Here is a 167,668-nt window from a genome sequence, read left to right as displayed (position 1 = left end):
GCGACGGCTCAGTGCGGCGAACTGGGCGATGAAGGTTTTCCATTCGGCTGGCTGCATGGATGGCTCCCGTTTGTCTGATATGTACAGTCAGACAGCCGGGGCTGGGAAAGATTCCTGAACTTCCCCTACTTAGCGGGAACAGAGCCTTAGATATCGAGGGTGCTGGCGCCCTGCGCCTCCACCACCCTGTTGCGGCCCGCCTGCTTGGCCGCCTGCAGCGCCTCGTCGGCCCGCTTGAACAGGCTGACGGCGCTGTCTTCGGCGCGGATGGTGGTCACGCCCAGGCTGGCCGTCAGTTGCAGCACGGCACGCTCCGTCTTGACGGGCAGCGCTTCGACGGCGGCGCGGATGCGTTCGGCCACCATCAGCGCATCGGCCAGGGTCGTGCGCGGCAGCTGGATGGCGAATTCGGCGCCGCCCAGGCGGCCCATCAGGTCGCTGTCGCGCAGCTGCTGGCGGCAGGTGTCGACGATGGTTTTGAGCACCGCATCACCGACCGGATGGCCGTAGCTGTCGTTGACTCTTTTAAAATGGTCGATATTGAGCACCACCAGCGCCGTCGGCAAGCCGGGCCGGCGCGCCAGCGCCATCCACGGCGCCAGCGCCTGGTAAAAGCCGCGCCGGTTCGGCACGCCCGTGGCCGCGTCGAGCACTTCCAGGCGCGCCAGCTCGCCGCCCAGTTTTTCACGCGACAGCAGCAGATAGCCGAAGGCGTTCGTCAGCATCATCAGGTACAGGGCGCCGAAGCCGGCCAGCTGCATCAGCTCCGCATCGAAACCGGGAACGGTGGCGGCAAGCACGCCGCGCGCGGCGATCAGCAAGGACAGCACGCCCATGCTGACGACGAGGAAGCGGCGCAGCATGCTCGCCTCGCGCCATTTCAGGCACAGGGCGGCCACGCCTGCGAGGAAAAAGCCGGCCACGATGAGCGAGCCGCCGGCGCTGCGCAGCAGCGGCGCCACGTCGAACAGGTAGCAGGCGGCAAACAGGGCCACCGACAGGCCCAGCGCCGGCAAGACATAACGTCGCCAGCCGCCGCGCCCGGCCGCCTGCCACAGCGCGCCCGCATCGAGCGCCATGCCGGCAAACAGCAGGCTGTTGCCGAGCAGGATGGAGAGGAAATCGGGCAGCACGCCGCGGAAATACAGCAGGCACCAGGCGATGGCCTGGCATTGCTTGGCCACCGCCCAGGTGGACATGCTGAGCGACTTTTTGCGCTCGTATTCGAAGAAAAACAGGGCCGCGCACAGGCTCAGGTTGCCGAGCGCCAGGGCCAGTACCAGGGTCTTGATATCCATGGGCTACGCCATCGCCGCGAATCCGCGGCACGCTGTGTCAGATTTCGTGTTCGACATTGGTGCTGCCGTCGCCGATCTTGCTGGCCCACGCCTGCACGAAATACTGCTTTTCCACGTCGCTGGGCGCTTCGTGCCAGAACACGATGAGGGTGCCCTTGTGGTCGTGGATCTGCGCCACTTTTTCAATGAAGCCGACATTGCCGGCCTGGTCCGCCAGCGCCGCCGCGTAGCCGTACACGCGCGTCAGCCGCTCGATGCGGTCAGGCTCCGTAAAACTGTTCGTCGCCGTAATGATGGGGTGATCCAAAAACATGCTTGTCTCCATGGTGCCCGACTGCGCGGCCGTGCCGCCGCGCGCCGTATATCTGCATATACGCATGCTCGGCGCGGATTAATCGGGTATGCTCACGGGAGCTTATCAGATTTCTCTGAATGCAACAAAGCATCTTCCCCAGTCCACTCAGCGAAGTCGTCCCATGCCGGAACACAGAAGCACCACCCCACTTGCCCCGCAGGTGCATACCTGTGGCGACCGGCGCCGCCTGGAATTCCAGCCCGGCATGATCCAGAGCGAAATGCTGCTGTCGCGCCCCGACCATCTGCTGCTGCGCTATGCGCGCGCCATGATGTGCTTTACCCTGTTCGTGCCGCGCCCGCGGCACATCCTGATGGTGGGCCTGGGCGGCGGTTCGCTGCTGAAATTCTGCCACCGCCACCTGCCCGACACGCGCATCACGGTACTGGAATTGCGCGCCGACGTGATCGCCCTGCGCGAGCAGTTCATGCTGCCGCCCGACGACGCGCGCCTGCGCATCATCGAGACGGATGCCGTCAGCTATATCCGCCAGCATCCGGGCTGCGCCGATGTGCTGCTGCTCGACGGCTACGACGAAACGGGCTTGCCGCCCGCCCTCGGCAGCGCGCGCTTCTATGCGGACTGCCTGCGCGCCCTGTTGCCCGGCGGCGTGCTGGCGGCCAACCTGTTCAGTTACGACGAGCACTATCCCGCCATGCTGGCGCGCCTGATGCTCACCTTCCGCGGCGCCGTCTGTCACTTCGACGGCATCGCCGGCAACAACCGCATCATCTTCGCCGCCAAGCCTGAGCAAGGCCAAGGCGCCGACGGCCGCGCCGTGCGCGTCGTGCGCCTGGTGCGCTGGCGCCGCGTATGCGGCCTGGCTTTCCTGAACCGGCTGCTGCCGGCATGGCAACTGTGGCGTTTGCGCCGGCAATCAGGCGCACGCGACAACTGATAGTCGTCCGCCATGGCCATCTATATTGTTGCTTATTAGCAGCGATCTGGTACAAAATTCGCATGATGGATGTGGTTTATGACAAACTACGGCCTGCGCGGGCCGGCAGGTGCTGCCGAGCAATTGTGTCCATGAAGTGAGATAGGAAAAACCATGCTGCGTGGCCGCCTGCCATTGTCGATTTCCGCCGCGGCCGCGCTGACCTTCGCCTGCGGCGTCAGCGTGACGGCCGTGCTGTTCGCCGCCATCAGCCAGCTCGAATACGACAAGATGAGCCTGAGCCTGCAGCAACGCGCCGGCGCCAGGGTGGCCGCCATCGAGCAGGGACTCGACGACGCGGTCGAGGTGCTGACCACGACGAACCAGCTGTTTGCCGCCGTCGTGCCCGTCACGCGCGAACAGTTCCACGACTTCACCACGCCGCTGCTGCAGCGCCACCCGTTCATCCAGGCCTTCAATTTCCACCGCATCGTGCCGCATGCGCAGCGCGCGGCATTCGAAGCCGAGCTGCGGCGCATCGTGCCCGACTACGCCATGATGGAAATGCGCGACGGCGTCATCGTGCCCGCGACGACGCGGGCCAGCTACATGGTGGTCGACTATCTCGAACCCTTGCAGGGCAACCGCCCCGCCTTCGGCCTGAACGTCAGCCCGAGCGGCATGCTGGCGCGCGCGCTGGAACAATCGATCATCAGCGGCCAGACCACCGCCACAGGCCTGCTGACCCTGGCGCAGGGACCGCAGCAGGGCTTCGTCATCGTACGGCCCGTGTACCGCCACGGCGTGCCCCTGCAAACGGTGCAGCAGCGGCGCGCGGCGCTGATCGGCGATACGGCGGCCATCGTGCGCGCTGGCGAACTGGTGCAGAAAATCCTCGCCGGCGCCGACCTGCTGGGCGACCCGCAGCTCGAACTGAGCGTCTATGCCGACGCCGGCGCCGACCCGCGCCAGTTGATCTTCCGGCACGGCCAGGCGCCTGCCGACGAAGCGGGCGTCACCTGGGAGGTGCTGCCGCGCTGGCTGCACTTTGCCTACCACAGCCATTATGACCGTGCCTTTTTTTCCGCCGGCCGGCCCTGGCACGTGCGCGTGGTGGCCCATCCGCGGCCCTTCCTGGCCGACCACCTGGGCTCGCTGTTCACCGTGATCATGGGCTTGCTGTTCAGCTTGCTGACGGCCGCCTTCGTGCAATCGCTGACGCAGCGCTCGCGCCGCGTGCAGCTGCTGGTGGAGCAGCGCACTGCCGACCTCAAGCGCAGCAACGAGCTGCTCAGCGCCGACGTGCGCGCGCGCCAGCGCACGGAGCGCGCCCTGCAGGAAAGCGAAAAGCGCTTCCGCCGCCTGCTGGCCTTGTCCTCGGACTGGTACTGGGAGCAGGACGCCAACTTCTGCTTCACCCACATCACCAGCGGCTTCACGGACAAGTCGAACATGCCGCTGGAACGCTTCATCGGCATGACGCGCTGGGACAACAACCCGGAGATGCGCAATTCGCGCTGGGGCAAGCAGCATATCGCCAATCTGGAAGCCCACCTGCCCTTTTCCAACCTCGAATATGCGATGCACGACCGCAATGGCCAGCTGCGCTGGTTCAGCGTCAATGGCGAACCGCTGTTCAACGAGTTCGGCGAATTTCGCGGCTACCGGGGCACGGGTTCCGAAATTACGGAACGCAAGCTGGCCGAGCAGCAAATCCAGCACATCGCCCACCACGACGTGCTGACGGGCTTGCCCAACCGCGCCCTGCTGCGCGACCGCCTGGCGCAAGCGATGGCCCTGTCGCGCCGCAAGAACCGCGCGCTGTGGGTGCTGTTGATCGACCTCGACCGCTTCAAGTTCGTCAACGACAGCCTCGGTCACAAGGCCGGCGACCTGCTGCTGAAAACCATCGCCACGCGCCTGCAGGCCAGCCTGCGCGAAACCGATACGGTGGCGCGCCTGTCGGGCGACGAATTCGTCGCCATCCTGTGCGAACAGGCCGACGAAGCGCTCAGCGCCGCCATCGTGCAGCGCGTGATGGATGCCGTGGCCCAGCCGGTATTGCTGGATGGCAAGGAATTCTTCGTCACCTGCAGCATCGGCGTAGCCGTCTACGACATGTCGCGCCACGACGCTCCCGGCGACGTGACCCTGAATGGCGAGACGCAGAACCTGATCGAGCAGGCCGACATCGCCATGTACTGCGCCAAGAAACAGGGCCGCAACAACATCAAGTTCTACACGACGGCCATGAACCAGGCCACCCTGGAGCGCCTGCGCATCGAGACGGCGCTGCGCAACGCCCTGGAGCGCGAACAGTTCGTGCTGCATTACCAGCCGCAGCTGGACCTGGCCAGCGGGCGCATCGTCGGCGTGGAAGCGCTGCTGCGCTGGCAGCATCCGGACCTGGGCATGGTGGCGCCGCAGCGCTTCATCGCGCTGGCGGAAGATACGGGCCTGATCGTGCCGATCGGCGCCTGGGTCATGCGCGAGGCGTGCGCGCAGGTGAAACGCTGGCATGCGGCGGGGCTGGACCCGCTGCGCCTGGCCGTGAACCTGTCGGCGCGCCAGTTCAACGAGCCGAACCTGGTCGCCTCGATCGCCGAAGTGCTGCTGGAAACGGGCCTGCCGCCCGCCTGCCTGGAACTGGAACTGACGGAAAGCCTGTTCATGCACGACGTGGCGCTGGCCGTCAGCCAGCTGCACGACATGAAGGCGCTGGGAGTGCAGCTGTCGATCGACGACTTCGGCACCGGCTATTCCAGCTTCGCCTACCTGCGCACCTTCCCCATCGACGTGCTGAAGATCGACCGCAGTTTCGTCGGCGACGTGGCGCGCGACGCGGACGACGCAGCCATCGTCGTCTCCATCATCGCCCTGGCGCACAATCTGAAACTGCGCGTGGTGGCCGAAGGCGTGGAAACGGCCGAGCAGCTGGACTACCTGCGTCAGCACGGCTGCGACGAGGCGCAAGGCTATTACTTCAGTCACCCGCTGCCTGCGCACGAGGTGGAACTGCTGCTGCGGGCCGAAACGAAGGAAGCGAACGCCGCGGCCTGACGCGCGTGCGCGCAGGCTAGCCGGCCGGCAGCCTGGCGAGCAGCGCCAGTTCCTCCCAGTCGTCAGCAAGACCGGCTGCCGCCAGAAACTCCGCCACGCCCTCGCTGGCGTCGATGTCGGGCGCGCTGCCCGGCTCGGCCCACAGGTTGTCGCATTCGGTGCAAACGACCACCTCCTGCCCCGTCTTTCTGACTTTCGCAAGGATCAGGTCGCCGTATTCGCCGCAGGTGGGACACTGCATGCCCGTATCCTTCATGCCCGGCCTACAGCTTGTGCTGCAGGAATTCGAGAAAGCAGCTGATGCGCTGCGCCAGCTGCGTGTTGCGGTAGTAGACGGCATGGATCTGCTGGCGGTAGCCCGTGTAGAACGGCTGCAGCACTTTCACCAGGCGGCCGGCGGCGATATCGTCCTTCGTCATGAAGTCGGACAGGCAGACGATGCCCTGGTCGTGCAGGGCCAGCTGGCGCAGGGTTTCGCCGCTGGAGGCGGCCAGCGCGGGCACGATCTGCAGGCTGTTGCCCGCTGCGTGGCGCAGCGGCCAGTTATTCCCCAGGTCGTACTGGGCAAAGCCCAGCAGCGCATGGCCGGCCAGCGCTTCCGGCGTGGCCGGTTCGCCGTGGCGCGCCAGATAGGCGGGCGTGGCCAGCACGTGCAGCGGACTGGCAGTCAGGGCGCGCGCATGCAGGGTCGAGTCGACCAGGGCGCCGATGCGGATGGCGATATCGGTGCGGTGCTCGAGCAGGTCGGCGATCTGGTCGTTGCTGGTCAGCTCCAGGCGGATCTCCGGATACATGGCGCGAAATTCGGCCACGTGGGGCACCACGCAGTGGAGCATGAAGGGCGAGGCGGCATCGACGGACAGCCGGCCGGCCGGCTTCTGGCGGCGGATGCGGATCGACTCTTCCACGTCTTCCATCGAGGCGAGGATGGCGCGCGCCTTGTCGAGGAACAGCTGTCCCTCTTCCGTCAGCTCCATGCGCCGCGTGGTGCGCGTCAGCAGCGAGGTGGCCAGCTTGTCTTCGAGCCGCGACAGCGCGCGGCTGACGCCGGAGGTGGTTTGTCCCAGGTGCACGGCGGCCGCGCTCAGGGTGCCGCTGTCGATGACGGTGACGAAGATTTTCAGGTCGTCCGAGTTGATGTCCATTCTTGCCCTTGTTTCACAGATCAGGGCATTATAATGGATTGCAGGCAATAGTCAGCGAGGGTGGCCCGGCTGCGCGCTACGTCAGGCAACGTAGAACAAAATGGCGATAAAGTGGCAACTGCTGCCAGCCAGCACGAACAGGTGCCAGATGCCGTGGCCATGGCGCAGCTTGTGATCGGTGGCATAGAAAGCGATACCGCCCGTGTAGCACAGCCCGCCCGCCACCAGCCACAGGAAACCGTTCCACTCGAGCGCCGCCAGCAGCGGCTTGATGCCGATGACGATCAGCCAGCCCATGGCCACGTAAATCACCAGCGACAGGATGCGCGCGCCTTTCGCATACACATATTCCTGCACGATGCCAAACAGCGCCAAGCCCCAGACGACACCGAACAGCGACCAGCCCCAGGGACCGCGCAGGGTCACCAGCATGAAGGGCGTGTAGGTGCCCGCGATGAGCAGGTAGATGGCGCAATGGTCGAGCCGCTGCAGCACGGCCTTGGCCTTGCCGCGCACGCTGTGGTACAGGGTGGAAGTGAGGTACAGGGTCAGCAGCATGGCCGCATACACGCTGCAGCTGACGATTTTCCAGGGGTCGCCCGTGCGGGCCGCCGCGACGATCAGGATGACGCCGCCGATGGCCGCCAGCGCGGCGCCCACCGTATGGGAAATGCTGTTGAACCGTTCACCGTGGTACATGCTTAACACCGCTTTGCTAAGACGCAACAGACACCCGGGGTCAGACCCGTCGGGACTCGGCGTCCCCGTCTGACCCCAGCCTTCCGCTGCGAGCGGTCAATCAAGCCGCTTCCGCCTTCTTGCGCGCGGGACGGCGCGCCGGGGTCTTGCGCGGCGCCTTGGCCGGCTTGTCTTCCGCCACGACAGCCACGTCCACCGGCGCCAGCTCAATCACCGGCGCCGCTTCCGCCACGGCTTCAGCCGCCTTTTTGGCCGGCTTCTTCGCCGCTGCCGTCTTGCGCGCCGGCGTGCGCGGCTTGGCCTTCGGCTTCGCTTCGGCGGCCGCTTCCACGATCGCTTCGGCTACCGGTTCAGGCACGGGCGCAGGCATGGCTTCCGCCACCACCACCTCGACCACCTCGACGCGCGCTTCACGGCCGCCATCGCCGTTCTTGCGGCCGCCACGGCCATTGCGGCGCGAACCGCGCTTGGCGTTGCCCTCTTCCGCTACGACCTCGACTGCGGCTTCGGCCACTTCATGCACGATCTCCGGCTGCGGCGCGGGCGCATACTGCTCGACGGCCGTTTCCACGTCGGCCACCGGCACAAAAGCCTGTGGCGCGGACTCGCCGCGGCGCTGCTCGTTCTGCTTGCGGCCGCCACGGCCATTGCGGCGCGAATCGCGGCGGCTGCCGCCATCGCGGTGATTGCCCTCTTCCGCCGTCGCGCCGGCTTCGCCGCTGGCGATGACGTCACTGGCGACTTCCCCGTTCACGGGCGCAGCGACAGGCACCAGGCCGCTGCTGCGGTAGACATAGGCGCCCGATTTCTCGTCGCGGCCGAATTCCAGCAAGCCGCGCGTCTGCGCTTCTTCCAGCAGGTTGCCGAAGGTGCGGAAACCGTAATACGATTCGCTGAAGTCCGGCTTGCGGCGCTTGATCGCTTCCTTCAGCATCGAGGCCCAGATCTTGCCGCTGTCGCCGCGCTCCGAGACCAGCGCGTCGAAGGTGGCGACGGCCATTTCGATCGCTTCCGTCTTGCGCGACTCGTATTTTTCCTTGCGGCGCACTTCCTCGTCGGGCGAGCGCTTGGCCGCCGGAGTTTCGCGCGCGTCGCGCTTGGCGGCCGTGCGGCGGCTCTCGCGCACCAGGTCATCGTAGAAAATGAATTCGTCGCAGTTGGCCACCAGCAGGTCCGACGTCGACTGCTTGACGCCCACGCCGATCACCTGCTTGGCGTTTTCGCGCAGTTTCGACACCAGCGGCGAAAAATCGGAATCGCCGCTGATGATGACGAAGGTGTTCACGTGGGCCTTGGTGTAGCACAGGTCCAGTGCATCGACGACGAGGCGGATGTCGGCCGAATTCTTGCCGGACTGGCGCACGTGGGGAATTTCGATCAGTTCGAAGTTCGCCTCATGCATGGTGCCCTTGAAACTTTTATAACGGTCCCAGTCGCAATATGCCTTCTTGACAACGATGCTGCCCTTGAGCAGCAAGCGTTCGAGGATGGGCTTGATATCGAATTTTTCGTAATTTGCATCTCGCACGCCGAGCGCGACGTTCTCGAAGTCGCAAAACACGGCCATGCTGAGGTTTTCTGGGGATGACGCCATAAGGGTGAATTCTCGCTGATGATAAGGGCGGACGGGAAGCGCAACGCCTCCCTTTTCGACTAGTATATTCGCCCATCCCCCGTTTCGGCGACAACTATCGTGCGCGGCGGCCTATTGCGCGCCGCCGGCGGCGCTCGCGCTGGCGCCAGCGACGGGCCAAACAACGCTTTCATCGACCGAATACAGCTGGCATGGCAGGCTGCTGCGGCGCTGGCACGAAGCGAGCGCGCGCACATCGGGGCTTTCGCCCTCCTCGGCCCAGCCCCAGGCGCCGCTGGCCGACAAGGCAAAGGCGCGTGGCGCGGTTTTTTCCAGGAAGACGCGGTAGGCGGCGCGGCCCTGCTCTTCCAGGTAGGGCACGGCGGCGATATCGTCCTGCGGCGCGAAATGCGTGGCGGGCGGCGACGGCGCATCGGCCACGCGGTAGACCTGGCGCACCGGCATGCCGATTTTCTGCAAGAAGCGCTCGGTGGCGGGCAGCCACACGGCCACCCCGTCGCGGCTGCCCAGGGTCAGGTGGGCGTCGCGCTTGAACGGGCCATAGGCCAGCAGCTGCGCCCGGCCGCCTGAACCGGTAAAGGAATTGAACAGCCGCTGCGCCAGCGCCGGCGAAAAGTACGCGTCATTCGCGCCATACAGCCACAGGCTGGGAATGTGGTTGTAGGCGCCCAGGGTGGCGAAGGTCTTGGTCAGCGCCCCTTGCCAGTCGCAGCCGGGCATGTCGACGCGCAAGCCGCCCGCAAAATTGAGCACGCCGCGCACGCCGGGCACCATCCGTGTGGCCAGCGCCAGCGCCGCCATGCCGCCGTACGACTGCCCCGCGACGACGATGCGCTGCGGGTCGACCCAGCTCTGGCGGCGCGCATACGCGAGTGCGGCGAGCATGTCGCGCGCCTGGCCCTGGGCGTTGCCCAGCATGTCGCAGCCGAAATCGCGGTAGGCGCCCGTGGAGCGCGCAAAGCCGGCGCGCATCGGCAGCATCACGGCATAGCCGCGGCGCACGAACTCGGTCGCCATATAGATGAAGCGCTCGCGCTGCTGCAGCCGGGCCGGGCCGGCCTGCTTGCCGTGGTTCATCAGCAGCAAGGGAAACGGGCCGGAGCCGGGGGGACGGAACACCGTCGTCTCCAGCGTCTCGCGCAAGCCGTCGCCGGCCGGCACCATGATGACTTGCTCGTTCAGGCGCGCATCGAGCGGTAGCTGGGAGGGAACAAGCTGGGCTTTCAGGGGCAGGCAAGGCAGGCTGAGCAGCAAACCCAGAAAAATGGGGCGTAACAGATGGAAAATGACGGACTCCGTGGATGACTTCCCTGCCAGTCTAGGCAGTGAAATGCCACAGAACAATATAAAAAAATTACGTGACGCACATATTTTTTGCGGCAAGCACCTGCGGGAAAAATTGTTGCCTTGCGCCACCACACTTTTTCCGCTGACGGGAGTAAACTGGGCGTATTCTGAAGGAGTCGCCATGTCCATATCCGCCCTCACCACCGGTACCTCGGGGCTGACCGCCAACCAGCGCGCGCTGGATGTGGCCGCCAACAATATCGCCAATGCGAATACGCCGGGCTTCCAGCCGCAGCAAGCCGAATTCCAGGAAGCCAGCCCGGCCGGCACGGGCGTCACCCTCTCCGTCGAGGGGCGCAAGCTGGCCGCCAGCGAAAGCGTCAGCGGCGCCAATGCCAATGCGGCCAAGGCGTCCGAAAGCCGGCCGAACGGCGTGGGCCTCGCTTCCGAACTGACCGATAACCTCGTCTACAAGGCCGGTTTCAACCTGTCGGCGAACGTCGTCAAGGCGGCCGACCAGGCCCTGGGCAGCCTGATCGACGTCAAGACTTAAGCACAGTCACTAGCGCTTAGATAGCTTGCTTTTGCATTTCCAGCGCCAATGGCGCCATCGCCGGCGCAATCAGCGCCAGCAGCCGTTCGGCCGGAATGCCGTCGCGCGCCTGCACCGACAAGCCATGCAGCAAGGCCGCATAGTAGTCGCCCAGCGCCTGCACGTCCGCCTCCGCCTTTAATTCCCCCGCCAGCTGCGCCGCGCGCAGGCGCTCGATGACGGCTTGCGTGCGCGCGCGGCGGTGCTGCGCCAGCCAGTCGGCGATGCCCGCGTTTTCCGCGCTCGTGTTCGTGGCGGCCGTGACCACCATGCAGCCTTGCGGCTGGCCGCTGCGCGTATACAGCAGCACGGCTTCTTCCAGCATGCGCGCCACCGCATCGCGCACGTTCAGGCTGGCCGCCAGCGCGTGCACGGCAAACGCGCCCTCTCCCGTTTCATACAGCTCCACGGCTTCGCGGAACAGCTGCTCCTTCGAGCCGAACGCCGCATAGATGCGCGCCGAGGCGATGCCCAGCGCCGCCACCAGGTCCGCCATCGACACCCCCTCGTAGCCACGCGTCCAGAACGCGTCGCGCGCTTTTGCCAGCGCCAGCGCGCGGTCGAATTCCCTCGGTCTTCCTGCCATCTTGATCCTCTGCTTGCGAAATGGCGGCCAGTATAACGCCTGGCGCCCGCGCCGCGTTCGCCATTTATTTTGCATCACGGGCTTGACCGCGCCAACAATTTCGCCTATTCTTTGTCGATCGACAAACAATAGGAGCCGATATGAAAACCATCCAAGGACCAAGCCTGCACCTGGCACAATTCGCCGCCGACACGGCGCCCTTCAACACCCTGCCCGCCATCGCCGAGTGGGCGGCCGGCATGGGCTTCAAGGCCCTGCAGATTCCCGCCTGGGATGCGCGCCTGTTCGACGTGGCGCAGGCGGCGCACAGCCAGCAATACTGCGACGACCTCGTTGCCGTGCTGGCCAGCCATGGCCTCGTCATCAGCGAACTGACGACGCACATCCTCGGCCAGCTGGTGGCCGTGCATCCGGCCTACGACGCGCTGTGCGACAGCTTCGCCCCGGCACACCTGCACGGCCAGCCGGCGGCGCGCACCGAGTGGGCCATCGAGCAAGTGAAACTGGCGGCCATGGCGTCGAAACGCCTGGGCCTGACCGACATGGGCACGTTTTCCGGCTCGTTCGCCTGGCCCTACCTGTTCCCTTTCCCGCAGCGCCCGCCCGGCCTGATCGAAACGGCCTTCGACGAACTGGCACGCCGCTGGCTGCCCATCCTCGACGTGTGCGAGGAACAGGGCGTCAACCTGTGCTACGAAATCCACCCCAGCGAAGACCTGCATGACGGCATCAGCTTCGAGATGTTTTACGAGCGCGTAGGCCGCCACCCGCGCTGCAAGATGCTGTTCGACCCCAGCCACTTCGTGCTGCAGCAGTTGAACTACCTGGAATTCATCGATATCTACAAGGACCATATCCGCATGTTCCATGTGAAGGATGCGGAGTTCAATCCGACGGGGCGGCAAGGCATTTACGGCGGCTACCAGTCGTGGGAAAACCGCGCCGGGCGCTTCCGCTCGCTGGGCGACGGCCAGGTCGATTTCAAGGCCATCTTCTCGAAGATGGCGCAAAACGATTACGCGGGCTGGGCGACGCTGGAATGGGAATGCTGCCTGAAGGATCAGGAGGTGGGCGCGCGCGAAGGCGTGGCCTTCATTAATGCCCACATCATTCCCGTCACCGACAAGATCTTCGACGACTTCGCCGGCGCCCCCGTCAGCGCACAACAGATCAATACCCTGCTCGGCATCGAGCATCACTAATCAAGGAAACATATGAACGACTTCATTCACGACTACGTCCGCATCGACGGCCAGCGCCTGCATTGCGTCATCGCCGGTCCCGGCACCGGCAAACCCGTGCTGCTGATCCCCGGCTGGCCGCAAACCTGGTATGCGTGGCGCCACGTGATGGCGGCGCTGGCCGCCAGCGGCTACCAGGCCATCGCCATCGATCCACCGGGCAGCGGCCACTCGGACCGCCCGGCCGGCGGCTATGACACGGGCGCCGTTGCCGCCACCCTGCACCGCGCCATGCTGGCCCTGGGCCACGCGCAATACGACGTGGCCGGTCACGACATCGGCATGTGGGTCGGCTATGCGCTGGCCAGCGATTTCCCGCAGGCCGTGACGAAACTGGCGCTGACGGAAGCCGTGATTCCCGGTCTGGCGCCCGCGCCGCCGATTTTCGTCGCGCCGTCCGACAACATCTTCCTGTGGCATTTCATGTTCAACCAGGTGCTCGATTTGCCGGAAATGCTCACGGCGGGCAAGGAGCGCGAGTACATCCGCTTCATTTTCGACCGCTGGTCGTACCGCCGCGACAAGGTCGCCGTCGACGTGTATGCGGATGCCTATGCCACGCCGGGCGCCCTGCGCGCCGGTTTTGCCTACTACCGCGCCATACCCGAAACCATCCGTCAAAATCTGGAACGGGCAAAACGCAGCCTGACCATGCCGGTACTGGCCATCGGCGCCGACCATGCGACCAACGACGCGCCGCTGCTGACCATGCAGGGCAAGGCGGACAATTTGAAAGGCGCCATCGTTGCCGAATGCGGCCACTTCATCATGGAAGAACAGCCGGAAGCGTTCATCGCCCACCTGCTGCCCTTCCTGGCCGGAGAAAAATCAGCATGAGCCTCGATCCGCTGATTGCCGCCTGGCTGGAAGAGATAAAAGATGCGCCGCCGCCCGCCTCGCTGGCGGACCTGCGCGCGGCCACGGAAACGGGGTTGCGCCAGCTGCATGGCCCCCTGGAAGACGTCGCATCCATCACCGATTACGTGCTGCCGGGCGAGCATGCGCTGACCGTGCGCGCCTACGTGCCCGCCGGCGCGGACACGGGCCAGCCCCTGCCGGCCATCGTCTTTGCGCATGGCGGAGGATGGTGTCTGTGCTCGCTGGACCTGTACGACAATCCCTGCCGCGCGCTGGCCAACGCCACCGGCTGCGTGATCTTTTCCGTCGACTACCGGCTGGCACCCGAGCACAAGTTCCCCGTGCCATTGAACGACTTTTACCGCGCGTTATGCTGGGTCGCCGAACATGCGGCGGCGCTGGGCATCGATGCGAAACGGCTGGCCGTGGGCGGCGACAGCGCGGGCGGCAACCTGGCGGCGGCCGCCGCCCTGATGGCGCGCGACCAGGCAGGTCCCGCGCTGGCGCATCAGCTGCTGCTGTACCCGGCGCTCGATTTTGCCTTCGACACGCCGTCCTACCAGCGCTATGCGGAGGGCCATTCGCTGACGCGGGAGGCGATGCGCTTTTGCTGGTCGGCCTACCTGAACGAGCCGGCCGACGGCGCGAACGCCTACGCGGCGCCCCTGCGGGCAACGTCGCTCAAGGACTTGCCGCCGGCGACGGTGCTGGTATGCGAGTACGACCCGCTGCATGACGAGGGCGAAGCCTATGCGCGGTATTTGCGCGACGACGGCGTGGCGGCGCAATGCGTGCAGCTCGACGGCATGATCCATGCATCGATACACATGCTGGGCTTGGCACCAAAGGCGCGGGGATTGTTCGACGTGGCGGGCCAAGCAATGAACAGTGCCATGTTTGCGTAAATAGTCCACTAGAAAAATGCTGGGGTCTGACCCGGCGGGTCAGACCCCAGCATGCCTCTATTCCACCAATTTGCGCACCTCGACGCCGTTCAGCCACTTCACATGGCGCGGACCCGTGCGGATATCCTTCGCCGAGATGAGGGCGATCTCGCCATCGCTGTCGTCGAGCGCCTTGCCGTTCTTTTCGTAGTAAACGATCACGCCCTCGCCGGCCGGCGAGTTATACAGCTCGCCCCAGGAAAACACCACCGCATAGCCATCGGTGGCCGTGGCGATGATGGCGAGCTTCTTGACGTCGTTGTGGCCGGGCGCATCGAGCGCCGCCTTGTCGAGGATGTCGCGCAGGCGCACGCCCTTGTAACTGGTGATGGTTTCGGCCTTGTCGCCGTTGTGGCGCGTGACGGCGATATCCCCGCCATTGGCTTGCGGCAGCTTGCGCAGGTCGGCTACCGTCAGGGTCAACGGCGTTGCCACCTTGCCCGTGACGGCGAGCGCGCGGCTCATGTTCTCGCGCGCCGGCGCCGGGTCGGCCCATGCGGGGGCCGCCGCCAGCAGTGCGACCGAAGCAAAACCAAGGAATATTTTCTTCAACATGCTGTGTCCTTTCATGACAGTGAAAACTCAGAACTGGTATTGCGCATTGGCCAGCCAGGTGCGGCCAGCGCCGGGAAAACCGTCGGCCAGCGCATAGTTGCGGTCAGCCAGATTGCTCACGCCCGCTTCCAGGGTCAAGGCCGGCAAGGGGCGGTACACGGCCTTCAGGTTCACTGTCGTAAAACCGCCAAGCTCCAGCGTGTTCGAGACCCAGCGCCCGCTATTCGCTTCCGCGATGGCCACCACGTCGACCTGGCGCGCCGCGTGCAATACGGCGTGCGCCGTCAGCTTGTGGCGCGGCACGTCCGTCAGGCGGATGGCACGGTCGCTGACGTTCTTCATGTCCGTGTACGTGTAGTTGCCGCCGAAATCGAGCCATGCGCCGGCGCGGCCGCGCAAGCCCAGTTCCACGCCGCTGATGTGCGCCCTGCCCGCGTTGCGCATCTGCGCACGCACGCCCGCCACATTCGCCACGCTCTGGATCTTGTCCTTCACGTCGCTGTAGAACAGGGCGGCATCGAGCGCCAGCCCGCGCACGGTTGCCTGGTAGCCCAGCTCATAATTCATTGCCTCTTCCGCGCGCAAGGCCGGGTTTTCAATATATGTGCCCAGGCGCTGCGAGTAGCGGTCCTTCAGAGTCGGCAGGCGCGACTTGCGCGCCACGGTGGCGTACACGCGCGATGCAAGACCGGTCTTGTGGAACAGGCCCGCCTGCAGGTCGGTGGCCGATTGATTCTCGGGCAAGGTATACGCATTGCCGGCGCTGTAGACGGTGTCCGGGCGCAGTGCATTGCGCGACACGCCCAGCGACAGTTCCGTCGCCGCATTGAGGGCGATGCTGTCTTCCGCGCCCAGCGTCCACAGGGCATCCTTGTACCAGGTGGTGCGCACACCCCTGGCGTCGAGTTCCTGGTGCTCGTCGGCCTTGTAGCTGGCCACAAAACGCAGGCTATGCGCGGCCAGGCGGAACGATTCGAGTTCCACCGCGCCGCCGTTCGTGCGGTCGTTATAGATGCTGCGCCCGCCGCTGACGCTGCCCTGGCCGCTGGTCTTCAGGGTCGCGTAGCTGCCGTTTGTATAGGACGTGATTTCATTGTCGTAGCTGTCGTGGTACAGGCGCAGTTTCAGGCGTTCCTGCTGGCCCAGACGCGTCTGCGAGACGAGATACACGCTTTCCTTGTTCCAGTACGGCCACTGCCAGTAGCGCGCGCCGACGGGATTGGTCGATGGCGGCTGGCCCTTTTCGCCATGCTGCTTGTAGTAGCTGAGCGCATATTCATCGCCCGCATGCGCGCCATCGGGCGTCAGACCCACCTTGAACGACACCTTATGGTCCTTGCGATAGGCGTTATTGCGCATGCCGCCGTCTTCCGTGGCCGTGGGGCGGAAATCGGACGACAGGGGAAAGCCGTCGCCATTGATGTACGACACGCCCGCCTGCAGATACCACAGGCCCTGGTTCGTGCCCACGTTGGCCGACACCTGGCGCTCGCTGCCCGAACCGAATCCTACTGACGTATCGCCTTCCATCAAAGCCGTCGGCTTGCGCGACACCAGGTTGATGGCGCCGCCCAGGGTATTGGCGCCGTAGGCCACGGAGCTGAATCCCTTGGCCACTTGTATGGCGGCCAGGTCGGCCGTCGTAAATCGGTTGAAATCGACATAGCCGTCATACGGCACGTAGACGGGAATGCCGTCGATGTACAGCGGCACCTGGCGCGCATCGAAGCCGCGGATGGCGACGGTTTTCTCGTTGCGCGCATTGGTCGACAGCGACACGCCGGACAGCAGATTGAGGGCGTCGCCCACGTTGTCGCGGTTAAAGCGGCGCATCCCGGCGCGGCTCACCTGCGTGCCCACCTGCTGTTCCAGCTGGCCGGCCTGCTCGCGCTGGCCGATCACCGTCACCGTGCCCAGCACGAACGGCGCAGCCTCATCTTTGCCTGCTGTCTGCTGCGCCTGCACCGTCTGCGCCAGCGCCAGCATCACGGCGCCTGCCATTACCGGTTTCACCATCGTCATCTTGTTCTCTTCCGTTATATATCATTTTATATAGCGATATGCAAAAAAGCGGCCACTTGTGCGGCGACCGTCATCCAACAGCGCAATATACAGACGTATATAGCGATGCTCAAGCGGGGAGAGGCAAAACGGGCGCGCAAGTCAATTTCCCGGCGATTTTTCATGCACCGCACCATTTCGCTGTGCGAACGAATGTTTCACAAAACGGTTGACATGCGAGATTCGGCTAGGCAAACTGATTTCCAGGGAGCCAGCAAATGAATGCAAATATGACAAATATTCAGGCCGCAGCAGATCCGGAAATCATCGTCTTCAGCGATGACGAGGAAGGCAAGGACCGCCAGTTCGTCAACGCGCTGGCGCGCGGCCTCGAAGTGCTGCGGTGCTTTCGTCCCGGCGAAGTCTTCCTGTCGAACGCGGACATGGCCAAGCGCACGGGCATCCCCAAGCCCACCATTTCGCGCCTCACCTACACCCTCACCAAACTCGGCTACCTCAATTACTCGGACAACCTGGGCAAGTACCAGCTGGGCGCCGGCGTGCTGGCCCTCGGCTACCGCATGCTGTCGAACCTGGACGTGCGCAAGATGGCGCGTCCGCTGATGGAAGAACTGGCCGAACATGCGCAGGCGTCCGTGTCGCTGGGCACGCGCGACCGCCTCAGCATGGTGTACGTGGAAACCTGCCGCAGCAGCGCCAACGTCACGCTGCGCCTCGACGTCGGTTCGCGCATTCCCCTGATGACGACGGCCATGGGCAAGGCCCTGCTGTGCATCCTGCCGCAGGCCGAGCGCGACTATCTGATGGACCATGCGCGCGTGCACGAGACGGAGCGCTGGCCGCGCATCAAGGCCGGCATCGAGCAAGGCTTCAAGGATTACCAGGACCGGGGCTTTTGCATCTCGGCCGGCGAATGGCAGAACGACGTGCATGCCGTGGGCGTGCCCATGCTGGGTGCCGACGGCGAACAGGTGATGGCCTTCAATTGCGGCGGCCCCGCCTTTTTGCTGTCGCGCGAAAAACTCGAATCGGACCTGGGTCCGCGTCTGGTGGCCCTGGTCAAGACAGTGGAAAAAAACCTGGGCCGCGGTTAGACTGCGCGCCCCCTCTCAACAACAGATCAAATCACAGCGCCGAGGAACCCGATGATACGCGACGAAGAAACCCTGAACATCCTGCTCGACAGCATCGCCCGTTTCGTGCGCGAAGTGCTGGTGCCGAACGAGGCGCTGGTGGCTGAAACGGACACGATCCCGCCCGCCATCGTGGCGCAGATGCGCGAACTGGGCCTGTTCGGCCTGTCCATTCCGGAAGCCTACGGCGGCCTGGAACTGAGCATGGAAGAGGAAGTGCGCGTCGCCTTTGAAATCGCCCGCACCTCGCCCGCCTTCCGCTCGCTGATCGGCACGAACAACGGCATCGGTTCGCAAGGCATCGTGATCGACGGCACGGAAGCGCAAAAACAATACTATCTGCCCAAGCTGGCGGCCGGCGAGATCATCGGCTCCTTCGCGCTGACCGAAGCGGGATCGGGGTCCGATGCCGCCTCGCTGCGCACCTCGGCCGTGCGCGATGGCGACTTCTATATCCTCAACGGCAGCAAGCGCTACATCACCAACGCGCCCGAAGCGAGCATCTTTACCGTCATGGCCCGCACGGATCCCGTCAAGCGGGGCGCCTCGGCCATTTCCGCCTTCATCGTGGAAAAGGACACGCCGGGCCTCTCGCTGGGAAAAATCGATAAAAAGATGGGCCAGCAAGGCGCGCATACCTGCGACGTGATCTTCGAAAATTGCCGCGTGCCGGCCGCGAACGTCATCGGCGGCAAGGAGGGCGTGGGTTTCAAGACAGCCATGAAGGTGCTCGACAAGGGCCGGCTGCACATCGCCGCCGTCTGCGTGGGCGCGGCCGAACGCATGCTGGCCGACGCCCTCGCCTACGCGATGGAACGCCAGCAGTTCGGCCAGCCCATCGCCGAGTTCCAGCTGATCCAGGCCATGCTGGCCGACAGCAAGGCCGAGATTTACGCGGCGCGCAGCATGGTGCTGGACGCCGCGCGGCGGCGCGACAACAAGGAAGACATTTCGACGGAAGCGTCGTGCTGCAAGCTGTTCGCCTCCGAAATGTGCGGCCGCGTGGCTGACCGCTCCGTGCAGATCCACGGCGGCGCCGGCTACATCAGCGAATACGCGGCCGAGCGCTTCTACCGCGACGTGCGCCTGTTCCGCATCTACGAAGGCACGACGCAGATCCAGCAGATCGTCATCGCCCGCAACATGATCAAGGCAGCACAAAAGTGAAGGAGGCCGCGATGGATATTCCCGCCCTGCTGGCCCACTTGCCGGCGCGCCTGTCGGCCATCTCCATCTATTGGGCGACGCGCGCGCCCGACGCGCCCGCGCTGCATGAAGGTGGGCGCAGCTGGACCTACGCCCAGCTGCAGCACAGTGTGGACAGCGCCGCGCAGCTGCTGCGCCAGCTGAACGTGCGCGCCGGCGACCGCCTGATGGTGGTGGGCGAGAACTGCGCGCTGCAGGTGGCGCTGATTTTTGCTGCCGCCAGCATCGACGCGTGGATCGTCAACGTCAATGCGCGCCTGTCGGCGCGCGAGATCGACACCATCGCTGCGCACAGTTCGGCGCGGAGGATGCTGTTCCTGGCCGGCGCCTCGCCGGAAGCGGCCGCGCATGCGGCGCGTCTGGGCGCGGCCAGCGCCGCGGTCGACGGCATGGGCGAGCTGCTGGCGGGCGACTTGAACGAGGCGGCCATCGCGGAAGACACGGTGCCCGGCAACGAACAGGTTGCCGCGCTGATCTACACGACGGGCACCACCGGGCAGTCGAAGGGCGTGATGCTCACGCACCGCAACCTGCTGTTCATCGCCGCCGTCTCCAGCACCCTGCGCGGCCTGACCAGCAGCGACCGCGCCTATGGCGTGCTGCCGATTTCGCACGTGTACGGCCTGGCCTCGGTGGCCCTGGGCACCCTGTATGCGGGCGCCGCACTGTACCTGGTGCCGCGCTTTTCCGTCGACGGCCTGCTCTCGGCACTGAAGGACGACGGTCTGACCATCGTGCAGGGCGTGCCCGCCATGTACGCCAAGCTGCTGCAAACCCTGGGCGGCGCCGATACGCCGCTGCCCACGCGGCTGCGCTTTGCGTATGCGGGCGGCTCGCCGCTGGCGCCGTCGCTCAAGCACGAGGTGGAAAAGCTGCTCGGCACCGCGCTGCACAATGGCTACGGCATGACGGAAAGCGCCCCCACCATCAGCCAGACGCGCCTGGAAACGCCGCGCCGCGACGATTCCGTGGGCATGCCGATCCCCGGCGTGGAAGTGCGCGTGGTCGACGTGGCCGGCCAGGACGTGACGCCGGGCCAGCCGGGGGAATTATGGATACGCGGGCCGAACATCATGGCCGGCTATTACCGCGAACCGGCCATGACGGCGGCCACCATGCGCGACGGCGGCTGGCTCAATACGGGCGACATGGCGCGCCAGGACACGGACGGCGCCCTGTTCATCGTGGGCCGCACCAAGGAATTGATCATCCGCTCCGGCTTCAATGTGTATCCGCTGGAAGTGGAAACGGCCCTGAACGCCCACGCTTCCGTGGTGCAGTCGGCCGTGGTCGGGCGCACCCTGGCCGATGGCAACGAGGACGTCATCGCCTACGTGGAACTGGACCCGCGCCAGCCCGCGAGCGTGGCAGAATTGCAAGCCTGGCTGGCGCAGACCCTGTCGCCGTACAAGTGCCCGTCCGCCATCATCGTCATGGAAGCGCTGCCGGCAGCCGCCACGGGCAAGATTTTAAAGGGGCAGCTGCGGCAAATGGCGCAGAATGCACGATAAGTTGACCATGTAGTAGCAGACCCGACAATAAAACCAAGCCACATCACCGGAGGAGACACGATGAAACGCACCTACACACGCATCGCCATGGCAGCGCTGGTTGCCAGCGCCTGGATGGCACAGGCCAGCGCCGACGAATTCCTGGTCGGCGCGGAAATCCCGCTGACGGGCAACCTGGCGCGGGTCGGCGCCGGCATGCAGGAAGGGATCATGGTCGCGGCCGAGGTATTCAACAAGACCAACGGCAAGCACACCATCAAGATCATCACCGTCGACGACGAATCGGCGCCCGCCAAAGCCATCGCCGCCGTGGAAAAGCTGGCCAGTCAGGGCGTGGTGGCCATCACGGGCGGCTATGGCTCGAACAATATTTCGCCCGCCTCGGACACGGCCAATAAACTGGGCCTGGTCTACATCACCTCGGGCGGCGTGGACGACAGCCTGGTGGCCAGCGGACGCAAGAATTTTTTCCGCATCAATAACACGGCCGGCTACGAAAAAGCCATGCTGGGACTGCTGCAGGATGTGGGCGCCAAGTCCGTCTCCATCGTGTATTCGACCAAGGATGCCACCACGGGCCTGGCCAAGGACGTGGAGAAGGCCCTGGCGGCCAAGGGCGTGAAGGTGACGACGCACTCGTTCGACCCGGCCATTACCGACTTCAAGCCCATCATCAACAAGATCAAGCTGCAGGACAAATCGGAAGTGGTGGCCATGGTCGGCTACGAAAACGACTACGTGGGCATCATCCGCGCCGCCCGCGTGCTGAAACCGAAGATCAAGGCCATGGTGGGCGTGTGGTCGCTGGCCACGCCGAAGATGGCGGCCGACTTCCCCGACCTGATGCCGAACGTCTTCGGCACGGCCCTGCTGCCCTTCCCGACGGAATTCAAGACGGCCGACGGCAAGGCTTTCAGCGACGCCTACAAGCAGCTGTACAAGAAGGAGCCGGACTACCTGGGCCAGTTCGGCTACGTGCAGTCGATGCTGCTGTTCGAAGCGATCGCGCGCGCGGCCGACAAGGGCACGCTCAAGAAAGGCGGCGTGTCCGACGAGATGCGCAAGACGGACCGCGAAACCCTGATCGGCCGCGTGCAGTTCGCCGCCAACGGCGACAACCAGAACTTCGTGCACCGCATGGCGCAGCACCAGGACAAGAAAGTGGTGATTGTCTGGCCGAAGGAACACGCGACGGGCAAGCTGAACTATCCTGCCCTGCCCTGGTAAGCAGCCTCCCGCTGCACACGCGCGCGCCCGCCGGGCGTGCACCGATGAACGGCGGTCCTGGTGCCTCTTCGCGATGCGCCTGGGCCGCCTGACGGGATGACGATATGACAGAATTAATCTTGCAAGCCCTGTATTCGGGCTTGCTGCAGGGCGGCTCCTACGCCCTGATCGCACTGGGACTGGCGCTGGTCTTCGGCACCATGAAAGTGATCAACCTGGCGCACGGCGAACTGGTGCTGCTGGCCGCCTACATCGCCTACAGCGTCGAATCGGGCCTGGGCCTGGGGCCGATGTTCGCCATTCCCATCGCGCTGGTGATCGTCAGCCTGACGTCCGTGGGCGTCTACCTGATCGTCAGCCGCATCAAGAAGGACCGCGAAATCAATTCGCTGATCCTCACCTACGGCATCGGCGTGATCCTCACCAACTTCATTTTGCTGGTATGGAAGGCCGACATCCGCTCGACCTCGTCGAGCTGGCTGCAGGAAGGCTTCGAGATCGGCCCGTTTTTCAGCATGCGCAGTGAAGTGATTTTCTTCGGCGTCAGCCTGGTGCTGATGGCGGCCCTGTGGCGCTGGCTGTCGACCAGCTGGTATGGCCGCGCCGTGCGCGCCGTGTCCAGCAACCGCGACGCGGCCAAGCTGATGGGCATCGATCCGGGCCGCACGGAACTGGTGTCGTTTCTGGTCGCCGGCATCCTGGCCGCCTTCGCCGGCGTCGCCTTGTTCAGCTATGGCGTGATCCAGCCTGCCTACGGCGGCGCGCTGACGGTGAAAGCCTTCATCATCACGGTACTGGCCGGCATCGGCTCGATACCGGGCGTGCTGCTGGCCGCCGTGCTGCTGGGCGTGGCCGAAGCCTTGACCGTCACCCTGGCCAGCTCCGCGCTGCAGGAATTGTCGGGCATGGTGCTGTTCCTGCTGGTGCTGTTCATCATGCCGAACGGCCTGTTCGGCGCACAACGGAGGCGCGGATGAAGCGCTCGACACTGATTTCCACGGCAATCCTGCTGCTGGCCGCGTATGTCGCCGTGCCGCTGGCCCTGGGCGCCAACCAGTATGTGATGAGCATGGTGGTGGCGGCACTGATCATCGGCGGCGTGGCCATGTCCTGGGCCCTGCTGGGTAACCTGGGCGGCATGGTCAGCTTCGGCCATGCGGCGTTCTTCGGCGTGGGCGCGTATGTCTCCGCGCTGGCCACCGTGAAACTGGGCTTGCCCGTGTTTGCCGCCATGCTGCTGGGCGGCGCGGGCGCGGCCATCGCCGCCGTCATCATGCTGCCCGTGCTGCGGCTGCGCGGGCCGTATTTTGCGCTGGCCATCCTCGCCTACGCCCACATCTTCCGCATCCTGGCCACGGAATGGAGTGCCGTGACGGGCGGTGCCGGCGGCATCAACAATATCCCGGCTTTACCCACCGTTTTCGGCTTCGACCTGGCCAGCAAGACGGGCGCCTACCTGGTGGTGCTGACCCTGGTGGTGGCGTGCGCCTTTGCCTACAGCCGCATCCGCGCCAGCCACTACGGCATCGCCTTGCGTGCCATGCACGACAGCGAGGACGCCACGCGCGTCGTCGGCGTCAACAGCACCTTGCTGAAAGGCGCGATGCTGCTCGTGTCGGCCTTCATGGCCGGCCTGTTCGGCGCCTTCAACGCCCATTACATCAACTTCCTCGAGCCCGACTACGCCTTCAACAGCCTGTGGGTCACGTTACCAATCGTGGCGGCCATCTTCGGCGGCTACCGCACGATACTCGGCCCCGTGCTGGGCGCCGTCGTGGTCTACTTGGTCGACCAGCTCATTTTCAAGTCGCTGATCCCCACGGGCCACCAGCTGGTGCTGGGCGTGCTGCTGGTGGCGATGATCGTCTTCAGCCCGAACGGCTTGCTGCCGCTGCTGCAAAAATGGCTGAAAAACACCTTCAAAGCGAAGGAGAAACAACATGCTTGAACTCGATAATGTGTCCGTGCGCTTTGGCGGCCTGACGGCCGTCGATTCTGTCACGTTAAAAGTGGGCAGCCACGACGTGATCGGCCTGGTGGGCGCGAACGGCGCCGGCAAGACCACCCTGTTCAACGCCATTTCCGGCCTGGTGCGCCCCACCGGCGGCAGCATCCGCTTCGAGGGACGCGACATCATGGCCACGCCCATGTACCAGCGCGCCCGCCTGGGGCTGGGCCGCACCTTCCAGATCCCGCAGCCGATGCATGAATTGACGGTGCGCGAAAACCTCGTCGTGGCGCAGCGCTTCGGCACGGGCAAGGTGGACATGCGCAAGATCGATGAAATCCTCGATTTCACGAGCCTGGCGGACAAGGCGCAGCGCGACGCGGCCAGCGAACTGGCGCTGACGGAATTGAAAGCGCTGGAAGTGGCCAAGGCGCTGGCCACCAATCCGAAACTGCTGCTGTTAGACGAAGTGCTGGCGGGCCTGGAAACGAACGGCAAGCGTCGCTTCATGGGCATGCTGAAGGACTTGCACGCCGCCTTTGGCGTGGGCATCGTCATGATCGAGCACGATATCGAAACCATCAGCAATCTGTGCCAGCGCGTGGCCGTGCTCAATTTTGGCCAGCTGATCGCCGACAGCACGCCCGATTGCGTCTTCCGCGATCCGGCCGTCATCGAAAGCTATACGGGAGCCGCTCATGCCTGAAACGATGCTTGAAACGATGCTTGAAGTAAATAATCTGCGCGCCGGCTATGGCGCCATCAATGTGCTGTGGGATGTGTCGCTCTCGATCCAGAAGGGCAAGCTGACCACCATCATCGGCCCGAACGGGGCCGGCAAGACGACCCTGCTGCGCGCCATCATGGGTTTGCTGCCCGTGGGCGCGGGCAGCATCGCGCTCGACGGCACGCCCATCAACGGCACGCCCACCTGGAAGATGAGCGACGCACGCGTGACGATGATCCCCGAGGGGCGCATGACGTTTCGCGACATGAGCGTGGAAGAAAACCTGATCATGGGCGCGTTTCCGAAGGAGCACCGCAGCCACATGCCGGCGCGCCTGGCCGAAGCCTACGCCATGTTCCCGCGCCTGCACGAGAGGCGCCGCCAGCTGGCCGGCTCGCTCTCCGGCGGCGAGGCGCAGATGCTGGCGATGGCGCGGGGCCTGATGTCGGATCCGTCGTTATTGATCATCGACGAGCCGTCGCTGGGCCTGGCGCCGCTGGTGGTCAACGAGCTGTTCGAGATCCTCGCGCGCCTGAACGACGGCAAGCGCACCATCATTTTAGTGGAGCAGAACACGGCGCGCGCCGTCGGCGTGGCCGATCACGTCTACCTGATGCAAAGCGGTAAGGTGGCGCTGTCGCAGGCGGCGGTTGATGTCGACCTCGAACATCTGCATGCGCTGTATTTTGCGCGCTGAGCGGCATGGCCGCCGCCGAGGTTGAGCGGCCTGCGGCCATCACTCCTCGTCGTCGTCCTCGTCATCGGCCAGCTTGTCAAACACCTGCAGCTCGGCCTTGCTCAGTCCCGTCATCACGAAGGGATCATCGGCAGGAAAGCGGCCGGTATCGACCAGCATGCGCAGCTTGCTCAAGCGCTCGCCCAGCGCCAGCGCCAGCGCCTGCGGATCGGCATCGGCTTGCCCCACCTGAGCGATCGCGCGGGTGACGGACACGGGAAACTCCCATAATTCAGCGATCCGTACCGACAAGATGCGCGCTTGCGCAAACACCTGGGCAATGAAGGCGTCCGATTGCGGAAAGGCATCGGGCGCATGCATCTGGTCGATCAGCCGGAAGGCCACCACCAGGCCGACATTGGCCATCAGTCCCGCCAGATACGCGTCGAAGGCGTTGGCCTGCATGGCCGGTGCGACCAGGTTGGCCGCCAGCGCACATTTCTCGGACTGGCGCCAGATCAGCGGCGCCGTGCGTATGGTCAGGCCGCCGCTTTGCATGCTGACGATGGGACGGAAGGCGACGCGGGCGAGCAGCATGCGCATGCCGTTTTGCCCCAGCAGCATGATGGCGCCTTCCATGTTGTTGATCGACGGGCTGGCGTTGTAGCGCGAATGGTAGCGGGGCCGGTTCGCTTCGCGGTAGACCTCGGCGACCAGCAGTACGTCCTGGGCCAGCTGGGCCGACAGCTTGGCCGCGCTCATGTTTTCATCTTGCAAGGTACGCATCAACTGGGGAATGATGGCCGGAATGCGCGGTATCAGCGCAGCGCCAGCGACCGGTTCACGGACCAGGCGCGCCAATTCGTCCAGAATCTGCTGTTCCGCCTCCGCCGGCGCCTGCGCCGAACCGGCGGCCGCCAGCCAGCGGTAGTAAATGGCATCGATTTCGGTGATGGTCGCCGGCTGCCGTGCCGCCTCGGGCGCCGCCGCTGCCGTGAGGTGCGCAGCCTTGTCGCCGCCGCCGCTCAGTAATTTTCCTATCCAACCCATTTTATTCTTCCAGCCCTATGTGCATCACTATCGCGAAATCCGCCCCGCGATTTTACTTGATGACAGCGGCGCCGGTGCGGCGGGCGTGAGCGCTTTGTCCACCTGCCGCAACATGCTAAAGTAGCATGACATGCCCCCTGTCCTGCCTAACAAGCGATCCATCATGAACAATCCACTTGCGCACTACATCACCAGCCAGGCGTACAACAACGCCTGGACCAACCACCGCCTGCTGAAAGCTTGCGGGCAGCTGACCCGGGCCGAGTTCCAGGCCACGCGCGTCAGTTTTTTTCCCACCATCCAGTTCACCTTGAACCACATCCTCACATGCGACTGGTTTTATCTCGACGCGCTCGAGCGCGAGCTGCGCGGCGAAGCGCCCCATGCCGACTGCTACGTCTTTTTTGCACAGGATGAACCGTTCACCGATTGCGCGGCCCTGCACGCGGCGCAGCGCGCATCGGACCTGCGCCTGATCGCCCATTGCCGCAGTCTGTGCGACCTTGACCTGGCGCGGTCCGTGACGATCTTGCGCGACACGCCGCAAGTCGACACGCGCCAACGCCTGCTGGCGCATGTGTTCCAGCACCAGATCCACCACCGGGGGCAAGTGCACGCCATGCTGGCCGGCACGCGCATCGCGCCGCCGCAGCTCGACGAATTCTATTGCGCCGGCGAAGCGGACGAGCGGGCGCAGGATTTCCTGGAACTGGGCTGGACGGAAGACGAGGTGTGGGCAGAACGCTGAGTTACTCCTCGCCGTGACAGCAGACGCACAGCTTGTTGCCGTCGAGGTCGCGGAAGTAGGCGCCATAGTAATTATCGTGGTAATGGGGGCGCAAGCCAGGCGGCCCCTCGCACACGGCCCCCAGCGCCAGCACGGCCTGGTGGCAGCGGTCCACCTGCGCGCGGCTGGACGCCAGCAAGGCCGTCATCTGGCCATTGCCGGACGTAGCCGGCAAGCCGTCGTGCGGCGCCGTCAGCACGAACAGGGGACGCGGCGCCTGCCGCGCCATCCAGCCCGCCCAAGGCTTGGCCGGATCATGAAATTTTTCGATCAGGTCGAGTTCTCCCAGCAAGGCCGTATAGAAGGCGTAGGCGCGGGGAAAGTCGTTGGTGCCGAGGCAGAGATGGGACAGCATGCTGCTCCTTCATGGTTAGAAACGGGTGTGCGGCGGAATGCGCCAGCTGATTATAATGGCGCATCTCTTTCGGACCAGATCCCATGTCAGACATCGACCGCCTCCAATTGTCCCCTCCGACCAGCGCCGACCTCTGCGCCTTGCTCGCCTTCGAGCTGGACAACCGCGCCTATTTTGAATCCTGGGTCACGGCCCGGGCGCCGTCCTACTATAGCGAGGAAGCCATCGCCGCCGCCATCGAGCAGGCGCAGCGCGAGCGCGAGCAGGACCGCGCCTACCAGTATCTGGCCAGGCTGGACGGACAAATCATCGGCAGGGTCAACCTGACGGCCGTCACGCGCCCGTATTTCAACAAGGCGGCGCTCGGTTACCGCATCGGCGAACGATTCGGCGGACGCGGCTATGCCACGCGCGTCGTGGCCCTGCTGCTGGAAGAAGCGTTCGGTCCACTGGAACTGTGGCGCCTGGAAGCGACGGCGCGGCCGCAAAACCTGGGCTCGGTCGCGGTCATGCAGCGCAACGGCTTTCACCAGTATGGGCGCTCGGAAAAAGCCATGCATTTCCAGGGCGCCTGGTCGGACTTGCTGTATTTTGAACGGCGCAACGAGCACGCCGGCATGGAATAAAACCGAGCAGTTGCTCTATTGTGAGGCCGCTTCTGCCCTGATGTTATAAAATAGGCAAATATCACACTCAGGGAACAATATGCACAATACAGATAAAAAAGCCTACCTCGTCGGCGGCGGCATCGGCTCGCTGGCCGCGGCCGCCTTCATGATACGCGACGGCGGCATGCAAGGCAGCAACATCACCATCTTCGAAGCGGCGCCCGTGACGGGCGGCAGCCTCGATGGCGGCGGCAATGCCGAGGATGGCTACACCTTGCGCGGCGGGCGCATGCTGACCACCGACAATTACGAATGCACGTGGGACTTGTTCAAGAGCATCCCCTCGCTCGAGCATGCGGGCCAGAGCGTCTACGACGAAACCATCGCCTTCAACGAACGGCATATTCCCCACTCGCGCGCGCGCCTCGTTGACCGCAACCGTTTCAAGGTCGACGTCAGCAGCATGGGCTTTTCCATGCAGGACAGGCTGGAACTGCTGAAGCTGACGGAAGCCGATGAAGACGTCCTGGGCAGCAGCGCCATCACGGACTGGCTCTCGCCCGCATTTTTCGACACCAAGTTCTGGACCATGTGGGCCACCACGTTCGCCTTCCAGCCTTGGCACAGCGCCGTCGAGTTCAAGCGCTATCTGCACCGTTTCATGATGGAGTTTTCGCGCATCGAGACGCTGGCCGGCGTCAAGCGCACCGTCTACAACCAGTACGATTCGCTGGTGCGTCCGCTGGTCGCGTGGCTGCAGGAGCAAGGCGTGAACGTCATCATGGATTGCGCGGTAACCGATATCGAAGTGCAGGAATCCGAAGGCCGCCTGAGCGCCACCGCCATTGCCTGCCAGCGCCGCGGCATGGCCGACGTGATTCCTGTCGCTGCCGGCGACCTGGTCTTTTTCCAGAATGCCTCGATGACGGATGCATCGAGCTATGGCAGCATGCACAGCGCGCCGGCCAAGCGCACGAAGAACGACAGCCACGGCTGGCGCCTGTGGGAAAAGCTGGCCGAGGGCCGCCCGCAACTGGGTCGCCCCGCCGCCTTCAACAGCAGCATTCCCGAATCGTACTGGGCCTCGTACACGGTCACCCTGAAAGACAGCGCCTTCTTCGACAGGATGGAACAATTCACGGGCAACAGCGCGGGCACGGGCGGCCTCGTCACCTTCAAGGACAGCAACTGGTTCATGTCCATCGTGCTGGCGCACCAGCCGCATTTCGCGGGCCAGCCCGAGGGCGTGCAAGTGTTCTGGGGCTATGCGCTGCACCCCGACCGCATCGGCAACTTCGTCGCCAAGCCCATGTCCGACTGCAGCGGCGAGGAAATCCTGCGCGAGCTGTGCGGCCATCTGAATTTCGACCTCGACATGATGGCCACGGCCAACTGCATTCCCTGCCGCATGCCCTACATCACCAGCATGTTCATGCCCCGCGCAAAAAGCGACCGCCCGCTGCCCGTGCCGGCCGGCTCCGTCAACCTGGCCTTCGTGAGCCAGTTCGTGGAAATCGCCGACGATGTCGTGTTTACCGTGGAATACTCGGTGCGCGCGGCGCAGACGGCCGTCTACCAGCTGCTCGGCGTGCAGCGCGACGTGCCGGCCATCCACGCGCACGACAAGTCGCTGAAGGTCAAGCTCGATGCCGTCATCAAGGCCTTCACATAAGCCCATTTTCCCGCGCCAACGTCGTTTTCATCCTATCGGGCGCGCCTTTGTGACAGCGCAAAGCACGGCGATATCGGACTGATAACGTCAAGGTCCGGGAATCTTCCCTACCTTGCCAAGTCCAACATGAAACTGCGGCTACGCCTGTTCGAACATGTGCTGCTGGTGCTGGCCTTGGCCCTCGTCATCTTTGCCGCCGCCATCGTGCTGGCACGCATGACGCAATGGGCGGAAGCGCAGGAATTGCCCGCCTACCTGATACAGGGCATGCACCTGGTGGGCAAGGTGCTGTTTTTCCTGGACGGTTGCATCGTCATCGCCGTCAGCAGCATCCTGGCCGCCCGGCTGTTCCGCATGCTCACCAAGGAGGATGTATGAAGCACCTTCATTACCTGTTCACGCTCCGGCATCCGCGCCGTTTCTGGTGCAGCGCCCTCGTCATCGCCGTGGCCTCGGCCATCGTGCTGGGTCCCTGGCTCGACAGCATTCCATGGCTGGTGGCGATCCCCCTCGTGGCCGGCGGCCTGCTGGTGGCGCTGGGCGAACTGTGGGATGAAATGCATGGCAAGCGCCTGCCGAACGGCAACGACGACACGCAAGCGCCGTGCCGCCATCCCTGATGGCTGACACGGTGATGCGTGCACGCAACAGCGGTCACGCCATCGGCCCCGCATGCGCTGGATTTAAGACTGGCTTCAGCCTCGCCGTGCATCGTGCATAGGACGCCAGCAGCAATGGCGCCTCCCTACACCATCACGGGCACAGCCCAGCGAAAGAGCCGACATGAGCACATGGATGCGCGCCAACAAAGGTTTTTTGATGTTTCTCCTGCTGTTCGGCGTGTTCCGCACGGCCGTGGCGGACTGGAATCCCATCCCGTCGGCGTCCATGCGCCCCAATCTGCTCGAGGGCGACGTGGTCTTCGTCAACCGCCTCGCCTTCAACCTGAAAGTGCCGCTCACCGACATCGTGCTGCAGCGCCTCGGTGAACCGCAGCGGGGCGACATCGTTACGTTTTCCTCGCCGAAAGACGGCACGCGCTTGATCAAGCGCATCATCGCCCTGCCCGGCGACACGGTGGAAATGCGCAATGAGCAGCTGGTCATCAATGGCCAGCCGGCCCAGTACACGGCGCTCGACACGGCGCCCGAAACCATCGCCCACGTGGGCCAGCTGACGGCGCAGCGCATCAGCGAGCGCAACGCGACGGAGCAGCACCGCATCCAGGTCTTGCCGCAAATCGCAGGGGCGGCGCGCAGCTTTGCTCCCGTGACGGTGCCGCCCGACCATTTCCTCATGCTGGGCGATAACCGCGACAACAGCGCCGACTCGCGCTATTTCGGCTTCGTGCCCCGCGCATTGCTGATCGGCAAGGCCGAGCGCATCCTCGTCTCGGCCAATATCGAGGAGCATTGGCAGCCACGGCTGCAACGTTTCGGCATGAAGCTCGAGTAAACCTCGCCCTCGCAACGGCGCCGCGCTTTTCGGTTAGCATGGCGCATCATGCACAACTTTCCTTCATCCAGCCAGCAGCCCGCCAGCGACGATCCCGCCCTCGAGCAGCTGGCGCAGTTCCTGCAGCGCCATCCGGACGTGCTGCTGCTGACGGGCGCCGGCATCAGCACGGCGTCCGGCATACCCGCTTACCGCGACACGGAAGGCGTGCGGCGCGGCAATGCCCCCGTACAAGGCCCCGATTTTCGCCGCCAGGAAGCCGTGCGCCGCCGCTACTGGGCGCGCAGCATGGTGGGCTGGCCGACCCTGGCGCGCGCCATGCCGAACCCGGGCCACCTGGCCATCGCGCAACTGGCGCAGCGCCAGTGCATCGGCGGCCTCGTCACGCAAAACGTGGATGGCCTGCATCAGCAGGCAGGCAGCGCCGCCGTCACGGAGTTGCACGGCAGCATACATGGCGTGATCTGCCTCGATTGCCGGACCCGCCATACGCGCCGCCTGATCCAGGATCAGCTCGAACGCGACAATCCCCGGATGCTGGGCGCAACGGCCACGCCGGCGCCCGACGGCGACGCCTTGCTGGAGCCGTCCCAGTTGGCCACCTTCCACGTGCCGGTGTGCCCCCGCTGCGGCGGCACCCTGCAGCCCGACGTGGTGTTTTTCGGCGATGGCGTACCCGCCGCCTGCACGGCCGAAGCCGAAAGCAAGATGCACGCGGCCAGCGCCCTGCTGGTGGTGGGCTCGTCCGTCATGGTGTATTCGAGCTTTCGCCTGTGCCGCATGGCGGCCGAAACGGGCAAGCCCGTGGCCGCCATCAACATGGGCAAGACGCGCGCCGACCATTTGCTGGCATTCAAGACCGATGCCCCGGCACAAGACATCCTGCCTGCATTAGCGGCCATGCTGGGCTGATCCCGTGCCGGCCCCGCGCCGCTCTGGCTATACTGTGCAATTAACGAGGAGAATTCATGCTGGAACTGTTGAGTGAACACGCCTGTTTTGGCGGCGTACAACGCTTTTATCGCCACGACGCGCAAGCCATCGGCTTGCCCATGCGTTTCTCGGCCTTCATTCCCGACATGGCGCCGGGCAGCGCCGTCAGCACCAAACGCCCCGCCCTGTTTTACCTGGCGGGCCTGACTTGCACGGAAGAAACGTTCATGATCAAGGGCGGCGCGCAGCGCGTGGCGGCCGAGGAAGGCTTGATCCTGATCGCCCCCGACACCAGCCCCCGTGGCGCCAACATCGCGGGCGAGACGGATGCCTGGGATTTCGGCGCGGGCGCCGGCTTTTACGTGGATGCCACCGAGGCGCCCTGGAGCGGCCACTACCGCATGTACAGCTATATCCTGGAACTGCGCGCGCTGCTGGAACAGGAACTGGCGATCGATGCGCAACGCACGGGCATTTTCGGCCATTCGATGGGCGGCCACGGCGCGCTGGTGCTGGCTTTGCGCAATCCGGCGCTGTTCCGCTCCGTCTCCGCCTTCGCCCCCATCGCCGCGCCGAGCCAGTGTCCTTGGGGCAAAAAGGCATTCACGGGCTACCTGGGCGGCGACGAGGCCCGCTGGCAGCCGTACGACGCCAGCGCGCTGATGCGCGGGCTGCAGGGCCAGCCGACACTGTTCCCCGAAGGCATCTTGATCGACCAGGGCCTGGCCGACAAATTCCTGCCCGAGCAACTGTACCCCGAGGTGTTCGAAGCGGCGTGCCGCGACGCCGGCCAGCCCTTGCGGCTGCGCCGCCATGCCGGCTACGACCACGGCTATTATTTCATCGCCAGCTTCATGGAAGAGCACGTGCGCTTCCATGCGCGGAATCTGCGCGCCCTTGGCTGAAGCACTTGCCTGACGCATTTGCCTGACGCACTTGCCGATTGAATTACTGCGCCGTGCTGGTATGCCCGTTGAAATGGCGCGTGTACCAGTCCGTGGCCAGCAGGGCCGCCTGGTGGCGCGTGTCGGGGCCGCCAGGCGCGGCGATCTGTTCCAGCTGCTTGTCGCAGCGCAAGGTGGCAAACGCCATGCGGTTCAGGCCGGCCACGTCGGGGTCGCGCCCGCCCACGATCAGCAGCGATGGCACGCGCACGTTTTCCAGCGCCGCCTTGCCCGCCATTTCCACCTGGCCATCGCACACGGCCAGCGCGGCGATCTCCGCGCTGCGCCAGGCCGCCAGCTGCATCACGACGGCCGCGCTGGTGCCATAGCCATACAGGCCGCAGGGCAAGCGTCGGGTGGACGGGTCGATTTGCAGCCAGCTCAGGGCTTTTTCCAGCTGGCGCGCCAGCAGCACGATATCGCTGCGCACGAAGTAGGCGTGGCCATTGCTGCCGCCGCCAGGCTCGATACCGCCCTGATCGAAGCGCAAGGTGGCGATGCCCGCTCGCAAAAAATCCTGGGAAGTGGCGTGGCTGGAGGCGCCCAGATAGTCGCTATCGGCGCCCGCGCCGTGGGCAAACAGGACGATGCCCACGGGCCGCTCGGGCATTTCAAGCACGCCGTCCATTTGAAGTTCATCGGCCGTGATGCTGACAAATTGTTCTTGCATGGCTGCCTCCGCTATCGAGCTGAAATCAAGCTGCTATTGCACAGATTTTGCGCTGATCTTGCCGGAACGGGCACCGCCTGCGCGCCCTGAGCGGCAAGCCTCAGTGTACCAGCCTGCGTCCGTTCGCGCGCGGCGCACGTCAAATTCGCCACGCCTCCGCATCAGACGGCGCCGTACCGGTCCAGCCCCTTCAGCACGGCTTCCGGACGGATCGGCAAATGCCGCACGCGCGAGGCCACGGCGGCGAAGATGGCGTTGCCGATCGCGGGCGCCACAGCCGTCGTGGGCGGCTCGCCCATGCCCGTCGACGTTGCCGTGCTGGCCACGAATTCAATGTCGAGCTCGGGCACGTCGGCCATGCGCAACGGCGTGTAAGTGTTCAGGTTGGTATCCTTCACTTCGCCATTGAGGAAAGCCGTGCCTTCGTGCAAGGCCATGCTCACGCCCCACAAAGCGCCCCCTTCCGCCTGCGCCAGCGCGCCATCGGGATCGACGATGCTGCCCGCGTCGATCACCATGAACAGCTTTTCGACTTTCACCATGCAAGTGCTGCGGTCCACTTTCACCCGGGCAACGCAGGCCGTCCAGGTGGGCATGTCGCGTTCCTGGCCGAACGTGGCGGCGATGCCCAGGCCCGTGTCGGGCGGCATGGCCGTGCCCCAGCCCGCCTTGTCCGCCACCCGCCGCAGCACGTGGGCCAGGCGCGCGGCGCCGCCGACGGCATTCGGCGCGCTGCCCGCATTGCGCCCCGTGGCCTGCAGCAAGGACAAACGAAACGCCAGCGGGTCGACCTTGGCCGCCTGCGCCGCCTCGTCCATGAAGCTTTCCACTGCCCAATTCGTCCAGCCCGGCCCCACGGAGCGCAACCAGCCGGGGCGGAAACTGCTGTTGGCCAGGTCGTTCGACACGGCCCGCACGCGCTGCGCGCCCACCGCATACCAGTGGTCGGCGCCGGCGATGGCGAACGGGTCGTATGGATGGCCCTGCTTATCCTTGGCCAGCAAGGCGGGGATCATCGCTTGCGTGGGCCAGCCCGCGCTGGCCTCGTGCACCATCGCCGACACCTTGCCGGCGTCGTCGAACGCCATGCGCACATGCTGCACGGACGGCGAACGGGGCGAATCGAAACGGGCGTCGTCGGCCCGCGTGCAGATCATCTTGACGGGGCGCCCCACGGCTTGCGCCGCCAGCGCGGCCGGCACGCAATAATCGCCGTTCAGGCGCCGACCGAAGCCGCCGCCGAGCAAATAGGTATGCAGCATGACCTTGCTCTCCGGCACCTTCAACGCCTGCGCCAGCACGGGCAGGATCAACGATTGCCACTGGTTGCCCGCATGGATATGCCAGACGCCGTCGACTTCCTGGGCCAGCGCATTCACGGGCTCCAGCTGGAAATGCAGCACGGTGCTGGTCGTGTAATGGCGTTCCAGCTGCAAGCTGGCATCCTTGAAGGCTTGCTCCACACCATCATCGTCGACCACGCGGGCGCCCAGGCTCGCGTCGGCCAGCTGCTTGCCCGCATAGCTGACGATATCCTGCTCCGACACGTGGGCGGCCGCGCCGGCCCGCCATTTCACCTGCACCAGATCGGCCGCGCGCATGGCGGCCGCATACGTTTCGGCCACCACCATGACCCAGCCGGGCACCGTGCCGCTGGGGTCCTGCAGCACCACGCTGCGCAGATAGCCGTTCACTTTCTTTGCCGCCGAGTCGTCGATGGAGACCACCCTGGCACCGTAGCGCGTGGGCGGGATCTTCGGACGCGCATACAGCATGCCCTCCACCTGCGCATCGATGCCGTACACGGCCGTGCCATTGATTTTCGCGGGGATATCGAGCGCCTGCACCTGCTGGCCGATCAGCCTGCGCTGCTGCGGCGTTTTCAGCACGATGGCTTTCAGTTGCTCGGGCGTGTACTGGCGCGCCAGCTTGCCACGGCGCACGATGTCGCCATAGCTGATCGAGCGCCCCCGGCCATGCACGACGCCCAGCCGGGCGTGGCAGGCGGACACGGGCACGCGCAGCAGGCGCGCGCCCTCCTCGACCAGCGCGAGGCGCCCGGCCGCGCCGGCTCGGCTGAGCGGATCGAAGTTCTGCCAGACAGACCAGCTGCCGCCCGTCACCATCAAGCCCCATTTCGGGTCCGTGTCCACGTAATGCAGGCGTACCTTGCTCCAGTCCGCTTCCAGTTCTTCGGCAACGATGCGCGCCAGGGCCGTGCCGATGTGCTGGCCCATTTCCGCCTTGGCGATATTGACGGTGACGATGCCGTCCCTGCCGATCTGGAACCAGATGCTGGGATCGAATTCGGGCGCGGTGGACTTTGTCGACGGCGCGGGCGCCGCCTTGCCTGCGGCCGATGAGCTGTCCGCGCGCAGGAAGGCCAGGGTAAACCCCGTGCCGGCGGCGGCGATCAGGAAGCCGCGTCGGCCCGGCGAAGGAGCACGGGCCCCTGAATTTTCTTTCGGCAACTTAAACACCGGGCGCCTCCTGCATGCCGGCCGCCAGCTTGATCGCCTTGCGGATGCGCACATACGCCATGCAGCGGCACAGGTTGCCGCTCATGACGGCATCGATATTCGCATCGGTCGGCTGCGGATAGTCTTTCAACAAGGTAGCCGCCTGCATGATCTGGCCCGACTGGCAATAGCCGCACTGGGGCGCCTGCGTGGCAAGCCACGCCCGCTGCAGCGGATGCGTGCCGTCCGGCGAAAGGCCTTCGATGGTGGTGATGGCACAACCGGCCACGGCGGCAATCGGCGTGATGCACGAGCGCATGGCGCGCCCATCGACGTGCACGGTGCAGGCGCCGCACATGCCGATGCCGCAGCCAAACTTGGTGCCTTTTAAATGGGCTTCGTCGCGCAGTACCCACAGCAGCGGTGTTTCGGCGTCGGCCTCGGTGCCGAAGGGCTGGCCATTGACGGTAATGTTATACATAAATATTTAAGACACTTTCAAGTATCACTTGCCGGCGCGCGCGCGTGCCACGGCCGCTTCCAGGTTCGTCCAGGCCGGCTGGTGGCTGCGGCTGCGGCGCAGATAGGCGGCCAGGTTGGCCACGTCGTTGTCCGTCAGCGAGGCGGCAAAGCCCGGCATCAGCACGCCGGACATGGCTTCGTCCTTGCCGATGCCATGCAATATCACCTGGATCAGGTTGGCGGGATCGGGCGCGCTGACGGCGCTGTTCAGGCTCAGTTCCGGGCGCAAGGCCGCGGGTTTTCCATCGCTGTTCGAATGGCACGACGCGCAGGCGGCCACGTACAGGCTGGCGCCACGGTCGTTGTCGACCAGGCTGACGCGCTGCGAGCGTTCGATGCTGGCTTTCACCACGGCATCCGCATCCACCTTGCGCTGCTCGGCCCCGGCCACGCCGGCAAAATACACGGACAAGGCACGGATATCGCTGTCGGGCGACGCGCCCATGCCTTCGTGCACGACGGCCGACATGGGACCTGCCGCCACGCCGTGCAAGGCCGTCGCCCCCGTGCGCAAAAAGGCGTACAGCTCGTCCTGCGTCCACGGCAAGGGCGCCGTGTTGGCGCTGGTCAAGGCCGGCGCATACCAGTGGTCGATGGACGCGCCCAGATAGGCTGAACCGGCAAGCTCGGCACCCAGCGCATTGCGCGGCGTGTGACAGGCGGCGCAATGGGCGAGACCCTCGGCCAGATAGCGGCCCCGGTTCCAGTCCAGCCCTTGCGCGGGATCAAGCTGAAAGCCGGCCGGCTTGAAAAACAGCAGCTTCCAGCCCGCCTGCAAGGGACGCAGGTTCAAAGGGAACGGCACGCTGTTGGCGGGCGCGGCCGCGTACACGGGCGGGCGCGTCATGAAATACGCGTACAGGGCCGTCAGGTCGGCGTCCGAGACCAGGTTGAAATGGGTGTACGGAAAGACGGGATACAAATGCGCGCCATCGCGGCCCACGCCTTCGCGCATGGCGCGCTGGAAAGCGGCCAGCGACCAGCGGCCGATGCCCGTCTGCCTGTCGGGCGTGATATTCGTCGCATAGATCGTGCCGAACGGCGTAGCCAGGCCGTGGCCGCCCGCGTACTCGGCGCCGCCCTGGGCCGTATGGCAGGCGGCGCAATTGCCCATGCCGGCCAGGATGCGGCCCCGCTCCACCACTTGCGGCGAAAAGGCCGTGGCGGCGGGCGGGTCGATGGGCGCCAGCGCGGGGCGCCAGTAATACAGGTAGGCGGCCAGCGCCGCGACGATGAGCAATGCCAGCGACAGCAGCAGGCCGGTGAGGATTTTCTTGAGCAAAACAGGAACCAATGAAAAGTAAAGGCCAGGGTAAAAGCAAGGCGCACGGACCGCCAGCCTATGGCGGCCGCAACAAGGCCACAGTGACAATCTTACCGCGATTGTGACTTGTTGTATGTACGCAATGACACGGAGGTCGTGCCGCAGGCGGGCTGCGCCTTATAATCAGCGTTTCAGCACGCCGCCGCTCCTTCATGCATACCGTTACCATCATCCTCATTCTCGTGTTGACCGTCGTCCTGTGCGGCTTTCTCGCCCGCTCGCGCTGGGTCAAGCTGCCGCTGCCCCTGATCCAGATCGCCGGCGGCACGGGATTGGCCGTGTTTGGCGTGCAAGTGCCGCTCGATCCCGACATTTTCTTCCTGCTCTTCATTCCGCCGCTGCTGTTTCTTGATGGCTGGCGCATTCCCAAGGGCGCCTTCTTTTCCGACGCGCGCTCGATCCTGATGCTGGCCATCGGCCTGGTGCTGTTTACCGTGCTGGGCATGGGTTTCTTCATCGACTGGCTGATCCCCAGCGTGCCGCTGGCCGTCGCCTTCGCGCTCGGTGCCATCCTCTCGCCGACGGACCCCGTGGCCGTCTCGGCCATCGCGGCAGGCAATCCCATTCCGCCGCGCCTGATGCACATCCTCGAAGGCGAATCCTTGCTCAATGACGCTTCGGGCCTGGTCTGCTTCACGTTTGCCGTGGGCGCCATGATGACGGGCGGCTTTTCCATCGGCGCCGCCTCGCTGAGTTTCCTGCAGGAAGCGGGCGGCGGCATCGTCATCGGCCTGGGCATCTCTTGGGGCGTGGGCCTGGCGAATAAATGGCTGGTGAGCAAGGTTGGCGAAGAGCCTGGCCTGCAAATCCTCATCAGCATCCTGATCCCGTTCGCCGCCTACCTGGGCGCCGAGCAAATCCACGGCTCCGGCATCCTGGCCGCCGCCACGGCGGGCGTGTCCATGCATTATGCCGACCTGATCGGCCGTCCGCTGGCCGCCACGCGCACCCAGCGCAAGGCCGTCTGGGATACCGTGCAACTGGTCTTGAATGGCGTGATCTTCGTCATGCTGGGCGCGCAACTGCCCGCCACCGTGGCCGGCTTGCCGGCCGCATCGGCCGAAATCGGCGCCGGCAGCGCCTGGAAACTGCCGCTGTTCGTCATCGCCATCACGGTAGGGCTGACCTTCATGCGCTTCCTCTGGGTCTTCATCTCGATGAAACTGACCCTGTTCAAGCACCACAAGAAGGTGGCGGGCGAGCCGAAGGACGCGGCGCTGCTGGCGCGCCCCAGCCTGCGATTGCTGCTGGTGGCGTCGTTCGCGGGCGTGCGCGGCGCGCTGACCCTGGCCGGCATACTGACCTTGCCGCTGTTCTTGCCCGACGGCAATCGTTTCCCCGCGCGCGACCTCGTCATCTTCCTGGCCATGGGCGTGATTTTGCTGTCGCTGCTGCTGGCCAGCGTCACCCTGCCCCTGCTGACCAAGGGCCTCGTATTCGCGCCGCCCGCGCGCCGTTCGACGGAGGAGCGCAATGCCCGCGCCGCTGCCGCCGAAGCGGCCATCGCGCGGCTGGAAAAAGTGTGCGAAGGCATCGACAAGAATGACAAGCAGCAAGTCGTCACGGAGGCGGCCAACCGTCTGATCGAAGCCTACCGGCGCCGCCTGGCCTATGGCGAAAGCAGCAACGACGAGGCGATGCGCTTGCAGGAACTGGCCAAGGCCGAACGGGCGCTGCGCCTGGAAGCGCTCAATGCCGAGCGCGACGAGCTGTTCCGCCGCCGCATCTCGGGCGAACTGGACGACACCATCCATTTGCGCCTGCTGCGCGAAATCGACTTGCTGGAAGCGACACTGGAAGAATAGCAACACTTTAGCGCGCCACGGCAGTGTTGATAAGTAATTCTCATGGTAAAGAATGCAAGTTTTCACATTCGTGTTTATAATGCAAGGTTTATGGCGTCATGCCGTGATTTACTTTCAACACGGACTTCCGTACAGTCTGTGTTGCTGAGTAACTATTTGAATAGCCACCGACCTGCATAAAGACACCGACGCCGTGCCCTCCTCCCCCCGCCACCGGCAGCGCTCCACGCCGTCCGTCCTGCCCGCTGTCGTGCTGCTGGCCGCGCTGCTCGCCTGCGCTGCGCTGGCGCCGTGCGCGGCGTGGGCGCAAGCGGGCGCGGCGGCCGACGCCAGGCGTCCGGCCGAAGTGGCCCAGGTCCTGTTTGGCATCATCAGTTATGTGCGCTGGCCCGTGGCGCGCCAGGAAGTGCGCGTGTGCATGCTCGGTACGCCCCACTACGGCGCGGCCATCGTCGACACGCCCGCCTCCAGCCTGGGCCAGCGCATCCGCGTGAAAATCCCCGCGCTGGCAAGCGCCGCGAGCGAATGTGACGTCGTCTACCTGGGCAGCCTGCCCGAGGGCGAACGCGAGCATCTGCTGACGCAGATCATCGGCAAACCCATCCTGTCGGTCGCCGAACCGGGCACGGCCTGCACCGTGGGCACCATGTTCTGCCTGCGCCTGGCCGAGGGGCAGATCGGCTTTGACGTCAACCTCGACGCCATCGCCCGCAGCGGCCTGCGCGTGCATCCGAACGCCTTGCAAATTGCACGTCGCAAGGGACCGCCGCCATGAGCGCCCGCATGAGCAACAAGCCTGCCCGCAAGCCCCGCCCCACGCTCGACAGCGTGCTGCGGCGCGCCCACCTGAGCGTGTCGCTGATCGCCGTGCTGGCGGCCGGCCTGACCCTGACGGCCGTGGCGCTGCTCGCCCTGCGCGTGTATTCGGACCAGAACCTGCGCCTGGTGGCCCGTTCGATGAGCTACACGGTGGAAGGGGCCGTCGTCTTTGGCGACTCCCTGGCCGCCAGGGAAGCGCTGGCCCTGATCGGCGTCAATGAAGATATCGACCAGGCGCAGGTGAGCGACCAGGCCGGCAAGGTGCTGGCCCGCTGGGAACGGGGCGAGCACGGCACGCGCTACTACATCGAACGCGCGCTGACGGGCTGGATGCTGCCCGATTCGCTGACCTTCCCCATCACGCGCAACGAACAGGCGATCGGCAGCATCAGGCTGGTACCGCACAGCCGCAGCCTGCTGCCCTTCCTGCTCAGCGGCCTGACCTGCCTGCTCGCTTGCCTGGTGCTGAGCCTGGTCGTCGCCGTGCGCCTGTCGCGCAGCATGGAAACAGAGATCACGTCGCCGCTGCGCCACCTGGCGGAAACGGCCCACCGCGTGCGGCGCGACCGCTCGTTCGAACTGCGCGTGCCGCCCGCCAATATTGCCGAGCTGAACCAGATCAATGACGACTTCAACGCTCTGCTCGACGAACTGGAAGCGTGGCAAAGCCACCTGCAGAAGGAACACGCCTCGCTGTCGCACCGCGCCAACCACGACAGCCTGACGGGCCTGTCGAACCGCGCCTTCATGGAAGCGGAACTGGAACGCGCCATCCTCGAAGCGCGGGTCGGCAATGGCAAGGTGGCCGTGCTGTTCCTCGACAGCGACCGGTTCAAGTACATCAACGACACCTTCGGCCATGCCTCGGGCGACCGCGTGCTGGTGACGATCGCCGCGCGCATCAAGCAGCAATTGCGCGAGGGCGACCTGGTGGCGCGCCTGGGCGGCGACGAATTCGCCATCGTGCTCAAGCCGCTGCGCAACAGCAGCGACGCCATGCACATCGCCGACAACATCATCGCCGCCATGGCGCAAGCCATTGAACTGCCCACCGGCAACAGCATCGTCAGCTCGCTGACGATCGGCGTGGCCGTCTTCCCCGATCACGCCATCGACGCCATCTCGCTGGTCGGCGCGGCCGACGAAGCCATGTACCGCGCGAAGCAGGCGCAGCGCGGCACGCGCCAGGTGGCGCGCCTGCCGCAACCCCATATTCACCCCTGAACCAAGGAGCAACACCATGCAATTCATCTACAAGCAATTACGCCGCGGCTTACTCGGCCTGTTCATGCTGGGCCTGCTGGCCGCCTGCCAAAGCACGCCCGAGACCAAACCGCTGTTCAGCCCCGAGCAAGTCGCCACCCTGAAGGAGCAAGGCTTCAACCAGACCGACGAAGGCTGGGAACTGAGCTTTACCGACAAGCTGCTGTTCGAATTCGACGCCGCCAAGCTGACGCCGCCGAGCCGCATGGCCATCCAGAAAATCAGCGCCGCCCTGCTGAAAGTGGGCATCACGCACATGCGCGTGGAAGGCCACACCGATAACGAAGGCACGGAAGCCTACAACAACAAGCTGTCGCTGGCGCGCGCCAACGTGGTGGCCGACGCCATGAGCGCATCGGGCATTCCACGCGATAACATCAGCGTCAAGGGGCTGGGCATGAGCAAACCGGTGGCCTCGAATGCCAGCAAGACGGGCAAGGCGGAAAACCGCCGCGTCACCGTCATCGTCTCGGCCCCTTGACCATGGGCGTGCCCGCCGTGCGCTGGGTCGTGATGGGTGTGTCCGGCTGCGGCAAGAGCGCCGTCGGCAGCTTGCTGGCCGACGCCTTGCACGTGCCCTACGTGGAAGGCGACGACGTGCATTCCCCGGAAAACGTGGCCAAGATGGCCGCCGGCATCGCGCTCGACGATGCCGACCGGGCCGGCTGGCTGGCCGCCCTGCGCGACCGGATCGCCACGGCCCGCGCGCAAGGCAGCGGCCTCGTCGTCTCCTGCTCGGCCCTGAAGCGCGCCTACCGCGACGTGCTGCGCGCAAGCGATCCGGCCCTGCGCTTTGCCCACCTGGACGGCCCGCGCGCCGTGCTGGAAAGCCGTTTGCAGCGCCCCGGCCATTTCATGCCGGCCAGCCTGCTCGACAGCCAGCTGGCCACCCTGCAGCCGCTGCTGCCGGACGAAGCCGGCATGGTGCTCGACATCCGCCAGCCGCTGGCCGTGCTGGTCGCACAGATCCTGCAAGCGCCCTGACAGGCAGCCGCGCGGCTGGACAGCCCGCGCCCCCCTGTGTAGACTGGCGCGCACTTTCATGAGGGATTTCTATGAGCACACCAACGACAAAACCAGCACCGGGCCCGGAATTCTGGGAACGCGCCGACCAGGTCATCGCCCTGGCCAATGAACAATGCATGCACAGCGGCGGCAATGAAGTGGCCACCTCGCTGCTGTACGCGGCCGCCCGCTTCAACGCCTTCCTCGTCGCCAGCAAGAGCAACGACGTGGCCAAGATGCAGGAAGAGAAGGAAGGCGCCGTGGCCTTCTTCACGGAACAGTACAAGCGCATGCTGACCGACAACTTCAACGACTACATCACCAACTTCGACAAGTACACGCAACCGTCGTCGGCCCCCAAGGGCTGATGTCCGCAGCCAGCCTGGACGGCCACCGCGCCCGCGCCACCCATGCCGGCAGCGTCCTCGACGGCACGGTGCGTTACGCGCCGCTGCAATCGCTGTGGCTGCTAGCCATGCTGGCCGGCGCCGTGACGGGCGCCCTGCTCTTCTTCAGCTGGATGGGCCTGCTGCTGTTTGCGGCCGGCACGGCCGTCGTCCTGCTGTTCGGCCACTCGCTGGGCAGCCACCGCAAGCTGATCCACGACAGCTTTGCATGCCCGCCATGGCTGGAATATGTACTCGTCTACCTGGGCGTGCTGGTGGGCCTCAGCGGCCCGCTGGGCCTGCTGCGCCAGCACGAGCTGCGCGACTATGCGCAGCGCCTGCCCGCTTGCCATCCCTATCTGCGCCACGGCGCCGGCTTCTGGCGCGATGCATGGTGGCAATTATTCTGCCGCCTCGATCTCGACCACCCGCCCCACATCGCCATCGAGCCGCGCATCGCGCTCGACCGCTTTTACCGTTTCCTGGAAAGAACCTGGATGCTGCAGCAATTGCCATGGGCCGTGCTGTTCTATGCCTGGGGCGGCTGGGGCTTCGTCTGCTGGGGCGTCTGCGCGCGGGTCAGCGCCGGCGTGCTCGGTCACTGGCTGATCGGCTACTTCGCCCACAACCATGGGCAGATGCACTTCGAGGTCCATGGCGCCGCCGTACAAGGCAGGAATATCCGCCTGACGTCGCTGCTGACCATGGGCGAATGCTGGCACAACAACCATCATGCGTATCCGGGCTCGGCCAGGCTGGGCCTGCTGCCGGGCGAATGGGACCCGGGCTGGTGGATGCTGCTGCTCTTGCGGCGCCTGGGCCTCGTGTCAGGCCTGCGCCTGCCGCACGACCTGGCGCCGCGGCCGGAACTGCGCCGCCTTGATGGCGCTGGCGGTCAGGCGTCGTCGCCGCCGGCCAGATAATTGTTCTTGACGCGCACATAATGCTCGGCCGAATAGCGCAGGTAGGCGATCTCCGCCTCGGTCAGTGCGCGCACCTTGGCGGCGGGCCGGCCCACGTACAGATGGCCGCTTTCCAGCACCTTGCCCGGCGATACCAGGCTGCCCGCGCCCAGCATCACGTGCTTTTCCACCACGACGTCATCCATGACGATGCTGCCCATGCCGATCAGGCATTCGTCGCCAATCGTGCAGCCGTGCAAGATCACGGAATGGCCGATGGTCACGTAGTTACCGATGGTCAAGGGCGAGCCATCGGGCTTGGCCGCATTCCTGTGCGACACATGGCCCATGGAAAAGTCCTGGATATTGCTGCCCTCGCCGATGACGATGCGGTTGACGTCGCCGCGCAGCACGCTGTTGCACCAGATGGAACAGTCGTCGCCGATCTGCACATCGCCAATCACTTGCGCCGTGTCATGCAGGTAGACTCTTTCGCCCAGCACGGGACGGGTATTCAGGTAGGAACTGACAGGCATCGCTTTCTCGCTTTTCATTAATTAGTAGACATTCACACCCAGCCGGACGCCAGCGCAAAAATCGCCAGGCCATGGGCCAGCGATGCGCCCAACAAGCCGGCACGGCAATATACCAGTCCCGCCACCACGCCTTCGATCACGGTGAACACGAGGATGGGCGCGCCCACCTGCGTGACGGTGGTGGCGAGAAAGGCGTGGCACAGGCCGAACAGCAGGCCCGACACCAGCGCCGCGCGCCAGGCGGGCAGCCAGGCGCGCAATTGCTGCTGCAGCAAGCCGCGGAACAGCAATTCCTCATAACAGTTGGCCGCCAGCGCAAAACCCAGCAGCAAGGGCAGCGTGGATGACGCGACGGGCGGCAAGGACGGCAAGCCGAACAGCGCTTTCAAGCCCGCCGCCAGCGCAACGATCACGCACGCGCCCGCCACGCCGAGCAGCACGGACAGGGCTGGCCGCATGCCCAGCCAGCGGATCTGGCCGCGCGCCTCGCTTTCCAGCCAACACGTGCTTGCCACCAGCCCCAGCGACATGGCGCCCAGCGCCAGCAAGACCGGCGGCGGCGCCGTGAAGCGCAAGCCGCCCGCCGCCACTTGCCAGTAGCCGTGCGCCGTCATCGCGTCGCGCGCCAGCACGAAAAACAGGATATGCACGAGCACGCGCAGCAGCGGTACCGTCCGGGGAATAGCCAGCAGCATGGCGGCGCAGACGAGGAAGGCAGGCGTGATCGCCAGCAGATACTGCGCCAGGGAAGTCAGGTCGTCCATCGCTCACATCGGAGAAAGTACGGTGCCAACGGGCACGGGCGCAGCAATTGTATGCGCCGCCTGGCAACATGGGCAACCTGTCTTGCTATGCCGCCTTGCGCCAGCCATGCATCAGCCCATGCGCAGCCAGCCCCGCCGCCAGTCCCCACAGGGCGCCGCCCACGCCCAGCAGGGTCACGTTCGCGGCCGTGGCCAGGAAAGTAATCAGGGCCGTTTCGCGCATGCGCGCGTCCGCCATCGCCTGCGCCAGGCTGTTGCCGATGGCGCCCAGCAGGGCCAGGCCCGCCAGCGCCGTGATGAAGGGGCGCGGCAAGACCATGAACAGGCTGGCCAGGGTCACGCCAAAGATGCCCACGAGGATGTACAGCACGCCGCACACCAGGCCCGCCACATAGCGCTTCGACGGGTCCGCATGGGCATCCTTGCCCGTGCAGATGGCGGCCGTGATGGCGGCCACATTGAAGGCGTGCGCGCCGAACGGCGCCATGAGCAGCGAACCGAGGCCCGTCACCGTCAAAATCGGATTGGCGCTGACGGCGTAGCCGTCATTGCGCAGCACCAGCATGCCGGGCATGTATTGCCCCGTCAGCGTAATCAGGAACAGGGGCAGCGCCACGCCCAGCAGCGACGCCACGGAAAAGCGCGGCATCTCGAACACGGGTGCGGCCAGGGCCAGTTCGATGCCTTGCGCATCGATGCGCCCCTGCGCCAGCAGCAGGGCCAGACCGATCAGCATGATGCCCACCACGGCAAAACGTGCCGTAAAACGACGCAGCACGGCGTACGACAGCAGCAATACGACGACCAGCACGGGATCGGCGCTGGCGCCGCCAAACGCGTTGACGCCAAACTGCAGCAGGATGCCGGCCAGCAAACCGGCGGCGATGCCGCCAGGAATCAGCCGCACCAGGCGCTCGAAGGCGCCGGACATGCCCAGCACAATGAAGGCGATGGCGGAAATGATATACGCGCCGATCACCTCGGCATACGGCGTATGCGGCATGACGGTGGCCAGGAAAGCCACGCCGGGCGTGGACCAGGCCGTGATGATGGGAGCGCGGTAGCGGTAGCTGAGCCAGATGCCCGTCACGCCCACGCCGATGCTCAGCGACCAGACCCAGGACGCCGTCTGCGCGGCGCTCAGCTGGGCCAGCTGGGCCGCCTGGAACACCAGCACGAAGGTGCCGCCATAGTTTACGAGGACGGAGATGAAGGCGGCCATGGCGGGGGACGCCAGGTCGCGCCAGCGCGCCCGGTCGGCCATCGCGGCGGTGGTGGTGGTGGTGGTGGTGATGGTGGTTGCTGTCATGTGTATGCCCCTGCCATTGAAAGGGAGCATCTTAATGGTCGCATGGACTGCCCAGGCATGCCAATTTATTCACATCCAACAGACCACTTGAACAATCAACCCAGCGCGCGGGCCAGGCGGACGATGCCGCTGTCGATCTCATGCGGGGTCAAGGCCGCAAAGCCCAGCAGCCAGCCACCGCGTTCCGGTGGCGTCGCGTACAAGCGGCTCAGGCCCGGCAGCACGATGCCCGCCTGCGCCGCCAGGCGCAGCGTGTCCAGCTCGTCCCTGCCGTCGTGCAGCAGACATGGCATCTGCAAGCCGCCCGGCGGCAGCTGCGCCGTGACGACGTGCGGCAAATGCCGCTGCACGGCCTGCGCCATCGCATCGCGGCGCACGGCGTAGACCTTGCGCATGGCGCGCACATGGGCAGCGAAATGGCCATCGGCGATGAAACGGGCCAGTGTCAGCTGGTCCAGCTGCGGCGTATGACCATCGAGAATGCTGCGCGCATACGTCATCGGTTTCACCAGCGCGGGCGGCAGCACCATGTAGCCGATGCGCAGACCGGGATACAGCGACTTGGCGAAGGTGCCCAGGTAAATCGTGCGCTGCTGCGTATCGAGCCCCTGCACGCAGGCCGTCGGCAAGCCCGCGTAGTGAAACTGGCTGTCGTAATCGTCTTCGATGATCCAGCCCTGACGCTCGGCGGCCCAGGCGGTCAGGGCCAGGCGGCGCTCGAGCGCCAGGGTGGCGCCCGTCGGGTATTGATGCGACGGCGTGACGTAAATCGTGCTGGCCCCGCTGCGGTCCGCGCGCAGGTGGTCGATGGACAAGCCATGCGCATCGACGGGCACGGGCACGATCTGCAATTGCGCCATCTCGAAGGCCTTGCGCGCGCCGAAATAGCCGGGATCTTCCATCAGGATGGGGCCATGCGCATCGGCCAGCACCTGCGCGCACAGGTACAGCGCCTGGCGCGTGCTGCTCAGCACCAGCACCTGGCCGGCCGTGGCCCGCGCGCCCCGCTCCAGGTTCACATAGTCGGCGATGGCCTGGCGCAGCGGCTCCGCGCCTTGCGGGTCGCCGTGCAGCAGCATGCCCGCATGGTGTTCGCCGGCCGCCTGGCGCCGCAAGCGCTCCCACACGTCGAGCGGAAAGGCCCGCGTTTCCGGCAAGCCCGTGGCAAACTCCTTCACGCTTTGCTGGTCGGCCACGCCGCCGCTGGCGAGTATCTGCGCGCCGCGCGCGCTGAGCGCCACCGGCTGCGCGGACAAGGACGGCAGCGTCGTCGCAGGCTTGCCCAGCAAGCTCGCGCCTATCGTCGGCGAGACGAAACTGCCCGATCCCGCCTGCCGCCGCAGATAGCCATCGAGACGCAGCTGCGCATACGCCATTTCCACCGTGTCGCGCGACACGCCCAGCGATTGCGCCAGCGTGCGCGTGGCCGGCAGGCGCACGCCGGGCGCCAGCACGCCGTCGAGTATCAGCTGGCGTAGCGCGCGCTGCACGCGCACGCGCAGGTCGAGCGCCGACAGTCCGGGAGCGGCGAGGCGGATTTTCAGGGTGTCGAGTTCGAACTGCGGCGTCATATGGCCTTGGCGCGCGCCGCATCCACGGCCGCCATGCTGCTGGCCAGCGAAAAGCCGTGCTGCTGCAGCACCGCCACCAGCTGTTCGCCGGCGCAGCCCAGGCGCAGGTTTTCCGCCACCCAGTCCTGCCACTCGCGGCTGATGTCCGGCATCGGTTCATCGTCCAAGGTCAGACCGAGTATGCAGCTGGCCAGCAAGCCGTTGATGCGCTTCGTGTCGATCAGGTGCTGCACCACCGCGTGGCCCGAGTGGGGGAACGGATGCAGGGTGCAGCGGCCAAATGGCGCCAGGCGCTGTGCGTGCATGGCGTCGAGGTTGACCGATTCGCTGGCACTGCCTCCCGCGTTGGCCGCGTCAGGCCGGGTGCCGAACAGCAGGTGCATCCGCGTATATTCGGTGGCCCTGGCGCGGCACAGGGCCGCCAGGTCATAGTAACCAGAGAGCGGCGGGTCTTGCGCCAGCGATTCCATCACGGGCAGCCAGCGCAGTTCGTGGTACAAACGCGCCTGCTGCACGTCGAGAAAAGACAGCGGCCCGAAGGCGACGATTTGCTGCGCCTCGAGCAGCAAGCCATACATGACGGCCGCGTACGCGCCCATGGACTGGCCGAGGGTGGTGACGGTACTTGGCGCGATGCGGCGCACGAGCTCGCGCAAGGCTTGCGCCGATTCATCCACGTGGCTGCCCAGCCCCGCGATGCGGCGGTGGTACCAGGCGTTGCCCGAATCGCGCACGAGTATCTTGTTCAGATGCTGGCCGCTGGCCTGCTCGAGCTTTCTCAGGCGCCCGTAAAAATCGAAGGCGGGACGCGTGGTCCACGAGACGAAGCCGAAGGCGATGACCAGCGGCGCGCCGGGCACGATGCGGTCGACCAGCACGTCGTCGCCAGTGGTGGCGACCAGTCGGTTATCCAGCGCTTGCGCTTCCAGCATCGGCCCGGCTCCCCGATCAAGGTTAAAACAATGGAAAGCATGAGTTTAATGCCAGGACTGGCAAAATGGAAACAATTGCCGCTGCCGTGCGCTGAACGGCACGGAAAACCTGCTAGTCTGCGGGCATTCCCCCCCTCACAGGAGACTTCCATGCTGCATCACCTCAAATACCTTTCCCTCGCCGCCGCCATCGCCATGGCCGGCGGCTGCGCCGCCACCTCCGACAGCGCCAGGCCGGACACGGGCCTGGCGCCCACGTACAGCCTGACGAATACCTACTGGAAGCTGACGGAACTCGATGGCGCCCCCGTGACGATGGCGCCCGGGCAGGAGCGCGAAGTGCGCATCACGCTCACCGACGATGGCAAGGTCCATGGTTTTACGGGCTGCAACCAGGTCATGGGCGGCTACACGCTGGCCGGCACGGCCCTGCGCTTCACGCAGCTGGCGGGCACGCGCATGGCCTGCCCGCCGCCGCTGATGCAGCTGGAAAGCGCCGTGCTGGCCAATTTGAACAGCGTGACGGGCTACCGTTTCGATGGCGAATACCTGATTTTGCTCAAGGATGGCGCGCCCGTGGCCCGCTTTGAATCGGTCTACCTGTGAAATAAAAACCGGCTGCCGTTACAATGGCTTCCAGCCCATCAATTGGAAGGAAGCCATGTCCGCACTGCCCTCGCCGTCGTCATCCCCAACACCATCGGCCGCCGGCCGCTACCGGGCTTTTCTTTTTGACATGGACGGCACCGTCATCAATTCCATCGCCGCCGCCGAACGCATCTGGGGCACCTGGGCGCAGCGCCAGGGCCTCGACGTGGCTGCCTTTCTGCCCACCATCCATGGCGCGCGCTCGGTCGACACCATCGCCAAGCTGCGCTTGCCCGGCGTCGATGCGCAGCGCGAATCGCAGGGCATCACGGATGCGGAAATCATCGATGTGGAAGGGATTATTGAAATCGCGGGCGCGCTGCGTTTTTTGACGTCGCTGCCGCCCGCGCAATGGGCCATCGTCACTTCGGCGCCGCGCGCGCTGGCCACGGCGCGCCTGAAGGCGGCCGGCATGCCGATACCCGCCATCATGGTGACGGCGGAAGACGTCAAGGCCGGTAAACCAAAACCCGATTGCTACCTGCTGGCAGCGGAAAAACTGGGCGTGGCGCCAGTGGATTGCCTGGTGTTCGAGGATGCCTCGGTCGGCATCGAGGCGGGAGAAGCGGCCGGCGCGAAGGTCATCGTCGTCACTGCCACGCATGCGCACCCGCTGGCCACGCGCCACCCGGCCATCGCCAGCTATGAAGGCATCGTGGCGACCGTCGATGGCGATGGCTTCATCGTGCTGGCGCAGTCATCTGACCCTGCGGCTGCAGCACCCGCGACAAGATAGCCTGCTCCAGCGCGGCGAAGGCCGCATGGCCGCGCTGACGCGGGCGCGGCAAGTCCACCCGCACATCCAGGGTGATCTGGCCATCCTCGATCAGCAGCACGCGGTCGGCCAGCGCCACCGCTTCGGCCACGTCGTGCGTCACCAGCACGGCCGTAAAGCCCCGCGCCAGCCACAGCGACTCGATCAGCTGCTGCATCTCGATGCGCGTCAAGGCGTCGAGCGCGCCCAATGGTTCGTCGAGCAGCAGCAGTTGCGGCTCGTGCACGAGCGCGCGCGCCAGCGCCACGCGCTGCTTCTGCCCGCCTGACAGGGCCGACGGCCAGTCGTCCGCCCGCTCGGCCAGGCCCACCGTCCACAGCGAGGCGGCGGCCGCGCCGACGGAACGGGGCAAGCCCAGGGCCACGTTGTCGAGCACCGTCTTCCATGGCAGCAGGCGCGACTCCTGGAACATGATGCGGATGTCGGGCGCGCCCAGGCCGGAACCGATGGCGAGCGTGCCTTCATCGATGCTTTCCAGGCCCGCGATCGCACGCAGCAAGGTGCTCTTGCCGCAGCCGCTGCGCCCCACGATGGCGACAAATTCGCCCGCTTCCAGCTGCAGGCCGATGTTTTTCAGCACGGGGCGGGTGGTGTAGGATTTGCTCAGCTTCGTCAGTTCCAGGGGAACGCCGCGCCGTTGCAAAGGGGTGGATGGCGCCGTCTTCGCCTGCGGCGGCGCACTGGCCGGGTCGTATTGCACGAAGTGCGACAAAAAATCCGTTTCGATCTGGATGGGGGCAAGCAGCATGGTGTCCTCTTCAATCATTAGCGGTAAGCGGGATTCCAGCGCAGGCAGTGGCGCTCCAGCCGGCGCGAGAACATATCGGCCAGCTTGCCCAGCAAGGCGTACAGCAAAATCCCCACCAGCACCACGTCCGTTTGCAAGAATTCGCGCGCATTCATGGTCATGTAGCCGATGCCGGCCTGCGCCGAGATGGTTTCGGCGACGATCAGCAGCACCCACACGAGCCCCAGCGAAAAGCGCACGCCGACCAGGATGGAGGGCATGGCGGCCGGCAGGATGACGTCGCGGTACAAAGGCCAGCCGGACAAGCCATAGCTTTTCGCCATTTCGATCAAGCCCTGGTCGGCCGAGCGGATGCCGTGGAAGGTATTCAGGTAGACGGGAAAAAACACGCCGACGGCCAGCAGAAAGAGTTTCGCCGTCTCGTCGATGCCGAACCACAGGATCACCAGCGGAATCAGGGCCAATGCCGGGATGTTGCGCACCATTTGCAATGTCGTGTCGAGCAGGGTTTCCGCGTGGCGGAAGCTGCCCGTCAATAGGCCCAGCAGCAAGCCCAGTCCCGCGCCGACGGCGAAACCGACCGTCGCGCGCCACAAGCTCGTCTTCAGGTGCAGCCACAATTCGCCCGACACGGCCAGATGCCAGAAGGCTTTCGCCACGGCCCACGGCTCGGGCAGGATGCGGCTCGACAGCCAGCCCCACTGCGCCGCCAGCTGCCAGGCCAGCAGCAGCGCCACGGGCAAGGCCCATGGCGCCAAGACATTCCGCCATGGCGTGCCGGGCAACCTCTTGACGGCGGCCGTCGCCATCTCAGGCCGCCTTTTTCTGCGGCGCGACCGGCACGATATTGCTGGCCATGACTTCGCCGAAGGGGCCGCTCAAGGATTGCTCGCCCACGGCCTTGCCCTTGCCCAGCAGCGGGAACACCAGTTCGGCGAAACGGTACGACTCTTCCAGGTGCGGGTAGCCCGAGAAAATGAAGGTGTCGATGCCCAGGTCCGCGTATTCCTGCATGCGCGCCACCACGGTCGGACCGTCGCCAACCAGGGCCGTGCCCGCGCCGCCACGCACCAGGCCCACGCCGGCCCACAGGTTCGGAGACACTTCGAGCTTGTCGCGCCGCCCGCCATGCAGGGCCGCCATCCGTTGCTGGCCCACGGAATCCATCTTGCCGAACGCCGCCTGCGCCTTGGCGATGATGTCGTCGTCCAGGTGGCTGATCAATTCATCGGCCGCGCGCCAGGCCGCCTCGTTCGTCTCGCGCACGATCACGTGCAATCGGATGCCAAACCGTACCGTGCGGCCTTTTTTTGCGGCACGCGCGCGGATGTCGGCGATTTTCTCGGCGACTGCGGCGGGCGGCTCGCCCCACGTCAGGTACACGTCCATCTGCCCGGCCGCCAGTTCGTGCGCCGGCTCCGACGAGCCGCCGAAATACAGGGGCGGATACGGTTTCTGCACGGGCGGATACAGGGTTTTCGCGCCCTTCACCTGGATATGCTTGCCCTCGAAGTCGTAGCCGGCCGCGCCGCCCTCGCCCTCCAGGGTGGCGCGCCACACCTTGATGAATTCATCGGAAATTTCATAGCGCTTGGCGTGGTCGGCAAACAGGCCGTCCGCTTCCAGCTCGCCCTGGTCGCCGCCCGTGACGACGTTGATCAGCAGGCGCCCGTTCGACAGGCGGTCGAACGTGGACGCCATGCGCACGGCCAGGCCGGGCGTGGACAGGCCGGGGCGCACGGCCACGAGGAACTTGAGCTTTTGCGTCACGCTGATCAGCGACGACGCCACCACCCACGCGTCTTCGCAGGAGCGGCCCGTCGGCAGCAGCACGCCGTCGTAGCCCAGCGTGTCGGCGGCCACCGCCACCTGGCGCAGATAATCGGCATCGACGGGGCGCGCGCCCTGCGACGTACCCAGGTAGCGGCTGTCGCCGTGGGTCGGAATAAACCAGAAGACATTCAATGACATGATATTTGTTCCTTATTTTGCGCTGGTGGCCAGCTGACGCGCCGGCAGCAGCGCATCCTTGACAAGGATGGGTTTCGGGATCAGCTTCAGGCTGGAAAAGGCGTCGGCCACCCTTTGCTGCGAGGCGATGACGTCGGGCGACACGGGTTTGACGCCATACGCATAGCGCGAGGCGGCCAGCGCCACCACATCCTTGCCCAGCCCCGTCTGCGCCGACAGGATCGTCGCCACCTCGTCCGGATTGTTGCGGCCCCAGTCATCGACCTTGGCCACTTCATCGAGCACGATGCGCAGGATCTCGGGATTTTTTTCCGCATACGTGCGCGAGGCGAGATAAAACTGGTAATTCGCCACCAGGCCCTTGCCGTCGGCCAGCACGCGGGCGCCCAGCTGCTTTTCGGCGGCGGCCAGGAACGGGTCCCAGATGGCCCAGGCGTCCACGCTGCCCCGCTCGAAAGCGGCGCGCGCATCGGCCGGCGGCAGGAACACGGGCTGGATGTCGGCGTACGCGACGCCTGCCTTTTCCAATGCCTTCAACAGCAGGTAATGCACGTTCGAGCCCTTGTTCAGGGCGATTTTCTTGCCCTTCAAGTCGGCCAGGGTGCGCAAGCCCGAACCCTTGGGCACGACGATGGCTTCGCTGGCGGGCGACGCCGGCTCATTGCCGACATACACCAGGTTGGCGCCGGCCGCCTGGGCAAAGATCGGCGGCGCCTCGCCCACGGTACCGAAATCGATGCTGCCGACGTTCAAGCCTTCCAGCAGCACGGGGCCGGCCGGGAACTCCGTCCATTTCACGCCCACGCCCTGCTCGGCCAGGCGTTTTTCCAGGGTGCCGCGCCCCTTCAACAAGGTCAGGGTGCCGTATTTCTGATAACCGATGCGGACCTCCCCCTTGGCCTGCGCCTGCGCCGTGGCCGGCATGCCGGCCGCCATCACGCCGGCAGCGGCGGCAAACAGCAAGCCCAGAGTGGTACGGCGCGAGAGGCGTTGTGCGTGGCGGTGTGTCATGGCGGTTCCTTGGTCGGTGAATAATCAGGCGGCTTGATACTGAGGGGCGTAAGGCTGGTCTTGCAGCGAACGCACGGGTAACGAGATATCGACTGGCGCGGGCGGACGCCGGCCCTGCAGCACGAACAGGCCGGTGGACAGCTCCTCGATACCGGCCTGCACGCGCGCGGCAATCGGCGCGTCCAGGCTCAAGCCCCCCTCTTCGTGCCACGCCAGCTGCTGCGCATTGGCATAGATGCTGGTGAAGACCTGCTTGGCGCCCAGCGCATGCAGCACGGGGCGCAGCGCATAGTCGAGCGCCAGGGTGTGGGCGTGGCCGCCGCCCGTGGCCAGCGGCAGCACCAGCTTGCCGGCCAGGCCATCTTGCGGCAGCAGGTCGAGGAAGGCTTTCAGCAAGCCTGTATACGACGCCTTGTAGATGGGCGTGGCGATCACGATGGCGTCGGCATCGGCCACGGTGCGCACGGCGCGGGCGATCGCCGCGTCGTCGTAGTCGGCCAGCAGCAGGGCGCGCGCCGGCAGGTCGCGCACGTGCAGCTTGGCGTAGCTGTGGCCCTGCAGCGCCAGCTGTTCGCCGATATGCAGCAGCAAACGGCTGGAACTCGATGGGAGTTGCGGGCTGCCGCCCAATAACAAGATGCTCATGTGATGCCCGTCCCTGTACGTGATGGTTTGATTTGGCTACTTGGATGCTTGCAGCCTATCGCCATCAGCGGCCCGATAAAACGAATGCTTTCGCGCTTCGATATGCGTTTTTTGTCTATCCGGGCCTGACGCCCCGCAAGCGAAGACGCTCCTCCCCGCATGGCTTTTTTCGCATATCCATGTGCGGTTTTCTTCGTGTACGGCGCGCCCCCGGCGGTGCAATATCGGCCTCATCGTCTTTCTGGAATGTCACCCATGTCTAGCGTTTTTCTCCATGCCGCCCGTCCTCAGCCGCCTGTACCGGAACCCCTGCAGGACGCCATCAGCATCGCCACGTTGCTGGCCGCGCGCCTGGCCGAAACGGCCAATGCCCGCGACCAGGCCGGCGGCCATGCGGCGCAGGAACGCGAATGGCTGCGCGATTCAGGCTTGCTGACCCTGTCGATTCCCGTGGAATTCGGCGGCCAGGGCGCGTCGTGGCCCCTCGTGTACCAGGTGATCCGCATCCTGGCGCGGGCCGACAGCGCGCTGGCGCATGTCTTCGCCTTCCACCATCTGCAACTGGCGGGCCTGCAGCTGTATGGCAGCGCACAGCAGCAGCGCCGCCTGCTCACCCTGACCGTCGACGAGCGCCTGTTCTGGGGCAATGCCCTCAACCCGCTAGACAAGCGCGTCACAGCCAGCGACAGCGGCGACGGCTACGTCCTCGACGGCATCAAGAGCTTTTCTTCCGGTTCCGTCGGTTCCGACTGGCTGACCATCTCCGCCTGGCACGCGCCCACGCAGACGGCGCTGATCGCCGCCCTGCCCACGCGCCAGGATGGCGTGGCCGTGCAGGCGGACTGGGACGCCTTCGGCCAGCGCCAGACGGACAGCGGCAACGTGCATTTTCAACAAGTTCATCTACCGCATGAGCTGGTGCTGCAGGCGCCCGCGCAGGCCGCCACGCCGCAAGCCACCGTGCGCTCGCAGATCGCGCAACTGATCATGGCGAACCTATACCTGGGCATCGCCGAAGGCGCGTTCGAGGCGGCGCGCCGCTACACGGGCGAGCAGGCGAAAGCCTGGTTTGCCTCGGGCGTGGCGCAAGCCACGGATGACCCTTTGATACAGCACCGCTACGGCCAGCTGTGGCTCTTGCTGCGCCCCGCGCAAGTGCTGGCCGACGCGGCGGCGCAGGAACTGGAAAAGGTCTTCCGCAAGGGCGCGCTGGTGACGGCGCGCGAACGGGGCTTGCTGGCCGTGGCCGTGGCCGAGGCCAAGTGCCTGGCACACAAGGCGGGACTGGAAATCAGCAGCCAGATGTTCGAACTGACGGGCGCCCGCTCCACCTCGGCCCAATATGGCTTCGACCGCTACTGGCGCAACGTGCGCGTGCATACCCTGCATGACCCCATCGACTACAAGCTGCGCGACCTGGGACGCTTTGCCTTGACCGGCACGGTGCCCGAGCCGACGGCATATTCGTAAAACCACGGCCTGGGCGAATCGATACATTTGCGCCGCAGGCAATTTAACGGACTTCCGGGGTCAGACCCGGCGGGTCTGACCCCAGTTCTTCACTAAGCAGGAGTTAACATGACCATCGCGCGCCGCAGCATCGTCCTCACCGCCCTGACCCTGGCCTTGACGGCCAGCTTCGCCCACGCCAAGGACCCGAAAGAGATCACCATCGGCACCAGCGCCGGGCCGTATGCGGACCAGATCAAGCTGGGCATCAAGCCTATCCTGGAAAAACAGGGCTACAAGGTCAAGCTGGTCGAGTTCAACGATTACATCCAGCCAAACTTCGCGCTGGCGGAAGGTTCACTCGACGCCAACGTGTTCCAGCACATCGTCTACCTGAAAAAATTCGCGCTCGAGCACAAGCTGGCCCTGACGGACCTGATCACGATCCCCACGGCGCCGATCGCCATCTACAGCAAGAAGCACAAGACGCTGGACGACGTGAAGGAAGGCACGACGGTGGGCTTGCCGAACGATCCGACCAACCAGGCGCGCGCGCTGGTGCTGCTCGACCAGCTGGGATGGATCAAGCTGCGCGCCAGCTTCGACCCCGTGCGCGCGTCGGAAAAGGATATCGCCGTCAACACGAAGAAAATCAGGCTGCTGCCGCTGGAAGCGGCGCAGCTGCCACGCTCGCTGGGCGACACCGACTACTCCTTCATCAACGGCAATTACGCGCTGGCCTCGGGGCTGAAATTGACGGAGGCGCTGGTGGCCGAGAAAATCTCGCCCAGCTACATCAACCTGGTGGCCATCCGCACGGCCGACAAGGACAAGCAGTTCGCCAAGGACCTGGCGGCCGCCTACCGCTCGCGCGAATTCCTCGACATCACGAACAAGCACTTTGCCGGCTACTCGAAACCCGACTACCAGCAAGCCTTGCAGACGGCGGCCAAATAAGCCATGGCCAAGACGATACGCTTCAACGCCTTCCAGATGAATACTGTCGGCCACCAGTCGCCGGGACTGTGGACGCATGCGCGCGACCGCAGCCACCGCTATACCGATCCTGCGCACTGGACGGAACTGGCGCGGCTGCTGGAAGCGGGCCTGTTCGACGCGGTTTTTCTCGCCGACGTGCTGGGCGTGTATGACGTCTACCGGGGCAGCCTCGATGCGGCCCTGGAACACGGCGTGCAGGTGCCGCTGAACGACCCGCTGGCCCTCGTGCCCATCATGGCGCAGGCCACCACGCACCTGGGTTTCGGCGTCACCTGCGCCCTGACCTACGAACATCCGTACACGTTCGCGCGGCGCATTTCCACCCTCGACCACCTGACCGGCGGGCGCATCGGCTGGAATATCGTCACCGGCTACCTCGACAGCGCGGCGCGCAACCTGGGCTTGAACCAGCAGCTGGGCCACGACGAGCGCTACGATCTGGCCGACGAGTACCTCGACGTCGTCTACAAGCTGTGGGAAAAAAGCTGGGACGACGACGCCGTCGTCAACGACAAGGCGCGCGGCATCTACGCCGATCCGGCCAAGGTCCATCCGATCAACCATGCCGGGCGCCACTACCAGGTGCCCGGCATCCATTTGTGCGAGCCGTCGCCGCAGCGCACGCCGCTGCTGTACCAGGCGGGCACCTCGCCGCGCGGCACGCGCTTCGCGGCGCGCCATGCGGAAGCGACGTTTGTCAGTGGCCCCAGCAAGACGGTCGTCAAGCGCTACGCCGACGACTTGCGCGCCGCCGTGCGGCAAAGCGGCCGCGATGGCGAGGCGCTGCTGATCTACGCCCAGGCGCTGGTCATCACGGGCGCCACGGAGGCAGAAGCGCGCGCCAAACACGCCGACTATCTGCGCCACGTCAACATCGAGGCGGCGCTGGTGCTGCTGTCGGGCTGGACGGGCGTCGATTTCAGCCGCTATCCGCTCGACGCCACCATCGACTACATCGATTCCCCGGCCGGCCGCTCGGCGCTGGCCTCGTTCAGCCAGGCCGACCCGGATCGCACGTGGACGGTGCGCGAGGCCGCCGAATACATCGGCCTCGGGGGGCGCGGCCCCGTGCTCGTGGGCGACGCGCGCCAGGTGGCCGACCAGCTGGAAAGCTGGCTGGACGAGACGGGCATCGACGGCTTCAATCTCGCCTTCGCCGTGGCCCATGACAGCATGGCCGACGTGGTGGAACACATCGTGCCGGAACTGCAGCGGCGCGGCCGCTACCGCACCCGCTACGAGCAAGGCAGCCTGCGCCACAAGGTCTTCGGCCAGGGCCCGCGCCTGCGGGCCGATCACGCGGGCCGCCAGGTCAGCATCGCGCCTTCGGCCCCGCCCGGCGCCACGCTGGCCGCCGCCTGAGGGCACGCTATCCGCAGCTACCCTGACCGGCATGACTGCCAGCGTTTGCATCGCGCCCCGTTCCGTGTCAGCATATGCCACCCTGGCAACACGGATAAGGATCGCAATGCCCCTCACACCACCACGCGCGCTGGTTCTGGCCCTGCTGCTGGCCAGCTTCGCCGCCCAGGCGCAAACACCTGCCCCAGCCACGCCGCCGACGCCGGATTGCGAAGTCTGCGCCGCCTGGAATGCCGACCAGACGCCGTTCCGCATCTTCGGCAATACTTATTATGTGGGCGTGAAAGGCCTCAGTTCCGTGCTCATCACCTCGCCGCAGGGCCATGTGCTGATCGACGGCGGCTTGCCGGAATCGGCGCCGAAGATCATCGCCAATATCGGCGCGCTGGGTTTTCGCATCGAGGACGTCAAGCTGATCCTCAATTCGCACGGCCATATCGACCACGCGGGCGGCCTGGCCGAGCTGCAGCGGCGCAGCAATGCGCTGGTGGCCGCCAGCCCGTCGGCCGCGCTGGACCTGGCGTCGGGCGAAGTGGGACCGGACGACCCGCAATACCACGCGCTGCCCAAGTACCCGCCCGTCAAGGACATGCGTCTGGCGCGCGACGGCGGCCAGTTCAATGTCGGCCCCATCAAACTGACGGCGCACGCCACGCCGGGCCACACGCCCGGAGGCCTGAGCTGGACGTGGCAATCGTGCGACGGCCCCCGCTGCCTGAACATGGTCTACGCGGACAGCCTCAACGCCGTCTCGCGCCCCGGTTTCAAGTTCAGCGCCAGCAGCGAATATCCGAACGCGGTGGCGGACCTGCACCACAGCTTCGAGACCCTGGAAAAGCTGCCTTGCGACGTGCTGATCTCGGCCCACCCGGAAGCGTCGCAGCTATGGGAACGCCTGGAAGCGAGCGCCACGGCCGGCAGCGAGGCCTTCGTCGACCCGCAGGCCTGCCGCGCCTACGTGGCGGCGGCGCGCACCCTGCTCGAGGCGCGGCTGGAGCAGGAGCGATAGGCTTGTCAACCGTGCACGCCGGCGCGGCGCGTATCTGCTAATCTGGCGTCATTCATTTGAAGAAGGAAATGCCATGTTCAAGATCGCCAGACTGATTCCCCTCGCCGCCATCGTCGCCATCACGGCCGGCTGCGCCCAAACGCCCGTGCGCAGCGATGCGGCCGCCGCCGCGCCAGGCGCCACCTCGCCCGCCAAGCCGGCGCCGAAGCTGACGGGCACGCAGTGGAAGCTGAAGGAATTGAAGGGCAAGCAAGTGGTGCGCAAGGCGCCTGAACAGCGCGAAGTGACCCTGCAGTTGGCCGAAGGCCGCGCCAGCGGCCATAGCGGCTGCAACCAGATGATGGGCGGCTACACCAGCGATGGCGTCAGCACCCTGTCCTTCGGGCAGCTGGCCGGCACCATGATGATGTGCCAGCCGCAGGACATGGACCTCGAACGCGAACTCCTGACCACCCTGGGCGAAGTCAATGGCTACCGTTACGCGGACCAGGAATTGCTGCTGCTGAAGGATGGCGTGCCCGTGGCCCGCTATGAAGCGCTGACGGTGAAGTAAGGTTTTTGCAAAGCCAGGCGCCACGCCCGGCTTGAAGAGTGCCCGAAAAACGTTCAGGGCAAGGCGCAGCGCCGCAGGCAGTACGCTAGTACGGCCAGGCGCTGTAACGCCGCCATGGACGTTTTCTCGGCCACTCTTCAATCGTTGCGCATCTGCGCCTGCGATACGTTACTCTCAGGCGGCACGCTCTGCGTCAGCCACACATTCCCCCCGATAGTCGATCCCGCGCCGATGGTGATGCGCCCCAGCACGGTCGCGCCCGCGTAGATGACCACGTCGTCCTCGACGATGGGGTGACGCGGCGTTCCCTTGATCAGCGCGCCGGAAGCATCGGCGGGAAAACGCTTGGCGCCCAGGGTGACGGCCTGGTACAGGCGCACGCGCTGGCCGATGATGGCCGTCTCGCCGATCACCACGCCCGTGCCATGGTCGATGAAGAACGATGCGCCGATGCGCGCGCCCGGGTGGATGTCGATGCCCGTCAAGGTGTGCGCGATGTCGGCGATCAGGCGCGCCAGGAAAGGCGCGCCGAGCGCGTGCAGCTGGTGGGCCAGGCGGTGGTACAGAATGGCGATGGTGCCCGGATAGCACAGCATGATCTCGGCCACCGAGGTGGCGGCCGGGTCGCCCGCGTAGGCGGCCTGCACGTCCGACACCAGCAGGGCGCGGATGTCGGGCAGGCTGGCGGCGAACGCGCGCGTGATGTCGCGCGCCTGCTGCGCCAGCGCTGCGTCGTCGCTGGCGCCGTTCTGTTCATCGCCAGCTGGTATGGAAAATAGCAAGCCGCGCCGCACCTGCTCGCTGAGCCGGTTCAGGGTGGTGTTCAGCGTGTCGCCGACAAAATAGTCGATGCTTTCATCGGTCAGGTTGGGCCGCCCGTAATGCGTGGGGAACAGGGCCGCCGACAGGCCGTTGACGATGGTGGTGAGCGCTTCGCGCGACGGCAGTTCACGCACCCTGCCGTTATGGCGGATCTTGTGCTTGTCTTCGCGCGAGCTGCGCAGGGCCTGGATCACGGGTCCCAGGTTCCACTGGGCCGTGTCGTCGGCGGGCGCCGCGGGATAAATACTGTGCATGGCGTATCACTTCCAAAAAGCGGCCAACAAGCCGGGTCGCCCCAGCTTAACGGTGACGGCAAGCGGTGCAAACGAAGAATTCCAAGGTTTCATATGCGAAAAACGCATATGGATGGCAAACCGCCGCGGCGCCGGACCCGATTCCCGCCGCTAGCGTAAAATGACGGACTAACAAAAACACTCTTCCACATGACTAAATTATTAACCTGGATTTTGGCGGGCCTGGCGATGGTCGGACCGCTTGCAATTGACACCTATCTGCCGTCGTTCCCCGCCATCACGCAAGATTTCAATGCCAGCCCCCTGCTGGTGCAGCAGACCCTGAGCTTTTTCCTGTTCACGTTCGCCTTCATGATGCTGTTTTACGGCACCCTGTCCGATTCCTTCGGCCGCCGTCCCGTGATCCTCGTCTCGCTGGTGCTGTATGTGATCGCTTCCGTGGGCGCCGCGCTGGCGCCGTCGCTGGGCTGGCTGCTGGCCTGGCGCGTGCTGCAGGGCCTCTCGGCGGGCGCCGGTTCCGTGATCGGCCGCGCCATCGTGCAAGACCGCTATTCCGGCGCCGCCGCGCAGAAAATCCTCTCGCACATCATGATGGTGTTCGCACTGGCGCCGGCCATCGCGCCCGTGCTGGGCGGCTGGCTGCAGGTCAGCCTGGGCTGGCGGGCGATTTTCTGGTTCCTCACGGCCTTCGGCGTGCTGATGTTCGTCGTCGTCTGGCGCGCGCTGCCGGAAAGCCTGCCGAAGGAGCAGCGCCACGCCTTCCACCTGGGCGACATCGCCGTCAATTACTGGAAAGTGCTGTGCCACCGCCAGTTCCTGCTGCTGTCGACGGCCATCGGCGCCGCCTTTGGCGGCTTCGCCCTGTACATCGGTTCGGCCGCCTACTTCATCATCAACATCCTGCATTTGCCGGAAACGGCCTTCGCCTGGCTGTTCATTCCCCTGATCAGCGGCATGGTGTTCGGTTCGGCCCTGTCGGCGAAAATCGCCCACCGCTACAGCCAGCGCCAGATGATCTGGGCCGGCTTCATCTTGATGCTGATCGCCGCGCTGGCCAACATCGGCTATAACTACTTCTTTGCCGCCGAAGTGCCGTGGGCCGTGCTGCCGCTGTTCTTCTACTCGTTCGCCCTGTCGATCGCCATGCCGCCGATGACCCTGATCGCCCTGAACCACTTCCCCAACAACAGCGGCCTGGCGTCGTCGATGCAATCGTTCATCCAGATGCTGCTGTTCGCGCTGGTGTCTGGCCTGGTGGCGCCGCTGCTGTTCGACAGCGCGCTGAACCTGGCGTATGGCGTGATGGCGGGGCTGCTGGTGAGTTTGGTTTGCTGGGTGTTTGCGCAGGGTAAAGCAGAAGCGTAGGTCGGATTAGGCACTGAGGGCCGTAATCCGACAACATTGTTGGCGGGTGACGTCGGATTACGCGCAAGCGCTAATCCGACCTACGACCGAAGCCGACCTACGGCCTGTTCGCGCTGGTGTCGGGACTGGTGGCGCCGCTGCTATTCGACAGCGCCCTGAACCTGGCGTATGGCGTGATGGCGGGACTGCTGGTGAGTTTGGTTTGCTGGGTGTTTGCGCAAGGGAAGGCAGAAGCGTAGGTCGGATTAGCGCAAAGCGCGTAATCCGACAACATTGTTGGCGAGTGACGTCGGATTACGCGCAAGCGCTAATCCGACCTACGGCCAAGATACAGCCACGGTTACGGCCACGGCGCAGGGGTGACGTCAACATATTGCGCCCCGCCCTGCTCCGGTTCCGCTTCATTGTTCAGCGATGGCTGGTTCAAGGAACCAGCCGACGAACGCAAGCTCAAGATTTCCTTGCGCGTCTCGACGAAGTCGGCGGAACTCAAGGGGTGCTGCTGGTCGGGCCAGTGGCTGACGGCCCATTCCTGCAAGGCTTCGAAGCGCCGCCACAGTTCGGCGATGAATTCGCGGCGCGCCTCTTCCTCCTGCTGCGGCGTCTTTTCGGCGCCTTCCCCGATATGTACTTGCATGGCTGCTCCCTGGCTGATCAATCGTCCTGCCAGCCTACACAGGGACCAGCCTATCGTCTGTTCGCGAACGAACAAAGAGCTTATTCAGGCATCTTGCGAAAGCCCACGGCCAGGCGGTTCCAGGTATTGATGGAGCCGATGGCCAGGGTCACGTTGACCATTTCCGCCGACGTCAATTGCTGCGCCAGCGCCGCATAGTCTTCGTCGGACGCATGATTTTGCGGCAGCAGGGTCAGCGCCTCCGTCCAGGCCAGCACGGCCCGCTCGCGCGGCGTGAAAAACGGCGTTTCGCGCCAGACGGAGACGGCATACAGGCGGCGCTCCGTTTCGCCCGCCTTGCGCGCGTCGCTCGTGTGCATGTCCACGCAAAAGGCGCAGCCATTGATTTGCGACGCGCGCAGGCGGATCAGCTCGAGCAGCGAATGTTCCACGCCCAGTTTGGCGATGGCCGCTTCCAGCGCATACATGGCCTTGACGGCGTCGGGCGAGGCTTGCGTGAAATCGAGTCGTTGCTGTGTCATGATGCATTCCTTGATAATGAGAGATGCATCATTGTAGAAGCGCAGGAAGTACGCGCGGCAGGCCAATCCCCCCGAAAAACAGCAGACCACCAACAGATACTCCATGGAATTACATATCCTGATCGACGGCACGCGCGACCTGGGCGGCCAGCTGTACCGCCAGCTCAGCGAAGCGATCCGCTCGGGCCGGCTGACGGATGGGCAGCAATTGCCGCCCTCGCGCCTGCTGGCCAGCCAGCTGGGCCTGTCGCGCAAGACGGTGTCCGACGTATATGAAAAGCTCGGCTATGAAAAGCTGCTGGTCGGCAAAGTGGGCGTGGGCAGCTTCGTGCAGACGCCGCATGCCTCGCCGCAGCGCCGCCATGCGAGCGCGCCGCTGGCCAGCGCGCAGCGCATCGCCCGCTGGGAAGCGACACCCACGCCCCTGCGCCGCGCCAGCCAGGAAACGCCGGCACGCTACGCCTTCATCGGCGGACGTGCCACGCCCGCGCATTTCCCGCAGGATGAATGGCGCGCCTGCATGCTGCATGCACTGCGCCAGGGCGGCCAGGCGCGCGGCCGCTATGGCCCAGTGGAAGGCTTGCCCGCCTTGCGCGCGGCGATCGCCGGCCATGCCGCCTTCAGCCGCGGCATCCATTGCACCGAGGAGCAAGTGCTCGTCACCAGCGGCGCGCAGCAAGCCTTGCACCTGCTCGCGCTGACCCTGCTCGAGCCGGGCGACACGGTTGCCGTGGAAGAACCCGGCTACCCTGTGGCGCGCGCCGTGTTCGCCAGCCAGGGCGCGCGCGTGGTGGGCGTCGAAGTGGACGAGGATGGGATCATCGTCGCGCAAATCCCGGACGGCACGCGGCTGATCTATGTCACGCCCGCCCATCAATTTCCGCTCGGCATGCCGATGAGCATGGCGCGCCGCCATGCCTTGCTGGAACGGGCGCAGCAGCTGGGCGCCATCATCATTGAGGACGATTACGACAGCGCTTTCCGCTACGAGGGCCGGCCCGAGGATGCGCTGCAAAGCATGGACCGCTACGGCATCGTCGCCCACGTGGGCAGCTTTTCCAAGATCATGCTGCCGGAATTGCGCCTGGGCTATGTCGTGCTGCCGCAAGCCATCGTGGCCGCCATGCAGACGGTGAAATACCTGAGCGATTGCCATACGGCCAGCCTGGGCCAGCATGCGCTGGCCAAGTTCATCGGCGATGGCCATTTGCTGCGCCATATCCGCCGCTGCCACGACATCTATGCGGGGCGGCGCGAGCGGCTGCAGCACTGGTTCAACGGCCCCTTGGCCCCATGGTTCCGCTTGGTGCCGGCCAGCGCCGGCTTCCACGTGGCGGCGCTGGCGCAGGCGCCGCTCGATATCGCCGAATTGCTGCGCCGCGCGCGCCTGGCCGATGTCAGCCTGTATGCGCTGGACAGCTTTTATCACGGCCCCGCCCGCCATGAAGGCCTGTTTCTCGGCTATGGCGCCATCGACAAGCTCGATATCGACACGGCGCTGGCCAGGGTGCTGGCGATCCTGCAAGAGATGGTGCCCCTGCCCCTCAGCGGGGTTGCCAACGATAGTGCCCCGTAATCGGATAGCTGAATAAAATATTTTCCTCGCGCGCGCCCTCGCCGATGTTGTGGATGATCAGCGGCACGCCGCCCCACGACTGCTTGTCGCTGACGATGCCGATGTGGGTCAGGTTGCGCGGCAGGCGCCAGGTGACGATGTCGCCCGCGCGGTAAGCGTTCGCTTCTTTGCTTGGCGGCAGGCTGGTGCCGTGGCGGGCAAAGTAGGTCCCCAGGTTCGGCACGCGCCGGTGATCGATATTGCGGTCCGGCCCCTTCATCTGCCAGCGTCCCTGCTGCTGGTACACCTGCCACGCCTTGCGCATGTCTTCGTGCACGAGCACCTGCAAATCCTGCCCAAGTTTACGGTAGGCACGCACGACCACGTCCGTGCACACGCCCCGCTCGAGCGGCACGTCGCCGCCCGGATAGGCGAGGCGTTCGTAGCGCGGGTCGTACTGCACGGTCACGCCCACCTGGCTGCGGGCGGCGGCGACGAGCGCTTGCGGGGTGGCAGGGGCTGCCGACGCCAGCATGGGCGCCAGGGCAAGCATCAGGAGGGAGAACACTTTGATTGGCATCAACGTCGGTGATCAGATGGAAATGCCAACTTTACCGCAGCGGCAAGGAAAATGGCGGACGCTAGGCGGCCAGCTGCGCCAGGTGGCCAGGAAAATCCACGGCCGGACCCGCCGCATTGACGGTGTCGAAATAATCATGCCAGCCCGTGGCGGCGATGCCGGCCAGCAAGGCATCGAGCGCCGCCTCGTCCGGGAAGCGCCAGACGGCATAGAATTGCTGGGCAGCCGCATGCAGCTTGCCGCCGTCGATGGCGCCCATGGCCAGCGCTTCGGCGCCGCTGCCCGACAAGGCGGCCATGCCAGCGCCCACTGTGGCGAAATACGCCTGGCGCGCGGCGCCGTCGAGGGCCAGCCAGGCCGGTTTCGGGCTATACAGTTCTAACAGGTAATGCATGTTTGTCCCCCAAAGAATCAAGTAAGTGAACGCTGTGCCCGCTTGCAGATGCGTGCCGTGGCGGCAGCGGGGCTGTCCAGCAGCCATTGCGCACACAGGCTGCGCACCCAGTCCGGCTGGCTCTTGGCCGCATCGTTGAGCCAGTTGGCCACGGAATCCTGCACGTAGACGGCCGGGTCGGCGCGCAAGGCTTGCAGCAGGGGCAAGGCCAGCTGCGGCTCTTCCTTTAGCCGGGCGATATGCGTGCACCACACACCGCGCGGGCGCAGCGCTTCGCAGGCAAAGCGGCGCACTCTTTCCGACGGGTCCGCCGTCCACGGCGCCAGCAGTGCGATGGCATCCAGCAAATGCGCGGCCAGCCGGGGCCGCAGCGCCAGCCAGGCCCATTCGCGCACGCCGAAATGGCCATCGTCGGCCAGCGGCCGCATGGCGGCCAGCTGCTGCGGCAAGGTCAAGCCCGCTTGGGCGGCGATGGCAAAGCAGGCCCAGCCCCGCACCGTGTCGGACGGGTGCGCTTGCAGCATCGCCAGGTCGGTGCCGGCATCGAGCAGCAATTGCGCCGCCAGCGCCATGCGCCCGGTGATGCCGGCGGCGGCCTGCGCGCGCATCCGCTCCAGGCGGGCCACACCGATAGCGGGCACGGCTGCAGCCAGCAGCTGGGCAAAATCGATGGCCAGCCCTTCCGTCAGGGTGGCGCTGGCCACCGTTCCCTGGTTCAGCAGGGCCAGGCGCGCGGGCGCGATGTCGGCGACGCCACGGCTCATGCAGCACCCTGCATTTCACCCTTATCCGTCTTGCGCCAGGCTTTTTCCAATAGTCCACTCAATAATTGCATTTCTTCCGGCGTGAAATCGGCAAACAGGCTGGCGATCCATTGCGCGTGCTCATCGACCAGGGTGGCAGCCGCCGCTGCTCCCTTGGCACTGAGGCGCACCAGCAGCTTGCGCCGGTCGACCTGGTCCGCGTGGCGCGCCAGGAAACCGTCGCGCTCCAGGCCGTCGAGCAAGCCCGTGATGGTGCCGCGCGTCACGCCGGCCCGCTCGGCCAGTGCGTGCGGCGAGAGCCCCTCGGGCACGTCGCGCAGCAGGGCCAGCAGCACAAACTTGCCTTCCGACAGGCTATACCGGCCCAGGCGCGTGGCGCAATCGCCATCGATGGCGGACGCCAGGCCCAGCACTTCAAAACACAGGCGCAGGCGTCCGACGGATGCCGGCATGTCGGGGCCAAGCGTGCGGCGCTGCACGTCACCGAGCAAGGCCGTGTATTTCTGTTCGAGTTTTATCATATGGCGCAATATAATATGGCGCCATACTAAATGTCAAATGGAAACCTGAACGGCTTTCCCTCGTGCCTAGAAACGCGCCTTGTCCCTCGCCCACGCGATGATGGCGTTGGCATCGATGGCACCGGGCTGGCGCGCCACTTCCACGCCGCGCAAAAACAGGGCCAGGGTGGGAATGCTGCGGATATTGAAACGGCTGCCCAGGTCCGGCGACGCTTCCGTATTCACCTTGACGACGCGAAACGCCGGTTCCAGGGTCCTGGCGGCTTGCACATAGAATGGCGCCATGCTGCGGCACGGGCCGCACCATGGCGCCCAGAAGTCCACCAGCACGGGAATGTCGCTGCGTTCGATATGCTTGAGGAAACGGGCGCTGGCCAGGTCCACGGGCTGGCCCGTGAATAGCTCCTTCTGGCACTTGCCGCACGTGGGCTGTTCCGTGAGCCGGGCCGCCGGCAGGCGGTTGACGGCGTCGCAATGGGGGCACACGATGTGCAGGGAGTCTGGCGTGGTCGATGTCATGGCATTCCTGGAAAGCGTAGCGTCAAGTTGACGGACATTTTACGGGGTATCGTGCGGCAGCGTCGGCTCGCTGGCGGCACATTTGCCAATACTCGCCTATAGTGCGCTGGAACGGCGCGCGTATTGCCCGGCCGGCCAAGGAGCAACATGCCTGATGTCGCAAACAACATGGAACTGAAGCACGCCGAACTCGCTGCCGCCCTGGCCTTGCAGCGCGCCGCCTGTCTGGCCCACCCCGCGCCGACCCTGGCCGAGCGCAAGCGCGACCTGCAAACCCTGCAGCGCTACCTGCGCGACCACAAACAAGCGCTGTGCGCGGCGATCAGCGCCGATTATGGCAACCGCTCCCACCACGAAACCTTGCTGGCGGAGATATTCCCCGCCATCGACGGCATCGATCACGTACTGAAAAAGTTGAAAAAGTGGATGACACCGCAGCGCCGCAGCGTGGACTGGCGCAATTTTCCGGGCGCCCGCAACCGCGTGCTGCCCCAGCCCTTGGGCGTGGTAGGCGTCATCGTGCCGTGGAATTTCCCCGTCAACCTGAGTCTGGTGCCCCTGACCTACATCTTTGCCGCCGGCAACCGCGCCATGGTCAAGATGAGCGAGAACTCGCGCCACCTGGCGCGGCTGCTGATGGAGACCATGCCCGCCTATTTCCCGCCGGAAAAGCTGCAGTTTGTTGACGAAACGGGCGGCGTGGGCATGGCGTTTTCGCAACTGCCGTTCGACCATCTGCTATTTACGGGTTCCGGCCAGACGGGCCGGGCCGTCATGGCGGCGGCCGCACGCAATCTGTGCCCCGTCACGCTGGAGTTGGGCGGCAAGGCGCCGGCCATCGTCTGCGCCGATTTCGACGTGCGCACGGCTGCCGAACGCATCCTGTTCGTCAAGTACCTGAATGCGGGGCAAATCTGCACCAGCGTCGACCACGCCTGGCTGCCCGAAGCCAGCATCGCCGCCTTCGTCGAGCATGCGCGCCGGATCGTGCCCACGCGCTACCCGCGGCTCGATACGCCCGACTACACCTCCATCATCGACGAGGCCGCCTTTGAGCGCCTGCTGCAGGCCCTGGATGAAGCGCGGGAACGGGGCGCGCAAGTGATTTCGCTGCTGCCGGGGCCAGCGTACGACCGGGCCACGCGCAAGATCGCGCCGCACATCGTGCTCGACGCGCCCGCAGATTGCCTGCTGCTGACGCGGGAAATCTTCGGCCCCATCCTGCCCCTGCGCGGCTATGCGAAGCTGGAGACCGTAGTCGCCAGCATCAACGGCGGGCCGCGCCCGCTGGCCATCTATCCGTTCAGCAACGACAAGCAGACCGTGCAGATGCTGATCGACACGGTAATGTCGGGCGGCGTGTCCGTCAACGACGCGCTGTTCCACGTGGGCCAGCATGATCTGCCCTTCGGCGGCGTGGGCGAGTCCGGCATGGGCCACTACCACGGCGTCGAAGGTTTTCACACTTTCAGCAAGCTGCGGCCCGTGTTCTACCAGGCGCGCTACAGCCCTTTGACGCTGCTGCGGCCGCCTTACGGCAAGCTGGCCAGCCGTGTATTGAACTTCCTGACCCGCTGATTACAGGAACAGCGAGGCGGCGATGGCCCACATGACGAGGGCGATGATGCCGTCGAGCACGCGCCATGCCATGGGCTTGGCAAACACGGGCGCCAGGTAGCGGGCGCCAAAGCCCAGCAGGAAGAACCACAGGGCCGAAGCCATGATGGCGCCGCCGGCGAAGTAAAAGCGTCCCACGCCTTCATGCTGGCCGCCGATCGAGCCAAGCAGGATCACCGTATCGAGGAAGGCGTGCGGGTTCAGCAGGCTGAACGCCAGCGCCGCGCCGATCACGGCCCAATAGCCTTCGGGCGCCTTGGCGGCCGATACCGTCATGGCCGTCGGGCGCCAGGCCGACTTGGCCGCGCGCAAGCCGTAGGCGATCAGGAAGGTGGCGCCGCCCGCCTTGGCCCACAGCAGGAAATTAGGGTTGTCGGCAATGAAGGTGCCCATGCCCGCCACGCCGGCCGTGATCAGGATGGCGTCGCACAGCAAACATACAAGAATGCAGGTGAGCACGTAGTGACGCTTCAAGCCCTGCTTGAGCAAGAAGGCGTTTTGCGTGCCGATGGCCACGATCAGGCTCGCGCCGAGCCCCATGCCTTTCAAGAAAATTGCGCTGTCCATATCGATTCCTTTCCATTGCTTTCCATCACGCGCACGGCCGCCCACGCTCTGCCGGCAACGGCAAAGTCATCAGAGGTAGGTGGAGGGTGGTGCGGAACCTGGGGGACCGCGCGGGAGAGTGGAGTTGTTACCCTATTTCAACAGTGTAAAGAAAAAGTAAATATAAGTATAATGAATGATTCTAACCATATATAAGAGAAACTTATGCGCGTCGTCGATTACCGTGGATTGGCAGCCCTCGACGCCGTGATCGGCCTGGGCAGCTTTGAAAAGGCCGCGCAGGCGCTGGCGATCAGCCAGCCGGCCGTGTCGCAGCGCATCCGCACCCTGGAAAACCTGGAAGGCACGTTATTGATCATCCGCAGCCACCCGCCCCTGCCGACGGAAGCGGGCCAGCGCCTGATCGCCCACTACCGGCAAGTCAAGCTGCTCGAAGCGGCGCTCGACGCCCAGCCCGGCCCCACGACGCAATTGCCGGCGTTGGCCATCGCCGTCAATGCCGACAGCGCCGCCACGTGGATACCGGAAGCGCTGGGGCCGCTGCTGTCGCCGCCGTCCTGCCTGCTCGATATCCGCCTCGACGACCAGGACCATACCTTGAGCCAGCTGCGCGAAGGACGCGTGTTTGCCTGCGTCACCAGCGCCAACGACCTGGTGGCGGGCACCACGGCCACGCCGCTGGGCGGCATGCGCTATCTGTGCGTGGCGTCCCCCGCATTCGCGCAGCAGTGGTTTCCCCATGGTTTTACGGTGGAAGCCGTCAGCCAGGCGCCCGCCATCACCTTTGGCAGCAAGGATGCGCTGCACGAGCGCTACCTGCAGCACCGCCTCGGCTACACGGGCCGCTATCCGCACCATGTGCTCGGTTCGGCGCGCGACTTCGTACGCTTCATCGAAGCGGGCTATGCTTATGGCATGGTGCCCTTGCTGCAGGCGGAAACGGCGCTGGCCGCCGGCAGGCTGGTCGACGTGGCGGCCGGGCAGGCGCTCGACGTGCCCCTGACCTGGCATGCCTGGGATATCCAGACCCCCCTCACGCGCACCCTGTCGGACGCCGTCATCGCCACGGCGCGCAAATGGCTGTTACAGGATTGATTGACGCATGCAACATTTATCTATACCAAACAGCAACTTCCCCGTGTGCACCCTGCCCAGCCTGGCCTACACTGCAAGCATCCACCATCACCATCGGGAGCCCGCATGACGATCCTGCGCACCACCCTGCTCGGTTTGCTGGCGGCCATCCCGCTCGCTGCCGGCCTGGCTGCCTGCTCGCCCTTGACCGCCATCAATGCCTTGTCATCCGGCAGCACGTCGCGCGTGACGCGCGGCCTGGCCTACGGCCCCCTGCCACGGCAGAAACTCGATGTGTACGCGCCCAAGACCCGCACGGGACCCGTGCCCGTGGTCGTGTTCTTTTATGGCGGCAACTGGACGACGGGCGAGCGCGCCGACTATGCCTTCGTCGGCCACGCGCTCGCGGCGCGCGGCTACCTGGCCGTGATCGCCGACTACCGGCTGTATCCGGACGTGCACTACCCCGAGATATTGCAGGATGCGGCCCGCGCCGTGGCCTGGGCCGCGATGGAATCGAGCCGCCATGGCGGCGACCCGACGCGTTTGTTTGTCATGGGCCATAGCGCCGGCGCCTACAATGCGGCCATGCTGGCGCTCGACGCCAGCCTGCTGGCGCGCCATGGCATGCGTCCGCACGACTTGCGGGGCTGGATAGGCCTGGCCGGCCCTTATGATTTCTTGCCGATCGAAAACACCATCACCCGGCCCGTGTTCTTTTACCCGGACACGCCCGCCGCTTCGCAGCCCATCCATCACGTGACGGCCGACGCCCCGCCCGCCCTGCTGATCGCTCCAAAGCCCGGCAAGGACAAGCTGGTCGATCCACAACGCAACACAGGCGGCCTGGCCAACGCCTTGCGCGCGCTGCACCGGTCCGTGACGGAAACCTATTTCGACCATGTGGGCCACGCCACCCTGGTCGCCACGCTGGCCGCCCCGTTGCGCAGGCTGGCGCCCACGCTGGACGCCGTCAGCGCCTTCATCGATGCGAACAGTGGCGCCGGCAACGCGGTCTCGTCAGCGGTCTTGCCCGCAGTCGCGTCAGATACCGGCTCGCCGGCAGGGCCAGCCTTGCCGCCCCGCTCACCTGGCTCAGGCACGTCAGCCCCGGAGCTGCACGCATACGACAAAACGCCCGCCCCGTGAAGGACGGGCGCTCTGCCCAAACCAATACGCACAATGCCGCGTGCCGGCTGGCCGCATAGCAAGGCTCGGCCCTCGCGATGCGGCTCAGCTGCAAGCAGCTTCGTACTTACTCTTTACGGCTGGCGCTGCTGCTCTTGCTTTGAGCGGAGCCCGCTTGCGATGCGCTGCCGCTGGCCGAGCTTTCGCTGCCTGACGACTGCTGGCTGCCCTGGTGGCTGGCGCTTTGCAGGCTTTGACCGTCACGGCTTTGCGCACCGCGCTGCTGGTCGCGGTTAGCGCCGTTTTGCTGATAGGCCTGGAACGGTTCGGCCATGCGCTGCATCGCTTCCTGCTGCTTGCGCACGTTTTTCTCCGTTTCTTCCGAAGCGGTGCGGGCCACTTCTTCAGCCAGTGCCTTGGCGGTACGGCTCGTTTCATTCACATGACGCTCTGCCACATTGGCCAGTTCGACCTGCGTATCGGCAGCCAGGCGCGACACCTGTTGCTGATACTTGCGCAGTTGCTCGGCGGCTGGCTGGCCCGAGGCGGCGGCCACCTGGAATACATCTTCGGCGCGCTCGACCGTCAACAGGTTCTGGCTGGTGACCGTGCTTTCTTCCAGCAAGCCTTGCGCCAGTTGCATGTTCAGGTCACTGAAATGCTGCATCGATTGAAACAGCGACTTCGACAGGCCATTGAAGAAAGCCAGCTGCGCTTCCAGGTGATTTTTGGCGGCGGGGGTAACACTACGGGAATATGGATACATGGAGTTCCTCATTAATAGCGGTTGGGTGGACATAAACAGATGGCGATACCACCGGCTGTCGAACGGTGAGACAGACAGCCGGGCTACGCCACGAACGCGAAAAAACATATCCGATTGGTGGGAAGATGCTTTGCAACGCGAGTCCCAAGGCTACGTGAGCACCGCAGGTGAGGCATGATCTGGATCAAAGGTGCGCTAGGCTGCGCAAAAAGTTTGGGCTGGACGGCTTGCTCTTGGCAAACGTCAGTAACGGAAAGGGAAATCTGTGTCAGGCAAGCTCAGCCAGCGGCGCCCGTGCCCGGCACGACGGGCTTGTAGCCATGGCTGCGCAGCGACGCTTCCAGCCAGCGGTTGCCGTACCAGCCGCGCGCCAGCAGGTAACTGAGTTCCGCGCCGGCCATCAGCAGCATCATCGGGCCGATGCGCATTTCGGTGGCGAGATGGCTGCCAAACCACAGGCACGCATCCATTGCCAACATGAGCAGCACCAGCCACCAGCGGCGCTTGGCGACGGCCCAGAACGAGCCCAGGAACAGGGCCGGCCAGGAGAAACCCGCTTTGACGTAGGCATAGCGGCCGGCATCATCGGCAAACAAGGTGGCGCTGTGCTTCATGCTGCTCTCTTCAGGGAATGCCCGGCATCAAGGCTCGGGACGGTGGCAGACGGCTTCGACATTGTGGCCATCGGGCCCCAGCACGAAAGCGCCATAGTAATTCGGGTGATAGATGGCGCGGATGCCGGGCGCGCCATTATCTTTGCCGCCCGCGTCCAGCGCGGCCTTGTAGAACGCGTCCACCTGGGCGCGGTTGTCGGCCGCGAAGGCGAGATGCATGCCGGCATGCGCCGCGCCGCCCACGCCGAACCAGAAATCGGGCTTGCCATCCTTGCCCATGCCAACCCAGCCCTGCTCTTCCATCACCACCGAGACGCCCAGAGGCGCCAGGGCGGCGGAAAAGAAAGCCTTGCTGGCCTGTGCATCGCTGACAGTCAAACCAATGTGATCAAGAATCATGATGGCGCTCCTTGCAGGTAGTGGAAAAGGAAGCGCAGTATGCGCCAGCATTGCCTTTTAAGCAAGCAAAGCTACAAATCCTGCGCGTAGCGGGCAAGCATCTGCTCCTGTGTTTCCAGCGGGCCAATACTTCCCGTCTGGTCCCCGATCATCCGGCCCATCGTCGGCAAGACGGAGCGTTCGACCTGGGCCGTGCTATCCCACAGGCGCGCACGCATCAGGGCCTTGGCGCAGTGCAGATAAGCTTCGGCCACGCGCAGGCGCATGAGCAGGCGCGGCGGGTTGCGCTCGCCGGCAAAATATGCCAGCAGCGCCGCATCGTCGCTGAGGCTGGCCTCGCCATTCACGCGCAAGGTTTCATCGACGCCGGGAATCATGAACAGCAGTCCCGCCCTGCCCGTCTCGGCAATATTGCTGAAACTGTCCAGGCGGTTATTGCCCTTGGCATCGGGCAGCAGCAGAGTATGGGCATCGAGCACGTGCACGAAACCGGGCGCGCCGCCGCGCGGCGAGGCGTCGAGCTGGCCGCCAGCCCCGCCCGTGGCCAGCACGGCGAACGGCGACAGCCCGATGAAGGCGATGCAATGCGGGTCGAGGTGGTCGAGCTGCTTGCTCAGCGCCCGCCCCTGCGCGGGCGGATAATGCGCGCGCAGTTGCTCCAGCGAATCGATTTCCATGCGCCCCCCGCTTAGCGCAGATTGCCCGTATGGCCCAGCGAATAGCGGCCCGGCTGCGGCCAGACGGTCAGACCGTGCGGTTCCTGGCCGACTTTCACTTTGGACACGTCGCCGCTGTTCGTATCGATGCGGTACACCACGTCGTCGAAACGGCCGGACAGCCACAGATACTTGCCGTCGGCGCTCACATTGCCCATGTCGGGGCTGCCGCCGCCGGGAATCGGCCAGTTCGACACGACTTTTTCCGTGGCGAAATCGATCACGCTGACGCTGCCCTTACCCTTCGGCTTGCCGTGGATGCGGTGCGTGCCGCGGTTGGCCACGTACAGCTTTTTACCATCGCGGCTCGGGTACAGGCCGTGCGCACCCACGCCCGTCTGGATGAAGCCGATTTCCTTCAGGGTGGCGCCATCGACGATGTGCACGCCGTCGGCGTCCATGTCGGCGATAAAGAATTTCTTGCCGTCCGGCGAGATGCGTATGTCTTGCGGCATGCCTTTCTTGACGCTGCAGATTTCATTCGCGGGGCCGCCCACGGGGCCGGACTCGGCAAAGCGCTTGGCCGGCATCTGCAATTTCAGGTAACCGTCGACCTTGCGGCCCACCAGGTCGATCTTGGCGATGGTGCCGTCGAATTCGCAGGTGAACATGGCGTAGCGGCCATCGTTCGAAAAATCCGCATGGTTGATGCCGCCGCACTGGGGCGTATCGATCGAATACTGCACCGCCATGGTTTTCGGATCGCGGAAATCGAGACGGTGGCGCGCTTCGGCCACGACGATGGCCGACTTGCCGTCCGGCGTGAAATACATATTGTAGGGATCATCGACGGGCACTTCCTTGCCCGGCTTGCCCGTCAAGGGGTCAACCGGCGTCAGGCTGCCCTTGTCCGTGCGCTCGGCATTGTTCGCCACCCACAGTGTGCGCAAGTCCCACGACGGCACCACGTGCTGCGGGCCGCTGCCGACCTTGAACTTGTCGACCACTTTCAGGCTGTCCTGGTCGATCACGTAGACGTCGTTCGAGCGCAGGTTCGGCACATAGACGCGGCGCAAGTGATCCTTGACGACGGGGCTCATATTGCTGCTGGCGATGCTGCCGTACACGTTTTTCGGGTCCACCAGCGGCGGCATGCCCGGCAGCGGCGAATAGGTTGCCGCCGGCGCCGCGGCGACAGCGGCCGGGGCCGGCGTGCTGGCGCCGATGACCTGGCTGGCCACGCCCAGGCCGGCCAGTGCGGCAGCCAGGGCGGACAAGGTGACGATGGTGCGTCGTTGAGATTTTTTCATGTTTTTTCGCGTCGTTTCGTTGCAAAAGCCGGAAGTTCAGCACTTCCAGCGGAAGATTTACTTATTTCGTTGCAGCAATTGCTTGATGGCGGCCACCGAGGTGTCCACCTGCAGCTTGATACCGATCTGGCCCAGCTCCTTTGTTGCCCGCGTCGCGTCGCCGCGCACGCCGTCCGCCACGCCGGGCTTCGGTCCGTGCGCCATGGCCTCGCTGCGCACGAGCGACGGGTCCGTCGCCAGCATCAAGGCCGCGTCCGCCAAGCCCGCATGCAGGCCGATCTCGGCGCTGCTGTGGCCGCGCTTCTGCAGTTCGGCAATATAGGCCGATTGCGTGATGTCATAGTAATCGAGCAAGGCGTAGGCGCGCGCTTCCTTGCCCGCAGGTGTCTTGCCCCAGGCGCGGTTGAGTTTATTCGCCACGTTTTGCTCGTTCTTCTGGTAACCACCGTGATCGCCAAGGAAAATGATGTCGCGGAAGCCATGCTGACGCAGGCTGGCGGCGGCCCCTTCCAGAACGGCCTCGAAGGCGGCCGGCGGTATCGAAATCGTGCCGGCAAAGCGCATATGGCCGGCCGGCGGCGAAATCGCGCCTTCCGGCACGTAGGAAACGACGGGGGCGACGACGGTGTTACCCAGCTGCTGTGCGATCTGGCGCGCCAGCAAGCCGGCGCGCACATTGTGCTTGCCCAGCGCAATATACGGCCCGCTCTGCTCGACGCCGCCGATCGGCACGAGCACGGTGGTGGCGCCGTGGTCGATACGGCTGCGCAACTCCGTGCTGGTCAGTTCTTCCAGCATGACGCTGCTGCTGGCAGGCGCGGCCGCCATGACGGGCGCCGTGCCCAGCAGAGACGACAGCGTCAGGGCGAACAGGGAAACAAGGGGCTTGCGTGAAATACGGAGCGTGGATGGCGCACACGGCGCCGTTCGCTGGGGGAACTGCAGAGTCATAAGCCAACATCTTTCCGAGGTCAAAGGCGCCGTGCCCGGCCTTGCCAGGCAAGCTGGCTGCCACGCAGGAATTGTATTCCATCATGACAGGAAGGGCACGTTAATTTGACGCGGCAGTTTGCGAGGAATTGACTTGGGGCAGCGAATGGCGCAGCGTCGTCCGCATGAACAGCGAACGCCGTGTCTGATCAGGAAGGCCATGCCGACGCGCTAAGTAACCCCCAATAAATTATTGTGATTTCTGACTGCCATAACCGGCGCTCTGCGGCGTTGCTCACTGCTAGCAGTGCCCGCACTGCGTCGCAGCGAGCGCCTTGCATAGCATCCGGTTCTGTTCGTCATAAATTCACACTAATTTCCCGAGGATTACTTAGAAATTGCCGACAAGCCGTTTGCTTCTTACGTTTGCTTATTACGTTTGCTTATTACGTTTCACGACATCGCCGCTACCCGTCAAGAACAGCCGCAGGTAGTTCGCTCGAATTTACTCAAGCGTATTGCGCCTGCGCCATGCAATAAAACGGCCCAGTGCGGCGCCCGTCATGACCGAGATCAAAAGCCAGCCTTTGACCTCTGCCTCATCCTGAGAAATAACCATCCAACTGCCCATGCCAACGACGAAACCTGCCAAGCCGCCGTAGCCGATGTACATGCGCCGATCCAGATTGTCCACGGTTTGTTGCAACGCTTCAGGACGGGCAATTGCTTCCTGTATAAGGATGGTTCCACATTCGAGGCAACGTGCACTCATGGCTGAATTTTGGGCATTACACACTGGGCAGGTCATCGGCGGCCGAAAAGAAAAGTGGTTAATTGATATAACGTGGCCGAGGATAAAATTTCCAAGAGGCAACTTATATAATATAACATGCCTGTTAGCTGTTTTTCAAAAAATGGTCCGCCAACCGTAATGCGATACCGATATCTGAAACTTTGGCATGGCACCATATTTATTTCCACATCAGCTTGAATAACCCAAGCTTGCACCCTGGCGCTTACGCGAATGTGACAATGTGTGATGTTTCCATGTGGAAAATTTGCTATCGTTGATGGCATTCCTTCCTTATCTTCAGATTGAATCTGATTAAAACCATCCTCTCAATGAAAAGAATATCAACTGCTTTCCTTATTTATCTGACCTTCTGCTCCGCTCTGGCCTTTGTTGACTTCGATTGGGATGCGGAAAACGAACAAGCTGCAAAGTCATCAATCTATAAGCAGACGCTCTACATGAACAACGTCCAACGACAGGCATATATAGACGACCTCGAAACCATCCATTCTGCGGGCATGATGGGGGGAGTAAACGGCAGACGCCTGCATGGAAATGAGGCCAGCGATATTCACGATTTGGCGAACCAGATTCGTCAAAAAACAGGGAGGAACATCGTTGAATTTCCCTCCAAACCGTTTGGCGAGGCCATTTCCAGCTTTTTCAAAATCCCATTTATATTATTGATTAATAAATAGAAAAAACGTTTACTTGGGAATATGGCGTCGATGCGTCAAAGCAGGTGTGGAAGCCTTCCAGCACCTGCTTTGACATACGGCATGCCCGAGTTCATCCCAGCATGCGGCGCGCCGGTTGCGCAGCGCGGCGCGGGGCCGTTGCGGGAGCCGGCAAGCCGCCCGCCACCTTCAATGATTTTTCCTTGGCATCGCCGCGCAGGCGGAATACGGCCACCACATCGACCAGTTCGACGGCGCGGTCCTGCAGCGAGGATGCGGCGGCGGCCGCCTCTTCCACCAGGGCCGCGTTTTGCTGGGTGACCTGGTCCATTTGCGAAATGGCCTGGTTCACTTGCTCGATGCCGGCGCTTTGCTCGTGGCTGGCGTTGGCGATGTCGCCCATGATGTCCGTCACGCGGCGGATGCTGGCGACGATTTCTTCCATTGTCGCGCCCGCCTGGTCGACCAGCGCGCTGCCCGTGTTGACTTTATCCACGGAATCCTCGATCAAGCCCTTGATTTCCTTGGCGGCCGCTGCCGAACGCTGCGCCAGGTTGCGCACTTCCGTTGCCACCACGGCGAAGCCACGGCCCTGCTCGCCCGCGCGGGCCGCCTCGACGGCCGCATTCAGCGCCAAAATATTGGTTTGGAAGGCAATGCCGTCGATCACGCCGATAATGTCGGCGATCTTCTTCGCCGATTCATTGATCGAGCCCATCGTACCGACCACTTGCGCCACCACGGCGCCGCCCTTGCGGGCCACGTCCGAGGCGGACACGGCCAGCGAGTTCGCCTGGCGCGCATTGTCCGTATTCTGGCGCACGGCCGAGGTCAGCTCTTCCAGGCTGGAGGCCGTTTCTTCCAGCGACGACGCCTGCTGCTCCGTGCGCACGGACAAGTCCGCATTGCCGGCGGAAATCTGCGCGGCCGCCACGCTGACCGTATCGGCCGAGGCGCGCACGGTGGCGATCACGCCGACGATACGCTCCAGAAACTTGTTGAAGGCGGTGGCCGTGCGGCCCACTTCATCCATGCGCTCGACGGGCATGGCCGCGGACAGGTCCAGCGAGGCGCTGACCCGCTCCAGCGTATGTTCGATATTGCCCAGGCCGCCACTGATGGTGCGGTAGATATGCCAGGCCAGCGCGCCCGTCAGCAGCACGGCTACGCCCAGCACGGCCAGCATGGTGTTGAACGCCGTGTCGTAGGCGGCCAGGCTTTCCGCTTTGACATCGTCGACCAGCTTGTTGTTGTAGGCGATATGGTCATCCATGCTCTTTTTCGCGGCGGCGGCCGTGATGGCCAGCGGCGTGCCGGCCAGCAAGGTGGCGCGCACGCCATCCATGTCGCCCGCGTAGGCGGCGGCAAAGAATGGCACGAGCGCGCGGCGGTACGCTTCCATGGCGGCCTGGTCGGCGTCGAGCATCTTGCTGTCCGTCGCATCGTACAGGCGCTCGGCGCGGTAGGTGGCGATGACCTTGTCGAAATTCGTGTTGGCGTCGGCCACGGCCTTGTCCAGCGCCGTCTTGTCGGCCAGATTCGAGAACACGGACAGGCGATAGCCGGCCAGGCGCGAATCGGCCAGGAAACCCTTGGCCGCATTCAAGCCCTGAATGCTGGGAATGATGCGGTTTTGCACGGTGTCGAAACGTTCCTGGGCGCGCTGCAGCTGGATGGCGCCGCCGGCGCCCAGCAATAGCAGGGCCAGCAAGGCGATGGTGAGGGTCAGAATGAGTTGCTTGGTGATATTCATGGTGTTTCACAGTAAAAAGGTGGCCTGGCAAGGCCAGGCGGGATGAGTAGCTGCCGATCAGGTGGCCGGGACCGGTGGCAGACGGCGCGGGCTTAGGCCGCCAGCGGAGCTGCGTCAGGCGTGCGGCGCAGCAAGTCGCCGTGCTGGCGGCAAAACGCCAGGCCCGCCTTGTGGCCCACGTCGAACAGCAGCTGCATGTTCGAGCTGGACCAGTCCAGGGTGTCGGGCCAGTGCTGTTCCGGGATGCCGCCCATCAAGTCGAGCTTCAGCAGACGCCGCTTGGGCTGGCCCGTGCGCGCATCCGTGTTGTGCTCGAGCTCAAACAGGCGCAGCTCGCTCTTGGAAATTTTCACCAGCGGCGTGATGATGGAGCGCACCCAGGCGTCGTACAGGTTGCGCGGCTTGCGCAACAGGCGCTCGTCGCCGAGGATGTCGAGGATGACCAGGGTGTCGGCGTCATGGTGCTCGCCCTTGCCTTCGATAAACGGGTCGAAATTGAGCGTGTCGAGGGCCGCGCCTTCGATGTAATCGTCGCCGTCGATGGTCGTCGGCGCATACAGGAAGGGAAACGACAGCGCGGCGCGCACGTGGATGGGCTCGATCTCGTGCTTGCCCCAGATTTGCATGCGGTGCTCGCTGAGGTTGTAGGCATTGATGTAGAAATCGGGGCGCATGCGCGCCACGCCCGAGAAATCGACGGCTTTTTCGAGGAAGGGCAAATGCGCGCACAGGCCCAGGCTTTTCGCGGACAGGTCCGATGGCGACAGCGACGACACCATCAGCTTGCCCCAGTCCGACCAGGCCGTGGGCACGCCCGCAAACGTTTGCTGGAACGCCTGAAAAAAAGGATTGTTGGCCGGCGGCTGGAAAGCGTCGCGGAAGGTGCTCGCGTGCATGCCCGGCTTCTGGAATACCTTGTAGTTGATCGGGATCATCTTGTAGATGCTGTCGGCCACGCCCGTGTCGGCCCAGCTTTGCAAGGCCTGGCGCGGCGTGGCCTCGTGCGGCGTCGTGTAAAGCAAACCCATCAGCACTCCCGCGCCGGACGCGGAAATGACGTCGAACTCGATGCCCTCATCGAGGAAAGCGGCCAGCGCGCCGGCGATCAGGGTGGAATTTGGTGCACCGCCACCCAGCAGCAAACCCGTTTTGCGGGCCGGTTTCGCGGTCGCGGCTGGCGCCGGATCCGGCGGCGTCGTCATCACTGTCTTCATGCACACTCCCTGAACGGAACGGGGCAGTCACCCCTTAATTGTTGGTTACTACACGCTTATGGCGCCTAATCCTGCACATGTCCCGGCAACCGCCGAAGCGATGCAATGTTGCAGAAACAGATATGAAATTAACATAAATAAATTCCTTATGGCAATTTCAATAACGTATGACTGGTATTCAGGAAGGGCATAAGCTGATGTTGTGCGGCATTGCTTGATGCGGCGCAGCAAATATAAATTTAGCGGATTAGGATTAATCGCTTTGGGGTAGGAATATTCCCCAACCCGCCGCCAGCGCGGGGGCCAGGGGTATCAGGCGATGGATGCAGGGTCGGGAGGGGACGCGGAAAAATGCAGGTGGGTACACAGATGGTCAACAAAGACACGGATTTTGGGCGACAGGTGGCGGCTCGACGGCCACAGCACCCAGAACTTGCTCGAGTACAGCAAGCTGTCGGCCAGCACGGCTTGCAGTTCACCGCGTGCGATGGCGTCGCGCACGATAAAGTCGGGTAAATAGGCGAGGCCCACGCCCTGCGTGGCGGCGCCGATCAAGGCTTCGATATTGTTGCAGGTCAAGGCGGTCGGCAAGCGCAGCTCGCCGCCGCTGTCGCCCTCGGCGCGCTGCAGCGCCCATTCCTGCAACTTGCCCGTGGTGGGGAATTTATAGCGCACGCAGGCGTGCCCTTCCAGCGCACGCGGCGTGGCCGGCACGCCATGGCGGGCGAAGTACGCGGGAGAACCGACGATGGCAAAGGCAAACGGCCCCAGTTCGCGCGCCATCAGCCGCGAATCCGTGAGCGTTCCGCTGCGCACGGCCACGTCGACGCCCTCGGCCACCACGTCGACCAGGCGGTCGTTGAAATCGAGGTCGAGCTCGATCTCCGGGTACTGGCGCGTAAAGTCGGCCAGCAGGGGCAGGATGATGCGGTAGCCGATCACGGGCAGGCTGACGCGCAGCTTGCCGCGCGGCGCCTCGGCCAGGTGCGACAGTTCCGCCTCGGCATCGCCGAGGTCGGCCAGGATGCGCTGGCAGCGCTCGTAAAACAGCGCGCCCTCGTTGCTCAGGCTGATGCGCCGCGTGCTGCGGTTGAGCAGGCGCACGCCCAGCTTTTCTTCCAGCCGCGCCACGCTCTTGCCCACGGCCGAAGCCGACACGCCGAGCAGCCGCCCGGCCGCCACATAACTGGAAGTTTCCGCCGCGCGCACGAAGGCGGCAATGCCGTTCAAATTATCCATGCGACCTCAATTAGGGAATATTTGTCCGTTATGAGTGGATTTTCAGCCACTTTCTCATGGATTGCATCCATATTATCATCGAATTCCCTCTTTCTGGAATCATTCCCATGGATACGAATCACCGCATGCAGCCTGCCTCCGCGTCCCGGCGCGCCTTCGTGCTGGCCGCCGTCTGCCTCGCTGCGCTGTGCATGCCGCTCAGTTTTACGGGGCCGGCTATCGCCATTCCCGCCATCGCCGCCGACCTGCGCGGCACGCCGCTGGCGCTGGCCTGGATCACAAATGCCTTCATGCTCAGCTTTGGCGGCTGCCTGATGGTGGCCGGCGCGCTGGCCGACCGTTATGGCCGCAAGCGCGTGTTCTTGCTGGGCATGGCTGTGTTTTCCGCCGCCGCGCTGGCCTTGGCGGCCGCGCCCGCCATCCTGTGGCTCGACGTGCTGCGCGCCGTCCAGGGCCTGGGCTGCGCCATGGCCCTGTCGAGTGGACTGGCGGCCCTGGCTCAGGAATTCGACGGCCCGGCCCGCGCGCGCGCCTTCAGCCTGATCGGCACGGCCTTCGGCGCGGGCCTGGCCTTCGGCCCCTTCCTGGCCGGCACCTTGATCACGCACACGGGCTGGCGCGCCATCTTCATCGTCACGGCCGTGGCCGGCCTGGCCGCCCTGCTGGCCGCCGCGCGCGCCATGCGCGAATCGCGCGACCCGCAGGCGCAAGGCGTCGATTGGCCCGGCGCCCTGACGTTTACGGGTGCGCTCTCCCTGTTTACCTATGGCTTGCTGCAGGCGCCGCACAAAGGCTGGGCCAGCGCCGCCAGCCTGGCGCTGCTCGGTGGCGCGGCCTTGCTGCTGGCCGCGTTCATCCGCGTGGAGCGGCGCGCCGCGCGGCCCATGCTGGACTTGACCCTGTTCCGCCTGCCCGCCTTTGCCGGCGTGCAATTGCTGGCCGCCGCGCCCGCGTTTTCCTTCGTCGTGCTGCTCGTATTGCTGCCGGCCCGCTTCATCGGCATCGAAGGCTACAGCCCGCTGGAGGCGGGACGCATGATGATCGCCCTGTCCGCGCCCATGCTGGTGCTGCCGGTCCTGGCCGGCCTGGCGGCGCAACGCCTTGCCGCCGCGCACATCTGCGCCAGCGGCCTGCTGCTGGCGGCGGGCGGCTTGCTGTGGCTGTCGACCTGCGCGCCAGGCCAGTCGCCCACCAGCTTGCTGGGGCCACTGCTGCTGATCGGCTGCGGCATCAGCCTGCCCTGGGGCTTGATGGATGGCCTGGCCATCAGCGTCGTGCCCGTCGAGCGGGCCGGCATGGCGGCCGGCATCTTTAACACGACGAGGGTGGCGGGCGAAGGCCTGGCGCTGGCCATCGTCAGCGCGCTGCTGGGCACGTTTACTGTCGCGGCGCTGGGCCACGCCGACCTTGCCGGCATCGGCGCGGAACAGGCGGCGCACGCGGGCTCCTTCCTGGCGCTGGGCGAGCTGCGCCATGCGGCCACCCTGCTGCCGCAGGCTGGCGCCGCCGAACTGGCGCAAGCGTACGGCACGGCCTTCCGCCACTTGCTGTATGTGCTGGCCAGCATTACGACGACCTCGGCCCTGCTGATTCTGGTCTTCCTGCGGCATCCTGCCCTTGCCGCAACGGACTCGACCACCCTGCCCGCCTGCGACACTCCCTCCTGATCTCCTCCTGCCATACACGGCGGCGCCCACGCGCCGTCGCCCGCCTTTGATGTTTCTCCGCAACACCCACAAAGTTTCCGAACAACGCCAAGAACAAAACGAGTTTACTTATCAAAGCGCTTTGAACTATACTCAAAGCGCTTTGAAAAATAGTTAAAGCGCTTTGGTTGTGCAAAGTCATGCGCGCCGATCCCACATCTATAAAAACACTGGAGACACAATGAACAAATTTTTCTTGAAAGCGTTGCCAGCGGCAGTGCTCATGGCCTTGAGCGCGTCGGCCCAGGCGGCCCTGCCGATCGACTTCGGCGGTTACATCCGCTCGGGCATCGGTACCAGCAGCGAAGGCGGCAAGGAAGCGTGTTTCGGCCTGGCCGGCGCCTCGTCCAAATATCGTCTGGGCAATGAGTGCGAAACCTACGGCGAGCTGAAATTCGGCGGCGAGGCCTTCAAGGCCGCCAACGGCACCACTTTCCGCATCAATACCCTGGTGGCGTTTTCCGTGAACCAGAACCAGGACTGGGAACAATCGGACCCGTCGTGGCGCGAAATGAACGTGGTGGCGGACAAGATCGGCACGGGCGCCTTCGCCGAAGCGCGCGCCTGGGTCGGCAAGCGCTACTACGACCGCCAGGACGTGCACATCACCGATTACTACTTCTGGAATAACAGCGGCCCTGGCGCCGGCCTGGAAAACATCGACCTGGGCGCGGCCAAGCTGGCCTACGCCATCGTGCGCACGGCCGACGACGGCGACAGCAAGCGCATGGGCCTGTCCCACGACTTGCGCTTCTCCGGCATCAAGGTCAATCCGGACGGCGAACTGACCTTGGGCCTGCAATTCAACCAGAAACGCAACGCGCAAGGCGCAGCCCCCATCGCCAGCGGCCACTTGCTGACCATCATGCATACGCAAGGCAATCTGCTGGGCGGCTTCAACAAGGTGGCACTGCAGTACGGCAAAGGCAGCGCGGCCAACACGGGCGGCTTCAGCCTGGGCGCCAGCAAGGATGACAAGGTCGTGCGCCTGACGGAACAAATCATGATCCAGCCCAAAGGTTCCTGGTCGGGCATGGGTACCTTCGTCTACGAAGACAAGGAAACGGCAGGCGTGAGCAGCAAGTGGACGTCGATCGGCGCGCGCCCCGTCTACCACTTCACGGACAACTACAGCCTGGCCGTGGAACTGGGCCACGACATCGTCAAGCCGGAAGGCGGCGAAAGCCGCAACCTGACCAAGCTGACCTTCGCGCCGCAACTGTCGGCCGGCAACAGCTTCTGGTCGCGCCCCGTGCTGCGCGCCTTCTACACCTACGCCAAATGGAACAAGGCAGCCCAGTCGGCCGCCGCGGCGGAATCGGCGCTGTCGTCGACGGGCGTGTTCGGTGGCAAGACCAATGGCAGCTCGATGGGCTTCCAGGTGGAAAGCTGGTGGTAATCGCCGGCATCTAGAACGTCGGCAAGCGTCCCCGGACGCTTGCCGGTGGCAGCAACACCGCCCGCATTTCGGGGCAGGCAGTAACCGGACCCACCATTTCGCCGCTGCACGCGATGGCCGGCAGCTTCAATGTAGTGATTCAGCAGTATCCTCTTTTAGCGCGGGCGCCCCTGGGTTTGCCCGCGTATTTTTTTGGGCGCCGCCGCCGCAGGTCATACCCCTGATCATTCCGGCATTTATCAGATAAACTACCCTTCATCGCACCGCATCGCTCCCGACCCACCCCATACGCAGCATTCATGAACCTCAAAAATCTCGCCAGAACGCTAGGAATATCCGAAACCACCGTCAGCCGCGCCTTGAATGGCTATCCAGAAGTGAGCGAACGCACGCGCGAGCGGGTGCTGGCCGCCGCGCAGGCGGCCGGCTACCGCCCCAATCCCATGGCGCGCAGCCTGGCCGTGGGGCGTACGAACATCGTCGGCATCATCTACCCGCTGATGCCGAACGACCTGGCCGACCCCATGTTCATCGACATCGTGGGCGGCATGTCCGAAGCGCTGGAAGCGCAGCAGATGGACATGATGATCGCGCCCGCCTCGGCCACCAACGAATTCCACACGTATGAACGCATGGTCAAGGGCCGCCGCATCGATGGCTTGATCGTCGGGCGCACGAAACCGTTCGACGAGCGCATCGCCTACCTGGCGCAGCAGGGCATGCCGTTCGTCGCGCATGGCCGCACGCAGCTGAACCAGCCACATGCGTGGTTCGACTACGACAACGAAGCGGGCATGCGCCTGGCCGTCGAGCGCCTGGCGCAGCTGGGCCACCAGCGCATCGGCCTGATCAGCGCCACGCCAGACCTGAACTTCGTGCGCCAGCGCGTCGAGAGTTTCCAGCACGCCATGCAGGCGGGCGGCCTGGCCGTCGATCCCGACAATCTGGTCGACAATGCGCACGACCGCCGCGCCGGCTACCAGGCCATGCAGCGCCTGCTGGCCCGCTCGCCCCGCCCCACCGCCGTCATCGTCGATAACCACATGTCGGGCGTGGGCGCCGTGCGCGCCCTGCTCGACGCGGGCATCGCCATCGGCCGCGAAATGTCGCTGATCGTCTGGGGCGTGATGGAAGATTCCCTGGCCGGCCATAACGTCACCACCGTCGTCCAGCCCGACCCGCGCGGCGCCGGCGCGAAGATGATCCACATGCTGCTGGCCCTGATGGACGGCACGCCCGTCACCGACCTGCAGGAACTGTGGCCATGCGAACTGCTGCCAGGGGAATCGGCGGGACCAGTAGTCCGCGCCTGATTTCCCCTCGCACCGCGCAATCCGCGAAATACCGGGGTCAGTCACTGCGTGATCGGAATGCGCCCCACCGGGACGCATTCCCCCGGCGGGTCTGACCCCGGCTCTCCCGTCTTGTTGTCCTGAATCATCCTCATAAAAAAATCGTATGTCTGGCGCGTGTATCGCTTTACTTTTCAAAGCGCTTTGAACTATACTCATTTCATACCCAAAGCGCTTTGAATTTTAAAATAAGACGTTCGCCTACCAACCAGCAGCGCCGCCCTGATAGCCAAGGCTACAGGCACTTTTAAGAAAACATTCATGCCGACCATTCAGAACAATCTCGCCCACCTGCCCGCCGACTGGTGGCGCAGCGCCGTCATCTACCAGGTCTATCCACGCAGCTTCCTCGACAGCAATGGCGACGGCATCGGCGACTTGCCCGGCATCACCTCCAAGCTCGATTACATCGCCGCCCTGGGCGCCGACATCGTCTGGATCTCGCCCTTCTTCACGTCGCCGATGAAAGACTTCGGCTACGACGTGGCCGACTTCTGCGACGTCGATCCCATGTTCGGCACCCTGGCCGATTTCGACCGCCTGGTGGCGCGCGCCCATGAACTGGGCCTGAAAGTGATGATCGACCAAGTGCTGTCGCACTCGTCCGACGTCCACCCGTGGTTCGTGGAAAGCCGCTCCAGCCGCGACAATCCCAAGGCCGACTGGTATGTGTGGGCCGACCAGAAACCGGACGGCACGCCGCCGAACAACTGGCTGTCCGTGTTCGGCGGTTCCGCCTGGCAATGGGAGCCGCGCCGCGGCCAGTACTACCTGCACGATTTTCTCGTCAGCCAGCCCGACCTGAACTTCCACAACCCGGCCGTGCAGCAAGCGCAGCTGGACAATCTGCGTTTCTGGCTCGAGCGCGGCGTCGACGGTTTCCGCTTCGATTCCTGCAATTTCCCCTACCACGACCAGTTGCTGCGCGACAATCCGCCCGCCGCGCAGCGCGATGCGAGCAGCGTGTCGGCCATCAACCCGTACGGCATGCAGGCGCACATGTACGACAAGACGCAGCCGGAAAACATCGCCTACCTGCAGCGCGTGCGCGCCATCCTTGATGAATACCAGGCCATTTCCATCGGCGAAGTGGGTGACGACAATGCGCTGGCCACGATGGCCGCCTACACGGGCGCCGACAAGCTGCACATGGCTTACAGTTTCAACCTGCTGACGGCCGAGTTTTCCGCCGCGCATATCCGCAAGCAGGTGGAAGAATTCGAGGCGCAAGTGGCCGACGGCTGGGCTTCCTGGTCCGTGGGCAACCACGACAGCGTGCGCGTCATGACGCGCTGGGGTGGCCAGAACCCGTCGCCGTCGTTGGCCAAGGTGGTGCTGGCCGTGCAGGCGGCCTTGAAAGGCACGCCCTGCCTGTACCAGGGCGATGAACTGGCCCTGACGGAAGCGGACATTCCTTTCGAGGCGCTGCAAGACCCGTACGGCATCCCGTTCTGGCCCCAGTTCAAGGGCCGCGACGGCTGCCGCACGCCGATGCCATGGGTATCTGACGCGCCGCATGGCGGCTTCAGTTCGGCAAAACCCTGGTTGCCCGTGCCGCCCGAGCATCTGGCGCGCGCGGTGGATGTGGAAGAAAACGATGCCGGCTCGCCGCTGCGCTTTGCGCAAAACATCCTCGCCTGGCGCCGTACCTTGCCGCAGTTGTTGCGCGGCGACATCGTCTTCTTCGATGCGCCGGAACCCGTGCTGGCCCTGCGCCGCGACTTGCCCGGCCAACCGTCCGTGCTGGCTGCCTTCAACCTGGGCACGGAGGCGGTCACCTTCGCCTGGCCTGACGCGGGGCCAGCAGCCGGCCTGGCCGGTCACGGCTTGCCAGGCAGTAAAGATGGACAGCAGATCAGCCTGCCCCCGCATGGCGGCTGGTTCGGCACGCACGCTTAAACAGTACCCTTTGGCGGCCATGCCGCCAATTACAATAACGAGCCCCGCGCATCAGCGGGGCCAAATTGAGAGAACGAGGACGACATGGCTGGACTGAAGTTAACAGGCCTGAAGAAGGCATATGGCGACGTGCAAACCCTGCACGGCATCGACCTGGAAATCGCCGATGGCGAATTCATGGTCTTCGTGGGCCCGTCGGGTTGCGGCAAATCGACCTTGCTGCGCAGCATCTGCGGCCTGGAAGAAATCAGCGGCGGCGACTTGTTCATCGGCAAGACGCGCATGAACGACGTCCCGCCCGCCAAGCGCGGCATCGCCATGGTCTTCCAGAGCTACGCTCTGTACCCGCACATGAGCGTGGCGCAGAACATGGCCTTCGGCCTGAAACTGGCCGGCATGAGTAAAGTACAGATCGCCGACGCCGTGCAGCGCGCCGCGCAAATCCTGCGCATCGAACCTTTGCTCGAACGCAAGCCGAAAGACTTGTCGGGCGGCCAGCGCCAGCGCGTCGCCATCGGCCGCGCCATCGTGCGCAAGCCCGACGTCTTCCTGTTCGACGAACCGCTGTCGAACCTGGACGCCTCCTTGCGCGTGCAGATGCGCATCGAACTGGCGAATCTGCACCGCGAATTGCGCTCGACCATGATTTACGTCACGCATGACCAGGTCGAGGCGATGACCCTGGCCGACCGCATCGTCGTGCTCAACGCGGGACGCATCGAACAGGTGGGCGCACCGCTCGAGCTGTACCACCATCCCGCCAACCTGTTCGTGGCCGGCTTCCTCGGTTCGCCCCGCATGAACTTCCTCAAAGGCAAGATCCACAGCTATATCGACGGCGTGGCCACCATCGCCACCAACGCGGGCGGCATGCTGCAGGCGGCGTTGACGCAGCCGCTGGCCAGCGGTATGCCCGTCACCGTCGGCGCGCGCCCCGAGCACGTGCAGGCATGCGCGCCCGGTGCCGCTGCCGCCATCACGGCCACCGTGCAGGCGGTGGAAAAACTGGGCGACATCAGCTATCTGTATGTGCACGTCCCGGGCGGCGACGAGCCGCTGGTGGTGCGCGCCGATGCGGATACGGACTGGGCGATTGGCCAGTCCGTATCGCTGCAGGTGGCGCCCGCCCGCGTCCACGTGTTCGACGAGCACGGCCAGACCCGCACCTGATCTATCCGCTTTAGGGGCCAGGCGCTACAGGCGCCGCCTGGCCTGGTTGCATCGTTTCAGCCTTGATACTCAACATAAACTTAGCATAAAAAAAGATACTGGAGATTGACATGTCCTTCACGCACCCGAAACGCAGCTTCATCAAAACCACCCTGATCGCCGCCGCCCTGGCCGGCATCGGCAACCTGGCCGCCGTCAGCATGGCGAACGCGGCCGAAGCAGGCACCCTGTTGATCTGGATCAATGGAGACAAAGGCTACAAGGGCCTGGCCAAGGTCGGCGAAGAATTCACCAAGAAGACGGGCATCAAGGTCGTCGTCGAGCATCCGGAAGATGCGCCGAACAAATTCCAGCAGGCGGCCGCCGCCGGCAAGGGCCCGGACATCTGGATCTGGCCGCATGACCGCATCGGCGGCTGGATCGACGCAGGCTTGCTGCAACCAGTAACGCCAAGCAAGGAAGCGCGCGCCGCCATCCTGCCGCTGGCCTGGAATGCCTTTACCGTGGGCGGCAAGACCTGGGGCTACCCGATCTCGATCGAAGCCGTCGCCCTCGTCTACAACAAGGACCTGGTGCCGACCCCGCCCAAGACCTTCGAGGAAATCGCCGCGCTGGACAAGAAACTCTCCGCACAAGGCAAGAAAGCCATCCTGTGGGATTACACGAATACCTATTTCACGTGGCCGCTGCTGGGCGCGGGCGGCGGTTTCCCGTTTGAAGTCAAGTCCGACGGCCGCTACGATGCAGCGAAAACCGGCGTGAACAATGCCGGTTCGCAAGCCGGCGTGAATGCGCTGATGAGCCTGATCAACAGCGGCGCCATGCCGAAGGGCGCGGGCTACGCGGAGATGGAAGCGGGCTTCAACCAGGGCAAGATCGCCATGATGATCAACGGCCCATGGTCGTGGGACAATGCGCGCAAATCGAAGATCAATTACGGCGTGGCAACGATTCCTACCGTGGCAGGCAAGACGGCCACCCCATTCGTGGGCGTGCTGGGTGCGATGATTTCGAAAGCCAGTCCGAACAAGGACCTGGCGACGGAATTTCTGGAAAACCAGATGCTGCAGCTCAATGGCCTGAAAACCATCAACGCCGACGTCCCGCTGGGCACGCCAGCGAACAAGGTGCTGTTCGCGGAATTGAAAGCCAATCCGAACATCCAGGCGACGATGGAAAGCGCCCAAGCGGGCCGCCCGATGCCGAACAATCCGGAAATGGGCCGCTTCTGGTCGTCGATGCAATCGGCGCTGGAAAACATCACCCAGGGCCGCCAGACGACCAAGGATGGCCTGGATGCGGCGGCGAAGCGGATTACGACCGCCAACTAATTAGCTTTAGGTAGGTCGGATTAGGCCCGAAGGGCCGTAATCCGACAAACATTGTTGGCGGCTGATGTCGGATTACGCGGCGCAGCCGCTAATCCGACCTACGCCACCACGCTTGACATCCAGCATCCATCTTCACAGGTATCCCATCGTGCGCAAGTTTATCGGCCCTACGGTATTGACCATCAGCATGGCGCTGGGTCTGTATCTGCTCTTCATGTTGTACATTTCCGGCCAGACCATGCTGGCCGCCGTTTTCCTCGGCTTGCTGACCCTGACGACGTTTGTCTTCACGTCGCCGCGCGCCTATGCCTACCGTTATCTGTTTCCCGGCATCACGGCGGTAATCGTCTTCGTGCTGCTGCCGATGGTGTACACGGTGTCGATCGGCTTTACCAATTTCAGTTCGCGCAACCTGCTCACCTATGACAGGGCCACGCAATACCTGCTCGACGAGACGCAGCGCGTGGAAAGCGCCGGCTATGCCATGACCGTGCATGCCGACAACAAGGAATACCGCTTGCGCCTGGAAAGCCCGGACACGGGCGAAGTGCTGCTGACGCCGCCGCTGGCCCTGAAGCGCGCCGTCCCGCTGAAGGTGGACGTGGCGCCGGCTGACCCCGTGCAGGCGCCCGTGCTGGCCCCTGCCCTGCCCATCAAGGACATCATCGCCCTGCAAAAGGACTTGAAGCTGCTCACCCTGGTCCTGCCGAACAGGATCGAGCTGCGCATGGTGGGCTTGCGCGAATTCGGCCCCGTCGCGCATGTCTACAAACAATTGCCGGACAAGACCCTCAAAAAAGTCGCCACGGGCGAACTCGTGACGCCGAACTTCAAGACGGGCTTTTATGAAATGCCGGACGGCACGAAACTGGAACCGGGCTTCAAGGTCAATGTGGGCTTTGCCAACTTCGTGAAAATCTTCTCCGATGAAGCGTTCCGCGGCCCCTTCCTGCGTATTTTCGTCTGGACCATCGTCTTCGCCCTGATCAGCGTGGCCACCACGACGGGCCTGGGCATGGTGCTGGCCGTTCTGCTGAACTGGGATGCGCTGCGCTTCCGCGGCCTGTACCGCACCCTGCTGTTCCTGCCATACGCTGTGCCCGGTTTCATTTCCATCCTCGTCTTCAAGGGGTTGTTCAATAACAACTTCGGCGAAATCAACCTCGTGCTCGACGCCCTGTTCGGCATCAAGCCCGCCTGGTTCTCGGACACCACGCTGGCCAAGGCCATGATCCTGATCGTCAACACCTGGCTCGGCTACCCCTACATGATGGTGGTGTGCATGGGTCTCATCAAGGCGATCCCGTCGGACCTGTACGAAGCGTCGGCCCTGGCCGGCGCGGGACCGCTGACGAATTTCTTCAAGATCACCCTGCCGTTGATCATCAAGCCGCTGACGCCGCTGATGGTGGCCAGCCTGGGTTTTAATTTCAATAATTTCGTGCTGATCAGCTTGCTGACGGGCGGGCGTCCCGATTTCCTCGACACAACGTTACCGGCCGGCACGACGGACTTGCTCGTGTCCTACACCTACCGCATCGCGTTCGAGGATTCCGGCCAGAACTTTGGCCTGGCCGCCGCCATCTCGACCCTGATCTTCTTCCTCGTGGCCGCGATTTCGCTGGTCAACATGCGCCTGACGCGCATGAACAAAGCATAAAGGACAGCATATGGCTATCGTTGTCGACCGTTCCAACCGCTGGCGCATCCTGGCGGCCCATATCGCCGTGATCGCGCTGATCGCGCTGGTGATGTTCCCCTTCCTGATGATCTTGTCGATTTCTTTGCGACCAGGCAACTTCGCCTCGGGCAGTTTGATACCGCCCGAGATCAGTTTCGAGCACTGGCGATTGGCGCTGGGCATGTCTTACCAGGCGCCCAACGGCGCCCTCGTCGAGCCGGACTTCCCCGTGCTGCTGTGGCTGTGGAATTCCATCAAGGTGGCCAGCATGAGCGCCACCGTCACCGTACTGCTGTCGACCACCTGCGCGTATGCGTTTGCGCGCATGCAATTCCGCTTCAAGTCGCAGACGCTCTCCGCGCTGATGCTGCTGCAGATGTTCCCCGCCGTGCTGGCCCTGGTGGCCATCTACGCCATCTTCGACGTGCTGGGCAGCTACGTGCCATGGCTGGGCATCGACCACCACGGCAGCCTGGTGCTGGCCTACACGGGCGGCATCGCCCTGCATATCTGGACCATCAAGGGCTACTATCAAACCATCCCCGTCGAGATCGAGGAAGCGGCCAAGGTCGACGGCGCCACGCAGTGGCAGGCCTTCGTCTACGTGCTGCTGCCGATGACGGTGCCCATCCTGATGGTGGTGTTTTTGCTGTCGTTCATCGGCGCCATCATCGAATACCCGATCGCTTCCGTGCTGCTGCATGAGCAGAACAACCTGACCCTGGCCGTCGGCTCGAAACTGTTCCTGTACGAGCAAAAATACCTGTGGGGCGACTTCGCCGCGGCGGCCATTTTGTCCGGCTTGCCGATCACGGCCGTGTTCCTGCTGGCGCAAAAATGGATGATCTCCGGCCTGACGGCCGGCGGCGTGAAGGGCTGACATGAAGACCGTGCTGACCGCCCTCGCCGCTTTGCTCGTCAGCCTGCCGGCGCAGGCGGGCAGCTTTGCAGAGAACCCCATCGTCTACTTTGCCGTGACGGACCGTTTCGCCAACGGCAATCCCGGCAACGACCACAGTTACGGCCGCGCCGCCGACCCGCAAGGCGGCGACGTGGGCAGCTTTCACGGCGGCGACATCGCCGGCATCACGCAGCAGCTCAAAGCCGGCTATTTCAAGGAACTGGGCATCAACGCGCTGTGGATCACGGCGCCGTATGAACAGATCCACGGCTGGGTGGTGGGCGGCAAGCAGCAATTCCAGCACTATGCCTACCACGGCTACTGGGCGCTCGACTACACGACCATGGACGCCAACATGGGCACGCGCGACGAATTGCGCGAGATGATCGCCACGGCGCACGCGCAAGGCATCCGCGTGCTGTTCGACGTGGTGCTGAACCACCCCGGCTATGCGGACTTGCGCACCCTGGCCGAATACAAGGTGCCCGTGCTGTGGGCCGGCCATGACAAGGCCGCGCTGCGCGACTATCACAGCTTCATCGACTACAACAACTTCGAATTCAAGCAATGGTGGGGGCCGGACTGGGTACGCGCCGGCCTGCCCGGCTATTCCGATGGCGGCAAGGACGATTACACGATGCAGCTGGCCTACCTGCCCGACTTCCGCACGGAAAGCGGCAAGGCCGTGGGTTTGCCGCCGATTTTGCAGCGCAAGACGGACACGCGCGCCGTGGCCCTGCCCGGCACCACGGTGCGCGGTTATCTGGTGCACTGGCTGGCCGACTGGGTGCGCGAATTCGGCGTCGACGGTTTCAGGGCCGACACCGTCAAGCACGTGGAGCCGGCCAGCTGGCTGGCCATGCGCGCGGCCGCCACCGAGGCCCTGGCCGACTGGAAGACGCGCCATCCCGAACAGAAGATCGACGATGCGCCATTCTGGATGACGGGCGAAGCGTGGGGCCATGGCCCCGAGCGCAGCAGCTGGTTTGATGCCGGCTTCGACTCGATGATCAATTTCGACTTTCAACACCGCGCGGGCGGCGACTGGAAAAGCATCGACGGCGTGTATCGCCAGTACGCGGGCTTACTGGCGAAAGAGCCACGCCACGACATCCTGTCGTACATCTCCTCGCACGACACCAGCCTGTTCCCGCGCGATCAATTGAAGCACGGCTTGTCCGCCCTGCTGCTGGCGCCGGGCGGCGTGCAGCTGTTCTATGGCGATGAAAGCGCGCGCCAGCCTGGCACGGCGCCCATCGGCGACGAACAGCAGGCCACGCGGTCAAGCATGAACTGGGGCTCGCTCGATGCCGCCACCCTCGCGCATGCGCGCAAGCTGGGCCAGTTCCGCCTGCGCCACCCTGCCCTGGCGCGCGGTGAACACCGGTTCATCAACGACAAGCCGTACGCATTCGCCCGCGTGATGGATGGTGACGCCGTCATCGCCGTGCCCGAGGCGCAAGGCGCGCTCTCACTGAAGGTGCACGGCGTGTTCGCCGATGGCACCCTGCTGCGCGACGCCTACACCAATCAAACCTGTATCGTCAAAGATGGCACCGTCGCGGTACACGCGGCCGGCACCGTCCTGTTAGAAAAGGCTGCACCATGAGTACCTATGACATCCTGGTGGTCGGCGGCGCCGGCATCGACACGATCGTGCGCGTCCCCGACCTGCAATTGCCCGTGGCCGATTCGCTGCACGTGCCCCCCATCCGCGACTACGTGGCGCACACGGGCAATGGCGTGGCGCTCGGTTGCCACGCGCTGGGCCTGCGCTGCAAGTTCATCGATTTCATCGGCGACGATGCGCAAGGCGCGGCCATCCTGCAGCGTTACAAGGAAGCCAAACTCGATTTTTCGCACATCGTCGAACCGTCGGGCACGCGGCGCAGCGTCAACCTGGTCGACCCACAGGGGCGCAGACTGTCGCTGTACGACGGCCGCCACCCGGAAGACCTGCGCATGCCGGCCGCTTTCTATCTTCCCTACCTGGGACCGGCGCGCCACGCGCACTTTTCCATCATGGGCTGGGTGGCCGCACTGTTTGACGACGCGCAAGCGTGCGGCACGACGGTATCGACCGATCTGCACGACTGGGATGGCGTCAACCCGCACCACAAGGTCTTTGCCCTGCGCGCCGACCTGGTGTTTCTCAGCACGGCGGCGCTGGGCGAGCGTCGGGACGACGTCATGCGCGAAATTATTTGGCAAGGCCGCGCGCAGGCCGTGATCGCCATGGCCGGCGCGCACGGCGCCTACCTGCTGGAACGGGGCAGCGCGTCCGTGCGCCACACTCCGACGGCGGGATTGAAGCTGCCCGTGGTGGACACGAATGGCGCGGGCGACTCGTTCGTCGCCGCGTTTTTGCACGCCTGGCTGGCAGGATTGCCGCTCGACGAAGCCATGCGCCGCGGCGCCATCGGCGGCGCGTTTGCCTGCGCCCAGCATGGCACGCATGAACGGTTCATCGGCCAGGCAGAGCTGCAGCAATACGACGCTGTTTCCCAAGCAAACCCGCCTTGGTAAGCCTGGGGGGGACGTGAGCCGCCTAAGGGCGAGATTGCAAGTCACTCAATCGTCTTGACGTTTTTAGTGAACTCCGCACGAATGGAGCAAGATCTGTGCGACAGTTTATCTTTTGCCATGATTGTGTGAGTCTGTTCACGTATGAATGCAAAATCATAAGCCACGATGTGCAAGTTTACTTCCGCATTAGTATAGGTCGCATCGAATCGATCTTCCACTGGCTGCCTATAACTTCTGGTCCGTGAATCATTTTCCGGGGCGATAAAAGGAATATCACGTATCGATTTTGCGGCTCCAAATTTCCGGGTCAATTCCGCTCGTAGATGCTGAAAAGATGCGCATTTTGCAGTCGCCTCGACGTATGTCATATCCTCGCCATTAGTCGTTATTTTTTCTTCCCAATCATCGTCAGTGCCATGCAGCCGATAATTTCGCATCGTTGAACCTGAAAATCCATAAAGAAAATTAACTTGAGTCACCCCGTCATTTGAAAAAAATAAAGTTGCAACGCCTGGGAATTGGTCGAGAAATTTCGTTGATATGCTGGCGAATATCCCTGGGCCCCTTTGGCCAAAAGTTGCATTGGGGATTTTTTCTAGCACGTCCTTTCTCGTATCGCCAATCAGAATCGGCTTATCAAAATAATCAGTCAACGCAACTGTGGCTAGCCGGCGAACGGTCATTGGGGGCGTCGCCGTTTCGGTCGTAGCAGATATGGCGGGAGGCGTGTCCGATACTGGAGACTGCGATGGTGTCGGTGTAATTGCTTGCGCAACCGGCTGGGCCATGGACTCACTCGTAGCCGACGCCACGTCGCCCACGCTTGTGGGTGGGAGCATTTTCTGCGTCGCTGTTGGTGGCGCAGCAGGCGGTGCGGCGGGCGACAAATCTTTTGTTTTGAAAAACTGATGCCATGCAAAAAAAATCAATCCACCTGCAAAAATAATGGCAAGTAGCGGACGGCGCCGAAGGAGTGCTAAACCAGCTTCGAATTCGCGCTCGAAGCGCTCGGACCATGTTTCGTTAGGAACAGTCACATTTTCCTCCTGCCGTTGGGTCAGTTGATCAAGTAGTCTAGCACCTGCTGACGGCGGGTATGCGGCGCCGGCGCAATCTGATTGCGTGCTCCCAAAAAGGAGGGGATGGACGGCAAGCGTACTGCCATGGTTGTCTTGAAGTACGCGCAAAGCCACTGCCATCTGAAAGCGGCGCGACATGGCCAATTAGTCAAACGAAATTAATAACGTCGCTGCGCACTGCCGGCCGGTGTTGTGTTCGCCAGTGCAGCGTGTGGATACTGCAGCGTACCCAGGACGTTGACGCGCTTGCTGCGCGCGCAAAATTTGAGGAAGCAATTAGCTTATAACTTAATATTCTATCAAGCGTAGCAAGCAGTTAACGGGGGCATGGCACAATGGCTGCGAATTTCAAACGCTTCACCATCGCAGACCATTCGAACCGGAGACCACATGAGAATCGAAACCCTGGCCGTGCACGCCGGCTACACCCCCGACCCGACCACCAAGGCCGCCGCCGTCCCCATCTACCAGACGGTGGCCTACGCCTTCGACAATGCCCAGCATGGCGCCGACCTGTTCGACCTCAAGGTCGCCGGGAACATCTACACGCGCATCATGAATCCCACGCAGGACGTGCTGGAAAAGCGGGTCGCTGCACTGGAAGGCGGCGTGGCCGCGCTGGCCGTCGCTTCCGGCATGGCGGCGATCACCTACGCGATCCAGACCATCGCCGAAGCGGGCGACAATTTCATCTCCGCCAGCCAGCTGTACGGCGGCACCTACAACCTGTTTGCCCACACCCTGCCGCAGATCGGCATCGAAGTGCGCTTCGCCGACGCGCGCCAGCCCGAGACCTTCGCCGCCCTGATCGACGCGCGCACCAAGGCCATCTTCTGCGAATCGATCGGCAACCCGCTGGGCAACGTGACGGACGTGGCGAAACTGGCCGAAATCGCGCATGCGCACGGCATCCCGCTGATCGTCGATAACACCGTACCGAGCCCCTATCTGTTCCGCCCCATCGAGCATGGCGCCGACATCGTCGTCCATTCGCTGACCAAATACCTGGGCGGCCACGGCACCACCGTGGGCGGCGCCATCGTCGACAGCGGCAAATTTCCGTGGGCCGAACACAAGGAGCGTTTCAAGCGCCTGAACGAACCGGACGTTTCCTACCACGGCGTCGTCTACACGGAAGCGTTCGGCCCCGCCGCCTTCATCGGCCGCGCGCGCGTCGTCCCGCTGCGCAACATGGGCGCGGCCATTTCGCCGCTCTCCGCCTTCCAGCTGATCCAGGGCATCGAGACGCTGGCCCTGCGCATGGACCGCATCTGCGACAATACGCTGGCCCTGGCCAAGCACCTGAAGCAGCATCCGAAAGTCGCGTGGGTCAATTACGCGGGCCTGGAAGACCACCCGGACCACGCGCTGGTGAAAAAATACATGCACGGCCGCGCCTCGGGCATCCTGTCCTTCGGCCTGAAACTGGCGGCAAGCGAAGACCCGCGCGCTGCCGGCGCCCGCGTGCTCGACGCCCTGCAGCTGTTTACGCGCCTGGTCAACATCGGCGACGCCAAGTCGCTGGCCACCCACCCGGCATCGACCACGCACCGCCAGCTCAATCCCGAGGAACTGGCCAAGGCGGGCGTGTCCGAAGACATGCTGCGCCTGTCCGTGGGCATCGAGCATATCGACGACTTGCGCGAAGACCTGGAACAGGCCTTGAACGCGGCGTAAGACTTTTTTTCGCGCCGTTCCCAGGGGAGTTCATGCCATAATCGGCGGCATGTCTTCCCCTCCTATTCCCCCTGAACAGCGGGCGTCCGGGCTGTTCCGCGCCGAATACGCGCGCCGCATGAATGCCGTGCTCGACCATATCGACCGCCACCTGGACACGCCGCTGGACCTGGCCCAACTGGCCGATGTCGCGCATTTTTCGCGTTTCCACTTTCACCGCGTGTTCGCCGCCTGGATGGGTGAAACCTTGGGCGATTATGCGCGCCGCCGGCGCCTGGAATCGGCCGCCTTGCGGCTGGCCTGCCGTCCCGGCGAGTCGATACTCGACATCGCGCTGGCGACGGGCTTCGGTTCCGGCGAAGCGTTTGCGCGCGCCTTCAAGCTGAAATTCGGCTGCACGCCGACAGCCTGGCGCGCCGGCATTGCCGCGAAAAACGCCGCCATGCTCGCGGCCATGCGCCTGCGCCGGCAAGATAGCAATCCGGATCAGGCCATGCGCAATACCGATCAGGAATACGGGCCGAACTTCCCGCACCATGGGCACTCCAATCCACTTGATAGAGAGAGTCCCATGCAAGTCACCATCCTCGACCTGCCGCCCGTCACCGTCGCGTGCCAGCGCCATATCGGCCCCTACGGCCCCGCCATCAGCGCCTTCTGGCGCGACACCGTATCACCGTGGATGCAGTCGCACGGCCTGGGCGACGCCACCTGCTACGGCATCGGCCTTGACGATCCAAGCATCACGCCGCCGGAAAAATGCCGCTACGACGCCTGCGTCGCCGTGCCCGACGGCTTCCAGTCAGCCGGACGCGCCAGCCTCGCCACCCTGCCAGGCGGGCGTTACGCGGTGGCGCAATTCAAGGGACCGTCCAGCGCCATCCCCGACGCGTGGACGCGCATGGCGCGCGAATGGCTGCCGGCCAGCGGCCTGCAGTGGGACGAGCGCCCCTGCTTCGAGCGCTTTGCCGCCGCCACGGCGATGGACCCGGCCACCGGCGAATTCTCTTGCGAGATCTGCATCCCCGTGCGGCCGCTGTAACAATCTCGTCGGATTACGCGGCATGCGCCGCGAATCCGACCTACCCTGCGGTATCCGCGTGCGCCGCCGTAGCAACAGCGTAGGTCGGATTAGCGCAGCGTAATCCGACACCGCCGCGTACGCCACGCATCCGCCATTAAGATCCCGTCAGCACCTGCGCCACCTGCCTGACCCTGTCATCCACGGAACCTGACACATTGACATAGGCGATCCCCCGCCGCGCCAGCTCGGCCTGATACCACGCATGCTGGCGCGCGCGGAAATCCTCGTCGCGGCGGGTGCCGTCCTGGATGAAGGGGAAATCAGGGGCGCACAGCAGCATAAGGTCATAGCGGTGTTCGGCCAGCTGCGCCAGTTCCTGCTCGGCCTTGCCGAACATCTCGACGCAGTAAAAATACGTGGTCATGGGCGAGGTATCGCAAAACAGCCAGCGCCGCGCAGCCAACAGCGCCTGCGCTTCGCGGCGCAGCTGTTCCCGGCCGATCTTCAGCAAATCATCATAGGCCAGCACGCCGTCCTGGCTTTCCCACAGTTCGCGGCCGTATTCGGCCACCCAGGCCGTCTCGAAATGCCGCGCCAGCGCTTGCGTCAAAGTCGTCTTGCCGCTCGACTCGCCGCCGAGCACGCACACGCGCGTGACGAAATCGGCGCGCACAACGGGCGACAGGAAGGCGCTGCGCGCATGCGGGTCTTGCCGCACGAGGGTGCCGGACACGGGTACCAGGCTCCTCGCCTGGTCCACGCTCACGTGCGCCACCGGCCCGCTTGCATAATGCCGTTCCAGCACCCGCGCGAAGCCGGGACCATACTCTTCGCTGGTGAAGACGGCATCGACGGGCAAGTCCAGCACCGTCCAGCACAGCCAGCCCATGAAGTGGCGATGCAGCTCGCCATCGTCGTCGTTGTGCGGCAAGGTCCGCGCCGGCACGCCGCGCGCCGCGCACAGGGCGGCCAGGCGCGCATCGTCCAACACCACGATGTGCGCCCACGGGAACTGCGCGCGCAGCCAGGTTTCCCGGCGCACCGGTTCCAGGCCGGGAAATTCCGGCTTGGTATAGCTGACCACCAGCAGTTCCTCGCACCCGTCCATGGCGCGTTGTATCAACAGTTCATGGCCCAGGTGCAGCGGACAGAATTTGCCGACCACGAGGCCGCGTTTATGGAGCTTCATGCTGCCGCTTCCCGCAAATCCGAGGTGTATTGAATGATCTTGTCTTCCGCCAGCAAGGTCTCGACCGTGATGGCGCCGAAAAAAGGCGCGAGCAAGGCACGCGCACGGTCAGCCTGCGGCATGGCGTTCGGCGCCAGGCGCAGCGCGACGGCGCCGTCGCCATGCTGATGCACGCCGAACAGGGCGATGGCCAGCGGTTTCAGGGCATGCGTGATGTCGATATTGTTGATCCAGTCGCCGTTGACCGTCCTGTAGCGCAAGGGGCTGCGGCCAGCCAGGCCCATCAGCACGGGGCCATGCGGGCCATGCAGCAGCGACGCGTAATCGCCCGTGCGGTAGCGCACGAGGGGCAGGCAAAAGTTAAAACCGCCCGTCACGGTGATTTCGCCGCGCGCGCCATCGGGCACGGGCTGTCCCGCAGCATCGAGGATTTCCACGTACAAGCGGTGCTGCAGCAGCACATGGCCGCCCGCCCGCTCGTCGTAGACGGCCACGGGTCCCACTTCATTGAGCGAATAGATATCGAGCACGGGGCAGCCGAAACGCGCTTCCAGCCGCGCGCGCATGCCGGGCAACAACATCATCGAGACGGACAGCAGCGCGGCCGGCTTGTGCGTCATGGGCAAGGTCAGCAGCTCCGCAAACGAGATGGGGTCGCCCGCGATCAGCTCGGGCGCCATGGCATCGAGGTAGCGCGCGCGGTCTTCAGGCTGGTGCCAGTCATCCGGGTGCAGGTTGATCTTCGCCAGGCCCGATTCACCCATCGTGGGTGTGACGGAGACATAGGTGAAGCAGCGGCGCTGGTGCCCCAGCAGCATCACGCCCACCTGGCCCACGCCATGGCGCAGGGTCACGCCAAAGCGGCGCAGCGCGCGCTTGTGGAAGGCCAGATAGCGCCCCGCCACCAGCGGGTGCGAGGCGATCAGCAGCGGGTGGCCCGTGGTTCCCGTCGTCTGGAAGTTGATCATGCGCGCCAGGTCCGCATCGTCGGGCACGAAGGCGGCGATATCGTGCGCCAGTTCGGCTCGGCTGATGGGCGCGACGTCCGCAAGGCGCGCGGGGGGCGAGCCGCAGGCGCGGTAATGCGGCACCGTGGCGTAGGTCGCCCTGAGAAACTCCGCCAGCCAGGGTGGCGGCTCGGCGGCGCTCCAGCCGATCGCCGCCTGCATGACTTTCTGCTCGTAGGCGTGCAAGGCCGCCACTTCCTCGGCCAGCAGCTTGTTGCCGCTGCGGTTGCGGTAGCGGGGCGCGCAAGGATGGCTGCGCAGCTTTTCCAGCATGCGCGCGCCCGCCGGCGTCAGGGTGGGACAATAGTCGCGGTCCGATTCCCAGGCACCGCCCGGCAGGTTGACGTCAGGTTTACCAGCGAGCGTCATTCGCGCGACCACTTGTCGGCAGATTCCTCGGCCGCCTTCTTCGCCAGCGCCTCGCGGATTTCCCGCGCGCGCTGTTCGGCCAGCCGGCTCGCTTCGAGCAGGCGGCGGCGCTCCGTGCCGCTGATGGCGGACAATCTGTCCGTCGCCTGCGCCACGCTTTCATCGCGGGGCCGAAAGCCCAGGCGCGCCAGCACGATGCGCGCCAGTTCCTCGCGCCGCTCGGAGTCTTGCGTGAACTGGTGGGCCGGCGTACTGGCGGCCAGTTCGCGCGCCGCCTCGCCCAGCACCTGCAGCAGATCATGCTGCGGCAACCGCTGTGCGATGAACCACTCGTCAGCCAGCAGCCAGCACAGGATCATGGCCAGCGCCAGCCGGTTGCGGTCCGCCTTCACCTGCGCGCCGATAAAACCCTGCAGGGACGCGGCAGGCGCACGCGCGCCATGCAGCAGCACAATGTCGTTGACCAGCGCGGCCACCGCCACCGCCTGCGCATTGGCGACACCGGCGATACGGGGCTCGGCGAAGAATTCGACGGGCGTGTCGGCCAGGCGGTGGGTTAAGGTTTCGAGGTGGGGACCAGAGATATTCATGGGCCTTTTCTTATACAGTGATGTGCAAATTTAGCCCGAAAAGCAAAGGCTGGGGTCAGACCCGGCGGGTCTGACCCCGGATTTAAACATAGTGGCGCCGGCTGAACGCCCGCGCAAAGTCCAGCAAGTCCTCGTAGCGCTCGACGGCGTGGATATCCCAGCCCTGCTCGCGGCGCGCGCGTTTTAAATCGTCATAGGTCTGCTGCAGCCACTTGTGGCTCGCCGCGCCATCCCAGTCGCGCGCCAGGTTCAGGGCCATGGTGCCGCCCGCGCCGCCCTGGGCCAGCGCCTTGGCGGAAATATCCCAGCCGCTGTTGCCCAGTTCATCCTTGTCGAACATGGTGGTGATGCCATCGTCGGAAATCATCAGGATGTGCGCGGGCCGTTCGCGCTTGCCCGCATAGGTCTTGCGCAGACAGTGGATGGGGAAACAGGTGCCGCCGCCAAAAAACTCCGTCAGCACGCCCAGGATCAGGTCTTCATCGCGCACGAAGCCGGGCGTCTGCATCACCTCGTTCTTGCCGCTCCACAGGGTCACCTGCACTTTCGCGCCGGCGCGCAGGGCGGACAAGGCGATGACGGCGCCGGCCAGTGTCAAAAACGAGGTGTGCGCCTGCGGGTTCGGCATGGAGCCGGAACTGTCCACGTACATGTCCAGGTCGACGGGCACGGCGTCGATGGCGCGCGCCGGTTCGCGGCCATACACGCGGCGCACGGTCGTCACGCCGGGCACGGGGCGCGGCGACTGCATCACGGATTGCAGCCAGTCGATTTCCTCGAGCGGATCGCCGATTTCCCACGCTTCCAGCCCTTCCATCTGCGGCTCCTGCGACTCGGGCGCGGGGCGGCTGGGAAACGCTACCAGGTGCGGCAAGGCCCGCTCGCGGTAGTAGCGGATGGCGATTTCATGGTCGCTCAGGTCGATGCCCGAGGCCTTCAGAATGTCGCCCAGCTCGAACGGTTCGCGCAGCTGGCCGCCGCCCGGCCTGGCCGGCGCCTCGCCCTGCGGTTCCTCGCCATCGAGGCCCGAGATGCGCTTGTCGTGCACGGGGTGGATGGCGCCGCCCTCCTCGTCATCCTCGATCTGCTGCGCGCCATACGTCTGGCAGCCACGGGCCGCGTCGCGCGTGTCCTGCAGATAGCGGCTCGGGCCCAGGGCGTCCGTATCGTCGACCAGGTAGGGCAGCAGCAAGGTGGCGAAACGGCCCGCCGCCAGCATCCAGTCGTTCGCATACACGCGTATCAGGCGCGCGCCCAGCCAGGCGTCCGTGTCCAGGCGTTCGTCCGCCTCGTTCTCAGCCCCTGCTCCGCCCAGCTCTCCCTTTTCCAGCTGCCACAGGTTTTCATAGATGCGCATGTACAAGGTCCATACGCCGCCGCTGCCCTTGGCGCGCGCGTCCACCGTGCGCCCCTGCTGCAGCTTGCGGTAGATGTCGGCCATGCGCAGATTTGCCTGGCGCTGCAAGCGGTCGTTGATGAACAGGTCCGTGTACAGATTGGCCACCATGGGCGCGTGCTGCTCCAGTGTGGGCAAGGCGCGGCGCATGCGCGCCAGCAAACGGAACTGGTCGCCGGCGCTGCCCGGCGCGAGGATATGGTGGCCGATTTCATGGGCGAGGATTTCCAGCGCATAGTCGTCCAGCCCCAGTTCCGTCACCAGCGGCAAGTCCACCACCACGCTCTGGTCCAGCAAACGGATCATGGCGAAGCTGCCGGACAGGCCCTGCTTGCTGGCCTCGACGCGGCTGGCGCACAGGCTGGGGTCACGCAAGCGTGTAAATTTGCTCCACACGGCCAGGGCCTCGGGCCAGGCGGCGCGCCAGGCCTCGATCAGCGCCGTGTCGGTGATCTTCTTCATGCGAGTGGCAGCAGGCGGATCGCGTGCGTCCATGGCGACGTGACGGCGACCGTATGCGCATTGGCGGCGATGGCGATGTCGCCGGCCGGCACATCGAGTTCGATGCGGCGCGCGCCGATCTGCAGGGTCGTCCCATCGAGCCGCACGGACGCCGGCATGCTTGTTTGCGCCTGCTCGAACTCCTGCGCCGTGGCGCTGTGCAGCACGGCGCCAAAGGCGTCGGCCACCAGCAGGTAATGGCGCTCGCCGCTGCGCACGATAAAACCATCCGCCGCAGCGCGCACTTGCGGCGGCGCGCCGAAGTCGCCACCGAGGCCTGTGAAGCTGCCGAACTCGCGGCCCTCCGCATTGCCGCGCCACGGATACTCCATCAGCTGCGCATGCACCTGCGGCCATGGCGCACCGGGTTCGCCAAAGGCGGCCAGCGCCAAGTCCGGCGGCAAGGTATCGGCGGCGGCCAGCGCGCCCTGGCGAAAATGCGCGACGCCCGCGCGCCACGCCAGCACCTGGCCCACGGCACGCAGCTGCGCCAGCGTGGCGACCTGCGGCGCCAGGGCGGCCAGCTCGCGCTGCCACTGCGCGGGACGCGCCCCCGCCACGGAGGCGATGTGGACGGCGGCGTTGCTGAGCATGCCCAGCACGTCGACCGGCGCCATCGCCAGCAGCGGCGCAAACTGCGGCGCCAGCTCGCGCCAGACGGTATTCAAGAACGGATTTTTCGCCGCCGGACCGGCCAGCCCATGGCCCACCAGTTCCAGGGCCATGTCGTAGGCGGCCAGGGTCACGCCGCCCGCCCGTTCAGGCGCGGCGGCGACCACGGCGACTATCAGCGGATCGACGCCGTCGAGCAAGAAGGCGCCGAAGGCGGCCATGTCGAGCGAGGGAAAGCGCCGGCGTGCTTCCGCCGCGCGCGCATTGAACTGGGCGCGGCCGCTGGCAAGTAGCGAGGCAAAGGCAGGAGAGATCATCGCGGCCCCTCAGTCGCTGTGCGAAAAGTGCAGCAGATAGCGTTCATCGCCCAGTTCGAACGCGATCTCGTCCCAGTGGATGGCGTACCAGAAACCGGCGGGCGGCGTCATCGTCACGGCATACGTGGAAAAACCGCCCAGCGCCTCGTCGAGCGATGCGAGGAAGGCGGCCACCAGCTGCGCGCGGAAGCGTCCCGGTGGCGCCGCCTGCATGTGCCGCGACGAGAAAAACCAGCGCTGGCACACCTGCTCCAGCTGCGCGCGCCCGCACGGCGCCGCATTGATATGCCACAAGGGCGCAGGCAAGTGGCGTGCCGGTTCGATGACGTGCAAGGCATGGTCTTCCACGCGCAGGCCCAGCGCCGTGGCAAGATCGGGCGCGTCGGGCAGGCGTGATAATTCGTAGCTCGCGCACAGGTCGCTCGCTTCGCCATTGAGCATGGCCAGCGCTTCCAGGAAGCCTTGACAGTGCGGCACGCTCATTGCGAACGCAGCCAGCTGCGGTAGTTGGTATAGCGCTGATGCAGGTATTTGAGCTTCAGCAGGTCGTCGTACAGGGGGCCGTACAGCTTGCGCCCCTTCGTGCGTTCGCCGATCAGCTTTTCGATGCGGTTCAGGCGCGCCAGGGTCTCGCGCTCGCTGACGCCGTCGAGGCCCAGGTCGAATTCGGCCGACAGCACGCCCACCGGATCGTCGCGGTCCAGGTCCAGGCGGTTGAATTCATCGTTCGACAAATCGAACAGGCGGCGCAGCCAGCCCAGCCTGTCGCTGCGGTAGGCGGCGTTTTCGGGCAGCGCGAAAAACGGCGCGTCCGGGTCCGGCTGCAGCTTGTTATGCAGGACGAAGGGCAGCACCTGGCGCAAGTCTTCCAGCGCCACCTCGCCATTGCCGCGGAAATACGCCATGGCCTTGGCGTAGATCATGAGCGCCATCAGGGTGCGCACGGAGATGCCGTTCAAGGTCTGGCAACCGAGGTCCTTCAGGCGGTCGCGCCCATTGTCGGCAGCCTGCGCGGCGCCCCGGTCGGCGCCCGCCAAACGGGCCGTATCCTTGGTCATGTATTCGAACTGGCCGCCGGCCGTCTCGAACAGCTCGAACTGGCTGGCAAAAAATTCCAGGCGGCGGCGCACGGCGTCGGGTATGCCCACTTGGCGGATCGCCTCGCCGATCTGGTCGACCTCCCCTTCCGTGAAGATGATATCGGGCGGCACCAGCTCTTCGGGACGCACGTTTTCTTCCACGCGCAGCAGCAATTCGTTCAGGAAGCGCGGGTTGAAGGCCAGCGCCTGCACCGTCACGTCGACCCGGTCGCGCAGCGCCTCGATCACCTGGTACGTGCCGCCGCCCTGGTCGTCGTTGGCCGTCAGGTACCAGGCCGCTTCCGGGCACTCGTAAATATGGTTCAGCACTTCCGCGTAATTGTCGCCCATCACGGTGAGCAGCGCGCTTTGCGTGCGCGTGGGGATGCGGTTGTATTCATCGACGATCTTCACGCGCATGCCCAGCCAGGCGCGCCAGGCGATGCGGATATCGTCCATGCTTTGCGCATTCACCAGGTCGGCCGGTAAGGGATTGCCGAGCAAATCGGCCACCGTCATCTGCGGGTGGCCATGCTGCATCGCGCGTTTCACCTCCTTGACGGTGGAACCGGCCAGCACGCCCATCAGCAGGGCGCTGGCCGTCTTGCCCCGCCCCGGCCCGCCCACAAACAGGCATTTGCGGCGCGTGGCGAACGTCAGCAGGGGCAGCAAAATAAAACTCGAATAGCTTTGCGCCGACGGCAAATTCAATGTACGGCGGCTGTCGCCCACGGAATACGTCTGCGACGGGCCGTCGTTGTACTCGATGTCGTAGTGGGGGCTGATGATGGCATGGTTGACGATCCAGAAATACGCCTGGCGCAGCTTTTCATCGAAAGGCCGCGCTTGCGCCTCGCCTTCCGCTCCCAGCGCGATGGGGCCCTGGTACAGGTCCGCCACATCGAACTGCCGCACGGCGGGCGCGGCCTTGGGCTTGGTGGGGGCTTGCGACAAGCGCTGGAACAAATTGAATGCAGACATAGAAATCATCAAAAAGGCATCGAATCAACCCCTAAAGCCAAGGACCGGGGTCGGACCCTCAGGGTCCGACCCCAGCATTTCGCTGGGGTTACGGAAATGAAATTATTGCATATCAAGTGCCTTCGGCCTTGTTCAAATCGACAACGGTTTCCTCCAGCTTGCGCCAGCGCCACCAGCCCAGCGCCACGCTGGCCAGCAGCAAGGCCAGCAAGCCCGCCACTTCATGGCGGATTTCATACAGCGACGCGCCCATCTGGTTGAGCGCGACAAAGCCCTGGATGCCGGCCGTGGACGGCAGCAGCCAGCGCAGCCATTGCAGCACGACGGGCATGGACGACACGGGCCAGGTCAGGCCCGCGAGGAACAGCACCGGCATCGAGGTGGCGATCATCAGCTGCGTGCCCCGTTCGCGCGTGCGGAACAGCATGCCCAGCAGCATGCCGAACGCCGCCTCCGCCAGCGAGAACAGCGCCAGCAGCAACAGCATGCCGCCGAAGTTGCCGCCACGGGGGTAATCCTGGAACCAGAAGACGAAACCGAAGAAATAGCAGCAGTTGAGGAAAGCGACGCAGGCAAACGCCAGCAGCATGCCCGCATAGCCGCCCGCCGTGCGCCGGCCGGCCACAGGGAAGCTCTTGCGCTGGTACCAGGTGCCGAACAGCATGGTCATGCCGATCAGCAAGGTCTGCTGCACGATCAAGGTCGCCACGCCCGGCACGACATACGCGCCATAGCCTTCCTTGACGTTAAACAGGGGCACGGCATCGAAGGCAATGGGCGAGCGCTGCTGGTTGGCCTGCACGGTCGATGGCGTGCCCGCGCCCAGGCGTTTGAGTTCGATACCGGCCGACACCGTGCCCACCACTTCCGCCAGGCCATTCAAGGCCACCTTGTTCAGCATCAAATACAAGCCATTGCCCGCCACCTGCGCATGGGCGGCGCGGCCGGCCAGCACGTCCGTCTGCAAACCGTCGGGAATGATCAGCACGCCCATGACCTGGTCGCGCCACAATAAATCCTGCGCGACGGGCAAGTCCGGCGTGACGGCCACGACTTGCAATGAGGGATGGGCCATGGCGAAGCGCGTGAGCTGGCGCGACATGGCGCTGCGGTCCTGGTCGACGACGGCCACGGGCACGCGCTGGACGATTTCCGTCGAGTATGGCAAGGGATAGAAGAAGGAATAGATGATGCCGCCGATAAACAGCAAGGTCAGCGCGCCCTTGTCCGTCAGCATGGCGCGCCAGGTGGCGATAAAAGCCGGCCAGATCATGCGCGCCCCCAGGCCGCCGGCATATTCGCGCGGCGCGCCAGCAGGAATACGCCCACGACGCCGCAGCCGACGGCAAAGCCGGCCAAGATCAGCATTTCCTGCACGCCATAACGCCACGGTGCGCCGGCCAGCCAGTATTTCGTTTGCAATTGCAGATAGTGCGTGAGCGGCAAGGCTTCCGCCCAAGCGCGCGCCGGCGCCGGCATGGCCATCAGGGGAAAGGCCTGTCCCGCGAACGCGAAGGCCGGTGCGGTAATAAATGCCGCGCCCGACAGGGCCAGGCGCAGGGACAGGGTGGCGGCGATCAGCAAGGTGGCCAGGCCGCAATACGCGAGCACCAGCAGCAGCATGCTCAGCAACAGGGCCGGCAAGCTGCCCGCCACGGCCCAGCCACGCGCCAGGCTGAAGAACAGCAAGTACAGCAGCGCCAGCGCGCAGTAGGCGATCACGGGAAACAGCAGCTTGGCAAGCACGGCGCGCAGCCAACTGCCATGGGCCGAGGCCAGCCATTGCGGCACCGTGCCGTCGCGCAACTCGCGTCCGACGGACGTGACGACGGCGACGACGATGAAAATCTGCAGCATGGCCGGCATCAGGGCCAGGGTCAGAAACGCTTCATAGCTGGTGTTTTCATTGTATAGGCTGTTCAGTGTCGTGCGTATCGGTTCGAACTGGGCCGCCGCCTGCACGCCCGACATGCCCTTCTTCACGCGCGCCGTCATTTCGATGCCGGCCGACAAGGTCGTGCTGACCGTGCGCACGTCGCGCAGCAAGGCGCCCGCGTGCGAGGAAAACTGCGCGTTGTACAGCCATTGCACGGTGGCTTGCCGGCCGCCCAGCAGTTTTTGTTCGAAATCGTTCGGAATCAGCAGGTAGCCGAACGCCGTGCGTTCGCGCAAGCGATGCAGGGCTTCGTCGCTGGACGCCACCTTGGCCGCCACGGCGATGCCGGGCGAAGCGTCGAGCCAGCGCGTGAGCTGGCGCGACAAGGTCGAGTTGTCGTTATCGATGACGACGATGGGCAAGTCGCGCGCGATGCCGGCGGAAAACACCAGCCACAGCATGCCGCACAGCGCGATGGGAATCCAGCTGAGCATGCCGAAGTCCCAGAAATCGCCGCGCAGCCGCGCCCACTCGCGCTCCAGCGCAGAAACCGGCCCCTTATCCGCTTCGTTCATCGCGTATCAGAGCGGTGGAAACACAACCGACATGCCCGGACGCAAGCCCTCGACCTTGATGGCGGGGCGCAGCCGGATTTCAAACGTGCGCAAGTCCGTGCCGCCCGGGCGCGCCGCGCGCCACGTGGCGAAATCGGGCAGCACGGCGACTGAGCTGACCTTGAAGCTCACTTGCTGTTTCAGCGCCGGCACATTGGCCGTATGCGTGCTGCCCATGGCAAACGCGGCCATTTCATCTTCGCGCACCTGCAGCACGGCCCAGGCGTCATCGAGGTTCACCAGGGTGATCACGGGGAAGCCTTGCGGCGCCAGTTCACCGGGCTGTATCTGGATCTTGCTGACTTGCCCGGCCACCGGGGCGGCAATCTTCGTCTCCGCCAGGGCGACCTGCGCTTCCGTCAGCACGGCGCCCACCTGGCGCGCCTGGGCGGCGGCGGCCGTCTTGTCTTCCGGACGGGCGCCCTTTTGCGCCATGTCATATTGCGCGCGGGCCGCTTGCGCCAGCTGGTCGGCGGCACGCCATTGCGCTTGCGCCTCGTCACGTTTCTGCTGCGCGATCACGCCTTGCTCGTACATATTGTTGACGCGGGTGTACGTGGTCCTGGCGATGGTGGCGCCCGTTTGCGCCCGCTCCCAGTTGGCTTTCGCGGCGGCGATTTCTTCAGGACGCGCACCCGCTTGCGCCTTTTGCGCCACGGCATCGGCTGCCTGCGTGGCGGCCGTCGCTTGCGCGATCTTCGCGTCCACTTCCGGACTCGTCAGCTGGAACAGCAATTCCCCTTTCGGCACCGTCTGGCCAAGCTTAACGTACAGCTCGCCCACCCTGCCCGGCACTTTCGACGAGACATTGACTTCCTGCGCATCCATCTGTCCCTGCAAAGGCAGGCGCTGCGGCTGGAACGCCTGGTACAAGCCCCAGCCCACGAAGCCGAGGACGATGATGGCGGCGACTATGGCCAATGGTTTTTTGGAGGTGCTCATTATTATTTGTCCACAGGTAATTGGATATCGGCCGCAGCGGCCAGGCTGCCCAGGCGCTGCGTCTCGCCCGTCGCTTCCAGCAATTGCGCCAGGCCCATCACATAGTTATAGGCAGTCTGCGCGCGCTGGGTCTCGACCTTGGCCAGGTTCAGGCGCGCGTCGACCACTTCCAGCGACGTCACTTGTCCTTGCTGGAAAGCGACCGTTTGCAAACGGATATTTTCGCGCGCCAGCTCCACCGACGACGCCGTGGACAGGTACTGGATGCGGGCGTTTTCCAGCGCGCGCCAGTTCTTTTCGATCAGGGTGGGAATGTCGCGCTCGGCCTGGCGCGCCACCACTTCCACGCGCTCCTGGTCCAGCTTGGCGGCGGCGATCATCTTGCCCGTGTTGATGCGGTGCACGAGCGGCACGGCCACGACGAGGCCGATGGCCCAGTTCGACCGCACGAGTTTTTCGTTGCCGCGATTCAAGTTGTAGTTACCGATGGCAAACACGGTGGGCGCGTACTCCTTGCCATGCAGCTTCAAGGCTTGCTCGGCCTGCACGCGCTTGCTGTCGATCTTTTTCCAGTTCGCATTTTCGCGCATGCCCGTGCTGATGAACGATTGCAAGGTACCCACCGGCAGGCTGTTGACGAACAGGGGAGTGCTGGGCCGCACTTGCGTGTTGACGGCGAGCAAACGGTCGAGCGCCACCTGGGCGATTTCCTCATCGCTGCGCGCCTGCGCCTCGTCGCTGCGGGCGCTGTCGAGGGCCACGTCGGCACGCAGGCGTTCCGCGCGCGAAATCAGGCCGCCCTTTTCCAGCTTGGCCGCGTCGCGCTGATGCTGCGTCACGCCGGCCGTCACTTCGGCCCGCACGGCCACCACCCGCTTCGCCAGCAATAATTGAAAATAGCGCTGCGCCACCAGGGTCGCCAGCTGTTCTTCCGCTTCCGTGCGCTCCGCCTGCGCGGCCAGGGTCAGGCTCGAAGCGAGGCCCTTGACGGCGTCCAGGCGCCCGCCCGTGTAGATGGGCCACATGCCCAGCAAGCCGAACGAGGTCAGGTCCGTCACCACTTCGCGGCTCAGGGAATTGGGAATCTGTGGCTTGGGCAAGCCGGGAATCGATGGCAGCACGGACTCGATGCCGCCCACCACGCCGGACAAGCCGCTCGTATCGATGTTCAAGTCCGTCGACAGGCGGCCACGAAACGCCGTCAAGTCCACGGAAGGGCCGTCGATATTCGACAGCGCCTCCGCCTTGAGGGTTTTTGCGCGCACGTCGAGCGCGGCGCCCTGCACGGCGCCCGAAGCGGCTGCCGCTTGCTGCAGCGCTTCGCTGAATGTCAGAGGTTCCGCCAGGGCCGGCATGGCCGCGCCCAGCGCGCTCGCCAGCAATAATGATAAATGTCCTTGCAATCTGCCCATGTAGCGTCCAGTCAATGAATGAGGGGAAAGCACGGGGTTGCCATGTTTATACTTTCACAATAGCAATTATATCCACGGATGTCCATTCCAGCCTGCACTATTGGTTACGCAAGCTGACAGACAAAAACGGGCGCCTCATGCGGGGCGCCCGTTTTTGTCAGACTACACGGCTAGCGGCTTACTTCTTCGCCTTCTTGCCGCCCTTTTCCTTTTCCTTTTCAAACACGGCAAAGAACTCGGACGCCATGCTGCGGATGGCGCGGCCGATATTGGCGTAGTCGTATTCGTTCAGGTTGGCCAGCGAGACGCGGCCGGACGGATGCGTGGTGCCGAAGCCGCGGCCCGGCAGCAGGATGACGCCCGTTTCCTCGGCCAGGCGGAACAGCGCTTCGTTCGGCTTGAGTTTTTTCAGCAGCCACTGCGAAAACTCCACGCCATGCATCTGCGCGGCCAAGGATTCCATGTCCAGCAGATGGTAGTAGCGCACGGAATTGGCGTCGTGCACCATCGGCAAGCCCAGTTCGCGGTACAGCGCTTCCTTGCGGCGCAGCACGATGCGTTTCATCGATTGCTTGTACTTTTGCTCTTCATCCATCAGCGAGAACAAGGAGAACAGGGTCATCTGCGCCTGCACGGGCGTGGACAGGCCGGCCGTGTGGTTCAGCGCCACCGTGCGGCTGTCGGCCACCAGGCGGTCGATGAATTTCAGCTGGCGCGGTTCCGTCGTGATGGAGTGATAGCGCGCATCGAGCTGCTTCTTGATGGTTTCAGGCAACTTCGCAATCTTGTCGTCGAGCACATTGTTTTCATGCGTGGCCACCACGCCCATGCGCCAGCCCGTCGCGCCGAAGTATTTCGAGAACGAATATACGAGGATGGTGTTGAACGGGCAGATGGCGAACAGCGAGACGAAATTGTCGGCGAACGTGCCGTACACGTCATCGGTCAAAATGATCAGGTCCGGGCGCTTCTTGATGATCTTGGCGATGTATTCCAGGGTCTCGTCGTCGATCTTGACGGATGGCGGATTGCTGGGGTTGACGAGGAAGAAAGCCTTCACTTTCGGGTCCAGCAGCTTGTCCAGCTCCTTCTTGGTAAATTGCCAGTTGTTCGATTGCGGCGCATCGATGTGCACGGTGTTCAGCTTGTAATCGTTCAGCTGCGGAATCTCGATGTAGGGCGTGAAGATCGGCATGCCCAGGGCGATCGTGTCGCCTTCCTGGATGATGTGGTTCGATTTCAGGCTGGCGAACAGATAGGTCATGGCCGCCGTGCCGCCTTCGACCGCGTACATGTCGAAGTTGCCGACGAATGGATGGTCGCCGATCATTTCGCGGTGGATATACTGGCCGACGATTTTCTCGGACAGGCGCAGCATGCGGTCCGGCACGGGATAGTTGCAGCCGAGGATGGCTTCGCACATCTCATAGATGAAGTCGCCCGCACTCAGGCCCAGCTGGTCGCGCACGTACGACACGGCCGCCTCGATGAAATGCGCGCCCGGGTTGCCTTCGTGCTTGCGCACGAAGATTTCAAAGCGCGCCTCGATGCCCTCGCGCGTGGGAAAGCCGCCCACGTCATCCATGTACACATACGAGCGCTCCGCTTCCGTCATGGCGAACTGGCCGAACTGGAAGAAGCCGTGGCGTGGCGTGGTCGCCAGGAAATTCGGGTTGCCGCGGCCCGCATTGAGCATCAGGCGGTTGCTTTGCTTGGCCGTCTGGATCAGCGCATCCTTCAATTCGAAGGGGCTCAACAGGGCGAGTTTGCTTGGGTTACTGAAATCCATTTTTGCTACTCCTTATCAGACTGATAATTTTGAGGGTTCTTGCAAAGGTGCTTGCACATACATGCAGACTCAGACGAAGGCCACAATCAGCGGCCCCAGCAAGGTCAGGAAAACGTTGGCCAGGGCATACGTGATGGCAAACGGTACGGTGGGAATCGAGTTTTGCGCCGCGTTCAGCACTTCGCCGAACGCGGGATTGGCGCTGCGCGAGCCGGACAAGGCGCCCGCAAACACGGCCACGTTGTCATAGCGCAAGATGTAACGGCCGATCAGCATGGTCAGTATCATCGGCAGGATGGTCACCACGACGCCCACGCCGAACAGCGTCAGGCCGTGTTCGCGCACGGTTTGCACGGCTTGCAGGCCGGACGTGAGGCCGACGACGGCAACGAAGCCGGCCAGGCCCAGATCCTTGAGGATTTGCACGGCGCCGCTGGGCATGTAACCGAAGGTCTGGCGCTTGGCGCGGAACCAGCCGAACACGAGACCCGACAGCAGCACGCCGCCGCCGCTGCCCAGTGTCAGCGGAATCGAACCGATGCGCGCCACCAGCAAGCCCACCAGCAGGCCGACGACGAGGCCGGCGCCCATGTAGACGAAATCCGTCTTGGCGCTCGGCACGATCATGTAGCCCACTTCGGCCGCCACGCGCTTGACGTCCTGCTCGGCGCCATAGATGGTCACCACGTCGCCCGTCTGCACGACGGTTTCCGGCTGCATGGGCAGGATCTTGCCCATGCGGCTCAGCTGCACGACAAAGATGCCGTGACGCACGCCCGGCGCCGTCGCGCTGCGGATTTCGCCCACCGTCTTGTTGTGGTAAGCCTTGTTGGTCAGCACCATGTCGCGGCGCTGCATCACCAGTTCCATGCCTTCGACGGCCAGCAATTCCTTGCCCAGCTGGGAAGACACGCTGAGCATGGCTTCGCGGCGGCCCACCAACAGCACGATATCGTCGGCGGCCAGCACCAGGTCCGGGCTGACGTCGATGATCTGGCCATTGCGTTTCACGCGCTCGATGGTGATGGCCGTATTCGGATGAGCGCTTTCGATCTCTTCCACGGTGCGGCCGGCACCGGGACCCACGTCGTAGATGCGGCCGATCAAGTCGGGCGCGGCCGGCGTCTGGCCAGGTCCCAGCACCTGCACGCCCGCCTGCAGCGCCGTTTCCGCCTTGATCGCATCTTCGCGGATGGTGCGACCCATGAGTTTCGGCAAGATATTGACGCAGACGATGATGGCGCCAAACGAGCCGAACACATAGGTGACGGCATAGCCGACGGCCACGTTGCCCTGCAGGCGCGCCACCTCGTCGGCCGCCAGGCCCAGCTTGGTGATCGCGTCGCCGGCCGTGCCGATGATGGCCGACTGCGTCAAGCCGCCCGCCGCCACGCCGGCCGCCAGGCCCTTGTCCAGGCCGAACACCTTGGCCATGATGACCACCGTCAGCAGCGCCGTCACGGCCAGCACGACGGCCAGGATGATTTCGCGCACGGACTGGCGCCCCAGGGAATTGAAGAATTGCGGTCCGCTTTCATAACCGACCGCGTAAATGAACAGGGCGAACAGTACCGACTTGACGCCGGGATCGATGGCCACGCCTACCTGGCTGACGAGGACCGCCACCAGCAGTGAACCGGCGACCCCGCCCAGCTGAAACGAGCCGAACTTGATCTTGCCGATGTAGTAGCCCACTGCCAGGGAGAGAAACAAGGCAATTTCGGGCGACTTCTTGAATAACTCATGCAACCATTCCATGCGGACCGCCTTTCGTGTTGAAGGAATTCTTTACTGCCTGTGCTCTTGCAAGCTGCTCATGCATGAACGGACCCGGCCAGGGCCACGATGAGCGGCCCCAGCAGAGGCAGCACCACGTTCGAGATGGCATAGGTAATCGTGTAGCCCAGCAAGGGCGTGGAATTGCCGGCCGCGTTCTGCACGGCCGACAAGGCTGGCGTGCTGCACTGCTGGCCGGCGATGGCGCCCAGCAGCACGGGCGCTTCCAGCTTGAGGAAAAAGTGGCCCACCAACAACGACAGCGAGGCGGGGATGACGGCGATCAAGACGCCCATCAGCGGCAGCGACAAGCCGTACTGGCGCACCAGCTCGATTGCCTGCGGTCCCGACGCCAGGCCCACGCAGGCGATGAAGGTGGCCAGGCCGATATCCTTCATCATGTCGAGCGCGCTGGGGTGGATGCCCGGCATGCCAGGTTTTCGCGCCTGGTACCAGCCGAATACGAGCCCCGTCAGCAAGGCCCCGCCGCCCGTGCCCAGCGAAAACGGAATGCCGCCCAGCCTGGCGGTAAAGCCGCCGATATACACACCGAGCACGATGCCAATGCTGGCGTAGACGATATTGCTGCGGTCGCCCGTGGGCACGCGCTTGCCGATGGCCGACAGCGCCGTGTTCAGTTCGCGTCCTTCCGTCGTGCCGTACAGGCGCAGCACGTCGTCGCGCTGCAGGGCCAGGTCGGGCAAGGGCGGCATGCTGTGCTCGCCGCGGATGACGGCCGCCACATGCACGCCGGTGGGCAAGGCCAGCTGGCGCAAGGGCTGGCCGACCAGCGCGGCTTGCTGCAGCACCACTTCGACGGCGGAGACGGCCATGTTCAAGCCCGTCGTGTCGGCAAATTCCTCGCCCAGGATGGCTTCGGCCGCCACCAGCGCGGGACGGTGGCCGATCACCAGCACTTCGTCGTTATTGCGCAGGCGCAGTGCCGGCTCCAACGGCAAGACCTTGCCATGCCGGCGCACGCGCGTGATGCTGGCGCGGCCCGCAAAAATATGCTGCAAGGCATCAAGGCGGCGTCCCGCGCCCCGGCTGATGCGGTAAGCGCGGCCGACCATTTCCGGCGTCGCCTGCAAATCGTCGGCGCCCGCCTGCGCGCCGCCCATTTTTTCCCATAATTTGTCCGCTTCCTCGCGCAGATTGACGCGCAACAACAGCGGAAAAATCTGGCTGGTGACGATGACGATGGCGATCAGGCCGAAGATATACGTGATGGAATACGCGGTGACCACATTGGCTTGCAGCTCGGCGATGCGGGCCGTCGGCAGCGCCAGCTTCGAGATCGCGTCCGTGGCTGTGCCGACGACGGCCGATTCCGTCGCCGCGCCCGCCATCATGCCGGCCGCCGTCCCCTGGTCCAGGCCCAGGAAACGCGTGGCCAGCAGCACCAGCGCCAGCACCACCACCACTTCGATCAGGCACAGTATTCCCAGGCGCAAGCCCTTGGCATTGAGGTTGGCAAAGAACTGGGGACCGCCCGCGTAGCCGAGGGCAAAGATAAACAGCATGAAGAAAACGTTTTTCACGCTGGCGTCCAGGGTAATGCCAAGCTGGCCGATCAGCAGCGCGGCGATCAGGGTGCCGCACACGCCGCCGAGCTGGATCGGGCCGAAGCGTATCTGCCCTACCGCGTAGCCCAGCGCCAGCGCCAGGAACAGGGCCAATTCCGGCACCTGGTGCAATACCGACGCGATCGAATCGAGCATGGGCAAACCTTCGAAAAGATAACGGATGGTTACAAGGGAGCACAGCGTTCGGTGGCTGGCGGCGGCTTGCCGTTGAACGGGCGCACGGGTCCGCACGACAGCCGCCATGGCGGCTATCGCTGGGAAAGTATTGCAAAGTGTTGCAAGATGGAATGATGTTCGGCGAAAATTTTATAAGTGTCAACAGGTGTTCTGTTGAACTCGCTTTGCGTTTCCTCAAACATCCTGCGCACGATTGAAGCAGTCATTTGACATAGCTCAACTAAACCATTAGTAATGATTTGGACGATACCAAAGTGCCTTGCGCGCCAGCGGCGTCTCCTCCGGCAGGTCAGGATTGACGAGCTCCAGCACGTAACGCCGGGACAGATTCAGGCCCTGCGCGAGACGGCCGAAATGGCGCTGGAACAGCTGCGCAAAGCTGCCATCGGCCAGCATGGTTTCCAGTCCCAGTTCAATGTGGCGCGCCAGTTCCGGCCTGTGCTTGCCGACAAAAAAGTACAGTACGGCCGGGTAGCGGAAGACCAGATGGGTGTCTAGCGCGAGCGGCAATTGCGCGTGGCTGGCCAGCTCGCTTTGGGCCTCGATCACGGAGCGGGGAAAGTAGTCGATGCGCCCCGCCGCCAGCTGCTGGAACAGGCCTTCGTAGGTGCTCGAGGTATCGAGGCGCAAGCCGTTCGCCTGCAGGATGGCGCAGTCGGGCCAGTCGCGCATCTGGCCGGCAGACAGCCGCGCCAGGGCGGCGACGCTGCGCACGCCGCGCAGCAGCTGCGTCTGGCGGGCATGGATCAGGGCCACGCGCCAGCCGATCAGGCCGCGGTCGATCGGTATGCGCACCGGCAGCAATTGCGTTTCGCGCGCCCGGCTCGTCATGGCCCAGACGACATCGACGCTGCCTGACGCCATGGCGATTTCCTGCATGGCGCGCGTCTGCACCATGCGCAGTGCGGAGCGGCGCAAGGCATAGGCATGGCCCGACCGCGACAGCGCCATTTGCAGCAAGGCCGTCACATAACCTTGCTGCGGATCATCGAGCGCCTGATGGCGCGGATACACGAGCTGCAGCGGCGGCGACGTGCCGGCGGCGGCAGCGCCCAACGGCCACAGGGCGGCAAGCATGAGCAGGGGGCGGCGCTGCATGGCCCCTCCTTTCCAGCGCTTTCATCAGCGTTCTTATCAGAATGACAGTATCGCGCAGCGGGGCACGCTTGTCGACTGGATTATGGAAACTGTGTACAAAACAACAGCAATTCAGGCGGGAGTGGAGCGGTGCAAATTAATCCAGATCAATAAAACCGTAAATAGAAAATAAATCTTGCGTGCTGCTCTGGACGGCATGCGCGCCCCTCGCCTACGCTGTTTTTTTATCTGAAAAACAAGAGGACCACATGCAGACAGCGCGCTTGAATATTATTGGAATGGATCACGAAGGCTGCGCCGACAGATTGACGGGCGCACTTGAGGCCGTCACAGGCGTGGCCACCGTCTGCGTCTCGCTGGCGCGCCACGGCGCCACGGTGCAATTCGACGAACGCCTGGCCACGCAGGAACGTTTGCTGACCGCCGTCAACGACGCCGGCTTCATGGGCGAGGCGTCCGATGAAGAACAATTGCCATCGTGCAGCGGCGCCTGCGGCCACTGCCGCCACTGAGCGCCCGCCTCCCCTTTTCCGCTCAGCCTCCCCGCGCGCCCCGGTCGCGCAAATGCGCCAGCACGCGACGCGGTCCCAGCGACTGCAGGTCGAACGGCGGCAATTCGATGGCATCGAGCGTATTCTTGAACAGCAAGCCCAGCTCCGTATCGCCTTCCAGGCTCAAACGGCGGCTGAAGAACAAGGTGTCCGGATCTTCCTGGCGCCGCGCCAGCAGCATCAAGTCATGCACGCTGGCGGCGATGCACAGGTCCGGCACGTCGACATAGCGTTCGGCCACGAACACCGTGCCCTGCCACTCAAAATCGAAGGCGATACCGGCGTCCAGCAAGCGCAAGCGCAGGCTGCGCCCCTCCAGGCTGCAGCGCACGTCGTCGGGCAATTGCGGCGCCAGCAGGCGGTTCAAGCCTTGCACGAACAGCCAGGAGGCGGGATACGGCGGCAGCTTGGACAGCAATTCGGCCAGCGGTTCGGGCAGCCGGTACGACACGGCGGGCTTGCTCATGGCAGGCTTGGCCGGGACCGGGACCGGGACGGGCAATCTTTCCAGTTGATCTTGCATGTTCTTCCTTTCGATGCGTTCAATGGGCGGCGTGCTGTTCCATGCCGGGCTGGCCGTGCCAATAGCCGTCGCAGGCGCCGGCCGGCTGGCAGGCCGCCAGTTGGGCCTGGGCGCCGATGCCGCTGACCTGCCCCCGGCGGGCGCGGTCGAAGATGGCGATCACCTGTTCCGTGTGCATGGCTTGCGGACTGATGCGCGCCACCGACACGCCCATGTCGCGCATGGCGTCGAGTTCGCGCACCAGGTTGTAGACGAGCGCCGACTGCGTCTGCGTGCCATTGAGTACGAGGAAGGGCACTTCGTCGCGCGTGCGCAGCAGCAGCCCGTCCGGCTCTTCCAGGCAGCTGTAGCCGCAGTCGTCCTTCGGCAGGTTGCGGTTGCGCGCCGTGAAGCAGCGCGCGGAAAACGCCAGCGGCATGCGTCCGTAGGCAAACACTTCCGTCTCCAGCCCTTCCGGTTTCTGGCGCTGCATCTCGGCCAGCGCCGTCTGTCCCATTTCCAGCGGCATCACCCAGCGCCGCGCACCGAGGCGCGCCATCAGTTGCAGGCTGGGGCCATTGAACAGGTTCAAATGGGGGCCGGCGACGAAGGATGCGCCCTTTTCCATGCAATGCACGGCGCCCATGTCGTTGGCCTCGACGCCGTAGCGCCCATTGCCCGTGATGCGGCGCAGGGTCGCCAGTTCGGCGCCCGCCTCGATCAGCGCCTGCGTCGACAGCACCACTTCCTTGCCGGCGGCGGCCAGCATGTCGGCGATATCGAGCCAGTCGGCCAGGCGCAGCTCATGCCGGCGCGAGCAGACGGTTTCGCCCAGGTACACGATATCGACGGCGGTGCCGGCGATCTGCTGGTAAAACTCGAAGACGGTGGCGCGCGGCCAGTAGTACAGCAAGGGACCCAAAGAGAGTTTTAGCATGCCTTTTCCAATATTTTTTTAAGTGACAAAACCGTAGCGAGCGGCTCGCGGCGGGGCCGAGAAGCGCAGCAGGTTTTGCTATTTCCAGGAGCGGTGATACGCGCCCAAGGTGTGCTGCTGGCCTTCGGCCAGCTTGTCCATGGCCGCCATCCAGCCCGGCTTGACGGCGTAGCGCGCATTGCCTTCGCGGCAGGCGTCGATCGCTTCGCGCCACACGCGCGTCACCTGCGCCACATACGCGGGGCTGCGCTGGCGCCCTTCGATCTTCACGGCGCGCACGCCCATGGCGATCAGCTGCGGCAGCAGCGCCAGCGTGTTCAGGCTGGCCGGCTCCTCGATGGCGTAATACTCTTCGTCGTTGACTTCGAAACGCCCCTTGCACAGGGTCGGATAGCTGGCGTTTTCGCCCGGTGCGTAGCGGTCGATCAGCACGCCGTTCAGGCGCGATTCGAGGCCGTTCGGCGTTTCCAGCCAGCGCACGGATTTCGCCGGCGAGCACACGCCGTGCGTGTTCGGCGCCTCGCCCGTCGCATACGACGACAGCGCGCAGCGCCCTTCGACCATCACGCACAGGCTGCCGAAGCCGAAGACCTCGATCTCGACGTCCGTCTTGGCGATCAGTTGCTCGACCTGCGCCATCGACAGCACGCGCGGCAGCACGGCGCGGGCGATGCCGAAGTGTTCCTGGTAAAAATTGATCGCTTCGTAGTTGGTGGCCGAGCCTTGCACGGACAGGTGCAGGCGCAGCTGCGGGTGATGCTCGCTTGCATACGCCATCAAGCCCGGATCGGCGACGATCATGGCGTCGATGCCGGCTTGCGCGGCGCGGTCGATGGCGCTGCGCCACACGGCCCAGTTGTGCGGCTGCGGATAGGTATTCAGCGCCAGCAGCACCTTGCGTCCATATTGGTGGGCGTAGCGCACGCCCTCGGCGATGGCCTTTTCGTCGAAATTGAGGCCGGCGAAATTGCGTGCATTGGTGGCATCGCGAAAACCCAGGTACACGGTGTCGGCGCCATTGTCGACGGCCGCTTTCAAGGCGGGCAGGCTGCCGGCGGGGCAGACCAGTTCCAGCGGTCCGGCCACGCGGGTGGCGGTAGTTGATTCAAGCATCATGATATTCACAGTCCTGTATCGGCTCAGGGTGCAGACTATAGCCCCGCCCATACCGCCCAGTCCTTGACACAGGTGAAGGAATGCATGCATGGCTGGCGCGCGTTCAACTTGCTTGACCTGGCTGTAAAATGCCCCACTTTTTCCCTATCCGATTGCCCGCCATGACCCGCAAACCGCTGCTGATTTTCCTGCTCACCCTGTTCCTCACCGCGCTGCAGGTGCAGTGGGCCGGCCCGCCCGATGGCTATGACGCAGGGACCATCTCCGTGCTGTCGCCGGAAGTGCTGGGCGCGTATCCGGGCGTGCTGCTGCTGTTCCTGCTGGCCGTGTTCGCGCGCCGCAAGATGCCGCTGCTGCGTCAGGCCGCCATCTGCACGGGCCTGCTGGCCGTCTACTGGCTGCTGGCGAACTACGTCACCTTCGACGCGCGCGTGGCCAGCTGGAGCACCTACACGCCGCTGGAAATCTGGATGCACGTGCTGCCCGCCTCCGTCGCCAGCGTGGCCGCCTGCGGCGCCGCGTTCTTTTGCGCGAGCTGGCTGATCCTGCGCGAAACGCGCTGGAACAAAAGCGGCTGACGTGGATTTTTCACCTGCATCAAGGATTCGTCACGCAACTGCACGCGCCCTTTGACGCCACTATATTTAGTGATTAATCTCCATAAAAACACCGCATGTTGTGTTTATTGGAGGTTTCATGACGACAAATGCAGTTTCCCCCACACGCGGCCAGGTCGATGTCGCCGCATCCATCAATGAATACCTGGACCGGCGCGACTGGCGTGTCAACGCCAACGCCAACCAGGGTTACTCGCTGGGCGGCCTGATACTCAATGTATCGGGCAAGGTCATCGCCAACTACTGGCTGGACCAGGTGTATCCGCCGGAAGTGGGCGCGGCGCACCGCGAAGCGGCGCTGCACATCCACGACCTCGACATGCTGGCCGGCTATTGCGCCGGCTGGTCGCTGCGCACCCTGCTGCATGAAGGCTTGAACGGCGTGCCGGGCAAGATCGAATCGGGCCCGCCCAAGCACATGTCGAGCGCCATCGGCCAGATCGTCAATTTTCTCGGCACCCTGCAAAACGAGTGGGCCGGCGCGCAGGCGTTCAGCTCCTTCGATACCTATATGGCGCCCTACATCCGCAAGGACAGCCTGCGCTATGAAGACGTGCGCCAGTACATGCAGGAGCTGATCTTCAACCTCAACGTGCCATCGCGCTGGGGCACGCAGACGCCGTTCACCAACCTCACTTTCGACTGGGTCTGCCCGGACGACCTGCGCGAGCAGATTCCCGTCATCGCCGGCCGGGAAATGGACTTCAGCTATGGCGAGCTGCAGGCGGAGATGGACATGATCAACCGCGCCTACATCGAGATCATGATGGCGGGCGACGCCAAGGGCAGGGTCTTCACCTTCCCCATCCCCACCTATAACATCACCGAGGATTTCGACTGGCATAGCGAAAACGCGGAACGCCTGTTCGAAATGACGGCCCGCTACGGCCTGCCCTACTTCCAGAACTTCATCAATTCGGAACTCAAGCCGAACATGATCCGCTCCATGTGCTGCCGCTTGCAGCTGGACTTGCGCGAACTGCTGAAAAGGGGCAATGGCCTGTTCGGCTCCGCCGAGCAGACGGGCTCCCTGGGCGTGGTGACGATCAACTGCGCACGCCTGGGCCACCTGTGGCGCGGCGACGAAGCGGCCTTGATGGCGGACCTGGACCGCCTGCTGGAACTGGGCAAGACCAGCCTGGAAATCAAGCGCCGCACCATCGAGGAACTGATGCAGCAGGGCCTGTTCCCGTACACGAAGCGCTACCTGGGCACCCTGCGCAACCACTTTTCCACCCTGGGCGTGAACGGCATCAACGAGATGATCCGCAATTTCAGCGGCGACGCCTGGGACATCACGTCCGCCGAGGGCCATGCGCTGGCGATCCGCCTGCTCGACCACGTGCGCGCCCGCATGGTGGCCTTCCAGGAAGAGACGGGCCATATGTACAACCTGGAAGCGACGCCGGCCGAAGGCACGACGTACCGCTTCGCCCGCGAAGACCGCAAGCGCTATCCCGCCATCCTGCAGGCCGGCACCGTCGACAATCCGTATTACACGAACTCGTCGCAGCTGCCCGTCGGCCACACGGACGACCCGTTCGAAGCGCTGGAATTGCAGGACGCGCTGCAGCGCAAATACACGGGCGGCACGGTGCTGCATTTGTACATGACGGAAGCGCTGTCGGACGCGAACGCCTGCCGCGAGCTGGTCAAACGCGCCCTGAGCCGCTTCTCGCTGCCCTACATCACCGTCACGCCCACGTTTTCCATCTGCCCGCGCCACGGCTACCTGGCCGGGAAACATGAATTCTGCCCCACCTGCGACGCGGAGCTGATCGCCCGCAAGCAGGCCCACATTGCTCCATCACTTGAGGAAACGCCATGAATGCACGTCCCGACTTCACTCCCGCCATCACCCTGCTCGACAGCGAACGCCAGCGCTGCGAAATCTGGACGCGCGTGATGGGCTATCACCGCCCCGTCGCCTCGTTCAACATCGGCAAGCAGGGCGAATTCCACGAGCGCCAGTATTTTACGGAAGCGAGCGCCCGGGTTGGCCAGCCGGCCTGCCATGGCTGAGTTGAAAGTGGGCGGCCTGACGCCCTTTTCCGCCACCGACTACCCGGGCAAGCTGGCTGCCGTGGTGTTCGTGCAGGGCTGCCCCTGGCGTTGCGGCTATTGCCACAATCCGCATTTGCAGGCGCGCACGCCCGAAGGCGCCATGCCGTGGCAGGACGTACTGACCTGGCTGCGGCGCCGCGTGGGCCTCGTCGACGCCGTCGTCTTCAGCGGCGGCGAGGCATGCATGGACCCGGCGCTGGCGCGCGCCATGCTGGACGTCAGGGCGCTGGGTTTCGGCATCGGCCTGCACACGGCCTGCATCTATCCGCAGCGCCTGCAGGAAGTGCTGCCCCTGGTCGACTGGGTCGGCTTCGACATCAAGGCGCCGTTTGCCGACTATCGTCATGTGACCCGCGTGGCCGGCAGCGGCGACCCGGCGCGCGCCTGCCTGGACGCCATCCTCGCCAGCGGCGTCGCCTACGAATGCCGCACCACCACCCATCCGGACTTGCTGCCGGACGCACAGCTGCTGTCCCTGGCCGCCGCCCTGGCCGCGAAAGGCGTCGATAACTACGTGCTGCAGCAGTTCCGCGCCGAAGGCTGCGCGGACGCGGCGCTGTCCGGCCGCCCCCTGCACGGCTATCCGGCGGCGGCTACTGTGGCGCAAATCGGCGCCATGTTTCCCCGTTTTACATTCCGTAATCATGGCAGTTGATCGTGCAGCCACATAATTATTGAAAGTCCCGCAAAATTCCCCGTTCTGCAACGCTGAAATGTCTTGCGTGCTGTAATGTATCAACTGTGCCGCGCACCATGCGCAGCCCGTCAGATTCCTCACACCGCATTACAGATAAGCGTCATCCATGAACGATTTCACCGCAGTCAGCCCAGGCATCCCTTCCACCCACGCCGACATCCTGTACGGCCCGCCGCGACCGGATCTGCTGCGCGAGGAAGTGCTGGCCGACCTGCTGGAAGCGACGGCGCGCCGCTGTCCCGAACAAATCGCCCTGATCGACGGCGCGCGCCGCATCACGTATGCCGAACTCGATGCGCAGGCGGGCCTGGCGGCGTCGCGCCTGATGGCGGCCGGCGTCAAGCCCGGCGACATCGTGGGCCTGTGGCTGCCGCGCGGCGCGCATCTGCTGCTGATGCAGGCGGCCATCGCCAAGGCGGGAGCCGCCTGGCTGCCCGTCGATGAAGACACGCCCGTCGAACGCCTGCAGGTGTGCCTCGACGACGCCAATGGCGCTGGCGTCGTCAGCTGCGCGCAGTTCGCGCCGCGCCTGGAGCAGGCTGGCGTCCAGCGTCCCGTGTGGACCGCGGAAAGCCTGCTGGCCCCCGCCGCGCCGGGCGAACTGCTGCCCGCGCGCGGCACAGTCTTGCCCGAACACCCGGCATACGTGATCTACACGTCCGGCTCCACGGGCAAGCCCAAGGGCATATTGATCAATCAGCGCAGCATCTGCCACTTCCTGCGCAGCGAAAACGCCGTGCTGGAAGTGACGCAAAGCGACACCGTCTACCAGGGATTTTCCGTCGCCTTCGACATGTCGTTCGAGGAAATCTGGATCGCCTACCTGGTGGGCGCCACCCTGTGGCTGGGGCCCAAGGAGATTTCGGGCGACCCGGAAGCCTTGCCGCGCGCGCTGGCCGCCAACCACGTCACCGTGCTCCATGCCGTGCCGACCCTGCTGGCCCTGTTCGCCGAGGAAGTACCGAGCCTGCGCCTGATCAACCTGGGCGGCGAGATGTGCCCCGAGTCCCTGGTCGAGCGCTGGTCGCGCCCGGGCCGCGCCATGTTCAACACCTACGGTCCCACGGAAGCGACCGTTTCGTGCAGCCTGGCGCGGCTGCGCCCCGGCGAACCCGTCACCATCGGCACGCCGCTGCCCAACTACGGCTTGCTGGTGCTGCAGGTGGCCGAGCCGGGTGAAAACCGCCCATTGACATTGCTGGCGCGCGGCGAAACGGGGGAACTGTGCATCATCGGCCCCGGCCTGGCCGAGGGCTACCTGGGCCGGCCCGATCTGACGGTGGAAAAATTCCTGCCCAACCCGTGGGCGAGCAGCGACGATGACGCGCGCCTGTACCGCACGGGCGACCTGGCCCGCATCGATGCGGACGGCCAGGTGCTGTGCCTGGGCCGCGCCGATGACCAGGTCAAGATACGCGGCTTCCGCGTGGAACTGGGCGAGATCGAAGCCGTGCTGGCGCAGCAGCCGGGCGTGGGCACGGTGGCCGTCCTGTTGCGCAAGGATGACGGCATCGACCAGCTGGTGGCCTACATCGTCGGCAGCGACGAGGCGCCCGGCGACGCCCTGGCGGCAAAAACCCTGCGCGCGGCCCTGAACCTGCACCTGCCGCCCTACATGGTGCCGGGCCGCTTTGAATTGCTGCCGCTGATGCCGCGCCTGACCTCGGGCAAGATCGACAGAAAAGCCTTGAAAGCCATGCCCCTGTCTGCCCCGCCGGCCGGCGAGGCGGGGATCTCGGACGTGCCGGAAACGCCGGCCGAAGCGGCCCTGTTCGCGGCCCTGGCCAAGCTGTTCCCCGGTCAGGCCATCTTGCGCCAGCTGGACTTCTTCAGCGACCTCGGCGGCCACTCCTTCCTGGCCGCCCGCCTGGCGTCGAGCCTGCGCGCCGATCCGGCCTACGCCCACATGACGGTACGCGACATTTACCAGAACCGGCAGATCGGCAAGATCGCCGCCGTCTTGAGCGAGGCGCCCGCGCTGGCCACGCCGGAAGCGGATTGGACGCCGCCGTCGGCCTGGAAGCGCTGGGTCTGCGGCGCGGCGCAGGCGGCGGCCGTGCCGGGCCTCGTCACCCTGCGCATGGCGCAGTGGATGGCGCCGTTCTTCACCTATCACTTCTTCACGGGCGACACGGGCGACACCGTGCCGCGCGCCATCGCCGCCTCGATCGGCGTGTTCTTGCTCGCGACCCTGGCCGAATTTGCCATTGCGATTGCCGGCAAGTGGCTGATCGCCGGGCGTCTGAAACCGGGCAGCTATCCGCTGTGGGGCGTCACCTATTACCGCTGGTGGCTGGCCGACCGCCTGGTCGAATCGGCGCCCGCCTACCTGCTCAGCGGCTCGTCCCTGAACAGCTGGTGGCTGCGCGCGCTGGGCGCGAAAGTGGGCAAGGAAGTCGTCATCGGCTCGATGACCCTGCGCGCGCCCGACTTGCTGTCCATCGGCGACAACGTCAGCGTGGGCAATGCCGTCAACTTTGAAAACGCCCGCGTGGAACGGGGCCGTTTGCTGCTGGGGCAGATCAGCATCGGCGACGATGCCTGCATCAGCTCTTACGCTATCCTGGAAGGCAATACGCAAGTAGGCGCCTTCGGTCACCTCGAGGGCCAGTCGGCACTGGCCGACGGCGCTTCGGTGCCGGCCGGGCGCGTCTGGACGGGGTCGCCCGCGCGCGACATCGGCCCCTATGACCGGGCCAGCCAGCCGCCGCGCCCCGCCGTCTCGCGCCTGCGCCTGACGGGCGAAACCGTGTTCTTCTGCTTCGGCATGGTCCTCATCGCCGTGCTGTTCTTCATGCCCGTCTTCCCCAGCTTCGTGCTGATCGACTGGTTCGACGAGCGCGAAATGATGCCGTGGCTGCAAGGGCGCGACGTGACGACCCAGCTGGCCCGCTACTTCCTGCTGGCCTTTCCCGCCAGCGCCGTGCTGATCGTGCTCACGGCCCTGCTGTCGGCCGCCATCCGCTGGGGCGCGCTGCCGCGCCTGAAGCCGGGCAGCTCGCCCGTGCACAGCAATATCTATTGCGCCAAGTGGCTGGTCAGCCATATCCAGGAATCGAGCCTGAACGTCCTGCACGGCATCTACGCCACCGTGTACGCGCCGTACTGGTACCGCCTGCTGGGCGCCAAGGTTGGCAAGGGCGCCGAGATTTCCACGGCGCTGGGCGTGGTTCCCGACATGCTGACACTGGGCGACGACACCTTCATCGCCGACGCCGTCATGCTGGGCGACGAGCAGATCGACGGCGGCTGGATGACCATGCGCCCCACCGTCGTCTCGCACCGCAGCTTCGTCGGCAACGGCAGCTATATCCCGGACGGCACCGTGCTGCCCGAACATGTGCTGATCGGCGTGCACACGCACGCGCCGCGCAATGAGCAGATGCACAGCGGCGATACCTGGCTCGGTTCCCCGCCCATGCATTTGCCCGCGCGCGAACAGGTCAGCGGCTTTGCCGAGCACCTGACGTTCAAGCCGTCGCTGCTGCGCCGCCTGGGCCGCAGCCTGATCGAAGCGTTCCGCATCGTCGCGCCGCACGCCGTGGTGATCGCCGTCGGCTATACGCTGGTGCTGGACGTGATGCCCATCGCGGGCGCCGGGCGCTGGGGCGAAGTGGTGAGCGACCTGGCGATCGCCGGCATCGCCTACGGCATCGGCAATTTTTTGGTGGTCGTGCTGTTCAAGTGGCTGCTGCTGGGACGCTACCGCAAACACGCGGCGCCCATGTGGACGCCGTTCGTGTGGATTTCGGAAGGCGTGACCAACCTGTATGAAGGCATCGCCGTGCCCAACTTCATGCGCTACCTGCGCGGCACGCCGTGGCTGCCGCTGGCCTTCCGCCTGTTCGGCTGCAAGATCGGCCGCGGCGTCTACATGGACACGACGGACATCACGGAGTTCGACTGCGTGCACATCGGCGACTACAGCGAATTGAATGCGCTCACCTGCCCGCAAACGCATCTGTTCGAAGACCGCGTGATGAAGATCGACCACGTGGAGATCGGCCAGCGCGTCTACATGGGGCCGCGCAGCTCCGTGCTGTACAGCGCCAAGGTGGGCGACAATGCGCGCCTGGGACCGCTGACCCTGGTGATGAAGGGCGAGCACATCCCCGCCGGCAGCAACTGGGCGGGATGTCCGGCCGCGCCTTTGCGTAGCTGATTGCAGCTGATGGATTTTACGGTGCTTTGGGCGGGCGACGGCGTGCTGGCGATCGGCATCGTGCCGCCGCCATCCCGCGTGGAAGCGCGCGCGCACCTGCGCCAGGCCGTGCGCGAAGCGGCGGCGCAGTGGCAAAACCTGGACATCGGGGCGATTACAGTGGAATCGACGCCGGGCGCCCCTCCCCGTTTGCTGCTGGCCGGCCGCGCGGCCAGCCTGTCGTTCAGCCATGACGAAGGACTGTCGCTGGCCGCCATCGGCCTGCATGATCTCGTCGGCATCGACGTGATGCGGGTGCAGGACATTGCCGACTGGTTCATTCTGGCACGCGACTATCTGGGGCCGCAAGTGGCAGCTAAGCTGGCCGACTGCCCTGCCGATCAGCGCCCGCGGCGCCTGGCGCAGGCATGGACGGCGCGCGAGGCGGCGCTCAAGTGCGCGGGCAAGCAGTTGGCGGAGTGGGATGGGGTGGCATTGAATTGTCATTTGCAAGCCGTGGAGACTCCGCAAAATTTCGTGGCAATGTTAGCGACAATCCGGGGTCAGACCCGACGGGTCTGACCCCAGCTTCACGCTGTTGGGTTAATTCCCTATCAATCCTCTTTACCGTCATCAGCCGCGCCGATCTGGACGAAAATCAGTTTTACGATGATACTGATAAGTACTCCCAGCACCCCGATCAATTCCAGCATGGTCTTTCCTTTGCAGTGACAGCAGACCAGGCCACTGTAGCGCGAACGCCGGGGCCAGGCCAATATCAAATCAGGCAGTCTCCGATCTCGAAAAGGCATACGATTGATTTCCATCAGACAGTTCCGCTACTTTGTCGAAGTCGTCGATGCGGGCAGCTACTCGCGCGCGGCGGAAAAGCTGTACATCGCGCAGTCGGCCCTGAGCCGGCAAATCAAGGAGCTCGAGGGCGAGGTGCAAGCCCTGCTGCTCACGCGCGACGCGCGCCATATCGAGCTCACGCCCGCCGGACAGGTCTTTTATGAGCGGGCAAAGCGCATCCTCGACGACATCGACGAAACCGTGCGCCAGACGCGCCACGTGGGACAAGGCGCGCAAGGCATCATCCGCCTGCTGCATTCGAGTTCCGTCACCCTCACGCCCGCCATCGGCGCCGTGCTGAACCGGCTGCTGGCGCAATTCCCCGGCGTTTCGCTCGACGTGTCGAAAGGCTCGTCGGAAAACCAGGCGTTTGATATCGAAGAAGGCCGCGCCGACCTGGGCCTCGTGCGCCTGCCCACCCTGCGCAAGCACGCCAACATCGTCGTGCGCGAACTGTTTGCGGAAAAACTGGTGGTGGCCGTGTCGGCGATGTCGCCGCTGGCGGCGCTGGAGCGCACGACGATCGCCGCCCTGCGCGACGAAGCGTTCGTCTCTATCCCGCACAAGGACCGGGGTGGCCTGAGCTACCTGGTGGCGGGCCTGTGCCTGGCACAGGGCTTCTTCCCGAAGGCGGCGCGCGCCCTGTCGCGCAAGACGTCGCAACTGAACCTGATCGAAGCCAATATGGGCATCGCCATCGTCCCCGACAGCATGCGCCTGGTGGCGCCGCCCGGCGTGCGTTTTATCGCCCTGCCGGACGAGGAATCGCACTCCGTCGTGGGCCTGATCTCGCCGCGCGCGGCCAGCGGCATGGTGGCCGCGTTTACGGAAGCGTTCGTGCGCGAGATGAACGCGTCGGCAACTACGGCTTAGCCTTCCGCATACAGCGCCGCATCCACGTCGCGCACGGCCGCCATCAGCAAGGCCAGCTTCATGACATCGAGCTGGCCGTCCGTGCGCACGCGCGAGCACAGGTCGATGCCGTAGGGGCGTACCTGGCGCAGCGCCTCCATCACATTGTTCGCATCGAGGCCGCCGGCCAGGAAGACGGGACGGGGGCTGGCGCGCACGAAGCGCGCACTGACGGACCAGTCGTGCGTGCGGCCCGTGCCGCCCAGCTCCGGCACAGCCGCGCCGGGGCGTCCCGAATCGAGCAAAAAAGCGTGGACATGGGGCGCGTAGGCGGGGATCAGCGCCAACGCCTCCGGTCCCTCCACGTGGATCACCTGCACGCGCCGCACGTGCGGCAGCAAGCGCGCCAGCTGCGCCACTTCGCCGGGGTCGATATGGCCGACGATCTGCACGGTGGACGGCTGCGTGGCGCGCACGTGTTCGGCGATGGCTGCCGCCGTCGTCTCGGACGTCAGCAGGAAGGTGGCCACGGGAGGCGGCGTCCAGGCGGCGATCTGCGCGATGCGCGCGTCGGGAATCGGGCCGGGGCCGGACGGCATGGCGGCCACCAGGCCCAGCGCGTCGGCGCCGGCGGCAATGGCCAGTTGCGCTTCGTCGATGGAAGCGATGCAGCAGATCTTGATGCGGGTTCTCATGGCCTTGCGTACTCCGTCGGGATGATCAACATTACAACACAGGGCGGCGCGCGCGCCAAGACACGCGGTCAAGGCCGCGCACGATTGTGTGCCAGAATGGGGACCTGCCCACATCCAGAGGAATCCATGGCCGACTACAAGAACCCCAGCTACGTGGCCCGCTCCATGCACCCGCGTTTCGATGAACTGACCTCGCCCGGCGAAGCCGTGCCGTATTCGGGCATCTACCGCTGCGACGGCTGCGCGCACGAGATCGTCTCGACGGAAGGCCACGTCATGCCGCCGCAAAACCACCACCAGCACAGCAGCGAACAGGGCCCCATCCGCTGGCGCCTGATCGTCAGCCCGCGCTGATTGACATGCGCCAGGCGGCGGACGATACTTGATTGATCCCGGATCGCCATTGGAACGTCACTGGAACACCAGCATGCGCATCGTCGATTTTGAAGTCCGCAAGGAGTGCCCGCCGCAGCTGTGCGACTGCGAACGCGAGCGGCTGCTCGACGATCCGCAGGCGGACCTGTCCATCCTGCGCCTGAGCCTGACGGAAGAAAAGCGCCTGCTGGCGCACATCGAGGGTATCGCCACATATGCGCAACTGCAGAAACTGCAGCGGCTGTTGAAGAGCAATCTGGGCGTGGAATTGCAGATCGCGCCGGGCAGCGGCGAAGTGCGCACCGTGCGCGGCTTCCAGATCCGCCTGCTGGAGCGGCCCGGCCTGTGCCGCAAGACGCGCGCCGCCATTCCCGCCGCCGTGCGCCGCTGCCTGGCCGCGCATCCCGAGATCGCGTTTGCGATATTGAATGAAAATGATTTGCTCGGTGGGATGCGGGCCGAGTAGGTCGGATTAGCGGGCACCGCGTAATCCGACATCATTGTTGGCGTATGGGCGAATGTCGGATTACGCTCCGCTAATCCGACCTACGCCGTCACGCTGGCACGAATGGGAATGACCTTGCCCTTCGCTTCGCGCGCCCGCAACTGCCCGCAGCCGCCCTCCACGTCCTGCCCGGCCGAATCGCGCAATTTGGTCAGCACGCCGCGCGCGTGCAGGGCGGCGGCGATGGCCCGCGCCTTGTCCCAGCTGGGACGCCTGAACGGCAAGTCATCGATGGTGTTATACGGGATCATGTTGAGCACCGCGTACTTGCCCTGCAAGAGCGCGACGATGCCGTCCATCTCGTCGTCGCCATCGTTGACGCCCTCCATCAGCGTCCATTGATACTGCACCGGATAGCCGGTCAGGCGCGCATACGCTTCGCCGAAGTCCACCAGCTCGCGCGGGGTGAGCCTGGGCGCGCGCGGCAGCAGCTGTTCGCGCAGCGCCGGCTTCGTCGTGTGCAGCGACAGGGCCAGCGCCGGCTTGACCCGCCCCTGCGGCAGGCGTTCGAAGGCACGCGGGTCGCCCACGGTGGAGAACACGAGGTTCTTGTGGCCGATATTGCCCTCCGTGCCCAGCAGCTCGATCGCTTCCATCACATTGTTCAGGTTATGCGCCGGTTCGCCCATGCCCATGAAGACGACTTTTTTGACGGGACGCAAGGTGCGCGCCAGCACCACCTGCGCCACGATCTCGCCGCTGGTCACTTGCCGGATCAAGCCGTCACGGCCCGTCATGCAGAACTGGCAGCCGACGGCGCAGCCCACCTGGCTCGACACGCACAGGCCGTCGCGCGGCAGCAGCACGCTTTCCACCGTCTGGCCGTCGTGCAGCCCCACCAGCAGGCGCGCCGAACCGTCGGCACCCGGATGGGTGCTGAGCAGTTTCAGCATGCCCTGCAGTTCGAGGTCGAGCGCAGGCAAGGCGTCGCGCACGGGCAGCGGCAAAAAGTCTTCGGCGCGGCGCCGGCCCTGGTCGTGCGGCTGGCCCTGTATCCAGTCGCGCAACACGCGCTGTTCGTGCAGAGGCTTGGCGCCCAGGGCGCGCAGGCGCTGGCGGAGATGGTCGATTTGCATGGGATCTGAAATAAAAAACGGCGCGCCGGCAACAATGCGAGGCGCGCCGCGAATGGCAAGGAAAAGTCTTACACTTTCTTGACGAATTCCGTCTTCAAGCTCATGGAACCGAAGCCGTCGATCTTGCAATCGATGTCGTGGTCACTGTCGACCAGGCGGATGTTCTTGACCTTCGTGCCCATCTTGACGACACCGCCGCCGCCCTTCAATTTCAAGTCCTTGATGACGCTGACCGTGTCGCCGTCCTGCAGGATATTGCCGGCCGAATCGCGGTACACACGGGCGCCCTCTTCCACGGCTTCGCCAGCCGTGGCCGACCATTCATGCGCGCACTCAGGGCAGATCAACTGGCTGCCGTCTTCGTACGTGAATTCGGATTGGCATTGCGGGCATGGTGGTAATGTGCTCATTTTCTTCTCTGTCTGGTGAACAGCGCGTGCTGTAAAAGCCGACATTATACGGCCTACGCCCCGCATCAACGGGCTTTTTTCCCCATCATTATCAAGGCCGGCGAATAATCTCGATGGTGCTGTGGACGATTTCCTCGTGGATGCCGATGCGCGCGCGCAGTTCGGCGGCCGTCAATGCAGCATCGCGGCTGACGACGGACAAGGCGCACGAATACAGCTGCTTGCCGACTCGCCACACGTGCAGGTCGACGATGCGCGGCGTGTCGCCGGCGCTTTCCACTTCCACCGCTTCGCGGATTTCATCCACCACGGGGTGGTCCATCTCGCGGTCCAGCAAGACCTTGCCCGTGTCCAGCATCAGCTTTTTCGCCCACAGCGCCACCAGCACGGCGCCCGCGATACCCATCACGGGATCGAGCCACTGCCAGCCGTAAGCCCACGCGCCGGCCAGCGCCACGATGGCCAGCACGGACGTGGCCGCGTCGGCCAGCACGTGGATGTAGGCGGCCTTCATGTTCAGGTCTTCGCCATGGCCATGGTGGTCGTGGTGGTCATGGTGCCCGTGATGGTCATGATGGTCGTGGCCATGGTGGTGGTCGTGGTCGTGGTGGCCGCCGAGGATCAGCGCGCACACGAGGTTGACCGCCAGGCCGAAGGCCGCCACCGCCATCGCCTGCGGATAGTGGATGGGCTGCGGCGAGAACAGGCGCTCGACGGAAGCGGCCACCATCAGCACGGCCACGCCCAGCAGCAGGATGGCGCTCGTGTAGCCGGCCAGTACCTCGATCTTCCACGTGCCGAAGGCAAAGCGGGGGTCGCGCGCATAGCGGCGCGCGGCCGCATACGCAAACGCGGCCAGGCCGATGGCCAGCGCGTGCGAACTCATATGCCATCCATCGGCCAGCAGGGCCATGGAGTTGTACCACCAGCCGGCGACGATTTCCAGCACCATGGTGGCCAAGGTGATCCACATGACGATGCGCGCGCGGCGTTCCGCCTTGTCGCTGGCGGCACCGAAGACGTGTTCGTGCTGCCAGGCGGAGAGGTCTTCATTGAGGGATTGCGTTTTCATGACGTTCTCCTTATTTGAGGTAGGTGCGCAGGATGCCCGCGATGTCGTCGGCGCCCCTGGCCCGCTCCTCTCCGGAGATATCGGGACTGGCCACGTGCTCGCGCAAGTGCTCCTCGATCACTTCGGCCATCAGGCCATTGACGGCGCCGCGCACGGCGGCGATCAGCTGCAGCACTTCGCCGCAGTCGCGGCCCTCTTCCAGTCCCCGCTCCAGGCCTTCCACCTGTCCCTTGATGCGCTTGACGCGATTGAGCAGCCTGGTCTTGTTGTGTGCCGTGTGGCCCATAATTCACTCCGATAAATACTATAGGGGGGTATACTATCAGAGAACGCCACGACTACGTCAACAAAGCATACCCGCCTCAGGGAACGGGCGCGATCTTCTGCAGCTTGCTGGCCAGCGAAGCGTCGGACAATTCGCCCAGGTGCGTATCGGCCAGCCGCCCCTGCGCGTCATAAAACAGGGTGGTGGGCAGGGCCGAGGAACCGGCCGCCTTGCCCAGCGCCGCCTCGTCGTCGAGCACCACATTGCGCAGGGTCGCGCCGCTCCTGTCCAGGAAAGCGATGGCGGCGGTCGCATCCTCGCGCTGGTTCGCGTACACGAAGACGATATCGGCGCGCGCCTGCTGTGCGGCGGCCAGCACGGGCATCTCGCGCCGGCATGGCGGGCACCAGCTGGCCCACAAGTTGACCACCATGGGCTTGCCACCGGCCAGCGCCGCCAGGCTGGTGGAGGTGCCGTCGAGCGCATGCAGGGCCACGGCCGGCAAGGCCGCCGGCTTGTCGTACGCCAGCCCCAGCCCTGCGCTCAACACGCCCCAGGCCAGCGCACCGCAGGCCACGCTGATGGCCAGCGGCCGGCGCATGAGCGCCATGGCGGGACGCCGGCAGCGCCACGCGGCGATGGCCAGCGCGGCCGCGATGCCAGCCGGCGCCAGGAAGCCGCCGTCGCGGATATTGAGGATGGACGCGGGCGCGGCCAGATACTGTTCGTGCCAGCGCAGCACGAACGCCACGCGCGCCCCCAGCAGGCCGGCGATCAGCATGTCGGAAACGAGGGGGCCGGCGTCCGGCAGCCGGCGGTGCTTCCGCAGCCACCACGCCGCGCCGTAGGCGACGCACAGGGAAACGAACAACAGGACCAGGCCCGTGGGCAGGGCCAGGGGACCGATTTGCAGGGACAGCATGGGCGCTCGCTATGACATCGAATGGATGGCCATTCTGCCCCATGCGGATTAAGCAGGCGTTAATCCGGCATCAAAAATCGGCCAGCGCTTCCTTGCGCACGAAATGCATGGCTTGCGGCTGGTCCACCAGCACGCACTGCTTGCCCGTGCGCTTGCAATGGTCATGCACGCGCCAGTAGGCATCGTGGCTGACACAGCCCGTCTGGCAAATCACCAGGTCGGCCGCCACCAGACCGGCTTCCAGCGCCGCCGCGTCGTCGGCGCCGTCATCGCCGCCAGCGTGATGCAGGAAGCGCCCGCCGGCCTGCTCGATGGCCAGCTGCGCCACGTTGGCGCCAGCCGCGTGCTGTCCCGGCGCCAGACTTGAATAAGTGCCCACATACAGCACGGCTTTTTCGCGCACGTCGGCCTGCAAGGATGGCGCCGGCAGCCACTGCAGGCGCAGCAGCTCGCGCATCAGGTCCTGCACGCGCTCGCTGAGCCACTCGACCCGGCGGGCCAGCCGGGCTCGCGTCGGCAAGCCCGGCACGCTGGCCGCCAGTTCGGCCAGTTCATCGCGCGCCAGCGCCAGCCTGGAATCGCGGATCACCACCTGCGCCCGCGCGCGCATCAATTCCGACTCCAGCTGCGTGATGCGGGCCACCTGCGCCGCCAGCTGCGCACTGCAACGCGCCTGCGCCCGCCCATATTCGCCCATCAGTACGCGATGCTCGTGCGCGATCGCGTCCTCGTTGCCATACACACTGCCCATCATGCCCTCCTTCACCACCCGTGGCGCCATGGCGCCAGCCCATTGCATCCCCATAGCGCTGAATTATAAATGAGAATCATTATTATTTGTGTATGCACGTGCACGCAGCAGGGATATGCGAAGGCGACCGGCTTCACGCGGCCGGCGGGCATGACAGCATGCGTTTCCAGACATCGTCCTGCACTTGCCGCACCTGCCGCAGGGCATCGGGGCCGCGATAGATATCCAGCGTGTTCGGCCACGCGATATCGATGAACAACTGCCGTGCCGGATCGATCAGCAGCGACTGCCCCACATAGTTCCCCTTGATCTCACCCTTGTTGACGGCCAGCAGGCGCACGCCGCCGGCAAGCGCCCGCTCGTCCAGCGCCACGCCGCTGCGCTCGGCCACGTCGCGCAGCCAGCGCTCGCGCCAGCGCGCCTGCTCCGCGAACTGTCCCTGTGGCGGCCGGTCCAGCTTGACGACGGCCGCCACGGGACCGCCTGTGCCCGCCTGCAGCGAAAAGCCCATGCGCTCCTGCAGTTCGACCGTGTAGGCCTCCCCCTTGACGTCGATCTGGTAGCGCCCCGCCCCGTCCTGTACCAGCAGGTCGGCCTGATGGTAGGCAGGTTTGACGCAATTGGCGTACTGATAGGCGAGCACATCGAGGAATGGTGGTGCGGCCGGGGTGGACGCCGCCATGGCGGGCGACAGGCTGGCCCATAAGGCCGCTGCGGCCGCGTATTTGATCTTGCTCATGCTTGCTCCGGTTCACGTAAAAGACGATGACGGCCGAAAAATACCTGCGGCATGCCATCGAGCCGCTCATGGTAGCTATTTTGAATATTTCTTTCTGGCACAAGATTCAATTGAATCGCGCTTGTTGAATCACTATTTCTAGTATGTAATCTTGCAAACAAGTCATTACATCAACTACCAGTACGTTTCCCTCATCACACGGAGTCCCAGGCAATGTCCGCATTTTTCCATGTAAACGCATCTTCCTTACGCGTCGATCACGACGGCAGCCAGACAAGATGAACAATCGTCCATTCACTGAGCGGCGCCGCCAGCAATTTCTGGATGAAGAACTGTATGTCAAAACGCGCAGCAATCAATTTGCGCTGATTGCAGGAGGACTGGAAAACAAAAAGGTCGCCGACTCAGCGCAGGAAAATGCTTCCGTCCATCATTTTTTGTATTTAGAAGAACTCTGGATCTGGATGCTCGACTATACGGCGGGCGAGTCCATCGAGGCCTTGGCGCCGCGCATCGCGGGCATCGTGGATAAGTTTGAAGAATGGAATGCGGTCGATCAACTCTATCAGCAGGATGCGGCGCTTGAGTTTCCAGAGTTTGGGCCCTACGAATATGAGGGAGCACCAGAGTTTTACGTCCTGTCCGACTATGAGGACACCTTGCAACTGCTCAGCATTGCCATCCTGCTGCGCGATCACCGTTCGGTGCTGCGCATCATCCACGTGCTGCGCAGCCACCGTGGCCGCGATGGCCTGTTCGAGCAATTGATCGACGGATATGTGGAGGATGGACAAGCACTCGACGCCTGCATCATCGCCAGGCCCTATGACACCCTGCTGCAAGTGTTCTATGAGGAGGATGAGGAAGCGACCTTGGCCCTGCTCCAGAAATACCTGAAACAGTGGTATCCGGCCATGCGACATCATCCGCGCTGGTACAACGAGCATCTCAATATCAGCGAGGAAGGCTATGCCGGCTACTACGGCTACTGGGCATTCGAAGCGGGAGCGACGGTTTTCCTGCTCGACCTGGACGATAGCCAGGCCGCGCATCTGGTGTACCCCAGGGATCTGGTCGACTATGCGCGACGGCTACGCAAGGAAGGCCGCTACACCAGCGAAGTTACATGGCCGCAACCATAATCAGCAAGGGGCAAGGATGCAGACGCTGAACGAGCGGGATTTTTTGGCCCGGCGCAGGGAAGCGCGGCTGTCCTATGCCATCTACCTTGAAAGCAAGGAAAGCCAGGATGAGTGCTACGACATGGTGGCAGCCAGCTTGCAACAGCCGGCGCACGTGCTGCAACATATTCCACCAGAAAATTTCATGACGGCCACGCGCCAGCGGGCCTGGGATGGCGTCGACCAGCTAGCCCTCGCCTACAGCGCCGGTCACGCGCTGGATGAGTTGCGCGCCGCGTACTCCACGATACTCGCTTACTGGCTGGCGTTTGCCCGCTATGACATGGCATTTGACGCTCAGGCCGACGAAGCCGAACAGGGATTTCCCCACTTCGCCCTGCCCGGCGACGGCTACGAGCAGGTCAACCGCATGGTCTGCCTAGGCATTTTGCTGGGCTGCGGCAGTTTGCTGCCCCGACTGGCGCCCGTCATCGATTTCAATAACCATGAAAAGGATGGCTTGCTGGAGCGGCTGCTGGCATGCTTCGTCGCCGGCAGGGATGCCGCCTGGCCAAAGTGCACGCGCCATCTGCCCTACGTCAATACACTCAAGATATTCGCGGCAGAAAAAGATGCCCGTCCTGCGCTGATGCACGCTTATCTGCAGCAATGGTATGCAGCCAGCCGCCGCGAGCCCTATTACGACAGCCACCAGCGCGACACCTCGTTCTGGGGCTACTGGTCCTGGGAAGCGGCCGCCATCACCTGCGTGCTCGATATCGATGACAGCGGCTATCGCGGCGCGCCCTTCTATCCGGCCGACCTCGTGGCGTTCTGCCGGATGAACGGGATCGCCCCCGGCGCCACTGCGGCAACGCTGGACACGCAGCAACAACGACTGGACGAAGCATGAAAACCAGCACTGCCATCGCCACCGGCATCGCCATCGTTGCCGGACTCTGCTTTGCCATGCCCACGCTGTGGCGTGTCGCCACCAATCCCTTTCCGGGCATTTATTCCATCATCGACCCCGTCACTGGCGAGACCAAGGATGTCCTGAAAGTAAAATCGCTGCTGGGCGAGTACGTGGTACTCGCGCGCTTTGGCGGCCATGGTCCATGGACGGGCCCCATCTACGCCAAAGTCATGGGCAACGGCGACAGCTACGCGTCACCGCCACTGTTTCAGCAAGACCGCATGGTCAGCGCGCTATCGCTGGACGAGATCGGCTACCTCTACCACACGCCGGGCAACAGCGACTCACGCGTCGGCCCGTCCGATACCGGCTATATCAGCAGTATCGCGAGCTTCGGCATTACCCCCCTGTTCCACCGGCCCCTGCTTGCGGGCGGCAACGAGCGCGGTGAGCGGGGCTTGCACGCGTACACGCCCGGCGCCGGTGAGCGCAAGGTATCGGTCAGTACCTTGAACTACAGTCCGCGCATGATACAGGTGGGTATCAGTTCCGTCGCCGATCCCGACAACGCTGTCGATACCGATCCACTGAGTCCTTACATGAGCAGCGCCGCCAGCTGCTGCTTCTACCTGTCGGCGCAGGCCGCGGCGCCGTTGCAGGTCGAGCTCGAATATCGCTGGCTGCCCAAGGGCAAGCCTGAAGTGCTGGCCGTGACCTTGCCAGCCAACAGCGACGCCGACGAACTGCTGATACTGGTGCAGGCGGATGGAACAATGGGCGTGGAATTTCGCGCCCCCGGCAAGGACCTGGATCTGACGCCCGAGGGCGTCAGATCCATCAATGGCAAGCCGTATCCGCTGCCACCGGCCGCCGAGCGCAAGGCGCGCCTGGCTGCGGAACTGGCGCGAAGAAAACGCTTCTTGAAAGATATGTACAGGCTGCGGGACAAAGGCACGGGCGAATCTGTCGAGATGGCATATCAGCTGCGCTACCTGATCGACGAGTACGAGAAAACCATCACCTATCTGGAAACGTTTTCCACATGCACAGGTACCTTGGCAACGTGCGACAAGCAAGCCACGGCTGCAGCGCGCGCACCATAGCGCAGCAACGCCCAGGAAACGCCAAGCCGAACGGCGTCCTGACCGCCAGCCAGCCTGTCAGCGGCCCGGATGCGCGGGCGCCGCCAGCGCGCTGGCAGCGCCCGCATCGAGCTTGAACACGCCCACTTCCCGCACCAGACTGGCCGCCTGCTCTTCCAGGCTGCCGGCAGCGGCCGCCGCTTCCTCGACCAGGGCGGCATTCTGTTGCGTGACCTCATCCATCTGCGTGATGGCCTGGTTGACCTGTTCGATGCCCAGGCTCTGCTCCTGGCTGGCGGCGGCGATTTCGCTCATCAAGTCGACCACCTGCTTCACGGATGCCACGATCTTGTCCATCGTGGCGCCCGCCTCGTCCACCAGCTTGCTGCCCGCGTCGACGCGCTCGACCGAATCGCCGATCATGGCCTTGATTTCGCGCGCGGCACTGGCCGAACGTTGCGCCAGGCTGCGCACTTCGCTGGCGACGACGGCGAAGCCGCGTCCCTGCTCGCCCGCCCTGGCAGCCTCTACCGCTGCGTTCAAGGCCAGGATATTCGTCTGGAAAGCGATGCTGTCGATCACGTCGACGATATCGACGATCTTGCGCGAGCTGGCATTGATGGCGCCCATGGTATCGACCACGCGCCCGACCACCTGTCCACCCTGCACGGCAAATTCCGACGCCGACACCACCAGCTGGTTCGCCTGCCGCGCATTGTCGGCATTCTGCTTTACCGTGCTAGTCAGCTCCTTCATCGCGGACGCCGTTTCTTCCAGCGAACTGGCTTGCGCCTCCGTGCGCGACGACAGATCGAAATTGCCGGCCGCGATTTCGCGCGAAGCAATAGTGATGCTTTGCGTGCTGCTGCGCACCTGGCCCACGGTGTGCGACAGGCTGCCATTCATCGCTTCGAGGGCCTGCAGCAATTGACCAGGCTCGTCGGAAAAACGCTTGTCGACACGATTGCTCAAGTCGCCGGCCGCCACCCTCTGCGCGGCCAGCAACGCCTCCTGCAAGGGGCCGGTAATGCTGCGGCTGATCAGCACGGCGCCGGCGATGCTGACGCCCAGTGATGCCAGCAGCAAGCCCGCCAGCAGCACGGTTGCCGAGCGTGCCTTGTCGGCCGATTCGGTCTCGAACGCGGCCGAGCGCTTGCTGGTCATGTCGACCACGCGGTTGATGGCCGCCAGATGGCTGTCGTAGCTGGCGGCCATGGCCGCCATGGCAGTGGCCACGCCCGCCTTGTCCTGCCCCTGCAGCGCCGGGATGAAGCGCGTGAATGCCGTCTCATAGAATGCCACGGCAGGGGCATGCGCCTGCGTCAGCAAGGCTTCGGCGATATCGTGATCGAGATCCTGGGTACGCCAGAACTGATGGCGCGTGTCGTACTCGGCCTTCAAGGTTTTCAGGCGTTCGACCAGCTTGTCTTGCGCGCTTCTGTCTTCGGACGCCATCAGCTGGAAGGCGACCAGATACGATTCGAGGATGTATTCCGGCGGCGGCAGCACGTCGGCCACCAGGTCCTTGCCCTGTACGATGCGGTGATATACGGGGCCGTTGACCTTCAGTTCGTGCAGCACGCGCAGCGACCAGCCGCCATACACGATCAGGCCCAGCGAAAAGATGGCGACCAACAAGGCCAGCCGGCGCGACAGTTTGACTTGGCGAAGCAGCTGCATGTGCGTACCCCCTCGTTTATCCGGACCATGCCTCAATGCCGCCGGCATAGGCCGCGCTGGCCAGTATGAAATTTCTGCGCGGCATTTGTGGATTATGCAACTTTTTAAGGGGACTGGGCTGAATGCGGTGAAAAAGAATCTCTTGCTGAGCAAAGGCTGGCGCAGGCGCCCGCAGAGGCCGGCGCAGGCGCTGGCCGCTTCTGCCTGAGATGAGGGGACGGCGTTGGCCGCGCAGCGGCCAACGGGGCCGCGCGGGCGCGGCAGATGGGCGATTCGGAGAGCCTGCGCGCCCTTCAGGGCGCTCCGTCTTCGAATCCCACCGTTCCGTCCAGACAAATAAAAAAGCCTCCCGCAGGGGAGGCTTTTTTATTTGATTCTGGCGGAGACGGTGGGATTCGAACCCACGATACAGGTATAAGCCGTATGCATCCTTAGCAGGGATGTGCCTTCGGCCACTCGGCCACGTCTCCTAGCTGATTACTCAACTATGTCTCTGTAGCTAACTGCGCTGCAGCGACGAACGTCATAATATCGATTGCCCCCCCTTTGGTCAAGGGCGTGGGGCAATATTTTTGGATATTTAAGCTTTTTCCAGCTCGAACGCTTTATGCAGCGCGCGCACGGCCAGTTCCATGTACTTTTCATCGATCAGCACAGAGATCTTGATCTCGGAAGTGGAGATCATCATGATGTTGATGCCCTCTTCCGACAAGGTACGGAACATCTGCGATGCGACGCCCACATGGCTGCGCATGCCCACGCCGACGACGGACAGTTTCGACACTTTCGCGTCGCCCGTGATGCTGGCCGCGCCCAGTGCTTCGCGGTTCGCTTCCAGCACGGCCAGCGCGCGCGTGTATTCGCCGCGCGAGACGGTGAAGGTGAAGTCCGTTTTACCGTCGACCGACTGATTCTGTATGATCATGTCGACTTCGATATTCGCGTCCGCCACCGGTCCCAGGATGTGGTAGGCCACGCCTGGACGGTCCGGCACGCCGAGCACGGTGATTTTGGCTTCATCGCGGTTGAAGGCGATGCCGGAGATGACTGCTTGTTCCATGTTTGTATCTTCCTCAAACGAAATCAGGGTGCCTGAATTGGCTTCTATTTCCAGCGGCAACATCGGGTCGGTCAGCGACGACAGCACGCGCGTGGGGACGCGGTAGTTGCCGGCGAATTCCACCGAACGCGTTTGCAGCACTTTGGAGCCCAGCGAAGCCAGTTCCAGCATTTCTTCAAAGGTGATGGTCTTCAGGCGGCGCGCCTCGGAAACCACGCGCGGGTCGGTCGTGTAGACGCCGTCGACGTCCGTGAAGATCAGGCATTCGGACGCCTTCATGGCGGCGGCGATCGCCACGGCAGAGGTATCGGAACCGCCGCGGCCCAGGGTCGCGATGTTATCGTGTTCGTCGACGCCCTGGAAACCGGTAATGATGACGATCTTGCCCGCATCGAGGTCGCGTTTGACTTTTTCGTCATCGATCGACTGGATGCGTGCCTTGGTAAAGGCGGAATCGGTCTTGATCGCGACTTGCCAGCCAGCATAGGATACGGCTTGTTTGCCGATCGCCAGCAGTGCCATCGACAATAGGCCGACGGACACCTGTTCGCCTGTCGAGGCGATCATGTCAAGTTCACGGGGATCGGGTTGATCCATGATTTCCTTGGCCAGTCCAATCAGGCGGTTGGTTTCGCCCGACATGGCGGATGGCACCACCACGATTTGATGCCCGGCGTCGTGCCACTTGGCAACGCGCTTGGCGACATTCTTGATACGGTCAGTCGAGCCCATCGACGTACCGCCATATTTGTGGACGATTAAAGCCATAAGAGTGAAGTTTCCGCTCAAGAAGAATAAAAAAGGAGGGCTTTACTCTACATGCCGCAATGCAAAATAACAAGCTAAAAAGCGCATTAGCTCATACCGATTGTACATATGGAAATAACCAATCCATGCAGTCCAGCTGGCTGGAGCAGCCACTTGGCGACCGCCCCGGGAGTGGCCGTGGAGGCTGCCCCTGCGCTCAGCAGGAGAGCCAGCGCAAGGTCACGCGAGGACGGTCCAGCAGACTCAGACAATGGCAGTCGAGGCCGATACCGGCCGCGTACAGCAATTGTTGCGCCGCACAGACAAGCGGCAGGCGTTCGCGCTCCCAGGCGGGCACGTCGAACGCCTGGTAATGGTATTTCAAGCTCTTGGTGGGACGGTTCAGGGCCAGCTTCAGGCGCTCGCCCCCCTGGCGAAAATCGATGGTCAGTGTCTGTGCTTGCAGCCAGGCAATATCAATACCTTGCCCGCCCTCTTCCACCGCGTCGAAATGCAGCACGCCGCCATACGCGGGAAAGGCCAGACTCGCTTCGCCCTGCCACGTAAATTGCTGGCCGGCCTTTTCCAGGCCGGGAATACCGGCATCGTCACGCTCGCGCATGCCGGCCAGATCATCGAGCTTCGGCGTCAGATATAAACGGTCGCGGTGGCGCCGCACGTGGCATTCGGGGTGCGTGACCAGCAGTTGCGCATCGGGCCGCGCTTCCAGCAGTTGCGCCAGCATTTCCGCCAGCCATGCCGTCGACGGCATGCGCAAGCCGCGCGTGCCGAACCAGTGGCGCAGCAGGTTGTAGCAACGGTCCGCGCTCAGCGCGCGCAATTTCGCCAGTTCGATGCAGTCGCCATCGAGGCACATTGCCAAATCCTGCGTCGCCAGTTCCGTCAGCAGGCGCTGCGCCGATTGCGCGTGCTGGGCGCTGCGGGCGAAGCGTTCCTGGAAACCGGGAAACGCCTGCGCCAGCACGGGCATCACCTGATGCCGCAGGGCATTGCGGGCAAAGCGGGGATCGTCGTTCGACTCGTCATGGATGTGCGCGATCGCATGCTTCGCCACATACGCTTCGAGCTGTTTGCGCGACACGGAAAGCAGCGGGCGCGCCATCACCAGGTCCGGGTTTCCCAGCAGCTCGGGCGCACTGTTGGCGCCATCCATGCCGGACAGGCCCGCCGTGCCCGAGCCGCGCAGCAATTGCAGCAGCACCGTTTCCGCCTGGTCGTCCTGGTGGTGGGCCGTCAGCAGCAGGCGCACGCCGTGCGCGGCGCACAGCTCGCCCAGGGCCGCGTAGCGGCGCTTGCGGGCCGCCTCTTCCGTGCCCGTCTTCGCATTCTTTTCCAGGGTGACCTTGCGCGCCTCGAAGGCGATACCCATGCCGGCGCACAACTGCGCGCAGTGGGCCAGCCAGGCATCCGCGTTCAGGCTCAGGCCGTGGTGCACGTGAAACGCGTAAAGAAACACACCCTGCTCTTGCGCCCAGGCATGCGCCAGGTGCAGCAGGGCCGCGGAATCGAGGCCGCCGCTCAGGGCGATGCCGACGGTGCTGCCGGGTGCAGGTGCGCAGGCGTCCAGCGCGCGGGCGAAGATGTCGGGCACGGTGGCGGTTTGTTGCTTTTTCATTCGGACTCCGGGAATGCAAAGAGGGACAGGCGGCTAAACGGATGGTGTCGTTTAGCGGACTGTCCCTGGTAACTCTTGATATTTTGTCGGATTACGTCTTGTCGGATTACGTCTTGTCGGCTTACGTCTTGTCGGCTTACGCTGCGCTAAGCCGACCTACGCCGACCTACGCCGACCTACCTCGACCGGAGCCGACTTGCGCTGGCTTACTCGCTCGGCGTGGTTTCCTTGAACTTGCCGTAGCTCAGCAGTTTCTCGTGGCGCGCGGCCAGCAGGTCCTTGGTTTTCATGCCCTGGAACTGGCGCAGGGTGTCGGCCAGTGCGCGTTTGAGCAAGGTGGCCATCTGTTTCGGATCGCGGTGGGCGCCGCCCAGCGGTTCGTTGATGATCTTGTCGATCAGGCCCATGGCTTTCAGGCGGTGGGCAGTCAGACCCAGCGCTTCGGCCGCGTCGGAGGCGCGCTCGGCGCTCTTCCACAGGATCGAGGCGCAGCCTTCCGGCGAGATCACGGCGTAGGTCGAGTATTGCAGCATCAGCACGGCATCGCCCACGGCGATGGCCAGCGCGCCGCCGGAACCGCCTTCACCGATGATGGTGGCGATCAGCGGCACTTTCAGTTCGGCCATCACGTACAGGTTGTGGCCGATCGCTTCCGACTGGCCACGCTCTTCCGCGTCGATGCCGGGGAAGGCGCCTGGCGTGTCGACGAAGGTGAAGATGGGCAGGTTGAACTTTTCCGCCACTTTCATCAGGCGCATGGCCTTGCGGTAGCCTTCCGGTTTCGGCATGCCGAAATTGCGCATGGCGCGCTCTTTCGTGTCGCGGCCCTTCTGGTGGCCGATGACCATGCACGGCTGGCCGTTGAAGCGGGCCAGGCCGCCGACGACGGACAGATCGTCCGCGTAGCTGCGGTCGCCATGCAATTCGTGGAAATCGGTAAAGATTTCATTCACGTAATCCATGGTGTAGGGGCGTTGCGGGTGGCGCGCGATCTGCGCCACTTGCCAAGGGGTCAGCTTGGCGTAGATATCCTTGGTCAGCTGCTGGCTCTTCTTGGCCAGGCGGTCGATCTCTTCCGAGATGTCGACGGCCGAATCGTCTTGCACGAAGCGCAACTCTTCGATCTTGGAATCGAGTTCCGCGATCGGCTGTTCAAAATTGAGGAAAGTCGTTTTAGTCATTGTACCTCCAGGTTTTACCGGCCACGGCGCCAGGGCGCGCGGCGTCATCTATGTTTATTTTACCGTACCGGCTGGTGCGCCGGGGGCTGCATCGGGTGCGGCAGGGGCGGCTGCAGGGTCGAGACTGCGCCACAAATACCACGTCGCCACGGTGCGCCACGGTTCCCAATTGGCGGAAACTTCGCGCGCATCGCTGCGGGAAACGGGTTCGCCGGAGAAGTAATTGACGCTGATGCCCTGGATCAAACCAGGGTCGTCGAGCGGCAAGACATTCGGCCGGAGCAGATTAAATATCAGAAACATCTCGGCTGTCCAGCGGCCGATGCCGCGGATCTGCACCAGTTCGGCGATGACGGCTTCGTCATCCATCTGGTCCCACTGGCTCGCGTGCACGCGCTTGGCCTTGAAATGGTCGGCCAGGTCGAGGATGTATTCGGTCTTGCGTTTGGACAAACCGCAGGCGGACAATTGCTCGGCGCCCGCCTTCAATACTTGCGAAGGCGTGCATTTCGGGCAAGCCAGCAGCAGCTTTTTCCAGGCGGCATCGGCCGCCTTGGGCGTGATCTGCTGGCCCACCAGCGAACGGGCCAGGGTGGTAAACGGGTCGCTGTGGCCGACAAGGTGCAGGTCGCCAAATTGCGGGATGAGCTTTTTCATGATGCGGTCGCGCTTCATCAGCTCGATCTTCGCCTCTTCCCAGTAATGCGGCACCTGGATCACCTGCGCAGCGATTACTGGCGCTTCCCCGTTTTCCCTGGACGTCGCCATCATGCGCGACGCCAGTTGGTCGAGCCGTCAGGCTTGTCTTCAAGAATGATGCCTGCGGCCAGCAAGTCGGCGCGGATTTTGTCGGACTGGGCAAAGTCGCGCGCCTTTTTCGCCGCGCTGCGCGCCGCAATCGCCGCTTCGATGCCGGCCGCCTCGTCCTGGCCGCCGGCGGCGCCGACGGTCGCCTGCAGGAATTGCTGCGGCGTGCGTTCCAGCAAGCCGAACACGCCCGCCAGGCCCTTCAATTGACGCGCCAGGGCGGGCGACTTGCTCTTGTTGACTTCCGTTGCCAGGTCGAACAGGGCAGCCACGGCCAGCGGCGTATTGAAATCGTCGTCCATCGCTTCGCGCACGCGCACGGCATGCGCTTCGCTCCAGTCAATGGCGCCCTCTTCCACCGCCACGTCGGCCAGCGCCGTGTACAGGCGCGTCAGCGACAGGCGCGCATCATCGAGGTGCACGTCCGAGTAATTCAGGGGGCTGCGGTAGTGCGCGCGCAGGATGAAGAAGCGGATCACTTCGGCATCGAACTTTTGCAGCACTTCGCGGATGGTGAAGAAATTGCCGAGCGACTTGGACATTTTTTCATTGTCCAGGCGCACGAAGCCGTTATGGATCCAGTAATTGACGCTGGTGTGGCCGAACGCGCCTTCGGATTGGGCGATCTCGTTTTCGTGGTGCGGGAATTGCAAGTCCGCGCCGCCGCCATGGATGTCGAACTGTTCGCCAAGCAAGGCGCAAGACATGGCCGAGCACTCGATATGCCAGCCCGGGCGGCCCTTGCCCCACTTCGAATCCCATTTGACTTCTTCCGGCTCGGACTCCTTCGACGACTTCCACAGCACGAAGTCGAGCGGATCGCGCTTGCCCGTGTTGACGTCGACACGCTCGCCCGCGCGCAGGTCGTCGAGCGACTTGCCCGACAGCTTGCCGTAGTGGGGGAAATTGCGCACGGCGTAATTGACGTCGCCGTCCGCGCCCTGGTAAGCCAGGTCCTTCGCTTCGAGCTGCTCGATCAGGCGCAGCATCTGCGGCACGTATTCGGTGGCGCGCGGCGTGTGGTCGGGCGTCAAAATGCCCAGCGCGGCCGTGTCTTCATCCATGTACTGGGTGAAACGCGTCGTCAGCTGGGAAATCGTCTCACCGTTTTTCACGGCGCGGCGGATGATCTTGTCGTCGATGTCCGTAATGTTGCGCACATAGGTGACATCGAAACCGGACGCCTTCAGCCAGCGGTAGATGACGTCGAACGCCATCATCATGCGCGCATGGCCGATATGGCAATAATCGTAGATGGTCATGCCGCACACGTACATGCGTACCTTGCCCGCTTCCATCGGGACGAATACCTGCTTCTCGCGAGCCAGGGTGTTGTAAATCTTTAGATTGCTCATCGTACTTTGCAAGTGAAGCGGCCGCCAGCCTGGCAAAACGACAGACAGGCGCGGACACCGGGGGTGCCGCGCCACTGAACTGCCGTGTGCGCCGAAAACTGTCGACCCGCTATATTGTTGTTCTTGTTTGTTAGAATTGGGGCGTTAGCGGTCAAGTATAACATTGATAAAAACCATACTGGCCCGATATGAATCAGGTTTTTACGATGTTCAACCGAATTTTCAGCTCTTTACAATTAAAGCAAGTTTAGAGAAAAATAACGATCAAGGACGCCTTCATGCAAGAAACCAAATCGAAACGCCTGTCTTTCCTGGCCCGCTTTTGCACCCTGTTTGCCGGCCTGACGCTGGGCAGCGCCGTCGTGGCGGCCGCTCCGGCGACCGCCCTCGACCCCACGCCCCATGTGGCCCTGAAAACCAGCATGGGCGAAATCGTGCTGGAACTGAATCAGGAAAAAGCGCCGCAAAGCGTGGCCAATTTCTTGCAGTATGTCAAAAGCGGTTATTACAAGGGCACGGTGTTTCACCGCGTCATCGACGGCTTCATGATACAGGGCGGCGGCTTCGACAAGAACATGAAGCAGAAAGCCACCAAGGCGCCGATCAAGAATGAAGCGCAGAACGGCTTGCAAAACGTCACCTACAGCATCGCCATGGCGCGCACGGGCGATCCGCATTCGGCCACCGCGCAATTCTTTATCAACGTCAACGACAACGGCGCGCTCGACTACCCTGGCCGCGACGGCTTCGGCTACACGGTGTTCGGCAAAGTCATCAAAGGCATGGACGTGGTCGACAAGATCAAGGCCGTGCCCGTGGCAGACAAGGGACCGCACCAGAACGTGCCCGTCACCCCCGTGGTGATCGAATCGGCGACTTTACTCAAGTCCGCGCCCGCAAAACTGTAAAATAGCGTTTTTGCGGCGCCGGCCTGCCTGGCGCCGCTGAATCAATTATTCATCCAATTTATTAAGGATCATCATGACCTCCGTCATCATCACCACCAATCTGGGCAAGATCACCGCTGAACTGGACGCCGAGAAAGCGCCGAAAACGGTTGCCAACTTCCTGGCCTACATGAAAGCCGGCCACTACGACAACACGATCTTCCACCGCGTCATCGACGGCTTCATGATCCAGGGCGGCGGTTTCGAGCCAGGCATGAAACAGAAGCCTGCCGACACCACCGTGGAAAACGAAGCCAAGAACGGCCTGAAAAACGATACCTACACCCTGGCCATGGCCCGCACGTCGGACCCGCACTCGGCATCGGCCCAGTTCTTCATCAACATCAAGAACAACAGCTTCCTCGACTACCCAGGCCAGGACGGCTGGGGTTACGCCGTGTTCGGTAAAGTTACCGACGGCAAGGAAGTCGTCGACGCCATCCGCGCCGTGAAAACCTCGCGCGCCGGCATGTTTGCCGACGTGCCAGTGACCGACGTCATCATCGAGAAGGTAGAAGCCGCGTAATTCGGCTCTGGCATCATGAATCACAGGCATTGCCGCGTTGGCGCCTCTCCATCTACATCACTTTTGGGGAGCGTTGAACGATGACAATGCCTGCCGCCCTCTTTATTTCCGACCTGCATCTGCAGAGTTCGCACCCGCGCACCAGCGCGGCGTTTCTTTCTTTCCTGGAACACCATGCGCAATATGCGCAAGCGCTGTATCTATTAGGCGACCTGTTCGAATACTGGGCCGGCGACGATGACCTGGAAGACCCGTTCAATGCGCGCATGACGGCCGCCATCCGCGCCGTCAGCGATGCTGGCGTGCACGTCTACTGGATCGCCGGCAACCGCGACTTTCTTGTCGGCTCCGGCTTTGCCGCCGCCGCCGGCGCCACCCTGCTCAGCGAACCGCACGTGGCCACGATTGCCGGCCGGCGCATCGTCTTGCTGCATGGCGACGCCGAATGCACGAAAGACGTCAAGTACATGGAGTTTCGCGCCATGGTGCGCCAGCCTGCCTGGCAAAAACAGTTCCTGTCCATGCCGCTGGCGCAGCGCAAGGCCATCATCGATGGTTTGCGCCAGAGCAGCCGCGAGCACAATGGCGAAAAATCCATGGAGATCATGGATGTCACGCCGGATGCTGTCGCGCAAGTGTTTGCCGAACATGCGAGCACCGTCATGATCCACGGCCATACGCACCGCCCCGCCCTGCACCAGGTCGACAATACCTTGCGCTATGTCCTGCCCGACTGGGAATGCGACGTGGAGCCGCCGCGCGGCGGCTGGATCGCCATCGATACGCGCGGCAACATCACGCGCCACGACCTGAACGGCGAGATCGTCGACTAGGCCTGCGCCGACGGCCGCACGGGTGTTTGTCCGATAGCCGCGCCCGCCTGGCCTTGCTGTAATGGCGACATGCATACCGTTTACATCGGCACGGCCGGCTGGAGCATCTCCAGCGCCGCCGCCAGCCACTTTCCTCTCGATGGCAGCCACCTGCAGCGCTATGCCCAGGTACTGGACTGCGTGGAAATCAACAGCTCGTTCTACCGCCCGCACCAGCCCTCCACGTACGCGCGCTGGGCCGCCAGCGTGCCCGAGCATTTCCGCTTCAGCGTGAAATTACCGCGAAGCATCACGCACGAACGGCGCTTGCGCGACTGTGCGGCCGAACTGGATCGCTTCGCGGGAGAGGTCATGCAACTGGGGAATAAACTGGGCTGCGTGCTGGTGCAGCTGCCGCCCAGCCTGCGTTTCGAGGCCGACGTGGCCGCCGCATTTTTCCATGCGCTGCGCCAGCGCTTCGACGGCATGCTCGCTTGCGAAGCGCGCCACCCCAGCTGGTTCGAGGCGGGCGCGACCGAACTATTGACGCTGCAAGGCATCACGCGCGTGCGGGCCGATCCGCCTGCGGGACAGCCGGGGCCGCACATACCGACGACCAGCGTGGCCTACCTGCGCCTGCACGGCAGCCCAAAGATTTATTACTCGGACTACCCGGCCGACTACCTGGCGGCGCTGGCCGCCGACTTGCACACATCGGCGCAGGCGGGCAGCTGGTGCATCTTCGACAACACGGCGGCCGGCGCAGCCCTGTTCAATGCGCTGGACCTGCATGCGCGGCTGGCCTGAAAATACGTGTTGATTTTTTGAGACTTAGTGTTATAGTTAACTACAACACCGATCAACTACATCACGGAGCTTCGATGCCTACAGCATTTTTCACGCGCCGCACGGCCCCGCCCTTGTCGGAGCGCATCCCATGAGCACGGAATGGAATGACAATAGCCCCATCTACCGCCAGCTCAAGGCCAGGGTGGTGGGCATGATGCTCGATGGCGTGCTGCAGTCCGGCGACGCCCTGCCGTCGGTACGCCAGGTGGCGGCCGATTATCAATTGAACCCCATCACGGTTTCGCGCGCCTATCAGGAACTGGTCGACGATGCCCTGGTGGAAAAACGCAGAGGACTCGGTATGTATGTCTTGGAAGGCGCCCGCGACAAATTGCTGGCCAGTGAACGCGAGCGCTTCATGCGCGAAGAATGGCCGGCGATGCTGGAACGCATCACGCAACTGGACCTTAACCTCGAGCAACTACTGCAGGCGAGCCGCGACAGTGGCGCACACGGAGAGAGCGCATGAATGCATTGAACAAGGACAGCGTCATCAGCGCCCGCGGCCTGCGCAAGCAGTATGGCAAGCAAGTCGCCATCGACGGCATCAGCTTCGATATCGCGCCGGGGCGCATCGTCGGCTTGATCGGGCCGAACGGTTCGGGCAAGACCACCACGCTGAAAGCCATCCTGGGCCTGACGGGCTTCGAAGGCCAGCTGTCGGTGCTGGGACGCGATCCGCGCCTGCAGCGCGACGCGCTGATGGACGACGTATGCTTCATCGCCGACGTGGCCATCCTGCCGGGCTGGCTGCGCGTGGCCGACGCCATCGATTTCGTTGCCGGCGTGCATCCACGTTTCGACCGCAGCAAGGCCGAGCGCTATCTGGCCCACACCAAGCTGGCGCCGAAGATGAAGGTCAAGTCCATGTCGAAAGGCATGGTGGTGCAGCTGCACCTGGCGCTGGTGATGGCCATCGACGCCAAACTGCTGGTGCTCGACGAGCCGACCCTGGGGCTGGACATTCTGTACCGCAAGCAGTTCTACCAGAACCTGCTGCAAGACTATTTCGATGAAAACAAGACCATCGTCATCACCACGCACCAGATCGAGGAAGTGGAACACATCCTGAGCGACCTGATGTTTATTCGCGACGGCAAGATCGTACTGGCATCGACCATGGAAGAGGTGGGCGAGCGCTACATCGAGGTGATGGTGGGACCGCAGCACGTCAATCCGGCGCGCGCGCTGCAGCCGATCAGCGAACGCAGCGTGTTCGGCAAGTCGGTGATGCTGTTCGACGGCGTCGCCCGCACCCAGCTGGCCGCCCTGGGCGAAGTCCGCACGCCCAGCCTGGCTGACCTGTTTGTCGCGACCATGAAAGGATCGTACCAATGAGTATTTCCCCTGCAAACAAGATGCAATGGCTGATCCGGCGTGAATTGTGGGAACACAAGGGCATGCTGGTATGGACGCCCGCCCTGATCGGCATCGTCATGACGGTACTGGGCGCCCTGATGACGATAGCCACCATCGCCAAGACCAAGATGCGCACGGCGCTGATCGTCAATGGCGAAGAAGTGTCCTGGAGCACGGTCTTCAACACCCGCACCTTCGGTCCGCGCCGCACGGAAATCATCGACGCCGTCGCCAACAACTATATCTATGCGGCCGCGCCCCTGTTCCTGGCGCTGGGCTTTCTCGTGTTCTTTTATTGCCTGAGCGCCCTGCATGACGACCGCCGCGACCGCAGCGTGCTGTTCTGGAAATCGCTGCCCATCTCGGATGCGCAGACGGTGCTGTCGAAAGCGGCCATCGCCCTGCTGGTCGCGCCGCTGATCGTGGCTGCCGCCGCCAGCGTGACTTCGCTGCTTCTGGTCCTGATCCTGAGCGGCGTGCTGGCGGCCAACGGCATCCACGTGTTTGCCGAACTGCTCGCCACCCCCGGTCTGTACCTGGGACCGCTGCGCGTGTTCGGCTTGCTGCCCGTGTATTGCCTGTGGGCCTTGCCGACGGTCGGCTGGCTGCTGATGGTATCGAGCTGGGCCAAGTCGAAAGTCTTCCTGTGGGCCGTCGGCGTGCCGCTGCTCTTGCTCATCCTGGCCGTGTGGGCCGGCAAGCTGACGCAGACGGAAAGCGGTATCGACTGGATACAGATGAACGTCATCGGGCGCGCCCTGCTGGGCACCCTCCCCGGCAGCTGGTATCTGTTCGAGCCGGACCTGCTGCCGCAGATGCACGCGCTGGCAGAGGGGGGATCGCACGCGACGCGCATCGATGTGTTCAGCAATTCTTGGTCCAGCCTGGCCTTGCCAGCCGTGTGGCTGGGTGCGGCGGCAGGCGCGGCGCTGATTTACGCCGCCATCCGCCTGCGCCGCTGGCGCGAGGAAGGCTGAGTCCCCTCTTCCATGATGGGAGGATTTGGGCAGCGCCCTGCACGCGTAACGCGTATGCCGGCCCGGCATACGCGCAGCGGACCGGCGGGGATCAGGCCCGCGTCAACCGGCCGATCACGCTGGCCACCTTGGCCGTGATCATGTCGACCGCGGGGCCGTTGGCGCCGTGCGGCAAGATCACATCGGCATTGCGCTTGGTCGGTTCGATGAATTGCTTGTGCATCGGGCGTACCGTTTCCAGGTACTGCTCGATGACGCTTTCCACGGAACGGCCGCGTTCGGTGATATCGCGTTGCATGCGGCGGATGAAGCGCACGTCGGAAGCCGTGTCGACAAAGATCTTCAGTGACATCATGTCGCGCAAGTCTTCGTCATACAGGGCAAACAGGCCTTCGATCACGATCACCGGCGCCGGCTTGACGGGAATGGTCCTGTTGGAGCGGTTGTGCAGCGTGAAGTCGTACTCCGGCATCTCGATCGCTTCGCCATTGCGCAAGGCCTGGATGTGCTGCACCAGCAATGGCCACTCGAACGCCTGCGGATGGTCGTAATTCTGCTGGCGCCGGACTTCAGGGGAGAGATGGGTTTGGTCGCAGTAATAGTCGTCCTGCATCACGACCGAGACCATGTCGGCACCGAACGACGCCAGCACCTGCTGTGATACGGTTGACTTGCCACTGCCGCTTCCGCCAGCGACACCAATAACAAACGGTTGGAAGGAAATATTATTCATGCCGAATGATACCGGAAACGCAGGCGGACTGACAGGGAGCGGCTCCTGTCACGCGTCATGCACGAGCCGCACATACAGCTCGGCCACCCTCTCGGCCGTGATGCCGTCGCGCTGTTCCACCGCCAGCGGATGGCCGGTCGGCTCCAGCTCGAGGTACGGACGCATGCCGTCGTCGCGCAGGTGTACACGGGTTTTCAGGTTCAGGGTAGCCGGATACACGGGCAGCTGCGTGCTGAGCCAGCCGAAGAAGGGGCCGATGTGCGTGCGCCTGGCGTCATTGAAACAGGCATCCCACGCATCGAAGCTCTCGCTGCTCAGCGACACCCACACGCCCCAGCTGAATGGTTCATCCGAGTCATGCACGGGGATGTCGATGATGGCGCGCACGAAGCAGTGTTCTTCATCGACGATGCAGGCGTCGCTGTCGAGCTGGCAGCGCGTTTCGCGCTCGGCGGGCGTCATCTGCTCAACCAGCCACGGCGCGTCGGCGCCGAAGCTGGGCATGCCCGTGTGAGTCTCGCCGCAGGCGCGGCACAGGAAGGAAAAACTCATGCGTGAAGGCTGCTTATTCGAATTGCTTGCGGAACGCCTCGAACTGCGCCGCCAGGCCATCGAAGTCGCTGCGCAATTGCAGCACTTCCTGTTCCAGCTGGGCCACCCTGCTGCCCTGCTGCGGCGCGCTGACGGCACCAGCGTAACCTGCCGCCGTCTCGATCTGCGCCAGCGCTTCCTCGCCGCCCAGCAAATGGCCGTAGCGCGGTTCCTTGGCGCCGGGCGCGACGGCCAGCTTGGCCACCAGCGGCGGATATTTGTCGATCAAAAACTGCAGGCCCGACTCCACTTCCGCCACGGACTTGAATTCATGCACACGGCCGCTGCGGCTGCGGATTTCGCCCGCCGTCTGCAAGCCGCGCAGCATCAGGATCGTCAGGATGGCCAGCTTGTCCTGTTCCAGCGACCACTTGATGCGCATGCGGTGTTCGTACTTGGCGACCCGCGCGCCGGCCTGCGTGATGCCATTGACGAATTTGCGCTGCATCAGGCGCTGCAGCACGTCGTAGACGGTTTCCTCGGAGAGGGCCATGACGGGGTCGCGGCTGGACAATTGATTGCAGCCGTTCGTCAGCGCGTTGAGCGAGAGCGGGTAGCTGTCCGGCGTCAGCGCTTCCTTTTCAGCCAGCACAGCCAGCACGCGTATCTCGAAGGGGTCGAGCAGATTCGGATTGTCATTGCTTTTTTCGCCTGCCGTCACATCAGTATTCATGCCTGTATCCTTAATCAACCAGCTTGTTCATTTGCTCGGAATCGAATTTATCACACTCGGGCACGCCCTGGCAGCAGATGCCCGCCGCCTTCAGGGTGGCGAGGATGGTTTCGATGCGCTGCTCCTGCGCCACGGCGTGCGTGATCAGGCCTTGCAGGGCTTTCGACAGCGGATCGTCGCCGTTGGGCGTGACGCCGTACGCGGCAAACAAATGCGCCGTACTGCCTTCGCGCAGGGCGCTGACATCCTTTTGCACGATGTGCGCGGGGTTGCCGACGGCCGTCGCGCCGGATGGCACGGGTTTCAATAGCACCGCGTTCGAGCCCACCTTGGCGTATTCGCCCACCGTGAAGCTCCCCAGCACCTGCGCGCCGGCGCCGACGATGACGCCGCGCTCCAGGGTCGGATGACGCTTGGCGCCGCTGTGCAGCGAGGTGCCGCCCAAGGTAACCCCCTGGTAGATGGTGCAATCGTCGCCGACGACGGCCGTCTCGCCGATCACCACGCCGAAACCATGGTCGATGAAGACGCGCCGGCCGATGACGGCGCCCGGATGGATCTCGATGCCCGTGATGATGCGGGCGATATACGAAATGAAGCGCCCCACCCATTTCATGCGCCGCGTCCAGCACCAGTGCGCCCAGCCGTGCATGACGATGGCGTGCAGGCCCGGATAACAGGTCAACACCTCCCAGCCATTGCGGGCGGCGGGGTCACGTTCAATGATGCTGTTGATGTCTTCGCGCAGGTGGTGGAACATAATGAAAATGGATAAGGTGGAACGCAAATGGTAGCGTATTCGGCGGCGTGCTGCCGGAGAGGCAGATAAACAACCGCCGCCTCAAGGGCGGCGGCTGATTTTCTGGAAGCGCTACAAAACGTTCAGGGCAAGGCGCATTGCCGAAGACAGTACGAATGTACGGCGAGGCAATGCACCGCAGCCATGGACGTTTTTTAGGCTTCCAGCGCAATGCGCTGGCGGCGGGCTTCGTAGAGGCACACACCGGAAGCCACGGACACGTTCAGGCTCTCGACGGAGCCGAACATCGGGATGCTGACGAGGATGTCGCAGGTGTCGCGCGTCAAGCGGCGCATGCCTTCGCCTTCGGAACCCATGACGAGGGCCGTCGGGCCCGTGAAATCGGCTTCGTACAAGCCTTTTTCGCCATCGTCCGAGGTACCGATCAGCCAGATACCGCGGTCCTTCAGTTCGCGCATGGTGCGCGCCAGGTTCGTCACGGTGATGTACGGGACGGTTTCGGCGGCGCCGCTGGCAACCTTGGCGGCCGTGGCGTTGAGGCCCACGGCGCGGTCCTTCGGCACGATGACGGCATGTGCGCCGACGCCGTCGGCCACGCGCAGGCAGGCGCCCAGGTTATGCGGGTCGGTGATGCCGTCGAGAATCAACAGCAGCGGCGGGCCATCGATGGCGTCCAGCAACTCATCGAGATTGCGCGCCAGCGACAGCTGCGACGCAAACGCGATCACGCCCTGATGGCGGCGCGTGCCGACGATTTTATCGAGACGCGACGAGTCGACGGGCATGACACGCACGTTGGCCGCCTTGGCGGCGGCGATCATGTCCTTCATGCGGCCGTCGACGCGGCTGGCATCGACGAAAATTTCTTCCACGGACGACGCTTCATGACGCAGACGCGAAGTGACGGCGTGGAAGCCGAAAATCATTTTATTCTTCATTTGTTATCGTTTCTTTTATCGCTTGTTCTTGCTTGATTTTGATACAGTTTTTGCTGCTCGTGGTGCCGCCGCAGCGGGTGCCGCGGCTGGTTTCTTGCTGCGCTTCGGCGCGGCGGCCTTGGGGGCTGCTGCTTGCGGCGCTGCCTTGGCTTGCGCCTTGGCGGCAGGTTTGGCGCCATTGGCACGGCCGCCGGAACCATTGCCGGATTTGCCGCCGTTGTTGCCGCTGGCCTTGATTTCATGGCGCTGCTCGGTCGCGGGACCGGGCTTGACCATCGATTTCTTTTCGCCCTTGCGCTTGCCGCCAGACTGCTTGGCCGGCGCTTCGTCGCCCGCCAGTTCCGCATCGGTCACCAGACGCAGGTCGATCTTGCGCGTTTCCAGGTCGACACGCGCCACTTGCACCGTCAGACGGTCGGTCAGCTGGTAGCGCTTGCCCGTGCGTTCGCCGCGCAATTCATGGCGCGCATCGTCGTACTGGAAGTAGTCGGTGCCCAGCTCGGTGACGTGCACCAGGCCTTCGACAAACAGGGTGTCGAGTTGCACGAACACGCCGAAGGTGGTCACGCCGGTGATGGTGCCGGTGAACTCCTCGCCCAATTTGTCTTGCATGAAGTAGCACTTGAGCCAGGCTTCCACGTCGCGCGACGCTTCATCGGCGCGGCGCTCGTTGGCCGAGCAATGCACGCCCAGCGCGTCCCAGATGGTCAGGTCCGTCTTCTTCGGCTTGCCGTCGGCCTTGTCCTTGGCCTGCTGCTTGCGCGTGGCGTTCGACACATTCGTGTTCAGCACGACCTTGTCGGACAGTTTCGGCTCGTATTTCTTGCCTTGCAGGATGGCCTTGATGGCGCGGTGCGTCAGCAGGTCGGGATAGCGGCGGATCGGGCTGGTGAAGTGGGCATACGCCTCGTAGGCCAGGCCGAAGTGACCGATATTGTCCGGGCTGTAGACGGCTTGCTGCATCGAGCGCAGCAGCATCGTTTGCAGCAGAGCCGCATCGGGACGCTGCTTGATCTGCTGCATCAGGGTCTGGTAATCGGATGCCGACGGCGTGTCGCCGCCCGTCAGGTTCAAGCCAACCTGTTTCAGGAAAGTACGCACTTGCGTGAGCTTTTCCTTGGTCGGGCTGGCGTGGATGCGGTAGGTGCCTGGATGCTTGTTACGCAGCAACAAATCGGCTGCGCAGACGTTGGCCGCTAGCATGCACTCTTCGATGATCTTGTGCGCTTCGTTGCGCGTGCGGGGGATGATCTTTTCGATCTTGCCCGCGCTGTTGCAGACGATATACGTTTCCGTCGTCTCGAAGTCGATGGCGCCCCGCTCCGTGCGTGCTTTCAGCAAGGCGCGGTAGACGGCTTCCAGGTTCTGCAGATGCGGCAGGATGTCCGCGCGGCGTGCCGCTTCGGGTCCCTTGGTGTTGCCCAATACGGCTGCGACTTCGTCGTACGTGAGGCGCGCGGCCGAATGGATCACGGCCGGGTAGAACTGGTAGGCCTTCAGTTCGCCCTTGTCGCTGACGACGGCGTCGCAGACGAGGGTCAAACGGTCGACGGCCGGGTTCAGCGAGCACAGGCCGTTCGACAGCTTTTCCGGCAGCATCGGGATCACGCGGCGCGGGAAGTAGACGGACGTGCTGCGTTCGAGCGCGTCGATATCGAGCGCGTCGTTCGGTTTCACGTAATGGCTGACGTCGGCAATCGCCACGATCAGGCGGAAGCAGTTGGCGCGGCCTACCTTGACGGGTTCGCAATACACGGCATCATCGAAATCGCGCGCGTCTTCGCCGTCGATGGTGACGAGCGGCACGTCGCGCAGGTCGACGCGGTCTTTCAGATCGGCGGCGCGCACTTCGAATGGCAGTTTTTCAGCTTGCTTGAGGGCGGCGGCGGAAAAGATGTGCGGCACATTGAATTTGCGCACGGCAATCTCGATTTCCATGCCGGGGTCATCGAGCGCCCCGAGCACTTCGACGATCTTGCCGACCGGCTGCTTGAAGCGCATCGGCTGCTCGGTCAGCTCGACGCTGACGATCTGGCCGGCTTTCGCCTTGCCCACCGAACCGGTGACGAGAATGTCCTGGCCGATGCGCTGGTCTTCCGGCGCCACGACCCAGGTGCCGTTTTCCTGGATCAGGCGGCCGATGACGTGGGTATTGGCGCGCTGCGTGACTTCAACGATCGTGCCTTCCGGGCGGCCGCGGCGGTCCGTGCCGACGATGCGGGCCATGACCTTGTCGCCATGCAGAACTTTCTGCATTTCTTTCTCGGGCAGGAACAGGTCGGCGCTGGCGTCGTCGGGAATGACAAAGCCGAAGCCGTCGCGGTGGCTCATGACGCGACCGGCGACAAGCGCGCTCTGGTCGGCCAGGCTGAAAACACCGCTGGCGTCAGACTTGAGCTGGCCGTCGCGCTCCATCGCCTTCAGGCGACGGACCAGGACATCCATGGAATCGGCATGCACTTGCAGCGTTTTCCCGAGAGACTGCGGGTCGAGAGGCGCGTTGACGCTGCGGAATATGCCGAGAATGTCCTCCCGGCTGGGGATGGTGTGGGTATTTTGGCTCAAAAGTATTTCTATAGTTGTTATTGACAGTGATCAAACGGAAGACAAAGACCGATGACATCACCGTCAATATTGACACGGTGATGTGCGGTAGTGTACCGGAGGACGCCTTGGTTTGCCTAACGCACAGCGTAGCGGAAACCGAACAAGTGCCCCGCCGATGAAAAAAAGGAGAAAAGCTGCGCAATGCATTTGACTTCGGCAAATATTGCTCTATAATCTCGGTCTCTTGCAGCAACAAACCTTCACGGGAATGCAGTTGCAGGAAAGCGGTACAGGGTTGATGTGCAGTATGGAGCGAAAGCTCATCTGGCGCAAAACTCTTCAAGTCGCTATAATAGCAGAATTGCTGTAAAGTTATTTTGCAACAAGTTCTCGAGCAGTAAAAGTAGCAAGCAACAAGTAATAGAGCAGCATCAGTGCCCACGTGGCGGAATTGGTAGACGCGCATGGTTCAGGTCCATGTGCCTTCGGGTGTAGGGGTTCGAGTCCCTTCGTGGGCACCATTACCTAATTCGCAAAAAAGCCGCAAACTTTCACGAGTTTGCGGCTTTTTTCATTTCCGATGCAGCACATCGAACGCCAAATAATTATCAAAAAAGAATATTTGCATTCCATTTAATAGTATATTGACATCTCCCCCATGCCACGCATCGCGCGTGGCTGGCAACAGCATTACGGAGAGACGTCATGACATGCAGGCCCGGCAAACACAAACGGATTCTTTTCAGCAGCCTCATCGTATTAAGCCTCGGCGCTGGCACCAGCCAGGCGACCGACTGGGTGACCACCCGTTCCAGCAGCCCCGAAATCGTCAAACCGGCGCCCGAACAGGTGACTTTGCAGGTGCAAAATCCCCCTTCCTTTGCCTGGCCGCGCCATGCCAGCTATCCCGCGCAATATGTCGTGGAGATTTTGCCGGCTGAGGGCACAGCAAGCACCCACACCGTTTCGCGCAACTTCCTGCTGCCGTCAAGCGCACTGCCGCCAGGCAATTATGAATGGCGCGTGAGCCCTCTCTCGACGTCCCCCGACTGGTCCAATAAGCGGCCATTTACCATCGACAGCAATTCACGCACTTTTGTCGTTCCCGAATCGTCCGAGCTGGCGGCCACCGTGCGAGCCCACCCGCGCCCGCGCCAGTTGCCAGCCTCCTTTGCGCAAGCAAGCGCCTGGGATGCCGCCATGAACAGCAAACGGCGCCCCTTCCTGAACCGCCTCGTGAGTGAGGTCAATCTGAATACCACCGCCGTGGCCAGCGTCCACGATGGCCTGTGGACCCAGCCCAACGATAGCGGCCAGTACAACCGCATTGCCAATGCCGCCGGCGCCGTAATCCGGCAGATGGAAGCGGCCGCCCTCCTGTTTCGCCTGACACAGGAACGCAGATATCTGGACGAAGCCATACTGCGCGGCGACCAGTTGGCCGCGCTGAATCCGGAGGGCCCCACCAGCTATAAGGCGCAGGATCAGGTCGCGCGCATGATTGCCCTGGTACTTGCGAAGGGCGCCGATTTTCTGTGGCTGGATCTGGACGCACCTCGCCGCGCGCACTGGCTGTCGGTCGCCGCGCAGCGGCTGACACCGATTTATGCGGACCTGTCCATCGCCGGCGGACGTCTGGACCAGTCCCCCATGGACTCGCACGGCGTCGAGGCGCTCGGTTACCTTGCCGCCACCTCAACCCTGCTGCTCGATGCCAGACCGGAAGCGCAAGCCTGGTTCAACTTCGCCGTGCGCTCGTACATGCATATCGTCCACGTCTGGAGTGGCCCGGAAGGCGGCTTTGCCAACGGCTCGGCGTATGGCCAGTACACCACCGACATGCAAATGCAATTATGGCAGCCGCTGGCCGAAGCCACTGGCGTCAGCCTGTTCAACAAACCCTGGACGGCGGGATTCTCCAATTATTTCATGCAGTTCATTCCACCGAACGCACCGCGCCATGTCTTCGGCGATGTCCATGAAAGCAAACCGGACCCGGCACTCCTGAAGGCATATGTAGCACGGCAAGCCACGCCAGCGGCCGCCTGGTACAGCAACCAGCCAGGCGCACAAGAAAATCCCATCACCCTGCTGCAGGCGCCCTACCCGCTTCCCGCCGATACGGTCGCACCCGAAGCACCGCCCAACGCCATGCTCTTTCCCAGCATTGGCTGGGCGGCCATGCATAGCGACATCAGCAATGCTGCCCGCACTTCCGTCTACTTCAAATCGAGTCCGTTTGGAGCCTTCAATCACAGCCACGGCGATCAAAACAGCCTGGTCATCAACAGCGGCAACAAACCACTGCTGATCGAAGCCGGCTACCAGGACTACTATGCATCGCCGCTCTCGAAAAGCTGGTACCGCCAGTCGCGCGCGCATAACGCCATCACATTTGATGGCGGAAAAGGCCAACTCGTCGAAGGCCATTACGAGACGCGCTACAAAAACGGCAAGATCACGGCCTTCACGCACGGTACGGACCTCGACTATGTGGAAGGCGATGCCAGCGCCGCCTACAGCAACGACCTGAGCCTGGCCAGGCGCCAGGTATGGTACTCGCGCCAGAATGACGTGGTGGTAGTGCTCGACAAGCTGACCTCCGCGACGGCCCGCACTTTCGAATGGAACATCCATGCACTCAATACCTTGTACCTTTACCCGAATGGCCGAGCCAGCATAGAAAATGGCACGGCATCACTTTGCCTGCAATCACTACGGCCAGACGAGGAGCAATTGTCCGGCTTTAGCGCCCCCAATCCGCCCCTCGAAGCCAGCCAGCAGCATGCCGCCTACGTCAAGACCAGCCCGGCCATGGCGGCAGAGTTCCTGATCGTGCTCGATATCGGCTGCAAATCGGTGCCAACTTCATTGCAGCCGGTGTCTGGCGGACGCTTGCTGCAGATAGGCACGCAAACCATCACCCTGCCCCAATAAGCGCCAAACGCCTGTTTTTTGCTAAAAAAACAGCTGCATCCATCCTCCGCTCCTAGGGAAATGCCTTTTTTCAGGTGAAAAGGGTATTTCTTGAAGAAAAGTACAAAATGTTGATTGACCGAATGCGCGCCAGCCCTTATGATTTTGTCCTCGCTGCAGAACACGCAGCGACAAGCAGCAAAGCAGCATCAGTGCCCACGTGGCGGAATTGGTAGACGCGCATGGTTCAGGTCCATGTGCCTTCGGGTGTAGGGGTTCGAGTCCCTTCGTGGGCACCATTACCAAAATTCGCAAAAGAGCCGCAAACTTTCACGAGTTTGCGGCTTTTTTCATTTCCAGCCCCAGCAAACCCTGTCGGCATTCTTGACAGTTGACGGCTGCGCACGCGCCAAGTCCTTGATTTTACGAGTGAGCACGCTTCTTGCCTGCACGATGGCATCGCCATTGCTGGAGCGCCGCCATGAAAAGCCTCGTCGCCGTCCTCGCCTTGATGTTACCCATCAGCACTATCGCCTCGCCCCTGTTCAATCTGCAATACGTACCCGGCACTTCGCTGCAGGCGCAGCAGGGATTCCAGGCGGCGGCCGCGCGCTGGTCGCGCGTCCTGAAAGACAATGTCACCATCGAGTTGACGGTGGGCTTCAATTCGCTGGGCGGCAACATCCTGGGGCAAACGGGCTCGTCGGAAGCGTTTTACCGCTACAGCGACTTTCGCGGCGCCCTGGCCGCCGACGCCACGTCCACCATCGACCAGCGGGCGCTGGCGCACCTGCCAACGGGCGACAGCTTCGGCATGCTGATCAACCGCACGGCCAACAGCCCCAACGGACCCGGCAGCGCCCTGCCCTATCTCGACAACAATGGCGACGCCAACAATCAGTATTTATCCCTGAGCAATGCCGAAGCCAAGGCCGTCGGCCTGGCGCCGCCGCCGCAATCGCTGGACGGCTGCATCGGCAATTGCGACGGCTTCATCCAGTTCAACAGCGATTTCAACTTCGATTTCGATCCCGGCAATGGCATCGGCGCCCACAGCATCGACTTCATCGGCGTGGCCATGCATGAAATCGGCCACGCACTGGGCTTTCTCAGCGGCGTGGATATCCTCGACTACAACTCGCCGCCGCTGGGCGGCCCCTATGACGACACGGAATTTACCTACGTCTCGGGACTGGACCTGTTCCGCTACTCGGCAGAAAGCGCCGCGGCCGGCGTGATCGACTGGACGGCCGACAACCGCGACAAGTATTTCTCGCTCGATGGCGGCGCGACGCGCGGTCCGCTGTTTGCCAACGGCAGCTTTCACGGGGACGGCGACCAGGCCAGCCACTGGCGCGACAATTTAGACCTGGGCATCATGGACCCGGCGGTGGCATACGGCGAATTATTGCGCCTGCGCTGGAACGACTTGATCGCCCTCGACGCCATCGGCTGGGATATCGCCCCGAACGCCATCCCGGCGCCGGGCACCTTCCCGCTGTTATGTCTGGCACTGATGCTGCTGGCATGGCAGCAACGACGCTGACTACGCTGAAAAAACAGGCAGTTTTACGCCATTTCTCATATGGAAAACCCTTTTTTCAGTGGAAAAGAGGGTTTCTTGAAGAAAAGAGCAAAATGTTCATTGACCGAATCGCCGCCAACCCTTATTATTTTGTCCGTCGCTGCAGAACACGCAGCAGACAGCAAGCAGCAGCAAAACGCAGCACAATGCCCACGTGGCGGAATTGGTAGACGCGCATGGTTCAGGTCCATGTGCCTTCGGGTGTAGGGGTTCGAGTCCCTTCG

General features: G+C 64.1%; 160 protein-coding genes and 3 tRNA genes. 78 read left to right on the top strand and 85 right to left on the bottom strand.

Annotation, left to right across the window (positions count from 1 at the left end):
* Positions 1-146: 146 nt before the first annotated feature.
* Together AC1RBA_RS25705 and AC1RBA_RS25700 are read right to left on the bottom strand one after the other, a co-directional pair.
* Positions 147-1,298: a GGDEF domain-containing protein gene (locus AC1RBA_RS25705; RefSeq protein ID WP_492420191.1), complete on the bottom strand. Its 1,152-nt coding sequence runs from the start codon at positions 1,296-1,298 to the stop codon at positions 147-149.
* A gap of 37 nt (positions 1,299-1,335) precedes the next feature.
* Entirely contained in the window at positions 1,336-1,611 is a 276-nt protein-coding gene (locus AC1RBA_RS25700) for a hypothetical protein (protein ID WP_070222980.1), read from the bottom strand.
* Between the two features lie 163 nt (positions 1,612-1,774).
* Here AC1RBA_RS25700 and AC1RBA_RS25695 point away from each other — a divergent pair, with 163 nt between their 5' ends.
* Entirely contained in the window at positions 1,775-2,551 is a 777-nt protein-coding gene (locus AC1RBA_RS25695) for a spermine/spermidine synthase domain-containing protein (RefSeq protein WP_070222982.1), read from the top strand.
* A gap of 153 nt (positions 2,552-2,704) precedes the next feature.
* A complete protein-coding gene (locus AC1RBA_RS25690; RefSeq protein WP_121669126.1) occupies positions 2,705-5,590 on the top strand; it encodes a bifunctional diguanylate cyclase/phosphodiesterase in 2,886 nt (961 codons plus the stop codon).
* Between the two features lie 16 nt (positions 5,591-5,606).
* Here the strand turns inward: AC1RBA_RS25690 and AC1RBA_RS25685 are convergent, their stop codons facing one another.
* The 5 genes from AC1RBA_RS25685 to AC1RBA_RS25665 all read right to left on the bottom strand — a co-directional run bounded on the left by AC1RBA_RS25685 (position 5,607) and on the right by AC1RBA_RS25665 (position 10,282).
* On the bottom strand, positions 5,607-5,831 hold the full coding sequence (locus AC1RBA_RS25685; RefSeq protein WP_070289679.1) for a hypothetical protein: 225 nt from the start codon (positions 5,829-5,831) through the stop codon (positions 5,607-5,609).
* Positions 5,832-5,853: 22 nt separating this feature from the next.
* Positions 5,854-6,735 (bottom strand): LysR family transcriptional regulator, encoded by an 882-nt coding sequence (locus AC1RBA_RS25680; RefSeq protein WP_070222987.1) that lies wholly within the window; start codon positions 6,733-6,735, stop codon positions 5,854-5,856.
* A gap of 81 nt (positions 6,736-6,816) precedes the next feature.
* Entirely contained in the window at positions 6,817-7,434 is a 618-nt protein-coding gene (gene trhA / locus AC1RBA_RS25675; RefSeq protein WP_070222989.1) for a PAQR family membrane homeostasis protein TrhA, read from the bottom strand.
* A 100-nt stretch (positions 7,435-7,534) separates the two neighbouring features.
* Positions 7,535-9,028 (bottom strand): NYN domain-containing protein, encoded by a 1,494-nt coding sequence (locus AC1RBA_RS25670; protein WP_121669124.1) that lies wholly within the window; start codon positions 9,026-9,028, stop codon positions 7,535-7,537.
* A 111-nt stretch (positions 9,029-9,139) separates the two neighbouring features.
* Entirely contained in the window at positions 9,140-10,282 is a 1,143-nt protein-coding gene (locus tag AC1RBA_RS25665; RefSeq protein WP_240453595.1) for a dienelactone hydrolase family protein, read from the bottom strand.
* Between the two features lie 214 nt (positions 10,283-10,496).
* Here AC1RBA_RS25665 and AC1RBA_RS25660 point away from each other — a divergent pair, with 214 nt between their 5' ends.
* Positions 10,497-10,868 (top strand): flagellar basal body protein, encoded by a 372-nt coding sequence (locus tag AC1RBA_RS25660; RefSeq protein ID WP_121669123.1) that lies wholly within the window; start codon positions 10,497-10,499, stop codon positions 10,866-10,868.
* Positions 10,869-10,884: 16 nt separating this feature from the next.
* Here the strand turns inward: AC1RBA_RS25660 and AC1RBA_RS25655 are convergent, their stop codons facing one another.
* Positions 10,885-11,493: a TetR/AcrR family transcriptional regulator gene (locus AC1RBA_RS25655; protein ID WP_070311457.1), complete on the bottom strand. Its 609-nt coding sequence runs from the start codon at positions 11,491-11,493 to the stop codon at positions 10,885-10,887.
* Positions 11,494-11,633: 140 nt separating this feature from the next.
* On the opposite strand from AC1RBA_RS25655, the gene AC1RBA_RS25650 reads away from it, so the two are divergent.
* From AC1RBA_RS25650 to AC1RBA_RS25640, 3 genes are read left to right on the top strand one after another with little or no spacing between them, the layout of a single operon-like run.
* Complete coding sequence (locus tag AC1RBA_RS25650; RefSeq protein ID WP_492420186.1) at positions 11,634-12,695, top strand: sugar phosphate isomerase/epimerase family protein; 1,062 nt, start codon at positions 11,634-11,636, stop codon at positions 12,693-12,695.
* A gap of 12 nt (positions 12,696-12,707) precedes the next feature.
* Positions 12,708-13,571 carry an alpha/beta fold hydrolase gene (locus AC1RBA_RS25645; protein ID WP_492420184.1) on the top strand — a complete coding sequence of 288 codons (864 nt, stop codon included), beginning with the start codon at positions 12,708-12,710 and terminating at the stop codon, positions 13,569-13,571.
* On the top strand, positions 13,568-14,497 hold the full coding sequence (locus AC1RBA_RS25640; protein WP_492420182.1) for an alpha/beta hydrolase: 930 nt from the start codon (positions 13,568-13,570) through the stop codon (positions 14,495-14,497). The genes AC1RBA_RS25645 and AC1RBA_RS25640 overlap by 4 nt, the downstream gene beginning before the upstream one ends.
* 57 nt (positions 14,498-14,554) lie before the next feature.
* On the opposite strand, the gene AC1RBA_RS25635 is transcribed toward AC1RBA_RS25640, so the two are convergent.
* The gene (locus AC1RBA_RS25635; RefSeq protein WP_492420180.1) at positions 14,555-15,091 is read right to left on the bottom strand and encodes a molybdopterin-dependent oxidoreductase; all 537 of its coding nucleotides are present in this window, start codon (positions 15,089-15,091) and stop codon (positions 14,555-14,557) included.
* 27 nt (positions 15,092-15,118) lie between these two features.
* Positions 15,119-17,113: a TonB-dependent receptor plug domain-containing protein gene (locus AC1RBA_RS25630; RefSeq protein WP_492420178.1), complete on the bottom strand. Its 1,995-nt coding sequence runs from the start codon at positions 17,111-17,113 to the stop codon at positions 15,119-15,121.
* A gap of 269 nt (positions 17,114-17,382) precedes the next feature.
* On the opposite strand from AC1RBA_RS25630, the gene AC1RBA_RS25625 reads away from it, so the two are divergent.
* From AC1RBA_RS25625 to AC1RBA_RS25590, 8 genes are all read left to right on the top strand, one after another.
* The gene (locus tag AC1RBA_RS25625; protein WP_121669118.1) at positions 17,383-18,207 is read left to right on the top strand and encodes an IclR family transcriptional regulator; all 825 of its coding nucleotides are present in this window, start codon (positions 17,383-17,385) and stop codon (positions 18,205-18,207) included.
* Between the two features lie 51 nt (positions 18,208-18,258).
* Positions 18,259-19,413 carry an acyl-CoA dehydrogenase family protein gene (locus AC1RBA_RS25620; protein WP_070289686.1) on the top strand — a complete coding sequence of 385 codons (1,155 nt, stop codon included), beginning with the start codon at positions 18,259-18,261 and terminating at the stop codon, positions 19,411-19,413.
* An 11-nt stretch (positions 19,414-19,424) separates the two neighbouring features.
* Positions 19,425-20,963 (top strand): class I adenylate-forming enzyme family protein, encoded by a 1,539-nt coding sequence (locus AC1RBA_RS25615; RefSeq protein WP_492420175.1) that lies wholly within the window; start codon positions 19,425-19,427, stop codon positions 20,961-20,963.
* 60 nt (positions 20,964-21,023) lie between these two features.
* Positions 21,024-22,190, top strand: coding sequence for an ABC transporter substrate-binding protein (locus AC1RBA_RS25610; RefSeq protein ID WP_492420173.1), 1,167 nt, complete (start codon positions 21,024-21,026; stop codon positions 22,188-22,190).
* 104 nt (positions 22,191-22,294) lie between these two features.
* Positions 22,295-23,167, top strand: coding sequence for a branched-chain amino acid ABC transporter permease (locus AC1RBA_RS25605; RefSeq protein ID WP_035817692.1), 873 nt, complete (start codon positions 22,295-22,297; stop codon positions 23,165-23,167).
* Positions 23,164-24,138 carry a branched-chain amino acid ABC transporter permease gene (locus AC1RBA_RS25600; protein ID WP_492420171.1) on the top strand — a complete coding sequence of 325 codons (975 nt, stop codon included), beginning with the start codon at positions 23,164-23,166 and terminating at the stop codon, positions 24,136-24,138. Before AC1RBA_RS25605 ends, AC1RBA_RS25600 begins: the two co-directional genes overlap by 4 nt.
* Complete coding sequence (locus AC1RBA_RS25595; RefSeq protein WP_492420169.1) at positions 24,131-24,844, top strand: ABC transporter ATP-binding protein; 714 nt, start codon at positions 24,131-24,133, stop codon at positions 24,842-24,844. Before AC1RBA_RS25600 ends, AC1RBA_RS25595 begins: the two co-directional genes overlap by 8 nt.
* 16 nt (positions 24,845-24,860) lie before the next feature.
* Positions 24,861-25,562 (top strand): ABC transporter ATP-binding protein, encoded by a 702-nt coding sequence (locus AC1RBA_RS25590; RefSeq protein ID WP_492420203.1) that lies wholly within the window; start codon positions 24,861-24,863, stop codon positions 25,560-25,562.
* A 39-nt stretch (positions 25,563-25,601) separates the two neighbouring features.
* On the opposite strand, the gene AC1RBA_RS25585 is transcribed toward AC1RBA_RS25590, so the two are convergent.
* Positions 25,602-26,591: an HDOD domain-containing protein gene (locus tag AC1RBA_RS25585; protein ID WP_492420167.1), complete on the bottom strand. Its 990-nt coding sequence runs from the start codon at positions 26,589-26,591 to the stop codon at positions 25,602-25,604.
* A 163-nt stretch (positions 26,592-26,754) separates the two neighbouring features.
* On the opposite strand from AC1RBA_RS25585, the gene AC1RBA_RS25580 reads away from it, so the two are divergent.
* Complete coding sequence (locus AC1RBA_RS25580; RefSeq protein ID WP_492420165.1) at positions 26,755-27,339, top strand: DinB family protein; 585 nt, start codon at positions 26,755-26,757, stop codon at positions 27,337-27,339.
* Position 27,340: 1 nt separating this feature from the next.
* On the opposite strand, the gene AC1RBA_RS25575 is transcribed toward AC1RBA_RS25580, so the two are convergent.
* A complete protein-coding gene (locus AC1RBA_RS25575; RefSeq protein WP_070311463.1) occupies positions 27,341-27,733 on the bottom strand; it encodes a VOC family protein in 393 nt (130 codons plus the stop codon).
* 83 nt (positions 27,734-27,816) lie between these two features.
* Here AC1RBA_RS25575 and AC1RBA_RS25570 point away from each other — a divergent pair, with 83 nt between their 5' ends.
* The 7 genes from AC1RBA_RS25570 to fghA all read left to right on the top strand — a co-directional run bounded on the left by AC1RBA_RS25570 (position 27,817) and on the right by fghA (position 33,306).
* Positions 27,817-28,359, top strand: a complete 543-nt coding sequence (locus AC1RBA_RS25570) for a GNAT family N-acetyltransferase (RefSeq protein WP_492420162.1) — start codon at positions 27,817-27,819, stop codon at positions 28,357-28,359.
* Positions 28,360-28,438: 79 nt separating this feature from the next.
* Positions 28,439-30,013: an oleate hydratase gene (locus tag AC1RBA_RS25565; protein ID WP_070218222.1), complete on the top strand. Its 1,575-nt coding sequence runs from the start codon at positions 28,439-28,441 to the stop codon at positions 30,011-30,013.
* Positions 30,014-30,139: 126 nt separating this feature from the next.
* A complete protein-coding gene (locus tag AC1RBA_RS25560) occupies positions 30,140-30,391 on the top strand; it encodes a hypothetical protein (protein WP_070218223.1) in 252 nt (83 codons plus the stop codon).
* Entirely contained in the window at positions 30,388-30,633 is a 246-nt protein-coding gene (locus AC1RBA_RS25555; protein WP_070289693.1) for a hypothetical protein, read from the top strand. Before AC1RBA_RS25560 ends, AC1RBA_RS25555 begins: the two co-directional genes overlap by 4 nt.
* Positions 30,634-30,796: 163 nt before the next feature.
* Positions 30,797-31,468, top strand: a complete 672-nt coding sequence (gene lepB, locus AC1RBA_RS25550) for a signal peptidase I (RefSeq protein WP_070289694.1) — start codon at positions 30,797-30,799, stop codon at positions 31,466-31,468.
* 48 nt (positions 31,469-31,516) lie between these two features.
* Positions 31,517-32,380, top strand: a complete 864-nt coding sequence (locus tag AC1RBA_RS25545; RefSeq protein ID WP_492420160.1) for an NAD-dependent protein deacetylase — start codon at positions 31,517-31,519, stop codon at positions 32,378-32,380.
* Between the two features lie 56 nt (positions 32,381-32,436).
* Positions 32,437-33,306 carry an S-formylglutathione hydrolase gene (fghA, locus tag AC1RBA_RS25540; protein WP_492420158.1) on the top strand — a complete coding sequence of 290 codons (870 nt, stop codon included), beginning with the start codon at positions 32,437-32,439 and terminating at the stop codon, positions 33,304-33,306.
* Between the two features lie 43 nt (positions 33,307-33,349).
* On the opposite strand, the gene AC1RBA_RS25535 is transcribed toward fghA, so the two are convergent.
* From AC1RBA_RS25535 to AC1RBA_RS25520, 4 genes are all read right to left on the bottom strand, one after another.
* Positions 33,350-34,015 (bottom strand): dienelactone hydrolase family protein, encoded by a 666-nt coding sequence (locus AC1RBA_RS25535; RefSeq protein WP_070218228.1) that lies wholly within the window; start codon positions 34,013-34,015, stop codon positions 33,350-33,352.
* 161 nt (positions 34,016-34,176) lie between these two features.
* On the bottom strand, positions 34,177-36,495 hold the full coding sequence (locus tag AC1RBA_RS25530) for a xanthine dehydrogenase family protein molybdopterin-binding subunit (RefSeq protein ID WP_492420156.1): 2,319 nt from the start codon (positions 36,493-36,495) through the stop codon (positions 34,177-34,179).
* Positions 36,488-36,955: a (2Fe-2S)-binding protein gene (locus AC1RBA_RS25525; RefSeq protein ID WP_070218230.1), complete on the bottom strand. Its 468-nt coding sequence runs from the start codon at positions 36,953-36,955 to the stop codon at positions 36,488-36,490. Before AC1RBA_RS25525 ends, AC1RBA_RS25530 begins: the two co-directional genes overlap by 8 nt.
* Before the next feature lie 24 nt (positions 36,956-36,979).
* Positions 36,980-38,278 (bottom strand): cytochrome c, encoded by a 1,299-nt coding sequence (locus AC1RBA_RS25520; protein WP_492420154.1) that lies wholly within the window; start codon positions 38,276-38,278, stop codon positions 36,980-36,982.
* A gap of 194 nt (positions 38,279-38,472) precedes the next feature.
* On the opposite strand from AC1RBA_RS25520, the gene AC1RBA_RS25515 reads away from it, so the two are divergent.
* The 7 genes from AC1RBA_RS25515 to AC1RBA_RS25485 all read left to right on the top strand — a co-directional run bounded on the left by AC1RBA_RS25515 (position 38,473) and on the right by AC1RBA_RS25485 (position 44,521).
* A complete protein-coding gene (locus tag AC1RBA_RS25515) occupies positions 38,473-40,125 on the top strand; it encodes a Na+/H+ antiporter (protein WP_492420152.1) in 1,653 nt (550 codons plus the stop codon).
* A 193-nt stretch (positions 40,126-40,318) separates the two neighbouring features.
* Positions 40,319-40,900 (top strand): regulatory sequestration protein YfiR, encoded by a 582-nt coding sequence (gene yfiR, locus AC1RBA_RS25510; protein ID WP_230505378.1) that lies wholly within the window; start codon positions 40,319-40,321, stop codon positions 40,898-40,900.
* A gap of 8 nt (positions 40,901-40,908) precedes the next feature.
* On the top strand, positions 40,909-42,168 hold the full coding sequence (gene dgcN, locus AC1RBA_RS25505) for a diguanylate cyclase DgcN/YfiN (protein WP_070218314.1): 1,260 nt from the start codon (positions 40,909-40,911) through the stop codon (positions 42,166-42,168).
* Between the two features lie 16 nt (positions 42,169-42,184).
* Positions 42,185-42,688 carry an outer membrane lipoprotein YfiB gene (yfiB, locus tag AC1RBA_RS25500; protein WP_083287130.1) on the top strand — a complete coding sequence of 168 codons (504 nt, stop codon included), beginning with the start codon at positions 42,185-42,187 and terminating at the stop codon, positions 42,686-42,688.
* A 2-nt stretch (positions 42,689-42,690) separates the two neighbouring features.
* Positions 42,691-43,191, top strand: coding sequence for a gluconokinase (locus AC1RBA_RS25495; RefSeq protein ID WP_492420149.1), 501 nt, complete (start codon positions 42,691-42,693; stop codon positions 43,189-43,191).
* Between the two features lie 71 nt (positions 43,192-43,262).
* Complete coding sequence (locus AC1RBA_RS25490; protein WP_034782889.1) at positions 43,263-43,580, top strand: DUF3144 domain-containing protein; 318 nt, start codon at positions 43,263-43,265, stop codon at positions 43,578-43,580.
* Complete coding sequence (locus AC1RBA_RS25485; RefSeq protein WP_409026657.1) at positions 43,580-44,521, top strand: acyl-CoA desaturase; 942 nt, start codon at positions 43,580-43,582, stop codon at positions 44,519-44,521. Before AC1RBA_RS25490 ends, AC1RBA_RS25485 begins: the two co-directional genes overlap by 1 nt.
* Here the strand turns inward: AC1RBA_RS25485 and AC1RBA_RS25480 are convergent.
* The 5 genes from AC1RBA_RS25480 to AC1RBA_RS25460 form a co-directional block, all read right to left on the bottom strand.
* A complete protein-coding gene (locus AC1RBA_RS25480) occupies positions 44,494-45,036 on the bottom strand; it encodes a gamma carbonic anhydrase family protein (protein WP_492420147.1) in 543 nt (180 codons plus the stop codon). The genes AC1RBA_RS25485 and AC1RBA_RS25480 overlap by 28 nt on opposite strands.
* A gap of 32 nt (positions 45,037-45,068) precedes the next feature.
* Positions 45,069-45,800: a CPBP family intramembrane glutamic endopeptidase gene (locus AC1RBA_RS25475; RefSeq protein ID WP_492420145.1), complete on the bottom strand. Its 732-nt coding sequence runs from the start codon at positions 45,798-45,800 to the stop codon at positions 45,069-45,071.
* An 85-nt stretch (positions 45,801-45,885) separates the two neighbouring features.
* Positions 45,886-47,064, bottom strand: coding sequence for a benzoate/H(+) symporter BenE family transporter (locus tag AC1RBA_RS25470; RefSeq protein WP_409028756.1), 1,179 nt, complete (start codon positions 47,062-47,064; stop codon positions 45,886-45,888).
* Between the two features lie 140 nt (positions 47,065-47,204).
* Positions 47,205-48,680, bottom strand: coding sequence for a MocR-like pyridoxine biosynthesis transcription factor PdxR (gene pdxR / locus AC1RBA_RS25465; protein WP_492420143.1), 1,476 nt, complete (start codon positions 48,678-48,680; stop codon positions 47,205-47,207).
* Positions 48,677-49,612: a hypothetical protein gene (locus AC1RBA_RS25460; protein WP_492420141.1), complete on the bottom strand. Its 936-nt coding sequence runs from the start codon at positions 49,610-49,612 to the stop codon at positions 48,677-48,679. The genes pdxR (AC1RBA_RS25465) and AC1RBA_RS25460 overlap by 4 nt, the downstream gene beginning before the upstream one ends.
* A 150-nt stretch (positions 49,613-49,762) precedes the next feature.
* Here AC1RBA_RS25460 and AC1RBA_RS25455 point away from each other — a divergent pair, with 150 nt between their 5' ends.
* On the top strand, positions 49,763-50,218 hold the full coding sequence (locus AC1RBA_RS25455) for an META domain-containing protein (protein ID WP_230505365.1): 456 nt from the start codon (positions 49,763-49,765) through the stop codon (positions 50,216-50,218).
* 55 nt (positions 50,219-50,273) lie between these two features.
* Complete coding sequence (locus AC1RBA_RS25450; protein WP_070289707.1) at positions 50,274-50,996, top strand: HAD-IA family hydrolase; 723 nt, start codon at positions 50,274-50,276, stop codon at positions 50,994-50,996.
* On the opposite strand, the gene AC1RBA_RS25445 is transcribed toward AC1RBA_RS25450, so the two are convergent.
* The 5 genes from AC1RBA_RS25445 to ssuE are packed head-to-tail and all read right to left on the bottom strand — an operon-like array spanning position 50,941 to position 55,410.
* Entirely contained in the window at positions 50,941-51,783 is an 843-nt protein-coding gene (locus tag AC1RBA_RS25445; protein ID WP_492420138.1) for an ATP-binding cassette domain-containing protein, read from the bottom strand. The genes AC1RBA_RS25450 and AC1RBA_RS25445 overlap by 56 nt on opposite strands.
* A gap of 17 nt (positions 51,784-51,800) precedes the next feature.
* Positions 51,801-52,592, bottom strand: a complete 792-nt coding sequence (gene ssuC / locus AC1RBA_RS25440; protein ID WP_121669099.1) for an aliphatic sulfonate ABC transporter permease SsuC — start codon at positions 52,590-52,592, stop codon at positions 51,801-51,803.
* A gap of 1 nt (position 52,593) precedes the next feature.
* Complete coding sequence (gene ssuD / locus AC1RBA_RS25435; protein WP_492420136.1) at positions 52,594-53,754, bottom strand: FMNH2-dependent alkanesulfonate monooxygenase; 1,161 nt, start codon at positions 53,752-53,754, stop codon at positions 52,594-52,596.
* A gap of 12 nt (positions 53,755-53,766) precedes the next feature.
* Positions 53,767-54,765 carry a sulfonate ABC transporter substrate-binding protein gene (locus AC1RBA_RS25430; RefSeq protein WP_492420134.1) on the bottom strand — a complete coding sequence of 333 codons (999 nt, stop codon included), beginning with the start codon at positions 54,763-54,765 and terminating at the stop codon, positions 53,767-53,769.
* Positions 54,766-54,789: 24 nt separating this feature from the next.
* Positions 54,790-55,410 carry an NADPH-dependent FMN reductase gene (ssuE, locus tag AC1RBA_RS25425; protein ID WP_492420132.1) on the bottom strand — a complete coding sequence of 207 codons (621 nt, stop codon included), beginning with the start codon at positions 55,408-55,410 and terminating at the stop codon, positions 54,790-54,792.
* A 255-nt stretch (positions 55,411-55,665) separates the two neighbouring features.
* Between ssuE and AC1RBA_RS25420 the strand changes: the two genes are divergently transcribed.
* The 5 genes from AC1RBA_RS25420 (at position 55,666) to AC1RBA_RS25400 (ending at position 60,782) form a co-directional block, all read left to right on the top strand.
* Positions 55,666-56,880 (top strand): acyl-CoA dehydrogenase family protein, encoded by a 1,215-nt coding sequence (locus AC1RBA_RS25420; RefSeq protein ID WP_492420130.1) that lies wholly within the window; start codon positions 55,666-55,668, stop codon positions 56,878-56,880.
* Between the two features lie 108 nt (positions 56,881-56,988).
* A complete protein-coding gene (locus AC1RBA_RS25415) occupies positions 56,989-57,816 on the top strand; it encodes a MetQ/NlpA family ABC transporter substrate-binding protein (RefSeq protein WP_492420128.1) in 828 nt (275 codons plus the stop codon).
* Positions 57,817-57,819: 3 nt separating this feature from the next.
* Positions 57,820-59,220, top strand: coding sequence for an LLM class flavin-dependent oxidoreductase (locus AC1RBA_RS25410; RefSeq protein ID WP_492420126.1), 1,401 nt, complete (start codon positions 57,820-57,822; stop codon positions 59,218-59,220).
* 106 nt (positions 59,221-59,326) lie between these two features.
* Positions 59,327-60,229, top strand: a complete 903-nt coding sequence (gene bla / locus AC1RBA_RS25405; protein WP_492420124.1) for a subclass B3 metallo-beta-lactamase — start codon at positions 59,327-59,329, stop codon at positions 60,227-60,229.
* Positions 60,230-60,302: 73 nt separating this feature from the next.
* Positions 60,303-60,782 (top strand): META domain-containing protein, encoded by a 480-nt coding sequence (locus AC1RBA_RS25400; RefSeq protein ID WP_492420122.1) that lies wholly within the window; start codon positions 60,303-60,305, stop codon positions 60,780-60,782.
* A gap of 137 nt (positions 60,783-60,919) precedes the next feature.
* On the opposite strand, the gene epsC is transcribed toward AC1RBA_RS25400, so the two are convergent.
* Positions 60,920-61,858, bottom strand: a complete 939-nt coding sequence (gene epsC, locus AC1RBA_RS25395; RefSeq protein ID WP_492420120.1) for a serine O-acetyltransferase EpsC — start codon at positions 61,856-61,858, stop codon at positions 60,920-60,922.
* 189 nt (positions 61,859-62,047) lie between these two features.
* On the opposite strand from epsC, the gene AC1RBA_RS25390 reads away from it, so the two are divergent.
* Positions 62,048-63,223 (top strand): multidrug effflux MFS transporter, encoded by a 1,176-nt coding sequence (locus AC1RBA_RS25390; protein WP_492420118.1) that lies wholly within the window; start codon positions 62,048-62,050, stop codon positions 63,221-63,223.
* A 340-nt stretch (positions 63,224-63,563) separates the two neighbouring features.
* Here the strand turns inward: AC1RBA_RS25390 and AC1RBA_RS25385 are convergent, their stop codons facing one another.
* Together AC1RBA_RS25385 and AC1RBA_RS25380 are read right to left on the bottom strand one after the other, a co-directional pair.
* Entirely contained in the window at positions 63,564-63,860 is a 297-nt protein-coding gene (locus tag AC1RBA_RS25385; protein ID WP_492420116.1) for a hypothetical protein, read from the bottom strand.
* An 80-nt stretch (positions 63,861-63,940) separates the two neighbouring features.
* A complete protein-coding gene (locus AC1RBA_RS25380; protein WP_121671016.1) occupies positions 63,941-64,381 on the bottom strand; it encodes a carboxymuconolactone decarboxylase family protein in 441 nt (146 codons plus the stop codon).
* Positions 64,382-64,484: 103 nt separating this feature from the next.
* Between AC1RBA_RS25380 and pdxR (AC1RBA_RS25375) the strand changes: the two genes are divergently transcribed.
* Complete coding sequence (pdxR, locus tag AC1RBA_RS25375; protein WP_492420114.1) at positions 64,485-65,957, top strand: MocR-like pyridoxine biosynthesis transcription factor PdxR; 1,473 nt, start codon at positions 64,485-64,487, stop codon at positions 65,955-65,957.
* On the opposite strand, the gene AC1RBA_RS25370 is transcribed toward pdxR (AC1RBA_RS25375), so the two are convergent.
* From AC1RBA_RS25370 to trxC, 5 genes are all read right to left on the bottom strand, one after another.
* Positions 65,926-66,516, bottom strand: a complete 591-nt coding sequence (locus tag AC1RBA_RS25370; RefSeq protein ID WP_492420112.1) for a DUF1287 domain-containing protein — start codon at positions 66,514-66,516, stop codon at positions 65,926-65,928. The genes pdxR (AC1RBA_RS25375) and AC1RBA_RS25370 overlap by 32 nt on opposite strands.
* Positions 66,517-66,577: 61 nt before the next feature.
* Positions 66,578-66,910 (bottom strand): DUF6616 family protein, encoded by a 333-nt coding sequence (locus tag AC1RBA_RS25365; protein ID WP_492420110.1) that lies wholly within the window; start codon positions 66,908-66,910, stop codon positions 66,578-66,580.
* Between the two features lie 17 nt (positions 66,911-66,927).
* A complete protein-coding gene (locus tag AC1RBA_RS25360) occupies positions 66,928-67,674 on the bottom strand; it encodes a HEAT repeat domain-containing protein (protein WP_492420108.1) in 747 nt (248 codons plus the stop codon).
* A complete protein-coding gene (locus AC1RBA_RS25355) occupies positions 67,671-68,192 on the bottom strand; it encodes a MarR family winged helix-turn-helix transcriptional regulator (RefSeq protein WP_492420201.1) in 522 nt (173 codons plus the stop codon). Before AC1RBA_RS25355 ends, AC1RBA_RS25360 begins: the two co-directional genes overlap by 4 nt.
* 69 nt (positions 68,193-68,261) lie before the next feature.
* On the bottom strand, positions 68,262-68,714 hold the full coding sequence (gene trxC / locus AC1RBA_RS25350; protein ID WP_070218257.1) for a thioredoxin TrxC: 453 nt from the start codon (positions 68,712-68,714) through the stop codon (positions 68,262-68,264).
* A gap of 147 nt (positions 68,715-68,861) precedes the next feature.
* Between trxC and AC1RBA_RS25345 the strand changes: the two genes are divergently transcribed.
* Positions 68,862-70,292 (top strand): coniferyl aldehyde dehydrogenase, encoded by a 1,431-nt coding sequence (locus AC1RBA_RS25345; protein WP_492420106.1) that lies wholly within the window; start codon positions 68,862-68,864, stop codon positions 70,290-70,292.
* Here the strand turns inward: AC1RBA_RS25345 and AC1RBA_RS25340 are convergent, their stop codons facing one another.
* Positions 70,293-70,898: a LysE/ArgO family amino acid transporter gene (locus tag AC1RBA_RS25340; RefSeq protein WP_070312363.1), complete on the bottom strand. Its 606-nt coding sequence runs from the start codon at positions 70,896-70,898 to the stop codon at positions 70,293-70,295.
* A gap of 204 nt (positions 70,899-71,102) precedes the next feature.
* Here AC1RBA_RS25340 and AC1RBA_RS25335 point away from each other — a divergent pair, with 204 nt between their 5' ends.
* The gene (locus AC1RBA_RS25335; protein WP_035817600.1) at positions 71,103-71,993 is read left to right on the top strand and encodes a LysR family transcriptional regulator ArgP; all 891 of its coding nucleotides are present in this window, start codon (positions 71,103-71,105) and stop codon (positions 71,991-71,993) included.
* 105 nt (positions 71,994-72,098) lie between these two features.
* Entirely contained in the window at positions 72,099-73,121 is a 1,023-nt protein-coding gene (locus tag AC1RBA_RS25330; protein WP_492420104.1) for an alpha/beta hydrolase, read from the top strand.
* A gap of 106 nt (positions 73,122-73,227) precedes the next feature.
* Here AC1RBA_RS25330 and AC1RBA_RS25325 read toward each other — a convergent pair whose 3' ends face one another.
* The 7 genes from AC1RBA_RS25325 to AC1RBA_RS25295 all read right to left on the bottom strand — a co-directional run bounded on the left by AC1RBA_RS25325 (position 73,228) and on the right by AC1RBA_RS25295 (position 78,547).
* On the bottom strand, positions 73,228-73,866 hold the full coding sequence (locus AC1RBA_RS25325) for a phasin family protein (protein WP_070218260.1): 639 nt from the start codon (positions 73,864-73,866) through the stop codon (positions 73,228-73,230).
* A gap of 278 nt (positions 73,867-74,144) precedes the next feature.
* Positions 74,145-74,480, bottom strand: a complete 336-nt coding sequence (locus AC1RBA_RS25320; protein WP_070312362.1) for a hypothetical protein — start codon at positions 74,478-74,480, stop codon at positions 74,145-74,147.
* A 27-nt stretch (positions 74,481-74,507) separates the two neighbouring features.
* Complete coding sequence (locus AC1RBA_RS25315) at positions 74,508-74,879, bottom strand: VOC family protein (RefSeq protein ID WP_218069324.1); 372 nt, start codon at positions 74,877-74,879, stop codon at positions 74,508-74,510.
* Positions 74,880-74,950: 71 nt separating this feature from the next.
* Positions 74,951-75,556, bottom strand: a complete 606-nt coding sequence (locus AC1RBA_RS25310) for a pyridoxamine 5'-phosphate oxidase family protein (RefSeq protein ID WP_492420101.1) — start codon at positions 75,554-75,556, stop codon at positions 74,951-74,953.
* A gap of 11 nt (positions 75,557-75,567) precedes the next feature.
* Complete coding sequence (locus tag AC1RBA_RS25305) at positions 75,568-76,845, bottom strand: YncE family protein (protein WP_099408714.1); 1,278 nt, start codon at positions 76,843-76,845, stop codon at positions 75,568-75,570.
* Between the two features lie 57 nt (positions 76,846-76,902).
* Positions 76,903-77,796, bottom strand: a complete 894-nt coding sequence (locus AC1RBA_RS25300; RefSeq protein ID WP_492420099.1) for a creatininase family protein — start codon at positions 77,794-77,796, stop codon at positions 76,903-76,905.
* A gap of 484 nt (positions 77,797-78,280) precedes the next feature.
* Positions 78,281-78,547, bottom strand: coding sequence for a hypothetical protein (locus tag AC1RBA_RS25295; protein ID WP_162995614.1), 267 nt, complete (start codon positions 78,545-78,547; stop codon positions 78,281-78,283).
* Positions 78,548-78,897: 350 nt separating this feature from the next.
* On the opposite strand from AC1RBA_RS25295, the gene AC1RBA_RS25290 reads away from it, so the two are divergent.
* A complete protein-coding gene (locus AC1RBA_RS25290; RefSeq protein ID WP_070289735.1) occupies positions 78,898-79,266 on the top strand; it encodes a hypothetical protein in 369 nt (122 codons plus the stop codon).
* Between the two features lie 91 nt (positions 79,267-79,357).
* On the opposite strand, the gene AC1RBA_RS25285 is transcribed toward AC1RBA_RS25290, so the two are convergent.
* The 3 genes from AC1RBA_RS25285 to AC1RBA_RS25275 form a co-directional block, all read right to left on the bottom strand.
* Positions 79,358-80,998 carry a methyl-accepting chemotaxis protein gene (locus AC1RBA_RS25285; protein ID WP_070311955.1) on the bottom strand — a complete coding sequence of 547 codons (1,641 nt, stop codon included), beginning with the start codon at positions 80,996-80,998 and terminating at the stop codon, positions 79,358-79,360.
* A gap of 92 nt (positions 80,999-81,090) precedes the next feature.
* Positions 81,091-82,212, bottom strand: a complete 1,122-nt coding sequence (locus AC1RBA_RS25280; protein WP_409026680.1) for a patatin-like phospholipase family protein — start codon at positions 82,210-82,212, stop codon at positions 81,091-81,093.
* Between the two features lie 312 nt (positions 82,213-82,524).
* Entirely contained in the window at positions 82,525-83,451 is a 927-nt protein-coding gene (locus tag AC1RBA_RS25275; RefSeq protein WP_492420097.1) for a LysR family transcriptional regulator, read from the bottom strand.
* A 107-nt stretch (positions 83,452-83,558) separates the two neighbouring features.
* Here AC1RBA_RS25275 and AC1RBA_RS25270 point away from each other — a divergent pair, with 107 nt between their 5' ends.
* From AC1RBA_RS25270 to AC1RBA_RS25225, 10 genes are all read left to right on the top strand, one after another.
* The gene (locus AC1RBA_RS25270) at positions 83,559-85,118 is read left to right on the top strand and encodes an MFS transporter (RefSeq protein WP_492420095.1); all 1,560 of its coding nucleotides are present in this window, start codon (positions 83,559-83,561) and stop codon (positions 85,116-85,118) included.
* A 220-nt stretch (positions 85,119-85,338) separates the two neighbouring features.
* Positions 85,339-86,556, top strand: a complete 1,218-nt coding sequence (locus tag AC1RBA_RS25265; protein WP_070218271.1) for a maltoporin — start codon at positions 85,339-85,341, stop codon at positions 86,554-86,556.
* Positions 86,557-86,855: 299 nt separating this feature from the next.
* Positions 86,856-87,869 (top strand): substrate-binding domain-containing protein, encoded by a 1,014-nt coding sequence (locus tag AC1RBA_RS25260; protein ID WP_070289745.1) that lies wholly within the window; start codon positions 86,856-86,858, stop codon positions 87,867-87,869.
* Between the two features lie 300 nt (positions 87,870-88,169).
* Positions 88,170-89,807, top strand: coding sequence for an alpha-amylase family glycosyl hydrolase (locus AC1RBA_RS25255; RefSeq protein ID WP_492420094.1), 1,638 nt, complete (start codon positions 88,170-88,172; stop codon positions 89,805-89,807).
* An 84-nt stretch (positions 89,808-89,891) separates the two neighbouring features.
* Positions 89,892-90,977 carry an ABC transporter ATP-binding protein gene (locus tag AC1RBA_RS25250; RefSeq protein WP_070218274.1) on the top strand — a complete coding sequence of 362 codons (1,086 nt, stop codon included), beginning with the start codon at positions 89,892-89,894 and terminating at the stop codon, positions 90,975-90,977.
* Between the two features lie 110 nt (positions 90,978-91,087).
* Positions 91,088-92,308, top strand: a complete 1,221-nt coding sequence (malE, locus tag AC1RBA_RS25245; protein ID WP_230506261.1) for a maltose/maltodextrin ABC transporter substrate-binding protein MalE — start codon at positions 91,088-91,090, stop codon at positions 92,306-92,308.
* Positions 92,309-92,456: 148 nt separating this feature from the next.
* Positions 92,457-93,968 carry a maltose ABC transporter permease MalF gene (malF, locus tag AC1RBA_RS25240; protein ID WP_071654406.1) on the top strand — a complete coding sequence of 504 codons (1,512 nt, stop codon included), beginning with the start codon at positions 92,457-92,459 and terminating at the stop codon, positions 93,966-93,968.
* A gap of 10 nt (positions 93,969-93,978) precedes the next feature.
* Entirely contained in the window at positions 93,979-94,869 is an 891-nt protein-coding gene (gene malG / locus AC1RBA_RS25235) for a maltose ABC transporter permease MalG (RefSeq protein ID WP_492420093.1), read from the top strand.
* A 1-nt stretch (position 94,870) separates the two neighbouring features.
* Complete coding sequence (locus AC1RBA_RS25230; RefSeq protein ID WP_492420092.1) at positions 94,871-96,499, top strand: alpha-amylase family glycosyl hydrolase; 1,629 nt, start codon at positions 94,871-94,873, stop codon at positions 96,497-96,499.
* Positions 96,496-97,416, top strand: a complete 921-nt coding sequence (locus AC1RBA_RS25225) for a carbohydrate kinase family protein (protein ID WP_492420091.1) — start codon at positions 96,496-96,498, stop codon at positions 97,414-97,416. The genes AC1RBA_RS25230 and AC1RBA_RS25225 overlap by 4 nt, the downstream gene beginning before the upstream one ends.
* Before the next feature lie 41 nt (positions 97,417-97,457).
* Here AC1RBA_RS25225 and AC1RBA_RS25220 read toward each other — a convergent pair whose 3' ends face one another.
* A complete protein-coding gene (locus AC1RBA_RS25220; RefSeq protein WP_139143027.1) occupies positions 97,458-98,633 on the bottom strand; it encodes a hypothetical protein in 1,176 nt (391 codons plus the stop codon).
* A 252-nt stretch (positions 98,634-98,885) separates the two neighbouring features.
* On the opposite strand from AC1RBA_RS25220, the gene AC1RBA_RS25215 reads away from it, so the two are divergent.
* Both AC1RBA_RS25215 and AC1RBA_RS25210 read left to right on the top strand, forming a co-directional pair.
* Positions 98,886-100,172 carry an O-acetylhomoserine aminocarboxypropyltransferase/cysteine synthase family protein gene (locus AC1RBA_RS25215; RefSeq protein ID WP_121669077.1) on the top strand — a complete coding sequence of 429 codons (1,287 nt, stop codon included), beginning with the start codon at positions 98,886-98,888 and terminating at the stop codon, positions 100,170-100,172.
* Positions 100,173-100,221: 49 nt separating this feature from the next.
* The gene (locus AC1RBA_RS25210) at positions 100,222-101,214 is read left to right on the top strand and encodes an AraC family transcriptional regulator (RefSeq protein ID WP_205602341.1); all 993 of its coding nucleotides are present in this window, start codon (positions 100,222-100,224) and stop codon (positions 101,212-101,214) included.
* 136 nt (positions 101,215-101,350) lie between these two features.
* Here the strand turns inward: AC1RBA_RS25210 and AC1RBA_RS25205 are convergent, their stop codons facing one another.
* The 15 genes from AC1RBA_RS25205 to AC1RBA_RS25135 form a co-directional block, all read right to left on the bottom strand.
* Positions 101,351-102,385, bottom strand: a complete 1,035-nt coding sequence (locus AC1RBA_RS25205) for an AAA family ATPase (RefSeq protein ID WP_492420090.1) — start codon at positions 102,383-102,385, stop codon at positions 101,351-101,353.
* Complete coding sequence (locus AC1RBA_RS25200) at positions 102,382-103,761, bottom strand: AMP-binding protein (protein ID WP_492420089.1); 1,380 nt, start codon at positions 103,759-103,761, stop codon at positions 102,382-102,384. The genes AC1RBA_RS25205 and AC1RBA_RS25200 overlap by 4 nt, the downstream gene beginning before the upstream one ends.
* A complete protein-coding gene (locus tag AC1RBA_RS25195; RefSeq protein WP_492420088.1) occupies positions 103,758-104,351 on the bottom strand; it encodes a hypothetical protein in 594 nt (197 codons plus the stop codon). The genes AC1RBA_RS25200 and AC1RBA_RS25195 overlap by 4 nt, the downstream gene beginning before the upstream one ends.
* Positions 104,352-104,433: 82 nt before the next feature.
* Positions 104,434-106,209: a VWA domain-containing protein gene (locus AC1RBA_RS25190; protein ID WP_492420087.1), complete on the bottom strand. Its 1,776-nt coding sequence runs from the start codon at positions 106,207-106,209 to the stop codon at positions 104,434-104,436.
* Positions 106,206-107,177 (bottom strand): hypothetical protein, encoded by a 972-nt coding sequence (locus AC1RBA_RS25185; protein WP_492420086.1) that lies wholly within the window; start codon positions 107,175-107,177, stop codon positions 106,206-106,208. The genes AC1RBA_RS25190 and AC1RBA_RS25185 overlap by 4 nt, the downstream gene beginning before the upstream one ends.
* 9 nt (positions 107,178-107,186) lie before the next feature.
* Positions 107,187-107,654, bottom strand: coding sequence for a hypothetical protein (locus tag AC1RBA_RS25180; protein WP_492420085.1), 468 nt, complete (start codon positions 107,652-107,654; stop codon positions 107,187-107,189).
* A gap of 2 nt (positions 107,655-107,656) precedes the next feature.
* Positions 107,657-109,237, bottom strand: coding sequence for an AAA family ATPase (locus AC1RBA_RS25175; protein ID WP_409026692.1), 1,581 nt, complete (start codon positions 109,235-109,237; stop codon positions 107,657-107,659).
* A gap of 112 nt (positions 109,238-109,349) precedes the next feature.
* Positions 109,350-110,510, bottom strand: a complete 1,161-nt coding sequence (locus AC1RBA_RS25170; RefSeq protein ID WP_492420084.1) for an ABC transporter permease — start codon at positions 110,508-110,510, stop codon at positions 109,350-109,352.
* The gene (locus AC1RBA_RS25165; protein ID WP_492420083.1) at positions 110,507-111,688 is read right to left on the bottom strand and encodes an ABC transporter permease; all 1,182 of its coding nucleotides are present in this window, start codon (positions 111,686-111,688) and stop codon (positions 110,507-110,509) included. Before AC1RBA_RS25165 ends, AC1RBA_RS25170 begins: the two co-directional genes overlap by 4 nt.
* Before the next feature lie 6 nt (positions 111,689-111,694).
* Positions 111,695-112,669, bottom strand: a complete 975-nt coding sequence (locus AC1RBA_RS25160; protein ID WP_492420082.1) for an HlyD family secretion protein — start codon at positions 112,667-112,669, stop codon at positions 111,695-111,697.
* Between the two features lie 2 nt (positions 112,670-112,671).
* Entirely contained in the window at positions 112,672-114,081 is a 1,410-nt protein-coding gene (locus AC1RBA_RS25155) for a TolC family protein (protein ID WP_230506248.1), read from the bottom strand.
* Positions 114,082-114,259: 178 nt separating this feature from the next.
* Positions 114,260-115,870 (bottom strand): bifunctional aspartate transaminase/aspartate 4-decarboxylase, encoded by a 1,611-nt coding sequence (locus AC1RBA_RS25150; protein ID WP_070311935.1) that lies wholly within the window; start codon positions 115,868-115,870, stop codon positions 114,260-114,262.
* A gap of 69 nt (positions 115,871-115,939) precedes the next feature.
* A complete protein-coding gene (gene aspT, locus AC1RBA_RS25145) occupies positions 115,940-117,628 on the bottom strand; it encodes an aspartate-alanine antiporter (protein WP_070289786.1) in 1,689 nt (562 codons plus the stop codon).
* A 56-nt stretch (positions 117,629-117,684) separates the two neighbouring features.
* Positions 117,685-119,367, bottom strand: coding sequence for an aspartate-alanine antiporter (aspT, locus tag AC1RBA_RS25140; RefSeq protein ID WP_070289788.1), 1,683 nt, complete (start codon positions 119,365-119,367; stop codon positions 117,685-117,687).
* A gap of 270 nt (positions 119,368-119,637) precedes the next feature.
* Positions 119,638-120,507, bottom strand: a complete 870-nt coding sequence (locus AC1RBA_RS25135; protein ID WP_070289790.1) for a substrate-binding periplasmic protein — start codon at positions 120,505-120,507, stop codon at positions 119,638-119,640.
* Positions 120,508-120,755: 248 nt separating this feature from the next.
* On the opposite strand from AC1RBA_RS25135, the gene AC1RBA_RS25130 reads away from it, so the two are divergent.
* Positions 120,756-121,019, top strand: a complete 264-nt coding sequence (locus AC1RBA_RS25130; RefSeq protein ID WP_070218296.1) for a heavy-metal-associated domain-containing protein — start codon at positions 120,756-120,758, stop codon at positions 121,017-121,019.
* 22 nt (positions 121,020-121,041) lie between these two features.
* Here the strand turns inward: AC1RBA_RS25130 and ubiT are convergent, their stop codons facing one another.
* The 3 genes from ubiT to ubiU all read right to left on the bottom strand — a co-directional run bounded on the left by ubiT (position 121,042) and on the right by ubiU (position 123,613).
* On the bottom strand, positions 121,042-121,524 hold the full coding sequence (gene ubiT / locus AC1RBA_RS25125; protein ID WP_070218324.1) for a ubiquinone anaerobic biosynthesis accessory factor UbiT: 483 nt from the start codon (positions 121,522-121,524) through the stop codon (positions 121,042-121,044).
* A 76-nt stretch (positions 121,525-121,600) separates the two neighbouring features.
* Positions 121,601-122,497: a ubiquinone anaerobic biosynthesis protein UbiV gene (ubiV, locus tag AC1RBA_RS25120; RefSeq protein ID WP_070218297.1), complete on the bottom strand. Its 897-nt coding sequence runs from the start codon at positions 122,495-122,497 to the stop codon at positions 121,601-121,603.
* A 78-nt stretch (positions 122,498-122,575) separates the two neighbouring features.
* Positions 122,576-123,613, bottom strand: coding sequence for a ubiquinone anaerobic biosynthesis protein UbiU (gene ubiU / locus AC1RBA_RS25115; protein WP_430886691.1), 1,038 nt, complete (start codon positions 123,611-123,613; stop codon positions 122,576-122,578).
* A gap of 161 nt (positions 123,614-123,774) precedes the next feature.
* Here ubiU and AC1RBA_RS25110 point away from each other — a divergent pair, with 161 nt between their 5' ends.
* The 7 genes from AC1RBA_RS25110 to AC1RBA_RS25080 all read left to right on the top strand — a co-directional run bounded on the left by AC1RBA_RS25110 (position 123,775) and on the right by AC1RBA_RS25080 (position 132,857).
* Entirely contained in the window at positions 123,775-124,191 is a 417-nt protein-coding gene (locus tag AC1RBA_RS25110) for a hypothetical protein (protein ID WP_099408748.1), read from the top strand.
* Between the two features lie 118 nt (positions 124,192-124,309).
* A complete protein-coding gene (locus AC1RBA_RS25105; RefSeq protein WP_070311931.1) occupies positions 124,310-126,058 on the top strand; it encodes a ribonucleoside triphosphate reductase in 1,749 nt (582 codons plus the stop codon).
* Complete coding sequence (nrdD, locus tag AC1RBA_RS25100) at positions 126,055-126,252, top strand: anaerobic ribonucleoside-triphosphate reductase (RefSeq protein ID WP_070218300.1); 198 nt, start codon at positions 126,055-126,057, stop codon at positions 126,250-126,252. Before AC1RBA_RS25105 ends, nrdD begins: the two co-directional genes overlap by 4 nt.
* Positions 126,245-126,949 carry an anaerobic ribonucleoside-triphosphate reductase activating protein gene (locus tag AC1RBA_RS25095; RefSeq protein WP_070218301.1) on the top strand — a complete coding sequence of 235 codons (705 nt, stop codon included), beginning with the start codon at positions 126,245-126,247 and terminating at the stop codon, positions 126,947-126,949. Before nrdD ends, AC1RBA_RS25095 begins: the two co-directional genes overlap by 8 nt.
* A 148-nt stretch (positions 126,950-127,097) precedes the next feature.
* Positions 127,098-131,153: a Pls/PosA family non-ribosomal peptide synthetase gene (locus tag AC1RBA_RS25090; RefSeq protein ID WP_492420081.1), complete on the top strand. Its 4,056-nt coding sequence runs from the start codon at positions 127,098-127,100 to the stop codon at positions 131,151-131,153.
* A 9-nt stretch (positions 131,154-131,162) separates the two neighbouring features.
* Positions 131,163-131,714, top strand: coding sequence for a 4'-phosphopantetheinyl transferase family protein (locus tag AC1RBA_RS25085; protein WP_492420080.1), 552 nt, complete (start codon positions 131,163-131,165; stop codon positions 131,712-131,714).
* Positions 131,715-131,948: 234 nt separating this feature from the next.
* Positions 131,949-132,857 (top strand): LysR family transcriptional regulator, encoded by a 909-nt coding sequence (locus AC1RBA_RS25080; RefSeq protein WP_121669059.1) that lies wholly within the window; start codon positions 131,949-131,951, stop codon positions 132,855-132,857.
* On the opposite strand, the gene AC1RBA_RS25075 is transcribed toward AC1RBA_RS25080, so the two are convergent.
* Positions 132,854-133,531 carry a phosphoribosylanthranilate isomerase gene (locus AC1RBA_RS25075; protein ID WP_070311927.1) on the bottom strand — a complete coding sequence of 226 codons (678 nt, stop codon included), beginning with the start codon at positions 133,529-133,531 and terminating at the stop codon, positions 132,854-132,856. The two genes, AC1RBA_RS25080 and AC1RBA_RS25075, sit on opposite strands and share 4 nt — an antisense overlap.
* Before the next feature lie 126 nt (positions 133,532-133,657).
* Here AC1RBA_RS25075 and AC1RBA_RS25070 point away from each other — a divergent pair, with 126 nt between their 5' ends.
* Positions 133,658-133,885, top strand: coding sequence for a hypothetical protein (locus AC1RBA_RS25070; protein WP_077402374.1), 228 nt, complete (start codon positions 133,658-133,660; stop codon positions 133,883-133,885).
* Between the two features lie 73 nt (positions 133,886-133,958).
* A complete protein-coding gene (locus AC1RBA_RS25065) occupies positions 133,959-134,372 on the top strand; it encodes a hypothetical protein (protein WP_492420199.1) in 414 nt (137 codons plus the stop codon).
* 80 nt (positions 134,373-134,452) lie between these two features.
* Here AC1RBA_RS25065 and AC1RBA_RS25060 read toward each other — a convergent pair whose 3' ends face one another.
* The 7 genes from AC1RBA_RS25060 to AC1RBA_RS25030 all read right to left on the bottom strand — a co-directional run bounded on the left by AC1RBA_RS25060 (position 134,453) and on the right by AC1RBA_RS25030 (position 139,646).
* Positions 134,453-135,487 (bottom strand): RNA methyltransferase, encoded by a 1,035-nt coding sequence (locus AC1RBA_RS25060; protein WP_070289809.1) that lies wholly within the window; start codon positions 135,485-135,487, stop codon positions 134,453-134,455.
* Between the two features lie 68 nt (positions 135,488-135,555).
* On the bottom strand, positions 135,556-135,897 hold the full coding sequence (locus AC1RBA_RS25055) for a zinc ribbon domain-containing protein YjdM (protein WP_070218308.1): 342 nt from the start codon (positions 135,895-135,897) through the stop codon (positions 135,556-135,558).
* A 91-nt stretch (positions 135,898-135,988) separates the two neighbouring features.
* Positions 135,989-136,969, bottom strand: coding sequence for a CDF family Co(II)/Ni(II) efflux transporter DmeF (gene dmeF / locus AC1RBA_RS25050; protein ID WP_492420079.1), 981 nt, complete (start codon positions 136,967-136,969; stop codon positions 135,989-135,991).
* A gap of 10 nt (positions 136,970-136,979) precedes the next feature.
* Positions 136,980-137,255, bottom strand: a complete 276-nt coding sequence (locus tag AC1RBA_RS25045; RefSeq protein WP_086138316.1) for a metal/formaldehyde-sensitive transcriptional repressor — start codon at positions 137,253-137,255, stop codon at positions 136,980-136,982.
* A 76-nt stretch (positions 137,256-137,331) separates the two neighbouring features.
* Positions 137,332-138,156, bottom strand: coding sequence for a TlpA disulfide reductase family protein (locus AC1RBA_RS25040; protein ID WP_070311923.1), 825 nt, complete (start codon positions 138,154-138,156; stop codon positions 137,332-137,334).
* A 70-nt stretch (positions 138,157-138,226) separates the two neighbouring features.
* A complete protein-coding gene (locus AC1RBA_RS25035) occupies positions 138,227-138,907 on the bottom strand; it encodes a DUF2325 domain-containing protein (RefSeq protein ID WP_492420197.1) in 681 nt (226 codons plus the stop codon).
* A 133-nt stretch (positions 138,908-139,040) separates the two neighbouring features.
* The gene (locus AC1RBA_RS25030; protein WP_492420078.1) at positions 139,041-139,646 is read right to left on the bottom strand and encodes a hypothetical protein; all 606 of its coding nucleotides are present in this window, start codon (positions 139,644-139,646) and stop codon (positions 139,041-139,043) included.
* Between the two features lie 278 nt (positions 139,647-139,924).
* On the opposite strand from AC1RBA_RS25030, the gene AC1RBA_RS25025 reads away from it, so the two are divergent.
* From AC1RBA_RS25025 to AC1RBA_RS25015, 3 genes are read left to right on the top strand one after another with little or no spacing between them, the layout of a single operon-like run.
* Positions 139,925-140,788, top strand: a complete 864-nt coding sequence (locus AC1RBA_RS25025; RefSeq protein ID WP_492420077.1) for a PoNe immunity protein domain-containing protein — start codon at positions 139,925-139,927, stop codon at positions 140,786-140,788.
* 16 nt (positions 140,789-140,804) lie between these two features.
* Positions 140,805-141,680: a PoNe immunity protein domain-containing protein gene (locus tag AC1RBA_RS25020; RefSeq protein ID WP_492420076.1), complete on the top strand. Its 876-nt coding sequence runs from the start codon at positions 140,805-140,807 to the stop codon at positions 141,678-141,680.
* On the top strand, positions 141,677-142,786 hold the full coding sequence (locus AC1RBA_RS25015; RefSeq protein ID WP_492420075.1) for a hypothetical protein: 1,110 nt from the start codon (positions 141,677-141,679) through the stop codon (positions 142,784-142,786). The genes AC1RBA_RS25020 and AC1RBA_RS25015 overlap by 4 nt, the downstream gene beginning before the upstream one ends.
* Positions 142,787-142,843: 57 nt before the next feature.
* On the opposite strand, the gene AC1RBA_RS25010 is transcribed toward AC1RBA_RS25015, so the two are convergent.
* From AC1RBA_RS25010 to cysS, 7 genes are all read right to left on the bottom strand, one after another.
* Positions 142,844-144,445, bottom strand: coding sequence for a methyl-accepting chemotaxis protein (locus AC1RBA_RS25010; protein ID WP_492420074.1), 1,602 nt, complete (start codon positions 144,443-144,445; stop codon positions 142,844-142,846).
* A gap of 377 nt (positions 144,446-144,822) precedes the next feature.
* Positions 144,823-144,915 (bottom strand) — tRNA-Ser (locus AC1RBA_RS25005).
* 110 nt (positions 144,916-145,025) lie between these two features.
* The gene (locus AC1RBA_RS25000; RefSeq protein WP_070221317.1) at positions 145,026-146,273 is read right to left on the bottom strand and encodes an aspartate kinase; all 1,248 of its coding nucleotides are present in this window, start codon (positions 146,271-146,273) and stop codon (positions 145,026-145,028) included.
* Positions 146,274-146,469: 196 nt separating this feature from the next.
* The gene (gene tilS / locus AC1RBA_RS24995; RefSeq protein ID WP_492420073.1) at positions 146,470-147,888 is read right to left on the bottom strand and encodes a tRNA lysidine(34) synthetase TilS; all 1,419 of its coding nucleotides are present in this window, start codon (positions 147,886-147,888) and stop codon (positions 146,470-146,472) included.
* A gap of 206 nt (positions 147,889-148,094) precedes the next feature.
* A complete protein-coding gene (locus AC1RBA_RS24990) occupies positions 148,095-149,069 on the bottom strand; it encodes an acetyl-CoA carboxylase carboxyltransferase subunit alpha (RefSeq protein WP_034784047.1) in 975 nt (324 codons plus the stop codon).
* Between the two features lie 54 nt (positions 149,070-149,123).
* Entirely contained in the window at positions 149,124-149,837 is a 714-nt protein-coding gene (locus AC1RBA_RS24985; RefSeq protein ID WP_492420195.1) for a DNA-3-methyladenine glycosylase family protein, read from the bottom strand.
* On the bottom strand, positions 149,837-151,231 hold the full coding sequence (gene cysS, locus AC1RBA_RS24980) for a cysteine--tRNA ligase (protein ID WP_492420072.1): 1,395 nt from the start codon (positions 151,229-151,231) through the stop codon (positions 149,837-149,839). Before cysS ends, AC1RBA_RS24985 begins: the two co-directional genes overlap by 1 nt.
* Before the next feature lie 278 nt (positions 151,232-151,509).
* Between cysS and AC1RBA_RS24975 the strand changes: the two genes are divergently transcribed.
* From AC1RBA_RS24975 to AC1RBA_RS24945, 7 genes are all read left to right on the top strand, one after another.
* Positions 151,510-152,139: a peptidylprolyl isomerase gene (locus AC1RBA_RS24975; RefSeq protein WP_175444739.1), complete on the top strand. Its 630-nt coding sequence runs from the start codon at positions 151,510-151,512 to the stop codon at positions 152,137-152,139.
* Between the two features lie 73 nt (positions 152,140-152,212).
* A complete protein-coding gene (locus AC1RBA_RS24970; RefSeq protein ID WP_071326571.1) occupies positions 152,213-152,704 on the top strand; it encodes a peptidylprolyl isomerase in 492 nt (163 codons plus the stop codon).
* Positions 152,705-152,790: 86 nt separating this feature from the next.
* Positions 152,791-153,537, top strand: coding sequence for a UDP-2,3-diacylglucosamine diphosphatase (locus tag AC1RBA_RS24965; protein ID WP_492420193.1), 747 nt, complete (start codon positions 152,791-152,793; stop codon positions 153,535-153,537).
* Positions 153,538-153,606: 69 nt separating this feature from the next.
* On the top strand, positions 153,607-154,323 hold the full coding sequence (locus AC1RBA_RS24960; protein ID WP_492420071.1) for a DUF72 domain-containing protein: 717 nt from the start codon (positions 153,607-153,609) through the stop codon (positions 154,321-154,323).
* A 130-nt stretch (positions 154,324-154,453) separates the two neighbouring features.
* Complete coding sequence (locus tag AC1RBA_RS24955) at positions 154,454-154,834, top strand: GntR family transcriptional regulator (RefSeq protein WP_070289838.1); 381 nt, start codon at positions 154,454-154,456, stop codon at positions 154,832-154,834.
* Positions 154,831-155,703, top strand: coding sequence for an ABC transporter ATP-binding protein (locus AC1RBA_RS24950; RefSeq protein ID WP_492405629.1), 873 nt, complete (start codon positions 154,831-154,833; stop codon positions 155,701-155,703). The genes AC1RBA_RS24955 and AC1RBA_RS24950 overlap by 4 nt, the downstream gene beginning before the upstream one ends.
* Positions 155,700-156,701, top strand: a complete 1,002-nt coding sequence (locus AC1RBA_RS24945) for a hypothetical protein (protein WP_492420070.1) — start codon at positions 155,700-155,702, stop codon at positions 156,699-156,701. Before AC1RBA_RS24950 ends, AC1RBA_RS24945 begins: the two co-directional genes overlap by 4 nt.
* 91 nt (positions 156,702-156,792) lie before the next feature.
* Here the strand turns inward: AC1RBA_RS24945 and udk are convergent, their stop codons facing one another.
* The 6 genes from udk to rnr form a co-directional block, all read right to left on the bottom strand.
* Positions 156,793-157,434 carry a uridine kinase gene (gene udk, locus AC1RBA_RS24940; RefSeq protein WP_492420069.1) on the bottom strand — a complete coding sequence of 214 codons (642 nt, stop codon included), beginning with the start codon at positions 157,432-157,434 and terminating at the stop codon, positions 156,793-156,795.
* Between the two features lie 48 nt (positions 157,435-157,482).
* Positions 157,483-157,986, bottom strand: a complete 504-nt coding sequence (locus AC1RBA_RS24935; RefSeq protein WP_492420068.1) for a DUF2199 domain-containing protein — start codon at positions 157,984-157,986, stop codon at positions 157,483-157,485.
* Positions 157,987-157,999: 13 nt separating this feature from the next.
* On the bottom strand, positions 158,000-158,698 hold the full coding sequence (locus AC1RBA_RS24930) for a YceH family protein (protein WP_070221306.1): 699 nt from the start codon (positions 158,696-158,698) through the stop codon (positions 158,000-158,002).
* Between the two features lie 10 nt (positions 158,699-158,708).
* Entirely contained in the window at positions 158,709-159,458 is a 750-nt protein-coding gene (gene cysE / locus AC1RBA_RS24925) for a serine O-acetyltransferase (protein WP_034756915.1), read from the bottom strand.
* A 194-nt stretch (positions 159,459-159,652) separates the two neighbouring features.
* A complete protein-coding gene (gene rlmB / locus AC1RBA_RS24920) occupies positions 159,653-160,396 on the bottom strand; it encodes a 23S rRNA (guanosine(2251)-2'-O)-methyltransferase RlmB (RefSeq protein ID WP_058048541.1) in 744 nt (247 codons plus the stop codon).
* A 15-nt stretch (positions 160,397-160,411) separates the two neighbouring features.
* A complete protein-coding gene (rnr, locus tag AC1RBA_RS24915; RefSeq protein ID WP_070221305.1) occupies positions 160,412-162,961 on the bottom strand; it encodes a ribonuclease R in 2,550 nt (849 codons plus the stop codon).
* 418 nt (positions 162,962-163,379) lie between these two features.
* On the opposite strand from rnr, the gene AC1RBA_RS24910 reads away from it, so the two are divergent.
* The 4 genes from AC1RBA_RS24910 to AC1RBA_RS24895 all read left to right on the top strand — a co-directional run bounded on the left by AC1RBA_RS24910 (position 163,380) and on the right by AC1RBA_RS24895 (position 167,405).
* Positions 163,380-163,464: transfer RNA gene (locus tag AC1RBA_RS24910), tRNA-Leu, on the top strand.
* A gap of 277 nt (positions 163,465-163,741) precedes the next feature.
* On the top strand, positions 163,742-165,880 hold the full coding sequence (locus AC1RBA_RS24905; protein ID WP_240453590.1) for a heparinase II/III domain-containing protein: 2,139 nt from the start codon (positions 163,742-163,744) through the stop codon (positions 165,878-165,880).
* Between the two features lie 193 nt (positions 165,881-166,073).
* Positions 166,074-166,158, top strand: a tRNA-Leu gene (locus tag AC1RBA_RS24900).
* A 182-nt stretch (positions 166,159-166,340) separates the two neighbouring features.
* On the top strand, positions 166,341-167,405 hold the full coding sequence (locus AC1RBA_RS24895; protein ID WP_492420067.1) for an NF038122 family metalloprotease: 1,065 nt from the start codon (positions 166,341-166,343) through the stop codon (positions 167,403-167,405).
* Positions 167,406-167,668 lie beyond the last annotated feature (263 nt).

Source organism: Janthinobacterium sp. GW823-FHT03B06 (assembly GCF_058796955.1).
Note: the sequence above shows the minus strand (reverse complement) of the source record. Positions and strands in the feature narration are given on the sequence as shown.

Excerpts from the sequence above, each read along its gene's own strand:
- AC1RBA_RS25525 (WP_070218230.1), bottom strand. The coding sequence starts at position 36,955 with ATGTATAACATTACCGTCAATGGCCAGCCCTTCGGCACCGAGGCCGAC.
- AC1RBA_RS25085 (WP_492420080.1), top strand. The coding sequence starts at position 131,163 with ATGGATTTTACGGTGCTTTGGGCGGGCGACGGCGTGCTGGCGATCGGC.
- AC1RBA_RS24945 (WP_492420070.1), top strand. The coding sequence starts at position 155,700 with ATGAGTATTTCCCCTGCAAACAAGATGCAATGGCTGATCCGGCGTGAA.
- AC1RBA_RS25170 (WP_492420084.1), bottom strand. The coding sequence starts at position 110,510 with ATGATCTGGCCGGCTTTTATCGCCACCTGGCGCGCCATGCTGACGGAC.
- AC1RBA_RS25040 (WP_070311923.1), bottom strand. The coding sequence starts at position 138,156 with ATGCTGTCCCTGCAAATCGGTCCCCTGGCCCTGCCCACGGGCCTGGTC.
- AC1RBA_RS25200 (WP_492420089.1), bottom strand. The coding sequence starts at position 103,761 with ATGACGCTCGCTGGTAAACCTGACGTCAACCTGCCGGGCGGTGCCTGG.
- AC1RBA_RS24990 (WP_034784047.1), bottom strand. The coding sequence starts at position 149,069 with ATGACTAAAACGACTTTCCTCAATTTTGAACAGCCGATCGCGGAACTC.
- AC1RBA_RS25285 (WP_070311955.1), bottom strand. The coding sequence starts at position 80,998 with ATGAATATCACCAAGCAACTCATTCTGACCCTCACCATCGCCTTGCTG.
- nrdD (WP_070218300.1), top strand. The coding sequence starts at position 126,055 with ATGAATGCACGTCCCGACTTCACTCCCGCCATCACCCTGCTCGACAGC.
- AC1RBA_RS25190 (WP_492420087.1), bottom strand. The coding sequence starts at position 106,209 with ATGAAGAAGATCACCGACACGGCGCTGATCGAGGCCTGGCGCGCCGCC.
- AC1RBA_RS25390 (WP_492420118.1), top strand. The coding sequence starts at position 62,048 with ATGACTAAATTATTAACCTGGATTTTGGCGGGCCTGGCGATGGTCGGA.
- AC1RBA_RS25055 (WP_070218308.1), bottom strand. The coding sequence starts at position 135,897 with ATGAGCACATTACCACCATGCCCGCAATGCCAATCCGAATTCACGTAC.
- AC1RBA_RS25225 (WP_492420091.1), top strand. The coding sequence starts at position 96,496 with ATGAGTACCTATGACATCCTGGTGGTCGGCGGCGCCGGCATCGACACG.
- AC1RBA_RS25370 (WP_492420112.1), bottom strand. The coding sequence starts at position 66,516 with ATGCCAATCAAAGTGTTCTCCCTCCTGATGCTTGCCCTGGCGCCCATG.
- AC1RBA_RS25545 (WP_492420160.1), top strand. The coding sequence starts at position 31,517 with ATGCACAACTTTCCTTCATCCAGCCAGCAGCCCGCCAGCGACGATCCC.
- AC1RBA_RS25150 (WP_070311935.1), bottom strand. The coding sequence starts at position 115,870 with ATGGATTTCAGTAACCCAAGCAAACTCGCCCTGTTGAGCCCCTTCGAA.
- AC1RBA_RS24895 (WP_492420067.1), top strand. The coding sequence starts at position 166,341 with ATGAAAAGCCTCGTCGCCGTCCTCGCCTTGATGTTACCCATCAGCACT.
- AC1RBA_RS25660 (WP_121669123.1), top strand. The coding sequence starts at position 10,497 with ATGTCCATATCCGCCCTCACCACCGGTACCTCGGGGCTGACCGCCAAC.
- AC1RBA_RS24985 (WP_492420195.1), bottom strand. The coding sequence starts at position 149,837 with ATGGCGACGTCCAGGGAAAACGGGGAAGCGCCAGTAATCGCTGCGCAG.
- AC1RBA_RS25020 (WP_492420076.1), top strand. The coding sequence starts at position 140,805 with ATGCAGACGCTGAACGAGCGGGATTTTTTGGCCCGGCGCAGGGAAGCG.
- AC1RBA_RS25460 (WP_492420141.1), bottom strand. The coding sequence starts at position 49,612 with ATGCTGGAAGCGCAAGCGCTGGATAACCGACTGGTCGCCACCACTGGC.
- ubiV (WP_070218297.1), bottom strand. The coding sequence starts at position 122,497 with ATGCTAAAACTCTCTTTGGGTCCCTTGCTGTACTACTGGCCGCGCGCC.
- AC1RBA_RS25010 (WP_492420074.1), bottom strand. The coding sequence starts at position 144,445 with ATGCAGCTGCTTCGCCAAGTCAAACTGTCGCGCCGGCTGGCCTTGTTG.
- AC1RBA_RS25640 (WP_492420182.1), top strand. The coding sequence starts at position 13,568 with ATGAGCCTCGATCCGCTGATTGCCGCCTGGCTGGAAGAGATAAAAGAT.
- AC1RBA_RS24930 (WP_070221306.1), bottom strand. The coding sequence starts at position 158,698 with ATGAATACTGATGTGACGGCAGGCGAAAAAAGCAATGACAATCCGAAT.
- AC1RBA_RS25070 (WP_077402374.1), top strand. The coding sequence starts at position 133,658 with ATGGCCGACTACAAGAACCCCAGCTACGTGGCCCGCTCCATGCACCCG.
- AC1RBA_RS25135 (WP_070289790.1), bottom strand. The coding sequence starts at position 120,507 with ATGCAGCGCCGCCCCCTGCTCATGCTTGCCGCCCTGTGGCCGTTGGGC.
- AC1RBA_RS25580 (WP_492420165.1), top strand. The coding sequence starts at position 26,755 with ATGAACAATCCACTTGCGCACTACATCACCAGCCAGGCGTACAACAAC.
- AC1RBA_RS24960 (WP_492420071.1), top strand. The coding sequence starts at position 153,607 with ATGCATACCGTTTACATCGGCACGGCCGGCTGGAGCATCTCCAGCGCC.
- AC1RBA_RS25195 (WP_492420088.1), bottom strand. The coding sequence starts at position 104,351 with ATGAATATCTCTGGTCCCCACCTCGAAACCTTAACCCACCGCCTGGCC.
- AC1RBA_RS25400 (WP_492420122.1), top strand. The coding sequence starts at position 60,303 with ATGTTCAAGATCGCCAGACTGATTCCCCTCGCCGCCATCGTCGCCATC.
- pdxR (WP_492420143.1), bottom strand. The coding sequence starts at position 48,680 with ATGACGCCGCAGTTCGAACTCGACACCCTGAAAATCCGCCTCGCCGCT.
- AC1RBA_RS25230 (WP_492420092.1), top strand. The coding sequence starts at position 94,871 with ATGAAGACCGTGCTGACCGCCCTCGCCGCTTTGCTCGTCAGCCTGCCG.
- AC1RBA_RS25385 (WP_492420116.1), bottom strand. The coding sequence starts at position 63,860 with ATGCAAGTACATATCGGGGAAGGCGCCGAAAAGACGCCGCAGCAGGAG.
- AC1RBA_RS25310 (WP_492420101.1), bottom strand. The coding sequence starts at position 75,556 with ATGGAAATCGATTCGCTGGAGCAACTGCGCGCGCATTATCCGCCCGCG.
- ssuD (WP_492420136.1), bottom strand. The coding sequence starts at position 53,754 with ATGTCATTGAATGTCTTCTGGTTTATTCCGACCCACGGCGACAGCCGC.
- trxC (WP_070218257.1), bottom strand. The coding sequence starts at position 68,714 with ATGACATCGACCACGCCAGACTCCCTGCACATCGTGTGCCCCCATTGC.
- rlmB (WP_058048541.1), bottom strand. The coding sequence starts at position 160,396 with ATGAAGAATAAAATGATTTTCGGCTTCCACGCCGTCACTTCGCGTCTG.
- AC1RBA_RS25110 (WP_099408748.1), top strand. The coding sequence starts at position 123,775 with ATGACCCGCAAACCGCTGCTGATTTTCCTGCTCACCCTGTTCCTCACC.
- AC1RBA_RS25590 (WP_492420203.1), top strand. The coding sequence starts at position 24,861 with ATGCTTGAAGTAAATAATCTGCGCGCCGGCTATGGCGCCATCAATGTG.
- AC1RBA_RS25160 (WP_492420082.1), bottom strand. The coding sequence starts at position 112,669 with ATGAGCACCTCCAAAAAACCATTGGCCATAGTCGCCGCCATCATCGTC.
- dmeF (WP_492420079.1), bottom strand. The coding sequence starts at position 136,969 with ATGAAAACGCAATCCCTCAATGAAGACCTCTCCGCCTGGCAGCACGAA.
- AC1RBA_RS25650 (WP_492420186.1), top strand. The coding sequence starts at position 11,634 with ATGAAAACCATCCAAGGACCAAGCCTGCACCTGGCACAATTCGCCGCC.
- AC1RBA_RS25680 (WP_070222987.1), bottom strand. The coding sequence starts at position 6,735 with ATGGACATCAACTCGGACGACCTGAAAATCTTCGTCACCGTCATCGAC.
- AC1RBA_RS25290 (WP_070289735.1), top strand. The coding sequence starts at position 78,898 with ATGAAAAGAATATCAACTGCTTTCCTTATTTATCTGACCTTCTGCTCC.
- AC1RBA_RS25090 (WP_492420081.1), top strand. The coding sequence starts at position 127,098 with ATGAACGATTTCACCGCAGTCAGCCCAGGCATCCCTTCCACCCACGCC.
- cysS (WP_492420072.1), bottom strand. The coding sequence starts at position 151,231 with ATGAGCAATCTAAAGATTTACAACACCCTGGCTCGCGAGAAGCAGGTA.
- AC1RBA_RS25620 (WP_070289686.1), top strand. The coding sequence starts at position 18,259 with ATGATACGCGACGAAGAAACCCTGAACATCCTGCTCGACAGCATCGCC.
- AC1RBA_RS25250 (WP_070218274.1), top strand. The coding sequence starts at position 89,892 with ATGGCTGGACTGAAGTTAACAGGCCTGAAGAAGGCATATGGCGACGTG.
- AC1RBA_RS25075 (WP_070311927.1), bottom strand. The coding sequence starts at position 133,531 with ATGAGAACCCGCATCAAGATCTGCTGCATCGCTTCCATCGACGAAGCG.
- AC1RBA_RS25380 (WP_121671016.1), bottom strand. The coding sequence starts at position 64,381 with ATGACACAGCAACGACTCGATTTCACGCAAGCCTCGCCCGACGCCGTC.
- AC1RBA_RS24950 (WP_492405629.1), top strand. The coding sequence starts at position 154,831 with ATGAATGCATTGAACAAGGACAGCGTCATCAGCGCCCGCGGCCTGCGC.
- AC1RBA_RS25300 (WP_492420099.1), bottom strand. The coding sequence starts at position 77,796 with ATGACTCTGCAGTTCCCCCAGCGAACGGCGCCGTGTGCGCCATCCACG.
- AC1RBA_RS25570 (WP_492420162.1), top strand. The coding sequence starts at position 27,817 with ATGTCAGACATCGACCGCCTCCAATTGTCCCCTCCGACCAGCGCCGAC.
- AC1RBA_RS25275 (WP_492420097.1), bottom strand. The coding sequence starts at position 83,451 with ATGGATAATTTGAACGGCATTGCCGCCTTCGTGCGCGCGGCGGAAACT.
- AC1RBA_RS24965 (WP_492420193.1), top strand. The coding sequence starts at position 152,791 with ATGCCTGCCGCCCTCTTTATTTCCGACCTGCATCTGCAGAGTTCGCAC.
- epsC (WP_492420120.1), bottom strand. The coding sequence starts at position 61,858 with ATGCACAGTATTTATCCCGCGGCGCCCGCCGACGACACGGCCCAGTGG.
- AC1RBA_RS25655 (WP_070311457.1), bottom strand. The coding sequence starts at position 11,493 with ATGGCAGGAAGACCGAGGGAATTCGACCGCGCGCTGGCGCTGGCAAAA.
- AC1RBA_RS25045 (WP_086138316.1), bottom strand. The coding sequence starts at position 137,255 with ATGGGCCACACGGCACACAACAAGACCAGGCTGCTCAATCGCGTCAAG.
- AC1RBA_RS25630 (WP_492420178.1), bottom strand. The coding sequence starts at position 17,113 with ATGACGATGGTGAAACCGGTAATGGCAGGCGCCGTGATGCTGGCGCTG.
- AC1RBA_RS25705 (WP_492420191.1), bottom strand. The coding sequence starts at position 1,298 with ATGGATATCAAGACCCTGGTACTGGCCCTGGCGCTCGGCAACCTGAGC.
- AC1RBA_RS25265 (WP_070218271.1), top strand. The coding sequence starts at position 85,339 with ATGAACAAATTTTTCTTGAAAGCGTTGCCAGCGGCAGTGCTCATGGCC.
- AC1RBA_RS25615 (WP_492420175.1), top strand. The coding sequence starts at position 19,425 with ATGGATATTCCCGCCCTGCTGGCCCACTTGCCGGCGCGCCTGTCGGCC.
- AC1RBA_RS24955 (WP_070289838.1), top strand. The coding sequence starts at position 154,454 with ATGAGCACGGAATGGAATGACAATAGCCCCATCTACCGCCAGCTCAAG.
- AC1RBA_RS25330 (WP_492420104.1), top strand. The coding sequence starts at position 72,099 with ATGACGATCCTGCGCACCACCCTGCTCGGTTTGCTGGCGGCCATCCCG.
- dgcN (WP_070218314.1), top strand. The coding sequence starts at position 40,909 with ATGAGCAACAAGCCTGCCCGCAAGCCCCGCCCCACGCTCGACAGCGTG.
- AC1RBA_RS25690 (WP_121669126.1), top strand. The coding sequence starts at position 2,705 with ATGCTGCGTGGCCGCCTGCCATTGTCGATTTCCGCCGCGGCCGCGCTG.
- AC1RBA_RS25485 (WP_409026657.1), top strand. The coding sequence starts at position 43,580 with ATGTCCGCAGCCAGCCTGGACGGCCACCGCGCCCGCGCCACCCATGCC.
- AC1RBA_RS25685 (WP_070289679.1), bottom strand. The coding sequence starts at position 5,831 with ATGCAGTGTCCCACCTGCGGCGAATACGGCGACCTGATCCTTGCGAAA.
- AC1RBA_RS25605 (WP_035817692.1), top strand. The coding sequence starts at position 22,295 with ATGACAGAATTAATCTTGCAAGCCCTGTATTCGGGCTTGCTGCAGGGC.
- AC1RBA_RS25420 (WP_492420130.1), top strand. The coding sequence starts at position 55,666 with ATGTCTAGCGTTTTTCTCCATGCCGCCCGTCCTCAGCCGCCTGTACCG.
- AC1RBA_RS25480 (WP_492420147.1), bottom strand. The coding sequence starts at position 45,036 with ATGCCTGTCAGTTCCTACCTGAATACCCGTCCCGTGCTGGGCGAAAGA.
- AC1RBA_RS25430 (WP_492420134.1), bottom strand. The coding sequence starts at position 54,765 with ATGACACACCGCCACGCACAACGCCTCTCGCGCCGTACCACTCTGGGC.
- AC1RBA_RS25575 (WP_070311463.1), bottom strand. The coding sequence starts at position 27,733 with ATGCTGTCCCATCTCTGCCTCGGCACCAACGACTTTCCCCGCGCCTAC.
- aspT (WP_070289786.1), bottom strand. The coding sequence starts at position 117,628 with ATGGAATGGTTGCATGAGTTATTCAAGAAGTCGCCCGAAATTGCCTTG.
- malE (WP_230506261.1), top strand. The coding sequence starts at position 91,088 with ATGTCCTTCACGCACCCGAAACGCAGCTTCATCAAAACCACCCTGATC.
- AC1RBA_RS25315 (WP_218069324.1), bottom strand. The coding sequence starts at position 74,879 with ATGATTCTTGATCACATTGGTTTGACTGTCAGCGATGCACAGGCCAGC.
- AC1RBA_RS25475 (WP_492420145.1), bottom strand. The coding sequence starts at position 45,800 with ATGGACGACCTGACTTCCCTGGCGCAGTATCTGCTGGCGATCACGCCT.
- AC1RBA_RS25335 (WP_035817600.1), top strand. The coding sequence starts at position 71,103 with ATGCGCGTCGTCGATTACCGTGGATTGGCAGCCCTCGACGCCGTGATC.
- AC1RBA_RS25490 (WP_034782889.1), top strand. The coding sequence starts at position 43,263 with ATGAGCACACCAACGACAAAACCAGCACCGGGCCCGGAATTCTGGGAA.
- AC1RBA_RS25000 (WP_070221317.1), bottom strand. The coding sequence starts at position 146,273 with ATGGCTTTAATCGTCCACAAATATGGCGGTACGTCGATGGGCTCGACT.
- AC1RBA_RS25105 (WP_070311931.1), top strand. The coding sequence starts at position 124,310 with ATGACGACAAATGCAGTTTCCCCCACACGCGGCCAGGTCGATGTCGCC.
- trhA (WP_070222989.1), bottom strand. The coding sequence starts at position 7,434 with ATGTACCACGGTGAACGGTTCAACAGCATTTCCCATACGGTGGGCGCC.
- AC1RBA_RS25060 (WP_070289809.1), bottom strand. The coding sequence starts at position 135,487 with ATGCAAATCGACCATCTCCGCCAGCGCCTGCGCGCCCTGGGCGCCAAG.
- lepB (WP_070289694.1), top strand. The coding sequence starts at position 30,797 with ATGAGCACATGGATGCGCGCCAACAAAGGTTTTTTGATGTTTCTCCTG.
- AC1RBA_RS25325 (WP_070218260.1), bottom strand. The coding sequence starts at position 73,866 with ATGTATCCATATTCCCGTAGTGTTACCCCCGCCGCCAAAAATCACCTG.
- AC1RBA_RS25450 (WP_070289707.1), top strand. The coding sequence starts at position 50,274 with ATGTCCGCACTGCCCTCGCCGTCGTCATCCCCAACACCATCGGCCGCC.
- AC1RBA_RS25155 (WP_230506248.1), bottom strand. The coding sequence starts at position 114,081 with ATGGGCAGATTGCAAGGACATTTATCATTATTGCTGGCGAGCGCGCTG.
- AC1RBA_RS25095 (WP_070218301.1), top strand. The coding sequence starts at position 126,245 with ATGGCTGAGTTGAAAGTGGGCGGCCTGACGCCCTTTTCCGCCACCGAC.
- AC1RBA_RS24975 (WP_175444739.1), top strand. The coding sequence starts at position 151,510 with ATGCAAGAAACCAAATCGAAACGCCTGTCTTTCCTGGCCCGCTTTTGC.
- AC1RBA_RS25345 (WP_492420106.1), top strand. The coding sequence starts at position 68,862 with ATGCCTGATGTCGCAAACAACATGGAACTGAAGCACGCCGAACTCGCT.
- AC1RBA_RS25205 (WP_492420090.1), bottom strand. The coding sequence starts at position 102,385 with ATGAAGCTCCATAAACGCGGCCTCGTGGTCGGCAAATTCTGTCCGCTG.
- AC1RBA_RS25025 (WP_492420077.1), top strand. The coding sequence starts at position 139,925 with ATGAACAATCGTCCATTCACTGAGCGGCGCCGCCAGCAATTTCTGGAT.
- AC1RBA_RS25600 (WP_492420171.1), top strand. The coding sequence starts at position 23,164 with ATGAAGCGCTCGACACTGATTTCCACGGCAATCCTGCTGCTGGCCGCG.
- AC1RBA_RS25280 (WP_409026680.1), bottom strand. The coding sequence starts at position 82,212 with ATGAAGACAGTGATGACGACGCCGCCGGATCCGGCGCCAGCCGCGACC.
- AC1RBA_RS25670 (WP_121669124.1), bottom strand. The coding sequence starts at position 9,028 with ATGGCGTCATCCCCAGAAAACCTCAGCATGGCCGTGTTTTGCGACTTC.
- fghA (WP_492420158.1), top strand. The coding sequence starts at position 32,437 with ATGCTGGAACTGTTGAGTGAACACGCCTGTTTTGGCGGCGTACAACGC.
- AC1RBA_RS25560 (WP_070218223.1), top strand. The coding sequence starts at position 30,140 with ATGAAACTGCGGCTACGCCTGTTCGAACATGTGCTGCTGGTGCTGGCC.
- udk (WP_492420069.1), bottom strand. The coding sequence starts at position 157,434 with ATGAATAATATTTCCTTCCAACCGTTTGTTATTGGTGTCGCTGGCGGA.
- AC1RBA_RS25295 (WP_162995614.1), bottom strand. The coding sequence starts at position 78,547 with ATGAGTGCACGTTGCCTCGAATGTGGAACCATCCTTATACAGGAAGCA.
- AC1RBA_RS24935 (WP_492420068.1), bottom strand. The coding sequence starts at position 157,986 with ATGAGTTTTTCCTTCCTGTGCCGCGCCTGCGGCGAGACTCACACGGGC.
- AC1RBA_RS25700 (WP_070222980.1), bottom strand. The coding sequence starts at position 1,611 with ATGTTTTTGGATCACCCCATCATTACGGCGACGAACAGTTTTACGGAG.
- AC1RBA_RS25255 (WP_492420094.1), top strand. The coding sequence starts at position 88,170 with ATGCCGACCATTCAGAACAATCTCGCCCACCTGCCCGCCGACTGGTGG.
- AC1RBA_RS25015 (WP_492420075.1), top strand. The coding sequence starts at position 141,677 with ATGAAAACCAGCACTGCCATCGCCACCGGCATCGCCATCGTTGCCGGA.
- AC1RBA_RS25175 (WP_409026692.1), bottom strand. The coding sequence starts at position 109,237 with ATGTCTGCATTCAATTTGTTCCAGCGCTTGTCGCAAGCCCCCACCAAG.
- AC1RBA_RS25565 (WP_070218222.1), top strand. The coding sequence starts at position 28,439 with ATGCACAATACAGATAAAAAAGCCTACCTCGTCGGCGGCGGCATCGGC.
- AC1RBA_RS25515 (WP_492420152.1), top strand. The coding sequence starts at position 38,473 with ATGCATACCGTTACCATCATCCTCATTCTCGTGTTGACCGTCGTCCTG.
- aspT (WP_070289788.1), bottom strand. The coding sequence starts at position 119,367 with ATGCTCGATTCGATCGCGTCGGTATTGCACCAGGTGCCGGAATTGGCC.
- ssuC (WP_121669099.1), bottom strand. The coding sequence starts at position 52,592 with ATGGCGACGGCCGCCGTCAAGAGGTTGCCCGGCACGCCATGGCGGAAT.
- AC1RBA_RS25535 (WP_070218228.1), bottom strand. The coding sequence starts at position 34,015 with ATGCAAGAACAATTTGTCAGCATCACGGCCGATGAACTTCAAATGGAC.
- AC1RBA_RS25365 (WP_492420110.1), bottom strand. The coding sequence starts at position 66,910 with ATGCATTACCTGTTAGAACTGTATAGCCCGAAACCGGCCTGGCTGGCC.
- AC1RBA_RS25595 (WP_492420169.1), top strand. The coding sequence starts at position 24,131 with ATGCTTGAACTCGATAATGTGTCCGTGCGCTTTGGCGGCCTGACGGCC.
- AC1RBA_RS25495 (WP_492420149.1), top strand. The coding sequence starts at position 42,691 with ATGGGCGTGCCCGCCGTGCGCTGGGTCGTGATGGGTGTGTCCGGCTGC.
- AC1RBA_RS25210 (WP_205602341.1), top strand. The coding sequence starts at position 100,222 with ATGTCTTCCCCTCCTATTCCCCCTGAACAGCGGGCGTCCGGGCTGTTC.
- malG (WP_492420093.1), top strand. The coding sequence starts at position 93,979 with ATGGCTATCGTTGTCGACCGTTCCAACCGCTGGCGCATCCTGGCGGCC.
- AC1RBA_RS25445 (WP_492420138.1), bottom strand. The coding sequence starts at position 51,783 with ATGCTGCTTGCCCCCATCCAGATCGAAACGGATTTTTTGTCGCACTTC.
- AC1RBA_RS25410 (WP_492420126.1), top strand. The coding sequence starts at position 57,820 with ATGGCCAAGACGATACGCTTCAACGCCTTCCAGATGAATACTGTCGGC.
- pdxR (WP_492420114.1), top strand. The coding sequence starts at position 64,485 with ATGGAATTACATATCCTGATCGACGGCACGCGCGACCTGGGCGGCCAG.
- AC1RBA_RS25165 (WP_492420083.1), bottom strand. The coding sequence starts at position 111,688 with ATGAACGAAGCGGATAAGGGGCCGGTTTCTGCGCTGGAGCGCGAGTGG.
- AC1RBA_RS25215 (WP_121669077.1), top strand. The coding sequence starts at position 98,886 with ATGAGAATCGAAACCCTGGCCGTGCACGCCGGCTACACCCCCGACCCG.
- tilS (WP_492420073.1), bottom strand. The coding sequence starts at position 147,888 with ATGAAAAAGCAACAAACCGCCACCGTGCCCGACATCTTCGCCCGCGCG.
- AC1RBA_RS25695 (WP_070222982.1), top strand. The coding sequence starts at position 1,775 with ATGCCGGAACACAGAAGCACCACCCCACTTGCCCCGCAGGTGCATACC.
- AC1RBA_RS25065 (WP_492420199.1), top strand. The coding sequence starts at position 133,959 with ATGCGCATCGTCGATTTTGAAGTCCGCAAGGAGTGCCCGCCGCAGCTG.
- AC1RBA_RS24970 (WP_071326571.1), top strand. The coding sequence starts at position 152,213 with ATGACCTCCGTCATCATCACCACCAATCTGGGCAAGATCACCGCTGAA.
- cysE (WP_034756915.1), bottom strand. The coding sequence starts at position 159,458 with ATGTTCCACCACCTGCGCGAAGACATCAACAGCATCATTGAACGTGAC.
- AC1RBA_RS25305 (WP_099408714.1), bottom strand. The coding sequence starts at position 76,845 with ATGAAAAAATCTCAACGACGCACCATCGTCACCTTGTCCGCCCTGGCT.
- ubiU (WP_430886691.1), bottom strand. The coding sequence starts at position 123,613 with ATGATGCTTGAATCAACTACCGCCACCCGCGTGGCCGGACCGCTGGAA.
- AC1RBA_RS25220 (WP_139143027.1), bottom strand. The coding sequence starts at position 98,633 with ATGTCGCGCCGCTTTCAGATGGCAGTGGCTTTGCGCGTACTTCAAGAC.
- bla (WP_492420124.1), top strand. The coding sequence starts at position 59,327 with ATGCCCCTCACACCACCACGCGCGCTGGTTCTGGCCCTGCTGCTGGCC.
- AC1RBA_RS25625 (WP_121669118.1), top strand. The coding sequence starts at position 17,383 with ATGACAAATATTCAGGCCGCAGCAGATCCGGAAATCATCGTCTTCAGC.
- AC1RBA_RS25260 (WP_070289745.1), top strand. The coding sequence starts at position 86,856 with ATGAACCTCAAAAATCTCGCCAGAACGCTAGGAATATCCGAAACCACC.
- ssuE (WP_492420132.1), bottom strand. The coding sequence starts at position 55,410 with ATGAGCATCTTGTTATTGGGCGGCAGCCCGCAACTCCCATCGAGTTCC.
- AC1RBA_RS25185 (WP_492420086.1), bottom strand. The coding sequence starts at position 107,177 with ATGATCTCTCCTGCCTTTGCCTCGCTACTTGCCAGCGGCCGCGCCCAG.
- AC1RBA_RS25555 (WP_070289693.1), top strand. The coding sequence starts at position 30,388 with ATGAAGCACCTTCATTACCTGTTCACGCTCCGGCATCCGCGCCGTTTC.
- AC1RBA_RS25415 (WP_492420128.1), top strand. The coding sequence starts at position 56,989 with ATGACCATCGCGCGCCGCAGCATCGTCCTCACCGCCCTGACCCTGGCC.
- AC1RBA_RS25610 (WP_492420173.1), top strand. The coding sequence starts at position 21,024 with ATGAAACGCACCTACACACGCATCGCCATGGCAGCGCTGGTTGCCAGC.
- AC1RBA_RS25130 (WP_070218296.1), top strand. The coding sequence starts at position 120,756 with ATGCAGACAGCGCGCTTGAATATTATTGGAATGGATCACGAAGGCTGC.
- AC1RBA_RS25470 (WP_409028756.1), bottom strand. The coding sequence starts at position 47,064 with ATGGCCGACCGGGCGCGCTGGCGCGACCTGGCGTCCCCCGCCATGGCC.
- yfiB (WP_083287130.1), top strand. The coding sequence starts at position 42,185 with ATGCAATTCATCTACAAGCAATTACGCCGCGGCTTACTCGGCCTGTTC.
- AC1RBA_RS25455 (WP_230505365.1), top strand. The coding sequence starts at position 49,763 with ATGCTGCATCACCTCAAATACCTTTCCCTCGCCGCCGCCATCGCCATG.
- AC1RBA_RS25360 (WP_492420108.1), bottom strand. The coding sequence starts at position 67,674 with ATGAGCCGTGGCGTCGCCGACATCGCGCCCGCGCGCCTGGCCCTGCTG.
- AC1RBA_RS25585 (WP_492420167.1), bottom strand. The coding sequence starts at position 26,591 with ATGGGTTGGATAGGAAAATTACTGAGCGGCGGCGGCGACAAGGCTGCG.
- AC1RBA_RS25320 (WP_070312362.1), bottom strand. The coding sequence starts at position 74,480 with ATGAAGCACAGCGCCACCTTGTTTGCCGATGATGCCGGCCGCTATGCC.
- AC1RBA_RS25035 (WP_492420197.1), bottom strand. The coding sequence starts at position 138,907 with ATGGGCAGTGTGTATGGCAACGAGGACGCGATCGCGCACGAGCATCGC.
- AC1RBA_RS25270 (WP_492420095.1), top strand. The coding sequence starts at position 83,559 with ATGGATACGAATCACCGCATGCAGCCTGCCTCCGCGTCCCGGCGCGCC.
- AC1RBA_RS25030 (WP_492420078.1), bottom strand. The coding sequence starts at position 139,646 with ATGAGCAAGATCAAATACGCGGCCGCAGCGGCCTTATGGGCCAGCCTG.
- AC1RBA_RS25635 (WP_492420180.1), bottom strand. The coding sequence starts at position 15,091 with ATGTTGAAGAAAATATTCCTTGGTTTTGCTTCGGTCGCACTGCTGGCG.
- AC1RBA_RS25645 (WP_492420184.1), top strand. The coding sequence starts at position 12,708 with ATGAACGACTTCATTCACGACTACGTCCGCATCGACGGCCAGCGCCTG.
- ubiT (WP_070218324.1), bottom strand. The coding sequence starts at position 121,524 with ATGAGCAAGCCCGCCGTGTCGTACCGGCTGCCCGAACCGCTGGCCGAA.
- AC1RBA_RS25340 (WP_070312363.1), bottom strand. The coding sequence starts at position 70,898 with ATGGACAGCGCAATTTTCTTGAAAGGCATGGGGCTCGGCGCGAGCCTG.